The sequence below is a fragment of the Burkholderia sp. AU33803 genome (assembly GCF_002223095.1).
In the GTDB taxonomy this organism is placed as follows: Bacteria; Pseudomonadota; Gammaproteobacteria; order Burkholderiales; family Burkholderiaceae; genus Burkholderia.
Window position 1 is genome coordinate 112,756 of the sequence record NZ_NKFJ01000007.1, and the last position, 227,281, is coordinate 340,036.

Below are 227,281 nucleotides of genomic sequence, written 5' to 3' on the forward strand. Positions count from 1 at the left end.
TGCTCGCCGCGACGCCGGCCGCAACGGACGCGAAGGCCGCGGCCGGCACGCTCACCGGCGTGCGCTTCGTGCAGCGGCTCGATACCGCGGGCGGCATGCCGCCGGATGCAGCGTGTTCGACCGAGCATGCGGTCGGCCGCTTCCCGTATTTCGCGCGCTACGTGTTCCTGAAGTAACGCATGGCGGCGCCCGAAGCACCGGGTGCCGTCGCAGCGGCGGCATCCTCTCGTATCACATTGATCAGTTATCCTATTTTTGATGAAAGGATGCCTGCCGTCATCAGGTACTGCGAAGCTCAGCCGATCCGCATCGACAACTCGACATCGCCGCCGAACGGTACCGACAAATAACCGTTCTCCGGTACGCGCACGTAAGCGAGATAGTCGGGGCTGAAATCGGCATTGTCGGCAACGACGAACGCGCCGGGCCGCAACCGCTGTTCGACAAGAGCAAGCACCTCGGGATACAACGCCTTCGCACCGTCGAGCAACAGCAGGTCGACCGAATCCGGCAGATCGGCAGCCAGCGTGCGCAGCGCATCGCCCTCGCGAATCTCCACGAGATCGGCCAGCCCGGCCTCCGCCAGGTTCGCCCGCGCCCGCACGACCTTCGACGGCTCGAATTCGCTGGTGATCAGCCGCCCGCCGCCGTTGTCGCGCAGCGCGGCCGCGAGATGCAGCGTCGAAATGCCGAACGACGTCCCGAATTCGACGATCGACCGCGCGCCGCCGCTGCGCGCAAGCATGTACAGCAGCGTGCCGGTCTCGCGCGACACCGCGAGCGGATAGTCCTTCAGGCGCGCATACAAGTCGGTGTAGTCGGTCTTGCTGCGCATCAGCCGCGCTTGCTCGTCGCGCGACAGGCTGGCGAAGTCCGGGCTCGTCGCGGGCGACGACGCGTCGGCTTCGTCGAACAGGCGTGCCAGCAGCGAGGCCAGCGGGTCGAGCGTCAGGGTGGTCATGCGTATCTCCGGGTTCAGGTTGAGTGCGTCGGTGCACCTGGCTAGAATATGACGAACTATTCAGGTTTTACTATTCGCATTGGCCAGCCACGCATGACCGACCGCTCGAACGCCCGGATTGCCACGCGCAAGCAGCCTCGGCAGGCTCGCTCGACCCAGCTCGTCGAGGCCGTCCTGCAGGCCGCTGTTCAGGTTTTGGCGACCGAAGGCGCGCAGCGCTTCACGATGGCGCGCGTCGCCGAGCGCGCCGGCGTGAGCGTCGGCTCGCTGTATCAGTACTTCCCGAACAAGGCGGCCGTGCTGTTCCGGCTGCAGCATGACGAGTGGCGACAGACGGCCGAGATGCTGCGCGGGATGCTGGAGGACGTGAACCGCACGCCGCCCGAGCGGCTGCGCACGGCCGTTCACGCATTCATCCGTTCGGAATGCGACGAGGCGCGGATGCGCATCGCACTCGACGACGCCGCGCCGCTCTATCGCAACGCACCGGAGGCGCACGAAGCGAAGGCGGCCGGCAACCGCATCTTCCAGACGTTCATGCGCGAGGCGCTGCCCGATGCACCAGACGCCACGCGCGAACTGGCCTGCGACCTGATCGTCACCACGCTCACCGCGGCCGGCAAGGCGTTTTCGGAAAGCGAGCGCTCGCCCGATGAAATCGACGCGTATTCGAACGCGATGGCCGACATGTTCCGCGCCTATCTCGACCATCTCGCGCACAATTGAGGCCGGGGCGACGACGAAAATCGCCTCGGCGCGACAGTGCCATCGTCCGAATGCAGGTTGCGCGCGGCGGCGCGTCCCGTCACCGCCCCTGCTTCCACCGGCCTGCCCGGCCACCATGAAAGACATTTGTAATTTTCGATGCATCCCCCGCTTCCCCTTTGCCCGTCGACCCTGCATTCAAATAATCGCCTTAACGGATTCGAACTAGGCGTATACACGTGTGTCGACGCGACGGAGCCCCGTTGCACGCCGATATAAGCGCTGAGACATGCGCTGCATGCTCTTCCCCCAATGGGACGTGATGGGCGGTTCGCCTAACCTTCGCTACGGCAAAGCACACGTGACGGGGTCGAGCCCACAACGCGTCGCACGACGCGACACCCACGCGATCGTTTCGATTCGCACGTAATGACACGGATCACGCGTCATTCGTCCCCACGACGTTGCCGACAATCCCAACTAGATACGAGACACCCTGACGACGGTTCGCTACGGGCCGTTTCAGCATGCTGATAAAGGAGCAAGCTCATGAGTGATACCCCGGTGCAGCCGACGGTCGGCGTCGGCGCGGAAGAAACTGACTTTGGCACCAAGGGAGTCATCGACCGGTACTTCGACATTTCGTCGCGCGGCAGCACGCAGCGCCGCGAGATCATCGCCGGCGTCACGACCTTCCTCGCGATGGTCTATTCCGTGTTCGTCGTCCCCGGCATGTTCGGCAAGGCCGGCTTCGACACGAGCGCCGTGTTCGTCGCGGTGTGCCTCACGACCGCGTTCGGTTCGCTGCTGATGGGCCTGTGGGCGAAGCTGCCGATCGCGATCGGCTGCGCGATCTCGCTGACAGCGTTCACCGCGTTCGGCCTCGTGCTCGGCAAGGGGCTGTCGCCGACGGTCGCGCTCGGCGCCGTGTTCCTGATGGGCCTCGTGTTTACCGGCATCTCGGTCACCGGCGTGCGTTCGTGGATCCTGCGCAACCTGCCCGCGGGCGTCGCGCACGGCACCGGGATCGGCATCGGCCTGTTCCTGCTGCTGATCGCCTCGAACGACGTGGGCCTCGTGATCAAGAACCCGGGCGCCGGCCTGCCGGTCTCGCTCGGCCAGATCACCGCGTTCCCGGTCATCATGTCGATCATCGGCCTCGCCGCGATTTTCGGCCTCGAGAAGCGTCGCGTGCCGGGCGGCATCCTGCTCGTCGTGATCGCGATCTCGATCTTCGGCCTGATCTTCGATCCGAGCGTGAAATACCACGGCATCTTCGCACTGCCGTCGCTGAGCGCACCCGGCCATGCGTCGCTGATCGGCGCGATGGACATCAAGGGCGCGCTGTCGATGGCCGTGCTGCCGAGCGTGCTGGCGCTGGTGATGACCGCCGTGTTCGACGCGACCGGCACGATCCGCGCGGTCGCGGGCCAGGCCGGCCAGCTCGACGAGAACGGCCGCATCATCAACGGCGGCCGTGCGCTGACCGCCGATTCGCTCAGCTCGATCTTCTCCGGCTTCCTCGGCGGTGCGCCGGCGGCAGCCTACATCGAGTCGAGCGTCGGCGTGGCCGCCGGCGCGAAGACGGGCCTCGCGGCCGCCGTGGTCGGCCTGCTGTTCCTCGTCGTGATGTTCTTCTCGCCGCTCGCGGGCCTCGTGCCGTCGTACGCCACCGCACCGGCGCTGATGTACGTCGGCCTGCTGATGCTCGGCAGCGTGAGCAAGCTGCACATGGACGACATGGTCGACGCGATGTCGGGCCTCGTGTGCGCGGTGTTCATCGTGCTGACCGCGAACATCGTGACGGGCATCATGCTCGGCTTCTCGACGCTCGTGATCGGCCGCATCGCCAGCGGCGAATTCCGCAAGCTCAACGTCGGCACCGTGCTCATCGCGGCCGTGCTCGTCACGTTCTATCTCGGCGGCTGGGCGATCTGATCAGCGAATCGTGCGCGACGTCGCCGGCAGAAGGACGGCGCGCATCGGGACGACATCGTCTCCTCCACCATCATCGTTGATGGTCTCCGAGCCTGGGAACGCAAGTTTCCGGGCTTTTTTTGTTGATGGGGCGCAGTGCGGCGCGCATCGCGGAAACGGTGCGGCGTGAATCCGCCCCCGGTGCTACGATCGGGCTTTGCCTTCGGGAGCCCCCATGAACGCGCTCGGCATCGTCTCCGAATCGAGCACCCGGACGTCGGCGCGCAAGCCGCCGTTCATCCCGTCGTTCGGCTTCCACGAAGTGCACGAATCGAAGCCGATCGATGCCGCGCCGGCGCGCATCATCGACACGGTCGCCACGCTCGACATGCGCACGGATCCGATCGTCGACGCGCTGCTCAACGTCCGCGAATTCCCGGCAGCCGTTGCCGCATCGCTGCGCTCCGGCGCCACACGCGTCGAACGAGAACGCTTCGGCCTCCATGCGTTCACGCCGCTGCATCGCGACGAAACGTCGCTGTCGCTCGGCCTCGTCGGCCGCTTCTGGCGCCCGGACCTCGGCGTGCTGAAGATCGCCGACGCGGCGGCGTTCGTGCGGCACGGCGATCCGCGCGATGCGAAGCTGGTGCTCCGCTTCGAAGTCGTCGGGCTCGCGTCGGGTGCGCACCTGCTGCGCACCGAAACCTTCGTGCATTGCCCGACCGCCCGCACGCGGCTGCTGTTCATGCCGTACTGGCTCGCGATCCGGATGGCGAGCGGCTGGATTCGACGCCGGACGCTGACGGCTGTCGAAATGGCGCTGGCGTAGGGCGTCGCCGCACCTGCCATTGCGGCACGTGCAGGCTATCCGCATCAACACGGCTTGATCACGACCAACCCGGCGACGAGCGCCGTCGCGGCCTCGACCGCACCTGCCGCCTGCCCGAGCCACGGCGCCGTAAACCCATGCGCACGCAACCGTCAGGATTGCCATCAAATTCCGCTTCAACCCATCGCCCGCCACAGCATCGCGCCAACCGGACCCGATCGATGACCCGCATCCGCAACCCCCTGAACCTCGCGCAGCTCCAGGCGTTCGTCTCCGCCGCGCATCACAAGAGCCTGCGCGCCGCCGCGCGCGAACTCGGCGTCACGCAGCCCGCGGTCACGCACACGATCCGCGAACTCGAAACGGCGCTCAACGCGGAACTGCTCGCGCGCAGCGTGCGCGGCGTCGAGCTGACCGCGTGCGGCCATGCGCTGCTGCCGCGCGCCGAGCAACTGCTCGGCGATATCCGCCGCACGGTCGAGGCCGTCGAGCAGGTGAAAGGCGAGATGTCGGGGCGCGTGGCGGTCGGCACGATGCCGTCGATCGCGCTCACCGCGCTGCCGCACGCGGTGACGGCGTTCCGCCAGTCGATGCCGAACGTGAGCCTGCATCTCGAGGAAGTGACGGTGCCCGACGCGCTCGCGCAGTTGCGCAACGGCACGCTCGACATCGCTGCGATGCACCACGTGCCCGCGCTCGACCGCGATTTCACGCAATTGCCGCTGCTGTCGACCGAATTCACCGTCGTGATGCGCGAAGGCCACCCGCTTGCGCAGGCGCGCCGGTTAGAGGATTTGCTCGATGCCGAGTGGATCGTCACCGTCGGCGCCGAGCAGTTTCCGCACAGTGTGATGGTCGGGATGTTCGAGGCGCACGGGCTGCCGCTGCCCAAACGTTTGCTGCGCTCGCCGATGTCGTTCGCGGTGACGCTCGGGCTCGTCGCGCGCTCGGACGTGATCGGCTGCTTCACGCGCCCGCTCGCCGCGATGGTCGCGCCGCTGGGCATCCGCACGGCCGAACTCGACGAAACCATGCCGCGCTTCGACCTGTCGATCATCGCGCGGCGCGACCTGCTGCCCACGCCCGCCGTCACGCAATTCGTCACGTGCCTGCAGCGCGCGGTCAACGAAACGCTCGGCTGAATCGTTCCTGTGTCTGAAACGGCGTCGCCCCTCATGCGCCGCCGCCGGGCCCGGTATCGGGGCTTGTCCTAGGCGCCCCGCCGGTATTTTGTCTTGATAATCTTCCGCACGTCGCGCGCCCCCATCGGGCGGGCGAAACGGACTGTCCGACGCGAAGCCGCGCCGGGCCGAAGGCTTACGGCGCGGCACAACCGCGCACCCATCGAACAAAACGAGGAGTCACCGAGTGAAAAAGATTCTTGCGGCTGTGACCGTAGCCCTGCTCGCCGTATCGGCAGGCACCGCGTATGCGAAGGACTGGACGACCGTGCGGTTCGGCGTCGACGCAAGCTACCCGCCTTTCGAATCGAAAGGCGCCGACGGCAAGGTTGTGGGTTTCGACGTCGACCTCGGCAACGAAATCTGCCGCCGCATGAACGCGAAGTGCGTTTGGATCGAAAACGACTTCGACGGGATGATTCCCGCGCTGAAGGCCCGCAAGTTCGACGGCGTGCTGTCGTCGATGTCGATGACGCCGGCGCGTCAGGAACAGATCGCCTTCTCGGCGAAGCTGTTCAACACGCCGACGCGCCTCGTCACGAAGAAGGGCGCGAACCTGCAGCCGACGGCCGAATCGCTGAAGGGCAAGTCGGTCGGCGTCGAGCAGGGCACGATCCAGGAAACCTATGCGAAGACGTACTGGGCGTCGAAGGGCGTGAACGTCGTGCCTTACCAGAACCAGGACCAGGTCTACGCCGACCTGATCTCGGGCCGTCTGGACGGCGCGCTGCAGGACGCGGTGCAAGCTGAAATCGGCTTCCTGAAGACCCCGCGCGGCGCGAACTTCGATTTCGCCGGCAAGGACATCGACGATCCGAAGACGCTCGGCAACGGCGCCGGCATCGGCCTGCGCAAGGAAGACACCGACCTGAAGGCGAAGATCGACGGCGCAATCGCCGGCATGCGCAAGGACGGCACGTACGACAAGATCGCGAAGAAGTACTTCGATTTCGACGTCTACGGCAAGTAATCCGCCCGGCAAGCATACGCTTCGCCTCGGCACGAACGGGCTCCGCAAGGAGCCCGTTTTTTTGCGCGGGCCGTGCCGGCAGCGTTATTTTTTCCGCCCCAACCTGATGATTCTCAAAGGGAAACGGCGTGTTCTGGCGCCGGTTTGATGGCGGCGAGGAAGGCAACGTACAATCGATCTTCCACGCACACCGGATCATTCGCGGCTGCGCCGCACTCCCCCATCATGCAAACGCAGACCCATCCGCTGATTTCCCCCGCCGTCGGTACCGAACGCCAGATCACGAGCTTTCACTACGGCCCGCGCGGCGGCAAGAAGGTCTATATCCAGTCGTCGCTGCACGCGGACGAACTGCCCGGCATGCTGGTCGCCACGCTGCTGCGCCGCAAGATCGCCGCGCTCGAGACGGCCGGCAAGCTGCGCGGCGAAGTCGTCATCGTGCCGGTGCCGAACCCGATCGGCCTGTCGCAACACGTGTTCGGCGATCACCTCGGCCGCTTCGAGCTCGGCTCGATGCAGAACTTCAACCGCAATTTCTACGATCTCGCGGCGCTCGTGCTGCCGCGCGTCGAACACCGCCTCACGAACGACGCGCAGCACAACCTCGTCGCCGTGCGCGCCGCGATGCGCGAAGCGCTCGACGAGCAGAAGCCGCGCACCGAGCTCGACTCGCAGCGCCTCGCGCTGCAGAAGCTGTCGTTCGACGCCGACATCGTGCTCGACCTGCACTGCGACAGCGATGCGGTGATGCACCTCTACACGAATCCCGATCTGTGGCCGGACGTCGAGCCGCTGTCGCGCTACCTCGACGCGCAGGCGTCGCTGCTCGCGCTGAATTCGGTCGGCAACCCGTTCGACGAGATCCACAGCTTCTGCTGGTCGGATCTGCGCAGCCGCTTCGGCGACCGCTTCCCGATCCCGAACGGCGCGATTTCCGTCACGATCGAACTGCGCAGCGAGCGCGACGTGTCGTACGAGTTCGCCGAAAAGGACGCACAGGCGATCGTCGAATACCTGACCGAGCGCGGGATCGTCGACGGCACGCCGGCGCCGCTGCCGCCGCTCGCGCATCCGGCCACGCCGCTCGCGGGCACCGATCCGCTCGTCGCGCCGGTGTCGGGCGTGATCGTGTTCCGGACGCCGGTGGGCGTGATGATCGAGGCCGGCCAGGCCGTGGCCGACATCGTCGATCCGCTGACCGATCGCGTCGTCACGCTGAAGAGCAGCGTGTCGGGCGTGCTGTACGCGCGCCAGATCGTACGCTTCGCGACGGCCGGCATGGAAGTCGCGCGGATTGCCGGCGCGACCGCGATCCGCACGGGTTCGCTGCTGTCGGCCTGAGCGGCCGGTGTGCGCGCCGGAGCACGGCGCGCACGTATCGCGCATACCCGCCCGCACCAACGAAATCGCCCGCTTGCGCGGGCGATTGGCTTTCCGGATCGTCGATCTTCGGCCATCCGGTACGTGAAAACGTTCAGAACGCCGGGATGATCGCGCCGCCGAACTTCTGGTCGATGAACTTGCGCACGTCGTCCGATTCATAGGCCGCGACGAGCTTCTTCACCCACGGCTTGTCCTTGTCCTGTGCGCGCACCGCGATCAGGTTCGCGTACGGCCCGCGCAGATCCTCGATCGCGATCGCATCCTTCACCGGCGTAAGCCCGGCCTTCACCGCGTAGTCGGTGTTGATCGACGCGGCATCGACGTCGGGCAGCGCGCGCGGCAGCTGCGCGGAATCGAGCTCGACGATCTTGATCTTCTTCGGGTTCTCGGCGATGTCGAGCGGCGTCGCATTCACGCCGTTCGCGCCGACGCCCGGCTTCAGCTTGATCACCCCGTACTTCTGCAGCAGCAACAGCGCGCGGTTGCCGTTCGACGGATCGTTCTGGATCCCGACCTTCGCGCCCACCGGCAAGTCCTTCAGCGACTTGATCTTCTTCGAGTAGAAACCCATGGGCGCCGTGTACGTGAGCCCGACGTTGACGATCTTGTAGCCGCGCTGCTTGATCTGGCTGTCGAGGAACGGCTGGTGCTGGAAGCCGTTCGCGTCGAGATCGCCGGCATCGAGCGCCGCGTTCGGCTGCACGTAGTCGTTGAATTCGATGACCTTGATCGCGAGACCTTCGCGCGCGGCGACCTTCGTCACCTCGGTCCAGATCTGCGCGTCGGGGCCGCTCATCGTGCCGATTTTCAGCGTTTGGGAGTCGGCGTGGGCGCCGGGCGCCGCGAATGCCAGCGCGGCGGCAAGTGCGCCGAGGCCGGTCAGGAATGAACGTCGCATGGTGACCTCTTGTCCCGTGTCGTTTGTTGGAACACGGATCGTGGCATGGGGCCGGAACGCCGCCAACCAAGCTTATTTCATGTACATATTCCTGATTTCGGACGAATCTCAGTCTGAATCGGTATAACCACCGACTATACAACCGGGCAGAATTCGGTGTCGCATCGACGCCACAGATTCTTCATATGACAGTCGCTGTCATATTCATTACGTGGCCCCTCGATAAAGTTGCCGCCGGTCCGTGAAAGCGCCCATAGAGAGCGCCGGAACCGCAACTGGACACGCCATTTATTCGCTCGGAGAATCCTTTGAACAAGAAACTGTTGACCATCGCCGTTCTGGCAGCAACGGCCGGCACCGCACACGCACAAAGCAGCGTGACCCTGTACGGCGTCATCGATGCCGGTATCAGCTACGTGAACCACAGCAAGACCGCCAACGGCGGTACGGGCAAGCTGTTCAAGTACGACGACGGCGTTGCCCAGGGCAGCCGTTGGGGCCTGCGCGGCACCGAAGACCTCGGTGGCGGCCTGAAGGCGATCTTCGTGCTCGAAAACGGCTTCAACAGCGGTAACGGCACGCTCGGCCAGGGCGGCGCGATCTTCGGCCGCCAGGCTTACGTCGGCCTGAGCCAGTCGCAATACGGCACGGTCACGTTCGGCCGCCAGTACTCGTTCTCGACGGACATCCTCGGCTCGAACTACTCGACGGGCGGCAACACGGTCGCGGGTAACTACGCGTACCACGTGAACGACCTCGACCAGCTCACGTCGAGCCGCATCAACAACGCCGTGAAGTTCCAGAGCGCGAACTACTCGGGCTTCACGTTCGGCGCGTTGTACGGCTTCTCGAACTCGACGGACTTCGCAGGCGCACCGGCGACGACGACGGGCACGACGACGACGGCAGGCTCGTCGCGCGCATACAGCTTCGGCCTGAACTACGCGAACGGCCCGGTCTCGGTCGGCGCAGCGTACACGGACATCCGCTTCCCGAGCCAGTCGACGCCGGCTTTCTCGACGACGATCGCGAATATCGCAACGGGCAACGTCCGCGACCTGCGCACGTACGGCGTCGGTGGCCGTTACGTCTGGGGCCCGGCAACGGCATGGCTGCTGTGGACGCGTACGCAGTTCTCGACCGTGTCGGGCGCGGGCGGCACGTTCTACAACGCGTATGAAGCAGGCGCGAAGTACGCGTTCACGCCGGCGCTGTCGGGCGGCCTCGGCTACACGTACACGAACGCGACGCAGAGCGGCAACTCGTGGCACTGGAACCAGGTCAACGGTATCGCCGACTACGCACTCAGCAAGCGTACGGACGTGTACGGCCTGGTCGTGTACCAGCAAGCGTCGGGCAAGGGCGTGCAAGCGCAGATCGGCTCGAGCACGAGCTACTTCAATACGTCGGGCACGGGTTCGAAGAACCAGATCGCCGCACGTATCGGTATCCGTCACAAGTTCTAAAGCATCCGCTTAACTCGCGGATCACGACGGCAAGAAGCGCCCCGCTCCACGCGGGGCGCTTTTTTATGGGCTTTTAAGTTTCGCTTAATTCTGGGCTGAGAGGATGCTCTCACCCCCCCTGTTGGCCGCCTGAACATCGGCGGCTTTTTTTTTGAACCGCCGACGGCGCCGCCATCGATTGCCCACAAGACAAGACAGGATCGGAGGCCATGATGATCGAAGATACCGTTTTCAGCCATCTGCACGCGATTCTGACGTGCCAACACTCGATGCCGGTCCAGAGCTGCCGCGTATCGGTCGAAATGCAGCGCCCGTGGGGCCGGCCGTATCGCCTCGTCGAATGGACGATGCATCTCGACGCGCCCGCGCGGCGCCAGATCGTGCCGGCCGAATCGACCGACGAAGAGATCGCCGAGGTCGTCGCCTCGCACGTGCCGGGCAGGCTTTACGGCGACGGCCGCCTGCAGTTCTGAGCGCCTTCCTGCTTCATCCGCTTCCCTGGTGTCAGCCGCGCCGCACGCATCGTGCGGCAGTCGGTCTCGTTTGATGCCGCAACGAAACCTGCTACGCTGCGCGTTTTCGTCCACGCAACACACGATGGAAAACGCATTCAACGAACGCGGCGTGATGATCACGCGCAACGGCCTGTCGGCCGCCGGGCAGGTATTCGCACTCCGTGACATCCGCCAGGTCGACGTCGTCAAGATTCCGAAGAACCGCCTCGTGCCGTCGCTGATCTCGCTGATCGGCGCGGCCGTCGCCGTCGCAGGCGGCATCGCCGGATCGAGCGCCGCGCTCGTCGTCGGCGTGATGCTCGTCGTCGTCGGCTATCTCGCCTGGGCCACCCAGGACGTCACGTATCGCCTGATGGTCGAGATGCCCGACGGCAAGCGCGAAGCGCTGTCGAGCGTCGACGTCGAGTTCGTCGAACGCGTCGCGCAGGTCGTGCGCGATGCGCAGGCCGCGAAAGCCGCCGGCTGATTCCGTTCGCTTCCCTGCACGTTTCGATTCGCGGTGCGCCGGCCACGCGTGGCGCGTTTCGCGTCGCGCGACGGCAGCGTCGATTGCCCCGTCGAATCGCATTCCGCCTCCCCGTCGCCCACACCGCGCCTGCGCGGCGACCGCCGACCGCCTAGTATGGAAAGAGCGGCTCGCCGCCGCATTGTCCGATGGAGGCCAGCATGAACGTCCAGACGCTGTCCGGCACGCTTCGCGCGCAGGAACTGCTGATCGTGTCGATGATCCGCGCGCTTCCCCCTGACACACGCCGAGCGCTCGTCGACCTCTACACCGAACAGATCGCGTTCGCCGAGCAGGCCGGCCTCGAAGGCCACGGCGATCGCGCGACGCATGACGCGTTCATCACGCATGCGCGCAACCTGCTGATTCGCATCGAAGCGCTGGCCTAGGGCCTGCGTTTTTCCCGAATTTCCCGCCGTGGCTCGCCCGAGCCGCGCAGGTAAGCGCTCACCCACGCGAGCCGCTTTCCGTTCTTGTATTGATAATAATTCTCATTTACACTGGTAAAGTTATCAGTTGCCTTTCAATTCGCCGCTCGCCGCCTTCCGTGCGCGGGCGGGCCAGCCAGGTGAACGCGTCACCCAGCCAGCCTTCGGGCTTGTCATCATCAATGGGAGACCACCTGTGCATTGCTATACGCTGGCGCGGCGGCCGATCTGTGCCGCGCTGTTCGGCGCGTTCGGCCTGTCCGCCGCCACGGCTCACGCCGATTCGACGCCGCAAGGCGCCAACCCGCCTGCCACCCTCCTCGTCGCCGCGTCCACGCGCGGCGACGCGGCGCTGCTCGATCCCGTCACCGTCACGGCCAACCGCACCGCCACGGCCACGAGCCGCACGGCAGCGTCCGTGTCGGTGATCACCGACGAGGATCTGGAAGAACAGCAGGCCACCAACATCAAGGACGCGCTGCGCTACGAGCCGGGCGTCACCGTGCGCCGCACCGCGTACCGGCCCGGCAACGCCGCGCTCGGCGGCGGCCGCGACGGCGATTCGAGCATCAACATCCGCGGCCTCGAGGGCAATCGCGTGCTGCTGATGGAAGACGGCATCCGCCTGCCGAACGCGTTTTCGTTCGGGCCGCTCGAAGCGGGGCGCGGCGACTACGCCGATCTCGACACGCTCAAGCGCATCGAGATCCTGCGCGGGCCGGCGTCGGCGCTGTACGGCAGCGACGGCCTGACCGGCGCGGTGAACTTCATCACGAAGGACCCGCGCGACCTGCTGTCGATCTACAACAAGCCCTATTACTTCTCGTTCCGGCCGAGCTACGACTCGGCCGACCGCAGCGTCGGCGCGACCGTGTCGGCCGCGGGCGGCAACGATCGCGTGCAGGGGATGATCATCGCCGACGGCCGGCGTGGCCACGAGGTCGACACGCGCGGCAGCAACAACTCGGCGAGCACGCTGCGCACCACGTCGAACCCGCAGGACGTCTATTCGGAATCGCTGCTCGGCAAGCTCGTGCTGACACCGACCACGCGCGACACGATCAAGTTCGCCGCCGAAACGGTGCAGCGCCGCGTGAGCACCGACGTGCTGTCGGCGATCAGCCCGCCAACCACGCTCGGCCTCACGACCTACGACCGGCTCGAGCGCAACCGCTTCAGCGTCGACTACGATTTCCGCGACGATGCGTTCCGCTGGTTCCAGACCGCGCACGTGCAGTTCTACTACCAGGACGCGAAGCAGGACCAGTACGCGTTCGAGACGCGCGGCCGGGCGGCTTCGCGTTCGCGCGACAACCAGTACAAGGAACGCACGTTCGGCGGCTCCGCGTTCGCCGAAAGCGGCTTCGCGACCGGCCCGTTCGCGCACAAGCTGCTTTACGGCGTCGACGGCAGCGTGTCGCGCGTGACGAACCTGCGCGACGGCACGGTGCCGGGCGTCGGCGAGGCATTCCCGAACAAGGCGTTCCCCGACACCGACTACACGCTGTTCGGCGCGTTCGTGCAGGACCAGATCGGCTACGGCCGCCTGCTCGTCACGCCGGGCCTGCGCTTCGACACGTACCGGCTGAGCCCGACCGAGAACGATCCGTTGTTCACGGGCAAGGCCGTGTCGACGAGCGCGAACGAACTGTCGCCGCGCGTCGCCGTGCTCTACGAGATCACGCCCGCGGTCATCCCGTACGTGCAGTACGCGCACGGCTTCCGCGCGCCGACGCCCGACCAGGTGAACAGCAGCTTCTCGAACCCGGTGTACGGCTACACGTCGATCGGCAATCCGAACCTGAAGCCGGAGACGAGCGACACGTTCGAAGCGGGCTTGCGCGGCAAGGCCGGCACCGGCTACGGCGTCGTGCGCTACAGCGCCGCCGCCTTCACGGGCCGCTACCGCAACTTCATCTCGCGCACGACGATCGCCGGCAGCGGCCGGCCAACCGACCCGTTCGTGTTCCAGTACGTGAACTTCGCCGACGCGCGCATTCACGGCCTCGAAGGCCGCGCCGAGTGGGTGATGCCGAACGGCATCACGCTGAAGACGGCGATGGCGTTCACGAAGGGCTCGACGCAGAACGACGGCGCGGCCAGCCAGCCGCTGAACACCGTCAACCCGTTCTCGGCCGTGTTCGGCGTGCGCTACGAGCCGACCGAGCGCTGGTACGTGCAGACCGACCTGCTGTTCCAGGCCGCGAAACGCGACAAGGACATCGACAAGTCCGACTGCTCGAACAAGGCGTGCTTCTCGCCGCCGTCGTCGTTCGTCGTCGACCTGCGCGGCGGCTATCGCTTCAACAAGCACGTGAGCGCGACGATCGGCATCCGCAACCTGTTCGACCGCAAGTACTGGAACTGGTCGGACGTGCGCGGCATCGCCGCCGATTCGCAGGTGCTCGACGCGTATACGTCGTCCGGTCGCACGGTCGCCGTCAGCATGAAAGTGGATTTCTGATGCGCGCCGCCCGCGCTGCCACCCCAACCGTTACTTGAAGGAGTCCGACATGATGCAATCCGCCCTTCCCGGTCAACCGGCCACGCCGGCCCGCGCAGCCGCTGCACTGCGCGACGCGTTCATCAAGCTCAAGACCGAGCGCCAGTTGCGCAACCGCGACGTCGCGCAGGCGCTCGGCATCAGCGAAGGCGAGGCGCTCGCCGCGTTCGTCGGCGAGCACGTGGTGCGGCTCGACGCGCGCTTTCCGGCGATGTTCGAGGAAATGCCGCGCCTCGGCCGCGTGATGGCGCTCACGCGCAACGACACGGCCGTCCACGAAAAGGATGGCGAATACGCGCAGATGAGCCACGATGGCCCCGTCGGGCTCGCGCTCGGCGATATCGACCTGCGCATCTTCTATCGTCACTGGGTATCGGCGTTCGCGGTGCGCGACGAGACCGCGCACGGCCCGCTGAAGAGCCTGCAGTTCTTCGACGCGCAGGGTCATGCGATTCACAAGGTCTACCTGCGCGCGCACAGCGACCACGCCGCGTACGACGCGTTCGTCGAGCGCTGGCGTGCGCCGTCGCAGGAGCCGGGCCTCGAGGTCGCGCCCGCCGCGCCGAAAACGCCCGAGCGCGCCGACTCCGAGATCGACGTCGCGGGTTTCCGCGCCGCGTGGGACGCGATGACCGACACGCATCAGTTCTTCGGCATCACGCAACGCTTCGGCGTGAGCCGCATGCAGGCGCTGCGGCTCGCCGATCCGCAATACGCGTATCCGGTCGAAACCGCGCATGCGCTGCGTCACGTGCTTCAGCAGGCGGCGGAAAGCGGCCAGCCGATCATGGTGTTCGTCGGCAATGCCGGGATGATCCAGATCCATACGGGCCCCGTCGCGAACGTACGCGAGGTCGGCGCCTGGATCAACGTGCTCGATCCGGGCTTCAACCTGCATGTGCGCGAGGACCTGATCGCCGCCGCGTGGGTCGTGAAGAAGCCGACGAGCGACGGCATCGTCACGTCGCTCGAGCTGTTCGATCGGCAAGGCGACCACGTCGCGCTGCTGTTCGGCGAACGCAAGCCCGGCAAGGTGGAACGCGACGACTGGCGTGCGCTCGTCGCGACGCTGCCGGCCGCGGCACGCGGAGGCGCGCGGTGAGCGCGCGACCGTTCGATCCGCGCCGCCGCGCGGTGCTGGCGAGCGCGGCGGCCGGCGCGCTCGCGGGCGCGCTGCCCGGCAGCGTGCTCGCCCAGGGTGCGCAGGCCGCGCCGAAACGCGTGGTCGTGATCGGCGGTGCGCTCGCGGAAACCGCGTTCGCGCTCGGCGGCGCGGAAACGCCGCGCTACCGGCTCGTCGGCGCCGACACGACCTGCACGTACCCCGACGCCGCGAAGCGGCTGCCGAAGGTCGGCTACCAGCGCGCGCTGTCGGCCGAGGGGCTGCTGTCGCTGCGGCCCGATCTCGTGCTCGCGTCGGCGGAAGCCGGCCCGCCCACCGCGATCGCGCAAGTCAAGCACGCCGGCGTTGCCGTCACGACGTTCGATGAACGCCACGACGTCGAATCGGTGCGCGCGAAGATCACCGGCGGCGCGCAGGCGCTCGACGTGCGCGACGCGGGCACCGCGCTGCTGCAACGTTTCGACCGCGACTGGCAGGCCGCGCGCGAGGCGGTCGCCGTCCGTGCGCCCGGCGGCGCGCAGCCGCCGCGCGTGCTGTTCGTGCTGAACCATACCGGCAACCAGGCGCTCGTCGCCGGCCAGCGCACGGCCGCCGACGCGATGATCCGCTACGCGGGCGCGCGCAACGCGATGCAGGGCTTCGATCACTACAAGCCGCTGACGACCGAAGCGCTGGCCGCCGCTGCGCCCGACATCGTGCTGATCTCAGACGAAGGGCTCGCGGCCGTCGGCGGCCGCGCCGCGCTGCTCGCGACACCCGGCTTCGGCGCGACGCCGGCCGGCCGCGCGCAGCGTGTGGTGGCGCTCGACGCGCTGTTCCTGCTCGGCTTCGGCCCGCGCCTGCCGCTCGCCGTCACGACCCTGCACCGACGCCTGTCGGATGCGCTCGCCTGATTCCGGACTGCCCCGATGCCCGCTCACGCTTCGCCTTTCCCCGCATCGTCGCCAGCGTCAAGCGCCGGTGCCGCGCGCATCGGCACGTCACGCCGTTTCGCGCCGTTCGCGCTGGCCGCGCTCGCCTGCCTCGTGTGCGCGATGTCCGTCGTCGCGCTGTGCGTCGGTGCCTATCGCATTCCGCTCGCGGAAGCCTGGGCCGCGCTGACCGGCGATGCGGCCGCGCAGCAGGCGCGCGCGGTGCTGTTCGACATCCGCGCGCCACGCGTCGCGCTCGCATTGCTGGTCGGCGGCGGCTTCGGCGCAACCGGCGCCGCGATGCAGGCGCTGTTCCGCAACCCGCTCGCCGACCCGGGGCTCGTCGGCGTGTCGAGCGGCGCCGCGCTCGGCGCGACGACGATGATCGTGATCGGCCCCGCACTCTTTGCCGCGCACGTGAGCGCGGCCGCGCTGCCCATCGCCGCGTTTGCAGGCGCGCTCGCGGTCGCCGCGCTCGTCTACCGGCTTGCCGCGTCGCGCGGCCGGCTCGCGCTGCCGCTGCTGCTGCTCGCCGGCATCGCGATCAACGCGCTGGTCGGCGCGGCGATCGGGCTCCTCACGTTCGTCGCCGACGACGCGCAATTGCGCTCGCTGACCTTCTGGAGCCTCGGCAGCCTCGGCGGCGCGCAATGGTCGGCGCTGGCGGCCGTCGCGCCGTGCGTTGCGATCGGCGGTGTAATGCTCGCGCGTGAACGCGACGCGCTGAACGCGTTGCAGCTCGGCGAAACCGAGGCGCTGCACCTCGGCGTGCCCGTGCAGCGGCTGAAGCGGCGCGTGCTCGTCGCGGTCGCGCTCGCGGTCGGCGCGCTGGTATCGTGCGCGGGCATCATCGGCTTCATCGGGCTCGTCGCGCCGCATTGCGTGCGGCTCGCGTGCGGCCCCGACCAGCGCGTCGTGCTGCCGGGCGCCGCGCTGCTCGGCGCGCTGCTGACGCTCGCCGCCGATCTCGCCGCGCGCACCGTTGCCGCGCCCGCCGAAATTCCGCTCGGCGTGCTGACCGCGCTGCTCGGCGCACCGTTCTTTCTCGCGCTGCTGTGGAAGAGCCGCGGCGCGCTCGGCGGCTAACCCTTCTTTCACGACGATCATGCTGACCGCCCATCACCTCGACGTCGCCCGTCGACACAACGCGATCCTGCGCGACCTGTCGCTGTCGATCGAACCTGGCCGCGTGACCGCGCTGCTCGGCCGCAACGGCGCGGGCAAGAGCACGCTGCTGAAGACCTTCGCCGGCGAACTCACCGGCGGCGCCGCGCCGAACGGCGTGCGCGTGACCGGCGACATCACGCTGAACGGCGAACCGCTCGCACGCATCGACGCACCGCGGCTCGCGTGCCTGCGCGCGGTGCTGCCGCAGGCCGCGCAGCCGGCGTTCCCGTTCAGCGTCGACGAAATCGTGCTGCTCGGCCGCTATCCGCATGCGCGGCGCAGCGGCGCGACGTCGCATCGCGATCGCGACATCGCGTGGTGGGCGCTCGAACGCGCGGGCGCCGAGGCGCTCGTCGGCCGCGACGTCACGACGCTGTCGGGCGGCGAACTCGCGCGCGTGCAGTTCGCCCGCGTGCTCGCGCAGCTGTGGCCGGACGACGATGCGATGGAAAGCGGCCCGCGCTACCTGCTGCTCGACGAGCCGACCGCCGCACTCGATCTGTCGCATCAGCACCGCCTGCTCGAAACCGTACGCGCCGTGGCACGCGAATGGCAGCTAGGCGTGCTCGCGATCGTGCACGATCCGAACCTCGCCGCGCGGCATGCGGATACGATCGCGATGCTCGCCGACGGCACGATCGTCGCGCACGGCACGCCGCGCGACGTGATGACGCCGGCGCATATCGCGCGGTGCTACGGATTCGCGGTGAAGATGGTGGAAACCGGGGATGGTGCGCCGCCGGTGATGGTGCCGGCGTAGCGCGTGTGGCGTGCGCATTGCGCCGCGCGATGTCATCGCATGATCGATAGCAACGACTTTTACGACGCGTCATTCGCGCTTCGCGCATTCCCTTCAAGGAGACCCACGTGCCACTTCCGATGACCCGCATCATCCTGTATGTCCAGGACGTCGCAACACTGAAGACGTTCTACCAACGGTATTTCGATTTACCCGTCATCGAGGAAATCGAACACGAGTGGGTCGTGCTCGGCGCAGGCGCCATCGAGCTTGCGCTGCATCTCGCCGGCCCGGCGTTCCGCCACGCGGTGGCGGCTCACACGGAAGCGCGCGCGGAAACCAGCCACGTGAAGTTCGTGTTCTCGATCGGCCAGGACATCGCCGCACATCGCAATCGACTGGCCGGCAGCGGCGTGACGGTGCGCGATCTCAAGCGCTACGACGGGTTCGCGTACACGATGTACGACGGCATCGATCCGGAAGGCAATGTCTTCCAGGTGATGCAGGCCGACTGACGTTCCGTTCGGCCGAGGCGTTCACTCAAACGCCCCGGCCGGCATCGCCGTCGCCCAGCGCCGCGCGAACGGCGCGCCGCCCCGCTCAATGCTCGAGATCCGCCGCGCCGAACGTCCGCATCTTCCAGCCGAGCCGCACGGCGAGCATCCGCATCGAGAAGCCGGCCGCCAGCGCGACGACCGTCGCGAAGCCCGCATCGACGCCGAGATGCTGCATCCCGACATAGAGCCCGCCCGTGACGAATGCGACGCTCGCATACAGTTCCTCGCGCAGGATCAGCGGCATCTCGTTGCACAGCAGGTCGCGCAGCATCCCGCCGCAGACGCCCGTGATCGCGCCGGCCAGCACGACGATGATCGGCGCGGTGCCGGTCGACGCGCCGACGTCGCAGCCGATGATCGTGAACGCCGCGAGGCCGATCGCATCGACGGTGACGAACAGCGTCTTCATTCGCGTGACATGCCGTGCGGCCCATGACGCGACGGTTGCCGCGACCAGCGTGATCACCAGGTACTCGGGATGCGCGATCCAGCCGAGCGGATAGTGGCCGAGCAGCACGTCGCGCACGGTGCCGCCGCCGAGCGCCGTCACCGCGCCGACGAGTGCGAGCCCGAAGCGGTCCATCCCGCGGCGCATGCCCATCAGCGCCCCCGACATCGCTTCCGCGACGATTGCAATCAGATAAAGCGTATGCATGGTGCGCGTCAGTCATCCGTGCGGAACAGATCGAGCACGCGCTCGCGCTCGGCCGCATCGACCGCGGCAGGTGTCGATTCGATGGGCTTGCCGTTGTCGCCCCGCACGTCGGACGCACCAGCCACCGCCGCCGCTGCCGCCCCGCCGCATGCGAAGCGGCTGCGGATGTAGGACGGCACGTCGGCCGTGCACGTACCGCGCGTGTATTCGGCGTAGACGAAGTCGCCGTCGACGAGCGCGACGTCCTGCGGCGGCGTTGCCTCGACCGGCGTACGCCCGTCGACGGCCATCTTCATGTAGTCGAGCCAGACCGGCAGCGCGAGCGACGCGCCGGTCGCACGCCCCATCGGGCGCGGCGTGTCGTAGCCGAGCCATGCGACCGCGACGACCCCCGACGAATACCCGGCGAACCACACATCCTTCGACCCGTTCGACGTGCCCGTCTTGCCGGCCGCGTCGTCGCGGCGCAGCGCGAGCGCGCCGCGCGCGGTGCCGGACTTCACGACATCGCGCAGCATGCTGTCCATCACGAACGCATTGCGCGCCGATACCACGCGCTCACCCGACGGCGCCGTCGCCTCGTACATCGCACCGCCGTGACGCTGCTTCACCGACAGGATCAGGCGCGGCTCCATCCGCGTGCCGCCGTTCGCGAACACGCTGTACGCGCTCGCCAGTTCGAGCGGCGTCACGGCGCCCGCGCCGAGCGCGAGCGGCAGCGACGCCGGATTGCGCTGCGCGTCGAAGCCGAAGTGCACCGCGTGCTGCTGCACGTAGCGCGCGTCGGTGGCCTGCATCAGGCTGACCGCCACCAGGTTCTTCGAGCGCATGAGCCCGCGCCGCACCGGAATGAAGCCCTCGTAGTTGTTGGCGAAATTGCGCGGGCGCCATGGCCGTGCGCCGGTTTCCTCATGCGTGAGCGTGCGCTGCGTATCGTCGACGAGCACGCCCGGGAAGTAGCCCTTTTCCAGCGCCGCCGAATAGACGAACGGCTTGAAGCTCGACCCCGGCTGGCGATACGCCTGCAGCGCATGGTCGAACACGTTGCGGTTGAAGTCCGCGCCGCCGACGAGCGCGAGCATGTCGCCCGTTGCCGCGTCGAGCGACACCAGTGCGCCCTCGAGCCCGTTGCGCGCATCGCGTTTCGCGCGCGGCTGGCGGCTCAGCGTGCGTGCGAGCGACGATTCGGCCGCTCGCTGGTCACTCATCGAGATCGTCGTCGTCACGTCGAGGCCGAGCGTATAGGCATCGTCATGAAAGCGCTCGACCATCATCCGGCGCGCGCGCTCGGCGACGTACGGCGCCGCGATGATCCCCGGCGGCGGCGTGGTGGCCAGCGCGATCGGTGCGGCGACGGCCGCGTGATACGTCGCGTCGTCGAGCTGGCCGAGCGCATGCATGCGGCCGAGCACGTAGTTGCGGCGCGCGGTCGCACGTACCGGATTGACGACCGGGTTGAACGCGGACGGCGCCTTCGGCAGCCCCGCGAGCACGGCCGCCTCGCCCGCGCTCAGCGCGTCGAGCGGCTTGCCGAAATACACGTTCGCGGCCGCCGCGAAACCATAGGCCCGCTCGCCCAGGTAGATCTCGTTCATGTACAGCTCGAGCAGCTTGTCCTTGCTGTATTCGCGTTCGAGCTTGGTCGCCATCAGGATCTCGGCGAGCTTGCGGCTCAGCACCTTGTCGCGCGTCAGGTAGAAGTTGCGCGCGACCTGCATCGTGATCGTGCTGCCGCCCTGCCCCGGCTGCCCCGTCACGACGTTCGCGAACGTCGCGCGCGCGAGGCCGTTGAAATCGACCGCGCCGTGCTGGTAGAACTTCGCGTCCTCGGCCGCGAGCAGCGCCTGCCGCATCAGCGGCGGGATGCGTTCGAGCGGCACGAACTCGCGCCGCTCGACTCCGTATTCGGCCAGCAGGTCGCCGTCGCGCGAGAAGATCCGCAGCGGCAGCGCGGGACGATAGACGGCGAGGTGCTCGACGGACGGCAACTGCGTCCAGATGCGCTGGATCGTCCATGCGCCGATGCCCGCGCAGGCGACCGTCAGGCCGAGCAGGGCGCCCGCAAGCGTGCGCCACACGCGGCGGCGGCGTGGCGGTGGCGCCGATGGCGGCGGCGGGGATGCGGTGTGGTCGGTCATGTCGGGCTCCTTCTTCGATGCTGCGACGGGCTGCGTTCAAGAGACGCCGACCGTCACGAAAGGCGCGCATTGTCGAAGGGATGGCGCGAAACCGGAACATTCTTTAGCCAAAGTTTGGCTGGCTAAATTTTATTTAGGAAAGTGGGGCGGGGTCGTTCACGTCGTATCTGCGACCGCGTGACGCATCGTTGGATGAACCGTGCTGCGCGCGATCCGGTTCGGCGGTAGCATCGTGTGATGTTCGATCGATACCTTGGCCTGTGGGGCCTCGTTCCCGACGGCGGCCCGATCCTGACCGCAAGCGGCGGCCTGTTGCCGGTCGTCTGGCAATCGCGGCCGGCGATGTTGAAAGTCGCTACCTGCGACGAAGAGCGTCGCGGTAATGCGTTGATGACCTGGTGGAACGGGCAAGGCGCCGCACAGGTGTGGCTGCACGACGGCGATGCGGTCCTGCTCGAACGGGCGCAGCCGGAACCGACGCTGGCGGGTTTTTCGGCATCGGGGCATGACGACGATGCGATGCGCATCGCGTGCGATGTCGTCGCCAGGCTGCATGCGTATCGTGCTTCGGAGCCGCCTTCGGTCGTGGCGCTGCATGACTGGTTTCAGGCGCTGCTGTCTGACGCTTCAGCCAGTGTCGTGCTTCGTTGCTCGGGAACGGTCGCGCGCCAGCTGCTCGCCGGGCCGCCCGCCGATGACGTCGTCCTGCACGGCGACATCCATCACGGCAACATCCTCCATTTCGGCGATCGCGGCTGGCGCGCGATCGACCCGAAAGGGCTGCGCGGCGATCGCACGTTCGACTATGCGAACCTGTTCTGCAATCCGTCGCACGACGTTGCGGTCGATCCGGTGCGGTTCGAGCGGCGCGTTACGCTCGTGGCCGATGCGGCGAAGCTCGACAGGCGCCGGCTGCTGCAGTGGATTCTCGCGTGGTCGGGTTTGTCGGCGGTGTGGCAGATCGAGGACGGGCTGTCGCCCGATACACGGCTGCAGGTCGCGACGCTCGCGGCGGCTGCGCTCGGTCTATAGCAATACGCATCGCCCGTGAAAACAGGTTCGTCGCGAATTTCCGGGGAGCGTGGGAAAAACCGACGGCTCCGGGCCAAAAGGGGACGTTCGACAAGGGTGCGAGAATCGTCGACAATCAACCCCGCTTATATAACCATTCCAACAAAGGCAAAACAATGATGACTTCCAGCGACGGCCTGACCAGTCCGGCACGTCTCCTGCGGCTCGCGTCGTGGGTAATTGCGATCATCTTCGCTGTCTTTCTGAACATGCTCGGCAGTCTCGTGATTCGCGACATGGCCTTCGCTCCGAGTGGCGGGCCGCCCGTCGTCGAGCAATTCGCGGATGCGCCATTGAAGGCGCGGCTGGATGCAGCCCGGCGCGATCTGCAGGCACGGCACGACACGCTTGCCGAAAAGGCCGACGCAATGGAGGTGGCACGCGGACGTGCCGCGAAGGAGTACGCGGCCGAGAAGGAAAGTTTCCGCAACTGGCTGGCAACCCGCTCGGTGACGGGAGACGGCGCGAGGGATCCGGACATTCTGGCGAGAACTCGCAAGCTGGATTCGCTCCAGGCCGTGGTCGTCAACTGGCAGCATCAGATCGATGCGATCGGCGACCAGCAACGGACCCTGGCGTCGCAGCAGACTCAAGTCGACACGCAAATCGCCGACGCGGACGCGGCAGCCCAACAGCGCTTCGAAAAAGCGGACCGGCATTACGAGTTGCAGGTGTTCGGACTGCGGCTTGCGCTCACGCTGCCGATTCTGCTGATCGCGATCTGGTTGTTCGTGCGCTATCGCAAGATGCGCTACTGGCCTTTCGTGTATGGCTTCGGCCTGTTTTCACTGAGCGCGTTTTTCATCGAACTGGTTCCGTACTTGCCGAATTTCGGCGGCTATGTCCGGGTCCTGGTCGGCATTGCGCTCACGGTGTTCGCCGGCCTTTACATGATGAAGGCCTTTCAGCGCTATGCCGAACGTAAGCGGCTCGAATTGCAGCAGGATCAGGGAGAACGTGCGCGCACGATCGGATACGAAAAGGCCGTTCGCTCACTCGAAAAAAAGCGCTGCCCGTCATGCGACAAACAATGGAATCTCGGCGGCGACGACTCCACGTTCTGCGTGCATTGCGGATTGCGGCTCTTCAACGTATGCGGATGCGGTGGCCGGAATTTCTTCTTCTTTCCGCATTGCCATCAGTGTGGCACTACGCAGGGCAGTGAGTCGCCAGCGGCATCCGACTGACGGTCTGTGTTCGCAACACGCACTGGCTGGATTCCGTCGATGCCGGATTGAATCCGCAGGCGATACCTGCCGTTGGAACCGCGCCCACCCGACCGTCGGAAACGGGGCGTCAAACGGCCCCCTGGAAACCCACGAAGATCCCGAAAAAAAACCCGCCGGCATTCACCGGCGGGCTTTCACATCCAACTGCCTGAACGACGCTTACCGCGCCGGATTCAGCAACAGGTTCATGTGACGGTTCACATCCTTGTACAGCAGATAACGGAACCGCCCAGGCCCACCCGAATAGCACGCCTGCGGGCAGAAAGCACGCAACCACATGAAGTCACCGGCCTCGACCTCGACCCAATCCTGGTTCAGTCGATAAACAGCCTTCCCTTCGAGCACATACAACCCGTGCTCCATCACGTGCGTTTCAGCGAACGGAATCACGCCGCCCGGCTCGAACGTCACGATGTTCACGTGCATGTCGTGGCGCATGTCGCTCATGTCGACGAAGCGCGTCGTCACCCATGCACCGTTGGTGCCCGGCATCGGGATCGGCTCGACGTCCTGCTCGTTGGTCACGAAGGCTTCCGGCAGCGGAATGCCGTCGACGGCCTGATAGTGCTTGCGCACCCAGTGGAAACGCACCGCTGCATCGCTGACGTTGTGCAGCGTCCAGTCCGCGCCCGGCGGAATGAACGCATAGCCGCCCGGCTTCAGCACGTGCTTCGTGCCTTGCAGCGTCAGCTCGGCTTCGCCTTCGACGACGAACAGCACGGCTTCGGCGTTCTTGTCCTGCTCGGGCTTGTCGCTACCGCCGCCCGGGTTCACTTCGACGATGTACTGCGAGAAGGTTTCCGCGAAACCCGACAGCGGGCGGGCGATCACCCACAGGCGCGTGTTCGTCCAGAACGGCAGCCAGCTCGTGACGATGTCGCGCATCACACCCTTCGGGATCACCGCGTACGCCTCGGTGAACATCGCGCGATCGGTCAGCAGATCGGTCTGCGGCGGGTGGCCACCGTGCGGCGCGTAATACGTTGTCTTAGACATAGTGCATCCAGGCAATGGGTTGGTCCGGCCCCGGGTGCCAACGGCATCGGGCGGCACGTACGCGCGTGGGGCACGCATGCGGCGGCGGGACATCGTTGCCGGGGTGGCTTGAAGGCGCATGCGCCTTCGTTCGGTCGGCCAGGCTTCGCGACGGGTTCGTCCGGTTCTTCGGACGGCGTCGGCCCGTGCTTGTGGGGCCGGCGACCGGGCCGTGGCGCTCGCGATCATGCGGCGAGGCGCGGCCAGCGGCACGGTGCAATGCCGTACGCGAGCATCGCCGACGATAGCGAAGTCGTTCGCAATCGACCAATTAAATGTTGCGATGGATTGCATTCGATTTCCCACTACCAGCCGGCAGCCGTGATACGCGGTGAGGAAGTGCGAAGCGACGGTCTGGCTATCAGGGAAATCCTGACGGGCGGGGCAGCGCGCACGTTCGCCGGGACGCCGGAGGGGCAAGTGAAAAGCCGCTGCAGTTGCATACGCGGTTCGCGATACATCATCCGGTTACGCAGACTGGATCGCGCCAACGTGCGCACGGCAGCAAGTCGCACCGCGCCAGTGTTGAGCCGTCGTCACGCCGAAGAACGGGCCAACAGAAATCGAACGGAACGCGAACGATATCGGCACGCCCCGGACGCATTCAGTCAAGACAGGCGATGTAGTCGGAAAACGGGGAAATAGAACGAGGAGAGAAACTTGCCGGCCCGTCGATCGGGCATCGGGTCGCGGCTGACGAAGCCGGAAGGAATTCGCCGGTCTGGCCGGCGATGACGGCCCGGCAGGCCGCCGGGCCGAATCTCGCGTCGGGTGCCGACGCCGTCGGCGCGCCGGTGCGCGGTTCACGCACCGGGCTGCGCCAGCGACGATCAGTCCCAGTCGCGGTGATGGTGATGCTTGCGGTGACGGTAGCCGCGATCGCCGCGACCACCGTAATCGCGCTCGTACGAGCTGCGCGACATGTTGCCGCCGAGCGCCGCGCCGGCGCCGCCGCCGACCGCCGCACCCAGCAGGCCGCCCGTGCGGCCGCCCATCGCGTTGCCTGCCGCGGTACCTGCGCCGCCGCCGAGGGCGCCGCCGATGATCGCGCCGGTGCGCTCGTGACGGTTCGACGTCACCGCGCCACCCGCGCCGCCGCCGATGGCGCCGCCGATCACCGAGCCCGTGCTGCCACCGAGCGCACCGCCGACCGCTGCGCCGGCTACCCCGCCGAGCGCGCCGCCAAGCGCGTTGTTCATGTCACCTGCCATGGCCGGCAGTGCAGTCGCGCCGGTCAAAGCGGCGACGACGAGAGCGGGGGCGATTTTCTTCCACATTCCCGTATTCTTCCTTGTTCGCAATCTGGTTATTGAAGGTCCGCTCGGTACGACGATCTGAATCGATCGACGTCGTGTCAGGCATTGTGCCGAACCGCGGACCAATTCATTTCATTGAGCTTGCGGCGAAGAATAGCACCGGTCCCACATCCTTGCCGTGGACATTCTGGTAACAAGTTGTTTACGAATAAGCGCGTTCGAACGGCTGCACCCGAACGCCCGCAAACCCGCGCCAGCATTGGCTCCGCCGCCGGTCCGGCCCTGTGGAACGACAGGCCGCCGATGCACGGCGTCGCACGTTTGCGACACACGTGGCAACACATCGGGAACGAATCGTGGGCGGCGCCCGAAAACGGTGTGGGGAAGCAATGAAGAGGGTCAGTACACGCCCGGCAGCAGACGCCAGGTCCGCGCGCAATACGCGTCGTATTCGGCGCCGAACTGCGCACGCAGCAGCGCCTCTTCGGAGCGGATGCGCGCGACGAGCGGCACCATCGTCAGCACGACCAGCAGCAAGCCGACACCCGATCGGAATGCGAGCGCCCATCCGACCGAATTGACGACCAGGCCGAGATAGCTCGGGTTGCGGATGCGACGATAGATGCCATCGGTCACGAGCGTATGGCCCGGCTGGATCGCGACGAGCCCGCTGAAGCGCTTGCCGAGCACGAATACGGGCCAGATGCGCAGCGCACCGCCCACGATGTACAGCACGACGCCGATCCAGCGCACCGCGTCGCCGCCGAAAGTCCAGAAGTCGAGCCGGTCGGTGAGCGCAGGCAGGTATGCGAGCAGGAACCCGCTCACCCCGAACGCCGCGAGCACCCAGCGGTTGTCGCGATTCTCGCGCTCGCCGCTGCTCAGGTTGCCTTCGGTGAACAGCGCGGCGACGGCCATCGCGAGCGTCGCGACGACGATGACGGTCAGCTGTGGATGCGAGAAGAACGCCGCGAACCCGCCGCTGCCGAGCACCGCGAGCCCGAGGTAGACGAGCGTGGAGAGGGCCGACGCGACTGCGATCTTGCGGGTGACTGCCATGGCTGCCTCACCGGAACGCGGAATGCGCTTTCCTGTGAAGTATAGGAAGCGCGCGCACGCCGCGCTGCGCAGCGCAGCGCACCGCCGTCATGCGATACGCGACTCCGCGCGCGTCTCCGGCGCAACGCGTCGGCGCTGACCGACGCGGCCAGCACCTGCGCCCAATGCCCGATCAGCGGATGCGGAAGTTGCCGCCGATGCCGACGCTGACGGGCGGCGCGTAATACGCCGGCGCATAGCCGTAGTAGGCCGGCGCGGGTGCATAGCCGTACGGCGGCGCGACATAGCAGCCGGACAGGCCGCCGATCAGGGCAAGCGTGATGAGAAGTCTGGTCATGGCTCGATTCCCGGCGCGAAAGACGAATGGCACCTCGCGAAGAGCCTTGCCGCCGTGAAGGGCGGCGGCCGGCACGAAGAGGCGATCCGCCCTTCCTGTCGCTCGGTGAAGCAATGCGCGGAGTCTAGCGCCGGGTGGGCCGGGCCGAGTTTCGCCGGCGGTTACACGTGTTACCTCGCATGACCGCTGAAACAGGCGTTGGCACGACGGCTGGCCGGTGCGTCAAGCCGTGCCGTCGCCGCGTGCAATCGACGCGTTACACGAAACGCGCGCGAATGCGCTGCGCGAGCGCTTCGAGCGTCGCCGCGTCGGCGATCTCGCGTGCATGCATCCGCAGCTCGGCGCCTTCCCAGCGCGGGATCACGTGGAAGTGCACATGCGGCACCGTCTGGCCGGCGGCCGCGCCGTTGAACTGGCCGATGAACACGCCGTCCGGCTCGAGCGCCGCGCGCACCGCCGCCGCCACGCGCTGCGTCATGCGAATGCCGGCCGCGGCGGCATCGCCGGACAACTCGAAGATCTGCGCGGCCGGCTCCTTCGGGATCACGAGCACGTGGCCGTCGGCCTGCGGCATCAGATCCATGATCGCGAGGGTCGCGTCGTCTTCCGCGACTTTCACGCACGGCAGTTCGCCGCGCAGGATCTTGGCGAACGGGTTGTTGTTGTCGTAGGACATGGCGTTTTCCGATGACGGTTGGACTGGGAGAGTGGGAAAGAAAAGCGATGCCGGACGATTATCGGCCGACGGCGGGGCCGTTTTCAACTCGTTCACCATGCGGTGACGGCCGAATCGTCGAGCAGGGCACAGGACGCGTAACGCACGGGCCACCGCCCGGTCGCCATCGCGCGTCAGGCCACCGCGATTGCAACGCATCGCCCGAACCTGAGACACTGCCGCATCGCTGCCTGCCGGCACGCCACCGAGGACGCTCGCGCATGACGATCCCCTTCAAGAAGCTGATCCTGCGCGGCGTCGCGCTCGCCGTCGTCGCGGCGGTCGGCTACACGGGCTATATGTTGTCCCGGCTCGCGCCGATCGCGACCGGCTATGCGGCGAAGGCGCTGTGTTCCGGCGTGTACGTGTCGGGCCGCCCGGCCGCGTCCGTGATCGACGTCGACATCATGGCCGGCGTGCATCCACTGCTGAAACTGGTACACCCGTCGATCGATCCCGACCATCATCGCGCGACGGCGACCTTCGCCGGCTTCGCCGAACGCGAAGCCGACTTCCGGCCCGGGCTCGGCTGCACGCTCGCGCTCGGGCCGTCGCCCGGCGCGTTGCCGGCCGCGCTGCCGCCGCTCCCCGATCCGCCGTCCACCCGGCCGGCACCGGCCACGCTGCCGGCCGGCATCGACGCGCAGAAGCTGCAGACCGCGCTCGACCGCGCGTTCGACGAACCCGATCCGGCGCGGCCGCGGCGCACGCGCGCGGTCGTCGTGATGTGGCGCGGCCAGGTGATCGCCGAACGCTATGCGCCCGGCTTCACCGCCGACACACCGCTGCCCGGCTGGTCGATGACGAAGACCGTCACGGCCGCGCTGGTCGGCACGCTCGTCGCGCAGCACAAGCTGTCGCCCGATGCGTCGGCGCTGCTCCCCGAATGGCGCGGCAGCGGCGATCCGCGCGCGGCCATCACGCTCGACGCGCTGCTGCGCATGACGAGCGGCCTGCAATTCAACGAGGACTATGACGACCCGCTATCCGACGTCGCCTTGATGCTGTATGCGCAACCCGATACCGCGCGGTTCGCGTCGGCGAAGCCGCTCGCCGCGACACCCGGCACGCGGTGGTCCTACTCGAGCGGCACGAGCGCGATCCTCGCACGCGTGATGCGCGAGGCACTGGGCGGCAACGACGCCGACTACCTCGCGTTACCGCGCCGCGCGCTGTTCGCGCCGCTCGGGATGCGCAGCGCGGTGTTCGAACCCGATGCGTCCGGCACGCTCGTCAGCCCGTCGTACATGTATGCGAGCGCGCGCGACTGGGCGCGCTTCGGGCAGTTGCTGCTGCAGGACGGCGTGTGGGACGGGCAGCGGCTGCTGCCGGAAGGCTGGGTACGCTACCTGACGCGCACGACGCCGCAGTCGGAGCGACAGGAATATGGCGCGCAGCTGTGGGTCAAGGTGCCGGAGCCGTTCAACGATCGCGATCCGCATGCGGTCGCGATGCCGGCCGACGCGTTTCATGCGGTCGGCCATGAAGGCCAGTTCGTGAGCGTGGTGCCGAGCCGGCAACTGGTGGTCGTGCGGCTCGGGCTGTCGCGGCCGGAATCCGCGTGGAATCACGAGGCGTTTCTTGCGCGCGTGCTCGACGCCGTGCCGGCGCCCGGCGCATGAAAACGGGCCCGAGGGCCCGTGCATATCGGTCGTGACGCGAACGCGGTGGCGCTTGCCACGCCGCCACATCGCACACGACCTGCGACACATCAAGGGTTCGCGCTGCCCGCGTATTTCTGGAAGCCTTCGCGCGTCGCGAGACGTTCGATATAGCGCTTCACCGCCGGGAAATCCGGATGCTCGAACGGCGTGCCGAACCAGCGGTTCACCGACAGGCCGATCGGAATGTCCGCGAGCGTGAAACTGTTGCCGGCCACGTACGCACCGGTCGCTTCGAGCTGCGCGTTCAGCACCTGCATGTGCTTCGTCCAGCCTGCGATCGACTGCGCGATGCCGGCCGGGTCCTGGTGGTCGGGCGATTTCCGCACGAGGCCGAGGAACGCACCCACCCACGAACGGTTCAGGTCCGCACCCTGCCAGTCGATCCATTGATCGACCCGCGCGCGCGCCTGCGGCTCGGCCGGATACAGCGCGTCGCCGCCATAGCGGTTCGCGAGGTAGCGGATGATCGTGTTCGATTCCCAGAGCACGAAATCGTCGTCCTTGATGACGGGCACGAGACCGTTCGGATTCAGCGCGAGATAGGCCGGATCGTTGGTTGTGCGGAAGCCCGCGCCCCAGTCTTCCTGTTCGAACGGCAGGTTCAGCTCGGTGCACAGCCACAGCACCTTGCGGACGTTGATGGACGGGATCTTGCCGAGGATGTGCAGCATGCAGTCTCCTTGTGAGGTCGGATGCGGAGCATTCGGGACGCACGACACGCGCCGAACGCGTTCACGCCGAGTTTATACGCGACCTCGGGGCAAACGACAGGCCGCACGCGGAAAATCCGCATGCGGACGATTCGTCAGGTCACGCAGCGCATGCTCGGCCGTCGGGAACCGGAACATGAATCCGTCCTGATGCAGGCGTGCCGGCATCACGCGCTGGCCGTCCAGCAGCAGCTCGGCCATCTCGCCCATCGCGACGCGCAGCGGCGCGGCCGGCACGTGCAGCCAGGCCGGGCGATGCAGCACCTTCGACACGACCTGCACGAACTCGCGCTGGGTCAATGGCGCGGGTGCGACCGCGTTGTAGACGCCGTGCATGCTCGAATTCGCCATCGCACGCGCGATGATCCGCAGCACGTCGTCCCGGTGGATCCAGCTCATCACCTGCGCGCCGTCGCCGAAGCGCCCGCCCATCCCGAAGTAATGCGGGAGCAGCATCGGGCGCAGCGCACCGCCGGGGCCGAACACGACGCCCAGCCGCAGCACCACCGAACGAACGCCATGACGCTCGAGCGGTTGTGCCGACTGCTCCCACTGCCGGCACAGCGCCGACATGAAGCCGGTGCCGGCGCTGCTGCTTTCATCGAGCCGCTCGTCCGAAGGACGCACGCCGTAGTAACCGATCGCCGATGCCTGGATCCACGTGCGCGGCTTGACCTCGGCGGTCTCGACCCAGCGCATCAGCGATTCCGTCACGCCGACGCGGCTGGCGAGCAGCACCGCCTGCCGGCGCTTGCTCCAGCGTGCGCCGAGCACCGGCGCCCCCGCGAGATTGATGACCGTGTCGAAACGCTCGTGCGGCCGCAGCTGTTCGACGGACGTGACGCTGCGCACGCGGCCGTGAAACTGGTAGGCCGCGCGCAGCGGATCGCGTGCCAGCAACGTGACCGTATTCCCCGCATCGAGCAACTGGTTCACGAGGGTTTCGCCGATGAAGCCGGTCCCGCCGGTGACGAGCACGTTCCCCGGCAGTTGCCCCGCGAACGGATTGACGACCGGCTCGCGTCGCGCGATCCGGCAGGCCGCAATTCCGTCGCGGATCCCCGATACCGTTACACCGACGGCAAAGAGGCTCAGCAACCAGCCGCGCCAGCCGAGGTCGATCGCCTGCAGCGCGGTCGGCTCGTGCGCCCACGCGGCCAGCTGCATCGCGATCATCCCGAACAGCGCGCCGCCGTTGACGGCCAGCAGCGTGTGCAGCACGCGCTCGGTCGCGGGCAGCTTGCGGCTCTGGTCCTCGACGACGAAATCCCACAACGTCAGCACCACCTCGACCACCACCACCGCCGCAAGAGCCGCGACCCACGCGCCGTGAAAGGCGACGTTCGCGATCGATGCGAACACGAGACCGTAAAGCACGGAGCGCACTGCGTGAATTCCCAGCTCGAGCCGCGCGCGCGGGCTGTGCGGGAGATCCTGCGTGAGTTCATGGTGATAGAGCGTGTCGAATGCGCCCATCGCGCCCTGCACGATCAGCAGGTTGAGCGCCCAGTCGTAAGCAGCCAGGGTGTTCATACCGCGTCCCTCCTCCAAAGCCAGACAAGCGGCGGCACCATCGCGACGAGTGCCGCCGCGTCGATCGCCACGTGGCCCGATACCCGGGCCTGCAATGAAAACAGCATGTCCTGCGGCGCCCAGATCAGCAGGCCGGCCAGCAGCCATCCCCACACTTCCCGTTTCTGCAACCTGTTGCCGAGGTGCACGAGCGCCAGCATCCAGACCGACGCGCATTGCACCGTCGCGCCCATCAGCGACATCCACCAGATCTGCTGCGTACGCGCCGGGTCCGGCGCCCTTTCCGTCCAGAAATGCAGTTCGATGACGCGGTGATACGCGTCGAGCCACGGCGCGCTTGCAACCCAAGGAACGGCAATGCCGACGAGCAGGTGCGCAAGCGCCGCGCAGTACATCCAGGTCACCACGAGGCGGCGCGCCGCGCCGCCCGCCGGACGATCCGCCGTGGGTGCGGCAGTAAGGTCGCGACCGCTACCGCACGCCGCTCCGTCGCACGGCGCTTCGGCGCGATAGCCGAGCCAGCGCGATACCACATGCCGGTTGCGCGCAAAGCGGCGATATAGCAGCGCCAACGCACCGCGCACGGCCGGCACGCGCAGCAGCCGGACGACCCAGCGGCGGCCGGTCAGCGCCTGGGCGGCCAGGATGCTGTCCACGCCGGTCAGCATGCGTCCGTCGGGCAAACGCGCGTGCAATTCGCGGTTCAGCGCGGGCAGGTCGACGCCCAGCGGCGCGGGATCGAAACCCGGCTCGGCGATATCGACGAAGGCCAGCCGGCGTCGCGCGTCGCGGGCCTCGAGACGCTTGATCTCCGCCACGCATAACGGACATCGTCCGTCGAAGTACAGCACCAGTTCACTTGATTCCATGATTCGCATTCCTTCTTATTACCCGTCGCGTGCTTCACGAATCGATCGACGGCTCTCCGCTGTGCCACAACGCCGCTTCTGGGCAGCGGCGGCAACGCACTTACATCGGCTTGAGCACCATCAGGAAGTAGACGGTCAGCATCGCGAAGAACGCCGGATAGCCGAGCAGCTCCCAGCGCTTCGCGTAAAGCCAGTACCGATCCGGCAGCGCGGCATCGCCGTTCGCGTGCGCGAGCTTCGCCATCGCGGCCAGTTCGACCTGCAGCCACACGACCGGCAACCAGCACACGCCGGCGATCGCGTACAGCACGATCGACGCCATGAGCCACGGCGTATCCCACGGCCAGCCGGCCGTGTGCGCGAGCCACAGGCCCGATGCCGGCTGGAAGATCACGGCCGGTGTCGTGAACCACCAGTCCGCGCGCACCACGAGCCGCGACACGGCCGCGATCGCGGGCACCGAGCGCGTGCGGTTCGCGAAGAACAGGTAGAACGCGGTGCCGAACCCGGTGCCGACCAGCAACACCGAAGACAGGATGTGAAGCGCCTTGATGACGAGATAGGTATTCATGCGTGTTCTTCTTCTGAAAAAAGGATCAACAGGATCGCGAGAATCGGTACGTTCTTGAGCACGGGGCCGAACGGTTCGGCGAGCAGGGCCGGCATCGTGACCGCGATGACGGCCGAATACGCGACGATCAGCGCGGCTTGCGCGGCCCACAGGCGGCGCGACGGCGCGACGACGGTTGCGACGCCAAACGCGAAGTCCAGCGCACTGGCCGCATAGAGCGCGATCAGCGCAGGCAGCCCCGTCAGGTGCGCGGGTGCAAGCAGCGCGAGGCTCGCGTGCAGCGGATGGATGAAGGCGCTGGCGATGGCCGTCCAGATCCACACGATCGCCAGCGCGCCACGCAACAGCGGGCGACGCCACATCGCGAGCGCGTCGCGACGCAGCGCCGCGGCGTCCGCGCCGATGAAACCGTCGATCCCGCGCAGCGGCCGGCCGAGCATCGCCGTGGCGGCAGCCGGATCGCCGGTGTTCCCGCCACGCAGCATCGTCCACGTATCGCGCGTGAACATCGCGCCCGGCAGCGTGCCGAGGAGCACGGCCGCCACACCGGCCAGCGGGCCCGGCAATCCGATGCGAACGGCCGGCGCAAACCCCAGCGCGGCGCGGTAGCGGGCCAGCATCTCGCGGTATTCGACTTCGTCGGTGCCGACCACGTCGATCACCGGGTGGCCGGCCGCCGGCGCATCGACGCACCGCGCGACGACTTCGGCGAGATCGTCGACGTGCACGGGGCGCAGCCGCTGATGGCCGCCCGCCGGCAGCACCTGCACCGGCAGGCTCGCGAGCATCCGGAAAAACCGCGCCGACGCGCCGTCCGTGCCGTAGACGAGCGCGGGACGCACGATCCGGAAGTCGATCGGCAGCGTCTGCAGGAAGCGGTCGGCCGCGACCTTGCTGGCGAAGTAGCGCGTATCGCCACGCTCGACACCGAGCGCCGAGATCTGGATCACGCGCCGCACGCCGGCGCGGCAGCACGCGGTGAAGAGCGCGCACGGCGCGGCGCGATGCACGGCGTCGAGCGTCGCGCCGCGCTGATCGGCAAGGATGCCGACCGCATTGATCACCACGTCGACGCCTTCGAGCCGCGCGAGCCACGCGCCCGGATCGACGTCCTTCGCGAAGTCGATCGCAACGTCGGACGGGCCGGCCACCTGACGCACGCCGCGCAGCACGCGATGGCCGCCGGCTTCGAGCTGCGCGCACAGTGCCCGCCCGATGAAGCCGTTCGCCCCGCACACGAGCACGGTCATGCTGCGCGCCGCGGTGCGGCCAGGCGGGCGGGTCGACGGCAAGGCGGTGTTCATTTTCATCCTCTATTTACAGTTATTTCTGTAAAAACAGAAATAACAACCCCAAAAAAAGCGGGCTGGCTGCCCGCACCGCGTGTCCTGCTTACTTCGACGGCTTGCGCCTGACCGTCTGGCTGATCTTCGCGCCGATGCCGAGCGCCTTCATCAGCGTATCGGGCTTGAGCCGCAGCATCTCGTCCGACCAGGTCGTGAGCGTCTCGACGAACTGCAGCGTGTCGCGGATGCGTTGCTCGGTCTCGCGGCTCTCGTTCGCGATCTCGGGATTCGTCAGGCAGTCGCGCAGCACCGTGAGCGTCGGCTCGATCTCGCGCTGCCGCCGTCCTTCGACGATCAGCTTGAACAGCTCCCAGATGTCGGTCGACGTCTCGAAGTGGTCGCGGCGGTCGCCCAGCACGTGCACGACTTTCGCCAGCCGCCACGCCTGAAGCTCCTTCAGGCTCGTGCTGACGTTGGAGCGCGCCACGTTGAGCGTCTCGGCGATCTCGTCAGCCGCGATCGGTCGGCCGGCCAGATAGAGCAGCGCGTGGATCTGCGAGACGGTGCGGTTGACGCCCCACCGCGAGCCCATTTCGCCCCAGTGGAGAATGAATCGTTCGGCAATCGGTGTGAGTTCCATGACGTGAAATTTAGGCATTTCAGTTATTTCTGTCAAGAGAGAAATAACTGGACGACCCGACCGGTTCCGGCGGCGCCCGCCCGCGATCGGCGGCTTCCTTTACAATGCGCGGGATTTTCCCGAATTCAGGCCGTTTTCTGCCTTTCAGACAAGAGGTTTCCATGATCATCAAACCGCGCGTGCGTGGCTTCATCTGCGTGACGACTCATCCGGTCGGCTGCGAAGCCAACGTCAAGGAACAGATCGACTACGTGACTTCGCACGGCCCGATCGCCAACGGCCCGAAAAAGGTGCTCGTGATCGGCGCGTCGACCGGCTACGGCCTCGCCGCCCGGATCTCGGCCGCCTTCGGCTCGGACGCGGACACGCTCGGCGTGTTCTTCGAGCGTGCCGGCAGCGAGACGAAGCCCGGCACGGCAGGCTGGTACAACACCGCCGCGTTCGAGAAATTCGCCGCCGAAAAGGGGCGCTATGCGCGCAGCATCAACGGCGACGCATTCTCCGACAAGGTCAAGCAGGTCACGATCGACACCATCAAGCAGGATCTCGGCAAGGTCGATCTCGTCGTCTACAGCCTCGCGGCACCGCGCCGCACGCACCCGAAGACGGGCGAAACCATCAGCTCGACGCTCAAGCCGATCGGCAAGACGGTCACGTTCCGCGGCCTCGACACCGACAAGGAAGTGATCCGCGACGTCACGCTGGAACCGGCGACGCAGGAAGAGATCGACGGCACCGTCGCCGTGATGGGCGGCGAGGACTGGCAGATGTGGATCGACGCGCTCGATGAAGCCGGCGTGCTGGCCGACGGCGCGAAGACCACCGCGTTCACGTATCTCGGCGAGCAGATCACGCACGACATCTACTGGAACGGCTCGATCGGCGAAGCGAAGAAGGATCTCGACAAGAAGGTGCTGTCGATCCGCGACAAGCTGGCCGCGCACGGCGGCGACGCGCGCGTGTCGGTGCTGAAGGCGGTCGTCACGCAGGCCAGCTCGGCGATCCCGATGATGCCGCTGTACCTGTCGCTGCTGTTCAAGACGATGAAGGAAGCCGGCACGCACGAAGGCTGCATCGAGCAGGTGTACGGCCTGTTCAAGGACAGCCTGTACGGCGCGACGCCGCACGTCGACGAAGAAGGCCGCCTGCGCGCGGACTACAAGGAGCTCGATCCGCAGGTGCAGGCGAAGGTCGTCGCGCAGTGGAACCACGTGACGAACGAGAACCTGTACGAGCTGACCGACTTCACCGGCTACAAGACCGAGTTCCTGCGGTTGTTCGGCTTCGAGATCGCCGGCGTCGACTACGACGCGGACGTAAACCCGGACGTGAAGATCCCGGGCATCATCGACACCACCGTCTGATGGGTCGGCCCGCCGCCCCCGCTGCACGCGCAGCCAGGGCAGCGGGCTCGGGATACCGGCGGCTTCAACGCGGCGCCGGTTCTTCCAGATAAACGCCCGACGACAGCGTGGCCTTCACCTGCCGCGTGAACTCGTCGGTCGACACTTCCTCCTCTCCCGCTTCGATCGCTTCGTACGCCTGGCGCACGACGTCGGCCGGCGTGGCCTTCGGCACGTCGAGGCCGGCCGTCAGGTCGGTATCGATGAAACCCGCATGCAGCCCGACGACCTGCGTGTGCTGCTCGCGCAGCGAATGGCGCAGCCCGTTGGTCAGCGCCCACGCAGCCGATTTCGACACGCCGTAGCCCGCCAGGATCGGCCGGTTCACCCAGCTCGCGACGGACAGGATGTTCAGGATCGCGCCGCCGCCATTCCCGGCGAGGATGCCCGCGAACGCGCGCGACATCGCCAGCATCCCGAACACGTTGGTTTCGAAGTGATTGCGCAACGCGTCGGGCGCGCCGTCGTCGGTCAGGCTGCCGAGCCGCGCGATGCCGGCGTTGTTGATCAGCAGCGTGACGTCGCGTGCGGCATCGGCCGCCGCGGCGACGGCCGCCGGATCGGTCACGTCGAGCTTCACCGGCACGACGCCCGGCAGCGTCACGGTGGCCGGATCGCGCGCCGCCGCATAAACCTTGCGCGCCCCTCTCGCCAGAGCCTGCTTCGCGAACTCGAGCCCGAGCCCGCGGTTCGCGCCCGTGATGAACACCACTGCACCTTCGATCTTCATGTTCGTTCCTTTCGCATGATGAATCTCATGCGCGCCGGCTCGCCGCGCGCGTGAGATCCGGTGGAAAACCAGCCTGCCCTTTGCTTGCCGAACCGTGGCGCCGCCGCCGGCAGACGGCGAGCCGCCCGGTGCCCGTGACCCGGCGGCGCCCAAGACCCCGACTGCTTGCCATCCGGTGTTCCGGTCGCGGCTTTGCTCCCGCCGCCAAGTCGGCTACACTCGATGTCAATGTCGATCACCATTGTCTTTGCGGTGCATTGTGTTCTCGCCCCTCGGGCGTGTCAATGGTGATCGCCATTGTGTTTTCCAATCGAAGCGATCGACGAAATCAGGGAGGGATCGATGGGCGTGTCAAGACAGCAGGCTGCCGAGAACCGGAGTGCGATCGTCGCGGCCGCCGAGCGGCTGTTCCGCGCGCGCGGCGTCGACGCGGTCGGGCTCACCGAGCTGATGAAGGAAGCCGGCTTCACGCAGGGCGGCTTCTACAACCATTTCAAGTCGAAAGATGCGCTGGTCGCCGAGGTGATGGAAAAAGCGATGCAGGACCGTGCGGATTCGCCGAATGCCGGCAGTCTCGACGCGCAGGTGGCGTTGTATCTGTCGGCCGCGCATCGCGACAACGTCGAGGCCGGATGCCCGCTGTCCGGTTTCGCGGGCGATGCGCCGCGGCTGACCGATGCGGCGCGAGCGTGTTACGCGCGCGGCCTCGCCACGTACCTCGATCGGCTGGAACGGATGGTGGCCACGGAAGGCGCGACGCCAGCGCAGACGCGTCGCGATGCGGTCGCGGTCTTCAGCCAGATGGTCGGCGCGCTCGTACTGTCGCGCGCGATCGCCGGCACCGATCCGGCGCTGGCCGACGAGATCCTCGCCGCCGGGCGGGAGACGCTCACCGCCGGGCGCGACGATCCGGGCGCGCCGGCGTAGCCGCGCCATGACGTCGTGACGTGTCGGCTCACGCTGCGTGTGAGTGGGCTCACTAGTGCGGCGACGTTTCGGCGTCTTGCCGCGCTATTCGACCGCCCGTGCGGCATCCCACAGCGGCTGGGCACCGCGCGCCGCATTCCAGGCGGCAAAACGCGTGCGCCACGCTTCGAACGGCTCCGCGAGCGGGTGGCGCGGGTCGTCGCTGAGCGAATACGCCATCCCTTCGATCAACCAGCGCGGCCGGGTCGCGACGGCCAGGTTGCCGAGTACTTCGGCCTGCCGGTGATGGATCAGCTCGTGCGCGAGAAAGTAGGTCTGCCAGCCGCGCGGTGCGACCACCACGCCGAAATTCCCGAGCGTCAGCGCCGCGCGTTGGCCGAGGCCGAATGCATCGGCGCACGCCCGCGTCGAGCAGAACACGACGCGCGGCGCCGCCTGGAATGCACCGACGGCCGCCGCCGCGCGCGCATAGCCGTCGCGATAGAGCTGCTGCGCGTCGCCGAGCTTCGCGGCATCGTCCGTGCAGATATCGGCGCTCGGGCACGACACACCGGGAACCAGTGCGGGCGCGACGACGCGCAACGGCTTGACGAGCGCATACGCGGCAATCGGCAGCGCGACGAGCAGGCCCGTGAGGGCGAAAGCGACATGGGAGCGTTTCATCGGGGCGGTGGTTCCGGGGCGTTCTCGTTCTGCTGAGGTCTTCCTGCGTGACTATATCGGACCGGCGATGTCCGCGGCCCTGCTTGATTCCCGGACGAAGCCCTGCCAATCAGACAACATGCCCCGTGCTCGCCTCGCCGGCGCCCGTCATCCGGCGGCTCCAGCGCATCCCCAGCCACAGAAGCGCGACACTGCACACGAACAGGAGCACCTCGACCAGCACGGTATCGACATGCCAGTACCGCGTCAGCAGTACGGCGGCGAGGTCGAACAGGAAATGAAACGCGATCGCATACGCGAGCCAGCGCTTCGTGCCGCGGACGAATGCCTGCAGCACGATCAGCGACAACCCCACATGCGCGGCCATGGCACTCGCACGCTCGAACAGCGCGAGTAACGGCGACGCGAGTGTCATGCCGGAGAACTGCGACCCGATCAGTGACTGCGCACCTTCAGGCACCACGACGCCTGCTCGCGCGAGCAAGTAGGCGGTAGCGAGCGCGATGAATCCGACGCCGACCAGCAGCATCGCCTCCAGCCCGCCGTGCCCGAGCCCGAGCATCACGGCAGTTGGCGCGTCATGTCGCTTCGGCAGCAGATACCGGAAAGCGACCCAGCGCCCGCACTCCTCGAAGAGGCCAGCCGTCAGCGCCGCGAACACGAGCATCGGCAGGTGCCAGCGCGCATCGTTGCCGAGCCAGTGGAACAGCGGAATCTGCCACGACATGCGCAATACCGGCTGGAACACGAAAAAGGTCAGCATGCCGTAGAAAAACACCCGCCACGGCACCTGCATGCGGCGCCGCCATGCGGCCGCGAGCAACACCGGCGCAGTCAGCGCCACGACGCCCACCGCGAGCGTGAGGAACAGGAGCGACGGGGCGACGGGATGCATGACGAATGCTGTTACGCGAGCTGCTTGTGGAAATACGTCGTCGCGCAGAGCGTGCCGTCGGGCATCAGCGCGTAGTTCGGCACGACACCGACACGCTGCCAGCCGGCCCGCTCGTACAGCCGCTCGGCGTCGCCGCCCGTCACGGTATCGAGTACGAGCACGGTCTTGCCCGCGTCGCGCGCGGCCGCATCGGCCGCCGCCATCAGCCGCGCGGCGATGCCCTGCCGGCGCGCGTGCCGCGACACGAGCATCTTCGAAATATCGGCGCGATGCGGCTGGTTCTCGGGCTGCGCGGTCACGACCTGCACGGTGCCGACGATCCGGCCGGCCGCGTCCTCGGCAACGAGCAGGATGCGCTCGTCGTTCGCGACGCCGTCGGCGACGTTCGTCCAGAACGCGACGGCGGTCGCCCGCTCGATCGGCAACATGAAGCTGACGGACGCGCCGCCCTCGACGCAATCGATCAGCACGTCGGCCAGTGCTTCGACACAGCGCTTCGCTTCGCCCGCGCCGACGCGGCGGACGGTAACGGATTCGGTCATGCCAACTCCGGTAGTCAGTGGGGTCGCACACGCGGGTTCGGCGTGCGTCCGGATGGGAAGGAACGCCGGGCGGCCGTCGCGGCTCGCGCAACGTCGGCAGGCGCGCGGCAACGCCGCACCCGGGCGGCGCGTGTTACCGCCCCATCATCCTACGCGACGAAAAATTCCGTTGCATCGCCGTTCGCCTCTCCTATACTTAGCCGCATGGCTAACTTTCAACCCGGCATCAGCGACGTTTTCCACGCCCTCGCCGATCCGACGCGCTGCGCGATCGTCAGCATGCTCGGCCACGGCGAACGAACCGTCTCCGCGCTGGCCGAACCGTTCGACATGGCGCTGCCGTCGTTCATGAAGCACGTCGCCGTGCTCGAACGCAGCGGCTTGGTGCAGACCCGCAAAGCGGGCCGCTCGCGCACCTGCACGCTGGTCGGCAGCCGGCTGACCGAAGCCGAGGCATGGCTCGCCGAGCAGCGCGCGCTATGGGAAGCCCGATCCGATCGTCTCGTCGAATTCGTCGAACGCCGTCACCAGGAGGAGCACGATGTCAGCCAGCCCCGTCGACCCCGTTGAAGCCCACGATCTCGTCATCACGCGCACGCTGCGCGCGCCGCGCCACGCGCTGTGGCGTGCCTGGACCGACCCCGAACTGCTGAAGCAATGGTGGTGCCCGAAACCGTGGACCACCGAAGTGCGCGCGTTCGACCTGCGTCCGGGCGGCGCCTTCCACACGTACATGCGCGGCCCCGATGGCGGCACCAGCGACAATCCCGGCTGCTTCCTCGAGATCGTGCCGGAATCGCGCATCGCGTTCACGTCGATGCTCACGGGCGGCTGGCGGCCGCAGGCGCCGTGGATGGGCTTCACCGCGATCATCACGATGGCCGACGACGACGCGGGCAGCCGCTACGAAGCGCGCGTGATGCATCCGGACGCCGCCACGCGCGAACGCCACGAAGCGCTCGGCTTCTTCGAGGGCTGGAACACCTGCATCACGCAGCTCGACGAATTCGCGGCCGCATTGCGCTGAGCCGAGCGCGACCGCGTGTGCGGTCATTGCATGCCGCCGTTCGCGCGCCTAGGATTCCTGAAGGAAGCATGACGACACGCCGGCCGCCGGCGTGCACCATCGTGCGCACGCCGCGGGAGGCCACATGTTGCACACGCACACGCATTCGACCCGGGTCAGCCGGCACCTGAACGCCCCGCGCGGGCGCGTCTACCGCGCGTTGCTCGATCCGCACGCGGTCGAGCAATGGAAGGTGCCCGACGGCATGACGTGCCGCGTACATGCGTACGACGCACGCGAAGGCGGTGCGCTGCGGGTATCGCTGAGCTACGACGCGCCGTCGGCCGGCACCGGCAAGACCACCGCGCGCACCGATACCTATCACGGCCGCTTCGTCACGCTCGTGCCGGACGAGCAGATCGTCGAGATCGACGTGTTCGAGACCGACGATCCGATGCTGCGCGGCGCCATGACGATCACGATCACGCTGTCCGACGAAGCGGGCGGCACGCGTGTGGACGCCGTGCACGACGGGGTGCCGCCCGGCGTGCCGGCCGCCGACAACGAGACCGGCTGGCAGATGGCGCTGGCGCGGCTCGCGGCGCTGGTGGAAGCCGGATGAGCCAGCGCCGCGCCGGGGCCGACGGCGCGCGTCAGCCGAGCCGGTAAGCGCGCGTGACCGTGCCGCGGAACAGCGCGTCGCGCTCGTCCGGGCTCGCCTGCGCGGTCAGCCGCTTGAACGCATTCCAGCCGTTCACGAACGAATACGAGCCCTTGTCGACCGGGAAATTGCTCTCGAACATGCAGCGCCCGGGGCCGAACGCGTCGATGCAGGTCATCATCCACGGCTTCCACGTGTCGGCGAGCTGCGCGGAAGACGGCGGCCGTTCGCCCTTCTCGAAATCGAAACCGTTGATGCGCATCCCGAGCCCGCCGACCTTCACGTACACGTTCGGCAGTTGCGCGAGCGTGCGCATCGACGCCGACCAGCGCTCGAACACCTCCGGCCGCTTGTCCGCATAACTGGCGATCCGCACGACACCGCCGCAGTGATTGACGATGACGCGCGTATCGGGGTTCGCCTTCGCCAGCTCGAACAGTTCGGGCAGTTGCGGAAAGAACAGCCACGCGTCATACGACAGCCCGAGCGGCGCGAGCTGCGCGACGCCCGCGCGGTACGCGGGATCGAGCAGCAGCCCGCGCGGCACCGCCGACAGCGGATTGGCGAGCGTCGGATCGGCGTCCCAGGTCGTCAGGTGACGCACCCCGCGGAAGCGCCCGCGACCGGCTTCGAGATGCGCTTCGAGCACCTCGCGCACGCGTTCGCCGAGGCGCAGGTCCGCGTGGCCGACGATGCCTTTCGCGACCGCCACCGGGCCGTGCTGCAGCGGCTCGGTCACGCCGGCGACGTAGGCCGTCTCGCCCACCGGTTTCAGTTCGGCCGGGCCCGAGTCGCGATAGCGCGTCTGCGCCTGCATGTAGACGGACGCCTGGATGTTGTGGCCCGAGCGCGCATCCTGCAGATAGTCGTCGAGCATGTAGATCCAGCCCGGCCGCTCATAGAAATGATGATGCGCGTCGACGATCGGCAGGTCGGGCTCGAGCGCGGGTTCGAGCGCCGACGCGAGCCAGTCGGGGCGGACCGCGAGATAGTTGCTTTGCGTCGTCATGCGGGAGACTCCTTCCTGGGTGGCCGCGCGCGCCTTGGTGAACGCGGGCAGCGCGAGCGAGGCGGCGGCCGCGCCGAGCAGCCGGCGTCGCTTGATCGACATCGTCGTGTCCATGTCATTCGCTCCGGTCGAATGCAACCAGCGACAGCGTGAGCAGCGTCGTGATCGCGAGCACGATCGCGAGGCCGAGCATACCGGCGGTAAAGGTGCCGAAGCTGTCCTTCAGGTAGCCGACGAGATAAGGCCCCGCGAAGCCGCCGAGCGCGCCGATCGAGTTGATCAGTGCGAGCCCGCCGGCCGCGGCCTGGCCGGACAGGAAGCGCGACGGCAGCGTGTAGAAGATCGTGCGGCCGGCGATCGTGCCGATCAGCGCGAGCGTGATGCCGACGAGGGCCGGCCCGAGCGTCAGGAAGTGCGTCGACACGCCAAGCGCCACCGCGCCGATGAACAGCCCGATCGCCAGATTCGCAACCGGGCCGCCGCGCCGGTCCACGCGCTTCGCCCACCACAGCAGCGCGATGGTCGCGAAGAAGTACGGCACCGCGGACAGCCAGCCCGTCTGCATCGTCGACATGCCGTGCGCCTTCAGCATCTGCGGCAGCCAGATGCCGATCCCGTAGGACCCCATCGTGAAGCCGAACGAGATCAGCGCGAGCAGGTACACGCGCACGTCGCGCAGCGCGACGCCGAAGCGCTTCTTGCGGCCGGCGGCCGTGCCGTCGCGCTCGAACGCACGCTGCAGCGCCGCACGCTCGTCGTCGGACAGCCACGCGGCATGCGCCGGCGAATCGGACAGCAGCTTCAGCACGAGAAAACCGAGCGCGCACGCCGGCAGCCCTTCGACGATGAACATCCACTTCCAGCCGGCCAGCCCGAGCACGCCGTCGAGCTGCAGCAGCCACGTCGACAACGGACCGCCGATCAGCGACGACAGCGGCGTCGACACGGTGAACCACGCCAGCACGCGCGTGCGGTAGCTCGCCGGAAACCACACGGCAAGGAAGAAGATCACGCCCGGAAAGAATCCGGCTTCGCCGATGCCGAGCAGCAGCCGGATCGCGTAGAAACTCGTCGGCCCGGTCGCCAGCGCGGTCGCGGCCGCCATCAGCCCCCACGTGATCATGATGCGGGCGAGCCAGCGCCGCGCGCCGAAGCGGTACAGCGCGAGATTGCTCGGCACCTCGAACAAGCAGTAGCCGGCGAACATGATCCCCGCGCCCCAGCCGAACTGCGTCGCGGTCAGGCCGAGATCGCGGTTCATCGTGAGCGCCGCGAAGCCGACGCTCGTGCGGTCCAGGTAGTTGAAGAAGTACGCGAGCGCGAGCAGCGGAATGAAGCGCCACGCGGCCTTGCGCACGGCCCGTTGCTCGATCGACGCATCGGTCTCGCGATCGTCGGCCAGTGCCGGGGAAGCGGATGTCATGGTTGTCTCCGTGGAAGGGGCGGCCGCGCCCGTGCGTGGCACGGCCGGGACGCCTTTGTTCGTTCGATGAATCGCGGCCGCGCTACGCGCTCGCCAGTTCGTTCGGTGACGGCGCGCCGCCCGGCGCCGCATCGTCCGCGCCCTGCTGGCCCGCGACGACGCCGGCTTCGATCAGCGCACGCGCATCGTCCGGCGTATAGCCGAGCTCGCCGAGCAGCGCGCGCGTGTCCTGGCCGAGCGCCGGTGGTGCCGCGCGCAGCCGCAGGCGTTCGCCGGCAAGCGTCAGCGGCAGCAGCGCGGTGCGCGTGTCGACCGGCCGCCCGGCGCTGCTCGCGTCGGCCGGCAACGTCACGGCCTCGAGGCCGCCCGTGGCGAGCAGGTGCGGATCGTCGAACAGGTCCTGCGGTTTCGTGATCGGCGCGTACGGCAGGCCGTTCGATTCGAAGATCGCGCCGATCTCCGCGGCCGAATGCGGCGCGAGCCGCGCGCGCAATTCGGGCAGCAGCCACTCACGCGCCTGCACGCGCAGGTTGTTGGTCGCGAGGCGCGGATCGTCCTTCAGCGCGGCGAGGCCGAACGCATCGCAGAACAGCGCCCACTGCGTGTCCGATACGACCGCGAGAAAGATCTGTTCGTCATCCTTAACTGAAAACACGTCGTAGACGGCCCATGCGGAAATCCGGCTCGGCATCGGCGACGCGGCCTGCCCGGTCACCGCGAACTGCATCATGTGCTGCGCGACGAGGAACACGTTGTTCTCGAACAGCGAGCTCTGCACCTGCTGGCCGCGGCCGGTGCGTTCGCGCTGCGCGAGCGCGGCCATCGCGCCGATCGCGCCGAACATGCCGCCCATGATGTCGTTCACGCTCGCGCCCGCGCGCAGCGGCCGCCCTTCCGGGCCCGTCATGTATGCGAGGCCGCCCATCATCTGCACCACTTCGTCGAGCGCGGTGCGATGCTCGTACGGCCCCGGCAGGAAGCCCTTGTGCGACACGTACACGAGGCGCGGATTCAGCGAGAAGAGCGCCGGATAGCCGAGGCCGAGCCGGTCCATCGTGCCGCTCTTGAAGTTCTCGCTGAAGACGTCCGCGGTCGCGACGAGCCGCAGCACGATCTCCAGCCCGCGCGGATCCTTCACGTCGACCGCGAGGCTCTTCTTGTTGCGGTTGAACATCCCGAAGAAGCCCGCGCCGGAACCGCGCAGCGCGCGCGTGCTGTCCCCCGCGATCGGTTCGATCTTGATGACCTCCGCGCCGAGATCCGCGAGCAGCATTCCGCAGGTCGGGCCCATCACCATGTGCGTCATCTCGATCACGCGCGTGCCTGCGTACGGCAGCGTCGAAGCCGGTTGGTGGTCGTTCATTGCGCGACTCCCGTCAGGCATCCTTCCGGTTGCACCGCGCTCGGGGCGCGGCCGTCCGCGTAACGGAAGCCCTTCGGCAACCCGGCGTCCGGCACATGGCCGTACAACGCCTCGGCCGGCAGCGCCGCGTGCAGGATCGCGCGCGCGGCGAGCAGCGCGTCGACGTCGATACCCGTGTCGAATCCCATCGCCTCGAGCAGGAACACGAGATCCTCGGTGACGATGTTGCCGGTCGCACCCGGCGCATACGGGCAACCGCCGAGGCCGCCCTGGCTCGCGTCGATCGTCGTCACGCCCGCGTCGAGCGCCGCGACGACGTTCGCGAGCCCCTGCCCGCGCGTGTTGTGGAAATGCGCGCCGCCGGCCTTGTCGCCGACTTCGCGCTGCAGGCGCAGGAACAGCCGGCGCACCTGCGCCGGATTCGCATAGCCGCTCGTGTCGGACAGCCCGATCTCGTCGACGCCGCATTCGCCCATCGCCACCGCCATCGCGATCGTCTCGTCGTCGCTCACCGCGCCCGCGATCGTGCAGCCGAACGCGACCGACACGCCCGCCTCGATCTGCACCGACGGAAACCGCTCATTGCGCAGCGCGACGATCGCACGCACCTCGTCGATCATCTGCGCGGGCGTCTTGCGGATGTTCGCCAGCGAATGCGCTTCCGTGACCGAGACCGGCAGCGTCAGCTTGTGCACGCCGGCCTCGAATGCGCCCTCGGCGCCGCGCAGGTTCGGCGCGAGCGCGGCGACATGCAGCCCGGGAATCGCCAGCGCGTGCGCGACGACTTCGCGCACATCGGCCATCTGCGGCAACAGCTTCGCCGGCACGAACGAGCCGACCTCGATCTCGCGCAGGCCGGCCGCGGCCAGCGCCGTGATCCAGCGCAGCTTGCCGGCCGTCGGCATCACGGCCTGGATGCTCTGCAGGCCGTCGCGCGGCCCGACCTCGCTGACCAGCACCGTCGGATATTCGGAAACGCTCATTTGATACTCCATCGTTCTATCTGAAAGAACATTGTTCTGTTTGATAGAACTCTATGCGCGCATCGAATGGGCTGTAAGCGGGGTATACCCGTGAAATTGCGATTTTTTGGAACTTGAGTTCTGTCAGGCAGAACGATATAGTCGATCGATCATCCTCAGAAGGAAGCACGCAGTGCCCAAGACTCACACCGATCACGCCGGCAGCGAGCCCGATTCGCCGGCCGAAGAAGCGTCCAGCGGCGTCGCCGTGCTCGATCGCGCGTTCGCGATCCTCCGTGCGTTCGGGCCGACCGACGACCGGCTGTCGCTCGCGGAGCTGTCGCGCCGCACCGGGCTGTACAAGAGCACGATCCTGCGCCTGCTCACGGCGCTCGAACATGGCGGCTTCATGCGCAAGCTCGACGACGGCCAGTACGCGATCGGACACGAGCCGCTGCGGCTCGCCGCGCTGTATCAGCGTTCGTTCCGGGTCGGCCCGGTGGTCGAGCCGCTGCTCGAGACGCTGAGCCGCGAACTCGGCGAAACGGCGTCGTTCTACGTGCGCCAGGGCGACATGCGCTCGGTGCTGTACCGGGTCGAGCCCGCCCGTGCGGTGCGCGTGTCGATTCGGGTCGGCGAGGAGTTTCCGGTGCGCCAGGGCGCGTCCGGGAAGGTGCTGCTGGCGTTCACCGACATGCAGGATGCGCAATGGCACGACGTGCGCGAACAGCTGTGGGCCGCGTCGTACGGCGAGCGCGACCCGGAGACGGCGTCGGCATCCGTGCCCGTGTTCGGCGCCGCCGGCGAGTGCGTCGGTGCGCTGACCGTATCGGGCCCGAAATCGCGGCTCGCCGACGCACCGGCCATGGCGGCAGCGCTCGCGATGCTGTTGCCGCTCGCGCAGAAGGCGACCGTGGCGCTCGGCGGCTCGGGCGCACGCTACGACGCAGCAGCCGTGCGCGACAGCCTCGCGCGGCTCGCATCGCCAGCGGACCACGGCGACGCGGAGTCATAACCGGCAGCAGCGCGCGCCTGGCCACGCCACTGCGCGAAAGGCGGCCGCGTGCGACACTGGCCGCCGATGCATGCGTCGCGCGCCGCCTGCTGGCATGCCGCGCGAGCCACCGCCAACCAGCCACGCTTGAGGGCCGCCACCATGAACGCCGCGCGCACCGCTACCTGGTATTTCGATTTCGTTTCGCCGTTCGCCTATCTGCAGCAGGAACAATTCGACCGGTTGCCGGCCGCCGCCGCGTTCGAGCCGAAGCCCATCGTGCTCGGCGCACTGCTCGCCCACTGGGGCCAGAAAGCACCGGCCGAGATCGCGGCGAAACGCGTCTTCACCTATCGCCACGCGCAATACCGCGCGGACAAGCTCGGCATTGCGTTCCGGATGCCGCCCGCGCACCCGTTCAATCCGATCAAGCCGCTGCGCCTCGCGATCGCGATGGGCAATTCACTCGATGCGATTCAACGAATCTTTCGGCATATCTGGCGCGACGGCAACGACGTGTCGACGCCGGAAGGCTTCGCCGCGCTGTGCGAAGCGGTCGGCTTTCCGGAAGGCGTGACGGCCGTCGACGCCCAGCCGGTGAAGGACGCACTGCGTGCGAACACCGACGATGCGATCGCGCACGGCGTATTCGGCGTGCCGACCTTCGCACTCGACGGCGACCTGTTCTGGGGCGAGGATGCGACCGACATGTTCGCCGACTGCGCGACGTCGCGCGCGTGGCTCGATTCGCCCGAGGTGCGCCGCATCAGCGCGCTGCCCGAAGGGATCCGGCGCGGCTGAAGCCGCTGCGGCCGCCCGCCGCCCTCCGCTTGCGACACATCCCGCGTCAGAGGTCAGGTATCGCGCCCTTCGACGAGCCCCGGCACGGCCTCGCGCATCATCGCGACGAACCGCACGAGCCGCGACGGATAGAACTGCGCATGCGGGTAGGTCAGGTAGACGGGCAGCGGCGCGGCCTGCCACTCGGGCGCAAGATGAACGAGCTCGCCGCGCGCGAGGTGGTCGGCCAGCATCCATGACGAGCCGACGCACGCGCCCACCCCCAGCAGCGCCGCGCTGCGTAGCGCGTACAGGTTCGCGGTCGTGATACGCGGGCGAATCGCGATGCGGCGCGTCTCGCCCGTGACCGAATGCGTGAGCGCCAGCTCCGTGCGGTAGTAGGTGCGCAGCGCGAGCCACGGCAACCCGGCCAGCGCGTCGGGGTCGGCCGGTACGTCGGCGCCGTTCAGCACGGACGGCGCGGCGACCACGAAGCGCGGCACCTTCGAGAGCCGGATCGCGACCACGGCCGGATCGGTCGGCTCGCCCACCTGGATCGCGCAATCGATGCCGCTGCCGACGAAGTCCCGCACCTCGTCCTGCAGCAGCCACTCCACCGACACGCGCGGATAGTCGCGCAGAAACCGCGCGAGCGGCTCGACGAAACGCTCCTGACCGAACGCGTGCGGCACCGCGACCCGCAACAGCCCGTCGGGCTCCTCCTGCGCGCCGCGCAGATCGGCCTCGAACGCCGCCCAGTTCGCCAGCAGCTCCTTCGCGCGCTTGAAGCAGCGCTCGCCGTCGACGGTCAGCCGCATCGTGTGCGTGGTCCGCTGCAGCAGCCGCATGCCGAGCGAGCGTTCGAGCGCCTGCAGCCGCCGGCTGATCGTCGGCTGCGTCGTATGCAGTTGCGCGGCCGCGGCCGACAGGCTGCCGGCCTCGACTATGCGTACGAAGGTTTCCATCAGCTCGAAACGATAGCCGGCGCCGTCCACCGGCACCGCCTGAATGCGCGCAGACCCGCCAGCAGTGGGAGAGAAGGGAGATTTTTCGGTCATTCGTGGAGCGTATAACAAATCTGCGCAGGGCGGCACTACCGTGGCCGGCCGCATGCCGCCACACTCGCGTCCATTCCTTCATCGCAACCAGGATGCACGCCATGTCCACCCCGTCCCGTCTCGATGCCGCGCCCCGCGCCGCCCACGCCCCGGCCCACTCGGCGGCCACCCATTCGATGCCCGATCGCCGGCTCGTGCTGCTGCTCGCGGCCGCCGCCGGCCTCGGCGTCGCGCCGCTCTACTACGCGCAACCGATGCTCGGCGCGCTCGGGCCCGATCTCGGCGCATCGGCACGCGCGATCGGCTTCGTGCCGACGCTCACGCAGCTCGGCTATGCGCTCGGCATCCTGCTCCTCGCGCCGCTCGGCGACCGGTTCGACCGCCGCCGCGTGATCGTGACCAAGGCCGCGACGCTGGTCGTCGCGCTGCTGCTCGCCGCCATCGCGCCGTCGCTCGGGCTGCTGCTCGCGGCGAGCTTCGCGATCGGCCTCGCGGCGACGATGGCGCAGGACGTCGTACCGGCCGCCGCGACGCTCGCGCACGACGCGCATCGCGGCCGCATCGTCGGCACGGTGATGACGGGGCTGCTGCTCGGCATCCTGCTGTCGCGGGTCGTGGCCGGGTTCGTCGCGGAAACAGCCGGCTGGCGCGCGATGTTCGCGCTTGCGGCCGCCAGCGTCGCCGTGATCGGCGTCGTGGCCGCGCGCGGGCTGCCGCACTTCGAGCCGACCACGCGCCTGCCGTATCGCGCGCTGATCGGGTCGCTCGGCGCGTTGTGGCGCCAGCATCCGGCGCTGCGCCGCGCCGCACTCGCGCAGGGGCTGCTGGCCGTCGGGTTCAGCGCGTTCTGGTCGACGCTCGCGGTGATGCTGCACGGCGCGCCGTTCCACCTCGGCAGCGCAGCCGCGGGCGCGTTCGGCCTCGCAGGTGCGGCTGGTGCGCTGGCCGCGCCGATTGCCGGGCGCCTGGCCGACCATCACGGCCCCGAGCGCGTCACGCGCATCGGCATCGGCATCGCGACGGTGTCGTTCGCGTCAATGGCCGCCGCACCGTTGATGTCGGCGCATGCCCAGCTCGTGCTGCTCGCGGTCGCGACGATCGGCTTCGATCTCGGCGTGCAGGCCACGCTGATCGCGCACCAGGTGACCTGCCCCCCGCGTTTAGTACGGTGACGGTGTAGAGTCCGTTCCAGAGAGGAACGGCAATGAAAAAGCGATTCACTGAAGAACAAATCATCGGCATCTTGAAGGAAGCCGAAGCTGGCTTGAAGCCGGCGGAGTTGTGCCGCAAGTACGGCATCTCGGAAGCGACCTACTACAACTGGAAAGCGAAGTTCGGCGGGATGACGGTCTCCGATGCGCAGCGCCTGAAGGAACTGGAGCAGGAGAACAACAAGCTCAAGCGCCTGTTGGCCGAATCAATGCTCGACAACGCCGCGCTGAAGGACCTGCTGGCTCGAAAGTAGCAAGCCCGCAGGCCAAGCGCGAAGCGGTCCGGATATTGATGACCGAACGCGCCATGGGGGTTACCCGGGCCTGCGGGCTGGTAGGGATTTCGCGCTCGCTGTTCCACTACGAATCACGCCGCCGAGTTGACGACGAAGCGCTGACTGGCCGGATGATGGCCATCGCCGCGCAGAAGCGCCGCTACGGTTATCGCCGGATTCACGTGCTGTTGCAGCGGGATGGTTGCTTCGCCAACCACAAGCGCATCTGGCGCCTGTACAGCAAGGCGGGACTGAGCGTGCGCAAGCGGCGACGCAAGCGTATTGCGGCTGTCGAGCGCACGCCGCTGCCGTTACCAACAGGCCCGAATCAGAGCTGGTCGATGGACTTCGTTTCTGACGGGCTGGCCTATGGTCGGCGGTTTCGATGCCTGAACGTGGTCGACGACTACACGCGCGAGTGCTTGGCCATCGAGGTCGATACTTCGCTGCCGGGCTTACGAGTGCAGCAAGTGCTCGAGCGGCTCAAGGAGATGCGAGGCTTACCCGCATCCATCACGGTCGACAACGGGCCGGAGTTCGCTGGTAAGGTGCTGGATGCATGGGCCTACGAAGCCGGTGTCACGCTGTCGTTCATTCGGCCTGGCAAGCCGGTGGAAAATGCCTATATCGAGAGCTTCAACGGGCGGTTCCGAGATGAATGCCTGAACGAGCACTGGTTCGTGTCAATGCGCCACGCCAAGCGGCTGATTGAGGAATGGCGTATCGAGTACAACACCGAGCGGCCTCATAGTTCGCTCGGTTATCTGACACCCGTGCAGTTCGCCCGGGCGCACGATGCAAAGCAACAGTTTTTAACCTCGGACTCTAACTGCAGTCCGGACTAAAACCGGGGGCAGGTCACAGGCAATCGTCTACCGGATCGACCCCGCGTCGCGCAGCCGCCTCAACGCGGTGCTGTTCGTCGGCATGTTCATCGGGATGGCGGCCGGCGCCGCGATCGGCAGTTTGTTGCTTGCGCAACTAGGCTGGAATGCGGTGACCGGGCTGGCCGTCGTGACGTCGCTCGCCGCGCTCGCCGTGCGGATCTGGCGCCGCTGAAATTCCGCATCGCACGCACAAGGCGGGCAGGCCCACAGGGCTTGCCCGCCTTTTCTTTTATTTTCGATCGCCGCACGCATGACGCGGCGCAACCCGGCCGATTCGTGCGCATTCGGCACGAAAAGCTCCCATTCCGCGCACGGTCCGCACCCGCTCGAACGAATGTCCAGTTCAACCGATTATTTTTCCGGCGGCCGTGCGCATCGACGCGAAAACGTCGGACGATTCGACGCGCCCCGCCACATGGCGCTCGCCCATCCGGCCCCACCGCACAGCCCCGTTTTATCAGGGGATTCCCGGTATTTTTTCGCATTTTCTTCGAAATATCGGGTGACATACTTGCCCCCCGTTGCGCTCCGGTACGAGCGCGCCTTTCGATCCTGCCGGCCGCATGTCATGCGCTGAGCGTCCGCCCGGGTCGCACAGAACATGAACGATTTCGACACCCCGATCCAGACCTTCCTCACCCACATCACGTTCGGCCCGCTGATGAATCACGCGATCCGCGTGATCGCGGGCCTGTACACGTTCAAGGGCTTCGTGCTCATTCCCGTGCTGTGCTGGCTGTGGTTCCAGCCGGGCCCGAACCGCGAGCGGCAGCGCGAACTGGTCGTCGCGACGATCGCGAGCGGGCTCATCGCGCTCGCGATCGGCCGGCTGCTCGCGCAGGTGCTGCCGTTCCGCGTGCGGCCGATCTACAACCCCGACCTGCACCTGCACTTTCCGTCGGCAGGATTACGTGCAGCCACGCTGCAGGCATGGAGTTCGTTTCCGAGCGATCACGCGATGCTGTGGATGGCGATCGCCACCGGCATCTTCATCATCGCGCGCCGCGTCGGCGTGTTCGCGCTGCTGTACGCGGTCGTGTTCATCTGCGTGCCGCGTGCGTATCTCGGCTTTCACTACCCGACCGACCTGATCGCGGGCGCCGCGATCGGCATCGCGCTCGCGTGGCTGCTGACGCGCGATGCAATCCGCTCGCGCTTTGCGCCGCAGGTACTCGCGACGATCCAGCGCTTCCCCGCGCCCGCCTATACGCTCGCGTTCCTGCTGTGCTTCGAGCTGATCACGCAGTTCGACGAACTGCTGACGCTCGCGCAGTCGGCCACCCACACGATGTGACGAGGAGAGACCGCGATGCTGCCGCTGCTTACGTTCCGTCGCCCCGGCACGCGCTGCCGGCCCTGCGCGGCAACGTCGCGCCGCGCGACGGCCATGCCGATCAGTCGCGATCAGGCGCACCCAGCGGAAAGAACGGGCGAAACGGCCGCGCCTCGTCGACCGCGCGCGCGAACGACGGCCGCGCCAGCAGACGCCGGCGATACGCCAGCACGTTCGCGAACGACGGATCGATCCGGTGCGTCCAGTCCGCGTAGAACAGGAACGGCGCCGCGCCGCAGTCGGCGAGGCTGAAACGGTCGCCGGCCGCCCATTCGCGATCGGCCATCTTCTTGTCCAGCCACGCGTACGACGTCTCCAGCATCGCGCGCGCATCGGCCACCCCGCGCGCATCGCGCTCGGCCTCCGGCCGCAGCGCGTCGAACACGACCTTCTGCTGCGGCGTCGACACGTAGTTGTCGAAGAAACGATCCATCGTCCGCACCTCGAGCGCCGCGTGCGGATCGTCGGGCAGCAGGCGCACGGGGCCAGGATGGTTCAGGCCGAGATACTCGATGATGATCGACGCCTCGATCACCGTGCGGCCGGCATCGACGAGCACTGGAAAGCGCTTCAGCGGCCACAGCGCGGCCAGCTCCTGCATCGGCTTCGGATCGTCGTGCGCAAGCACGCGATACGCGAACGGCGTGCCGTTCTCGTACAGCGCGGTCAGCACCTTCTGGCAGTAGGACGAAAAGGGATGGGCGTAGAGCGTGGGCTTCATCGTGCGGTCTCTCTGGGTTTCGGCGCCGCGTGATGCGGCGCCACGTGATCGGATACCTTGACGACGAACGGCACGCGGCCGTTTCGACAGCGAGTCGGAATTTCTTTGTCGTGCGACTGGGGGCGTTACGACCGCCCGTCCATCACGACGCGCCCTTCGGCACGCCAGCGCAGCATTCCGCCGCCGAGATTCGCCACCGTGTCGAAACCGGCCTTCAGCAGAATGACGGTCGCCTGCGCGGATCGCCCGCCGGCCCGACACACGGTCACGACCGGCCGGTCGCGCGCGATCTCGCCGGCGCGCGCGGCCAGTTCGCCGAGCGGAATCGGCGTCGCGCCGGGCAGGTGGCCGAGCGGGCCGGTGAATTCGTCCGGCTCGCGCACGTCGACGACCTGCACCGCCGGCAGATGATCCTCGAGCCATTGCGGATCGATTTCCCAGAACCCGGCGAACGTATAGACGAGCGGCGCCCAGTCGGGCGCGGCCTGCTCATCGGGCGCGTTCGCGGCGACGCCGCATTGCAGGTTCGCCGGCACCGCGACGTCGATCTGGCGCGGATGCGCGAGCCCGAGGTTGCGCATGTAGCCCGCGAAATCGTCTTCGCTCAGGTCGCCGCCGAGACGCGGATTGAAGCGCCGTTCCTCGCCGACGCTCGTCACCGTGAGCCCGCGATAGTCGTGCGCCGGATACAGCAGGCACGCGGCCGGCAGCGTGAAGAGCCGGCCGTGCACCGCGCGATACAGCGCGCGCGGGTCGCCCTGCTGGAAGTCGGTACGGCCCGTGCCGCGGATCAGCAGGCAATCGCCGGTGAACGCCATCGATTCGTCGTCGAGCACGAGGCTGATGCAACCGCTCGTGTGGCCGGGCGTCGCGCGCACGGTCAGGTAGCGCGCGCCGAACGCGCAGCGGTCGCCGTCGTTCAGATAGCGGTCGGCACCCTGCGCGCCGCTCGCGGCCGAGATCGCGATCGTGCTGCCCGTGCGCTGCTTCAGCAGCCATGCGCCCGTCACGTGATCCGCATGCACGTGCGTGTCGACCGTCGCGACGAGCCGCAGCCCGAGCTCGTCGAGCAGCGCCGCGTCGCGGCGCACCTGCTCGAACACGGGGTCGATCAGCACCGCTTCGCGCGACGCGCTGTCGGCAAGCAGGTACGTGTACGTCGACGATTGCGGGTCGAAGAGTTGCCGGAAGATCATCGCGAAGTTGCTCCGTCGCTGGTTAAGGCTTGTTCGATGCGTACCTGATGCTGTGGTCCGGCCCGCGCCGCGACTGTCGCCGTCGCGCGGGCCGCCGCGTCGTGGTCGTGCATGGCCACCATCCGGCCGGCACGGTGCGGTCAACGCGGCTGCGCCACGTAGCGCAGGTACGGCTTCAACGTCCGGAAGCCGTCCGGGTACTTCTGCTTCGCCGCATCGTCCGACACCGACGTCGGAATGATGACATCGTCGCCGGGCTTCCAGTTCACCGGCGTCGCCACCGTATGCTTCGCGTTGAGCTGCAGCGCGTCGAGCAGGCGCAGCACCTCGTCGAAGTTGCGCCCCGCGCTCATCGGATAGACGAGCATCGCCTTGACCTTCTTGTCCGGCCCGATGATGAAGACCGAGCGAACCGTCGCGTTGTCGACCGCCGTGCGCGGGCCGCCGCTCGCATTCGGATGAATCATGTCGTACAGCTTCGCGACCTTCAGTTCGTCGTCGCCGATCAGCGGATAGTTGACAGCGTGCCCCTGCGTTTCGGCGATATCGGCCACCCACTTCCGGTGATCGCTGACCGGATCGATCGACAGCCCGATGATCTTCGTGTTGCGCTTGTCGAATTCCGGCTTGAGCCCGGCCATGTAGCCGAGTTCGGTCGTGCACACCGGCGTGAAATCCTTCGGATGGGAAAACAGGATCGCCCAGTGGTCGCCGATCCATTCATGAAAGCGGATCGTTCCCTCGGTGGTCTCCGCGGTGAAATCGGGCGCGTCCTCGCCTAGTCGAATCGACATGTTCGTCTCCGTGAAAGGGGAATCGTCACGACGCCCGCGCCGCGGCTTGCGCGACGCGCGATCGTCCGCGCGCGAAGGGCCGGCATGGCACATGCCGGGGTCCGCGCGTTCATACAGCGTAGGTCAAAATGCGCGCGCCACCGGTATCGAGCACACGGCGTGCTTGCGTAACGTGGCCCATTCCGACGATGAATGCGGCGCGGCAGAACCTTGCGCCGCTCCCGGCCGCCGGTACGTGCTGACTTACACTACCGGCTGTTCTCGTCTTACGTTCACAGGAATTCCACCGACATGTCGATGACGATCGACCACAGACAAAGACGTGTAAATCGTTGATCTTTAACCACTAGTCTCGCGCCGGTCAGAACGCAGCCTAAGTAGGCTTTGTTGATTTTATTGAGTTTCCGCACTATCGATCTTTGTTGCAGGCACAGCGTGGTCACAGTTTCCTCAATGGCTACTACGACCCGAATCGGACCGACAATTCTTGAGATAACGATCATTCGAACAGAGTCTGGATGACTCTCGCTTCGAGGTTCCCTCGATGTCGCGAGCGCAGATCGGAAGCTTGGCACTACCCGTTTGTGCTGAATCTTCCCTTCTCACTTGGAATCGCGCTTGGGTTCGGCTTCGGCTACACCATCATTTTGCGCCTTCACGTTTTCGTTGTGTTCCCTCTGCACCTCTTTGAGTGCGTCCAGTGTTTCTTCCACACTCGCGAGAGATTGTTTTAAGTCCGAGGCAGATTCGCTCACGTCTGCCGCAGCGAGGATAATAGAAGCAACAATCAAGGTCTGCATGAAAACGATCTCAAGCCCTGATACTTGATAATGCATAAGAACGTAATAGGCGCCTCGAAGCCAAGTCAGTATGCCGACGCCCGATAGCATGCCCCCAAAAAGTCTGCGCCATAGCGGCTTCGTGAGAACCGACAGTGAGCTTGTAACGCTCAAAATAAGGTAGGCGCCAAGCAGCACGGCGGCCCATACGAAAAAATGCACTGCACTTCTGAGCGCGGCATCGAGGTCGCCGATCTTCAACGTTGTGAGCGTAATCACAACGAGGACAGAGGTGCCAAATAATGCCGCAACAGCACGTTGAAGCGATTCACGGAGTTCGATGAAGTCACGGAGTGCCATCTTGGTCTCACTTGGATCTTATGTGTTGGCGATGGTACTACCCGGGCATCCTCGAGCGCATAGCGCGATAATTCGACTAGGAGCGGGCTCACGGCGTCTCGCCTCATCTGCAGCTTCCGACCCATCTCACACGCCCGTTTCGATCGGAAACAGCAATTCGCAACGGTCTATGGAGTTACGCGTGATCGCCCTGTCGCCGCGGTCACCAACCTCATATCAGTTCCCTTCAACCAAGGGAATCTTTCAGCGCCGCAGCAGTCCATTCTGCGAAATTCGCATAAGAGTACTTGCGCCCTGAATCATCCAGTACCAGCATCAATACGCGAGGGTCACCAGAGGCATCGTCCCCATCAAAGCATGCGATGTCGCCACGACCATCGTCGACCTTTGCAAATGGGATGAGGTTTCTACCGTCGTGTCTCCGAATTTGATAGGCGAGTCTACCCGCCTTGGAGTTCGCATCAACGAGCCACCACGGAGCAATTACGGGATACTTTCCTGTAGACGCGAATTCTCGAAATTTTGGAGGGTAGACGAAATCTCGTGGAAGTTCCTCGGCAGGATAAAGCTTGAATTTCGACATCAGGCTTCCCTCAAAATCCATAACAGTACCCGCCCCTATCTTCGCAAGATGCCACAGAATGTCACCAATCTGAAGGCGTGACTTCAAGGACCGGTTATGCCGAATGCGGTCGGCTGACGCCGCGCAACGTGTGACCGTCGCAGATCGCCCCGAAGCGGCCCCACGGCTACCGACCGCTTCTGGTCGACTGCAGACAGCGCGGTCAGGCACCGATTCTAGGGTCGGTTTGCTCTAAGGGCCGTTGTCTGCAAAGACAGCTTGCTATATCACGGCGTTCATATATGTGCACACAGCCAGCCCCCTTTTTGAGACTCGATGGCCTCATCTTACTCCTCGCAAAACAGTGTATTCATACAGTGCCTTGCTCGCATCATGATCTTGCCCCCATTCGACCCTCCTCAGTTTGACGCTATGTCGGAATGGTGGCGCACGTGCACGTACGCCGACGTCCATCGGCTGATTCTCGAAGTGCTACACCTGCGAATTACGCTGCGTGAAATGTGCACCCTGACCGGCAATGCCGCGAGAATGATCGCGTACCTCGATCGCGCCGACGAGCTGCAATACGCAGCCCCGCTGCGCCGCCTGTCAAACAAGATCGACAAGGAGATCACGCGAGCCGGACGTATGGGCAATCCGCGCGCATCCGTTGCCCCATTCTCCGACGAGTGGCGTGCACGCGAAGCCATGAAATGCAGGCTCCACGAGGTCCCCGGCGAACCTGAAGAACGGCTACCCCGGCTCGTTCGCGCTCGACCAGCTCCGCCGCATGATTGAGGGTGCTCGCTTCGATTGACAATAGTTGACCGACTGCGAGACCGCCAACAATCAGCCCTTCTCGCGGAAATGGTAAATTCATACAAAAACCACACCTACGAGAGAACATATGGCCCGAGCCATGATTTGCGTCGGCGACACGACGACGCATGGCGGCCGCGTGCTGGAGGGCAGCGCGACCGCGACCATTGATGGAAAACCCATTGCCGGCGTCGGACACAAGGTGCTTTGCCCGCAGTGCAAAGGCGTCTTTCCGATCCTGCCGACTGGGCGGCAATACTCGCACACGTTCGACGGGCGAGAAACCGCCATCGAGGGCATGAAAACCGCGTGCGGAGCGACGCTGATCGCATCGCAGTCGTCGGCAACGTTCGATGACGTCGGATCGGGCAAAGCGACGACTGGCGGCGCAAGTGCCGCCGTCGCAGCAACTGCTGCAGCGCTCGCTCCTTCTCCGACGCTCTGTCTCGAATGTCTGAAGGCTGCGGCCGAGAACGCCGCGACGATGATCGCGCGCGGGTAGCACATGACCGAAAACTCGATCGAAGCTTTCTTCTTCAAGCGGCAACAGCAGTTGACCATGCAGGTGCATCTCTATGCGCTTGTCGACGGCCTGCTTTATGCCAACGCGGCCAATGGGTCTGCTCCTCAACGATCGCAGTCGGCCATAGCAGTATTCGACGGTACGCAGGACGCGTCACTCGCCGACGCCGGACCATGGCTTTTTGCCTACGAGCGCGCGACCGGTGATATCCGACGAACGCTTTCCAAAATGGCCAGCAGCTCCACTGGCGTGTCCTGGCTGATCAGCGCTTATCCGATCGAATCACTCGCTGACGAGCTGCGCAGCCGCCTCGACGTTCGCTTGCCGGACGGAAGCACTGCACTCTTTCGCTTCTACGATGCCCGCATCATGGCCGACTTGGCGTCGCTGATGGAATTCACGCAGCGCATGCAGTTCTTCGTCCCAACATTCAACTGGCTCGTCGAAACAAACGGAAAACTGAAGGGAGTACACCCGCATGCTTGAGCTGACGAGCGAACAGGTTGCCGGACTTGCCGAGATCGATGCGCGCGGATATGTCGAATGCACCCGACAGGATCTCGTCAAAGCAGACCCAAAGTTGGCCGACGACGGCACCCTACCCACGCGCCTTTGGAGCGCATATATCGCTGCTCGACAGTTCGGCATTCAATCCGACGAGAACGTCGCGGCGTTTCTTCGAATCGAGGCATACGCTCCGAGGTTTTACGAGAGGCCGGCCACACGCGCGTGGCTGACTCGGCCCGGGCGCTCGCCCGACGAACGGTTTCACGATTACCTACGCGTCATGAAATGGCGCGTCGAACATCAAAACAACAAGGAAGGGGCTCAGCATGTCGGGATTCTTGGTACCGGCGATCGAAGCGGCGATAGTGGAACTTGGACCAGTCTTGGCTCGCGCTGGAACCGCCTTATTGGGCGGGGCCGCAGTGGCCGGGACGGCTAGTCTGCCTGGAGACACACCGAAAGACTCGAGTAAGGCGGAGCCTGCCGTCCGTGCTATCCCACGTACAGGAGAGAGCTGCAAGAAGTGCCCGCCTGAGGCAGGGGGAATGCAACGCCGCAACTGGAGCATGAGTCACAACTCCCGAGAGTATCAAGGGCGAATTACGGGGTTCCCCTATAGCCTTGAAGAAGCCTGGAGCATGGAGTGGGTCTGGCAGCGCGACTTCGACGGCTTTCGACCGGAAAGCTGTTTGCTGATCGAAGCGAAGGCAAAGTACGACCAGTTCTTGAACAGGGACGATGTACCGTACACCAAGACCTTTGATGAAATGGAGGAGCAGGCTGCTGGTCAGGCCGCGGTTGTGGATGATCATCCTCCTGCGAGGTTGAAATGGTATTTTCAGACGGAGCGGACTTGGAACTACATGAGATTGCCGCTTAAGCGTCTTAAAGTCGATTCAGAATGGGTGCCCTGACAAACATGGAAATAGTCACGCAATTTCGTAGCCCTGCCGATTTCGCCCCGCTTGGCGATTTTGCGGCTCATCTCGTCCGTCTATGGCCGGTGGTTGAAGCCATGTCACGCGAGGACGAACGTCTGGGGCAGTGGTGGTTGAAGGCAGATACCGAGGAAGAAGCCCGTCTGTATCCCATGTATGAAGCGCCTGGCATACCTTCGACAGCCGTTTTGGCAGTCTTGGCGCAACGGTACGAAAAAAAGATGGACCTTCCTAAAGTATTTGGCTTCTGGAATGGTCAGATGGACGCGGCCAACAGCGCGAGGCTGAAGTTAGCTATAGATGCGAAGAGGCGGCCCAGTGAGGTTGAAATTGGGCTACCGGCATTGAATGCAGTTTCGGCGGACGAGCATAGCTATGAGGGCGTGGCTAAGATCGTGTCCGCGATGGTCTCGGTTTATGACCCGATGTATGTCTCTGTTTCGCCACGAGAGTATTTTCCCCGGCAGGTGTTTGATGACAAGCCGGGCGTTGGCTGGATGCTGTATCTCCCGAAGGTTCTCACGACTCAGCAAGTCCCGGAAGCACGCGAATTGATTCCAGTTCCCGATGCCGGCCGTAAGCAGACTGGGACGATCATTGTGAGCGTCGCTGACGCCGTTTTTTCAGCGGACAACGCCGAACACGTCGAGGTTGCCAACCGTATTGAGATCCGGCTCGTCGATCAGGACCTTCTGCCCGCGTTCGCTGACCTGTAACCACGGTGCCGGCGCGAAAGGATGCTCGAATATGCCGCCGGCCACCCTGTTTTTTCGAGACCGCTCGGCCTCTGGTTGCCGCGCTACTTCGGCAAATTGGTTTGCGCGTCCCCGATCAACACGTCGTAACTGACCTCGCACTGCCTCCCGGCGATGCCGCACTGGTCAGCGATCCTCGCCAACTCTCCAACGTCGAGAATTTTCGATTCGACGATGTCCGGCACACCTGGGCTAGCTGGCACGTTCAGAATGGCACACCGCTTGAGCGACTAAAGGACCTGGGTGGATGGTGTAGTTACGAGATGGTTCTCCGGTATGCACATCTAGCGCCGGACCATCTGGCACAACGTACCGAATCGGTCACAGTTTGGTCCCAACGTGGGACCGATTTCCGTGTCACACTCGATCGCCACGCATCATGATCGGCCGCAACGCCATAACTAGAAAGGCTTCATCGTTTTGAGTATCGCAATCTGTCTTGGGCTATCTGACATATGTCGATGACGATCGATCCGAAGCAGGCTGCCGCGCTGCTGGCCGTCGCCGACACGGGCAGCTTCGAGCAGGCCGCCGTGCGCCTGCACGTGACCGCGTCCGCCGTCACGCAGCGGGTCCGCGCGCTGGAGGCGAGCCTCGGCACGCCGCTGGTGCTGCGCACGCGGCCGTGCCGCCCGACGGTGGCCGGGCAACGCGTGCTGCAGCACCTGCGCCGCGTCGCGCTGCTGCAGGCCGACCTGCAGAGCACGCTCGCGACCGAGCGCGAATCGCCGATCTCGGTGACGATCGCGCTCAATTCGGACAGCCTCGGCACGTGGTTTCTGCCGGCGCTGACGTCCGTGCTCGCTGGCGAGCGCATCCTGTTCGAGCTGATCGTCGAAGATCAGGACCACACGTTCGCGTTGCTCGAAAGCGGGATGGCGGTCGGCTGCGTGACGACCGAGCCGAAGCCGATGCGCGGCTGCCTCGCGACGCCGCTCGGCACGATGCGCTACCGGCTGCTCGCCGCCGCCGCGTTCGCGGTGCGCTGGTTTCCGCGCGGGCTGAACCGCACGAGCGCGCGCAAGGCGCCCGTCGTCGCGTATTCGCGGCGCGATACGCTGCAGTCGTCGTTCCTGAAGGAGAAGTTCGGGTTGCCCGAAGGCGCGTACCCGTGCCACTACGTGCCGGGCACCCATTCGCACTTCGCGGCGGTGCGGCACGGGCTCGGCTACGCGATGGTGCCGGAGCCGCTGATCGGCAGCGCACCGCTCGACACGCAGGGGCTCGTCGATCTCGCGCCCGCGCATCCGACCGACGTCACGCTGTACTGGCACGCGTGGACCGTGCAGTCGCCGACGATGGCGTCGTTGTCCGAGCGGGTCGTCGAAGCGGCGCGGCGGCTGCTCGCGCCGCTGCCGTAACGCGTGTTTGAGCGGCACGGCAGCTGCGGTATGCGGTATGCGGTGTGCGGTGTGCGGTATGCGGTGTGCGGTGTGCGGTGTGCGGTGTGCGGTGTGCGGTGTGCGGTGTGCGGTGTGCGGTGTGCGGTGTGCGGTGTGCGGTGTGCGGCAAGAGTAACGACGAGAATCCCCGCCGCGCCGCCTATACTTTTTCCATCGGCCTGGCGAACGCGCCGCGCGGCCGATCACGCCTATCCGGCCGCGCCCTTTCCCGCAAGGAGAACGTCATGTCTCGCCGCTACATCGATTGCCGCGAGTTTCCCAGCACGATGAATTGCTCGGTCGCGATTTCTGCCGACTCCGACAACGAACTGCTGGAGGCCGCCGTGCAACATGCGGTCCAGGTTCACCAGCACACCGACAGCGCCGAACTGCGCACGCAACTGCAAGCGCTGTTCCACGACGGCACACCGCCCGCCGATGCACCCCGGCAAGCATGATCCGCCGGCTCGCCCGATATCGACAGACGGGTTGCCCCATCGCCCCGTCGCCTCTCCGCCCCCTGCTTCGCGCCACATCGGCCGGCGTCCCCGCCGGCCGGCGTATTCCAGCTTATGCGCGGCGTTGCGCGAAATACGCACCGACCGCGTCGATGAACGTATCGATGTCCGCACGCGACACGTCGCAGTGCGTGACGAAGCGCGACGCGTACAGCATCTGCGTGAGGATCCCGCGTTCCTTGAGCCACGCCTCGAGCGGCGCGCAATCGGCTTCGGGGAATTGCGCGAACACCATGTTCGTCGCGTGCGACAGCACCTTCACGGTGTCGATGCGGGCGAGGCCTTCGGCGAGATGCGCGGCATTCGCGTGATCGTCCGCGAGCCGCTCGACATTGTGGTCGAGCGCATACAGGCAGGCCGCCGCGAGAATGCCCGACTGCCGCATCCCGCCGCCGAGCACCTTGCGCCAGCGCTGCGCGCGCTCGATCAGCGCACGGTTGCCGACCAGCACCGAGCCGACCGGCGCGCCGAGCCCTTTCGAAAAGCAGATCGACACGCTGTCGAACGGCGCGCCCAGCTCGGCGATCGAACGGCCCGACGCGACGGCCGCGTTGCATACGCGCGCGCCGTCGAGGTGCAGCGACAACCCGCGGCTGCGCGCGAACGTGGTGGCTTCCTGCACATAGCCTTCCGGCAAAACCTGGCCGCCGATCGTGTTTTCGAGCGCGAGCAGGCGCGTGCGGGCGAAGTGATTGTCGAGCGGCTTGATCGCCGCGGCGATCTTCGCGAGCGGCAGCGTGCCGTCCGGCGCGTTCTCGATCGGCTGCGGCTGGATGCTGCCCAGCACGGCCGCGCCGCCGCCTTCGTACTTGTAGGTGTGCGCGAGCTGGCCGACGATGTACTCGTCGCCGCGCTCGCAATGGGCCATCAGCGCGGCCAGGTTGCTCTGCGTGCCGCTCGGAAAGAACAGGCCGGCCTCCTTGCCGGCCCGCTCGGCCGTCACCGCCTGCAGGCGCAGCACGGTCGGGTCGTCACCCCATACGTCGTCGCCGGTTTCGGCGGCAGTCATCGCGGCCAGCATTGCCTGGCTCGGACGTGTCACGGTATCGCTGCGTAAATCGATCATCGCTGAGTCCTGGGTAAACGCGGACCGGAACCGATGCGTCCGGCCCTGCCGAAACGAGACTCAGAGTGTACGCAATTCATGCAGCGCGTGCGTATCGACGGTCGATGCGCGCAGGGCTCACCGGCGCACGTGCGCGCGATGCCGTACGACGCCGTCCGGGCCGCCGTCAGTAGCGCGGCGGCGGCGGTTGAACGCCCGCCGGCGGCATCGGCGGCGCCGCGCGCGGTGCGCCCCCATATCCGCCCCCGCCATACCCGCCACCGCCGCCGCCGCTCATCCCGCCCGGCACCGGCACGCGGTTGCCGGTCGCGTACATGCATTGCAGGTAGCCATAGTCGTAGCGGCGCTGGATATCGTAGGCCGAGCCTTGCGCCGCACCGGCGCCGACCACGCTGCCCGCGAGCAGCCCCGCGCCCGCGCCGACAGCCGCACCCGTGCCGCCGTTGAACGCCGCGCCGGCCGCCGCACCCAGTGCGGTGCCGACGGCCGCGCTGCCGACCGCGCTCGCGGTCGACGCCTGCCCGGCGCTCACGCCGCCCGCTTGCTCGAACGCGTATTGGCGGCAGTTCGCATCGTCGGCGCGGAACTGGTCGAACGACTTGCCGGTGCCCGGCAGCGCCATCAGGCTCGGCCCGGTCGGCATGTATGCGCACGCGCCGAGCAGGCCGGCCAGCGCCAGCGCGACCGGCACGCGCCGCGGTCGAAATACGGATTTCATCGTCGCGCCTCCGTCACTGCGGCCGCGCCGGCACCGATCGCCAGCCCGACTTGCAGGTCTTCACATACGGGTAGTAATGCTTCGACGCGTCGCAGTAGTACCAGAGGTTCGCGTCGCCTTCGTCCTGCGGTTGCCCCTTCTCGACGTACTCGGGCGGCGGCCCCGGATCGACGGGCACGGCGACGACGGGCGGCGGGTAGTAGTAAGGCGCGGGGACGACGGGGTAGTAATACGGGTAGCCGGGGCCGATATAGACCCCGACCCGGGCGGCATGCGCGACGCCGCCCGTCGCGATCGCCGCTGCGGCCACCGCGCCCAGTGCGAGCTTCAATCCATTCACGTCACGTTCTCCGGCTGGCGGTTCGTCGATGCGAACCCACATCCCGAACGCTACGCCGCGCGCGATCCGTCATCCATTACGGGCCGGCGCGCCAATGTTGCGCGGCGTTACCCATGTGACAGCCGCCATCGGCCGCGGCCCGCCGGCACGACCGCGTGCGTTACGCGATAACGCACTGAAACGGAACGGCTGCGCGCGGTCGCCGTGACGCGCGGTGTCACCCAACGTTGGCGCCCGCGCCCAACCGTTCCGATGACGCGACGCGCCATATTGCCGCACGTGCGTCAGACCGCCACGCCGCGGCCGCGCGCATCACAAGCAGCCTTCTTGATACGAATCAACGATTTACCCCGGAAATGCGCGCGACGGGCTGGACATCTGCGACGAGTTGGCGCATTTCGCGGTGCAACATCGCGGCCCATACTCCAGCCAACCCCGACGCCCGTCTGCCGGGGTCCGCCGGCACCCGCCGGCGGGTATCGTCAGCCTCGGTCAACTGGTATGGACACCGCTCTTTCGGCCCTCGATCTGGCCCGCCTGCAATTCGCGTTCACCGTCTCCTTTCACATCGTCTTTCCGGCGCTGAGCATTGGTCTCGCCAGCTTCATCGCCGTGCTCGAATATCGCTGGCTGAAAACCGGCAAGCAGTACTACAAAACCCTCTGCCTGTTCTGGTCGAAGATCTTCGCGGTCGCGTTCGGGATGGGCGTCGTCTCCGGCGTCGTGATGAGCTACCAGTTCGGCACGAACTGGTCGGGCTTCTCGAGCTTCGCGGGCGCCGTCACCGGGCCGCTGCTGATGTACGAGGTCATGACCGCGTTCTTCCTCGAGGCCGGCTTCCTCGGCATCATGCTGTTCGGCTGGAACCGCGTGAGCCCGCGCGCGCACTTCGGCGCGACGCTGATGGTCGCGATCGGCACGCTGATCTCGACGTTCTGGATCCTCGCGTCGAACAGCTGGATGCAGACGCCGCAGGGCTTCGAGATCGTCGACGGCCGCGTCGTGCCGACCGACTGGTTCGCGATCATCTTCAATCCGTCGTTCCCGTACCGCCTGTTCCACATGGCGATCGCCGCGTTCATCGTCGCCGCGCTGGTCGTGGCCGCGACCGGCGCGTGGCACCTGCTGAAGGGCCGCCGCGACAAGGGCGTTAAGAAGATGTTCTCGATGGCGCTGTGGCTGCTGCTGGTACTCGCGCCGCTGCAGGCCGTGATCGGCGACCAGCACGGCATCAACACGCTGAAGCACCAGCCGGCGAAGATCGCCGCGATCGAAGGGCTGTGGGAAACGGAAAAGGGCGGTACCGCGCTCAACCTGTTCGGCATCCCTGACATGCAGGCGGAAACGACCCGCTACGCGGTGAAGGTGCCGCACCTCGGCAGCCTGATCCTCACGCACAGCTGGGACGGCGAGATCCGCGGCCTGAAGGAATTCCCGCCGGAAGACCGCCCGAATTCGACGGTCGTGTTCTGGAGCTTCCGGATCATGGTCGGCCTCGGCTTCGCGATGATCGGCCTCGCCGCGCTCGCGTGGTTCCTGCGCCGCCGCGGCCGCCTGTATGAATCGAAGTGGTTCCAGCGCTTCGCGCTCGTGATGGGCCCGACCGGCTTCGTGTCGCTGCTCGCGGGCTGGGTGACGACCGAAGCGGGCCGCCAGCCGTGGGTCGTGTATGGCGTGATGCGTACCGCGCATGCGGTATCGCCGCTGTCGGTGCAGCAGGTCAGCCTGTCGATGATGACGTTCGTGATCGTGTACTTCCTCGTGTTCGGCACCGGCGTGTACTACATGCTGAAGCTGATGAAGGCGGGCCCAGCGCTGCCCGACGTGAAGCACGACGACACGCCCGACACGCGCCCCGACCACACCGCGCGCCGCCCGATGTCGGCCGTCGACGAGCCGCTCGAGACCGTCTGAGCCCACTCTTTTCGCATACGAGAAAACCTATGGACGTCACCGTAATCTGGGCCGCGATCATCGCATTGGGGCTCTTCATGTACGTCGTGCTCGACGGCTTCGACCTCGGCATCGGCATCGTCTTCCCGTTCTTCCCGGACGAGAAGGAACGCGACCTGATGATGAACACCGTCGCACCCGTGTGGGACGGCAACGAGACGTGGCTCGTGCTCGGCGGCGCCGGGCTGTTCGCGGTGTTTCCGGTCGTCTATTCGACCGTGCTGTCGGCGCTGTACCTGCCGCTGATCTTCATGCTGGTGTGCCTGATCTTCCGCGGCGTGTCGTTCGAGATCCGCGCGAAGGCGCGGCGCACGAAGCAGCTGTGGGATCTCGCGTTCATCGGCGGCTCGGCCGGCGCGACGTTCTTCCAGGGCATTGCGCTCGGCGCGTTCCTTCAAGGCATCAACGTGAAGGACGGCGTGTTCGCGGGCGATGCGTTCGACTGGCTCACGCCGTTCAGCCTGCTGACCGGCCTCGGCCTGATCGTGACCTATGCGCTGCTCGGCTGCTGCTGGCTCGTCGCGAAGACGGAAGGCGACCTGCAGCGGCGCCTGCATCGCGTCGTGTGGCCGCTGACGGTCGTGCTGCTCGGCTTCATCGCGGTCGTCAGCCTCTGGACGCCGCTGCAGGATCCGGCCATCGCGCAGCGCTGGTTCGACTCGGGGCTGTTCTGGCGCCTGCTGCCGGTGCCGTTCCTGGTCGCCGGCTGCGCGGTGTGGATGCGCCGCGCGGTGCGCGCCCGGCACGACATGACGCCGTTCGTGCTCGCGCTGGCGCTCGTGCTGCTCGGCTACGTCGGCCTGCTCGTCACGCTGTTCCCGTATGCGATTCCCCAGACGATGACGATCTGGGAAGCCGCGGCGCCGCGTTCCAGCCAGACCTTCACGCTGGTCGGCGCAGCGGTTATCCTCCCGATCATCATCGCCTACACGACGATGGGTTACTGGGTATTCCGAGGCAAGGTGCGCCATGAAGACCAGCATTACTACCACCACTGATTCCGCCGATGGCCAGCCCGCTGCGCCGAAGCCGCGCATGCGCGGCTGGATGTGGTTCGTCGTCCTGTGGGCGGGCGGCGTGCTCGGCGCCGTCACGCTCGGCTATGCGTTCAAGATCTTCATGAACCTGACGCTGTTTGCGGTGAAGTAGACGAAGCGGCTGCCGGGTCGGGCGACGATCCGGCAGCCGTTTTCTCGCCGACGGCTCGCGCTTCGGCTGGATGCACCGGGCGCCGCACCGACATCGGCACCCATTCTCCAAGCGGCGGCAGCGCGCCTTCCGTTCCCCGTTCCTCCTTCACGCCCCCGGCGCCGGCACGTGCGTGCCGCTCACCGCTCGCACTTCGTCGCGCACATCGCCTTGTCCACTTCCGTGAAGAACGCCTGGTAGTACTCGGGCTCCATTACGGTCTTGGTCCGCGAATCTCCGGCGCTGTCCCACACCGTGCGATCGAATCGTGCCCGCACGATCGCGACATGCGCGTTTGCGACGTGCGCGTTTGCGACATGCGCGTCACGCCCCTCCCGAACCGTCACGATCGCGGCCACGCGTTCATGATCGGGCTTCACCGGCAGCATCCCGATGCGGGCCTTCAGCGCACCGCGCAACAGCTGACGCCACTTCGGGATCAGCGTATCGCTGCGCCCCGCTTCCACCAGCCCCGAATCGCGATCGACCGTCACCGGCGCATAACCCTGCGCGCGCAGCACGCCGGCCACCGCGTCGAGTGCGCGCCCCTGCGTCGCACCGGCATAGCGGCGATCGGTCATCATGCGCAGCGTCTGCTGCTCGCTTTCGGACAGGTCGACTTCGGTCTGGCTCGAGCTGTAGCGCACCAGCGATCCCCCGCTGCCGATCTGGCGTTCGTTTTCCGGCTTCGACGCACATCCGGCCAGTAGCGCGAGCAGCCCGGCACAGGCGAGCGCCAGCGCGCCGCGGCCGCGCGCCGGCGGCACCGCTGCCTCGCGACGCATCGCGCGCCGGGCGCGAAGTCGGCGGCGAATTCCGGTTGATCGGCAATCGGGTGGCGCTATGATCGTCATCGCGGTGTTCTCCTGTCGGCGCCATCATAGGGACGCGCCCCGACCGCCACAAACGACATTTTTTGACCCACTGTGTAGCTTTTCTTCGCGATCTCACGATGCGCCGATTGCCGCCCCTGAACGCGCTGCGCAGCTTCGAAGCTGCCGGCCGCCTGCAGAGCCTGACCCTTGCCGCCGATGAGCTGAACGTGACCCAGAGCGCGGTCGCGCAGCAGATCCGCGTGCTCGAATCGTTCTTCGGGCAGAAGCTGTTCGAGCGCGACGGACGCTCGTTACGGCTCACGCCGCGCGCGCGGCATTACCTCGTCGACGTCGCGAGCTGCCTCGGCCGGCTCGCTCAGGCCACGGGGCAGATGTTCGAACCCGGCGGCGGCCATCCGGTGCGGATCAACACGTCCGTCTCGTTCGCGCACGGATGGTTGCTGACGCAACTGGCTGCGTTCCAGGCCGACCATCCGGACATCGACGTGCAACTCGTCACGACGCCCGACAACGAGCGCGACCAGTTCGACGAAACCTGCGACATCGTGGTGCGCCGCTATACGCCGGAGCTGCGCCGCAAGGGGTTCGTGTCGCGGCCGCTGCTCGCGACCGTCGCGGTGCCGGTGTGCGCGCCCGGCCACCCGGTGCTCGACCAGGCACGCACGCCGGCCGACCTGCGCAACGCGCCGCTGCTGCATTACGCGGGTTTGCCGCAGGCGTGGCAATACTGGTTCCATCAGGCGGGCTCGGTCGTCACCGAGACGCTGCGCGGGCCGTTCTATCGCGAGTTCTTCCTGATGATCAAGGCTGCGGCAAGCGGGCTCGGCGTGTGCCTCGCACCGCGCGCGGTGGTGCGCGACGACATCGAGCAAGGGCGGCTCGTCGCGCTGTTTCCGGAAGTCCACCTGGAAGCGCCGCCGTTTCATTGCCTGTATCGCGACGACGACGATCCGTCGCTGCGCACGTTCGTCGACTGGCTGTTTGCGCGGGCGGAGGCGCTGGAGGGGGCGCCGCCGGGATAGCCGGCGAGGGGTAGAAAGCAGGAACCGATGAAGCAGCCCAAGGCGGCTGCACCGTCACGTCCACCTAGGCGTTCTGTCGCACCACACCGAGCTTCAATCCCAGCATGCCGAAGATGCGGTTCATCGTCTGTACCGTCCCGTCGCTGCGGCCTTGCTCGATATCCTGAATCGTCTTCGTCGACACACCGGCGAGCTTGGCCATTTCCGCGCTGGTCAGCCGCATCGCTTTCTTCAGATGACGTACCGATTCGCGCAACGACCACTCGGGATGCGCGAGCACGTCTTCGATCGCTTGTCGTCGGAGCGAAAGCTGTTCGGGAAGCGGCAGCGCGTTATAGCGTTTGTCCATTGCGTCACCCGTGCCTAGCGCAACGCATCCCGCTCACGCGCCAGCCGCTCGAGCCCCGGCTTCAGAAAGGCATGGACATCGTGCTCCAGCTTGAAATCAGAAGTCGTCAATTATTGGAAATACCGTCATTTCGGTGGAAATCTATACAAATTGCAACGAATAGCACATACAACTTATGTAGATTTCTGCCGAAACATGAATCCTTGCCGTTACTTCAGGCAGTGCTGAAAGCGCTCGGATTCTCGTTCAACGACCTATCGCCGCTCGCGCAACGCCGCCTCGATCTTCCGATCGGTCTTGTACTGGCTCAGCGCATACACCGACCAGATCGCGGCCGGCAGCCAGCCGACGATCGTGAGTTGGAGGATCAGGCAGATGATCCCGGCGATCGGGCGGCCGATCGTGAAGAACTGGAACCACGGCAGCAGCAGGGCAAGCAAAAGGCGCATCTGGACTCCTTTCGAGGCGTCGTTGAAGGTTCGTGCACCGCCAATATGGCGAGTTGCCCGGGCCATTTCAAGTCCGCTGCCGACGATCCCCGGACGAGAAGCCTCAACCTCATCCCATCGGCCTACGCCGAATCGGCCAGCCACCGCGCGACCCGCGCCACGAGCGGATCCGCTTCGTCGAAGCATTCGGCGCCCGCCACGCGCGGCGCGTCGCAAATCGCGAACACCGGCTTGCCCCACTGCAACCCGAGCGCGATCTCGGACAGCGTGCCGAGCCCGCCGCCGACCGCGATCAGGCACAGCGATGCCCGCGCGACCAGTGCGTTGCGCGTGATGCCGAGCCCGGTCGGCAGCGCGACGCTCAGGTAGGGATTCGCGAGCGTCGCATCGTCCTCCGGCAGCAGCCCGATCGCGCACCCGCCGGCCGCATGCACGCCGCGCGCGGCCGCCTCCATCACGCCCTGCTTGCCGCCGCCGACGATGGCGACACCCGCCGCCGCGAGTGCATGCGCGATCCGCTGCGCGACCCGCATCTGTTCGTCGGTCGCCTCGCGCGGACCGATCACGCCGACCGGCATGCGGTGCCGCCGCGTGCCGCGCTGCCGTTGCGCGAGTTGCGCCAGCGCGTCGGACGCCGCTTCCGACCACTCATCCATGACGTCGTTGCCGTACAAGGCCTTCCCCTAATGCAAGAACGCAGGTGCAGATCGCCGTCAGCACGATCGACAGCACGGCCGCCTGCGAGAAATCGGTTTGCCCGTCCGACAGCTTCAGATACATCAGCAGCGGCAGGATGTTGATCTGCGTGCCGGCCAGCGCGAGCGCCGTGCCGTAGGTGCCGAGCGCGATCGCCGTGACGAGGCACCACGCGGACGCGACCGACGGCCACAGTTCGCGCCACGCGACGTCGAGCCACGCACGCCACGGGCGCGCGCCGAGCGTCAGTGCCGCCTCGAGCGGCCGCCGGTCGAGATTCGCGAGCGCCGGGTAGATCATCAGCGCGACCCGCGGGATCAGGTAGTACGCATACGCGACCGCCAGCCCCGGCATCGTGTAGATCGCGCCGCCGAGCACGGTCGGGTCAGCGCCCAGCGACGCCGCGAGCGTGGTGACGAAGCCGGCGCGGCCGAACGCGAGGATGAAGCCGTACGCGATCACCAGCCCGGAGAACGCGAGCGGCACGCCGAGCAGCGCGAGCGTCCAGTGGCGGCGGGCGGGCGACTGCCCCGCCAGCGCGAATGCGACCGGCACGCCGATGCCGACCGACAGCGTGCCGGCGCCCACCGCCAGCGCCAGCGAATGTGCGATCGCATCGGCGACGAGCGGATCGCGCAGCACCGCACCGAACGCACGGCCGCCATCCGTGAAGGCCGAGCCGACGAGCGCGGCGAGCGGCAGCGCGAAGCACACCGCCAGCAATACCGCCGCCGGCACCGCGCCGAAGCGGCGCAGCGCGCCGCGTTCCGCCAGGGAGGTCTGCATCGCGTGCCCCTTACTGGCCGAGCGTCGCCTGCGACCAGAGCTGGTCGACCTCGGCCTTGCGCGCGGCCGCCTTCGCCACGTCGAGCGGACGCACCTGCGGCGCCTTCGGCAGCTTCGCCGCGACATCCGGCGCGACCGGCGTGCCGGGCACGGCCGGCCGCACGAAGCCCTGCGCGAACAGCGCCTGCCCGACGTCGCTCATCACCAGGTTCAGCCACAGCTGCGCGGCGGACGGGTTCGGGCCGTTCTTCACGAGGCTCATCGCATACGGCGCCGATACGCTGCCGTCCTGCGGAATCACGACGTCGGCTGCGTCACCCATGCCGTCGACGTACTTCGCCTTCAGGCCGTCGTTCTCGTAGCCGATCAGGATCGGAATCTCGCCCTTCACGAACTTTGCGTAAGGCGTCGTGCCTTCGACGCGCAGCACGTTGCCCGCACGCTTCAGCTTGCCGAAGAATTCCGTGCCGGGTTTCGGGTTCTCGACGCTACCGCCGTTCGCATACGCGGCCGCGAACACGGCGACCTGCCCTTGCCCGGTCGAACGCGGGTCGAGATAGACGACCGCGTTGCGATACTCCGGCTTCAGCAGGTCGGACCAGCGCTGCGGCACGTTCTTCACGAGCTTGCGGTTGACGAGGAACGCGATGTTCAGCGAGTGCACCGCGAACCAGCGACCGTCCGCCGAGCGAAACACGTCCGGCAGCTTGTCGAAGTTGACCGGCCTGAACGGCGCGACGACATCCTTGCTTTCGGCGTCGAGCGCCGACGCGGCGAAGTAGTACGCGGTATCGGCCTGCGGACGGCGGCGCGACTTGTCGAGCGACACCACGGTCGCGGCCGAGCCGATGTCGTTGTAGGTGATCTCGACCTTCGGATAGCGCTTGCGGAACTCGGCGAACAGCGCCTTCCAGTTGGCCCATTCGGGGCCCGTGTCGAACGACACGACGAGCCCTTCGTCGGCGGCCTTCGCATACAGCGCGTCCTCGCCCGAATACAGCGGCGCGGCGTGCGCCGGCACGGCGGCCAGCGCCGCGAACGCGCAGAGCGCCAGCACGCCGGCGCGTAGGGTTTTCACAAGAGGGTGGCCTGCAGGCATCGGGGATCTCCGTTGAATGAAAGGGGTCATTGCGCGTCCGGCGCGGCCGGCAGCACGAGCAGATGGCGCGGGTCGATCGCGATCCGCCGGGTGGCCGGCACGCGGCCTTCGCACAGCAGCGGGTCGGCCGAGCCGGCGGGAATGAAGTCGTAGCGTTGCATCGCGCCGAAGTAGCGCACGTCGCCCGGCGCGCCGTCGATGCGGTTCACGCCGTGCGCCGGCGGATCGGCCTCCACGTGCTCGGGCCGCACCAGCACCTCGACCTCGGCGCCCGGCCGGTGCCCGCCGGTCTCGACGCGCAGCGTCGCGAACCGCACGTCGACCGTGTCGGGCGCGGTCACGCGGCCGCGCAGCAGCGTCGAATGCCCGACGAAGCGCGCGACCCGCGCGGACACAGGCCGCTCGTACAGGTCGCGCGGCGCGCCGACCTGCAGCACGCGCCCGCCGTCGACGATCGCGACGCGGTCGGCCATGCTCAGCGCCTCGTCCTGGTCGTGCGTGACGAGCAGCGTCGTCGCGCCGCACGCGCGCTGCAGCGCGCGAATCTCGTCGCGCAACTGATGGCGGATGCCGGCATCGAGCGCGGCCAGCGGCTCGTCGAGCAGCAGCAGCTTCGGCTCGATCACGAGCGCACGCGCGAGCGCGACACGCTGCTGCTGCCCGCCGGACAGCATCGCGATGCCGCGTTCCGCATGCGCCGCGAGGCCGACGCGCTCGAGCATGTCATGCGCGCGCTGCCGCCGCGCATCGGCCGTGACGCCGCGCATTTTCAGCCCGTACGCGACGTTGTCGGCCACCGACAGGTTCGGGAACAGCGCGTAGTGCTGGAACACCATGCCGACCTCGCGCCGCCACACCGGCACGCCGGCCATGTCGGCGCCGCCGATCGCGATGCGGCCGCTGCCGCCGTCGAGCAGGCCGGCCGCGAGCCGCAGCAGCGTGGACTTGCCGGAGCCGCTGCGCCCCATCACCGCGAGCAGCTCGCCTTGCGCGGCGGACAGCGTGACGTCGTCGACGCCATGCCGCGCGCCGGGATACTGGAAACTGACGTGTTCGAACTCGAGACTCATGACGGACTCACTTCATACGTTGCACGGTGCCGACCGATACGAGCGTCGCGAGCACGGCGAGGACGAGCAGCACGACGGTCGCCGCGCACGCCATCCCCGACGCGCCGTAGAACGCCTGCAGCAGCACGATCGGATAGTTGCGATAGCGAAAGCCCGCGATCAGGTTCGAGATCTGGAATTCGCCGATCGACAGCGCGGCCACCATCACGAGCCCCGAAAACAGGCTGTGCCGCAGGTTCGGCAGCACGATCGTGACGAACTGGCGCAGCGGCGTCGCACCGAGCGTCGCCGCACAGGCCTCGAGGCGCGCGAGCCCGAGGTGGCGCAGATCGCTGAGCAGCGTCTGCAGCAGGTACGGCAGCGTCAGCACCGCGTGGGCCGCGATCATCAGCGGCAGCGTGCCGAGCCACGGCAGCGTGTCGCCGCTGAAGATCGCGATATAGCCGAAGCCGAGCGTCAGCGCGGGCACGGCCACCGGCATCAGCATCACGACGCGGGTCGCCATGCCGCGCCCGGCCTGCGCACGGTGATGCAGCGCATATGCGAGCGGCAGGCCGACCGCGGCGTTCAGCGCACAGCACGCCAGCGCCACCGTCAGGCTCACGCCGAATGCGCGGGTGAAGCTGCGATTTCCGGCGAGATCGGCGAACCAGTGCCAGGTGAAGCCGGTCGGCAGCAGCGTGTTGGTCCACGACTGGCCTACCGAGCCGATCAGCAGCAGCACGATCGGCAGCAACAGGTAGAGCCCGAACACCGCGACGAGCGCGTGCAGCAAGAGACGTCCGACACGCGGACGCACCGGCCTGTTACGCGAAATCGGAACACCATCGGCCAGGGCCGGGGCGGTAGACGCAGGCATGAAAACACTCGCGGACAAGAGACGAAGACACCGCGCAACGCCCGCCGGGCGGGGCTGTCACGCGTTTTATGGATGGCCGCAGTGTGCAGAGTCGACATGGCATCGTCATGAAAAAAACGTACAAAGCCCGCATCGATCTGTGCGCCGAAGGAATAGTCGCGATGAAGCACCTGTATCCGAACGTCTCGGAACTGCACGCATTCACCTGTTCTGCGAAGTATCTGAATTTCTCGTACGCGGCCCGCGAACTGGGCCTGACGCCCAGCGCGGTCAGCCGGCAGATCGCGAATCTCGAGGCGCTGTTCGGCGTGAAGCTGTTCGTGCGCGAGGGGCGCAGCCTCGTGCTCACGCGTGCCGGACAGGTGTACCACGCGCGCGTCGCCGGCCCGCTGCGCGAGATCGGCAACGCGTCGATCGAACTGCTGAGCGCGCGCGAAAACGGCGACCTGCTGACGATCGCCAGCGTGCCGACGTTTACGACCAAGTGGTTCGTGCCGCGCCTCTCGCGCTTCCTGGCCGTCGCGCCGGGCGTCACGCTGAGCTTTCGCCGCCATCTCGCGCACGGCGACATCTTTCCGTTCGGGCTCGACGCGGCGATCCGCTACGGCGACGGGGCATGGGAAGGGGTGCGAAGCGATTACCTGGACGGACGAACCTTCGTGCCGGTCTGTACGCGCGAATTCGGCGAGCGGCACGCATTGCGCACGCCGGCCGACGCCGCGCCGGCGCCGCGCCTCGTGCACGAGCAGGCGGAAATCGCGTGGTCTGCGTGGGCGGAACGCCATCGCGCGACGCAGATGAACGCGCTCGCCGGGCCGCGCTTCGAACAGTATTCGGTGCTGATCCAGGCCGCGCAGGCGGGACTCGGGCTCGCGCTCGTGCCGCGTTTCCTGATCGCGGACAATCTCGCGGCCGGCACGCTCGTCGAACCGTTCGATGCGCCCGTCGAGGTCGACGCGCAGGGGCACTACCTGTGCTATGCGCCGGAACGCCTCGAGACGAGCGAAGCATTGCGGCACTTCAGGGAATGGATGCTGGACGAATGCGCGCCGGCGTAAGCCGGCCCGCATTCGTCAGACGACAGGACGCGCTTGGCCGCGCGCCCCGCCGCCGCACCGGACACCACAGGGCAGCGGCGTCCGGCTGTCGCCGTCAGCGGCGGATGCCGAGCCCCGGCAGCACCTCCGTGCCCTCGGCCACCACCGCGTGCAGCAGGCGCGGGTCGGCACCGAGCAGCCCGAGGATCGTCGGCGCGACCTGCTTCGTGCCGACCGTGTCGGTCACCGTGCGTGCGCGATGCAGGCCCGGATACGACACGAGCAGGCCGAGGTGGCTGTCGTCCGGCGCGTTGCCGCCGTGCTCCTCGTCCTTCTTCGTGCTGGACGTGTAGATCACGCCCGGATTCGGCTGGACGATGATGTCCGGCGTGCGGCCGTTGGCCGGATCGCCGAAGCGCTCGGCGAGCGCCGCGCCGTACAGCACGTACGCCTGCGGGCCGTCCGCGCAGATCCCCGGCGCGTTGCAGCCGAGGTTCGCCTTCAGCGTCTGCACCACGGCCGTGCGCTGGTTGCGGTCGCGCAGCCAGATCAGGCCGACGTCGTCGGTCTGCACGAAGCCGGTGTCGACCAGGCCGGAGCCGTCGTTCAGGTTGCCCGTCGTCGTGTTGTTCTGGCCGAAGTTGCCGTTCGGGTCGATGTAGTTGTTCGCTTCGAGCAGCTTCGTCAGCGTGTCGCCGTTCTTCACGAGCTTCGTGTGATCCGTCGGCGACTGGCCGTGCTTCGCCGTGACGATCACGGCCGTCGACGCATACAGGTTCGCCTGCTTCAGCGCCGCGACGATATGGCCGATCGAGTTGTCGACGTACGTGATCGCGTTCGCGACCTGGCCGTTCGGCGTGAAGTTCGCATCGAGATAGCCGCCGCCCTTCGCGACCGGCGCCTTCTGCGCGACGCTGAGCGTCTGGAAGTTGCCGCCGAACAGCGTCGGCACCGGCGCGCTCTTCGTGCCCGTCGAGTCACGGCCGTTGATCTGGTTGATCAGCGCCTGCACGTGCAGGTTGTCGAACTGCGCGGTATGCGAATAGACGTCCGTGTAGTTCGTCTTGGTCACCGGGTCGATCGAGTTGATCTCGGTGCGCATCAGGTCGTCGACGCCGGTGCCCGACGGCCCGTTCAGCCAGTCGTAGCCCCACGCGTGCTTGTCGGCCCATGCGGTGGTCGCGTTCGGGATGCCGGCCTTCACGGCCTCGAACACCGTGTTGGTCTTCACGTAGTTGTGCGGATAGACCGGCACGCACTTGCCGTTGACCTTCGCGTTCGGGATCGCCTGCGGGTTGAACGCGCCGCCGCCGTTCAGGTGGACGAGCGCGCCGCCGTTCTGGGCATCGATGCCGGTCGTCTCGTCGAACACGACGTTCCAGCCCTGCTTGCCCGAGCAGCTCGTATCGCCCGGCGCGTACAGGTTGCGGTCGTACGACACGTCGTAGAACAGGCCGGCCGTCTTCGGCGAGCCGCCCGTCACGAGCGCCGCGAGGCCCGGGAACGAATCCGACAGGCCCGGCGTATAGGCATTCGTGTACGTCACGCCGCTCTTCGCGAGCACCGCGATGTTCGGGCACGTGTTCGCGCCGATGCAGCGCGCGAGATCCTGCTCGTGCAGGCCGTCGACGCTGATCAGCAGCACGTGCTTCACGACGCGGCTCGCGTGGCCGCGGTCCTCGCCGTGACTGTCGTCGTCCTGCTGCGCGGCGTGCGCACCCGCACCGGCGAGCGCCAGCGCGCTCGCGACCATCGCCACCACCTTCCGCTGCTTACCAAGGAAAGACATGATCACCCCACCTCTTCGATTGACGTTGAACTGCGTGACTTGCCATCAGGCGCGCAAGAATATGGGCGCGTCGTGGGTCGCTCGCATGAAGCGGGGCTTTCTGTTTTCTATCAAACGTAACCAATCGCAAGTGACACGAATCGGTCGCAAAGCAAGGTGGCCTGGCGCACATTGCGAAAGGCGCGCTCGCCTGCCGGCACGCCGCCGGTGCATCGGTCGATCCGTCCGCGGCGTCATCGGTCGTACGATTTTTTTTCCGGCTTGGCGCGCGACTATTGGCGTGTGATAAAGGGTTTTCCCTGACCCGGAGCACGAGTATGTCGACCCTGGAAGCCCTCCGGTTCGTGCTGGACGATGCACGCACCCCCGAAATCATTCGCCACCACGTCGTCGACGCGTTGCAGTACGCGTTGCGCAACTACGGACAGGTGTTCACCGCGAAGGAAGTCGAATGGCTGGCGCAGTGGGACGACGCGCGTCTGCCGCTGGCTGCGAAGAAGGAACTGGGCAAGCGCGAGGAACCGGCGATCGCCGCGCGCTGAAGGAAACGCGCCGCCGCGCCCGAACGGATGAACGGGCGCGGCAGCGGATGGCCTGCTTACTGCAGGCCGAAGTCGACGCGGGTCGTCGCGCCCTTGTCCTCGATGCCCTTCGCATCGAGCTTCGGCGCGACGATGAACACACGGCTCGAATCGATCTTCCCGTCGAGGTACTGGCGCACGGCCTGCGCGCGCTGCTGCGCGAGCGCACGCAGCGCGTTGTCGTCGGCCGGCGCGTGCTCGGCGAGCGCCTTCTTCATGTCGGCGTCGGGCAGCGTCTTCTGCAGGCCGATCACGTTGCGCGGCTTCTTGAAGTCGGCGGCCTTGTACGCGCGCGTCAGGTACTTGCTGTACTCGGCCGGCTCGACCTTCACCGACATCGGGTCGATGCTCTCGCCCTGCCCGATCACATCCTTCAGCTTCTGCTGGCGCACGAGCCGCTCGACGTACGCGTCACCCAGCCCCGAGGTGTCCTTCGACGGATCGACGCGGCCGATCAGGTCGAGGCGGATCGACGGTTTCTCGGTCAGCATCTTCACGACGGTGTCGAGCTTCTTCTGCTGCGCGTCGTCGAGCTGGTACGAGCCCGGCGCGAATTCGACGTAGCCGAGATCCTCGCCGCCGCCGCCGAACGCATGCGCGAGCAGCGAGAACGGCGACGTGACGGCCTTCGCGATCAGGTTCAGCACCGCACGCCAGATCAGCCCGCCGACGCTGAACTCCGGATTCGACAGCGAGCCCGACACCGGCAGGTTCACGTCGATCTGGCCGCGCGTGTTCTTCAGAAGCGAGATCGCGAGCTTCACCGGCAGCCGGGTCGCCGTGTCGTTCTCCACGTGGTCGCCGAACGTGAGCTGGTCGATGAAGATGTGGTTGTTCGCCTTCAGCTGGTCGTTCGCCAGTTCGTAATGCAGGTCGACGTTGAGCTTGCCCTTCGTGATCGGGTAGCCCGCGTACTTCGCCGAGTACGGCGTCAGGTTGGTCAGCTCGATGTCGTGCGCGGTCGCGGTGAGGTCGAGCGCCGGCTTCTCGATCAGCGGGTTCACCGAACCCTTGATCGAAATCGGCCCGTTGCCCGCGAGGTTCGCGGCGACGTCGACCGGCGCGGACGTCGTCGAATCCGTGCCGAACGCGCCGACCGTGCCCTTGATCGCAATGAGGTTCGCCGTGTAGTTCGGCTTGATGAAGTTGTCGGTGTACGTCACGCGGCCGTTCTGCAGCAGCAGCTCGCCGAAATGCATGCGCACCGGGTTCTGCGGCGGCGGCGCGGCCTTCACGACCACCGTCGCCGAAGCGGCGGCCGGCGCGGATGCCTGCTGCGCGGCCGCGGCCGACGCGGCCTGGGCGGCGGCCGGCGGCGTCACGCCCGGCGACAGCGGCACCGGCTCGCCCTTGCTCGCGTCACGCGTGAGCGACTGCGCGGGGCCCGTTTCCTTCGCAACCACGTCCTTCAGGTTCAACCGCCCCTGCGCGTCGAGCAGCACGCGGCCGTAGAAGTTCGAGAACGTCACGCGCGCGGCATCGACGTCGGTGCCCTTCTCGTCGTAGTTCGCCTTCAGGTTCGTCAGCGCGAGCGAGCGCCAGCCCGCGAACGGGTCGGAGGTCGCCTTGTCGAGCATCCGCACGTCGACCAGCGCGACATCGCCGCGGTAGGTCGCGCGCGGCGCGCCCTTCACCTGCGCGAACGTCAGGTTGCCCTGCGCGTTGAGCAGCGCACTGGCGATCGTCGCGTTCAGCGCGCTGCCGAAATACGGCTCGAACGCGGCTGCGTCGAGGCGGTTGCCGTTGATCTTCAGGCCGAGCTTCAGCGGCTGCGCGGCCACGTCGCCCGTCACGTTCAGCGAACCCTTGCGGTTCAGCGTCGCCTTCAGCTGCACGGGCAGCGGCCGGGTCATGTCGTCGCTGATCTTCTGCACGGACAGGTCCAGCGGCTTGATCGCCAGCTTCACCGGGCGCGGCGTCGACAGGTCGGTGAAGTTCGCGGCGGAATCCTTCACGTTCAGCGCGTCGATCCGGTAATGCCACGACGGCGCGGCGGCCTCGGCCTTGCGCGCGACCGTGCGCTTGGGCACCGCGGCCTGCGCGGGTTCGGCCAGCGCCGCGAGGTCGATCTTGCCGTCCTTCAGGCGCTGCACGTCGAGCGCGAGCCCGCTGACGTCGACGCTGGCGATCTCCGCGATGCGCGTGGCCACGTCGACCTTCGCGATCTTCGCGTGCGCGTCGGGCAGCACGATCGCGGGCGCCTTCGCGTCGGGCGTCGCGATCTTCAGCGACTTCAGGCTGACCGTGCTGTCGGCAACCTGCGCGGCGAGCGGCGTCTTGCCCCAGTCGGCCTTCGCGTTGACGGTCGCGCCGAGCGTGCCGTCGAGCACACGCGCCCGCGTCGCCTCGCCGAGGTACGGCTGCAGCGCCGGCAGCGCGAGCGCGGCGACCGTCAGCTTGCTCTCGGCCTGCTTCTGCGCGAGATTGAACGCGCCTTCGGCCGTCACGTCGCCGCCGCGCGACAGCGACGTCGACAGCGTGTATTTCGCGGGCGTCTTGCCCTGCATCGTGAAGCCGTCTAGCGTCGCGGCGAGCTTCGTGAGCGACAGCGCGGTCGGCGTCGCCGGCACGCGGTCGTCGACGTTGACCGTGCCGCCGTCGATCGCGAAATGGCGGATCGTCAGGTCGAGCGGCGGCGCCTCCTTCGCGCCGGCGCCGGCTTCGGCCTTTGCCCCGCTGGCGGTGGCTTCGGCAGCGGCGGAAGCGGCGGCGCCCGACGCCGCCGGCTTGCCTTCGGCGGGCTTCGAGGCGGCTGCCGGCTGCCCGGCGAGCTTCTCGACGTTCAGCACGCCCTGCTTGTCGCGCGACAGGTCGACCACCGGCTGGTCGATCCGGATTTCGTCGAAATGCATCGCGTTGCGCAGCGGTTCGAGGCTGGCCGCCGCGACGTGCACGCCGCGCGCAGCGAACAACGGTGCGGACGCATGATCCGTCACCTTCGCGTCCTTCAGGTCGACGGTACCCGACACGCGCAGCGCGGGCGTCTCGCCGCTCATCACGAAATTGACCGCGAGGTCGCTGCTCAAGAGGCCGCTCGTCACGGCCACCGGCAGCTTCGCCGGCACGTACGAGATCAGCTTCGGCACGTCGAGGCCGTCGAATTTCAGCGCGATCTCCGATTCGCGCGACTGCGCGAACGGCTTGGTCTTGCCGTCGATCGCGATCGGGCTGCCGTCGAAGCGGGCGCGCAGCTTCGGCTCCACGAAGATGTCGGTCTTCGAGGCCAGCGTCGCGATGTACGGAATGCCGAGCGTCCAGTTGTCGACGACGTGCTGTTCGTTCAGCAGACGGTCGTCGAAATCGATCCGGCCGTTGTTGACCTGGATGTTCGACACCGAGAACTGCGTCGGCTTGCTTTCGGGTTTCGGCGACGGCGTCGAGAACTTCTCGATCAGGTCGGTGAAGTTGAAGCGTTGCGCGTCGTAGCGGACGATATGAAAGCGCGGCGAGTCGAGGCGCACTTCATTGACGATCGGCGCGCCGCGAAACAGCGACGACCACGACGGCCGCACGACGAGCTTCGCGATGTCGATGAAGTCGCCCTGCCCGCCTTTGTCGCCGAGATGGATGCCGTCGGCTTCGAGGTTCAGCGTGTACGGGTTCAGCGCGATGCGCTGGATCGTGGCGGGCCGGTCGAGCTGCTTGCTCAACTGCTGTTCGGCGATATGGCGGATCAGCGGCGGCGCCGCGAAGAACCCGAGCAGTCCGAATAAAACGATGAAGATCAGCAGGCCGATGCCAATGCGCCGGGCCCGGCGCGAGCGTGCAACGCCACCGAGGGCATGGAGGGTGGAGGGTACGGTTTCTTTGTCTGCGCTTGCCATGCTTGAATGCCTCGGGATGGAATGCCGGGCCGCGCCGGAGAACCGGGCGGCCGCGCACGCTATCCCGAAAGTATAGGCTCAGGAGGGGACGGGACGAGGTTCGGGCGCCGTCGCGCCCGCCGGTCGGACAACGCCGCCGGTCATCCGTTCATTTCCGGACGACGACGGGCGGCATCCACGACCCGTCGCTCGCCTGCGGCTTCGGCGCATAGAGGCGCAACGCGAGTGCAAAATCGGCGCGCGGCGCCGGCAGCCAGTTGGCCGCCTGCGTGCCGCCCGGCGACGCCGACACGACGATGTCGATCGAGCCGTCGTGGTTGCGGCGCAGGCGGTCGCGATCGCCGAGCGAACGGCGCGCCGACCCGACGTCGGGCAGCGCGCCGTTGGTCGCATAGGGCGTCAGCGTCCAGAATGCGCGCACCGGCGGCAGCGCGCCCGGCGCGAAATGCAGCACGTAGCGGTTCGCGCCGTTCAGCGGATGGCCGTCGCTGTCGACGCGGACGACCGCGAGCGTTTCATCGTCGCGCGTCGCGGTGCCGAACTGCGTGTAGGCCGCGTACGCGCGCAGCGTGTAGTCCTGGCCGTACTTGCCGGCCGTATCGCCGATCCAGCTCCAGCCGTTCGCGTTCAGCAGGTTCGACGGCGGGGTCGAGAGCCGCGCGCGTGCCTCGGCGACGCCGGCCGTCGCGGCCGCGAGGCGGTCGCCCGTCCACAGCACCGGGTAGCCGGCCGACACGCCGATGTCGCCGAGCAGTGCCTGTGCGTGCGCATCGTCGGCCGGCGCCGGGTTGTCCTGCAGCGCCTGCGCGAAGCGCGTGAAGAACGCCTTCGGATCGAGTGCGGCCACCTGCTCGGCCGGCGTGCCGCCGCCCACTGCTTCGGACGGCGCGCTGCCCGCATGCACCGCGACCGACGCGCCGCGCGCCGCGCCCGTGTAGACGGACAGCGGCACCACGCGGATCGCGCGCTGCAGTTTCTTCACGTTCGTGAGGTCGCGCCCGCCGCTCGTCTGCAGCCGGACTTCGAGCCACGCGTTGGCCGACGGGACGTCGATCCGGACCGCGCCCTTCGGCAGCGTGCCCTGCCAGTCCTTCGCGGCGAAGGCAATCGTTTGCGATCGCACGCCGCCGCGTGCCCCGCGTGCGGCCACGCTCGACGACGACCACAGCACGTTCGTCCACATGTCGAGGGCGCGCGCATCCCAGTAGCGGCCGCGCGTGTCGGGCAACGTGACGATCACGGGTTCGGTCGCGACGTCCAGCCAGCCGGTCGAGTCGAGCGTGTCGACGCCCGGCAGCGGCGGATTGACCGCGCCGACGGGCGGCAGCGCCTGCGCATGGCGCAGCGTGTTGAGCGGCGCCTGCCCCGGCTGCGCACCGTCGCCGCCCGTCGCCGCTTCCTTCGCGACGTCCATCAGCACGAGCGGATACGCGTAGACGTAGGAGTCGGCGACTTCCGCGCGCATCCAGCCGGTTTTCCGCTGGATGGCGTCCGGTTGCGACGCGCACCCCGCTAGCAACGCCATGATGGCGAGCGACGCGCACGCGCGCCGCAGAGAAACTGATTCCTGCTGGTTTTCAATCATCGATTACTGGCCGAATATCATTCTTTTCAGTCAACGCCTTGTTCGACTTGCGAATGGCGAAAGCAAGGCACCCCAGCCTGCCCGGACAACCGTCTCGCTACGGTTCATAACGGTGGGCGCTGATGTCAGGCCGGTATCATAGCGCCTCAGGGCATCCCCCAATATGCCGATTAGCGGGTGGCGCGTATTCGCGGGCTGACCGGTCCCAAATGTTTCGTCGGATCTCCAGGGAAATTGGGGCGACATCGAAGCGGTTTCGGCTGGCCTTGGATCTGTCTCAGCGGAGTTCGAGTTGCCATCTGGATGGACAAATGGTGTCATTATTGACACCGGCTCGACGCGACGCCGGAAGGCGCGCTCGCCGGCATCCGCCGGCTCGTCGCCGAGGTCGTGCGCGACATGACCGCGAACGGCGAAAAGGTGCCCGAACCGATCGCCGACCGAACCTATAGCGGTGAATTCAAGGTCCGCATCCCGCCGCAAGCTCACCGCGCGCTGGTGATCCAGGCCGCCGAACAGGGCGTCAGCCTGAACCGTCTCGCCAGCGCCAAGCTCCGCGCGTAGCCAGCCACGCGATCGCGTGCAAGCACGTGACGCCCGGCCTTCCTCGTGGAAGCCGGGCGTTCGCTTTTCCGGGCCGTGGCACCCTGTGAACAGGGATGGCCTTGAGCCGATCCGCCCGCCTTGCATCGCATGCATCATCCACCGCTTGACCTTACCATCGTGGGAATGTTGATACTGGGATCATTGGCGGCATGAGCCGCGCATTCAGGGAATCCGACATGACTGAACCACTTGCCTCCGCAGCGCTGCATACGATCGAGCTGAGCATCGACGGCATGCATTGCGGCGGCTGTACGGGCCGCGTGCAACGGGCGCTGGCCGCGGTGCCGGGGGTCGTCGAGGCGGCGGTTGACCTCGACACGCACACCGCGACGGTGACTGCGCAGGAAACGGTCGACGCCGCGCAACTCGTCGAGGCGGTCGGCGCAGCCGGCTACCGCGCCGCCGTGCGCGACCCGCTGCTCGGGGGCGCCGCGACGCCGCATGCCCATCCTGTCGAAGCCTCACCCGCGCCGCTGGCCGCAGCCGCTCCCACTGCCCGCCACCCGCTTCCGGCCGACAACACCACCATCGAACTCGATATCGACGGGATGACCTGCGCATCGTGCGTGTCGCGCGTCGAAAAGGCGCTGGCGAAGGTGCCGGGCGTCACGCGCGCGTCGGTCAACCTCGCGACCGAGCGCGCCACCGTCGATGCCGCGGCGAACGTTTCCGCCGCGCAACTGGTGGACACCGTGAAGCAGGCCGGCTACGGCGCGACGCCGACGGTAACGGATGCCGGCGTCGCCGCGTTCGCGCCTTCGCTGCCTGCCGCGCCCGCCAGCATCGAACTCGACATCGACGGGATGACGTGCGCGTCCTGCGTGTCGCGTGTCGAAAAGGCGCTGGCGAAGGTGCCGGGCGTCACGCGCGCGTCGGTCAACCTCGCGACCGAGCGGGCCACCGTCGACGCCGCGCCCGATGTAACCGCCGCCCGGCTCGCCGAAGCCGTGAAACAAGCCGGCTATGGCGCGACGCCGGTGGCCGGCGCCGCGATCCCGCCGGCAGCCGCCATCGCCCCCGCCGATCTCGAACTCGACATCGGCGGGATGACCTGCGCATCGTGCGCCGGCCGCGTCGAGAAGGCGCTGGCCGCCGTGCCGGGCGTCGCGCGCGCTTCCGTCAACCTCGCGACCGAGCGTGCGTCGGTGCACGGCGCGGGTGCCCTCGACGCCGCCACGCTGATCGCGGCCGTCACCACAGCCGGCTACCGCGCGTCGCTCTCCGCCGCATCATCAGCCGGCGCCCCCACCGGGGCTGACGCGCAACCGGGCAGCCCCGCGCAAGACCCCGACACCCGCAAGCACCTCGAAGCGATTCGCGAACGCGATCTCGTGATCTGGTCCGCCGTGCTGAGCGCGCCCCTCGTCGCACCGATGCTCGTCGCGCCGTTCGGCATCGACCTGATGCTGCCCGGCTGGCTCCAGCTCATGCTCGCATCGATCGTCCAGTTCGGCTACGGCGCGCGCTTCTATCGCGCGGCCTGGCATGCGGTGAAGGCGCGCACCGGCAACATGGACCTGCTCGTCGCGCTCGGCACGTCGGCCGCGTACGGGCTGAGCCTGTGGATGCTGCTGCGCGATCCTCTGCATCCCGGCCACCTGTATTTCGAGGCGTCGGCCGTCATCGTCACGCTGGTGCGCTTCGGCAAGTGGCTCGAGTCGCGCGCGAAGCGCCAGACCACCGACGCGATCCGCGCGCTGAACGCGCTGCGTCCCGACCGCGCACGCGTCGTCGAGCACGGCGTCGAGCGCGACGTGCCGCTGGCGCAGGTACGCGTCGGCACCCGCGTCAGCATCCGTCCCGGTGAGCGCGTGCCGGTCGACGGCCGGATCGTGTCGGGCCGCTCGCACATCGACGAATCGCTGATCACCGGCGAAAGCCTGCCCGTGCCGAAGGACGACGGCGACCCCGTCACGGCCGGCTCGATCAACGGCGAAGGCGCGCTCGTCGTCGAAACCACCGCGATCGGCGCGGAGACGACGCTCGCGCGCATCATCCGCCTCGTCGAATCCGCGCAGGCCGAGAAGGCGCCGATCCAGCGGCTCGTCGATCGCGTGAGCGAGGTGTTCGTGCCGGCGATCCTCGGCATCGCGTTGCTGACGCTGGTCGGCTGGCTGATCGCCGGCGCCGGCACGGAAACCGCGATCCTCAACGCGGTCGCGGTGCTGGTCATCGCGTGCCCGTGCGCGCTCGGCCTCGCGACGCCCGCCGCGATCATGGCCGGCACGGGCGTCGCGGCCCGGCACGGCGTGCTGATCAAGGATGCGCAGGCGCTCGAACTCGCGCAGCGCACGACCGTGATCGCGTTCGACAAGACCGGTACGCTGACCGAAGGCAAGCCGTCCGTGACCGCGTTCGAAGCGGTCGACGTACCGCATGACGAAGCGCTCGCGCTCGCGGCGGCGGTGCAACGCCAGAGCGACCATCCGCTCGCGCGCGCCGTGGTCGCCGCGCACGACGCCGACCTGGCCGCACGCGGCGGTGCGGTGTCGTCGCCTGTCGCCGCCGATGCGCGTGCGGTGGCCGGACGCGGCGTGGAAGCACGTGTCGGCGGGCAGTTGCTCGCGCTCGGCAGCACGCGCTGGCGCGACGAGCTCGGCATCGCGGCGCCGCCCGCGCTCGACGCACGCGCGGCGGAGCTCGAGCGCGCGGGCAATACGATCTCGTGGCTGATGCGCGCCGACGCGCCGCGCGCGTTGCTCGCGCTGATCGCTTTCGGCGACACCGTGAAGCCGGGCGCCCGCGACGCGATCGCGGCGCTGTCGGCGCGCGGCGTCGCGAGCGTGCTCGTGACGGGCGACAACCGCGGCAGCGCGGCCGCCGTCGCGGCGTCGCTCGGGATCGGCGAGGTGCATGCGCAGGTGCTGCCCGACGACAAGGCGCGCGTCGTCGCCGAGCTGAAGCGCACGCACGGCGGGATCGTCGCGATGGTCGGCGACGGGATCAACGATGCGCCCGCGCTCGCCGCGGCCGATGTCGGCATCGCGATGGCGACCGGGACGGACGTCGCGATGCACACGGCCGGCATCACGCTGATGCGCGGCGACCCGGCGCTCGTCGCGGACGCGATCGACATCTCCCGACGCACGTACCGGAAGATCCAGCAGAACCTGTTCTGGGCGTTCGTCTACAACCTGGTCGGCGTGCCGCTCGCGGCGCTCGGCTGGCTGAACCCGGTGATCGCGGGCGCGGCGATGGCGTTTTCCAGCGTCAGCGTCGTGACCAACGCGTTGCTGTTGCGGAGATGGAAGGGGCGCGCGCGGTGATGTGTGGCGAGGGCGTGGGCTGGTGACGTGTGCCGGTGACGTGTGCCGGTGACGTGTGCCGGTGACGTGTGCCGGTGACGTGTGCCGAACGGCCGTTCGGCGTTCGGCGCTTGGCGCTTGGCAAACAGGCAGGATCGTGAGGTCGGCCGGCATTGGCCGATGGCGAGTCAAATCGCAAGCGCACGACAACGCGGCGCCGGCCGGTGGCTTCAGTCCGAAATGACTGGCTTGATCAAGGTCGTCGTGATCGGCGCGAAGCCGCACGCACGATACAGCGCGCGGGCCGCCGCGTTGTGATTGAACACCGACAGCCCGATCTCGGTGACGCCGTACCGACGTGCCTCGGCATCGAGCGCCTCGAGCGTCCGCGTGGCCCAGCCCTGGCGGCGCCGGGACGGGGCGATGTCGAGGTCGTAGATGAACAGCGTGCGGTTCGGCCCTTCAGGCACGATCGCGTACCAGAGGTCGCCCACCGCGTCGCCGCTGGCGCCGTCGATGAGCACGACGAGGGTCTGGCCGGAGGTACGCAGGCCGTCCGGCAGCAGCGTGTCGAAACAGGCGCGCGCCCGGCTGGCCGCGTCTTCGACAGCATTTTGTCCGGATGAAACGAGATCGCTCGCGTAGCCGTCGATGGCTCGCGTGCGGTACGCGTGGAATTCGCTGGCCGTCATCGGCCGCATCTGCAGCATGGCGCGGTCACCGTGAACGGAATCGGACTTCCAGTGTAGCGGGACGGTCGCGCCGGCGCGCGATGCAGCGGCGGAAAGCGGACAGGCAGGTACGGCAGGCGCCGCGCTGGCAGCGAATCAGCGAATCAGCGAATCAGCGAATCAGCGACGGTACAGGACGATCGGCACGAGGTGCGCACGACGCACGCGCTCGGCTTCGGCACGACGCGCAGCGTACGAGTATTCGGCGTCGAGGGGCAGGTGCGGGGACACGAAAAGGTCGTCGATCTTTTGCAGCAGGGCGAGGATGAAGCTCATGTGAGACTCCTGACAGATGTGGCTAGGGTTTTCCCTTAGATGGACTCCATTCTAAGGGTTTTCCCTGAACTCTGCCAGCGCACCGCATCAGTTTGCCGCATGCGCGCGACGGCGGATCGCCGGTACATCACGGCGATCCTTGCTCCGTCTAGCTCTCAGGATAGGGTCGAAACGATTACCGCGTGCGGCGAGCGCGCTTCGCAACGGCGGCTTCGCGGTTCGCGTTGCGCTGAAGCCGGTCGACCTGCGACAGAAGCGCCTCGTGATGCTCCTCGAGCGTCATCAGCGTTGCCTGCTGCGTCGACAGATCGGCCGCGAGGCGATCGATCCGCTGCTGCTTCGTCGCGACGTCCTGCTTCAGGTGCGCGATCTGCCGCGTCTGCATCACCAGCGCGATGAGCCCGGCCAGCACGACGACGGCCAACGCCAGCAGCAGGCGGTTGACGCGGCGCATCTCGCGATCGGCCGTGCGCGTCAGGCCATCCACATCGGCCTGCAGGGCGGCCAGCCGGTCGGTCAGCGGGCGCAGGTGCGTATCCGGATCGAAGGCCGGCGCGGCCGGTTGCGTGCGCTCCGCCGACGGCTTCGTGACAAAGGAGGCAGCGGAAGCCTGCGGCTGGGTAACGGGGGATACGGTGACGTCGGCCCGCGGCGCGGCGTCACGGGCCTTCGCGGCGTCGGCCGTGTTGGCCGTGTTGGCGGCAATCACCGGCTTGGCCGGCTGCGCCGACGTTTGCGGCTCGACCGTCGTCACCGTGTCCGACACCGGGCTCGCACCGGCCGCCTCCGCCGCCGTGCCAACGCTCGTCACGATCGGCGCGGATTGCTCCGTTGTCGCGTCGCCCGCACCGGCAGCCGCCCGCCGTTTGCCGCCCGACGACGCACGGCGTTCCTTCACGGCATCACCGGAGGACCGCCCTTCGCGGGATTTAACGGCGGCAGCAGCAACAGCCTTCTCTACTTCGCCATCAGCCGCTTGAGATCCGGTCGCCTTCACCTCAGCACCCTCATCTGCTTGCAGCTTGGTCGCCGCCGTTGCGGCGCCATCGCCCGCAGGCCCGTCGGCGGCCTTCGTTGCGACGCCATCGCCCAGGGAAATATCGACCGCCTTCATCGCAGCCGCGCCAGAAGCCGGCGCGACGTCGACGTTTGCGTCACCACGACCTTCAGGCGACGAAACGCCATGCGCCACCGTCGCGTCTCCAGGCGTCACGGCACCTTCCGCTGCTTCAACATGCCCTGCCGCGGCGACTCCATCCGGCGCACTGAACCCGTCCAGCGCAGCCTGCCGCCCGGACGCCACATCGTCCGCGACATCGATAGCCGCCTCGGCTTGCGCGCCCGCTTCGTCACGCGCCGCGGCCGGCACACGCTCGCCCGGATCGAGCACCGGATCGCCGAACAGGTCGAGCGTCCGTTCGTCTCGCGACGCGTCGCCGGCCGGCGCACTGCCGGACCGCACCGTCGCCCTCGCGGACGTACTGCCCGCGGCAGCAGCCGAGCGCGGGCGCGAACGGGCCGACGAACGATTGGAACGGAAGCGAGGCGAGGAAACGGATTCGGTCATTTCTGCCAAATTACTGTCCAAGAACATCTATCGAATTCCAACTATCTCTAAACAAATCAATAATTTGCATCATCAACCTGTCCATTTTACGCTGACAGAATTCCACCCTATCCAGTGATTTCCGATGGGCGATGTGATGGGCCTGAAACCGATGCTAACCGACAAACAAGCCAAAACGCTCAAACCACCCGACAAACCCGGCTTCGCCGGAAAAGTGACCGGACTACTGAGCGGCGCAGACCGCATCGACCCGCGCAATCGGGATCGAGAGGCGCCAGTGTTGCGGCGGCCCTTGCGTTCGAGCAAGCCGCCCGCCAAGTCCAGGACGAACGTGAGCCCAGGTGAACGAGTAAAAAGCATGCAATCCGCTGGATCAGCAGCCTGGAAGGCGACGTCTTTCCCCGGCTCGGCAACCGGACGCTCGACGCGATTGACCGGGCTACTTGTGCAGACGCCCTACACCCGATCTGGCTGACGAAGACTGTTACGGCCAGCCGCACTCGTCAACGCATGCATGCCGTCATGCAGTGGACGCGGGCACACGGTCACATCGCCGCGAATCCTGTCATGGCAGTCGACTACACCCCTCCAAAACAGTCGACCCAAGCGACACACCAACCGGCAATGCCGTGGCCCCTGGTGCCGCAATTCGTCGCGACTCACCTTGCACAGCACACACCGGGTCGAACGAAAGGCCCGGATCCAGGTGCACTGTTTCACCCAACTGCGACATGCCATAGGACTCGACGTCCTGCCGCCTGCCGGCACCATCAAAAAGGAAATTGCTTCCGGCGTGAGGTCAATGCCGGAATGGGTGCGGCGCTCGATCGCAAGGTCGACGATGTCACCAACCCGATGTCGACCGAGGGCCTGGCTGATCCAGCCGGCGGGCGAACTGCGCGCACGCTAACGCCGGCGCAGCGCTCCGTCTATACCAAAGTGAGGCAATGCATCAGTCGAAAGCCTTGTCGCGAGCGCTCGCGGATGGGCGGCAGGGTATCCGGGACATCTGCACCCGCAAAGGCCGCCCCCCCTAAATGGCGAGCAGCACGATCACCGGAGGCTCATTTGACGAGTGAATACAGGAGGGTTCCGGAAAACAACACCAGCAGCATCGACGCAGAACGAAGCAGCGTCGTAATATGCCGCGGCCCGGATGCCAGGACGCTCGTCACGCGCCCCAGGCTGGCCCACCCCGTCCCAATAGGCACGAGCACCAGTAGAAACGCACCGAATGCCACGACCCCGTTGCCGGCATCATGGAACGCCTGCAATGGAAATGCCGTGCTGGCCAGCAGAAAGGCCTTCGGATTCAACAGCGTGGCGACGAACAGGTTCCGCCACGTTACGGCCTTCGCGCGCTTGTCCTCTTCCATCCGGCCCTGCGTCCACATGTTGATCGCCAGCAACAGCAGGTACGACGAACATGCGACCTTGATCACGGTCAGGACGTGAGGATGCGCCACCGCGAACGTCAGTAGCGAAAATCCCCACACGGAGATGGCGATGACATAGCCTGCCGCCTCGGCAAGCACAAGCGGCAGCGTTCGCGCCAAGCCGACACTGATGCCCGATGAAAACAGCAACGTGTTGGTCGGCCCCGGGACAACCAGCACCAGAGCCGCGTAAAAACACATCGTGATCAATTGGTGAGTATTCAACGTAGCCTCGAACGACGTGTTAGCCGCCTTTTATCAGTATTCCGGATGACGAAGCGATGCCAGATACGGTCGCGCATCGATCTGTTCGCTGAACTCGAAATTCGTCGCCTCCAGTGCGCGGGTCAGCCGGGACGAATCGGCGCGATCGCATCGAATCCCGATCAGCACCCGCCCGTAGTCGAACCCTTCGTTACGATAGTGGAACAGGCTGATATCCCACGCATCGTCGAGTGTCAGCAGGAACTCCAGCAACGCGCCGCGGCGCTCCGGAAACATCACCTGAAAGAGCCTTTCCTGCTCGAGATGCCATGCGTCCGCGCCGACGAGCTGATGCCCATACGTCTTCCACAACGTACTGCCGCCAAGATCCGTGGCCCGGTAGCCAGCCGTTTCCAGGTCGTGAATGATGCTTTGCGCGTTCTCGGCACACGGCGTCTGCACCCCCACAAAAACCTGCGCGTCGCGTCCGGTCGTGCGGCGGTAGTCGAATGCCGTCACGACACGCTCGCCGAGCTGCTCGATGAGTGCGCGAAAACTCCCGGGACGCTCGGCGATCGATACGGCAAGACGCACCTCCCGGTGTTCACCGATCGTCGAGCGCTCGGCGATATAGCGCAGCTGATCGAAATTCATGTTGGCCCCGGACGCAATCGCAACCAGCGTCGCCCCCTGCAGCTGTTCGCGCTGCTGCCAGGCCTTCAATCCGGCGAGCGCCAGTGCGCCCGACGGTTCGAGAATCGAGCGGGTATCGACGAAGACGTCCTTGATCGCCGCGCAGACTTCGTCGTTGTTCACCAGCACGATGCCGTCCAGATACTGCTTGCACAACGCGAAACTGTGCGCCCCGACCTGGCGTACCGCCACACCGTCGCAAAAGCGACCGACGTGCGCGAGCCGCACCGGCGCGCCGCCGGCGAGCGCCTGACTCATGCTGTCGGCATCGTTCGGCTCCACGCCGAAAATCCTGATCTGCGGCTTCACGCGCTTGACGTACGCGCAAATGCCGGCAGCCAGCCCTCCGCCGCCGATCGGCACGAAAATCGCATCGAGCTGGGTCGTCTGCTGCAGAATCTCCATCCCGACTGTGCCCTGCCCCGCAATCACATGAGGATGGTCGAACGGTGGGACGAAAGTACGCTTTCGATCGTTCGCGCAGGACAGCGCGGCATCGCACGCGTCGTCGAAATTGTCACCGCACAGCACCACCTCGGCACCGTAGCGCTTCACGGCTTGCACCTTGATCGCAGGCGTCGTGTGAGGCATGAACACGCTGGCCTTGCAGCCCAGCGTGTGCGCCGCGAGCGCCACGCCTTGCGCGTGATTGCCGGCCGAAGCGGTCACCACCCCGCGCGCGAGCGCGTCGCTCGACAGCCGTGCCATCAGCGTGTAGGCACCCCGCACCTTGAAGCTGAAACTCGGCTGCATGTCCTCGCGCTTGAGCAACACACGACTGCCGAAACGCTCGGAAAGCCGGGACAGGCATTCGAGCGGCGTCTTGACCGCGACGTCGTAGACGGGTGCGTTCAAAATACCGGTCAGATAGTTGAATTCTGCATGCATGGCGTGATCAATCATGAACTGGATCGTGGCGGTCCCGACATGTGTCGCGCTCCGCCGCTGCCGCCGACCATGGCGACGAGACGAACGCACCGCCCGTCAGCTGTCGGGTTTCCGCATGGCGCAGTACGACGTTAGGGCAACCGAACAGATTCGGCGCGATCAGGTTGGCCGCGCGCCGAACCTCGTGCGTCGCGCCGATCGCATTCACGACCGATGCTTCGATACGCTCGTCGGCCGTGACCCACGGGTCGCCGCTCACGTCCAGGCGCGGAAAGTGAATCGCGTCCTCGACCGACATGCCGCAATCGACCAGATACGTAATGAGCTGCATGACGGCCGGCATGATCCGTCGACCACCCGACGCGCCCAGCGCAAGCACGTCGCCACTCGCTCGCCGGATCACCGTCGGGCACATGTTCGACAGCGGCACCGCACCGGGCCTGATCGAATTGGCTGTCCCCGGCCGGGGATCGAACCACATGACGGCATTGTTCGTGACGATGCCGGTTTGCGGCAACGTCACTTTCGAGCCAAACATCGACAATAACGTCTGTGTCAACGCGACCGCGTTGCCATGTCGGTCGACGACACTGATATGCGTCGTGCACGTACCGCGTCGTGCGTCGTCCGTAGGTGCCCCGGCGCCGATACGCTCGGCATAGGTCTGCGCCAGCGCGTCGGCAATGCGCGAAAAGAATCGCGCGTCCGGAACCGCCATGCCGTCGCAGGCCGGTTGCCGTGCGAACAGCGATAGCGCGCAGGCCAGCGCGGGCCCCGCGGTCAGTTCCGATGAGGTCAGGATGGCCGCATCGCGGTAGCACAGTGCTTCGATCTGCTTGATCTCGGCGCCATAGGCGGCCAGATCGTCGATGCACAGGCGCGATCCCACCGCCGCGAAATCGGCAGCGATCCGGCGGGCAAGCGCGCCGCGGTAAAAATCCTCGCCGCCACGCTCGGCAAGCGCCTCCAGCGTGGCGGCCTGATGCTCGAGCATGATGGGCGGGGCGGCGCCGGACCAGTCCGACGCGGGCACGTGCCCACCGGGCAGATAGCATGCCGCGCTCGCCGGATAACGTGCGAGCCCCGGGGCAGCCGACGCCACCTTCAAGGTCAGATACCAATCGACTTCGAGCCCCTCGCGAGCACAGCGAACCGCCGGCTCCACGAGCCGCCGCCACGGGAGCGAACCGAACTCACGGTGGGCCAGCGTCATGCCGGCAACCTGCCCCGGCACGCCGATTGAAAACGGGCCTTCGAGATTTCGATCGTCGACGACCGCTGGCCACCCGAACATGCCCCGTGCGGATTCTCCGGTCAGGCGATAGTCGTCGGGCTCGAGCGCCAACGGGGCCCTCGCCGCGAAGTCGATGTTGAATGCGGTTCCGTCGGCCGGCGCGACGACCATATGCCCCACGCCGCCCAAGCCGCTTTGCCAGGGTTCAAGCACACCGATTGCAAAGCTCGCGGCGATCGCCGCGTCGATGGCGTTTCCGCCCTCCTCCAGCACCGCTGCCCCGATGCGTGATGCCTTGTAGTGCTGACTGACAACGATGCCGCCGGAAGCCGAAACCACGGGTTTCCTGATCTGCCAGTTTTCAAAGTGAGTCACTTCATGCCTCTGTCGTGATTGAGGGCGCACGTGACGCGTGCGGGCGAAGCCGGGCTGCCGTGACAAGGCTGCAGCGACCGCAGGACGATCGTGGCCAGGTGATCCAGTACGGCCTGCATTGCCGATTGAATGAAAAAATGCCCACCGTCGAAGCGCGTGATCGAAAATTGCGTCGACGTGAATACCTGCCACGCCAGCGCATCCGCTTCCGACACCAGTTCGTCGTCCTTCCCGGCGAGCACGTGGACCGGTATGCCCAGGTCGCGCGGCGTACTGCGCCATGTTTCCCGACACTGCAGATCGGCACGGATGGTCGGCATGAAGGTGTCGATGAAGTCCCTCCGCTCGAGCGCGACGGCCGGCAACCCGTTGAGACGTATCAACGCGTCGATCAACGCATCGCGCGGAAGGACGTGCAGCACGTGCTCGCGGCGCAGCGGCAGGTGCGGCGCGGCACATGCGGACGCGACGAGTGCAGTCGGACGACGTCCCAGGTCGACGAGCCGACGTGCCAGCTCGACCGCGATGACGGCCCCCATGCTGTGGCCGAACAGCGCGAAAGGAACGTCCGCGCGGTCGCCGACGACACGAACCAGTTCATCGACGACGGCATCCATGTGCGTCAGCGCGGGTTCGGAAAACCGGCCCCCCCGCCCGGGCAACTCGATCGCGCACACTTCGAGGTTCGCCGGCAGCGCCTGCCGCCAACCGGCAAAAATAGAGGCGCTGCCGCCCGCGTAGGGCAGGCAATAAATCCGCGCGTCAGGTTTCCCGTTCGCGGAAAAAGACACGAGACCGCGGCTCGACTTGACGATTTCCGGCATGGCGAATGCGCTCGATCGAGCTTATTTCCAGAACAGCAACGGCACGCACGCCAGCAGCAGCAGCGCCATCGTGCGGTTGTAGATCACGCGCGCGCGTTCGGTCTGCAACAGGGTCTGCATGCCGACGCCCAGCGCCGCCCACACCGACACCGCCGGGAAATTGATCACGATCATCAGGATGCAGATGCCGATCACTGATGAAACGAATCCCTGGCCATCGACCGAGAACAGAACGATCAGGTTCGCGGCCATGAGCCAGGTCTTGGGATTGACGAACTGGAACATGGCGGCCTGAACGAACGAAAACGGCTTCGTTTCCGCCTCTTTCGCGGCGGGACGCCCGGCGTTCGCAATCTTGTAGGCGAGGTACGCCAGGTAGAGCGCGCCAATCACGAACAACGCCAGCCTCGCCGCCGGATACTCGATGAAGACGACCCCGAGCCCCGTTGCGCTCAGCATCACCAGAACGGTCGCGCCCACCGTAATGCCCAGCAGATGGGGCAACGTGCGCACGAATCCGAAGTTCGCCCCCGACGCAGCAAGCATGACGTTGTTCGGGCCCGGCGTAATCGACAACGCGAGAATATACGCAGCGACCGCCAGTGGTTTGAATTGGTCGATCCCTGATGAAAGAGCAAACGACATGAAGTGCCTCGTGACGGATAGGATTGCAATGGCTGCCGGGAGGCAGCGGGCGTTGATCGTGAATCGCGGTCAACCTGCGATCGGGTTGACGAATTTCTCGATTTCTTCCAGCTCTTTCCGCAGCACGCGATAGCTGATCGTTTTTACCGGAGTCCGAAGCATTGGCATATCGATGGTGCCTTCACCCTGCGGCTCGATCCCGAGCTTGCGCTTGACGCTTTGCGCCGAGAGATTGTCGATCGGCGTTTCGAAGCGGATGCATTTCAGCGAGAATCTTTCGAAGAAAATGCGCATGGCCGCCGGATACGAAACCGACCCGATGCCGATGCCGCGATACCGGGCCTGCCAGATATGAGCATGCATGACGGCGCTGCATCCCGGGCTGAGATGCGTCAGTTCATGTACGCCGATTGCGCGGCCCATGTGCCGGATCGCCAGGATCGGCGCAGGTGCGGCACCGCTGCAGTTCCATCGCACCAGAATCGTCAGCAGCTCCCGCATCCGGCGCTCGCTCGGCAGCTTGTCGACATCGACATTCATCGACTCCATCAGGGCCGAAGGCGAGCGATACCAGTAGTCGAGACAGGGGGCGATGTCCTGCTCGATGAAGTCGTCCACGTGGATATCCGACAGATGAATCCGGTTCATGATTGCGCCAGAATGAAGTCGATGATCGAGCGATTCACCTCGGCTGCCTTTTCAAGGTGAAGGAAATGCCCTGCCCCCTCGACGACCTTGCGTGTCAGGGCCGCCGAGAAATACCCCGGCACGCCGTCGCCGACGAAGGCGTCGAGGCGCCCTTCCCGATCGTGCGTGCCATGCATCAGCAGCGTCGGCACCGGTACCGGCCCGGCGGCGATGCGTGCCTGCTCCGCATGACGCCGCGGATCACGCAACGGGACGTGGCGGCAACGATATTGCGCGAGCGCAGCCTCGAGCACGCCCGGCTGGCGAAACGTGCGCTTCACCGATTCGATCGTGTCTCGCGGCACGTCCCAGTTGCGGGAAGCATCACGCCACCACGCTTCGATGAAGGCGAAATCGTCATGGGCCAGTACCTGCTCGGCCGACGGCGACTGGAAGAAGAACGTATGCCAGATTCCCTTCAGGTATTCGTAGTGCAATCGCTGCGCGGCATCGGGACGACTCCAACCCAGCGCGACGAGCTTCGTCACGCGCCCCGGAAACAGGATCGAGGCCGCGATGGACGCCTGCGCGCCCCAGTCGTGTCCGACCAGAATCGCGTGCTCGAAGCCAAGCCCGTCGATCAGCGCGATCAGGTCGCCGGCCATATAGCAGGTGTGGTACTGATCCACCGGCGCTGCGCCCGACGGCGCATACCCGCGCAGGTACGGAGCGACCGCGGTAAAGCCGGCTTCCGCCAGTGCGTCGACCAGCGGCAGGAAAGTGAAGGCATTGTCGGGAAAGCCATGCGAGCATATGACCAACGGGCCGCTGCCTCGCTTCAGGTAATGTATCTCGACGTCGTCCGCATCGACCGCGCCGCGCATTCCGTCCGTGAGGGCCGGCGAGCAGGTAGCGTGGCTCATGCGACGCTGCTCAGGCGCTGTTCGACGATACCGGCGAAGCCATCGATCGTCGAATGGTTCATGAAGTCCAGCAGCGATACTTCGATGCCGCATGCCTGCTCGACCTTCGTCACCAGCACCGCCGCTGCCAGCGATCCGCCTCCCAGCACAAAGAAATCCGCATCGGAAGCGATGTGCTCGATACCGAGCGATTCGGAAAAAAGGCGCTTCACGAGTGCCCTGGTTGTCTGCATGTCCACTCCGTCGCATTGATCGGAACGCCGCCGTCCTTGCCATCCCGCAGGATGCGGCGCTCCGGATATTTCCCGTGCCGGGCCGTCAGCCGCGACCCTCGAAGGCGAACACCTGCCCTCTCGCATTGTTATGGACACGCTTGTTATGCCCGTAGTGGTCCTCCCCCGACACCAGGACCACGCCGTATTTGTCGAGCGAGATGGAACTGCCGTACTCCTCAACGACATCCGTATTCGGATACACCTTCACACCGGTCGGAACGTAACGGCTCGCGTATCCAAGTCGCGTCGTGTCGGTCGTCGAATTTGGAAACGACGAATGCATCAGCGTAGACCAGAAGATCACGCACTCGCCTGCCTGCATCTTGATCGACACCGCCTGCGATTCGTCCGGCTTCCACGACGGATCCTTCTGAAGGGTGCGGTAGTCGTAACCGAAAAAGCCGCGCTTGATCCCGTCCTTTTCCTGGTTATTGATCTTCGACGAGTCGTAGGCCATCTTCTTCGACTCGTCGTAGAACATCTCCTCGTGCGTGCCGGGGATGAAGCGAAGGCAACCGTTCTCCTCGGTCGCGTCGGTAAATGCCGTCCATGCGGTAATGGCACCGCCGAACCGGCTGTCCCCGGGCCAGACGATCTGCGGTTCGCCCGACGCATGCGCGAACGTGTCGGCCTGATGCCAGTCCGTACCCTCGTCGCCCGGATACTTCGGAAACATCTCCGATCGCCAGCACAGCAGGTCCGGGCCCAGCATGCCCGCCACGCGATCGACGATCTCATGCTTGCCGATATGCTCGCTGAGCAGGTTCACGTCCAGGTGACGATCGTAATTGGCGATGGGGCTGGTTGCCGGCAGGTCGTAAATCGCGTATTCCCTGTCGAACAGCTCGGCCCGGATTGCCCTGTAGCGTTTGCGCGCCTCCTCGGGCGAGTACACGCGAAACGGCCCGAAGAAGCCCTGTGCGCGGAATTGAGCGAGTTCGTCCGGAGTCAATGAAAACTGCGTCATGTCGGTCCTCTTGATTGAGTCACTTCGTGCTATTTCTCGACGGCCGTCGCAGCGACGGCCGCCGCGCGATAAAGCTCGGCCCAGCCGGCCAGCGTCGGCGTCAGCATCAGCTTGGCCGTGGGTACGGTCACCCCCAGATCCGCTTCGATCTTGACTTGCAGTTCGACGATCGACAGCGAACTTGCGCCGAGATCAAAAAAATCGTCGTCGTCGCCGACCTCACGATCCTTCAACAACCCCGCCAGCCGTTTCCGAATGGGCTCCTTGAACTGCAGCGATTCGCTCATGCTCCTCTCCAGTGTTGCGGGTCTCCCGCGAACTCATCAGACGCTTCCTGTTGACCTTGCCGTTGGCAGTCAACGGCAGCGCCGCTTGCACTTCAATCACGTCGGGGATCATGTAACCCGCCAGACGCTGCCGAAGGTACTGTCGGACCGCCGCCCGGACCTTGGCAGGATCCCCGGGCGACTGTACGAATGCGACGAGCCGCTTCTCCCCCAGCTCGTCCTGGCCGACCTCGACGATCGCGTCCTCGACACCGTCGGCCATCGCGAGCACCTGCTGCACCTGTTCCACCGAGACGCGATACCCGCGGATCTTCACCTGCCTGTCGAGACGACCGATGAATTCGTAGGTACCGTCGTCACGTTCGCGCACGAGATCACCCGTCCGATACAGTTTCCGATCCTGACCGTCGGGATCGTCGACGAAAGCGGCACGGGTCCGTTCCGGATCGTTCAGATAGCCGAGCGCGAGGCCGATCCCGCCCGCATACAGCACGCCCGCCTCGCCTCGGCGTACCGGCCGCCCGTTCTCGTCGAGTACGCGTACGGTGGTACCCGTGATCGGCTTGCCGATGGGTACCGTTGCGCCCGGTGGCGTAGCCGCCGTCATCGCATGACAGCAGGTAAAGGTCGTGTTTTCGGTCGGCCCGTACCCATTGATCACGGTGAGCGACGGGAACGCGGAAAGCACGGTTCTGACCGACTCCGGCTGAAGCACGTCGCCGCCCGCCAGCAGCACGCGAAGCCCCGCCATCAACGGGAGGCGGTTGCGAACCACGAGATGGAAAAGTGCAGCCGTCAACCACATGACCGTGACCTGTTCTTCGCGTACGAGACAGCCCATGGCATTCAGATCCAGCACCGGCGATTCCTCGACCACCAAGGTCGCACCGTTGAGCAACGCGCCCCATATTTCGAAAGTCGACGCATCGAACGTAATCGGCGCCATTTGCAGCACACGATCTTGCGCATTCAGCTCGATGTAGTTCGTCTCGACGACCAGCCGCCGGATCGCCTGATGCGGCACGAGCACGCCCTTCGGCCTGCCCGTGCTGCCGGAGGTAAACATTGCGTAGGCGGGCGAATCCGGCGCCACCGCCCGCGAACATGCACGCCTGTCGAGAACGTCATGCCGGGTCCACAACACCCCGTCCCGACCGACCTCGACGAGCACGATGCCTTCGAGATCCGGATCGAGCTGCAGATGCGCGGCGTATTCGGGCAAGGTCAGTACGACGCGCGCGCCGAGCTCCCGCAGATGCTCGTTCACTATCGCGGTCGGACCGGCCGGATCGACCGGAACGTAATAGGCGCCGATCTTCAACACCCCGATCATCGCGATCACCGCACCGGGCGAGCGCGGCAGAAGCAGCACGACCGGCGAACCGGCGGCCACGTCGAATCCGTCGAGACAGGCCGCCAACCGATCGGACAGCGCGTCAAGCTGATCGTAGGTGTAACGCGCGCTTCGCGCGGCAAGCGCCGTGTGCGTCGCATGAAGCCGGACCACCTGTCCGAATCGCTCGAGTATGCTCATCGCCGGCTCCAGGTCGACACAAGGCAGACGCTCGTCTCCGGGCGGCAAGACGGCCCGACGCGAACCACGGTGCATGCCGTCATACGGCCTCCCGGCGACCGAAGAACTCGATGATCGAATCGTTGACGGCGTTCTTTTCGCGCAGAATTTCGTAGTGGTCTCCCGGCACCACGACATGTCGCTCGGCATTGCGCAACAGCGCGGCAATGACCCGCGAGCTGGCAGGGCAGACCTGCTCGTCGCCATCGGTCGAAATCACGCGCGTGCGGTGCGGGACTTCGCCGGCGAGCGTCATGAAGTCGGTGCCGCGATACGACAGGTAGTTCAGCCCGTGGCGATGCAGGCGAGCGGCCGATGAAAACGGCACGAGAACTTCTTCATCGAACTCGGTCTTGGCGGGAACCCCTACCCGGCTCGCCGTGAGCTTCTCGCACAACGCGGCCGCATAGTTCAGGCTTTCCGCCGCCAACGGCAGCAGACTGTCCACTTCCCGCTGAAAATTCGATTGAGGGCAGACCGCGGGACTCAGCATGTACTCTCCGCAAACCAGCGCGAGACGATCGATTCGATGCCCTTCGATGCGCGCAGCGACGAGTGCGATGCCGGCACCCGAACAGAATCCGACCACATCCGTCTTGCGTACGCCCAACGCGTCCAGCACCGAGCACATGTCCTGAACATGGACTTCGGGTGTCATCCCGCTTTCGTGCGCGGAGGGCGGCTGGTCGCATAGCGAGCGACCTTGCCAGGTCACCACGTTGAATTCGCCCGACAGCATCGCGCACAGTGTTCCGGCCGCATCGAGGCGAAGCCCGAACGGTAGTATCAGCGTCAAGAACGGTTTCGCTTCACGCCAATCCCCGCGAAATACTCGCAGCCGCTTTCCGTCAGACGCCGTCACGAACGATTCGTACATATGCTGGGTTTGCGAATGAAATGGGATGCCTCGTACGACCATCGGCTGAACACGATGCGCGTCGGCCTGACTAGTGCAGCAATTTCCAGCCTGCCTCGTGATACACCAGGAACGTACCGATCGTGCGACGCAGCGACGAGCATCGCTCGACCGCATGCAGATTGCGGCTGTTGAAGACGCAGAGCTGGCCACTCTTCGGCCGCACGGTCAGCGCATCGACGCCCTCGAGCACGCCCAGCGTCTTGTGCTGCGCATACTCCTCGGCCCACTGGTCGAGCTGACGACGCGATTCCGGGCGGATGTTCCACAGAACGAAGCCCGCTTCGTTCTCGGCCTTCTGGATCGTGATGAATGCACCCAGCTGCTCGAGATTGAGTCGAAATGGCCAACGCTCCACCTCGCGCCCGAAGTCGATGCAATCGCAATGCGGCGCAAAGCTGAACGGATCCCCTTCGAAGGGAGGATATTCACGCTTCGTGGCCAGCATGAACTGACTCCAGTTGCCGAATCGCAGGGTTTCCGCACCCAACTCCTTGATGAACAGCTGAATGAAATGCGTCTCGCGCATGTGAAGATTCGCCACGCCGGCGTGCCCGAAATACTCGGCAATATTGCTGACCAGCGCTTCGGATCCTGAACGTTGCAACTGGCCGAGCGTGATGCCCGTCGCATTCAGGGCGCGATGGTACTGGTGGCCGCGCATATCGGGAAAGCCGCGATCGTTCCACCACGTATCGATGTCGGCGGGCGCAACCACGTCCAGCAGTGCCGCGGCGACTTCCCGATCGCGCACGCATTCGACGGCGTCGCGCAGCGTCATGTTCCTGCTCACGTCCCGCCCGTCGAACGTCATGAACCGGCCAGCGAACATCGTTTCCATTTCACGTTTCCCGGATAGTCTGATTGATTTTCAAACTTGATAAGGATGACAAATCAATGGAGCAGCTTTCGAACCGAGCGTTCGAATTCCATCGATTCCATTTAATTCGGAGAAGCCGCGATTGATTTTTCGGCGGCACGTGATGCCGTGTTCTGCGGAACAGGCTCCAGGAGGGAACGTCGGTTCCAATTCTGTTGGTCCGCGTTTCCCTGCCCGGCACATCCTCATCGTCGTGGAAATACTCTATCCCGGCCCCACCGCGCACGTAAAGTGCCGGGCCATCGCGCGATCGCGCGACTCGACACGCATCGCCACGCAATGGCACGCCGATCGGCGAGCCCGAATACCGCGCCGTTCACGCAGCCGAAAACCCTTTCGCGACAACAATCCGGCGGCCTTTTTCACCACGTTGCGAGCGGGGCCGGCCGATCGAATCCAGGCTACTTTCCAAGCCGTCGGCACCCTCCCCGCCCCCCTGTTCCGGAGCAATATTTCGATACTAGTGAGCAATTTTTGCAAAGAAGATGGGGAGCTGCCGTCGCTATGCTTCCAGCTCGACACTCAAAATTTTTTTCATTTCGAGGGGGAGAAATGGCCGTTCTCTCAGAGCAAGCTGACGCGCTACGAAACGACGGACACCTGTCACCGTTTCCCAAAGGCGAATGCCACGGGACCTTCGGCGAGCTGATGCAAGGCGTGCTGCCGGACGACCGGCACTTCCTGGTCACGTTGCCGGTCAACCTGAAGAGCATTGTCGAATTCGAGATCACGCATTCGGATCATGTCGCGGTCGATGTCGGGTTCAAGACCAAGGCGTGTCGCGCGGTTCAGGACTACCTGCGGCTTCACGACTTGCCGCCGGGCGGCATGCTGCATTTCAAGTCGATGTTCGCCGTCGGCAAGGGACTGGCAAGCTCGTCGGCGGATATGGTCGCGTCGATCCGTGCCGCTGCGTCGGCATATGGCCGGACGCCGACGCCCGAGACGATCGAATCGATCCTCCGTTTCATCGAACCGACGGACGGCGTGATGTATGACGGCATCGTCTCGTTTTACCACCGCGAGGTAAAACTCGACGAGCAGCTTGGCAAGACGCCTGCCCTCATGATCGTCAGCGCGGATCGCGGCGGAGAATGCGACACGATCGAATTCAACCGGAAGAAACGCGATCCGCCCGCGGAAGTGCGTGACGAATACCGCAGCATGCTGGCGCGCATGAAAACAGCGATCCGTACCTCGGATCTGCACGCGCTCGGCGAGATCGCGACGCGAAGCTGCGAGCTGTCACAGGCATTCAATCCTCACCCGCACATCCCTGTCCTGCGCAAGCTGCGCGCCGAGACCGGCGCGCTCGGCCTCGCCGCGACGCATTCGGGAACGTGTGTCGGCTTGCTCTACGACGCAAACGCAGCCGATACGGCCGACGCGGCCGCTTATGCACGGAAGCGACTGCACGCACTTCGAATCGAATCCACTCAATACACAACGGTATAGGAAACGTACATGCTTCAATACGAATCGTCGCTCGACGCGATGCAGGACGCAGTGCTGTTTCCAATCGAGCGTTCGCTGCACATGGTGTCGTTCAAGGCGATGAAAATCGTGCCTGCCAACTACATCATCAGCACGGCACGCGCCCGCGGCGAACTGCAGCCGGGCGGAACGGTCGTGGAAACATCGAGCGGCAACTTCGCGCTCGGGATGGCCATCGTGTGCAACCGCTTGAACCACCCCTTCGTGGCGATCGGCGATCCCGTGATCGATCCGACATTCAAGCGCCAGCTCGAAATGCTGGGCGGTCGGGTGGAAATCGTCACGGATAAAAAGGGTAGCCAGGGGTACCAGAAGGCGCGACTCGATCGACTGCACGAAATTCTCGATGCCGAGCAAGGGGCGTTCTGGTGCCGCCAGTACGACAACGAGAACAACGCGCTCGCTTACGCCAACATCGCCCACGAGCTGCTGGACCGGATCGGCCCCCGCCTGATTCTCGTCGCGCCGGTCGGCTCCGGCGGCTCGAGCTGCGGCATGGCGACATCGCTGCGCGCGGCAGGCGCCGACTGCACGCTCGTCGGCGTCGACACCTTCAACAGCGTCCTGTTCGGCCAGGTCGACGGCCCGCGCAAACTGCGTGGTCTCGGCAACACGATCATGCCCGGAAACCTGAAGCATGCGTTGTTCGACGAAGTACATTGGGTCAGCGCGGAGCTTGCCGATCATTTCACGCGCAAGCTCTATGCGTCCACCGGACATTTCCGCGGGCCGACCACCGGCGCCGCCTACGCGGTCGTCCGATCCGTGCGCGACAGATGTCCGGATACGCCGATCGTCTTCCTGAGCCCGGACGACGGTTCACGCTACGTCGGCTCGACCTTCACCGCGCATCCCGACAGTCCCGCATACGATCGACTTCGTCCGATCGAGATCGGGCACCCGACGGCTTACGATGCGGAGACGGAATGGGCGTGGATGAACTGGAATCGCTCGGACATCCACAGGTTTCAGTGAATCATGGCGATCATCTACATCGAATCGAACACCACGGGGTTCGGGCAGATGCTGCTCGACGCGTCGTTGCACTACGATGAAACCTGCTTCCTCGTGCGCGACCGTGCGCGCTACGCGTTTATCGATCGGTTGCCGCCCGGCGTTCGCGTGATCGATTGCGACACGCAATCGGTCGATGCACTCGAGCGTGTCGTCGGTGAAATCGACAACGTACGTTACGTCGTATCGACGAGCGATGCATTCATCGAGAACGCGGCACGATTGTCCGAGCGGCTCGGCTTGCCCGGCAATCCGGGCGCCACGGTCGCGCTGTGTCGAGACAAGCTGCGACTGCAGGACGTGTTGCGCGACCACGGCGTCCCGTACCCGTATACCGCTGCGATCGATTCCGCGGAGGCGGCGCACAATCTGACCTATCCGGTCATCGTGAAGCCGAGGCAAGGCACGGGCAGCATCGGCGTGCGCCTCGTCGAACACGCGCCGGATTTTCCGGATGCGTCCGATGGCGCGCTCATCTGCCAGCGCTTCATTCCGGGAACGGAGTTCTCGGTCGAATCGTTCAGCGATGCAGACGGCCATCATGTGCTTGCGGTCACGCGCAAGTTCGTGACCAAGCCGCCGCATTTTCTCGAACTCGCGCACGTCCTGCCGGCGGACCTCGATGCAGCCACCCATGCCCGCATCGTCGATACGGTACGTCGCGCACTCGATGCGGTCGGCTATGCATTCGGTCCCGCGCACACGGAACTGAAAGTTCACGACGGCACGATCACCGTCATCGAAATCAACGCGCGCCTTGCCGGCGGGATGATTCCCCGCTTGATGGAGCGTGCATACGGATGGTCGATCGCGGATCTGTACGTGCGCAGCCATCTTGCGCGCCGCAGCCAGTTCGTCGTGCCGACGCCCGCGTTGCATAGCGCGGTCGCGTTCGTCGTGCCGGAGGTCGGGCGCCGCTATGTCGGCATCGATTTTCCGGACGACTGCGCCGACGCCGGCCTGTTTCGCGAAGCAGGCGTCAACGCCGGCAAGTTCGACTTCTCCGATCGCGCCGGTTACGTCATTTCGTTCGGCCGAAGCGCTGCTTCGGTGCTCCGGCAGGCGCTGTCGCTCCGGAGGCGTTCACGCGTGCTTTACGACGAACCGGATCGGGCGGTGCCGAACCGCGACACGATTCACGACATCGTCTACGAACGTACGCCCGCGTGCTTCGGCAAGCTCAAGACCCATCTTCTCGCGATCGAAAAAGCCCATCTGATCATGTTGCGCGAACGATCGATCCTGAACGCCGAGCAGTTCGACTCGCTGCGCGATGCGGTCATGGCACTCGAAGCGAATCCGGCGCTGTTGCTCGAACACGTTTCCGGACGCGGCGACTACTTCGATTACGAACAGTATGTGATCAGCCGCTGCGGACGGGACACCGGCGGCATGATTCAGGCGGCGCGCTCACGCAACGACATCAACGGCACGCACCTTCTGCTGACCATTCGCCAGGCGCTATCGCACGTCACGGGCCAGGCCGTCGATCTCGGCACGGCGCTCATGCGACGCGCCGCCGATTCGGCCGACATCCTGCTGCCGATCTATAGCCAGTACCAGACCGCGATGCCCGGATCGGCAGGGCATTACCTCGTCGCGCAGTGCGAAATACTGCTCGGCACGCTTGACGCGCTCTCCTCGCTGCGCGACGGCCTCACAGTTTCCCCGCTCGGCGCATGCGCCGGCGCGGGCACGACGTTCGCCACCGACCCGCAATGCACGGCGACCCTGCTGGGTTTTTCGGCAGGCCCGCTCAATTCGCTGAGCGCGATCACCGACAAGAATCCGGCACTGCGCTGCGTGTGCCTGCTGGCGGAGCTGAGCGGCAATCTGAACCGTATCGCGACCGACCTGCAGCTCTGGTCGATGCGCGAAATCGGGCTCGTCACATTGCCGGACGGCATGTACGGCGGCTCGTCCAACATGCCGCAGAAACGCAACCCGTACTTGCTCGAATGGCTGCGTCTCGGTCACGACCGCATCGTCGGACATTGCGCCGCGGCACTGTCGTCGCTATCGCATCTGCCGACCGGCAACTCGTATCAGGCCAGCCGCACCGCGGTCGAAACGGTCGCCGAGATGAGCGGTCTCGTCATCGACATGCTGAAGGTGCTCGTCTATGCGATGAACGAGATCCGGTTCGACGCCGACGCCGCACGCCGCGCGATCGAAATCGGGAATGCAGGCGCGACGCTCGTCGCGGAATCGCTCGTGCAGCAACGCGCGGCATCATTCAGGGATGCCCATGCGGCGGTCGGACGCGCACTGTCCGGCGCGCCCGGCGCCACGTCGGATTCGCTCCACGCCACGGCGGCAGCGATGCTCGACCGCGTTCATGCCCGGCTGGAAAGTGCAAACGTGTTCGACGCGCTCGACGGCGGCGGTGGGCCATCGACGCGGAACACGCACACGGCGGTAGCAGTACTCGCCACGCGCCTGCTGGATCAGCGCCGGCGCCAGCGATCCTGCGAGTCCCGCACCGCTGCGACACAACAGGCGCTCGATCGCCGCTTCATGAGTATGCTCGCATGACCAACGTCACGTTGCTCTGTTCGGACGGTCCGCATCATCTCTATCTCGCCGCGGAGCTTGTTACCGCGTTCGGACGCGTTCGCGTCATCGTCGAACCCGGGCGCGAACAGGCATCTCGCCTGTTTCGCAACGGCAACTATCGTGCGTATCTGTGGACTCGCTATCACGAATGGCGACGCAGACTATCAGGATACGACGCGTACCGCCGCCGCTATTTTCTTCGCGACGACGAACTGCGGACCTGGGACGCACTTCGACGTCACGCCGGTGTTCAATATCTGGAAACGTCGTGGATCAACGACACGAGCGTGCTCGACGCACTGCGCGAGGACGTGTCCGACGTCTATATCGTGATGGGCACCAAGAAGATCGGCGAGGCGTTGCTGTCGCTCGTACCGCCCGGGCGCATCATCAACATCCACGGCGGTCACCTACCGTACTACCGGGGCAATCACTGCTTCTTCTTCGCACTGCATCACGGCGAATTCGACAAGCTGAGCACGACGATTCATCGCGTGTCCGCCGGCCTCGATACGGGCGCCATCATCAGCCGTCATCCAGTCCGGTTCTCCGACGGCGACAATTCGGAAACGCTCTATTCGCGCGCCGAACGAGCCGCAGTGGACAGTCTCGTTGCCCGCTTGAAGCAGAACGCCGATCTCGCGACGTGGCACAGCGAACCGCAACCGGACGTCGGCTCGACCTACCGCATGCGCGACCGCGGCCCGCTCGTCGAGCTTGCCCATCACCTCGGCGCAATTCGCCGACGGCGCACAGCGGCAGGCGCGAATCGCGACAAGGTGAGAGGCTAGATGAACGTCGACGCCGCGCTTGTCGCCAAGTTGCTCCAGATCGGACTGTTCTCGATCCCGCTGATCATCTCTCCGGGGCCGAACAACCTGATGACGACCGCCAACTGCGCGCAGTTCGGGTATCGACGCACGCTGCCGTCGCTAACCGGCATTTCGGTTGGCGTATTCGTCCTGTTCATGGTCATCGCGCTCGGGCTGTCCAGCGTGCTGAGCCGATACCCGTTGCTGCACCCGGCGCTGAAGGTGGTGGGCACCGCGTACATCCTGTACCTGGCCTACAAGCTGTACACGTCGCAGCCGACGCATGCCGGGAATCTCTCGATCGAGCATCCCATCACGTTCGGTGAGGCCGCGCTGCTCCAGATTCTGAATCCGAAAATCTGGCTGCTCGGCGCCAGCGCGACGTCAACGTTCCTGCCCTTGACCAGCAACCTGTACGTCGACGCAACGCTCCTGTCGCTCACGCTCGGGATCATTTTCTTCCCGTGCAACTCGATCTGGGCCGTATTCGGCCTCGTGATGTCGCAAGTCCTGCGCGGCAGGGCACTCCAACGAACACTGGCCCTGCTGTCCGCCTCTTCGATCGCGTTTCTGCTGTTCTGAACGTTCGCCATGATCCACTTCAGGAAAACTCACCCGTGAAGCACATCGTTCTGGCTTTCTGCACCGATCTCGACAAGGATCCGGTGTCGGCGCACGTGCTGGCCCGGCTCCTCGCCTCCGGCATCGACTGGCAAGCCGAAGGCACCCTGGACGGACATCCGGTACTGCGCGCGCAATCCGGCGGCGTGCGCTACGACCTGCTGCAGCTCGACCAGGTGCTCAGCCACGACTACCGACGCTACGCGCCACGGCTGAACGAGGCCTTCGGCGACGCCGACGCGATCGTTATCGTCAACTGGCATGAAGGGAAAAATGCGCCCGACCGCATTTTCACGATCCAGACGACCGGCGACATGGAAAGCGGCACGTTCAGTCCGGTCGATCCCGCCATCACGCGCAGCCTGTTTCTGGCGGTCGAACACGAGCGTCGGAAAGCGGGCCTGGATTCGTATTCGACATGGATGGAAGCCACGCACTGGTCCGGCCCGCTCTACGGCGCCCAGCCCGGCAGCCTCGTCTCCGCGGTGACGCCATCGGTCATCGACCTGGAAATCGGCAGCACGGCGGACGCGTGGACAAACCCGGATGCCGCTGACGTGCTTGTGCGTGCACTGCTGGCGGCGGGGGAACACGCGGCTCAACCGGCGATCTCGCTGCTCTGTATCGGCGGAACCCACTTCGAGCCCGGATTCACGCAGTTGCTGCGCGATTACGGCGACACGCAAGGACTCGCGCTGTCCCACGTGCTTCCCAATCACTGGCTGGTCGCGCACGACTACGACTCGCCGGAACGATTGAAGGACCTGATTGCGTGCGCCCGGTCGATCAAGGGCGGTGTCGATGCGATCGCGTTTCACGACAACCTCAAGGCGGCCCACAAGCAGCAGGTGCGCAATCTCGCACAGGAACTTCGCGTCCCCGCCCTCTCGCATCGCAAGCTGAGATCAGCCGACCTGGCCGGCTTGATCCGCGACGCGCAAAACGGCCCCTGACTTGAGCGAAATCACTTTCCGCGCACCGCGCCGGGAGAATAGCCGTAATGTCGCTTGAATGCGGTCGAGAACCGGCTGTGCTGCGCATAGCCGCACTCGAGTGCGATGCTCATGATCTTCTGGTCGGTGTGTCTCAGCAGGTCGTGTGCCCGGGCCATCCTCAATCCGGTCAAAAACGCGTGCGGAGACTGTTCGAACGTGTTCTTGAATTTACGCAGAAAGTGGTAGCGGCTGAGACTCACGAGATCCGCCAGATGTTCGAGCCGCACCATCTCGCCGAGATTGGCGTTGCAATACTCGCGGATCATGTCGGCCTGCTTCGTCGACAGGCACCCCCGCGTATCCACGGGCTCCAGATCGGCCTCGGCGTAACCGCGGATCGCATTGAGCAGAATCCAGCTCATCAGGCTATCGATACCGAGCGACAGCGTCTCGTCGTTCCAGTCGGACTGCGCAATGCTGTGCGCCGCCGCACTGATGACGGGGGAGGCTTCCTGGAAGACCTCGCGGAACCGGTAGGCCTCCGGTGGCTGGCGCAAGGCCCGAAGCAGGCTGGGCTCGAAGTTGCGCATGTCGAAGTAGATATGCAGAAAATTAAGGCGCTCGGTGATTTGCCACTGCGATTCGCCTTCACCAACCGGAAACAGACAGACTGCACTTTTGAATCCCCGGCGAACGACCTGCCTTCCGTCGACCTGTGCACAATTTTCGCCGCCCGACAAATAGATACTCAGCACGTTCTCCGCCGAGCTTTTATATTCGGTCAACGTATTGCGACCTGTCCATTCTGACAGGGTTATGCCCGACGGCAATTGCATGGATCGAACGACTTCGGCTCCTGCCGAATTCAACGCGCCGCGAACCGTAATCGAGTAAGGACAAGACATGTGTCGCAATAGTGGGTTGTGAATGTGGCGCGGAAGAACGGCTTTCCCTCTTAAAGGGGCATACCGCACACGCTGTTCGGAATAATCGCCCCACTTTGGGGCGGCGCCCGTCATCCAGCACATCGACAGTCATGCTGTGCCTTTCGGCAAGCGCGGTCATGCTCCGCCAGCTTACCTTAAGTTCGCCGCAAGCGGGCAGGCAACCCACTCACGTCGAAGTAAAGCGCTCTACTCGAAAATGACAGACGATGATTCCATTGAATGTCGCTCTTTTATGGTTGCGCCGTCGAAAATCACTCATTTCGGACGATCAAACATCGAGATGCCGAGGCAAGAATTAAGCATTTTCTTGCATCCAGGCATGGATATAAAGACGTCGCCGAATTCAGCAATAGATACGCATTACCAAAGAAAAAATGACCGCACAACTTCCCAAGTGCATGCTTGCGACGACAAAATGGGAAGTGGCACTCGATCGACATGAAACCCTCAAAGCGATTGAAGCAGCGGCCACGCCAGCCACGACAATCGCGCTGAGAATGAATGATCTTGTGAAAGGTGCCGACAAAGTGCCGGCGCCGCCCCATCTCCCGCGATTGCTTGCAACCTGGATGCGGACGAACCCCAGTCTTTGAAGTGGCGAGATGATAGCGCCCCACAAACAGCGCTCGACTGGCGCAAGGTCGCCCATGCCCGACGAATCGTATCGGTGCCCCACCCTCACCTCTTTCCGGCCATCCCCAGATGGATCGACTGATTTGAAGCAAAGCCTCTCGCGATTGAAGGGTCGAAAAGCAATTCTCCGCAAACCCTTGAAAATCACGACAATTTCGACTCGTATTTGGCGGAGATCAAGGAAAATCGGATGGCTAGGCCCACAAGCGCGGAACCGGATGTCGAACGGAATCGGTGGGCGGCCATTGTCGCACGCCCCGTCGCCGATTCCGCCTATTCGTCGCCCGACAACCCGCTCCCCTCTTCGAAACGCGTGACGCCCTTCAGCGCGCGCAGCTTGTCGCAAATCGCCTGGTATTCGAGTGCCGACACCCGCGCAAGCGCGATGCGCACCTCGTCGTGCTCGCCCGTATCGTCGGCGCGCTGCACGATGAACTGCTTCACGCGCGCACTGTCCGGGCCGAGCACCGCGTGCAGCGAATCGAAGTTCAGCGTGCCGCTCACGACCGTCAGCGCGAGCTGGCGCCGCTGGCGCACCGTGAAGTAGCGCCGCTCCAGTGGCTTGATGCCGGCCAGGATGATCAGGATGACGATCGTCGCCGAAATCGACGCGACGTAGAGCCCGCCGCCCACCGCGAGGCCGATCGCGGCGACCGACCACAGGCTCGCGGCGGTCGTCAGCCCGCGCACGATCTCGCCGCGCAGCAGGATCGAGCCCGCGCCGAGGAAACCGATGCCCGACACGACCTGCGCGGCGATCCGCGACGGGTCGAGCACGATGTGCTCGCTGCTGCCGAGTACGTCGGCGAACCCGAACGCCGACACGATCATGATCAGCGTCGAACCGACACAGACGAGCATATGCGTCCGCAGGCCGGCCGCCCACGACAGACGCTCGCGCTCGAAGCCGATGACACTACCCAGCGCCGCCGCGAGGACGAGCCGCATCACGAGTTCCAGGTTGCTCAGCATGCGATTTATCTCCTTTTTTGGTGCCGGCGGTGCGGAATGTTTTATCCTTGGCCCCGGCCGCGCCGATCCTCCGGGCCGCGCCGACACGTTTCGAACCCAGCGCTCAACCCCGTCATGTCCGTTTCCGACTCCGCTTCCGCCCAGGCCGCCCAGCTGCGCCACCATTTCGCGCACGTCGTCTTGCCGATCTGGCGGGGTTCAGGGTTCGACCAGACATTACAGTTGCCGTTCGAAGCCGTCGATCCGACCACCCACGCGCCGCTGCCCGTGACCCGCTATCGCGCGATGGCCTGCGCACGGCAACTGTTCGTGTTCGCGCAGGCCGGCGACACCGCGCACGCGGCCACGCTGTTCGACGCGCTCGGCCGCCACTTTCGCGACCCGCGCCACGGCGGCTGGCACTACAGCGTGGACGCGCAGGGTGCCCCGCTCGACACGACCAAGGATCTCTACACGCACGCTTTCATCGTGTTCGCGTGCGCCGCGTGGTATGCGGCGTCGGGCGACGCCGCCGCGCGCAAGACAGCCGAAGAGACCGCCGCGCTGATTCAGGACCGCTTCGCGCCGCACCGCGGCGACGCGCTGCTCGACGCGGCGCGCCACGCCGATTTCTCGTCATCCGGCAGCGGGGCGCTGCAGAATCCGCTGATGCACCTGACCGAAGCGTGGCTCGCGGCGGCGGCTGCGTTCGGCGACACGGCGTTCGACGACGCGCTCGCGCGCACCGCGCAAGCCGTCGAGCGCACGTTCGTCGATGCGGCGACCGGCTGCGTGGCCGAGCTGCCGCTCGGCGCAGCCGACAACCGGTTCGAGCCCGGCCATCAGTTCGAGTGGTTCTATCTGGTCGATGCGGCCGGCGCGCGGCTCGCGCAGACCGGGCTCCCCGGCGCGCTGGCGCGCGCATTCGTGTTCGCGGAGCAATACGGCGTCGATCCGCAAACGGGCGGCGTCTGCGCGGCGCTCGACGCGCAAGGCGCGTGCATCGACGGCACGCAGCGGATCTGGGCGCAGACCGAGTACCTGCGCGCGCTCGCGACGCACGGCGGTACGCCGGCCTCCGCGCCGCTCGCGCGGCAGATCGAACGCTTCGCCGCGCGCTTCCTGCATCCGCGCGGCTGGTTCGAGTGCAAGACGGCGGACGGGCAGGTGGCGCGCGCCGACATGCCGTCGACGACGCCCTACCACCTCGAGACCGCCTACGCGGCGCTGCCGGCCGGCGCGTAACCCGCGTCGTCGAACGACGGCGCCGCGCGCTCGCCGCGTACGGCGCGGCCGTCGCCCAGTTCGAACACCGACACCGCCTGCATCAGGTGCGCGGTCTGGTCGTTCAGCGACGCGGCCGCCGCCGCGACCTCCTCCACCAGCGCCGCGTTCTGCTGCGTGAGCTGATCCATCTGCGTGACGGCCTGGTTCACCTGCTCGATCCCGACGCTCTGCTCGACCGACGCCGCCGTGATCTCGGACATCGTCTGCACGACGCGCGTGATCGACGCCGACACCGTCCGCATCGCGTCGCCGGCGCGCTCGACGAGCTCCGCGCCGCCGTTGATCTGCGAAACCGAATCCTCGATCAGCGCCTTGATCTCCTTCGCCGATTGCGCGCTGCGCTGCGCGAGCGAGCGCACCTCACCCGCGACGACCGCGAAGCCGCGTCCCTGTTCGCCCGCGCGGGCGGCTTCCACGGCCGCGTTCAGCGCGAGGATGTTGGTCTGGAACGCGATGCCGTCGATCACCGAGATGATCTCCGCGATCCGCCCCGAGCTTTGCGCGATGCCGCGCATCCGGTCGATCACGCTGTCGACCACGCCGCCGCCGTGGCTCGTCGCCTCGAGCGCCGCGTCGGCCAGCGCGCTCGCCGCACGCGCGCTGTCGGTGTTCTGCCGGACGGTCGCCGTCAGTTCCTCCATGCTCGCGGCCGTTTCCTCGAGCGACGCGGCCTGCGTGCCGGTGCGCGCCGACAGGTCGGCATTGCCGCCCGCGATCTCTCCAGCGCCGAGGTGGATCGCATCCGACGCCTGGCGCACCGTACGCACGGTGCCCGCGATGCTCGTCTGCATCGTGGCGAGGCCGCGCAGCATCCGGTCGATCTCGAACACGCCGCCTGCCCGCACGACTTCATCGAGCCGGCCCTGCGCGATCCGCTCGAAATGTCGGCCGGCTTCTTCCAGCGGCGCGACGACCGCGCGCCGCGCGGCCGCGTAGATCGCCGCGCTCGCCACGAGCATCGCCACCAGCAGCACGATGCCGACCGACTTGAACCAGAGCATGCCGCCGTCGATCGTGTCGAGCGCCGTGCGGCTCGATGCGCCGCCGTAGTCGGTGAAGCGGCGCAACTCGGCGATATAGGCATCCTGGATGCTCTGCGTCGGCTGGTCGAGGAAAGCCTGGATGTTGTCGGCGTCGAGGAACTGCACGAGTTCGCCGAGCGCGCCGCGCAGCGCGCGATAGCGCTCGGTGAGCGCCGCGACGCGCGCGCGGTTGGCATCGTCGACCGGCTGCGCGGCCGTCAGCGCGGCAAACGCCTTGTCGGCTTCCGCGAGCGACGCGCCGGCATGGCGGATGATGTCGTCGGGTTTCGGGCCGCCGCGCACCATCCGCGTGCCGGCGCGTGACAGGTTGATGCGCGCGTCGAGCAGCTGCTGGGTCGCCTGGCTGGCCGCCTCGACCTGCGTGATCGCGACGTTCGACAGATCGTCGACGCCGCTGCGCGTCGACTTGAGCGCCCAGAAGCCGAGCGCCTCGATCGCAAACAGGAAGACGCAAAACACGGTCAACACGCCGAGCAGACCCGACGCGAGCTTGATTTTTCCGAACATGGAGGAGATTCCTGGAAAGCGGACGATGAGGCAATGCCCCGGCATTAGCGGCATTTCTTCGTCCGACTTTAGGTGCGGACGGCAACGAAATTCACGTTGGCCGCGCATTCCAGCGGAATCACCCGCAAACAGGGAAATCCACGACATTCGACGCAATAATCGCGTCGCATCACGCTGGAAATTGCACGAAACGCGGACGAATTTCCTTGCTTATCGGCATCCCCCTTCCTAGAGTTCAGCGCAAGCGGGCACTCATTTCGAGGAAAGTCGATGACCGACATCACGGATCACGCGCGCGGCGCATTGCGCGCGCAACCGTTCAGCATGCTGCTGGGCACGGAGCTGATGCATATCGGCGACAACGAAGTGTCGCTGTGCCTGCCCGTGCGCGAAGAACTGCGGCAGCAGCACGGTTTCGTGCACGGCGGCGTCATCAGCTACCTCGCGGACAACGCGCTGACGTTCGCCGGCGCGCTCGTGCTCGGCCCACGCGTGATCACCGCGGAATACAAGATCAACTACCTGCGGCCGGCCGTGAACGGCACGCTCGTCGCCCGCGCGAAGCTCGTCTACGCGGGGCGGCACCAGGCGACCTGCCAGTGTCATGTGTTCGTCATCGACGGCGACCACGAGCGGCTCGTCGCGATCGCGCAGGGCACGATCAACCGCGTCGGCGACGGCAAGATGCCGGATGCGCCGGAGGAAACGGCGTGAGCGGTTCTCCGCACTTGAAAGATCGCCCGTCCTTCCAGAAGACGATCACCGCGTAGTCGAGCCGAGCGGCCAGACGTGCGGAAAAGCTTGCCGCTTCCACATGCGGCGCATGGGGATCTAACGCTTCATCGCGGCAAGATAGACAGCATCGCGCTCGCGTCGACCGACCGCCACGACCAGTACGAGCACTTCCGAATCGCGCACTTCGTACACGAGCCGATAGCCGACGCTGCGCAGCTTGATCTTGTAGCGGTCCGGATGACCCTGCAGCTTCGCGGACGGTATTCGAGGATTCTCGAGCCGCTCTGCGAGCCGGGATTTGAACTGATCGCGAACGGTGCGATCGAGCTTCTTCCACTCTTTCAGAGCAGGTTCGAGAAAGGCAAGCTCAAAGGTCATTCAGCTTGACCTTGACGACCTTCTCCTTGGCGCGCTTGTCGGCCAACGCGTTGTCTTCGATATCTTCAAGGCGTTCGACGATCGCCTCCCAGGTCTTCGCCGGGATGCAATAGAACGCGGGTTCGTTGTGATTCAGGATCGCGACCGGGAAACCCTCTCCCGCCGCGACTGTGCCCATCGGATTCCGCTTCAGTTCCGAAACGCTCGCCGTAACATTGGCCAGAATGGTATGAGGCATGTCGACTCCTTTTTCAACAGGAGATCGATTGTACTCTTTTTAAGGCAAAATTTAGCACCATAATTGGCGCCCAAGATTTGCGAAGTCTTTCGACAATGTGCGTTTCGAGACTGGCTCAACGACCTCGACGTGTCAGTCCGTCTACTCCACGTCCCCCGCCAGCGGCAAAAACCGCGGCGCCACCCGCGCCCGCACGTTGCCGTTCTCATCCGTCCGATAGATCCCGCGCGCCGCGTTGTGCGGGTGCGCAGCCGCATCGGCCACATTCAGCACCGGCGCGAAACACGCGTCGGTGCCTTCGAGCAGCGCACACCAGTACGCGGACGGCTGCTGCGCAAATATCTCTGCGAAACGCGCCTTCAACGCGGGCCAGCGCGCGCGGTCGTACTGCGACGCCGGATCGACGTCGGTCAGCCCGAGCCGTTCGACCAGCAGCGCATAGAACGGCGGCTCGAGCGCGCCGATCGTCACGCATTCGCCATCCGCGCAGCGATACACGTCGTAGAACGGCGCATCGTGAAAGAGGCTCGGCTGCGCGCCGTCGAGCTGCCCGTTCGCGCGCGCCCACAGCGCCAGCGAACCGAGCATCGACACGATGTCGACGATCGCGCCGTCGACCACGCGCCCCGGCCCGCCACCGCGCACGTCGAACAGCGCGCAGACGATCCCGAACGCGAGCCCGAGCGCGCCGCCCGCATCGCCGACGACGGTCGGCGGCAACCCCGGCCGCCCGTCGCGCGGCGCGGACAGCGACAGCAGCCCCGTCAGTGCGACGTAGTTCAGGTCGTGTCCGGCCGCCGCCGCAAGCGGGCCGTGCTGGCCCCAGCCGGTCATCCGTCCATACACGAGCGTCGGATGACGGCGTGCGCAATCGTCGGGCCCGAGGCCGAGCCGTTCCATCACGCCGGGCCGCAGCCCCTCGATCAGCGCATCGGCCTGCGCGATCAGGTCGAGCGCGGCGGCGCGGCCGGCCGGCGACTTCAGGTCGAGTTCGACGATCGTCTTGCCTTCGCGCAGCAGGTCGCCATCGCGGGCCTGCAACGCATCCGGCGCGCTCGTGCGGCCGGACGGCCGGGCGATCAGCGTGATCCGCGCGCCCATCCCCGCGAGCATCCAGCCCGCGAGCGGGCCGGGGCCGAGACCTTCGAATTCGACGATGTGGAGGCCGGAAAGCGGTGCATCGAGCGGCATGCGATTCTCCTGTCCGTGTCGCGTATCGCGACGGTCTCCGATGCCATACGCCTCGCATCGGATCGCACCTGTCACGCGGGCGTCAACGCGTCAAATGAAAAAATCCCTGCGTCGCGGGGTCCGCTTCGCAGGGATCGGGGCAAGCCGCATTTCGGCTACGTTGCCGGAACCGGCCACGCTCAGAACGCGTCGCCCGGCACCCTCACCCAGCCTTCCATCAACACGCGCGCACTGCGGCTCATGATCGCCTTGGTGACGGTCCACTCGCCGTTCTCGAGCTGTGCTTCCGCGCCGACGCGCAGCGTGCCCGACGGATGCCCGAAACGCACCGCGTTGCGTTCGCCGCCGCCCGCCGCCAGGTTGACGAGCGTGCCGGGGATCGCCGCGGCCGTGCCGATCGCGACCGCCGCCGTGCCCATCATCGCGTGGTGCAGCTTGCCCATCGACATCGCGCGCACCAGCAGGTCGACGTCACCCGCGTTCACGCGCTTGCCGCTCGATGCGACGTAGTCGGCCGGCTTCGCGACGAACGCGATCTTCGGCGTGTGCTGCCGCGTCGCGATTTCATCGAGCGTGTCGATCAGGCCCATGCGCAGCGCGCCGTGCGCACGAATCGTCTCGAACTTCTCGAGCGCCTTCGCATCGCCGTTGATCGCGTCCTGCAGCTCGGTGCCCGTATAGCCGATCGCTTCCGCTTCGACGAAGATCGTCGGAATGCCCGCGTTGATCATCGTCGCCTTCAGCGTGCCGACACCCGGCACCGCGAGATCGTCGATCAGGTTGCCGGTCGGGAACATCGACCCGCCCGCGCCTTCTTCCTCGGCGGCCGGGTCCATGAACTCGAGCTGCACTTCGGCCGCCGGGAACGTGACGCCGTCCAGCTCGAAATCGCCCGTCTCCTGCACCGCACCGTTCGTCACCGGCACATGCGCGACGATCGTCTTGCCGATGTTCGCCTGCCAGATCCGTACGGTCGCGACGCCGTCGCGCGGCACACGCGCCGGATCGACCAGCCCGCCGCTGATCGCGAACGGGCCGACCGCCGCCGACAGGTTGCCGCAGTTGCCGGTCCAGTCGACGAACGCCTTGTCGATCGACACCTGGCCGAACAAGTAGTCGACGTCGTGGCCGGGCCGCGCGCTCTTCGACACGATCACCGTCTTGCTGGTGGACGACGTCGCGCCGCCCATCCCATCGATCTGCTTGCCGTACGGATCGGGGCTGCCGATCACGCGCAGCAGCAGCGCGTCGCGCGCGGCGCCCGGCGCCTGCGCGGCGTCCGGCAGGTCCTGCAGCCGGAAGAACACGCCCTTGCTGGTGCCGCCGCGAATGTAGGTCGCGGGAATCCTGATTTGAGGAGTGTGAGCCATGTGTGCGTTATCCCTGTGTGACCCGGTCAAGCCGCCTGCGACGATTCGAGGAAGTCCTGCGCGAAGCGCTGCAGCACGCCGCCCGCCTCGTAGATCGACACTTCCTCGGCCGTGTCGAGCCGGCACGTCATCGGCACCTCGACGCGCTCGCCGTTCTTGCGATGAATCACGAGCGTCAGGTCGGCGCGCGGCGTGCGCTCGCCGATCACGTCGAAGGTCTCGGTGCCGTCGATGCCGAGCGTCGTCCGGTTCGTGCCCGGCTTGAACTCGAGCGGCAGCACGCCCATGCCGATCAGGTTCGTGCGGTGGATCCGCTCGAAGCCTTCGGCGGCGATCGCCTCGACGCCCGCGAGCCGCACGCCCTTCGCGGCCCAGTCGCGCGACGAGCCCTGGCCGTAGTCGGCGCCGGCCACGATGATCAGCGGCTGCTTGCGATTCATGTAGGTCTCGATCGCTTCCCACATCCGCATGACCTTGCCTTCCGGCTCGACGCGCGCGAGCGAGCCCTTCTTCACCGCGCCGTCGACGATCGCCATCTCGTTGACCAGCGTCGGGTTCGCGAAGGTCGCACGCTGCGCGGTCAGGTGGTCGCCCCGGTGCGTCGCGTACGAGTTGAAGTCTTCTTCCGGCAGGCCCATCTTCGCGAGATATTCGCCGGCCGCGCTGTCCAGCAGGATCGCGTTCGACGGCGACAGGTGGTCGGTCGTGATGTTGTCGCCGAGCACCGCGAGCGGGCGCATCCCCTGTAGCGTGCGTTCGCCGGCCAGCGCCCCTTCCCAGTACGGCGGACGGCGGATGTACGTGCTCTGTGCGCGCCACTCGTACAGCGGCGCCGCGCGCTCGCCCGCATCCGCGCTACGCGCGAACATCGGTTCGTAGACCTTGCGGAACTGCTCGGGCTTCACGCTCGACGCGACGATCGCATCGATCTCCTCGTCGGTCGGCCAGATGTCCTTCAGCGTGACGGGCTGGCCGTCCTGGTCGTGGCCGAGCACGTCCTTCTCGATGTCGAAGCGGATGGTGCCGGCGATCGCATACGCGACCACCAGCGGCGGCGAGGCGAGGAACGCCTGCTTCGCATACGGGTGGATGCGGCCGTCGAAGTTGCGGTTGCCGGACAGCACGGCCGTCGCGTACAGGTCGCGATCGACGATCTCCTGCTGGATCTTCGGGTCGAGCGCGCCCGACATCCCGTTGCAGGTCGTGCACGCGAACGCGACGATGCCGAAGCCGAGCTTCTCGAGTTCGGGCAGCAGGTTCGCTTCCTCCAGGTACAGCTCGACCGCCTTCGAGCCGGGCGCAAGCGAGCTCTTCACCCACGGCTTGCGCGTGAGGCCGCGTGCATTCGCGTTGCGGGCGAGCAGGGCCGCCGCGATCACGTTGCGCGGGTTGCTGGTGTTCGTGCAGCTCGTGATCGCGGCGATGATCACGGCGCCGTCGGGCATCTCGCCCGCCTTCTCTTCCCACTGGCCGGCGATCCCGCGTGCGGCAAGATCGGACGTCGGCAGCCGCTTGTGCGGGTTCGACGGGCCGGCCATGTTGCGCACGACGCTCGACAGGTCGAACGTCAGCCTGCGCTCGTATTGCGCGTTGTTCAGCGTATCGGCCCACAGGCCGGCCGCCTTCGCGTAGGTCTCGACGAGCTTCACCTGCTCGTCGCTGCGGCCGGTGAGGCGCAGGTAGTCGGTCGTCTGGCCGTCGATGAAGAACATCGCGGCCGTCGCGCCGTATTCGGGCGCCATGTTCGAGATCGTCGCACGATCGCCGAGCGTGAGGCTCGCCGCGCCTTCACCGCGGAATTCCAGGTACGCGCCGACCACCTTTTCCTTGCGCAGGAATTCGGTCAGCGCGAGCACGACGTCGGTCGCGGTGATGCCGGGCTGGCGCTTGCCGGTCAGCTCGACGCCGACGATGTCGGGCAGGCGCATCCACGATGCGCGGCCGAGCATCACGTTCTCCGCTTCGAGGCCGCCGACGCCGATCGCGATCACGCCGAGCGCGTCGACGTGCGGCGTGTGGCTGTCGGTGCCGACGCAGGTGTCCGGGTACGCGACGCCGTCCTGCACCTGGATCACCGGCGACATCTTCTCGAGGTTGATCTGGTGCATGATGCCGTTGCCCGGCGGGATCACGTCGACGTTCTCGAACGCCTTCTTCGTCCACTCGATGAAGTGGAAGCGATCCTCGTTGCGGCGATCCTCGATCGCGCGGTTCTTCGCGAACGCGTCCGGATCGAAGCCGCCGCATTCGACCGCGAGCGAGTGGTCGACGATCAGCTGCACGGGCACGACCGGGTTCACCTTGGCCGGGTCGCCGCCGCCGTCGGCGATCGCGTCGCGCAGGCCGGCGAGATCGACGAGCGCCGTCTGCCCGAGGATGTCGTGGCACACGACGCGCGCCGGGAACCACGGGAAATCACGTTCGCGCTTGCGCTCGATGATCTGCTTCAGCGAATCGGCAAGGATCGCCGGATCGCAGCGGCGCACGAGGTTTTCGGCGAGCACGCGCGACGTGTACGGCAGCGTGTCATAGGCGCCGGGCGCGATCGCTTCGACCGCGGCACGCGCGTCGAAATAGTCCAGCGACGTGCCGGGCAGGGGTTTGCGGTTGGCGGTATTCATGGTGTGGGGAACTCGGGTATGGCGTCCGGCGCACGCCGGCCCCCGTCACGCGGGAGGCCGGTGTGCGCGGTGGGCATGTCAGCGCTTTTCGATCGGCACGAACTGCAGGTCTTCCGGACCGGTGTAGTTCGCGCTCGGGCGGATGATCTTGTTGTCGATGCGCTGCTCGATGATGTGCGCGCTCCAGCCGGACGTGCGCGAGATCACGAACAGCGGCGTGAACATCGCGGTCGGCACGCCCATCATGTGATACGACACAGCGCTGAACCAGTCGAGGTTCGGGAACATCTTCTTCGCTTCCCACATCACCGATTCGAGGCGCTCGGCGATGTTGTACAGCTTCAGGTCGCCCGCTTCCTTCGACAGCTTGTGCGCGACGCCCTTGATCACCTTGTTGCGCGGATCGGAGATCGTGTAGACCGGGTGGCCGAAGCCGATCACGACTTCCTTGTTCTCGACGCGGCGGCGGATGTCGGCTTCGGCATCGTCCGGCGAGCTGTAGCGGCTCTGGATCTCGTACGCGACTTCGTTCGCGCCGCCATGCTTCGGGCCGCGCAGCGCGCCGATCGCGCCGGTGATCGCCGAGTAGATGTCCGAGCCCGTGCCCGCGATCACGCGGCCGGTGAACGTCGACGCGTTGAATTCGTGCTCCGCGTACAGGATCAGCGACGTGTGCATCGCCTCGACCCACGACTTCGACGGCGTCTTGCCGTGCAGCAGGTGCAGGAAGTGGCCGCCGATCGAATCGTCGTCGGTTTCCGTCTCGATGCGCTTGCCGTTGTGCGAGAAGTGATACCAGTACAGCAGCATCGAGCCGAGCGATGCCATCAGGCGGTCGGCGATGTCGCGCGCGCCCGGCAGGTTGTGGTCGTCCTTCTCCGGCAGCACGGTGCCGAGCACCGACACGCCCGTGCGCATCACGTCCATCGGGTGCGCGGACGCCGGGATCTGCTCGAGCGCCGCCTTCAGCGCGTTCGGCAGGCCGCGCAGCGCGCGCAGCTTCGTCTTGTACGCGGCCAGTTCGGTCAGGTTCGGCAGCGTGCCGTGCACGAGCAGGTGGGCGATTTCCTCGAATTCGCACGATTCGGCGACGTCGAGAATGTCGTAGCCGCGATAGTGCAGGTCGTTGCCGGTCTTGCCGACCGTGCACAGCGCCGTGTTGCCGGCCGTCACGCCCGACAGCGCCACCGACTTCTTCGGCTTGAATGCGCCTGCGGCGGCCGGTGCTGCTGCGTCTTTCGTCTCGCTCATGTTTCTGCTCTCCAATGTGTATCGGGGGTATCAGAGGTCGGTTCAACCGGCGCCTCGGCGCCGGGCCCGACCGCTGCAAAGCCGTCGGCCGGACCTGGCGCTTCGGCGCCTGGTCCAGCCCCATGCAAAACGCTCCGGAATCGTGTCCCGGCGCGCAGGCGCTTACTTCTTGCCCTGCGCGAACAGCTCGTCGAGCTTGCGCTCGTATTCGTGATAACCGAGGAAGTCGTACAGCTCGGCACGCGTCTGCATCGTCTGCACGGCTTCCTTCTGCGTACCGTCGCGGCGCACCGTCTCGTAGAAGTTCAGCGCGGCCTTGTTCATCGCACGATACGCGCCGCAGCAGTACAGCGCGATATCGACGTTCGCCTCGCGCAGCTCGTCGACCGTGAACAGCGGCGTCGAGCCGAATTCGGTCAGGTTCGCGAGGATCGGCACCTTCACGGCGGCCTTGAAGCGGCGGTAGTCGTCGAGCGTCTTCATCGCTTCCGGGAAAATCATGTCCGCGCCGGCTTCGACGTAGGCCACCGCGCGCTCGATCGCCGAGTCGATCCCTTCGGCGGCGGCGGCGTCGGTGCGCGCCATGATCACGAACTGGTCGTCGGTACGCGCATCGACCGCTGCCTTGACGCGATCGACCATTTCCTCGATCGCCACGACTTCCTTGCCCGGACGGTGGCCGCAACGCTTCTGGCCGACCTGGTCTTCCAGGTGCACGGCCGCGACGCCGGCCTTGATGAACGAGCGCACGGTGCGCGCGATGTTGAACGCACCGCCCCAGCCGGTATCGATGTCGACCAGCAGCGGCAGGTCGGTCGCGTTGGTGATCCGGTTCGCGTCGATCAGCACGTCTTCCATCGTGCTGATGCCGAGGTCGGGGATGCCGAGCGAGTTCGCGGCGACGCCGCCACCCGACAGGTACACGGCCTTGAAGCCGACGGCCTGCGCCATCTTGGCTGCGTAGGCGGTGATCGCGCCGACCACCTGCAGCGGCTGCTCCGCCGCGACTGCCGCGCGGAATTTCGCGCCGGCGCTCTGAAGATGCGTATTGCTCATGAACGGCCTCCTGAAGGAACGACCATTAACAGCAAGGACCGGGCCAGCTCGCCCAACGTCGCTAACCCACTGATTCTTAAGCAACCGGCACGGGCGTCGACGTGCCCGGGGATTTCAATTCAGCAATTTCATGTTTCAAAAATGAAATCGCGCGCGCATAATCGATCGTCATGGACCTCTCCTCGACCAAGCCCGTCGGCCCGGCCGATCGCGCGGCGCGCCCGCGCATCTGGGCGATGGGCATCAGCCGCCTGCGCGACCTGTTTCGCGAGATCGCCGGCGAATTCGACGAACGCGCCGACGTGCGCATCGTGACGCGCGCCTATGAGGATGCGCTCAGCGCGATCGCCGAGGCCGGCACCGCGCGGCCCGACGTGATCGTCGCGGCCGGCTCGAACGGCGGCTTCCTGAAGACGCGTGCGCAGGTGCCGGTGGTGGTCGTGTCGCCGACCGGCTTCGACGTGATGCAGGCGCTCGCACGCGCCCGGCGCGACGCGTCGCGCATCGCGCTCGTCAGCGCCGGGGAAACGCCGCCCGAAGTGCGCCGCTTCGTCGCCGCGTATGGCCTCGACGTGCAGTTTGCGTCATATCAGTCCGCGCAGGAAGCGGAAGCCTGCGTGCACGACCTGCACGACCGCGGCATCGAGACGATCGTCGGCCCCGGCCTCGTCACCGACCTCGCGGCCAGCGCCGGCATGGGCGCGGTGTTCCTGTATTCGCACGCGTCCGTGCGCAAGGCCGTCGAGACCGCGCTCGAAGTCGCGTATGCGACGCATGCCGAGGCGTTCCGCCGCCAGCGGCTCGACAACCTGCTCCAGCACCTGCGCGACGGCGTGGTCGCGCTCGACGCACACGGCCGCGTGGAAGCGATCAACGAACGGCTTGCGTCGGCGCTCGGGGTCGAACCCGCGGCCGCTGTCGGCCGCGCGCTCGTCGACCTGCGGCCCGAGCTGCGCACGCTGCGCGGCGAGGACGGCGACGCGCTCGCGACCGTACGCGGCGTGCGCTACGTCGTGCATCGCGGGCCGCTCGTCGATCGCGGCGTCACGTCGGGCAGCGTGCTGACGTTCCAGGAATCGCGCGCGGTCGAACGGCTCGACCGCGCATTGCGTTCGCAGCCCACCACGCAGCAGTTCGCCGCGCGCTACGCGCTCGACGACGTGGTGGGCGCATCCGCACCGATGGCGCGTGTGCGCGAGCTCGTGCGCCGCTACGCGAAATCCGATGCGACCGTGCTCGTGCTCGGCGAAAGCGGCACCGGCAAGGAAATGATCGCGCAAAGCCTGCACGCGCTGTCCGCGCGGCGCAGCTACCCGTTCGTCGCGGTCAATTGCGGCGCGTTTCCGGAAGCGCTGCTCGAGAGCGAGCTGTTCGGCTATGAAGAAGGCGCGTTCACCGGTGCGCGGCGCGGCGGCAAGACCGGCCTGTTCGAAGCCGCCCACCGCGGCACGCTGTTTCTCGACGAGATCGGCGAGATGCCGCCGTCGCTGCAGAGCCGGCTCCTGCGCGTACTGCAGGAGCGCGAGGTGATCCGCCTCGGCTCGACCGAGCCGATCCGCATCGACGTGCGCGTGATCGCCGCGACGCACCGTCCGCTGCTCGTGGCCGTCGAGGCCGGCACGTTCCGCGCGGATCTCTATTACCGGCTCAACATCCTGAACGTCGGCCTGCCGCCGCTGCGCGAGCGCGCCGCCGACATCCCCGCACTCGCGGCCACGCTGCTCGTGCAGGCCGCACGACGCGAGCCGCGCCTCGCCGAGCGGCTGCGCGACGCCGCCGATGCCGCGCGCGTGCTCGGCGCGACGCAGGCCGCGCTTGCGCGCTACCGGTGGCCCGGCAACGTGCGCGAACTGCAGAACGTGATCGAGCGGATCGCGGTGGAACTCGCCGAGGAAGCCGATGAAAACGATCCGGCCGCCGCGTGCGGCGCGCTCGATCCCGACGCGCTGCAGGCGATCGCACCCGAGCTGTTCGCCGCACCACCCGACGCGGCCGACAGCGACGATGCGCAGACACTGCACGCGCGCCGCCGTCGCGCGGAAGCCGACGAGATCCGCGCGGTGCTCGACGCATGCGGCGGCGACCGCGACCGCGCGTGCGCGATGCTCGGCATCAGCAAGACGACGCTGTGGCGGAAGTTGTCGGTGAAATAACTCGGGCGGCTGCCGCGCGGTGAACGGGCCGACCGTCAGTCGGCCTTGTGATAGTGGCGGTATGCCTTCGCGCGATTGCCGCACGACGACATCGAACACCAGCGGCGGCTGCCGTTCTTGCTGTCGTCGATGAACAGCCACTGGCAGGCGTCGTTCGCGCAACGCTTGACCTTCGCGAGCCGCGCACCGCCGAGCAGGTCGATCGCCGACCACAATACCGGGCTCAGCAGCCCGGCCAGCGTCGCACGCCCCTCCCCGATCCGCCACGCATAACCGCCATCGACGCGTGCCAGCGCGACACGCGGCGCCGCTTCCGCCAGGAAGCCGCCGAGCAGCGCGAGATCGTCCGCCTGCGGCTCGCGCTGTTCGGCCTGCGCAAGAAAGAGCCGATACAGCGCCTCGCGCAACGCGAGCGCGTGCGCGAGCATCGCCGGCTCACCGGCCTCTTCGCCGTGCGCCTGACACGCTTGCGCCAGCCCGGCCGGCACGCCGGCGTGGTCGCGACACCACACCAGCAGGTCGTCCATCGTGCCGAAGGTTTCCGTCGGCGGATCGCTGCCGCGCCAGTACAGCGTGTTCGCGAAATCGATGCTCAGGGTTTCGGGCGGCGCCGGAATCAGGCAGTCCATCGTGACGGAAGGTTGCGTATCGCTCATGCCCGGATCGTATCTAACCACCATGCCGGTTGACAAGCCCGCGAGCGCTTCCTAACATAACCAGCATGGTGGTTATAAAAAGTTTGCTGCACTGACACCCGCCTCAGTTCAAGGAGCCACAGATGATCGATCGTCTTTTGTCCGGCGTTATCCACAACCGCCGCGGCCGCGCGTTCTACGACAGCACACTCGGCACACTCCGCTACAAGCGGCTGGCATGGTGGTTATGAGCAGGCTTGCCGCACTGACGTCCCTCTTCGGTCCAAGGAGCCACACATGATCGATCACCTTTCGTTCGGCGTTGCACACGTCGGCCGCAGCCGAGCCTTCTACGACAGCACGCTCGGCGCGCTCGGCTACAAACGGCTGCATACCGACGACGAATCCATCGGATACGGCGCAACCGAGCCGCAGCTGTGGCTGCAATATGCGCGTCGCCCTGTCGCCCCCGATCCCGACTCGGGGATGCACCTGTCGTTCAAGGCCGCTTCGCCCGTCGAAGTCGACGCGTTCTACCGTGCCGCACTCGAGCACGGCGGCCAGGACAACGGCGGGCCCGGCAAGCGCGACCACTACGGCCCCGGCTACTACGCGGCGTTCGTCGTCGATCCCGACGGATATCGGCTGGAAGCGCATTGCGAACTCGACAACGTCGTGTAATCGCGCTCGCCTGACCAAAGACAAGGGCCCGGTTCCGCGCCATGCGGAATCGGGCCCTTGCTATTGAACTGCTGGCGGCGGTCGCTCGACGGAATCGCCGGGTGCGTGGCTACCGCGCGTCGCGCGTGCGCTGCAGTTGCTCGCCGAGTCCTTCGACACCGAGGCGCACCGTCTGGCCGGCCTTCAGGAATACCGGCGACGGCTTGATGCCCATGCCGACGCCCGGCGGCGTGCCGGTCGTGATCACGTCGCCCGGCTGCAGCGTCATGCAGCGCGACAGATAGGCGATCAGCTGCGCAACGGTGAACACCATCGTGCGCGTGTTGCCGTTCTGATAGCGGTGGCCGTCGATTTCGAGCCACAGGTCGAGACGCTGCGGATCGGGCACCTCGTCGCGCGTGACGAGCCACGGACCGATCGGGCCGAACGTGTCGAAGCCCTTGCCCTTGTCCCACTGGCCGCCGCGTTCGATCTGCCATTCGCGCTCGGACACGTCGTTGACGACGCAGTAGCCCGCGACGTAATCGAGTGCGCGCGCTTCGTCGACGTCCTTGCAGGTCGCGCCGATCACGACACCCAGCTCGACTTCCCAGTCGGTCTTGACCGAGCCCTTCGGGATATCGATGCCGTCGTTCGGGCCGCAGATCGAGCTCGTCCACTTGCCGAACACGACCGGCTCCTTCGGCACCGGCATGCCGGCCTCGGCCGCGTGATCGGCGTAGTTCAGGCCGATGCCGATGAACTTGCCGACCTGCCCGACGCACGCGCCGATGCGCGGCTCGCCCGACACCAGTGGCAGCGTGGCCGGATCGATCGCGCGCAGCCGCGCGAGACCCGCGTCGGACAGCACATCGCCGGACAGGTCCGGCACCTGCGCGGACAGGTCGCGAATCCGGCCGTCCGCGTCGAGCATCCCGGGCTTTTCCTGGCCGGACGGGCCATAGCGAAGCAGTTTCATCGTGGTCAACCTCTGTTGTCGAATGGGACAGGATACCGGCCGACGCGGCCTTTCGCGGCCGCGCGCCGGACTGATTGTCGATCGTCGATTGCGCGCGTCGACGCCGCATCCGGCATGCCGTCGACGCGCGAGGGTCGCGCGGGCGCAGCGATCGTGGCGCCGCACGGAAGTATGGCGCGCATCGAACGGGCGGCCGCCGGTCTGCGCATCGGCGACGACGGCCCGGCACCCGCGACATGGTCCGGCCGATACCGGCCGGCTTCACGCGCGGCCGCACCGTCGCTGGCCCGCCAGCCTTTGTACCATCGGCCGCGCGCCGAGAAATGACGCGCGACGGATACCGACTATTGGTGCGCCCGCCGGCGCTGCGGCGCAGCATCGCGGGCAGCGCCACCGCCCGATTTCCTTTCGAATGCCTTGAACCGGTGCCACCTGTCATGAATACCGGGTATTCGGGGCTTCCCTGTCATCCCGAACGGGAATCGATCCGTTCTTATCCGGTAACGATCGGTAAAAAGACGCTGCATTGCACACTAAATGTTTGTTGTTAAGCTCAAACGGATGGCGTTCGTCGCCACACGCGGGCGCGACACAAGCGTGTTGCAGAATCGGTCAGCGTGCGTCGCCAATCGATCGAAAGTAATCCCCCAACTTCACACCGACAATGCAAACAACCAACGACCTGCTTCCCGGCTGCGACGCACGGGAATCGATGGGCGCAATCGACCGCTATCGCGCACCCGCGCTCGACAAGGGTCTCGACATTCTCGAACTCCTGTCGGAGCAGAAAGAAGGCCTCACCCGCACTGAAATCACGAAGGAACTCGGCCGCAACGCGAGCGAAATCTACCGGATGCTCGAACGCCTCGTCGCGCGCCGCTACGTGATGCGCTCGACCGGCGGCGACCGCTATACGCTCAGCCTCAAGCTGTTCTCGCTCGCGCACCGCCATCCGCCGATGAGCCGGCTGATCGCCGAGGCGTTGCCGCCGATGCAGCGTTTCGCCGATGCCTCCGAACAATCGTGCCACCTGTCCGTCTACGATCGCGGCAACCTGCTCGTGATCGCGCAGGTCGACGGGCCCGGCCCGTGGGGCGTGTCGGTCCGGCTCGGCTCGCGTGTCGGGCTCGCCGATACGGCATCGGGGCGCGTGATGCTGGCGTTCCAGGGCGCCGAGCAGCGCGCGCACATGCTCGCCGAGCACCGCAAGGTCAAGGGCGAAGCGCCACTGAACGAGCAGGAACTCGCGTATGCGTGCCAGTCCATCCGGCAGGACGGCTACCTGCGCGAGGACAGCCGCCAGGCGTACGGCGTGACCGACCTGAGCGCACCGATTCTCGGGCCGTCGGGCCATGCGATCGCGGTGCTGACCTGCCCGTACATGCGCCGGATCGATGCGCATATGGCGCCGTCCGTCGACACGGTCGTCGAAGGGGTGCGCGAGACGGCCGCCCATCTGTCGATGTGCCGCGACGAGACCTGCTGACGCGCAGGCTCGGCGGAGCGCACCGGGGGCGCTATCGCGTTGCCCCCGGTCGCGCGCAACCCTTCCGCCGAGCGCGATGCACGGTGCCATATCGTGCCCCCACGGCGCTACGCTAAAATAGCGGCCCTCTCAAAAACTACGGCGGCCGGTTGTCGCGGCCGTCGTGTCCGATGGATGTCATGGCCAAACTTCTGAACGATCAAGAATTCCAGCGTTTCTCCGAACTTCAGCAGAAGCAGGCAAGCTTCACGATCACGCCCGAAGAGGCGGACGAGCTGCGCGATATCGTCGCGCGCGCGCAGAAGAAGCGCGACGATCGTACCGCTGCAATGCAGGCGATCGAGAGCTACATCGAGCAGTTCGACATCACGCCCGACGAACTCTTCTCGCCCGAACAGATCGGCGAGGCGGCCCGCACCTACGGGCTCATCACGGCGACCAAGAAGGAACGCACGCTGCCGCCGTCGATCACGTTCAACGGCAAGCCGTACCAGTGGACCAAGACGCTTCCGGACGACGTGCGCGGCGCGCTGTTCGAAGCGTTCACGTCCGGCGAATCGGTCAAGCGCTTCATCGCGATGCCGAAGGACACTGCGCGCTGTGCGCTGACGATCGCCCGCCTCGAACGCGAAACCGGCGCCGTCTATGCCGATCCGCACCTCGAGGAACTCGCGATTTCGCGCGACCAGGTGAACGACGCAGCGTCGAAACTCGCTGCCTGAATGTCGCCACGGGCACGGTTCATGCGTGCCCGCACCCCGCATAACGCCGGCCCAGGCCGGCGTTGCGCTTGCGGGAGACGTGCATCCGGACGCTCCCGAAAAGCCTCACCTTTGCATCCCGCAAGCGCTCACCTGACCCTCCCGAATAAGCTCACCCAGGCTCCCGGAGACTCTCACCCAAGCGTCCCGGATGTCCTCACCGACACTTCCCGCAGAGCCTCACCCATGCGCCCCGGAAAGGCTCACCGGCGGCTCCCGAACGTGCTCACCGGCCGTTCCCGGGAAGGCTCACCGAGTGTTCCCGTATCGGCTCACCAAGCGCTCCCGTATCGACTCACCCCAACCTTCCCGAAGAAGCTCACCGACAGCTCCCGAAAAGTCTCACCTTTTGGGCAAGTTCGAATTTTCGAGGATGGAATGGGCGGTAAATGCGTGCGGACGCCTTGTCTGAAACAGCGCTGCGGGGCGGATATCGCGGCAAGCGGTACGCGTCTCGCGGTGCCGGATCGGTGCCGTTTGCGCGTCGATATTTCCGCTGCGAACCGGCGCCGACACGTTCTCGGTTGCTTCGCTCGCGACGCAGGTGTGAATGCTCTGCGTTCCTGACCGGCAACATGCCGAACGCGCCAGGAGGCCGGAGATTTCCACCGCACGCAGCGCCCCCGGGCGTCGGGCCGCCGACGGGCGCTACGGCTGCAACTTCATCCTGAACCCCACGACGCCTGGCTCCTCCGTCGTCGACACCGCAAACCCGCACGCCTTCGCCAGCGAGATCATCGCCGTGTTCTCGCGCAGCGCCTCGCCGATCATCCATGTGGTTCCGCGCGAGCGCGCGTAGTCGATGATGCGCGTCATCATCAGCCGGCCAAGCCCCTTGCCCTTCTGATCGGGTCGTACCGCGATCGCGAACTCCGCCGTCTCGTTGTCGGGATCGGCCACCGCGCGCGCCACCGCGAGCGTGTGGTCGCGCCCCGACACATCGGTGAACGACACGATGAAGGCCATCTCACGGTCGTAATCGATCTGCGTCATGCGCGCGACCTGCGAATGATCGAAGCTGCGCACCGCGCCGAAGAAACGCATCCGCAAATCCTCCGGCGTCATCGCGCCGAGCAGTTCGTTGTGCGCGGCCTCGTCTTCCGGACGAATCGGGCGGATCGTCACCGTCTCGCCGCGCCACTCGAGCGTCTGCTCGAGGTGGCGTGGATACGGCATGATCGCGAGCCGGCTGCGCCCCACTGCGAGCGTGATGCGCGGCGCGATCACGTACGTGCGGTCGGACAGCACGCGCAACGTGACCGACATCGCAACGACTTCACGCACGTCGCAGACGACCTGCGACAGCGCCGTCAACGCATCGAGCGTCGGCTCGATGGGTGTGCTGCGTGCATACGGCGAGCGCTCCATCACCGCGCGCGCAAGCACGGTGTTCAGCGGCGGCAAGCCATAGACGACGAACGGCGCCGATACGCCGTCCGCGGGCGGCACGGCATAGCGAAACACCGGGCCGAAGTTCGAATCGTCGTACATGTCGACGGTGACATCGACGACTTTCTTTCCGGCCGGCTCCACGGCAGGCTCGCCCTGCAGCCCGAAATGAGACAGCCAGTGCAGCGCGGCTTCGCCGGTCAGTTCATGCTGGCCGGCTTCGACCCTCCGGCGCGCGTCGGCCTGCGCGGATGCCACGCACTCGGCCGGCTGCGGCGGCGTGCCCTCGGGCGTTTGCATCAGCAGTTGCCGCCCGAGGTTGTAGTCGACGAGACGCGCATACGCGCGCGCGAGCCGTTGCGGCGTGGTGTGCACCGGAATGCCGTTCGCGTGCAGCGCATCGCGCGTCGCCGCGTCGACCGCGCCGAAGAAACACGCGAGGATGCCGCGATGCGCGTACTGCCGTGATTCGATCAGCGTATGCGCCACCGCCTCGGCCGGCGCGCTGTGGGAAGTCGAATGGACGACGAACAGCGTGCCCGTTTGCGGGAACGGCGCGAGCGCCTTGATCGCCGCGGCGAAATGCTCGGGGCGCGCATCGTCGCCCAGCGTCAGCGGATTGCCGGGCGATGCGAGATGCGGCAGCGCCGCCGACACCGCCGACGTGGCCGCGGGCGACCAGTCGGTCAGCACATCGCGCACCTCGGCCACCGCATCGACCGCGAGTTTCGCGACACCCGCATCGCTCGTCACGAGCGTGGCCGCGCCGCGCGCCGTGACGCGGCCGACGCCGAGCGTCTCGATCTCGTCGAGCAGATCGTCGAGCGCATCCACACGCACCATCCCCGCGCGCTGGAACGCCGCCGTATAGAGCGCGTCGCCGGGATCGGCGCGGCCGGTGCGCAATGCGAGCACCGGCTTGTTGCGTGCGGCCGCGCGCGCGGCCGACATGAACTTGCGCGCGGCGCGCACGGTATCGAGCTCGAGCAGGATCGCGCGCGTGCCGGGATCGCTCGCGAGATAGTCGAGCACGTCGCCCGCATCGACGTCGGACTCGCCGCCGAGCGCGACGACATGCGAAAAGCCGAGGCCCCGTGCGTCAGCCCAGCCGAGCACCGCGTTCGTCAGCGCATTCGATTGCGACACCCATGCGACGCCGCCCGATCGCGCCGTGTAGGCCGGCGCGCCGAAATGCGCATGCCGTGCAGGCGACAGCACGCCGAGGCTGCCCGGCCCGACGATACGGAGCACGAACGGCTTCGCCGCCTTCAGCGTGCGATCGAGCGCGGCGCGATCGGCATCGGTGCGCGCCTCGCCGACGATCACCGCAACGCGCGTGCCGAGCTCGCCGAGCTTGCGCACGATGCCGGCCCAGGTCGCGGGCGGCGTGCAGATCACGGCCACCGACGGCGGCGCGGGCAGCCGGCCGACATCGGCAACGACCGGATGCCCGTGCAGCTCACGATACTTCGGATTGACGGGCCACACGGCCCCCTCGAATGCACCGTCGAGCACGCGCGACCACACCATCGCGCCGATACTGCCCGCGCGCGACGACGCACCGACGACCGCAACGGACTTGGGCTGGAACAACGCATCGAGATGGCGAACGGTCACATCGGCTCCCTGCGGTAACGAAAGACGACCCGATCGGCATGCGGCACGGGCAGGCCGAACGCCGATCGACGCGAACCCCAAGCATAGGCGAAGCGCATGCGGCTGCCTATATGCCGAACGGCCGACTGTTCGACCCACGTCAACGCTCGCATCATGGGCCTGCAACACCAGTATGGAAGCCGTCGCCGCGCGCCGGCCGAGCACCTTCGCTCGGCGCACACGGTGCAGGCATGCAGCGCGACGCTGCGTGCGCTTCGTCAAAGGTGAGGATTTACAGGAGCCATGGTGAGACTCTTCGGGAATTGCACGGTGCCACGCGCCAACACACGAAAGGTGATCGGAATTCGCAACACGCGTGCACCACGGGAACGGCGCAGGCCAATGCGCATGTGCTGCGCAATTGCACGGCTGTTTACCGGAATTCGCCGCGATATCCCGTCGAATCGCAGCGAATTCACAAAACGGGATCCGTTCATTGCGCGGCGTCGCAGTTCAATCCGCCATCGGGAATCGCGCCGGACATGCACAAAAACAAAACGGTGCGACGGCCGCATGGCCGTTCGCACCGTCAGTCAGTACGCGAAAGGTGAGGCTTTTCGGGAGTCAGTCCTTGATCAGGAAACGCTCGCGATTCTTGCCGAGCCAGGTCGGCGAGCGCCCGCGGCCACTCCAGGTTTCACCCGTCTTCGGATTCAGATATTTCGGCGGCGACACACGCTTCGGCTTGGCTGCGCCAGCGGCCGCGCCCACCGGACGAAACCCGAGCTCTTCCGGCGTAATGTCGTATTCCTCGATTTTCGCGCGGATCTCGGCAATCGCATCGGCAATCGCCTTTTCACGTTCCTTGTCGATTTTTTGCTGAAGCCGTTCGAGCTGCGCGGTCAGTTGCCTGTAGGTCGCCATATGGATGGGACTCCGTGAGTGTTATTCGTGAAAAATAGATGACGCTCAGCCAACAGAAAAACACTTCGCCCGATCGTGACCGCCTCAGCCGGTTATCTCGGGATCAATAACCGCTCTTTTTCTTGCACGCGAAGAGAAGATTTCGCGTGGCGTCATCGCTCGATTGCTGAATCACTTCGAAATCGCCGTTGCAGATCGCCCGCGCGTTGTCCGTGCAATTGCTCCAGTCGCTACCGGTGCATTGCACCTGGGTAGTCGGACGCCCGTCCGAAGTGAACAGCGGCGCGCTGCCGCCACACCCGCCGAGCCCTGCAACCAGAGTCAAAACAACGGCCGCCCGAGGCCACCGACAGACCGACGCAAGCATGTGTTTCATTATGGTTCCCGTCAACCTTTTTTTGAATGTCGCGAGTATGCCATGCGCGGCCCGTCGGCCGTCAGTTCGGCGTACGGTCGGGTTGCCCGCGCGCCTTGTACGGCAAGCGCTTGCGTGGATCGTCGGTGATGCGAACGAACACCTGCTCGACGTCGGGAAGCGCCTCGAGTTCGCGCTGCAACGCCGGTTGATCGAACGCCGTATCCGCACATCCTTCGACGTAAATGAAACGTCGCTGCACGGTGATCCACAGGCTCGTGCCATGCAGCCGATCGGAGCCGGCGAAGTGCGCCTTCACGGCGTCGGCGATCGGTGCGTCATACATATAGGAATTCGGCTTCGTGCAGCGATGCGCGAGCCAGCAGGTGGTGCCGCGTTCGGCGCGGTAATGCGCGTCGTCCGTCATCTCGGCCCGGGTCATCCACGGGCCGAGCGGCAACGGGCATTCGGCCACGTCCCGCGACAGCGCGATGAAGGGATCGTTGTACCAGTTGCGCCGCGCCTCGGGTGCATCGGTGTCGCCCGACTGCGCGAACGCAGCGGTCGCCAGCAACATGGTCAGCCACCCTGCGATGCCGATCCGTTTCATCGTGATCTCCTGTTCGATGCTTCACGTCCGAGCGCGTCGGCCTGGCCGTCCGGCTTACCGGTCGATGCCCAGCGCCGCCAGTTTCTTGTACAGCGTCGCGCGACCGATCCCGATGCGCGCGGCCGCTTCCACCACCTTCCCGTCGCAGGCCGCCAGCGCATCGGTCAGGAACTGGCGCTCCCACGCCGCCAATGCATCGGCATACGAAGCGGCCGGCGCAGCAAGGCGCTCTCCCGCGCGCCGTTCGACCGGTGGCACGGCCGGCGGCTGCGCCGCTGCGGCCGCGTCCTGCGATACGCGCATCGGCCCAAGAAACGGCGCGAGCGCGCGCGCATCGATCACCGACCGGTCCGACAGCATCAGCGCACGTTCGAGCGTATTGCGCAACTCGCGCACGTTGCCCGGCCACGGATACGCACACAGCATCCGCAGCGCATCGTCGGTCAGCTCGCAATGGGCGGCACGCCCGTGCTGCGCGGCCAGCTCCTCGAGCGTCGCGTAGACGAGCGCCGCGATGTCGGACGCGCGCTCGCGCAGCGGCGGCGCGTGGATCGTCAGCACGTTCAGCCGGTAATAGAGATCCGCGCGAAAACGCCCGGCCGCGACCAGCGCCGGCAGGTCGGCGCTCGTGGCCGCGATGATCCGGACGTCGGCGCGCACGATCCGGTTCGAGCCGACCGGCTCGAATTCCTTGTCCTGCAGCACGCGCAGCAGCTTGCCCTGCAGCGGCAGCGGCATGTCGCCGATCTCGTCGAGAAACAGCGTGCCGCGATCGGCCAGCTCGAACTTGCCGATGCGCCCCTTGCGATCGGCGCCCGTGTACGCGCCAGGTGCGGCACCGAAGAATTCGGTTTCGAGCAGCGTGTCGGGAATCGCGGCGACGTTGACGGTCACGAGCGGCTGGAGCGCACGCGCCGACGCCGCGTGAATCGCATGCGCAAGCAGTTCCTTGCCGGTGCCCGTCTCGCCGAGCAGCAGCACCGGCGAATCGACCTGCGCGGCGCGGCGCGCCTGGCGCTTGGTTTCGAGGCTCGCGGCGCTCGTGCCGACGAAGCTCGCGAACGTGTATTTCGCGCGGCGCGCCTGCGCGAGCGAACGCTGCGTCGCGATCAGCTGCTGCTGAAGCTGGGCGTAGCGGGAAAAGATGGGCGTAAGCGTCTTCAACTGGTCGAACAGCGCAAAGCCGATCGCGCCAACCGTCTCGCCGGCCTCGTTCTTCAGCGGCAGGCGCGTGACGACGAGCGGCTCACGGCCCGTCTCCATGATGTCGAGCAGGATCGGCTGCCCGGTCGACACGACCTCGCGCATCAGGCTGTTCGGGATCACGGCCTCGCAGTCGAGGCCGACGGCCTGCTGCGGATCGGCGAAGCCGAAGCGCGCAGCGTACCGCTCGTTCATCCACACGACGCGCGCATCGCGATCGACGACCACCGTGCCCGCGCTCGAATCCTCGAAGGTCCGGAACAGCGACTCGGCGGCGCGCCGCAGCACGTCGCCGTAGTTGACGGGCAGGCGGGCCCAGTCGTTCATCATCGTGTCGTCGTCTCCGTGTATTTTGGGCGGGTTGTCTCCGAATCGAGACGGATTATCTCACTCTGGAGACACGCCGCAACGCGTTGTCCGGGAAAGCCCTGCCGGATTCCGCGGGCTGGCCGAACGGCCATTTCGTCTCCGGATGGAGACGTTTTATGTAGAATCCTCAGACAACGACCGGCGCGGGCCCGCCGGTCTCCGGCGGACCCATGTCCGGCGGCGCACTCCGGCCGATGGCACGAAACCTGCACGAACCTGAGCCGGTCCGCGGCGCGTCCCGCGATCGAACAACAACCAAAGCCATTAGGAGACTCCCTTGTCTTTCGTGATCGTCCTCGCCGCGCTGGCGTTCCTGATGTTTGCCGCGTATCGCGGCTACAGCGTGATCCTGTTCGCGCCGATCGCCGCGCTCGGCGCGGTGCTCCTGACCGAACCCGCCGCCGTCGCACCGGTCTTCTCCGGCATCTTCATGGAGAAGATGGTCGGCTTCGTCAAGCTGTACTTCCCGGTGTTCATGCTCGGCGCAGTGTTCGGCAAGGTGATCGAACTCTCCGGGTTCTCCGAGTCGATCGTCCATGCGGCGATCCGCTACATCGGCCGTTCACGCGCGAATGCGGTGATCGTCGCGGTGTGCGCGCTGCTCACCTATGGCGGCGTATCGCTGTTCGTCGTGGTGTTCGCGGTCTATCCGTTCGCGGCCGAACTCTATCGCCAGAGCAACATCCCGAAACGGCTGATGCCCGGCGCGATCGCGCTCGGCGCGTTCTCGTTCACGATGGATTCGCTGCCCGGCACGCCGCAGATCCAGAACATCATCCCGACCACGTTCTTCAAGACGACTGCCTGGGCCGCGCCGGTGCTCGGCACGATCGGCTCGCTGTTCATCATCGTCGTCGGCCTCACGTATCTCGAATGGCGCCGCCGTTCGGCGATGGCGAAGGGGGAAGGCTACGGCACGTCGCTCGTCAACGAGCCGGAACGCGTCGAGACCACGTCGCTGCCGCATCCCGCGCTCGCGATCCTGCCGCTGATCCTGGTCGGCGTGTCGAACTTCGCGTTCACGAAGCTGATTCCGCAGTGGTACGGCGCCGCGTCGTACACGGTCGCGCCGGACGTGCTGCCCGGCGTGCACGCGCCGGTCACGACGTCGATCAAGACGGTCGTCGCGATCTGGTCGGTCGAGGCTGCGCTGCTGCTCGGCATCGTGCTGGTCGTGCTGACCGCATTCAAGCGCGTGAGCGGGCGCTTTGCGGCGGGTTCGAAGGCTGCCGTCGCCGGTGCGCTGCTCGCCGCGATGAACACCGCGTCGGAATACGGCTTCGGCGGCGTGATCGCCGCGCTGCCGGGCTTCCTCGTCGTCAGCGATGCGCTGAAGAGCATCCCGAACCCGCTCGTCAACGCAGCCGTGTCGGTCAGCTCGCTCGCCGGCATCACGGGCTCGGCATCGGGCGGCATGAGCATCGCGCTCGCCGCGATGTCGGATCTGTTCATCAAGGGTGCGCAAGCCGCGAATATCCCGCTGGACGTGCTGCACCGGGTCGTCGCGATGGCCAGCGGCGGCATGGACACGCTGCCGCACAACGGCGCGGTGATCACGCTGCTCGCGGTCACGGGCCTCACGCACCGCGAGTCGTATCGCGACATCTTCGCGGTCACGATCATCAAGACACTCGCGGTGTTCTTCGTGATCGCCGTGTACTACGCGACGGGGCTCGTGTAACACCCCACGGCGGCCCGTCTCCGGGCCGCCGCCCGCCGGCCGCGTCGATGCGGCCGGCCGCTCCTCCACTCTCCACTCCGCCCCCCTTTCGCCGCACGCCGCCCACGCGCGCTCGCCGGCTCACGCATTGTTATCCGCAGCAGAACACTACGTTGGTCGCAGCGGCATTTTTCGCGCGACGGGCGAGGCCTACACTGCTTTCAACGGTGACCGCATGCGATCGGCACCGTCGAAAACCTGGAGGTATCCGCTCATGAACCCGCTCATCCGCACCATCGCCGTCGCTGCCGCCTTCGCCGCGCCGCTCGCCGCGCAAGCGCAAACCAGCCAGCCGCTCACGCGCGCCGAAGTTCATGCCGAAGTGGTTGCACTGAGAAAGGCCGGCTTCCAGCCGAGCGACTGGTTCTACCCGGCCAGCATTCAGGCCGCCGAAGCGAAGATCGCGCGGCAGCAGGGTGCGCCGCGGGCCGCGGGCGCCGGCGACGGCAATCGCGGCACGTACTCCACGGGTCAATAGTCCGATTTCGAATCCGCCGGCCGTGCGCGCATCAGCGCCTCGTTCGCGGCTCACGGAGCACGCACCGCACCGTCCGCTCAGCGCGGCTCGATGCTCGCTTTCGCGTAGGACTCGCGTTCCAGGTCGAGTATTTCCGCGCTCAGCTGCAGGTGCGTGCCGGGCGGCGCAACGACGTGCCGCTTCAGTTCCGCCAGCACCTGGTCCGACAATTCACGTTTGACGTCGGTCGTCCGGCCGCTCAGCACCGCAAGCTTCGCGTGGACGAACGCGCGCGGCGCCGGCGACGTGCCGACCGCGAAGGTATCGAACCGCAACGCGCGGCTCTTGATGTCGAGCTCGTTGAAATGACCGGACGCGGCAAGCGCGGCATTGAGCGCGCGCAAGGTCGCGCCGGCGTCGAACCCGTCGAGGTTCGCGGAATATTCGAGCGTCAGGTGGGGCATGGTGTCGGTGGCCTCGTGGGTATCGGGACAAGCGCCGGAAGGCATCCCGACAGCCCACGCAGTGCCACCGGATTTATGCCTTGACCGGCTGGATCAGGCGCGCGCAGGCGCTTGCCTGCGGATCGCCGGCGGGAAGTTTCCCACAGATGCCGTCGAACTGCTTCGCGATCGATTTGACCGATGCATCGTGCGCACCGCTGCTGCGCCACTGGTTCAACTGCGTGACGACCTTGGTCAGCGCGCGCAGGTTCGCGCCGTAGAACGCGTCGCGCGTCTTGTCGGCCTGCGCGAGCACGCTCGCGGCAATCCCTTCGATGCGCGCCGAATCGTCCGGCGCCAGTTGGACCGCATTCGCAAAGTAGGTCGCGCCCCAGCGCAGCTTCGTCGCCGGCCCGCTCGCCGCGTCATAGGCCTTGCGGTACCAGTCGAGCGCCGCGGCCTTGTCGCCGCGCGCCTTCGCATTCGCAGCCAGCCCGGACATGAAGTAGTACGGCGTGGACGAGCGCGTCAGCTCGGTCTTCAGCAATGCATCCGACTCGTCGTACAGCCCCGCGTCGGTCAGCGTGTCGGCCCCTTCGCTGACGAGCGCCTGCCGCTCGTAGGCATTCGCGGCGCCCTGCACCGACGCGGCGATCTGCTTGCGCGCCGCGTCGACCAGCGCCGGCGCGGCCAGCGGTGCCCCCTTGCGTGCTTCGCCGCGCGCGAGCAGCACGCGGCCGTGCAGCGCCATCAGCCGGTCGATCGACGACAGTGTGGTATCGGTCGACAGGCGCGCGAGGGCCGTGTCGTAGGCGCCGCGCAATTTCGCGCGCTGCGCGTCGTCGCCGCCGAGATACGCGACCACGCGCGCGGGCGCCGCAACCAGCACGTCCGAATCAGCGCGCGACAACACCGGATCCTGCAGCACCGTGCGCAACGAATCGGCAAGCGCCGCCTTGTCGAGCGCGCCGGCCTGCGCCGGATCGTCGGACGCGGCGACCACGGCCGACTTCAGCGCAAAACGCGCCGATTCGGCCTTCGCGCCGGCCGCGCGTGCGCGTTGCGCGAGCGACTGCAATGTCTCGGCGACGCGATCGGCCGCCACCGGCAGCGCGCCGTCGGTATCCCACGAATAGTCGGCCAGCAGGCGCCATTCGTCCGGCGTCAGCGACGCACCATTCTTCAAAGCGGTCGCGAGCGTCTGCCGCACCGGGTGCGCGGCCGTCATCCCGAGCGACAGCGCCTGCATGTAGCGATCGAGATCGGCTTCGCCCGGCAGCCGCGTCACTTCGGTGCCGTCGGGACGGAACAGGATCATCGTCGGGTAGCCGTGCACCTTGAAACGCTCGCCGAGCTTCTGCGCGCTTTCGGTATCGCCGTCGAGATACACGGGCACGAAGAACGACGAGCGGGTCTTGAATGCCTGCTGGCTGAAGATCGTCGACTTCACCTGGTTGCACGACGGGCACCACACCGCGCCCCAGTAGAGCAGCAGCGGCTTGCCGGTGCGCTTCGCCAGCGCGAAGGCGGCGTCGACGTCGCCGTGCTGCCACGCGATGCCGGGCGGCAGGTGCGCGCCATCAGGCGCGGCGCTCGCCGCCGGGGCGTTTGTGGGCGTGGCAGCGGCAAGCGCCGCACCCGCGGCGGCAAGCAGGCAGGCGGCAGTCAGATTCCGGAGAGCAGTTTTCATCGAAGCGGGTCCGTTGAAAGAGACGGTTGCGGGAAGGTGCGGCGCGCGAAGCGATGGTTGCGAAGTCACAACCATGAAGCGATGACGATGAAGCCTGCCGACGTGCAACGCCGCGCATGATCGTTTCGGAAAACGCACACCGGCCGAGGCTGCCGGCAAATCCTTCGACGATACGACGGGCACGGCCGGGAGAAAACGAACGAATTCTCAAATGAATATGACGCGCGGCATCGCAGCCGCGCGTGCTGTCAGATACGTGTCGGCCGGGCCTTCACTGCCGCGGCTTGATCCGCGCCATGTGATACACGGACGCATGCATGCCATCGCGCAATGCATAGCCCGGCGATTCACCCTCGACCCGGAAGCCATGCTTCTCGTAGAGCGCGACGGCCGCGCGGTTGTCGGTGAACACGGTCAGCTCGAGACGCGTGACGTTCAGCCAGTTTTCCGCGAGATCGATCGCGGCCCCGAGCAACCGGCTGCCGACGCCGCGCCCGTGGTGCGTCGCGTCGACCATCATGCCAAGACCCGCCGCGTGGCGACGGCGCGGATTCTGTTCGGGGTGCAGGCCGAGATGGCCGACCACCACGCCGTCGATTTCGGCGACGAGGCTCACGCCGTGCTCGCGCACGCCGTCGAGCCGCTTCTGCCATTTCTCGAGCGACGGAAACGGATGCTGCAACGTATTCGCGTACACCGCGGGATGCGCGGCGATTTGCCGGATCGCGTCGACGTCGTGCGTCTCGCTGTGCCGGATCGTGATGTCGGTCATGGGTGGGCCGGGTCCGAAAAGTCGCGCCAGTCGCGCGGGCTGCGCACCTGCGCAGCAACGTGTCGAGCTTATCCGATTTCACGCATTTGAAACATGGGCGTCATGCGGTGCCGTTGCACCCGCAACGATGCGCGATCACGCCACGCCACGTCATCGCGAACAGGAAAAAACTGACCGATTCCTCCTACCGCGATCGGTAATTCCTGACCCGTTCCGTCGCGCATCGCTTCCCCATTAATCGTTGCGCACACAACGTCATCCGCGCGACATGCGATGTCATGTCTTCATCACGTCGACGTCACGCCGCCTCCCTAGACTGGGCGCCGCCCAACCCGGCATGCGCCGGGCCGGCGTGTGCCGACGTCCTGGCCGCGCATCACGAGCGCGCGATGCACGGGATCGCGGCGACGGCCAAGGCATCCGCGCGCCACCACGCATCGCGCGCGATGCGCGCACCTCCGCCACGCGCGGCCGATGCACTCGAACGCACACGCCGCGCGAATCGTCCCAGGGGGGCGATGCACGGGCGCCACCAGACGAAGTCACGAACGCTCCCATCATCACAGGACCCGAACGCCATGACGTCACGCCGCAAATTCCTCCAGCAAACCGCCACTTCCGGCCTCGCCGCCGCCGCGCTGTCCGCGTTTCCGCCGAGCATCCGCCGCGCGCTCGCGATTCCCGCGTTTCACGAAACGGGCACCATCCAGGACGTGAAGCACGTCGTGCTGCTGATGATGGAGAACCGCGCATTCGACAGCTACTTCGGCACGTTCAAGGGCGTGCGCGGCTACGGCGACCGCTTCGCGGTGCCGTCGCCGAACGGCCGCGACGTGTTCTACCAGACGTACACGAAAGCGACGCCCGCCACCACCGTCACGCCGTATCACCTCGACGCAAACCAGGGCAACGCGCAGCGCGCGGGCGGCACGCCGCACACGTGGGCCGATGCGCAGGCCGCGTGGGACCACGGCCGGATGAACCGCTGGCCCGACGCAAAGACGCCGCTGTCGATGGGCTATTACGACGCGGCGGAAGTACCGTTCCAGCGCGCGCTCGCCGATGCGTTCACGCTGTGCGACCACTACCACTGCGGGATGCACACGGGCACGATCGCGAACCGCCTGTTCTACTGGAGCGGCACCAACGGCCCGAACGGCATCAGCCCGGCCGACGGAAGCCGCGTGAAGATCGCCGCGCTGAACAACCAGTTCAACGGCGGCAACGACATCGGCCCGTCGAGCCAAGGCTGGACCTGGACCACCTACGCCGACCGGCTGCAGCAGGCCGGCGTGAAGTGGAAGGTCTACCAGAGCCTGATCGACAACTTCGGCTGCAACGAGATGATGAGCTTCCGCCACTGGCGCGCGGCGATCGAGCAGATGCCGCCCGCGCGCCGGCCCGCGTACGTCGCGTCGACCGACATCACGCAGCCGGTGACGGCGGCCGGCGCGTTCTACGATCCGGCGATCGACGATGCGCTGAGCCCGCTCGCGAAGGGGTTCGGCAACACGATGCCGTACGGCTTCCTCGAATCGTTGCGCGACGACATCCGCAACGGCGCGCTGCCCGAGGTGTCGTGGATCATCCCGCCGTCCGTGTACAGCGAACATCCGGGGCCGTCGAGCCCCGCGCAGGGCGGCTGGTACGTGCAGGCCGTGCTCGATGCGCTGACGGCGAACCCCGAGGTGTGGAGCAAGACCGTGCTGCTGGTGAACTACGACGAAAACGACGGCTTCTTCGACCACATGCCGTCGCCGGCCGTGCCGTCGCGCAACGCCGACGGCACGCTCGCGGGCGGCCATACGCTGCGGGACGCCGACGTCGCCGCCGAGTACCACGACTTCACGCCGGCCACGTCGAGCCAGCCGGCGACCGACGGCCGCCCGTACGGCCCGGGCCCGCGCGTGCCGATGTGGGTCGTGTCGCCGTGGAGCCGCGGCGGCTGGGTCAACTCGCAGGTGTTCGACCATACGTCGACGCTGCGCTTCCTCGAACAGCGCTTCGGCGTCGCGGAGCCGCAGATCAGCGCGTATCGCCGCGCGGTGTGCGGCGACCTGACGAGCGCGTTCAACTTCCGCTCGCCGAACCACGAACCGCTGCCGACGCTCGCGGGCCATACGACGAAAAGCCAGGTCGACGCGCTGAGCGCCGCGCAACAGGCCGCGCCGAAGATCGTGCCGCCGGCCGCGCCGTCGCTGCCCGCCCAGGCGACCGGCGTGCGCCCGTCGCGCGCGCTGCCTTACGAACTGCATGCCAGCGCGCGTGCCGATGCCGGCACCGGCACGGTCACGCTGAAGTTCGCGAACACGGGCCGCGCCGCCGCCGTGTTTCACGTCTATGACAAGCTGCACCTCGACCGCCTGCCGCAGCGCTACGTCGTCGAACCGGGCAAGACGCTGCACGGCGACTGGGCCGCGCGCGCCGACAACGGCGGTAAATATGACCTGTGGGTGCTGGGCCCGAACGGCTATCACCGCCGCTTCACCGGCGACCTCAGCCACCTGGCCGGTGCACACGCGCCGCAGCCGGAAGTGCGCGTCGGCTATGCGGGCGCGAGCGGCAACCTCCACCTGAAGCTGCGCAACCACGGCGGCGGGACGGTGCGCTTCACCGTGAAGTCGAACCAGGTCTACGGGCCGCTGTCCGGCCATGGTGCGCACGACGATCGCGGTCGTGGCCACGGCAACGAGGACGGCAACAGCCAGGGTCATGGCCACCGTACCGGCACCACGTGGACGGTCACGGTGCGCGCCGGCGACCAGGCCGAGCTGCACTGGCAGCTCGACTCGACCGGCCACTGGTACGACTTCATCGTCACCGCGGACAGCGACGCGAGTTTCTCGCGCCGCGTCGCCGGCCGTGTCGAAACCGGCCGCCACTCGGTCAGCGACCCGGCGATGGGGCTCGCCGACCGCTTCTGATGCCGCCGCGGCGACCCGCGCTGCGCCGCGTGTCGCCGCCCGGGCCGGCCCGGCCGCGAACGGCGGTCAGGCGCCGGCCGCGGCTGTGCCCGATCCGGCGCAAACGCCCGCCCGGCGCGGCTCAAACATCAGATGGATCCCTGGTTCAGCCCTCAATTCCCCCCAACGAAATTGCTCCGAATTGCGGCCCGTTCGCGTTAAACTGCGCCAAGCTGCATTCAACAAAGACATCTTCGCCACTACGGCATCCACGATACGAGGATAGGTTCGATGCGCACTACCGGCTCATCCGGGGCAATGACCCTGCTCACCGAACACGACCCGACCGACGGTCGCGAACTGCGCTCGCTCCGGCTCGAAGCAACCGGCGACGGCAAGAGCGTGCTGCTGATCGAGATCGACGAACGCAAGCCGGGCATCCACCGCGAAGTCCGCTACGAGATCACGCCGGCCGAACTGATCGCGGCGATCCGCTCGCACGGCGCCGAGCTCCCCGGCGAAAACCACGGCGCCGCGTCGCTCGCCCGCACCTCCTCCTGATTTCGAACGGTGAGCCGCGCGCCACGCGCCGGCTCACCGCACCCGCCGCCGCCGTCAGGCACTTTGCGTTATTCCCGCCGCTGACTTGAAAAAGGCCGATAATCGGCCCATCTGCGTGCTTTCCGCGCGCGTTTCCTTTTCGGCCAGCCGTCATGCTCCTCCGCGACCTCGTCGCCCAATACGGGCCGCTTCTCGTCTTCGCCAACGTGCTCGCGGCGGCCATCGGGCTGCCGGTGCCCGCGATGCCGACGCTCGTGCTGTTCGGCGCGATGTCCGCGATGCATCCGGCGATGATCGGCTCGCAACTGGTCACGGTGGTCGTGCTGTCGGTGCTCGGCGCGCTGATCGGCGACACGGTGTGGTACCTCGCCGGCCGGCGCTTCGGCGGCACGACGCTGAAGACGATCTGCCGCCTGTCACTGTCGCGTGACAGCTGCGTGAAGAAAACCGAACGCTTCTTCGGCCGCTACGGCGTGCGCGTGCTCGCCGTCGCGCGCTTCATTCCGGGGCTGTCGCTCGTGTCGGTGCCGATGGCCGGCGCGTTCGGCACGCGCTATCGCACGTTCCTCGGCTACGACGCGCTCGGCGCCGCGCTGTGGACGATCGTCGGGCTGATGGTCGGGCTGATGTTCGCTCGCCAGATCGACTGGCTGTTCGCCGGTGCGGGCCAACTCGGCCGCGCGGCGCTGCTGGTGGCCGTCGCGGTGCTGGCCGTGTACGCGGCGATCCGCTGGATGCGCCGCCGCGCGCTGATCCGCCAGCTCGCGAGCGCGCGGGTCGGCGTCGACGAGCTCGACGCGATGCTGCGCGATACGGCCGCGCCGGTGATCCTCGACGTGCGCTCGCCCGAGCACCGCAAGCTCGACCCGTTCACGATTCCCGGCGCGCAGTTCGCCGACGAACGCCAGGTCGGCGACATCGTCGCGCGTTATCCGTTCTCGCAGAAGTTCGTCGTGTACTGCTCGTGCCCGAACGAGTTCACGGCCGCGCTGATGGCGAAGCGCCTGCTCGACGCCGGCTTCACCGATGCGCTCGCGCTGCGCGGCGGCCTCGATGCATGGCGCGATACCGGCCGCCAGCTCACGTCGCTCGTGGAAGAGATGCCCGCTGCGAACGATCCGGTCGCGGGGCTGCACAAGCCGGCCTGATCGCGTCGATCGAAGGCCGGCCGTGCGAGGCGGGGGCGCCTGCGCCCCCTTCGATCAGAACGCGTGCAGCGGCAGGTTCACGACCAGGCGGTACTCGGTGTTCGTCGCATCCGAGTAGTGTGCCGAGCCGGCGTGCCACATCGCGATGAACGTGACCTTCGTGTCCTTCAGCTTGCCGCTCTGGAACGTGTACGACGGGATGAAGCCGAACTCGTGGTGACGGCCCTGCACCGGCGCGCCGTTGCTCCAGTAGATGCTCGACTTGCTCGGGTCGTTCGCCGCACCCGCGCTGCCGTCCGCCCCCCAGCCCGTCACGCCCCAGACCATCGCCTTGAAGCCCGGCAGGCCCGCTTCCTTGCCGTAGAACGTGTAACGCAGCTGCAGCGACTTTTCGTGCGGCGCGTTGTAGTCGACGTCCATCGAGTTGGTCAGGAAGATGCCGTTCGTTTCGTTCAGGTAGTCGAAGAACTGGTCACCGAGCACCTGCTGGAAGCCGAGCAGCAGCTCGTGCGGGCCGTGCTGCGCAGCCAGCGACAGGCTGTAGGCGTTGTTGTTGATCTTGCCTTGCAGCGCATCGCCCGTATCGTGCGTCGAATAGACGTTGCCGAAGCCCGTCCACTTGATCGTCTGCGGGCTGCCGATGCTGTGCTTCACCGACGCGTAGTACTGGTGCCACACGTCGTCGGCCTGGTTCGCGTACAGCGCGACTTCGCCGTTCGGCGAGTAATCCCACGTGCCGCCGACGTACGACAGGCGGTTGATGCGCGTGCCGCCGTATTGCGTCGTCAGGTTGGTGAGCGTCGTGTGACCGCGCGCGTCGGTCTTCGTGAAGCTGCCGGCCTCGAGCATCACGTTCTTGAATTCATTGCTGACGAGCGTCGCACCGAGGAACGTCGGCGGCAGCGCGCGGTTGTCGTGCTGCTCCATGAACGGGTTGTCGACAGCCTGCAGACCGTACTTGACCACCGTGTTCGAGATGCGCGCCTTCACGTCGTAGATGCCGGGATAGGCCCACGCGAGCTGGTTGCCGCCACCGCCGCCCTTCGCGATGTGCACCATGCTGCCCGCGCCCTGGCCGCCGTCGAGCTTCAGCGCCGCATACAGCGACGCGTCGAAACCGATGCCGATCAGGCCCGTCGTGTAGCCCGACTCGAAGTTCGCCATCGCGCCCTGGACCCACGCGTGGCGATGCGGCCCGCCCTTGGCGTCGAGCACGTCCGCGTAGTTGCGGAACAGGAAGTTGAGATGGCTGTCGGCGATGAAGCCCTTCGACTGCGACTGCGCCGACGGCTCGTCGGGCGGCGTGACGGCCTGGTTCGCTTCGGCGTTGATGACGGCGTTCGGGGTCGTTGCCTGCGCAACGGTCGTGCCCGGTGCGGCCTGCGCGAGCGTCAGCGGTGCGGGGGCCGCGTCGTCGGCGTGCGCGACGCCCGTCAGCGAGACACCGGCGAGTGCCGGCAGCCCCCAGGCAAGCAGCATTTTCGATGCCGTCCCGATCGTCTTCTGTTTTTTCATCGTAATTCTCGTCTTGTGTTGATATCGTCCACGCCGGTTGCGATCAGCGCCCGGCCCCCCGGCGCGCCCGATCAAGGACGCGCCTGTACCCGCGGCGCGAAGATCGTTCGCGCCGCACCTACCCCTGTTGACCTGCCTTGGTTATGTTTGCTGCGTCACTTCAGCTCACGCCACACCCGCGCGGATGCACGCGACACGCGCGGCCGACCCCTGCCGGACTTCCGGCAGCGGCACGTCCTGCGCGCACGCGTCGATTGCGACCGGGCAACGCGTGCGGAACGCGCAGCCGGACGGCGGGTTGAGCGGCGAGGGCATCTCGCCCGCCAGCAGCATCGGACGGCGAGCACGCTCGCGCGCCGGCTCCGGCGTCGGCGCCGCGTCGAGCAGCGCCTTCGTGTACGGGTGCTGCGGCACGCCGTACACGTCATGCCGCGTGCCGAACTCCATCACGCGGCCGAGATACATCACGAGCACACGCTGGCTGATGGCCTTCACCACCGCCAGATCGTGCGCAACGAACAGATAGGACAACGACAGTTCGCGCTGAAGGTCGCGCAGCAGGTTCACGATCTGCGCCTGGATCGACACGTCGAGCGCCGAGACGGGTTCGTCGCAGATCACGAGCTTCGGCTCGCCGATCAGCGCGCGTGCGATGCCGACGCGCTGGCACTGCCCGCCGGAGAATTCGTGCGGATAGCGCAGCAGGTGATGCGCGTTCAGGCCGACGCGTTCGAGCATCGTGACCACGCGGCGGCGCACCTCGGTGCGGCCGAGGCCGGCCTGGTGCGTGACGAGCGGCTCCGCGACGACCTGTTCGATCGTCATGCGCGGATCGAGCGACGCGAGCGGATCCTGGAAGATCATCTGCACTTCGCGCCGCATCGCGGTGCCGCGCAGGTGGTCGGGCGCCACGGCTTCGCCGCGCCACTTCACCGTGCCGGCCGTCATCGGCACGAGGCCAATCAGCGCGCGAGCGAGCGTCGACTTCCCGCAACCCGATTCGCCGACGAGCCCGACCGTCTCGCCGCGCTTCACGTCGAACGACACGCCGTCGACGGCGCGCAGCGTCCCCTTTGGCGACCACGGATAGCCGCCGAGCGGCACGCGGAAATGCACTTTCAGACCTTCGACGGACAGCAGCGTGTCGTCCGTCGCGCCGGCTTGGCGGCGTTCATCGACGCTCATCGCAGACCTCCCGTCAGATCGGCCACCGGACGGTGGCACGCGCGCACCGCGCCTGTGGCGCCATAGGTTTCGAGCGCGGGGCGCGCCGCGCCGCAACGTTCTTCCGCATACGTGCAGCGCTTCGCGAACGCACAGCCGGCCGGCGCGGTGCCGGGCATCGGCGGATTGCCGGGAATCGCGACGAGCGGTGCATCGTCCGCGTCGGTCAGGCGCGGCAGCGCGTTGAGCAGGCCGATCGTGTACGGATGCGACGGCGCCGCGAAGATCGATTCGGCCGGCGCGTATTCGACGGTGCGGCCCGCATACATGACCATCACGTCGTCCGCGAGGCCGGCGACCACGCCCATGTCGTGCGTGATCAGCACGATCGCCGTGCCGCGCTCGCGGTTCAGCTCGCGCAGCAGGTCGATGATCTGCGCCTGCACGGTCACGTCGAGCGCGGTGGTCGGCTCGTCGGCGATCAGGATTTCCGGCTCGGACAGCAGCGCCATCGCGATCATCACGCGCTGGCGCATGCCGCCCGAGAACTCGTGCGGATACATGCGGATGCGGCGTGCCGCGTCCGGGATCCGCACCGATTCGAGCGCCTCGATCGCGCGCTTCGTGGCTTCCTTGCGCGACAGCTTGCGATGCAGCTGCAGCGTCTCGGTCATCTGGCGCTCGATCGTCAGGAACGGATTGAGCGACGTCATCGGATCCTGGAAGATCATCGCGATCCGGTCGCCGCGTATCTTGTTCAGCGCGCGTGAATCCATCTCGAGGAGGTTGTCGCCGCGATAGCGCGCGGCGCCGGTGGTCGCGCCGTTGCCGGCCAGCAGGCCGAGCATCGCCATCACGGTCTGGCTCTTGCCCGAGCCCGATTCGCCGACGATGCCGAGCGTCTTGCCGGCTTCGAGCGAGAACGACACGCCGCTCACGGCGTCCACCGGCGGCGCGTCCTTGCGCGTGAAGCGCACGCCGAGGTTGTCTACTTCAAGCAGTGCGACCATCTTTAGCGATCCTTCGGGTCGAGCGCGTCACGCAGGCCATCGCCGACGAAGTTCACGCAGTAAAGCGTCACGCACAGCATGACGGCCGGGGCCAGCAACAGCCACGGCGTCGATTCCAGTTTCTGCGCGCCGTCCTGGATCAGCACGCCCCAGCTCGTCATCGGTTCCTGCACGCCGAGGCCGAGGAACGACAGCACGGATTCGGTCAGCACGATGCCCGGCACCGAGACCGTCGCGTACACGACGACCACGCCGAGCAGGTTCGGCACGATGTGGCGCAGCACGATCGACGCGGGCGTCACGCCGATCGCCCGTGCCGCATCGACGAACTCGCGGCTGCGCAGCGACAGCGTCTGGCCGCGCACGACACGCGCCATGTCGATCCACGAGAACGCGCTGATGGTCAGCACGACCAGCATGAACGAGCGGCCGAACAGGGTCATCATCAGGATCGCGATCAGCAGGTACGGGATCGCGTACATCATGTCGACGATGCGCATCATCACGGAGTCGACGCGGCCGCCCGCGAAGCCCGCGGTCGCGCCCCATGCGACGCCGAACAGGCCCGACACGAGCGTGCCGAGCAGGCCGACCTCGATCGACACGCGCCCGCCGATCAGCGTGCGCACCAGCAGGTCGCGGCCGAGTTCGTCGGTGCCGAACCAGTGCTGGTTCGCCCAGGTCGGCGGCAGGCTGATCGAGCCCCAGTCGCTTGCCGAAGGATCGGCCGCGAGCAGCCACGGGCCGACGAAACAGGCGAGCGTGATGAGCGCGAGCAGCACGAGGCTGAACACGGCCGCACGGTTGTGAAGGAAGCGCGCCATCGCAAGCGCGAACGGCGAGCGCGAACGCGGCGGCGAGTCGGTCTGCACGGGCAGGCCGACGACAGGTGTAGTCGGAGTCATCGCTGTGCCTCGCTCAATAACGGATGCGCGGATCGAGCCACGCGTACGCGAGGTCGACCAGCAGGTTGAACAGCACCGCGCAGACGGTCGTCAGCACGACGAGGCCGAGCACCAGTGTGTAGTCGCGGTTGATGGCACCGTTCACGACGAGCTGTCCGAGCCCCGGCAGCGCGAACACCGATTCGGTGACGACGGCCGCCGTGATCGACGTGATGCAGACCGTGCCGAACAGCGACACGACCGGCATCAGCGCGGGCTTCAGCGCATGGCGCAGCACGATCGTCGAGCCCGGCAGGCCCTTCGCGCGCGCGGTGCGGATGTAGTTGCTCGACAGCGTCTCGATCATCGAGCCGCGCATCACGCGCGCGAGCAGCGACATGTTGATGAAGGTCAGCAGCACGATCGGCAGCAGCCGGTACTCCCAGCCGCCGTCACCCCAGCCGCCCGCGGGCAGCCAGCCGTTGCCGGACGACGTCTTCAGCAGGATCGCGAAGATCCACACGAGCACGGGGCCGAGCACGAACGGCGGGATGACGTTGCCGAAGTTGCCGATCAGCATCACGAAGCGGTCGATGAAGCTGTCGCGGCGCACGGCCGCGACGGTGCCGAGCAGCACGCCGCACACGATCGAGATCGGGATCGACACGCCGCCCACGCCGAGGCTCACAGGCAGCGCCTTCTTCACGAGATCGTTCACCGACCAGTCGACGTAACGGAACGACGGGCCGAGATCGCCGTGCAGCAGCGCGTTCAGGTACAGCAGATACTGCTTCCACAGCGGCTCGTCGAGGTGGTACTTCGCGTTCAGGTTCGCGAGCGTGGCCGCGGACAGCTGCTTTTCCGTATCGAACGGGCCGCCGGGCGTGAAATGCAGGAGCAGGTAGCAGACGGTGACGACCGCGAGGATCGTCGGCACCGCCCACAACGTGCGCCTCAGTGCGTAGGCCAGCATGATCGCTCCGCTCAGTGCTTGATCAGGTACATGTCCTGCGAAGCACGCATGTCGATCACGTTCTTCAGCGAGTAGCCGCCCACGTACGACTTCACGAGGCGGTCGGCCGAATACTGGAACAGCGGCAGCATCGGCGTATCGTTCAGCGCCGTGTCGTGCGCCTGCGTGAGCAGCGCGGCGCGCGCCTGGTCGTCGAGCTTCTGGTTGCCTTCGTCGACGAGCGTGTCGACCTGCTTGTTGCAGTAGCCGACGGTGTTCTGCGCGCTGCCGCAGCGGATCAGGTCGAAGAAGGTCATCGCGTCGTTGTAGTCGGCGAACCAGCCGTCGCGCGCGATCTGCACCTTGCCGTCATGCCGCTGCTTCATCAGCACCTTGAATTCGACGTTCTCGAGCTTCGTGTTGACGCCGAGCTTCGTGCGCCACTCCGATGCGGTGAACAGCGCGACCTTCTTGTGCAGGTCGTTGGTGTTGTACGTGAGCGTGAACGACAGCGGCTTCGCGTCCGAGTAACCGGCCTGCTTGAGCAGGTCTTTCGCGGCCGCGACGCGCTTGGCCATCGGCCACGACGCCCATTCCGGCGTGAACGGTTGCTGCACGCCCTTCGTGCCGTTCGGCATCAGGCCGTACATCGGCTTCTCGCCGGCCTGCGTGAGCTTCGACGTGAGCACGTCGCGATCGATCACCATCGACAACGCCTGGCGCACGCGCTTGTCCTTCAGCGCCGCGTCGCTGTTGTTCAGGTAGTAGTAGTACGTCGCGAGCTGCAGGCCCTGGCGAAGCTCGCCGCCGAACTGCTTGCTGACCTGCTGGAAGATGCCCGACGGGATCGAGTAGCTGTAGTCGATCTGGCCGGCCTGGTACATGCGCATCGCGGTTTCGTCGCTTTCGATCGGCAGGTACGTGACCTTGTTGATCACGACCTTCGGCGCGTTCCAGTACTTCGCGTCCTTCGTCACGACGATGCGGTTGTTCGGCTGCCAGTCGACGAGCTGGTAGGCGCCATTGCTGACGATATTGCCCGGGCGCGTCCATGCATCGCCGAACTTCGCGACCACGTCCTTGTTCACCGGCACGAGCGGCGCCATCGCGGTCAGCTCGGGGAAGAACGCGACGGGCACGTCGGTCGTCACTTCGAGCGTGTACGGATCGACCGCGCGCACGCCGAGCGTCGACGGCGCGGCCTTGCCCGCGATGATGTCCTTCGAATTCTTGATGAACTCGACGAGGATCGTGTATTTCGAGCCCGTCTTCGGATCGACGAGGCGCTGCCACGAATAGACGAAATCGGCGGCCGTCACCGGCTGGCCGTTGCTCCACTTCGCGTCACGGCGAAGCTTGAAGATCCACGTCGTCGGCGACTTGCGCTCCCACGACAGCGCGACGCCCGGCACGACCTGGCCGGCCGCATCGATGCGGGCCAGCCCTTCGAACAGGTCGAGGCCGATCGTGTTGCCGGTCCACGACTCGATGTGCGCGGGGTCGAGCGACTCGACTTCGGCGGGCACCTGTCGCGTCAGGTCCTGTTGAGGCGCGAGCGCGACGTTCGACGGAACGGTAACGGCGTGGGCGACAGGCGTCAGGGCGAGCGCGGCCAGCACGGCCGACATGGCATGCAAGGATTTCATCGTGGCAGTCTTGAGAAAGGTTGTTCGGTGAGCGTCGCGCGGCGGATGCCGCGGATTACGCTTGAGACGCTGACGGGCGCAGCGATTGAGGAGGCCCGTGATTCTCGTATTGCATTTTAGTATTCCTTACGTTTCTTTCGACAGGTATTCCGTCTTCGAAACGAAGGAATACCTGTGCGTTAGAACAGCCTCGGTGTACCGACCCAGACCACCACCGACTCGATCTTCGCGGTGTTGACCCAGCTGTGCGGGACCGTCGACTGATAGTGCGAGCTGTCGCCGGCCTGCAGGACGAACGTCTTGCCTTCCAGCGTCAGCGACACTTCCCCTTCAATCACATACAGGAACTCCTCTCCTGCATGTGTCGTCACCTCGGACCGCTTCTGCCCCGGCGGCATCCTCACCAGGATCGCCTCCAGCTGGCGCCCTTCGGACACGTTCGTCAGCCGCGCGAACAGGTTCGCCGAATCGGCAAACCCGAAGAAGCGCAGCTGCTCGCCTCGGCAAACCGAGCGTTCCTCGCTCGGCGTATCCACGAAGTACTGCACCGTCACACCGAGCGCGTGCGCGATACCGGCCAACGATGTCAGCGACGGCGACGCGAGCCCGCGTTCGACTTGAGACAGAAACGGCTTCGAAATCCCCGCGGCGGTAGCGGTGTCGTCGAGCGTGCGCTTGAGTCGTTGGCGCAACGCGCGAATCTTGCTGCCCAGCGCGGCAGCATCTGCAGCCCGCGAGTTTTCAGTGGGGGGAACCATAGCAGGCCGAAAAGTGATCGTCAAAAAATGTTTGATGGAAAATAACTAAGTTAGAACGATATAGCTTAGTCTTCGGGTTCGCCCACCTCTTCGGTGTCGAGCCCGGTGCACTAAACGGGACACGAAGCGAGCGAAACGACGCGCTATCTTGCCAGACTCGCCGGCTTCACAGGCAAGCTGCAAGCGGCTCTCCGGGAATCTTCGGAGGGCCTGCACGAAAGCTTACAAATAGATGATGAGACGAATGTTCCTGAAAGCTGCTGCCACATTGGGAGTTTCCCTAGGTGGCAGATACGTGACGCACCGGACCGGTAGCCGCTACCATGCGCGCGCCGGTCGGGGCCCGTCTCCGCCATTCCCGGCGGAGTCAGACCCCGGCCCGGGCTAACCGCCCGACTGTTCCACCGCCAGCACGAAGCCTACCCGGCCCCATTGTGCACCGGCGCCAGTTCGACCCCAAAAAGACGACGCGTGATCCGTGCCGTCCGTTTCAAACGAGATTGATGATGCAACCACCCGTTTCACAAACCCGATCGTTCACGACGGTCTTCCTCATCGAAATGTGGGAGCGCTTCGGCTACTACGGCATGGCCGCGCTCCTGGTCCTCTTCATGGTCGACCGGCTCGGTTTCACCGACAGCCATGCGAACCTGACCTGGGGTGCGTTCACCGCACTCGTCTATGCGGCGCCGTCGATCGGCGGCTGGATCGGCGACAAGGTGCTCGGCGCCCGTCGCACGATGATCATCGGCGCGGCCGTGCTGTGCGCCGGCTACCTGATGCTGTCGGTCCCGAACGATCAGCTGACGTACATGTACGCGTCGCTCGGCGTGATCGTCGTCGGCAACGGCCTGTTCAAGGCCAACGCGGCCAACCTCGTGCGCCGCATCTATGAAGGCGACGACGCGCGCATCGACAGCGCGTTCACGATCTACTACATGGCGGTCAACATCGGCTCGACGGTGTCGATGCTCGCGACGCCGTGGATCAAGGATCACTGGGGCTGGCACGCCGCGTTCGCGGTCTGCTGCGGCGGCATGCTGCTCGCGATCCTCAACTTCATGCTGATGCATCGCACGCTCGCGCACGTCGGCTCGCTGCCGGACGACCAGCCGATCCGCTGGAAGCGCCTCGGCGCGGTCGCGCTGGGCGGTGTCGGGCTCGCGCTGATCACGCTGTACGTGCTGCAGCACAAGCAGCTCGCCGTCGCCAGCGTGTGGACGGCCGCGTTCGCGATCCTCGCGATCTTCGCGTACATGATCGCGAAGTCGGAGCGCTCGGAGCGCGCGGGCCTGATCGCGGCGCTCGTGCTGATCGGCCAGGTGATCCTGTTCTTCATCTTCTACGTGCAGATGTCGACGTCGCTGACGCTGTTCGCGCTGCGCAACGTCGATCCGCGCTTCATGCTGTTCGACACGACGCTGTTCACGTGGAGCGCCGCGCAGTTCCAGGCGCTGAACCCGATCTGGATCATGCTGCTGAGCCCGGTGCTCGTGTGGGTGTACAACGCCGTCGCGAAGAGCGGCCGCGACCTGCCGGTCGCCGCGAAGTACGCGCTCGGCTTCGGCTCGGTGGCCGCCGGCTACCTGGTGTTCACGATCAGCGGCCGCTACGCGGTCGATGGCCGTGTGTCGTCGTGGTTCATGGTGTGGGGCTACGGCCTCTACTCGCTCGGCGAACTGCTGGTGAGCGGCCTCGGCCTCGCGATGATCGCCCGCTACGTGCCGGCGCGCATGAGCGGCTTCATGATGGGTGCGTACTTCGTCGCGACCGGCGTGTCTCAGTATCTGGGCAGCGTCGTCGCGAACTTCGCGCAGATGCCGTCGCATGAACTGCCGGCCACCGAATCGCTGCCGCTGTACCTGTCGCTGTTCGAGAAGCTCGGCTGGCTCGCCGCGATCGGCATGGTGCTCGCACTGCTGCTGCTGCCGCTGATGAACCGCCTGTCGCGCCAGCACCAGCGTTGTGCGGAAGAGCGCCGCGAAGAAGCGCCGCAGGCGCAGGGCGTCGCCACCGCGCAGTAAGTAATATCCCTCGGCGTGCGGCGTGCACGCCACATTCTCCCGCCAGGCACGCGAACGCGTCCTACACTGGTTGCAGGAAGCGCATCCGCATCGCGAGATGCGCACTGGCGGGAGAAGACGATGAAAAGCAAAGCAACGCGGCTCTTGAGGATACTGTCGGACATCCGGCACGCTCAGCGCTGCACCGCGATACGTGCCGCGCGCGCCGCGGCCGAAGCCGACGCGGTACTCGCGGAACGCGACGATCCGGCGCCCGACGAACGCGACGACGCCGAATCCGACGACGCCACCCCCGTTCCCCGCTCCCGTATCGACTCACCTCACTGACGTCGCGCGGCACATTCCGTGCCGCACGCGCCGCTCATGCGGCCGCGCCGCGCCACCGCGCGATCCACGTTCCCGAACCGGCCACGGCCATCATCAGCCCGAGCGCGCATGCGTCGGCCACGAGGCCTACGCCGACGTGCCGCAGATCCGCGCTGCGCACGACCGGATGCAGCAGCGAATCGATGACGAGCGAGATCGCCGCGCCCGCGACGAAGCAGATCAGCCCGCGCTGGCCCACGGCCACGACGGGCCGCACACCCTGCGCGATCCGCGCGATCCAGCCGAAGCGCACGCAATCGGCCATCAGCCACGCGATGGCCGCGAAGCTCACGACACGCGGCAGCGCGAGATCGCGCTTGAACACGCCTTCCGGCAGCGGCAGCCCCGAGAACAGCTTGTAGCTCGCGCAGCCGAGCACGACCGCGCATGCGAGCCCGGTCGCGGCGGCCCCCCAGCGCCCGAGCGCGATGCGCCGGTAGAACGGCTGGCAGCGTGCGAGCACGCCGGCGACGAACATCAGCTGCCACGCGAACGGATTGAAACTCCAGCGGAACCCGTCGGCATCCAGCAGCTCGGGGCCGAGCCAGCCCGCCGTCAGCCACGACGCGATACTGAGCGCGACCAGCAGCCACGGATGCCGGCGCGCGAACGGCACGAGCACCGGCGACGCGAGCGCGAACAGCACGTACATCGGCAGCACCGACGCGAGATAGGGCTGGCGCTGGAAGGTCAGCAGCTCGGCTGCGCCCGTCAGCGGCGACGCGAGCATCACGCTGACGTCGTCGAGCGCGAGGTTCGGCGCATCGATCCCGTAGTGGTCGAGCACGGCCGACACGACGAGCATCAGCGTCGAGGTCGCGAGAAATGCGCGGTAGATCTGCATCGCGCGGCGCACGAAGCGCTTTTGCGCGGCGCGCGCGCCGTGCCGTTCGGCGATCGCGCCATAGGCGCTCGCGGTCGCGAAGCCGCCGAGAAAGACGAAGACCTCGGCCGCATCGCACAGCGCGAATGCGTGCAGCGTGACGCGCGACAGCACGCTCGCGCCGATGTGATCGACGACGATCATCAACAGCACGATGCCGCGGAAGAAATCGACTTCGATCAGGCGGCCGCTGCGCGACGGCGCAAACGTGGCCGAAGGCGGCGGGCTCAACGACATGAGCCCCCCTGCACGACGGCGGTGCGGCACGCACCGGAGAATGGATCGGGGAGAAGCAGGCGAGCGCGATCGGCGGCGATACGCGTATGCCCGCATCGCGCCAACCCGGCCGGCCAGGCACGGAGATGACCGTTCATTGAAAGGCTGCATACGAAGGGAAGTCGGTAAGGCCAGTCTAATGGCCGATCCGGGGAGACCCTAAGTAACAAAGTGCAACCGAATCTTCTGTTCGATTACAGGTGCGAGCCTTGTCGCGCAAGGCAGGCAGCGTCGCCAGACTCGCGTCAGCGCGACGCCAGTTTGCGGTCAGCATCGATGGGTTCGACCGCTGCGGCGTGGGTGTTTTGCGATGCGCGACGCGGCACGCCGCATGCGCCGCCGCCTCGCGATCGACGTTTATCCGCGCGCGGGCAGGCGCCGCATCAGCATCGCGCTGTGCCACGCGGTGAGCGCGACGGCGACCCAGATCGGCCCGTACGTCGCGAGCTCCGCGATGCTCAGCGTCTCGCCGAGCAGCAGCAGCGACACCGCGACGAGCAGCACGGGTTCGACGTAGCCGAGAATCCCGAACAGCGCCATCGGCAGCATCCGGCTCGCCTTCAGGTAGCTCGCGAGCGCGAGCGTGCTGAGCACGCCGAGGCCCGGCAGCAGCGCGGCCCACAGCACCGGATGGGCGGCCACCTGCGTCGTGCTCGTCGCGACCATCGCGAACGCGACCGGGCACAGCAGCACGATCTCGACCGCGAACGCGGCGAGCGAATCGGCGTTGATCCGCCGGCGCAGCACGAAATACGGCGGATAGCCGAGCGCGACGACGAGCGTCGGCCACGCGAACGCGCGCGTCGCCCACACTTCATGCGCGACGCCGAGCGCGGCGCACACGACCGCCGCCCATTGCAGCGGATCGAGCCGTTCGTGATAGTAGAAGCGGCCGACGAGCACCATCGTCAGCGGCAGCAGGAAATAGCCGAGCGACACTTCGAGCATGCGGCCGTGCAGCGGCGCCCACAGGAACAGCCACAACTGCACGCCGAGCAGCGCGGCGCTCACGGGCAGCGCAATCAGCAGGCGCCAGTCGCGCACGCTGCGCCGCAGGAGGTCGACGAGCGCGGGCCAGCGGCCGCGCAACGCGATCAGCGCGAGCGCGCCCGGCGCGGTCCACAACACGCGCCACGCGAAGATGTCGAGCCCCGTGAGCGGCGCCAGCAGTTTCGCGTAGACGGACATCAGCGCGAACAGTGTCGACGCCATCACCGACAACATGAGGCCGCGCCCGGCCTCCGGATACCCCGTCATGATCGTTCCGCGCCTCTTCTTATTGCTGCTGGAAGCGCTCGAAGCGTTTCTCGGTCTTGCGTTCCTCGAACGTCACCTCGGTCACCCGCGCGGCCGGCGGCCCGTGGCGCAGCCACGCGAGCATCCGGTCGATCTGCGCGCCGGGGCCCTGGATCATCGCCTCGACGGTGCCGTCCTCGAGATTCGCGACCCAGCCGCGCAGCTTCAGCGCATGCGCCTCGCGCACCGTCGCATGACGGAAGCCGACGCCCTGCACGACGCCGCGCACCCGCACGTAGTAGGTCTCGATCCGTTCGTCCAGTTCATTGCGGCTCATCGCGTCGCCCTCCCGTTGCATTCAAGCCCGGCATTGTAGTCGCGTCGGCCGCTTCGCACACGGGCCGGAGCCGCTTCACGCCCGTCGCGGCCTGGCGTCGCCGCCCGCGCCGACCACGTACAATCTCGCCGATGCTCAACCGCCGCGCCGCCCGCGCGCGGCCCTGAAGGAAACGCATGACTGATACCTCCCGCGATCTCGTTCTCGTCACCGGCGCATCCGGCTTCGTCGGCTCGGCCGTCGCGCGCATCGCGCAGCAGAAGGGCTATGCGGTGCGCGTGCTCGTGCGCCCGACCAGCCCGCGCACGAACGTGGCGGATCTCGACGCCGAGATCGTCACCGGCGACATGCGCGACGAGGCGTCGATGCGCGCCGCGCTGCGCGGCGTGCGCTACCTGCTGCACGTCGCAGCCGACTACCGGCTGTGGGCGCCCGACCCCGACGAGATCGAGCGCGCGAACCTCGAGGGCGCGGTCGCGACGATGCGCGCCGCGCGCGCGGAAGGCGTCGAGCGGATCGTCTATACGAGCAGCGTCGCGACGCTGAAGGTGACGAGCGCCGGCGATCCGTCCGATGAAAACCGGCCGCTCACGGCCGAGCAGGCGATCGGCGTCTACAAGCGCAGCAAGGTGCTGGCGGAACGCGCGGTCGAGCGGATGATCGCCGACGAAGGGCTGCCGGCCGTGATCGTCAATCCGTCGACGCCGATCGGCCCGCGCGACGTGAAGCCGACGCCGACCGGCCGCATCATCGTCGAAGCCGCGCTCGGCAAGATTCCCGCGTTCGTCGACACGGGGCTGAACCTCGTGCATGTGGACGACGTCGCGCACGGCCACTTCCTCGCGCTCGAGCGCGGCCGGATCGGCGAGCGCTACATCCTCGGCGGCGAGAACCTGCCGCTGCAGCAGATGCTGGCCGACATCGCGCAGATGACGGGCCGCAAGGCGCCGACGATCGCGCTGCCGCGCTGGCCGCTCTACCCGCTCGCGGTCGGTGCGGAAGCGGTCGCGAAGTTCACGAAGAAGGAGCCGTTCGTCACCGTGGACGGGCTGCGGATGTCGAAGAACAAGATGTATTTCACGTCCGCGAAAGCCGAGCGCGAACTCGGCTACCGGGCGCGCCCGTACCGCGAAGGGCTGCGCGATGCGCTCGACTGGTTCGGCTCCGCGGGCTACCTGAAGTAACACAAAGCGGCGTGCTTCACGCCGCTTTGCGCACTTTGTTACACGTCGCAGGCGGCCCGCTACCGGCGCAGCGGTTAAAATCGCGGGTCTTACGCAGAGAAGACACGCATGAACCTGAACGATCAGATCGCTTCGCTCGCCACGGGCGTCGATCAGCTCCTCCACGATCACCACGCCGCGCAGCAGGCGGCCCGCAGCGCGGAAGCCTTCGCGCGCGCCGCGGCAGCGGAGGCCCGGGCCGCGGCCGAGCGTCACGCCGCCGCGGAAGCCGAAGCGCAGGCCGCCGCACAACGCCACACGGCAGCAGCAGCCGATGCCGAGGCAGCGCAGCAGCGCCACGCCAGCGCGACCGCCGCGGCCGAAGCCGCCGCCCAGCGTCATACCGATGCCACCGCGCAAGCCGAAGCCGCGTCGCAGCGCCATGCGGAAGCCACCGCGCTGACCGAAGCGCTCGCGCAGCGTCACGCGGATGCCGAAGCGGCGTCGCAACGCCACGCGGCAGCGATCGCCGAAGCCGAGGCCGCCGCGCAGCGCCATCACGCGGCAGCCACCGAAGCCGAAGCGGCCGCGCAGCGCCATGCAGCCGCGACCGTCGAAGCCGAGGCCGCCGCGAAGCGGCACGCGGAAGCCACTGCCGAAGCCGAAGCGGCCACGCAGCGTCTCGCGGCTGCCATCGCCGAAGCCGAAGCCGCCGCGCAGCGCCACACGGCTGCGATCAAGGAAGCCGAAGCGCTCTCGCAGCAGCACACGCAGGCGATCGCGGAAACGCAGGCCGCCGCGCAGCGTCATGCCGAGGCGACCGCCGAGGCCGAAGCCGTCACGCAACGCCATACCGAAGCGATCGCGCAGGCCGAGGCCGCCGCGCAGCGCCACGCCGATGCCACCGCGCAGGCGGAAGCGGTCACGCAGCGTCATGCCGAAGCGATCGCACAAGCCGAAGCGGCGGCGCAGCATCACGCGAAGGCCATCGCCGACGCCGAGGCGCTGGTCGAGGCCGTCGTCAAGGAAGCCGCGACGGGCGCAGTCCCCGCCACGGCAGTGGCAGCCGAAGTCGTCGAACCTGCACCGGCGGGTACGCCGGCGGCGGAACCGGCCGTGATCGCGCCCGCGCCTGCCGCGGCCGACACGGTGGATGCGACGGCCGACGCCGAAACGGCCATCGTCGCGACAGCGCAAGCCGAAACGCCGGTTGAAGCCGCAGCCGAAGCCGACGTCGACACCGCCCCGGCCCCGTCCGACAAAGCGACGCTGCACGTGTCGCGCCCGACGCAGAACGAACTCACGCTGACCATCAACGGCGAATCGATCACGCTGCACCCGGAACAACTGGGCCAGTTGATCGAGGAACTCGCGCATGCGCGTGCGTCGATGCAGCCGGAGCCGCCGCCCGGCATCCCGGCCGGCTGGCGCTTCGTGACGACGAAGAACCCGATGATGGCCGTGCAGAAACAGTCGAACGGCGACCGCCTGCTGGTGGCCCGCCACACGGGCTACGGCTGGGTGCCGTTCACGTTCTCGCCGGACGTCGTGGTCCAGATGTACATGATGCTGACGCAGCGCTGAAGGCCGGCAAGCCGCACTGGTGAAAACGAAACAGCCCGACCGGTTTCCACCGATGGCCTTGCACACCGAGGATTGGATTTTCCATCCGACCCTCGGTGTGTTTCTTTATGACTGAGACATGTCTGGGAATTGAAGTGTCGGGAGCACCCTTCGGATATGCAGAGCTCTACGCGGACAAATCACAATGCTCGATGATTGAGTCACTGCCAGTGGCGAGCTTTATGTCAGACGCCGTGACATCTTGACCGGCGCCCAATCAATCGACATCGCGCGGTGAGCAGGCACTTCATTTAACAATCTGGCTGCATCCACATTAATTAGATAATTTTGATTTTCGGATTCGGCACACCTGTCAAGGCCAACAGGTTTGTAAATAACTAGATTGACACTTACAAAAGTAGTTCGTATGGTCGAGCTTTTGTGGTGTGATGATCGACTTTTTGCAATCTTTCAGATACGTGCTGCACGTGACTGGAAGGTTGAAATGCCGGCCGACAAGCGCGGAAGCTGTATGACACGGGTAACCGTCGAGACCTGAGGGCACAAAACAACAATGAATCCAATAGAATTTGTTCGTGCCATATCGGCACAGTTTCTAAACTTTGAAAGGCTGCTGTCCGGCTTCACGCAATCTCGCCGGTTGCTACAAGTGCAGTTTGCGTCATCAATGAGCCTGCCGGGCGACGCCGTCCTGGCGCATCAACTCACCGCACGCGAAGGTGTTTGTGAGCCGATCAGGCTCACCCTGCAAGCGCTATCCAGCGATATCTCAATGCCGCTGAAGGCATTCATCGGTGCGCCCGTGGCGTTCCAGATTGGCGACATCGCGGGCATTGAACAAACCATTTGTGCAATCGTTTGCGAAGCACGTCAACTTGCCGCCGATGGTGGCTTTGTGCTTTACGAATTCGTCTGCACTGACGCGCTTTCATTGCTTGATCGACGCGTGACGTGGCGTGTATTCCGCGATGCATCCGTTGCAGACATTTCGCACACGATCATTCAAGAGCACACGACCGGCAATCAGGTCATCGGCGCAGCGTTTCGACTCGACACGAGCGCGCTCGGCACCTACCCAAGTCGGGGATTCACGATGCAGGCGAAGGAAAGCGACCTCGCATTTATGACTCGCTTGTGGCGCCGCGAAGGCATTAGTTGGTACTTCACGCATCAGATAGAGAACGGCGCACCTATTCACACATTGCACCTTGTCGATAAAGCCGACGCGTGGAAGGCAAACCGGGCCGGCCTTGTACGCTTCAATCGAGCGGATGCGACGGAGCCGAACGACACGATTTTCGCGTGGGAGGCATATAGAGAACTTGCGCCCGGTGCCGTGTACGCCGCATCACATGATTATCAAACCGCCGGTGTCAAACAACTCGACGCCACGACGTCACAGGACCAAGGCGAACACGGCAAAGCCCTGGCCGCGACTCTGACCCAATATTGGTACGACTCGCCGCACATCGCGGAGAATGCAGACCACTACGAACAGGTTATGCAGCGTCGCCAACTTGCGCTCTCGCAAGGTGCAAAGCACTTTGCAGGCCAAAGTGTCGTCCGTGCATTCGTGGGGGGCGCAGGCACGGTCTTTTCGATGGCCGGCCATCCGGAAATCGACAGGCATCCAGCCGAAGAGCGTCAATTCGTGTTGACACATGTGGAAACACGCGTGCGCAACAGTCTTCTTCCGAACTCACCGGGGAAAGGCAAGTTCGAAATCGAAGAAGATAGCCCGATCCTTAATCGCTTCGAGTGTGTTCGAGCATCAACACATATCGTCCCGATGTGGGACGCGTCCTGCGTGCCGGCTGTAGGCCCAATCAGTGCGCGCGTGGTCGGAAACGGCGAAGTCGATGTGGACGATCAAGGACGCATATGTGTTCAATTCCTGTTTGCTCGACGAGACGATCATTCCGATAGCGGCGCAAGCGGCACACCACGCGATTCCGCACGGGTGCGCGTCGCGCAACCGTGGGCGGATGCACAATCTGGAACAGCGTTCTGGCCGCGAGTCGGTTCCGAAGTTCTCGTTCTATTCATGCAGAACGATCCGGATAAACCGATCGTAGTCGCAAACATGTTCGACGCGCAACATGCACCCGTGCAGTTCGCCAGCGCAGGAAATCTGCCCGACAACGCGCCGCTATACGGCATCCGGTCGAAGGAAATCGGCGGCCTGGGCTATGGCGAGTTGCAATTCGATGATACGACTGCACAGACAAAGACCAAACTATCCTCCGAACACGGCAAAACTCAGCTCAATCAGGGCTGGATTGGCCATCCTCGCGACAAAGGTGCATCGGAAAAGCGGGGTGAAGGCTTCGAACTTCGCACCGATCTATCCGGCGCGATTCGAGCCGCACGAGGGATGCTGCTTTCGACAGACGCCCGCAACAATGCAAGCGGGCGCGTCCTAGATCGAGCGGAATTGACCGGTCAATTGGAACTGGCTCTGTCTATCGCAAAGAGGCTGAGTGAATTGTCATCAACGCATGATGCGTACGAGACTGATACCGGCCTGCAAGAAAAGTTGACGAAAGGCATTCGAGAGTGGGCAGACGACGGCGGAGCAGCGGCGATCGGTGTTACTGCGCCGGACGGTATCGCGATATCCAGTCCGGAAAACGTTCTTGCGGTCGCAGGCGGAAATGTTGAATCGGTAGCCGCTCAGGATGTCAATCTCAGCGCCGGCCGGCGCATCCTGATGCGTGCCGCGCAGGGACTATCGGCATTCGCCAAAGCCGGGATGAGGCTTATGGTGGGATCAGGCGACTTGACTATTCAGGCGCACCAAGGAAAGGGCGAAATCGGCACGTCTGAGCGCTTGCACCTTTACTCGCTCGAAAAGTTGATTTTGGAAGCCCCGGAGCTGGAACTGCGAACAAACGGCGCGGTGATAAAAATTGCGAATGGAAAAATCGTCCAGTCATCAACCGGTGAGCATCGAATTGAATCAAGCGGCTTTCAGGCGGTCACGGGCGGTGGAGGCACGGCGGACCTGCCGAGCATGCCGACTTCATCGATGAAGACGGATGAGCGGTTTAAGGTAGTCGGTCCAGACGGCAAGCCGCATGTCGGGCTTGCGCACAAGGTCATGGACGATGTCGGTGGCATACGCGATCAAGGAAAGCTGACAGCCGATGGTACGCACTCGCTGATTGCGAACGATAGCGAGATTCGTCCAGTTACATTCCTTCCGGTTGACTGAACATAAAAGAAGATTAATAGAAATGGCTACCGCTGAAACTGCAAACGGGAACTCGGAGTGCGGAGTGAAACAAGCGTATCGCCGCGTCCCACTTCGATTCGATGTGAACGGCAACCCGTACTTTGATAGCGTTATGAGTCCGGAATCGTTCAAAGTGTGTGCGCTTGGGAAACTGCCCCCGCGACACGTCATTCCGGTGATTTTTGTGCCTGGCATCATGGGAACAAATCTCTGCGGAAACAAGAACGCGACCAAGCCTGGCGCGCCCGCGTGGAGCCCGCCAAACGGCAAGATGGCGGGTCTCGGCGAATGGTTCCGCCGGTTGCATCAGAGCCCGGCGGCGAGACAAATGCAGATTGGCCCTGAGCGAGTCGAAGTGGACCGCAGCGGAAAGGTAAGCATTCCACGATATTTATTCTCGTTGACGAATGACGAAGCGAAACGACGTGGATGGGGCGAAATTCACTTTGATAGCTACGGCGGGATTCTTGCCGAACTCGAATTCGCACTGAACGAGCCTTTCGTTGAACCCGAACTACCTTCCGATGAGCCAAAGCCGAAAGACGTATGGCAAGTAGCGCAGACGTTAGAGCGGATTGTAAAGAATCAATCGATCGACGTTCGCAAAGAGTGGAACCCACAAGGCGTGACCATCGAACCGCTCGCACCTGATGAATTCTCGCGAGTGTCACAGTATTACTATCCGGTATGGGTGTGCGGATACAACTGGCTCGCATCGAATGACGCGTCGGCAGATCAGCTCATTGCGCGTATCAATGAAGCAATTGAATACTACAAGAAGGGTTCCTATTGGATCTCTACCGGAAAGGTCATCATCGTCACGCACTCAATGGGCGGACTTGTCGCGCGCCGCGCGGCACAGAAATTGAGCAGCGCCGCTAACTCGACTTCCGGTAGCGGAAGCGATGCCGACGGTAATTCCAGCGGCGGGCAAGCCGAGGGAGCAGAAACACCGGACGACACCGACGCAACTCAAATTAAACAGCAAGAACCGAGCACTGCCCCCGTCGCCGCAAGCCACGCCGGCCCCGACACGGTGCTAGGTATCGTTCATGGTGTGCAACCTGTCGGTGGCGCTCCGGTTGTATATCGTCGCTTCCGTGCCGGCACTGAAGTAAGCGGGTCATTCAACGTTGAAGGTGCGCTGGTGGCGGAAATCATGGGTTGGAGTGCAGCTGATATCGTATGCGTGATGGGGAACTCTCCCGGTCCGCTTGAACTTCTGCCAACAAAAAACTTTTCGCCGGGATGGCTTAAGTTCATTCGGCATTCAAATGGAAACAAAGTCGAAGCCATGCCACCGTTGCCGCTATCGAATCCCTATGACGAAATTTACTCAACCAGCGTAAACGACGTTTGGTGGGGAATGGTTAACGAGGATTTGATTAATCCTGCGAAAATAAAAAATGATGAAGGCAAGCGGGATATGAGTCGCTACAAAAAGGCAATTCAGGCAGCCGAGGACTTTCACGATGCGCTGAATTTATATTGCCACCCCGTTACTTACGCATACTACGGCGCAGATAAAAAGCAAGTATCCTTTGGAAATGTCAACTGGTCAACAAAGGATGAAGTTGGCGCCGAGTTTGAATGGAAATTGCCAACTCTAAAATCAAATGACTTTGATTTATTTGGAAAATCCGTTTTGAAATTTGGCACACAGAAGGCGACGTTTAAACTGGAGAATGCTCCCTCTCCGAAGGATGAGCAGGCGAACGATATCGTGTTTTCTGGTGACGGAACCGTACCGTTCGACTCAGGGAATTTGATCACTGAAGGTGGATCGAAACCGATTACTTTCCGCATGACCGGATTCGATCATCAAATGTCGTACAACAATGAGCCGGTGCGCGAATGTGTGTTATGGTCCATCGCAAAGATTGTTCAACTAGCGCCGCCGGTCCAGCAATCGAATGTATCTCCTCAGGGAAGCGCATGAAGATTCAGAGACTGATAACACTGATCCTCACATTTTTGTCCGTAACCTGTGTAGCTGGCGAGCCGAATATGAACGAATCAAAAACATACTGTGTTGGACGATATCTAGTTGATGTTCCAGCGAATATGGAACTATATGCACAGATGGGTGAATATATGTTCGGCCTCGTCCAAACCAATACAAAATATCCGAACATTTCAGCCTTCCAACAGAGAATGAAGGCAAGAGAGAATGGGCTAAAGAAACCACAGCACAAGAGTGACCTTGCTTTTGATCGAGTAATCGATTTGCACGACAACGGAATGATATTCCTCAAATCGGCGATCATGTACCGAGAAAAAATTCTCGGCTTTGAGGCATATAAATGGATTAATGGCAGAACGTTTTTCATCGACACCGATGGATTCGATCCCGACAAATACACCCAAATTACTGAGAATTTAAAAAATAGATTTTTACCGAGTCTCCGGGCGCGCACTCCAAATCAGATTCCTCAGGATGCGGGGTTTTGCTTAAAAGATGGTTACTTTGCCGATGACGGGAAGACGCCGCAGCACGAAATAGCATCGATCACGTTCGAACTGCCAAGTGCCCCGGGCCTACTCGTACACGTAACGACGATGACGGCCAAGCCAGATACGAAGTCGTTATTGCAGCGAGTCGATAGCGGCGTCATTCCGGGGGCGCTGCAATCACTCGTGTCGGGTATTCGCACCTTGCAACGTGGCGAACATGACGTGAACGGCCGAAAGGGTGAGGAAGGCTTGTGGTCGCTTCCGACCGACGGCGGCTTTCGCACCTACCAGTTTCATTGGGAAGCGCAAGGTGAACATTTGCAGCCACTGAAGCCCACGCTTTCGGTTGAATTGACGACCCGCACCGATCAACGGCCCGGCTTGACCGAAGAACAGGCAACCAAGCTATTCGAGTCGATTGTGAATTCAATACGGCTGCGCCCGGCCACCGGTGGGGATCAGGCGAGCGAAACAGGGGTACCGCCAGCGCCACTGAATACTATTGTGCAAACGGGAGGCGCTTGTCCGCGCAGCGGTTGGTGGACATGCCCAGAAGCTAACGGCCTTCCGGTCGCTGGTGGGAGCCGGCAGTACTTCGAACTCGGAACGGTCATGCCATCGATCGAAATATTGAATCAGCCGGGCATTCTGGACCGTGTAATGGGTCGGGAGTCTAGGCATAGCGTGCCGACTATATGGACCCTTGTTGCCGTTGACGACATTGCGCCGCCGGGTGCTGCGGACACTGGCAACGTGCCCCCGAAAGGGTGATGGAGAATGACGAACGATGCGTAACGCTATTCGAGTAGGAGACTCAACCGATCACGGAGGACAGGTCGTGGGTGGCGCGTCGAACTTTGATATCGACGGAAAGGCTGTCGCAAGGAAAGGCGATCCCTGTATCTGCCCGATTGAGGGGCATCAAGTCTGTGTAATCGCGGAGGGCGACCCGAATTTCGTGGTCGAAGGACGCCCGGTCGCCCTCGATGGACACAAGACGACATGCGGTGCAGTGCTGCGCTCGAGTATGTCGGGATTCGGAATCGCCTGATCTCTCTCCAGTATTCGACGTGGTGCAACAGAAACGCGACATCGCCGCCCTACTGTTCCATCTATTGCCGCATAGCGTGTGAGCTAATGGGCGCTATTTGAATCCTCGTTCAACGCGACAGCGAGACACGACTGACAACGGTCACCGCCACAATTCGTCCAAGGTACGAGACTGCGCTTCTGGCCACGTTACGCGACGCACACTGCCGGGCCGGGGTTCGTTCGACGGCTGATGCAGTCGCACCGCACCGCCGAAAACGAAACAGCCCGACCGGTTTCCACCGATCGGGCTGTGTGCTTTCCGGCTGCCGGGAGGCACGCCTCCCGGGCAAGACTCAGCGATCCACCGGCGCCTGCACGCGCGCCTTCCACTGGCCGCCCTTGCCGCGCCAGTAGCGCCACGCGGACGCGAACGTCGCGCCGACGTAGAACAGCGCGACGAGCGGCAGCGCCGGCGCCCACAGCGGCGAGCGCCGGTAGTAGCGCAGCATCGGCGCATACGCGGCGCACATCGACGCCCATGCGAGCCACGCCGGCCACGCGCGCGCGCCGTATGCGAGCGCCGCGGCGGGCGGCACGAGATATATGATCGTCATCCCGAGCAGCGTGCCGGCCAGCAGCAGCGGCGAGTAGTGCAGCTGCGTGAACGCGGTGCGCGCGATCATGTTCCAGATGTCGCGCCAACTGTCGTACGGGCGCAGCGACACGCTGCGGTCGGCCAGGTCGAGCCGGATCGGATGGCGGCCTTCGCCGCGATGCTTGATCTGCGCGGCGAGGCTGCAGTCGTCGATCAGCGCGCCGCGGATCGACTCGATGCCGCCCGCTTCCTCGAGCGCCGTGCGCTTGACGAGCATGCAGCCACCCGCGGCGCCGGCCGTCCGGTTGCGCGGGTTGTTGATCCACGAGAACGGGTAGAGCTTCGCGAAGAAGAACACGAATGCCGGGATCAGCGCCTTTTCCCAGAACGAATCGCAGCGCAGCCGCACCATCAGCGACACGAGATCGCGGTTCTCGGCCTGCGCGCGCGTGACGAGCTGCGCGACGGCGTCGGGCGGATGGCCGATGTCGGCATCCGTCAGCAGCAGGTAGTCGGCCGGCAGGCCGAGCGTCTGCACCGCGGCGATCCCCTGCGACTGCGCCCATACCTTGCCCGACCAGCCGGCCGGCAGCGGCTTCGCGGCCAGCACCGTCAGCCGGTCGGCGCGGTTGATCGCGAGCGCGGCCGCGCGGGCCGCGTCGGCGGTGCCGTCGTCGCTGTGGTCGTCGACAATGATCAGATGAAAGTCGCCCGGGTAATCCTGCTCGAGCAGCGAAGTCGCCGCCCGGGCGATCACGTCGGCCTCGTTGCGCGCCGGCACGACCGAGACGACGGCCGGCCAGCCGGCCTCGGCCGCCGCGCCGCGCGCCTCGGGCGGCAGCGGCCGCGCGGGCACCGCGCGCCAGAAGCCGCCGCGCGCGACGAGCAGCACGATCCAGATCATCAGCGACAGGCCGGACACCAGGAATGCAAGCACCAGCATCATCGGCGCGCCTCCTGTCGGGCGCCGGCATCGGCGAAATCAATAAGGGTCAGGAACACAACGCCCGAAACCGCATGGGCGGCCGGGCAATACGCGTAAGAATCGACGGTCATCGAATGGCCTTGAAATGAGCGCGACGCCGGGCAGCCGGAGCGGCTGCCCGCGAAACCGCGTAGTTTACTGGGTTCCGCGCGCGCCAGCGCCGACGCGGTTCTCCCGCAAATGCAACACGCCGGAAACAGCACCAGAGCAAGGACTTCCCGATAGAGTTAAAATGCGCGACTAATTCGGGGTTCCGGGGCCTGGCCGGCCGGTTCGTTCCTGCCTTCATAACATCAAGCCGGGGCGAGCGAGCGAGTGCCAGCTCCTCGAACCCCGGCGTCTGTCGTCGGAGTTCGCTCACTTATGCGAGTCATCCTTGCCCAGCCCCGCGGCTTTTGTGCGGGGGTTGTCCGGGCGATCGAGATCGTCGATCGCGCGCTGCAACAGCACGGTGCGCCGGTCTATGTGCGTCATGAGATCGTGCATAACCGGCATGTCGTCGAGAATCTGCGTAATAAAGGGGCCCGATTCGTTGAGGAACTCGACGAGGTGCCCCACGGCGCTGTCGCGATCTTCAGCGCGCACGGTGTCGCCCAGACGGTCGAGCGCGACGCGCAAACGCGCGGGCTCGACGTGCTCGACGCCACCTGCCCGCTCGTCACGAAAGTGCACGTGCAAGGCCGCCAGTATGTCGCGGCGGGCCGCCGGCTGATCCTGATCGGCCATGCGGGCCACCCGGAAGTCGAGGGGACGATCGGCCAGATTCCGGCCGAGGTGATCCTCGTGCAGAGCGAAGCCGAAGTCGATACGCTGACGCTGCCCGTCGACACGCCGGTCGCGTACATTACGCAGACCACGCTGTCGGTGGACGATACGCGCGGCATCATCGAAGCGTTGCAGCGCCGGTTCACCGACCTCGTCGGCCCGGACACGCGCGACATCTGCTACGCGACGCAAAATCGCCAGGCCGCCGTGCGCGAGCTGAGCGAACAGGTTGACGTGCTGCTGGTCGTCGGTGCGACGAACAGCTCGAACTCGAACCGCCTGCGCGAGATCGGCACCGAAAGCGGTGTGCCGAGCTACCTCGTCGCCGACGGTTCGGAAGTCAAGGCCGAATGGTTCGCGAATGCGAAAACCGTGGGCCTGACCGCCGGGGCGTCCGCGCCCGAGGAGATGGTCGAAGATGTCATCGGCGCGTTGCGCGCGCTGGGTCCCGTCGACGTCACGACGATGGCGGGCCGTGAGGAAAAAGTCGAATTCAAGCTGCCGGCGAAGCTCACGCAAGCTGTCGCCCGCGAAGTTTAAGGAGGACATCTCTTGTCTATTCCGCTGCTCCAGCAAGTCCGCGTCGGCGCGTACATCACGCGCCAACACCTGTCCGGCAACAAACGCTATCCGCTCGCGCTGATGCTCGAGCCGCTGTTCCGCTGCAACCTCGCGTGCAACGGCTGCGGCAAGATCGATTACCCGGACCCCATCCTGAACCAGCGTCTGTCCGTCCAGGAATGCCTGGAAGCGGTCGACGAGTGCGGCGCACCGATCGTGTCGATCGCGGGCGGCGAGCCGCTGCTGCACAAGGAAATGCCGGAAATCGTCCGCGGCATCATGAAGCGCAAGAAGTTCGTCTACCTCTGCACGAACGCGCTGCTGATGGAAAAGAAGATGGACGACTACCAGCCGAGCCCGTACTTCGTCTGGTCGGTCCACCTCGACGGTGACGCGCAGATGCACGACCACTCGGTGTCGCAGGAAGGCGTGTACGACAAGGCGGTCGCGGCCATCAAGGAAGCGAAGCGCCGCGGCTTCCGCGTGAACATCAACTGCACGCTGTTCAACGATGCGATCCCCGAGCGCGTCGCGAAGTTCTTCGATACGCTGAAGCCGATAGGCGTCGACGGCATCACCGTGTCGCCGGGCTATGCGTACGAGCGCGCGCCGGATCAGCAGCACTTCCTGAACCGCGACAAGACGAAGAACCTGTTCCGCGAAATCCTGAAGCGCGGTGAAGGCGGCAAGCGCTGGTCGTTCAGCCAGTCGTCGCTGTTCCTCGACTTCCTGGCCGGCAACCAGACGTACAAGTGCACGCCGTGGGGCAACCCGGCGCGTACGGTGTTCGGCTGGCAGAAGCCGTGCTACCTGGTCGGCGAAGGTTACGTGAAGACCTTCAAGGAACTGATGGAAGACACGAACTGGGACAACTACGGCGTCGGCAACTACGAGAAGTGCGCGGACTGCATGGTCCACTGCGGCTTCGAAGCGACCGCCGTGATGGACACGATGGCGCATCCGCTGAAGGCGTTCGCCGTGAGCCGCAAGGGCATCAAGACCGACGGCCCGTTCGCTCCGGACATTCCGATCGACAAGCAGCGCCCGGCCGAGTACGTGTTCTCGCGTCACGTCGAGATCAAGCTCGAGGAAATCCAGCGCGCCGGCAAGGGCAAGCTGCAAAAGGCGGCGAAGCCGGCAGCAGCCGCTTAAGCGCGTTTCGCCACGCGGAGGCCCCGCCTCCGCGCCGGCGGGAAAAAATGAAGCGCCACGGAGTCCGCTCCGTGGCGCTTTTGTTTTGGGCCGCGGTTTTGCATCGCGTTTCGCCGTCACCGTATCGATTGCCGCGACATCACGCATGCGCGGAATCAGCGCGACCGTGTCGGCTGCGCCGGTGCGGCCGGCCCTGTCTCCTCCATCCTCCCTGCGAAACCGGTGCGACGCTACGCGGCCAGCGATTCGGCCGCATGCACGCGCATCTTCTGCGCCGCGCCCGCGACGAGCGCCGGCTGGCCGCTCGATGCGAACGCGCAGACGTGCTCCCACAGCTCGGCCAGCCGATGCCGCGTGAGCGTCGTGACGCACGTGTCGTGCGCCGTGAGCACATGCTCGAGTACCGCGCATTCGTCGTCATGCAGCGCCCATGCGCCGCTTTGCACCGCGCGCGCCACACCCGCGTCGAGCGCACGTTCCGCATCGACGCACAGGTCGATGTCCGCGTCCGCGCATACCGCATCGTCGAGCGCCAGGAACACCAGGTAGACGCTCGTGCGCAAGCGCATCAGCAGCGCCTCGCTGCCATGCCCGCTACGCAGCGCGACGAGCGCCATGTGGCATTTCAGCGAAATGTCGCGCGCATGCACGGGCGGCAGCGGCAGCAGCCACTCGCGGGTCAGCGGCACGTGGCGACGGTGCTTCCGGGTGCCTTTCATGATGGGCTCCCGTCGGCGGGCGCATCGCTCGCGTCGAAGGCGGGCCATGCGAGGCGGCACGCAATGGCGTCGCGGTGTGCATCGCGCAGATGCTTCGCACGACGCCGCGCGCCGTGCCCATCGTCGCGCCGTGGCGTCGCTCGCTCGTCCAGCGGCCGGCGCGGCGCCGACGCGCGCACGCCGCCGGCAAATCGGATCGGGCAAGCCATGTTCGTCTCCTGCATCAGAACGTGTTCTCGCCCTTCAGGTAGTACGCGGTCTTCACGAAGAACGCCCTGACCGGATGGCCGCCCTGCACGTCGCGCGCGGCGCGCGCTTCCATCTCGGCACGCGCTTCGCGCGACCGGTCCGGCACCGCGTTGTGGATACGTTCGAGCGCGCGCTGCATCGCGAGCGGATAGTTCTGGTTGCCGGCCGACGTTGCGCGATAACCGGCGCGCGTCATCTGCAGCAGTTGCGCGTCGGTTTCGGCACGCGCCGCCGACCAGCTCGACAGCGACGCATTCGATGCGCCGTCGGTCACGGCAGACTGAGCGAAACTGACAGCGGGCAGCGCAACGAGTGCGCAGGAAAGTACCGCAACGGGAACGAGGGATCGCATAGTGGCCTCCAGATGGTTGTCCCCGCATCGATCATGATCGACGATGCGTTGAAACCATCGTATGACGCGCCGCATTCCGTATGAATAGCCGATTCCGCAATTGATATTTTCGGTGTCGACACCCGGTGCGCAAACCGCGTCATGCGCGAATCCCGCCAAACAGGCATTTCTTTATTTCATTCAACGCCCTGATCGCGTTTGTTCAGACGATCCGAAGCAGCGCACGCCGCGCTTTTTCAATTTCGGAAATGACATGTTGCCGATGCGATCACCACCGGCGCACCCGCCGACAAGGCTTCCGGCGTGATATCGCGCGTGCGGATACCGCAATCGCCGGCCCAATCGAAGCGAACGTTTTTCGTGATTCAGGACAAGTCATCGCGTCCGGATTGCCGGATCGCGACACGACGCGCACGGCAAGGACGCGCGATAATCACGCATCGGCCGTTTCGCACGGCACCTCATGCATTCCCCTTTTCATCGAGTCCTTCCATGGCTGCCCTCGACATCACCGCCATCCACAGTTGGCACGCCCACGTCTATTTCGATGCGGCCAGCCGCGACGCGGCCTGGGCGTTTCGCCAGGTCGTCGACGAACGGTTCGGCGCGGTCATCGAACTCGGCCGCTTTCACGAACGCCTCGTCGGCCCGCATCCGGCCTGGTCGTACCAGATCGCATTCGACGCCGCGCGCTTCGACGAGATCGTGCCGTGGCTCGTCCTGAACCACGGCGCGCTCGATATCTTCCTGCATCCGAATACGAACGACGAACTGCGCGACCATCGCGATTGCGCGGTGTGGATCGGGAAGTCGTATCAGCTGAATCTCGACGCGCTGGCCGGATAACGGCCGTCACGCGGCCGCCTGCGGCGCGGCGACATCCACGTTTCGGGTCGACGTGAAACGTCCCGCGGCGGCGCGGCCATACAGTGGGTTCCGTTACCGATGCTTCAGGGAACCCGCCATGTCACAGACCGACGCCGATGCCCGGCACATTTATGAAGGCTGGCACGCGGCCGTCGTCGCGCGCGACATCGATGCGCTGATGGCGCTGTATGCCGACGACGCGGTGCTCGAAACCCCGCTGATCGTCGTCACGCTGCCCGATCACGGCTCCGGCGTGCTGCACGGCAAGGCCGCGATCGGCGCATTCTTCGAAGCGGGCCTCCGCAACCCGGGCAACAAGCTCGGGCGCTGGTACCGTACCGGGCTGTTCTTCTCGAACGGCCGCCAGCTCACGTGGGAATATCCGCGCGCCACGCCGGACGGCGACCAGGTCGATCTCGTCGAGGTGATGGATCTGCGCGACGGGCTGATCGCGCATCATCGCGTGTACTGGGGATGGGTCGGGTTCAATGCGCTGCGGGCCGCCACACCGTCGCCCGAACGCGCATGACGGCCGCCGCACTGGATCGGGTCGTCGCGCGCCGCGTGCTCGCCGCGACCTGCGTGAGCTACACGCTCGTGCTGCTCGACGCGTCCATCGTCAACGTCGCGCTCACCGACATCGCCCAGACATTCGGCAGCCGCGTGGCCGGCCTGCAGTGGATCGTGAACGCGTATACGCTCGCGTTCGCGAGCCTGCTGATGACAGGCGGCACGCTCGGCGACCGGCTCGGCGATCGCGACGTCTATATCGCCGGACTCGCGGTCTTCGTCGCCGCGTCGGCACTGTGCGGCATCGCGCCGACGCTCCCGGCGCTCGCGATCGCCCGCGTGCTGCAAGGCGTCGGCAGCGCGATGCTAGTGCCCTGCTCGCTCGCGCTACTCAACCGCGCGTTCCCCGAACCGGCCGCGCGCGCGTCGGCGATCAGCCTGTGGATGGGCTGCGGCGGCATCGCGATGGCGTCGGGCCCGCTGATCGGCGGCCTGCTGATCCATCTGTTCGGGTGGCGCAGCCTCTTCTTCGTGAACCTGCCGCTCGGGCTGGCCGGCATCTGGCTCGGCCGCTCTGTCGTGCGCGCCGCCGTCGTCGACGCCTCGCGGCATTTCGACTGGGGCGGCCAGGCCGCGGCCATCGTTGCGATCGCGGCCCTGATCGGCACGTTGATCGAAGGCCCGTCGCTCGGCTGGCGCTCGGGCCCGATCATCGGCGGTGCGGTGACGAGCGTCGTCGCGTGGAGCGCGTTCATCGTGATCGAAGCGCAGCGCCGCGAACCGATGCTGCCGCTCGCGTTCTTCTGCGACCGGCTGTTCGCCGGCTCGACGTTCGTGTCGATGGCGTCGGCGTTCGTGTTCTACGGCCTGCTGTTCGTGTTCAGCCTGTTCTATCGGCAGGTCCGCGGCGCGAGCCCGCTCGATACGGGGCTCGCGTTCCTGCCGATGACCGCGATGGTCGCGCTCGGCGGGCTGGGTTCGGGCAAGCTGGTTGCACGCTTTGGCGCGCGCGGCACGATGTGCGCGGCGTTTGGGCTCTATGCGGCCGGCGCGCTCGGCATGACGGGCATCGGCGCGACGACACCCGCGTGGCTCGCCATCGCGCCGATGCTCGCGATCGGCTTCGCATCGGGATTCATCTCGCCGGCTGCGACGTCGCCGGCGCTCGGGACGGTCGACCGGCGCCGCGCCGGCGTGGCGGCGGCCGCGCTGAACGCGGCGCGGCAAAGTGGATCGGCGCTCGGGGTGGCGATTTTCGGTGCGTGCATCGCGACGTTGCAGCCGTTTCCGGCGGCGATGCGGGTGGCGCTCGGCATCGCGACCGGATTGTCGGCGCTCGCCGCCGCGACGTGGTGGATCACGGCGAGGCCGACACCGGCATCCGGCGAACCGGCCGCGCAGCTGCGGGCCGCCACGCGCCGGTAACGCATGCTCCGGCAGGTGCACGCGCGGCGGCGCTGCGCGCCGTCATTGTCTCAACGCCGCCTGCCGCTCACGCGACATACATCGCGACACTGACGAACTGGCACAGGCTCCCGGCCAGCACGAATAGATGCCAGATGCCGTGCCCGTGGCGAATGCGCTCGTCGTTGATGAAGAAGTAGATGCCCGCGCTGTAGATCAACCCACCGGCCACGAGCCACGCGGTACCGACCGGCGGCAGCGCGTGGATCAGCGGACGCACCGCGACGAGCGCGAGCCAGCCCATCGCCACGTACAGGATCATCGACAGCAGGCGCGTGCGCCGCCCGAGCGTCAGCTCCTGCACGATCCCGAACACGGCCAGCCCCCAGCTCACGCCGAACAGCGACCAGCCCCACGGGCCGCGCAGCGTGACCAGCGTGAACGGCGTATAGCTGCCGGCGATCAGCAGGTAGATCGCCGAGTGGTCGCACTTCTGCAGGATCGCTTTCAGGCGCGGATTGCGCACGCTGTGATACAGCGTCGAGATCGCATAGAGCAGGATCAGCATCGCGCCATACACGCTGAAGCTCACCACCTTGTATGGATCGCCTTCGAGCGCGCCCATCGTCACGAGCGCGACGAGGCCGACCACCGACAGCACCGCGCCGACGAGATGGGAAATGCTGTTGAAACGCTCACCGACATGCACGACGTGTTCTCCTGCGGGTCCATCGGGAAAAGAGGAAACCCTATGATACCGGCCGGCGGAATTTGCCGTGCTGCGTTCAGGCAAACGGCGAAGCACGCCGCCGGCCCGCCAAAGAAAAAAGCGCCGCGACATGCATCGCGGCGCTTCCCTTTCGATGACCGAACGGCCTGGGCAGCCCGGTTCAGCAGCACTTCCCCGCGCCTGACCCGTACCGCGCGTTCTGACGCTCGCGGAAGAATTCCTCATACGTCATCGGCTCGCGGTCCGGATGGGTCGCGCGCATGTGCGCGACGTAGGTGTCGTAGTCGGGCAGGCCGACCATCAGCCGCAACGCCTGCCCGAGGTAACGCCCCGCGCTGCGCAGGTCGCTGCCAAGATCGCTGAACATCGCGGCCTCCCCTTAACGTCCGCTGCCGAGCGCCTGCGCGGCCGGCATCGCTTCGTACGGCGTCTCGCGCACCGTCGGCTTCGACTCGCGGCGCGCGCGCAGCACGGCGATCACGCCGTACACCGCGATCGCCACGACGACGAAGATGAACAGCCCGGCCAGCGCTGCATCGATGTAGTCGTTGAAGATGATCCGCTTCATCTGCGCGATCGACTTCGCCGGCGCGAGCACCTTGCCTTCGTCCACCGCGGCCTGCAGCTTCGCGGCGTGCGCGAGGAAGCTGACCTTCGGGTTCGCGTCGAAAATCTTCTGCCAGCCGGCGGTCAGCGTGCAGATCAGCAGCCACACGGTCGGCACGATCGTCACCCACGCATAGCGCTCGCGCTTCATCTTGAACAGCACGACGGTGCCGAGCACCAGCGCGATCGCGGCGAGCATCTGGTTCGAGATGCCGAACAGCGGCCACAGCGTGTTGATGCCGCCGAGCGGATCCACCACGCCCTGGTACAGGAAGTAGCCCCACGCGGCCACGCACAGCGCGGTGGCGACCAGGTTCGCGGGCAGCGACTCGGTGCGCTTGAGCGCCGGGTGGAACGTGCCGAGCAGGTCCTGCAGCATGAAGCGGCCCGCGCGCGTGCCGGCGTCGACGGCCGTCAGGATGAACAGCGCCTCGAACAGGATCGCGAAGTGATACCAGAACGCCATCATCGCTTCGCCGCCGATCACCTGGTGCAGGATGTGCGCCATGCCGACGGCCAGCGTCGGCGCGCCGCCCGCCCGCGCGATGATCGTCGTTTCGCCGACGGCCTTCGCGGTCTGCGTCAGCATGTCGGGCGTCAGCACGAAGCCCCATTGCGTGACGGTGTTGGCCACCGCTTCCGGCGTCGAGCCGAGCACGGCGGCCGGCGCGTTCATCGCGAAGTAGATGCCCGGCTCGATCACGCAGGCGGCGACCAGCGCCATGATCGCGACGAACGATTCCATCAGCATCGCGCCGTAGCCGATGAAGCGCGCGTTGGTTTCGTTGTCGATCAGCTTCGGCGTCGTGCCCGACGAGATCAGCGCATGGAAGCCCGACACGGCACCGCACGCGATCGTGATGAACAGGAACGGGAACAGGTTGCCCGACCACACCGGGCCCGTGCCGTCGACGAACTTCGTCAGCGCGGGCATCTTCAGTTCCGGCGCGACGACCAGGATGCCGATCGCGAGGCCGAGGATCGTGCCGATCTTCAGGAAGGTGGACAGGTAGTCGCGCGGCGCGAGCAGCAGCCACACCGGCAGCACCGACGCGACGAAGCCGTAGCCGATCAGGATCCACGTGAGCTGCGTGCCCGTGAACGTGAACCATGCGGCGAGCGTCGGCGAATCGTGCACGTGCTGGCCGAACGCGATCGATGCCATCAGCAGCACGAAGCCGATGATCGACACTTCGCCGATGCGGCCCGGACGGATGTAGCGCGTGTAGACGCCCATGAACAGCGCGATCGGGATCGTCGCGGCGACGGTGAACGTGCCCCACGGCGAATTCGTCAGCGCCTTCACGACGATCAGCGCGAGCACCGCGAGGATGATCACCATGATCAGGAACGCGCCGAACAGCGCGATCACGCCGGGCACCGTGCCGAGCTCCATCTTGACGAGATCGCCGAGCGAGCGGCCGTCGCGGCGCGTCGAGATGAACAGCACGATGAAGTCCTGCACCGCGCCGGCGAACACGACGCCGGCCAGGATCCACAGCATGCCGGGCGTGTAGCCCATCTGCGCGGCGAGCACGGGCCCGACGAGCGGGCCGGCGCCGGCGATCGCGGCGAAGTGATGGCCGAACAGCACGTACTTGTTGGTCGGCACGTAGTCGAGGCCGTCGTTGTACTTGACGGCCGGCGTCATCCGCAGCCCGTCGAGCTGCATGACCTTGCTGGCGATGAAACGGCTGTAGAAGCGATACGCGATCAGATACACGCAGACTGCGGCGATCACGATCCAGAGGGCACTGACGCGCTCGCCGTGTGCGAGTGCGATCGTGCCGAACGCGAACGCGCCGAGCAGCGCGACCGCGATCCAGAGCAGGGTACTGGAAGCCCGATTCATGGCGTCTCCTGGTCTCCAATGTGTTTTTGAGTGGATGCGGCGAGGGGCCGAACCCGCGTGACGTCGATGCGTCGTGCCGCAGCCTCGCAGAGATCGCGGCGATGGGCCGTAGTATTCCGCGCGACCGGGGCGGCTTACAAGCGGATAACTACGTATGTGGGGCTACGTAGAATTACGTAGATGCGCGGCGCGAGCACGGCATCGTGCGGCGATTGATCGCGAACGGCGAGCCACGTACAGTGTTCGCCTGCCTCCCTTCCGGAACTGTCATGCCGATCGGATTTCAGAAGATGAACGCGAATGGCGACGACTTCGCCATCGTCGACCTGCGCGGCCAGGATCACGCATACGCGATCGATGGCAACCTCGCGCGGCGCATGGGCGATCGCAAGCGCGGCATCGGATTCAACCAGCTCGCGGTCGTGTCGGACTGCGACGACGCGGCGGCCCGCGTCGCGTTCTGGAACGCGGACGGCTCGCCGCTCGACACCTGCGGCAGCGCGACGCGCGGCGTCGCGTGGCAACTGATGCGGGAAACCGGCCTGTCGTCGCTCGTGCTGCGGACTCCCCGCGGGTATCTCGTGTGCTCGACGGAGGCGAACGGCCTGATCACCGTCGAGATGGGCAGGCCGCTCACCGGCTGGCGGGACGTGCCGCTCGCCGAGGCACTCGACACCCTCGCGCTGCCGCTGCCCGGCGCGCCGGCCGCGTGCAACATGGGCAATCCGCACTGCACCTTCTTCGTCGACGATCTCGGCACGATCGATGTCGCGGCGCTCGGCCCGGCCATCGAGACGCATCCGCTGTTTCCGCAGAAAACCAACGTGCATTTCGTTCAGGTCATCGATCGCACGCATATTCGCCTGCGCATCTGGGAGCGCGGCGGCGGCGTGCCGCTCGGTTCGGGATCGTGTTCGTGCGGGGCGGTCGTCAATGGCATCCGGCGCGGGCTGCTCGACGAGACCGTGCGGGTCGAATGCGACGGCGGCGACGTGACGGTGCGTTGGGATGGCGCCGGTAGCGTGCTGTTAAGCGGGCCGGTCGTGTTCGGGTTCAGCGGAAACTGGCTGGGCGAGCAAACGCCCGCGGCCTGAGTGTCCGGACCGACGCGCGAGCCTCTCGGGCGTGCGGCCGGTCGGGCCAGGCCCGGCGCGTTGCACGCAGGGCCGAGCAAATCAATGTTTGCTCAGTGCTTGTCGTCGAGCTTCTTCGGCTTCGGCGGCGACGGCACCTTCGCGTACTGGAACGCGGGCGTCGCCTTCAGCGCATCCTTCGTCGCGCCCGGCAGGTAGATGTTGCCGTTGCGCACGTCGAGCGACGCGATCGGCACCGCGACGTCGTGCGCGGCCACGCCGAGGAAGCCGCCGGCCGACACGATCGCCGCCGATACCGAGCCGTCCGGCGCGACGATCAGGTCGCGCACGGTGCCGACCTTCTGGTTCTCGTCGTTGTAGACGGCCTTGCCGAGCACGCTCTTCTTCACGCTCCAGCCTTCGAGCAGCGCCTGCGATTGCTCGACGGTCACGCTGATCGGCTGCGCACCCGCGATCTGCGCGTGCGCGCTGACGCTCGAGGCGAGGACGGTTGCTGCGATGAGGGTCTTGTAGAAAGCCATGCTGTTATGCACTCCGGTGAATTGTTGTCGGTGTCGGCGGCCGGCCAAGCCGCCTCCGTGCATGCGTCGCGTGAAACGGGAAGGCCTTTGTACGACGCATCACACCGGCCCATGTTAGCGCCACTCGCGAAACGCTGCATCGGACGTGATGACGCAGCCGCTGTCACGCGTCTCTTGCCATCGCGACATTACGGACACCGCAGCGAATCGCGTACATCGCCCTCGTCACGCGCTGCGCGACTGCGCGCGCCGTTGCCGCACCGCCTCCGCCAACACGTCGAGCACCGGCTCCGTCTGCGTCCAGCTCAGGCACGCATCCGTGATCGACACGCCGTACTTCAGCGGCACGCCCGGCTTCAGGTCCTGGCGCCCGGCCTCGAGATGGCTCTCGACCATCACGCCGACGATCCGCTGCTCGCCCTGCGACAACTGCCGCGCGAGATCCTGCGCGACCTCGATCTGCCGCTCGTGCGACTTGTTCGAGTTCGCGTGCGAGCAATCGACCATCACCTGCTCGCGCAACCCGGCCTTGCGCAGCACCGCGCAGCTCGCCTCGACATGCTCGGCGTCGTAGTTCGGGCCGTTCTTGCCGCCGCGCAGGATCACGTGCGCGTCATCGTTGCCGCGCGTCTCGAAGATCGCGGCCATCCCCATCTTCGTCATCCCCATGAACGCATGGCTCGCGGCCGCGGCGACGATCGCGTCGGACGCAACCTGCACGCCGCCGTCGGTGCCGTTCTTGAAGCCGATCGGGCAGCTCAGGCCCGACGCGAGCTGGCGATGGCTCTGGCTCTCGGTCGTGCGCGCGCCGATCGCGCCCCACGCGATCAGGTCGGCGATGTACTGCGGGCTCAGCAGGTCGAGGAATTCGGTCGACGCCGGCAGGCCCAGCGCGTTGATGTCGAGCAGCAGTTGCCGCGCGGCGCGCAGCCCTTCGTTGATGCGGAAGCTGCCGTCGAGGCGCGGATCGTTGATGTAGCCCTTCCAGCCGACCGTCGTGCGCGGCTTCTCGAAGTACACGCGCATCGTGATCAGCAGGTCGTCCTTCAGCGCATCGGCGGCGATCTTCAGGCGGCGCGCGTAATCGAGCGCCTGATCGTGATCGTGGATCGAGCACGGGCCGACGACGAGCAGCAGCCGGTCGTCGCGGCCGTGCAGGATGTCGCCGATCGCGCGGCGCGTATCCTCGACGAGCGTCTGCGTGGCGGCCGGCACCGGCAGTTCGTCCAGCAGCAGCGCCGGCGAAATCAGCGGGCGCACGGCGCCGATGCGGACGTCGTCGATGCGCGTGGTGTCCTGCGTCGCGTCGGCGCTGCCTACCTCGCGATCGTGGGAAGGATTGTCGAGGTTCTGCATGGTGATTCTCCGGGGGACGTCTGTAATGATGAGCAGGCTCGATTATGGCACCCGGACGGGACGGTGACGGGTCGCGGCGGGGGGACCGACGCGGCGGCCTTGCCGCAGCGCGACGCAGATCAAAAGCCAAAAAGAAAAAGGCGACCCGCGGAGGGTCGCCCGGCCATGTGCCGCATCACCCGCGGCGTGGCGGCTAGTGCAGCGTCTCGGGCGCCAGCGAATTGCTCGGCAGCAGCGACGTCAGCCAGCAGTTGCTCGGCGCGGCTTTCCCGTTGAAGCGGTCGTAGAGCCACGGCAGCATGCCGGCCACCCACGGCACGATCGCGCCCGCATGTTCGAGCGGATACTCGTTGTACGTGACCGGCGTGCCGTTGGCACAGAACTTCTGCGCCAGCGCGCGCACGTCGTACGCCATCATCACGCCATCGCCCACCTGGCTGCTGAACGTGCCGTCCAGCGCACCCGCCGTGCCCTGGCCGATGAACATCGGGATCGTCGGCGAGGCGGCCAGCCCCGCATTCACCTTGTTCGCATAGGTCACGTATACGGGAATGCTGTTGATGTCGTTCGCGTATTGCGGCTTGAACAGCGTGCCCCAGCGCAGCCCCGTGTACTTCGGCAGGATGTAGGCGAGCGACTGGCTCTGGATGTCCTTGAACACGGCGACGCCGGTATCGCTGAGATAGGGCGTCAGGTCGAAGCCGTAGCCGCGCGACAGCCCGGCCAGCGCGGCCGCGGCCACGCCGCCCCACACGATGCTGCCGTCGACGTAGCGCAGGTTGTGCGCGGGGTCGACCAGCACGCCGCCTTCCGCCGCGCCGACGAGCTGCTTGTTGATCTCGGGCGCATAGCTCGGCGCGAGCTGCGCGGCCCAGTTCGTCGCGATCGCGCCGCCGGAATAGCCGATCATCGCGACCTTGCTCGACGGGTTCAAGCCCGTGGACGGCGTATTGAGCGCCGCGCGGATCGAATCGAGCGTCGTCATCCCGTATTCGGGGCCGACGGCGAAGTCGGCCGTCTGGCCTTCCGTGTCGGGCACGATGACGTTGTAGCCGAGCAGCAGCAGCGTCGACAGCGGAATCGATTCCGCGCTGTAGAGCAGCGTGCCGATGTTGATGACCTTGGTCACGTCACGATCGCCGGCGATCACCTGCGACGGCTCGTCGTACGGATTCAGCGAATCGTAGGCCGACTGGTACGAGATGGCCTGGCCGTTGCTGACCGGGCTCCGGATCACGGACGTCACATTGACGACCGGCTGGTTCAGCGCGTTAAGGGTGCGATACAGCAACTGCTGCGCGGTCAGCGCGGTGGGGATGCCGGCCACGTGATAGGTCACGTTGCGCGTCTTGAGCACCGTGCCCGGTGGAATCGATGCCAACGGCGTGGTGCCGGTGTACGTGTAGAACGGGTCGGATAGGGTCGGCGCGGCGGCGCTGGCTGCCGGCGCGGTAATGGCCAACGTGGCGGACATCGCTGCCGCGGCCATCATGAAACGTCTCGAGGACATGGTGGGGGCCCCTGGGATAACCTGCTTTAATCGAAGGAAGTTCGGCGGTGTTGCAGACCATCGCGTGTGCCGCTTCAAAACGGTTTCCGAGCCATCGACTGTCTCCTGTGAATGAGTAATCCGGCCTGTTCTGAACCTTTAATTTTTAGTAGGACTACAAACCGGATGAATTGAAGCACAACGCGCGCGCGCTCGACGGGCGATTTCGATTGTTTGAAGGTAAACGTCTAAATCGGTTGCGCGCGATGCGGGTTGCGCAGGCCATTTGGCCGACTGTCCGCGTGTTGCCGAAGTGCCGTACGATCAAGTCTGTCCGGTACCGCAGGCCACGTCGTGCGATGCCGGCCGCGCCGCACACTGGCTGTCTGCAACGATCGCTCCCTGCCCAACCGCTACGCCACGATGACCGTCTCCGAACTGCTCCACGCCATCCGCCAACCGTATGCCGACCTGCTCGCGAAAGCGGCGGCGCAACCGGCCGTGATCGTCGAACCGGCCTACCGGCGGGCCGACGGCACGCTCGCCACCGAAGGGGCGCTCGCGTTGCCGTGCCGGGCCGACCTCATCGCGACCGAAGGCAAATCGGCGGGCCAGCCGGCGATGGTCGATTCCGCCACGCAGCTGGCGTTCGAGCCGTTGGAATTCGACCTCGAAACAGCGGCCGTGTCGATCCGCCCGTTCGTGTGGGACTGGGCCGCGATCGAGGCCGGCGGTCTCGACGAAAGCGCGGCCGTCGAGGCGTTCAAAGCGTGGTTCTTCGCGTGGTTCGATGTCGACGACGAGAACACGCCGGCCGAAGACGGCCTGCACGGCATCGCTCACTACCTGTCGGAACCGGTTCGCACGGAACAGGGGTGGCGCGTCAATGCGGATCTCGGCTCCGCGCCCGAGACGGCCGTCGAGGATCTGCTGTTCCGGCTCGTCGATGCAGGCGCGACGCGGATCGTGCTAGGTTGATGCCGCACTTCATTCTTCACCGGCTCATCATGAAAAAAATCCTTGCCGCCCTGCTGCTCTGCGCGTCGCTGCCCGCGTTCGCCAAGGTCTCCACCGAGGTGTACTGCTTCAAGTCGGACGGCGACAAACCCGTGCGCTTCGAGATGCGCACCTACTACGACGACGCCGTCGACTGGTCGGGCGGCATGGTCCGCTATGCGAAAGCGAAACCGGCGCTGCCGCTGGTGGTCGAGCACGTGGACGAGGAAGTGCTCGCCGAGGGGCGCCCGCACCAGTTCACGACGACCTGGGTCGAGATGGTCGACGGCAGGATCAACGGACGGTACGAGATGATGTCGCAGGGCGCAATGATCTATTCGATGACCTATACCAGCGCGCGCACCGGCAAGCAGACCGCGTTCGGCAGGGTACTGGACGTCGACGCGTCCGAACAAACCGGGTGCCGCTGGTGATGCGCCCGCTGATCCGGATCGTGCTGGTGATGATCGCGCTGCGCGCGGGCTGTGTCGATGCCGCGCCGCGCACGGTCTATGAAGGAACGCTGCAAGGCGCCGGCGCCATCGTGATGGAACTCGACGATCGCCCGGCTGCGGATGGTTCAATCTCGGGCCGCTACTTCTATGCGCAGCACGGCATCGACATTCCGTTGCACGGCACGCCCGCGGAATTGACCGAGCCGCTCGTGCGAACTCAGTTGCCGGACGACGCGCGCACGCCATTGGGATTCCGCGAGCAGGCCAATTTCGATCATGCCGCGGCCACCTGGCAGGGCACGCGGGACAAGGCCGGCTATCGCGGCCGCTGGATCGATGCGCGCTCCGGCAAGACGCGCAACTTCACGCTGCGGCGCGTTGCGGAATACGATCCCGACGCGGTTGCGCCCGGCCCCGTCGAAGCCGTCACCAACAGCATCGCCGGCGGCGTCGGCAGCGGTATCGCAAGCGGCGTGGTCATCGACATGCGGCAGGCGCCTTATGCCACGCTGAAGCTTGCCGGGCACGCGCAGCCGGCCGGCCCCGAGATCGGCGACGGCACCGTTGCGTACCGGATGTGGAGCGACCCGCGCACGAAGCTCATGTATCCGCGTCTGAGCCGTCATCCCGATCCGACGGTCATGGCACGGGTCAACCGCCTGCTCGAGCAACAGCACTGGCAGATGAATCTCGCCGCGCTCGAATGCGCGTCGACCCGCTATTCCGACGACGGGCCGGCCGCCGGTTCGCTCGGCGGCTTCGACGACGAACAGGTGAGGGTCACGTGGCTGTCACCTGCGGCACTCGGCATCGTGGAATCGGGTAGTACGTACTGCGGCGGCGCCCATCCGAACAATCACTACGATCCGGTCACGTTCGACCTGTTGCGCGGTACGTATCTCGACTGGAATCGCGTGATCGACGCAACGACGGTGAGCAAAGACGGCGACTCGGGTACGAGCCCCGCGCTGGTGAGTTTCATTACCCGGCTGCGTGACAAGGCCGAATCCAGCGCTCACCCGACGGACGGCGACGGCGATTCGATGGCGTGTGCTGATGTGTTCCCGCAGTATCTGGCGTTCGAATTCAATGCCCCCGGCAAGCTGTCATTCGTCGTATCCGGGATTGGCCACGCGGCAGGTGCCTGTCTCGGGCCGCAACTCGATACGCCATTTGCGGCGCTGGCACCGATCCTGAAACCGGGCGGTTCGCGTTATCTCGTGCCAGGCGTCAAGCTGAAGTAACGCGGCGGTGCGTGGCGGTGCCCGCATCGCGCACCGGCCCGGCCGTGTGGCGACGGGGCCGGGCGATGCATACGCACCGCAGCCGCTGATGTCAGGACGCGCCTTGCGCGTCGACGTCGATGCCCAGTTCGCCGGCCATCCGCAGAACCAGCGCATTCAGCCGCGCCACTTCATCCGCGAGGCGCTTCTGTTCCGCCTTCAGCGCTTCGAATTCGGAAGGCGGCACGGAATCCGCGCCGCCGGCCTCCGCGCTCGCGAAGTCGGCCAGGTTCACTTCGCCGCACATCAGGTGCATCCAGCGGTTCTCGCGCGCGCCCGGCGCACGCGGTAGCCGGACGACGAGCGGCTGCGCACGCGCCGCGAGTTCGTCGAGGAACGCCTCGACCGACGAGATGTCCGCGAAACCGTGCAGGCGCGCGCTGTTCAGGCGCAGTTCGGCGGCCGTCTGCGGGCCGCGCAGCAGCAGGATCGTCAGCAGCGCGATCGCCTGGCTCGGAATGCCGAGCACGCGGTTCATGTTGTGCTCGAAACGCGGCACGCGGCTACTGCTGCCTTCCATCACGATGCTCAGGTGCTTCAGTCCGTCGAGCGCGGTCGTGACCTCATCCTCGCTGACGTTCATCACCGGCGAGCGCGCGGTTTTCTGGTTGCAGCCCGCGGTCAGCGCGTTCAGCGACAGCGGATAGGTGTCCGGCACCGTGTGCTGTTTCTCGACGAGCACACCGAGAATGCGGGCCTCGAGGGGTGTGAGTTCGCGAAGGGCGCGTGGCGTGGGCGTATCCGGCGTGGTGTTCATGGTGGCGTCGCAGCGTGAAGCAGGTGAAGGGAAACGATCGCGGCCCGTCCGGCATCGCGCACGGGCGAGCCATATGATAGCTCGCGTCGCGTGGCCCGGCGCCGCGCGGCGTGCCGGCGCGCGCACTTGCCGCAGCAGGGTTTCGTCCAACGTATCGGCGAGCGGGTGCCGCGCGGCGAGGGATACGCATGGCACCGGGGATTCCGCGTTTGCACGCCGCGCAGGCGAGCGCTACGATATGCGTCACCCTGACGCCCGCGGCGCCGGGCGACCGCCTTCGCACGCAATACCACGCATCGCCCGTCACGCACGCCATGCCGCCACGCATGCGCACCGCTCGTCGACGCCACTCATCCGTTCACCCCTTCGCCCCGTTCATCGCCATGACCGCATCCTCCTCCGCACCTCACGTACGTGCCATCGTCACCGGACACACGCGCGGCCTCGGCGCGTCGCTCGCCGAACAACTGCTGCTGGAAGGCGTCGGCGTGCTCGGCGTGTCGCGCAGCCGCCATCCGTCGCTCGCGTCGCAAGCCGGCGACCGCTTCGCCGAAATCGAACTCGACCTGTCGGACCCGGCGGCCGTCGCCGCCTGGCTGGCCGGCGACACGCTGCGCCGCTTCGTCGACGGCGCGTCGATCGTGCTGCTGTTCAACAACGCGGGCATCGTCGACCCGATCGGCCCGCTCGCTGCACAAGATCCGGCGATCGTCGCACGCGCGGTTGGCGTGAACGTCGCGGCGCCGCTGATGCTGTCCGCCGCGCTCGCGCAAGCGGCATCGGCCACGACCGAATGCCGGATCCTGCACGTGTCGAGCGGCGCGGCGCGCAACGCATACGCGGGCTGGAGCGTCTATTGTGCGACCAAGGCCGCACTCGATCACCATGCGCGCGCAGTCGCGCTCGACGCGAACCGCGCGCTGCGGATCTGCAGCGTCGCGCCGGGCGTCGTCGATACGGGCATGCAGGCGACGATCCGCTCGACCAGCGAGGACAACTTCCCGATGCGCGAGAAATTCGACCAGCTGAAGTCGAGCGGTGCGCTCGCGACGCCCGAGGCGGCCGCGCGTCAGCTGATCGGCTATGCGCTGAGCGACGCGTTCGGCTCGGTGCCGACGGCCGACGTGCGGGAACTGCCGAGCCACTGAGGCACGCGGCACGCGGCACGCGGCACGCGGCACGCGGCACGCGGCACATCATCGCCCTTCTAGCCGCTTTGTCCAGTCTTCGACTTGCCGCTCCGTCCGGCGCCTTTCGAGCATCGTGCGCCAGGCAGGCGGCAGGTTCGGCACGTCACACAGCGCATCGAGCGCGGCCATGTCGAGCGTGCGCCGGTACAGCACGTCGAGCACCGTTGCCAGCGGCCATTGCGGGTAGCGGCGCTCATGCAGCGTCAGCACGTCGCCCGATTCCACCCAGCCTTCCTGCAGCACACGGTAGTACCAGCCGGTCCGGCCGCTTTGCTGCACGAGCGCGGCCATCCGCGGATGATCGAAGCGCGCGTTCAGCTTCCAGCACGGCTGCCGCGACTGCGACACCTGAAGCACGGCGCCGCCCAGCGTGAATACATCGCCGAGACACACGTCGCGCTCGGTCACGCCATGCGTCGACAGGTTCTCGCCGAATGCGCCCGGTTGCGCGAGCACGTCGCGCGCGCCGATCTGCGCCGACCACCACGCATAGTGATCGTGTGCATAGTGGTGCACCGCCTTGTCAGGGCCGCCGTGATGCCGTGCATCGGCCTGCTCGTCGCCGGCGAAGCCGAGCGTACCCAGCCACAGACGCGCGTCGACGGGCTGCTTGTCGATCGCGCTGGCGTGCGGCGTGCCGGCCAGCGGCCGGCGCTTGCCGACCCGCACCGCGCCGATGGCGGCCGAGATCCGCGGCCGTTCCGTATCGCTCATGTCGTCACACCGTCGGGCAGCGCCGCGAGCAGGCGTTCGAGTTCGCGCGTGCGCGCGTCGCCGAGCGGCATCAGCGGCTTTCTCGGTTCGCCGGCATCGAAGCCGCGCAGGCGCAACCCGGCCTTCACGGTCACCGGCAATCCGCCGTTGACGATGAACTGCAGCAGCGGCAGCTGCGCATGAAAGACCGTCCTCGCGCGCGCCAGGTCGCCCGCGTGCATCGCGTCGAACAGCGCCAGCGGCAACGCCGCATTCAGGTTCGGCGCGGCCGTGCACCATCCGGCCGCGCCCGCCGCAAGCGCGGCAAGCGCCATCGGATTGCTGCCGTTGTAGAACGGAATCGCGCCGTCGCTCAGCTGCGCGAGCCGGTGCATCCGTCCGATGTCGCCGGTGCTCTCCTTCACCATCGTCACGTTGTCGACGGTCCGGCAGATCGTCGCGATCAGGTCGGGCGACATGTCGACGCCGCTCGTCGCGGGGTTGTTGTACAGCATGATCGGAATGCCGATGGCAGCGCCGATCGCGCGATAGTGCGCGACGATCTCGTCGTTGGCGAGCTTCCAGTACGACACCGGCAGCACCATCACCGCATCGGCACCGGCCTGTTCCGCGAAGCGCGCGCGGCGCACTGCGCCCGCCGTGGTGAGATCGGAGATGCCGACGACGGTCGGCACGCGCCGGCGCACCGCGCGAATCGACGCGGTGGCGACCGCCTCCCATTCGGCGTCGGACAGGTACGCGCTTTCGCCGGTGCTGCCCAGCGGGGCGATCGCGTGGACGCCGTCGGCAATCAGCCGTTCAATCAGCGCTTCGAGTGTTTTCAGGTCGACGCCGCCGTCAGCGGAGAACGGCGTAACCGGATAGGCAATGATGCCTTTCAGCAAGATGGACACGATACGTATTCCTCAATGATGATCTGGGACAAGAACGACGAATCGCCCGCTCATGCGACACAGTCCTGATGCGTCCGCAATGCCCGGCGCGCGTAGTAGTCGAACGTCACCGCATCGCGCTTCGGCTTCGAGATCCAGTCGTGCGCTTCGCGCGCCAGCGCCGGCGGCACCGGCTTGATTTCACCGGCCGCCATCGCGAGCAGCTGCAGCTTCGCGGCCCGCTCGATCAGCAGCGCGAGGATGCACGCTTCCTCGATCGTCTTGCCGACCACGAGCTGGCCGTGATGCGACAGCAGGATCGCGCGCTTGCTGCCGAGCGCCTTCGAGATGATCTCGCCCTCCTCGTTGCCGACCGGCACGCCGGGCCAGTCCTTCAGGAACGCGCAATCGTCGTACAGCGGGCAAGTATCCATGTGCGACACGACGAGCGGCTGCTCGAGCATCGACAGCGCCGCGACGTGCGCCGGATGCGTATGGATGATGCAGTTCACGTCCGGGCGCTCGCGGTAGATCCACGTATGGAACCGGTTGGCCGGATTCGGAATGCCTTCGCCGTCGACGACGTCGAGATCCTCGTTGACCCGCAGCAGGTTCGCCGCCGAGATCTCGTCGAAACCGAGTCCGAGCCGCTGCGTGTAGTACGTGCCGGCCTCGCCCGCGCGGCAGGTGATCTGCCCGGCGAGGCCCGAGTCGTGACCGGCGTCGAACAAGATGCGGCAAGTGAGCGCGAGCTTCTGCCGCGCGGACCAGCCGCTGTCGCCCACCGCGTTGTCCAGACGCCGCTCCGCCAGCGCGACCAGCGCCTCCTTCGTCAGATTCAACGTTTCCGCCATGTTCACCTCCTGAATGGATCGGGTCGGTCGCGCCGTCCGCGGCCGCTTCCCCGGCAAAATATGACACACGATACACCATAGGACACGTTGTGTCATGCGCTACAATCGGTTTTTCGAAGGACACCTGGCGCCCCATGACGATTCGCCTGAAGCTGCTCAGAAAACAGAAGGGCTGGACGCTCGACGTGCTGGCCGACGAGACGGGCCTCACCAAGAGCTACCTGTCGAAAGTCGAGCGCGGCCTGAGCGTGCCGTCGATCGCGGTCGCGCTGAAGCTGTCGAAGGCACTGAATGTCGACGTCGAGCAATTGTTCTCGGAAAGCCACAACCGCGAGCTGATCACGGTCACGCGCGCCGGCGAGCGCACGGCGATGGGCGCGGCAGCCGACAGCCAGGCCCACCGCTTCGAAAGCATCGCGGCCGGCGTCGCGCCGAAGAAGATGCTGCCGTTCGTCGTGCATCCGCCGCATGAATTCGTCGCGTCGACGTTCCGCGAGCACGAAGGCGAGGAATTCCTGTTCGTGCACAAGGGTCGCGTCGAAATCGAATTTCCGAACGAGACGGTGCAACTCAAGACCGGCGATTCAGTCTATTTCAACGCACTCATCCCGCACCGCACGCGCAGCCTCGGCACCGCGCAGGCGGAGATCCTGGTCATCGTCAGTCACGACGACTAGCATCGTCACCTTTTCGCGCAAGGATCCCCGATGGTCACGAAGGCCACCGCACCGTTCCAGCAGATCAAGACGCTCGTTCGCCAGAACGTCGAAGCGGGCGACTGGCGCCCCGGGGATCGCATCCCGTCCGAGCTCGATCTCGCCGCCCGGTTCGGCGTCGCACGCATGACGGTCAACCGCGCGCTGCGCGAGCTGACCGAGGAAGGCGTGCTGAAGCGCATCGCGGGCGTCGGCACGTTCGTCGCCGAAATGAAGCCGCAGTCGAACCTGCTGATGATCGCGCACATCCGCGACGAAATCCGCGCGCGCGGGCACGAATATCGTTGCCGCGTGCTGAGCCAGTCGAGCGAGCCCGCGTCGTTCGACGTCGCGGCCGCGTTCGGCCTGCCGGTCAACACGCCGGTGTTTCATGTGGTGTGCGTGCACGAGGAAAACGGCCGCCCGATCCAGCTCGAGGATCGCTACGTGAACCCGGCCGCCGCGCCCGGGTTCATCGACCAGGATTTCCAGGTCGAGCCGCCGTCCGAGTACCTGTTCAACAACGTGTCGCACGACGAACTGGAGATCGAACACGTCGTCGATGCGTCGCTGCCGACCGGCGAACAGGCGCGGCTGCTCGACATGCGCGCCGACGAGCCGTGCCTCACGCTCACGCGCCGCACCTGGACGAACGGGCAGCCCGTCACGTTCGTGCACTTCCTGCATCCGGGCAACCGCTACCGGCTCGGCTCGCGTTTCAAGCCAGGCGCCGGACGCCACCCGACCTGATCCCTTTCCCCATGGACAAAAGCACGCGGCGGCCGTTTCGTCAGGAAACGGCCGCCGCGTTCGTCATGTACAGCGGCCCACGTCAGATCGCGCGGGCCTGCCCCGCGTCACGCGACCACACGACCGGAAACAGCGGGTGATCGAGCGGCGCGCCGTCGGGCAGCTGCTCGGCGAGCCCGGGGAAATCGGGCGACGTCTTCCAGCGGCGCGGCGCGTGGCGGATATCGTCGCCGACGAAGCGGATCGAGAACGCGCGCCGACGGTTCTGCGTACCACCCGACGCGTGCAGCGTGAGCATCCGGAAACACACCATGTCGCCGGGCTCGAGCGCCCAGCGGCGGATCGGAAACGCCGCGCGGTCGCCCTCGATGTCCGGCAGGTCAGCCAGGCTGCCTTCCGGGAACCACTTCGCTTCCTTGTCCATGAACGTGCGCGGCATCAGCCACGGCCCGAGATGCGAGCCCGCGACGAATTCCAGCGTCGATTCGAGCGGCACCGGATCGACCGGAATCCACATGCTGACGTTGTCGTCGCCTTCGATGTTGTAGTACGGCTGGTCCTGGTGCCATGGCGTGCGCTGCCGCGTGCCGGGCTCCTTCACGAGCAGGTGGTCGTGATGCAGCCGCACGTGCTCGGTGCCCATCAGCGCGGCGGCGACCGACGGCGCCGGCGAGCGCACGATGAAGTCGCGATACGCGTCGTTGTGCTGCCAGTTGCAGAAATCCTCGAAGAACCAGCCTGGATCGTCGGGCCGGCTCGCGACTTTTGCGCGCTCGCTCGGGTGCGCGAGATTCGCGTCGATGCCGGCGCGCAGCGCGGCGACTTCGTCGGGCGAGAAGATGCCCTTGATGCAGACCGCGCCTTCCTCGCGGAACGCGGCGATCAGTTCGGGTGTCACGGCTTGCGCGACGCGGTCCTGGATACTCGTCATGGTGTGCCTGTCGATGGAATGAATCACGGAATCACTGATTCACGGTGCGGAAGTCAGTTGCTGCTTCGCGCCGTAGATGTCGAAGTCGAAATATTTCGCGGCGATCTTCTGGTACGTGCCGTTCGCGCGGATCGCGACGATCGCGTCGTTCAGCCGCTTCTTCATCGCCTCATCGCCCTTGCGCACGCCCATCGCGACGCCGTAGCCGGTGATCCGCACGTCGGTCACGTCGGGGCCCGCGAACGCGTAGCCCTTGCCGCGCGGCGTTTTCAGGAACGAGTAGCCGGCCTGCGTCTTGTCCTGGAAGGTCGCGTCGAGGCGGCCGTTGACGAGATCCTGATACACCTGGTCCTGGTTCTGGTACGAGACGATCGTCACGCCCTTGGTCGCCCATTCGGCCTTCGCGTACGCCTCCTGCGTCGTGCCCTGGTCGATCCCGACGCGCTTGCCCGCGAGCGACGCGGCGGTCGGCAGCAGCGTCGAGCCGACCGGCGCGACGAGCGCACCCGGCGATGCATACAGCTTGTTCGAGAAGTCGATCTGCTTGAGCCGCTCGTCGGTAGCCGTCATCGCGGACATGATCACGTCGAACTTGCGCGCGCGCAGCGCCGGGATCATCCCGTCGAAGCCCTGCTCGACCCACACGCACTTCGCATGCAGTTGCTCGCAGATCGCATTGCGCAGGTCGATGTCGAAGCCGGCGAGCGAGCCGTCGGGCTGCTTCGCCTCGAACGGCGGATACGTGGGGTCGATGCCCCAGCGGATCGTCGACGTGTCCTGCGCGAACGACGCGAGCGGCGCGAACGCGAGCGCGGTAACGAGGAGCTTTGCAGAGCGGTTCATGGTGCGTCCTTGTAGGTCTCGACGCGGCGGGCGAACGCCGGCGTCCGGTGGGGAGCGGTGCGCCGGATCGCCCGGCGCGGTGCGCGAAAGACAGGGACTTCGATGAAACTGCGATGCAGTCTAGACCGCTCAATTTTTGAGCGCAAGCGGGGGAAACGGGGGAGGGGTGGATGAACGGCCGTCGCGTTCATGAATCGAGATGGAATGACGGGGTGGAGCCTGAAATGACACCATCTTGCGGAATTTATACGGGGTTCTGGTGTTTACCCTTTACGACGCCCACATCTGCCACAAAGCGCGCTTTTCCGGATATCAGCAGGATGGTGATGCCTCTACAGGGAATCAAGACGAAACCTCGCCCCGGGTCCTTCGTATGAAATCGGTGATGCACCCTATACCGCAAAATGGACTGCTCGAATGCGCAAGTACAGCCGGAGATGCAAGATATACCTTACATTCATGAGTCGTTGATCCGTGCAGGAACACTCGCATGCAACTTTACGAGATCGGTCAGGCCGTCGCGAAGCGGAGAACGGAACTCGACCTCACGCAGGCTCAACTGGCCAGGCTCGCCGGACTTTCTCGCGTCACCGTGAATCAGCTGGAAAACGGCAAACTCACGGATCTCGGCGTCAACAAGCTGATCCCGTTGCTAGGCTTGCTCGGCATCGAACTCATGACCCGGCCGCGGCCGGCTCAACGCGGTCTTTACAAGGCCGTCATTGGTGCGAACGTCAGCCACAAGAGCGAATTGACCGAACGATTGCTCGTCGACGCGTTAGCCTCCGGGCAAATTCCCGCCGGGTATGACGCGCCGTTCGCTGTCATCCTCGACGAGGTCCCGCTGCCGGTTGTAGTGAAGGCGGCCGAGGAAGCTGCCGACCGCTCGGGCACACCGCTTCGCTCCATCTGGAAAAACCTCGCCGCGTGGTCGAAGGCGCTTCATCTCTATCGGGACGTATGGGCCTGATCGCCGCACGCTTGCACCCGCTCCGCCCCCTACCGCGCCCCCGCCGCCACCAACACCCGCTCGATCGCCCCATATCCACGCTGCCGCGCATGCTGCAGCGGCGTCTCGCCGTTGGAATCGGCCAGATTGACGTTCGCGTGCCCCGCCACGAGCAACTGCACGATTCGCACGTACCGCTCGCTGCCGTCGCCGAGCATGATCGCCTCCAGCAGCGCGGTCCAGCCGAGCCGGTTCACGTGGTCGACGTTCACGCCCGCATCGATCAGCGTGCGCACCGTATCCACATGCCCGCGCTCCGCCGCCGGAATCAGCGCGGTGCCGCGATAGCGGTTCGTGCTGCGCAGGTCGGCGCCGTGCGCGAGCGTCATTCGCAGGATGTCGAGATGGCCGCGCGCACCGGCATACAGGTACGGGCTGTCCTGGATCGCATCCTTCGCGTTGACGTCCGCGCCCGCGTCGATCAGCACGCGCGCCGCATCGACATGATTGCCGTGCGTCGCGATCAGGAGCGCCGTGCGGCCCTGCCCGTCGCGTGAATCGATCTGCGCGCCGCGCTCGAGCAGCGTGCGCACTTCGCCCGCATCGCCGCGATCGGCCGCGCGGCGCAGCCGATCTTCGAGCGCGCCGCCGTCGGCGGCGGCCACCGCCGACGTAAGCGTGGTTAACGCAAACGAGGCGATGATCGCGATCCGTTTGAACAACATCCCGTTTCCTCCTTGCGTGCCGCGCACGCCGAACGCGGCCGCTGCAATACGTCAGGCGCCCCCGTGGCACCCCGCGACGCCACGCCGGGTCCGGCAAAACCGCGATTGCCCACTCCGTCCGGCCATGTTAAAAGTCGTCGCACGCATTTGGAAATGAAATGTTCGAATCCGCAGAAGTGCATAAATGAATAGACCCCTGTTCGACCTCGACCTGCTGCGCGCGCTCGTGATGGTCGCCGACTGCGGCAGCTTCACGACGGCGTCCGCGCGCCTGCATTCGACGCAGTCGACGGTCAGCCAGAAGGTGCGCCGGCTCGAGGAAATCGCCGGGCACCGCCTGCTCGACCGCGGCACGCGCGACGTGCGGCCGACCGACGCGGGCGTGACGGTGCTCAGCTATGCGCGGCGCATGATCGCGCTGAACGACGAGATGCTGGAAGCGCTGTCGGGCGCCACGGTCGCTCTGACGATCCGGCTCGGCGTGCCCGACGATTTCGCGGCGGGCCGCACGACGCATGCGCTCGCGGCATTCAAGCGCGCGCATCCGCAGGTGAAACTCGAAGTGACGTGCGGGCTGAGCCGGGACATCAGCGCGGCATACGACCGCGGCGAGCTCGATCTCGTGCTGATCAAGCAGCGACGCGACAGCCGCGAGGCCGTCGTGCGCTGGCCCGAGAAGCTGCGCTGGATCGACAGCGCGAAGCATCCGACGATCGATCTCGACCCGGTGCCGATCGTCGTCTTCCCGCCGCGCGGGCTCTATCGCGACGACATGATAAAGGCGATCGAGGAGCGCGGCCGCCGCTGGCGGATCAGCTTCACGACGTCGAGCCTGAGCGGCATCCAGGCCGCCGTCGCGGACGGGCTCGGCATCAGCGTGCTGCCCGCGCGCGTGGTGACGGACGAGCACGTCGTGCTGACCGCGAAGCAGGGCTTCGCGCCGATCGAGCACATGGACATCGCGATCCTGCATCGGCCTACGGCCGACCCGATGGTCAGCGAACTGACGAAGGCGCTGGCGACGATGCTGGAGTTGGAGGAGTAGCGAGCAGGCGGGATGCGGCGGCAATATGAAGGACGCCGCGGCACGGCCGATGCAACGAGACCGCGGGCACGTCGACACGCCCGCGCGCCCGCCCCCCGTCAGAACATCGTGTTCCCGTTCGCGGTCTGCTCGGGCACGGGTTGATTGACGTCCCAATGCTCGACGATCTTGCCGTTCTCGAGCTTGAAGATGTCCATGATCGCGCTGCCGCGCGTGCCCGGTTCGCGCACCGCATGCACGTGCAGGATCACGTAGTCGCCGTCGACGAACGAGCGCTTGATCTCGCTATGCGACTGCGGATACTTGTCGCGCAGGAACGCAACGAACTTGCGGAAGCCGTCGCGGCCGTCGGCCGCGTTCGGGTTGTGCTGCACGTAGCGATCGCCGACGTACGCGAGCGCGGCGTCGGCGTCCTTCTCGTTCAGGCCTTTTTCGTAGAACGCGAGCACCGTCCGCCGGTTGGCTTCCTGCTGCGCGTCCGTTGACCCGGCCGCCACCGCATGCGCGGTGGTCACGGCGAACAGGGCCGCCGCCATCCATCGTGCGGCCCGTGCCGCTGTCGTGCGTCGCATCGTCGTCTCCCGGGAAATCCCGCTGAAAACCCGATCATACCGGGGCGACGCTGCGCTCACGCTTCACTCAGACCAGCGCGCCGTTGCGCGCAACGATCTTCCCCGACGACACGACGAGCCGCCGCACCGGCCGCGCGACGACAGCCTCGGCGAACGTCAGCGCGTCGACCAGCACGACGTCCGCGCGACTGCCCGGCTGCAGCCCGTAACCGTCGAAACCGCAACCGCGCGCCGCGCCGTGCGTCACGCAGTCGAGCGCGACCTCGAGCGCATCGTCGCGGCGGAAATCGTTGCGCATGCCGATCAGCATCGCGCGTTCGAGCATGTCGGGCGACCCATACGGCGTCCACGTATCGCGCACGCCGTCGTTGCCGCCGATGACCGTCACGCCCGCCGCGCGGCACGCGGCCACCGGCGGCACGGGCACCGCCGCGGGCGCGGTCGTGACGAGCCCGACGCCGAGTTCGGCCATCCGCGCGAGCAGCGCATCGCGCTCGCGGTCGGCGATATCGCCGAGACAGAACCCGTGGCTGATCGTCACCTTGCCCTGCATGCCGTGCGTAGCCGTGCGCTGCAGGATCAGGTCGAGCGAGTACGCGCCCATCGATCCGCGTTCGTGCAGATGAAGGTCGAGCCCGCGGCCGTGGCGCTCGGCGATCGCGAACAGCACGTCCACCGCCTCGACCGGATCGCCTTCGATCGCGCACGGGTCGAGCCCGCCGAGCAGATCGGCCCCGGCGGCCAGCGCTTCGGACAGCAGCGCAGCGGTGCCCGGCCGCTTGAGCACGCCCGATTGCGGAAAAGCGACAATCTGGATCTCGACTTCCCCGCGCAGCGTCTCGCGCGTCGCGAGCACGCCGTGCAGATGCCGCAGCCCGGCTTCGGTATCGATGTCGACGTGCGTGCGGATGCGCGTCGTGCCGGCCGCGAGGAACGCGCGCGCCAGCGCGAGCGACGCGGCGCCGGCGTCATGGCCGCTCGTCGCGCGATAGTGGCGCTCGTTCTCGATGCGGTCGACGAGGCGCGGCCCGACCTGGTTGCGATACCACGGCATCCCCCAGTGCGTCTTGTCGAGGTGCGTGTGGCCTTCGACGAGGCCGGGCAGCGCGAGCGCGCCCGCACCGTCCTCGATCGCGCAGCCGGCGGGCGCGTCGAGCGACGGGCCGATGCGCACGATGCGATCGCCTTCGATCAGGATGTCGAGCGCGGCGTCGGCGTTCGGGCGGACGTTGCGGATCAGCAGGTTCGTCATGTCGGTTCCGGTGAGGTCGGTCAGTGCGGTCAGTGCGAAGGTGGCACGGCGCACGCCGTGCCGCCGGTCAGGTCGGTCAGCGCGTGAAGCGCAGCGCGGGAGCGAACGGTGCGCCGGTGTCGCTTTCGCCGCGACGGAACACCCAGCGCTCGGCCGGCACGCCCGCGACGGCCGCCGCCGCATTCGGCGCGCGCACCGCGACGAACGTCGCATCGCAGCCGACTGCAATTCCGTAGTTCTCCTTGCCGATCACGCGTGCGCCGGCGTGCGTCGCCATGTCGAGCGCGATGCCGAGCGCTTCGTCGGTGTAGAAGCCCGACCGATAGCCGACCATCATCGCGCGCTGCAGCATGTCGCCGTTACCGAACGGCCACCAGGCGTCACGGATGTTGTCGTTGCCCGCGAACACGTGCACGCCCGCATCGCGCAGCGCTTGCACCGGCGGAAACGCGCAGTCGCCCGGCGCATTCGTCAGGATCGACACGCCGGCGTCGGCCAGTGCCGCCGCGGTGCGCTGCACGTCGTCGTCGCTCACCTGGCCGAGCGCGTACGCATGGCTCACGTTCACGCGGCCACCGAGCCCCGCCGCGCGCGTGCGCGCCGCGATCCGCAGCAGCTGCGCGATGCCCGTTTCACCGGGCTCGTGCAGGTGGATGTCGATCTTCGCGCCGCGCTTCTCGGCGATGCCGAACACGATGTCGAGCTGGCCGTCCGCATCGCCGTCGAGCGTCGTCGGGTCGATCCCGCCGACCACGTCCGCGCCTTCGCGCACGGCTGCATCGAGAATCTCGGCGGTGCCGGGGCACGTGACGACGCCGGCCTGCGGGAACGCGACGAGTTCGATATCGACGATGCCGCGCCATTGCTCGCGCGCGGCCATCACGGCCTGCAGGTTCGACAGACCGGTGGTCGCATCGACGTCGACGTGGCTGCGCATCGCGACCGTGCCGAAGGCGGCGGCCTGCGCGATCAGCGCATTCGCACGCTCGACGATCGGCGGCGCGGCCGCGAGCTGGCGCTTTTCGACCGCGAGACGCTCGCGCAGCGTGCCGACCGGTTCGTGCGGCACCCAGCGATCGCCGACGAAGCTCTTGTCGAGGTGGATGTGGCCGTCGACGAAGCCGGGCAGCACGACGCGGCCGTCGAGGTCGATCGTTTTCGCGCCTGGCGCGGCGGCGCAAGCGGCGCCGATCGCGGCAAAGCGGCCGTCACGGACGACGAGTTGGATGGGCTGGCCGCCGGTGTCGACGGCGTTGATGAAGAGACGATCGGTCATGGCTCGGAATGTGGGGCGGTCGCGGCACGTCACCGGCGCGGACAGGGGAAGGCACCGCAGCCGGCACGGCGCGACCGTTGGCAGGGAATCCGGCCACGATATCGGACGCCGTCGCCCGAGGCCAATTAAATGTCGCGATGCCGCGCATTCGATTTCGCGATGCGCGGCGCGCGCGGCCGCCGGGCCCGGCACGGCGATGGGGCGGGATCGCGGGAAATGTGACGGAAAAACCGACGACCGCGCGGCAGCGGCATCGCCGGAAGGCGGGCGTCGGGAAGCCGCGTCGCGCCCTTGCCGGGCGTCGCTTTCGCGCGCCGCCCGCGCGGCGATTTACGCGGCAACAAACTTTACACGTTGTTACCCGGCCGCACCGGACGCGCCTCCGGCCATTCCTTATACTCACGCCGAGTTCGCCACCCGTTCCGGCATTCGTCGGCGAACCCGTTGCCGATGCAGGAATCATCATGATGCGCATGCCTTCCACGAAGACCGTTCTGTTCGCCTCGCTCGTCGCCGTCGCGGCGCTTCCGCTGACCGCCTGCGTCGCGCCGGGTTACTACGGCGCGCAGCCGGGGTATCCGCAACAGCAGCAATACGCGACGCCCGGCTACGCGCAGCCCGCGTATTCGCAACCGGGTTACGTCCAGCAGCAACAGCCGTATCCGAACCAGGCGCCGCAGCCGTACGATCAGTACGGCAACCCGCAGCAATACGGGTCGCAGCCGTATGACCAGTACGGCAATCAGCAGCAGTACGGCAACGGCTACGGCACGCAGTACGGCACGGTCTCGAACATCCAGCCGGTCAACGGCTCGGTCGGCCCGTCGGGCGTCGCCGGCACCGTCGTCGGTGCGCTGGTCGGCGGCCTGGTCGGCAACCAGTTCGGCCGCGGTCACGGCCGCGATGCGGCCACCGTGATCGGTGCGCTCGGCGGTGCGGTGGCCGGCAACCAGATCGGCCAGCAGATGGGCGCCGCGCAAGGCCCGAGCAGCTACCGGATCGACGTGCAGGTCAGCGACGGCACGATGCGCTCGTTCGACGTGCAGTCGCCGGGCAACCTGCGTCCGGGCGATCGCGTGCAGATCAACGGCAATCAATTGGCGCGTTACTGATTCGCTTGCGGTGCGCCTGAGCTGATCCGGCGCATCGTCGCGCGTTCGACGTCGGGCACCGGTTCGGCGCGACGGCGCGCCTGCTTCACGTCACCCTCATTCTTCGTGCCCGCGCGGCGCGCATGACGCGCCGCCGACACTGCCGCGGCGCCTTTGCACCCGTCTTCAACGCGCGCCATCGCACGGCCACTCCCCCGCACCAACAGCCGCGACTCAGCGCATCGCCATCAAACGCGCTCGACACCGAGCCCGACACGCGTCGACCGCGCAGCCGCCTGCAGGTGCCGCGAACGCCGGTAGATGATCGCCATCAGCGCCATCACCGCCGCGCCGGCGTACAGCGACCCGCGCGTCGTCGGGTCGACGCCGAGCATCACGAACACGAACGCGACGAACACGAGGCAGATCCACGACGTGACCGACGCGTACGGCATGCGGAACGCCACCGTCTCGCCGCGCGCGGCCAGCGCGCGCCGGAACCGCATGTGGGTCAGCACGATCATCGCCCAGATCACGGCCACGTCGAACGACAGGAACGACATCAGCCAGCCGAACACGCGCGCCGGAATCACAAAGTTCAGCACCACGCCGACCGACATGAACAGCACGGTCGCCCGCACCGCGCGCGACGGCGATCCGCTTGCGCTCAGCGCCGCGAACGACGCGGGCGCCAGGCCGTTGCCGGCCATGCTCGACAGCATGCGCGCGCCGCTGAACACGATGCAGTTGAAGCTCGACAACGCGGCCGTCACCACCACGAAGTTGACGATGCCGGCCGCCTGCCGCAGCCCGAGCGATTCGAACGTCGTCACGAACGGGCTGCCATGCTCGCCGAGTTCGTGCCACGGGTACAGCGCCATGATGATGAACAGCGCGCCGACGTAGAAGATCAGGATGCGCCACAGCACCGAGTTGATCGCGCGCGGGATCATCTTCTGCGGCTCGCGCGCCTCGCCGGCGGTAAGGCCGATCATCTCGACGCCCGCGAACGAATACGCGACGATCGGCAGCGCGCTCACGACCCCGAGCACGCCGTGCGGAAACACGCCGCCGTGGCGCCACAGGTTCGACAGGCCGACGGGCTCGCCGCCATGGCCGATCCCGGTGAACACGATCAGCGCGCCGCCCGCGATCATCAGCACGATCGTCACGACCTTCACGATCGCGAACCAGAACTCCAGTTCGCCGTACACCTTCACGTTGAGCAGGTTGAACGCCGAGATCGCGGCGATCGCCGCTACGACCCACAGCCACTGCGGCACATCCGGAAACCAGAAACCCATGTAGATGCCGATGGCGGTCGTCTCCGCGACGCCGACGCCGACCATTAGCAGCCAGTAGCTCCACCCGACCACGTAGCCGGCGAACGGCCCGACGTATTCGAACGCATACGCACCGAACGAGCCGGACACCGGCCGGTGCACGGCCATCTCGCCGAGCGCGCGCATGATCAGGAAAATCATCGCGCCGCCGATCAGGTAGGCGACGAGCGCGCCGGGCCCGGCCGCCTTGATCGCGGACGCCGAGCCGAGGAACAGGCCGACGCCGATGGCCATGCCAAGGGCCATGAACGAGATCTGGCGCGCGCCGAGTTCGCGCCGCATCGTGTGCTGTTGCATGTTGTCTCCAGTCGTTGATCGTCGCGGCGAGCCGGGTCGGCCTACCGCTGGATGGAGCGGCCGGCGTCGTGTGCCGGCCGCCCTGCTGCAGCGCACGGTCGCCGGTTCAGCGGCCGTGCAGAAAGCGTTCGACGCGAAACGGCGTCGGGTCGACGAACGGCTGCGTGCCGGTCATCAGGTCGGCGATCAGCCGGCCGGTCACGGGGCCGAGCGTGAAGCCGTGATGCGCATGCCCGAACGCGAACCACAGATCGCGGTGGCGCGGCGCCGCGCCAATGACGGGCAGCATGTCGGGCGTGCACGGCCGGCGGCCGAGCCACGGCGCGCCGTCGACGCGCGCGCCGAGCGGAAACAGCTCGCGCGCGACCGGTTCGACGGCGGCGAGCTGGGTGGGCGTCGGCGGCGTATCGCAAAGCCCGAGCTCGACGCCTGTCGTCAGGCGGATGCCGCGCGTCATCGGCGTGATCAGGAAGCCGCTGTCGGCATCGAGCACGGGCCCGTTCAGCCGCGCGCCCGGCTGCGCCGCGTAGTGCATGTGATAGCCGCGCTTGACCGCGAGCGGCAGCGTGTAGCCGAGCCGTTCGCACAGCAGGTCCGACCACGGCCCGAGCGCGACGACCGCCGCGCGCGCATCGACCGGGCCTTGCGCAGTGTCGACGCGCCAGCCGTTCGCGGCCGACAGCGTCAGCGCGTCGCCGGTCAGGATGCGGCCGCCGAGCTGCTCGAAGTGGCGCGCATACGCGGTCACGAGCGCATTCGGATCGCTGATCGAATCGGAGCCCGTGTAGCGCAGCGCGCCGACCAGCGCGCGGCTCAGGTTCGGCTCGGCGTCGCGCAGCGCGGCTGCATCGAGCGCGTCGAAGGTCACGCCGTATTCGGCGCGCCAGCGCTCGGCGGCGCGCGTTTCCGCATCGCGCGTCGCGGCCGTGCGGAACACCTTCAGCCACCCGCCTTCGCGCAGCAATGCGCCGGCGCCGGACGCTTCGATCAGCGCGCGATGCTCGGTCACGCAGTATTCGATCAGCGGCGCATACGCGCGCGCGATCTCCGCATGACGCGCCGGATGGGAATTGCGCCAGTAGCGGTACAGGAACGGAATCAGTTTCGGCAGCGCGCCGACGTGATAGCGGACGTCGGGCGAGCGGTTGCACGCGTATTTCAGCAGCGTGCCGAAGCCGCGCGGAAACGCATACGGATACACGCCCTCGCGCTGGATCAGCCCGGCGTTGCCGAGCGACGTCTCGTTGCCGGGCGCCTTGCGGTCGACGAGCGCGACCGACAGGCCGCGCTGTTGCAGGTGCACGGCAACGGACACGCCGATCATGCCGCCGCCCAGGACGAGCGTGTCGTATGTCATCGGGAATTCCTCGGGCGGGCGGTGCCGGCGTCAGGCGAGCGCGGTCACGGCGATCTCGACGTCAAGACCGGGTTTCATCAGCAACGCCTGCACACAGGCGCGGGTCGGCGCGTGGCCGGCCGGCACCCAGGCGTCCCACACCGCATTGAACGCGTCGAAGTGCGCGGTATCGCTGAGCCATATGTTGGCCGTCAGCACGCGGGTCTTGTCGATGCCGGCCGAGGCGAGCAGCGCGTCGATGCGCGTGAGGATTTCGGTCGCCTGCACGGCGATCGGCGCGCCGGCCGTATCGGGCACCTGGCCAGCCAGGTGGACGAAGCCGTTCGCGATCACGACCTGGCTCATGCGTGCGCCCGTCTGCAGACGTTGGATTTCACTGGACATGATGGTTTGCACCTTCGCAAGGCCGGCCGCGACCGGCCGGGTAAATAAATGGCTGGGAAAGCCGCTGCCGTGTGCGGAATCGTCGGGCAGCCGCCGCACGGGCGAGCTGTGCCGATACGCATACGCGTCGTTCACGCCGGCCGCACCGGCTCCGCGAGTTTCGCGCCGTCCGATGCTAGAGTGGCCGTCACGCCCACCGTCGGCGATTTCGACGAAAATTATCATATACGAGAAAATTTATTCTCGTATACGACAAAACCCGTATTCACGTCACGGACGCCGCGCCCCGTATCCGCATGCCCAAATCCACCGTCCCCGTTCCGCCGCCCACCGACGCCGCGCCGCAGCTCGACCACCAGACGGTCGGCGCGCGGCTGCGCGACGCGCGCAAGTCGCGCGGCCTGACGCTCGCGCAACTGTCCGAGCGCTCCGGTATCGCGGTGTCGACGATTTCGAAGGCCGAGCGCGGCGACATCGCGCTCACCTACGACAAGTTCGCCGCGCTCACGCATGCGCTCGCGCTCGACTTCGACACGATGTTCGGCCGCCCCGCGCCCGCCGGCGCGATGACCCCGTCGTTCACGCCGGCCGGCCAGCAGATGGTGTACGACACGCCGAACTACGCGTACGGGATGCTCGCGAACGACCTGACCGGCAAGCGAATGGTGCCCGTGCGCGGGCGCATTCATGCGCGCAAGCTGTCGGACTTCGCCGACTACATCCGGCACAGCGGCGAGGAGTTCGTGTTCGTGCTGAGCGGCGAGCTGGAGCTGCGCTTCGAGAACGGCCATGCGTACCGGCTTGGCGCCGGCGACAGCCTGTATTTCGACAGCGCGGTCGGGCACGTGTACCTGAGCCTCGGCGACACCGATGCCGAGGTGCTCGCGTGCTGCGTCGACGGCGATGCCAAGCGGCCGCGCGACGCGATCTGACGTCTGACGGTCTGAATGCGATCACGCGGCGGTGCCGAACGCCACCGCGCAACACCGGGATTCCTATTACGATAAGGACGATGCATCCTGCGACCCCAGCGGCTCGCGCCGGCATGCACGACCTTCAACCGGAACGCTCCCGATGACGATCACCACCCGCCTGCTCGATGCGGCCGACGCCGCCCGTTTCCAGACCGTTCGCCTGCGTGCGGTCGACACCGCCCCCACCTCCTTCCTGCCGACGCTCGACGAAGAATCGCAGGTGCCGGTCGACGAATTCGCGACGCGCATCACGCCGACCCGTGAACGTGCGGTGTACGGCGCGTTCGACGGCGATACGCTCGTCGGCATCACGGGCGTACGCCGCGATGCGCGCGTGAAAATCGCGCACAAGGCGACGATCTGGGGCGTGTTCGTCGATCCCGCGTATCGCGGGCGAGGCATCGCGCAAACGCTGCTCGAAAGCGCGACCGCGCACGCGGCGCGGGAATGGGACTGCAAGCAGCTGATGCTGTGCGTGAACGAGGTCAACGCCACCGCGGAACGGCTGTATGCGTCGCAGGGGTTCGTGCGGTTCGGGACGGAACCGCGCTCGATGTTCGTCGATGGGCGGTTCTATGACGAGCACCACATGGTCAAGACGCTCGGGTAATGCGCCGCGGCGGCGAGCGGGCATCGAGAGACGCAGCCCTTGTGCCCGCCTCGTCCGCCTCCGGCCGGACGTCAACGATGTAAGCGCTCGCCAACTTTCGATGCAATAAAGCCGGCCGGGCCGCTCCGCGCCGGTTTATGCGCAAAAACTTTTATAAAAAATATCCACCACTCGCCCGCGCCGCAGCCAACGCGCCTCCGTCATTTCCCCCCTGTTCATCCGCCCGCCGCCCGCGCTATCGTTTCCGCACCTTCACAGCCCAGGAGTTGCCTTTGCCTTCCCGTCACGGAGTCGACCTCATCCGCGCCCGCGCACTGTTCGATCGCGAGCGCCGTGCATTCACCGAAACCATGCCGGTTTCCCGCGCGCTGTCCGCGGAAGCGTCCGAGCACCTGCTGTTCGGCGTGCCGTTGCACTGGATGCAGGACTGGTCGACACCGTTCTCGCTATACGTGAAGGAAGCGCGCGGCGCGACGTTCACCGACGTCGATGGCCATCGCTACGTGGACTTCTGCCTCGGCGACACCGGCGCGATGTTCGGCCATGCGCCGGAACCCGTCGCACGCGCACTCGTCGAGCAGGCCACACGCGGCTATACGACGATGCTGCCGAGCGAGGACGCCGCGTGGGTGTCGCGCGAACTCGCGCGCCGCTTCAAGCTGCCGGTCTGGCAATTCGCATTGAGCGCGAGCGACGCGAACCGCTTCGTGCTGCGCTGGGCGCGCGCGGCCACCGGCCGCAACACGATCGTGGTGTTCAACGGCTGCTATCACGGCACGGTCGACGACGTGTTCGTCGATCTCGTCGATGGCCGCCCCGTGCAGCGCGACAGCCTGCTCGGGCAGTCGTACGACCTGCTCGCGAACACGCGCGTCGTCGAATTCAACGACCTGGCGGCGCTCGAAGCCGCGCTGAAAGGCGGCGATGTCGCCTGCGTGCTCGCCGAGCCCGCGATGACGAACATCGGGATGGTGCTGCCCGATCCGGGCTTCTGGGAGGCGGCCCGAGAACTGACGCGCCGCCATGGCACGCTGCTCGTGATCGACGAGACGCACACGATCAGCAGCGGCCCGGGCGGTTATGCGGTCGCACACGATCTGGAGCCGGACATGCTGGTGGTCGGCAAGCCGATCGCGGGCGGCGTGCCGTGCGCGGTGTACGGGTTCAGCGCCGAATTCGCGGAACGCGCGAAGCAGGCGAAGCTGAACGCGCCGCCCGGCCATTCGGGGATCGGTACGACACTCACCGCGAACATGCTCGCGATGCATGCGATGCGCGCGACGCTCGCCGAAGTCGCGACCGACGCGGCCTATGCGCATATGTTCGAACTCGCCGCGCGGCTGGCGACGGGGCTCGAGCAGGCGATCGCGAAACACGAACTGCCGTGGTGCGTGACGCGCATCGGCGCGCGCACCGAGTTCCAGTTCGCCCCCACGCCGCCGCGCAACGGCACGATCGCCGGTGCGCAGCTCGACAGCGAACTCGAGCACATCGTGCACCTGTACCTGCTGAATCGCGGCGTGCTGATCACGCCGTTCCACAACATGATGCTCGTGTGTCCGCAGACGACGGCCGATGATGTCGACCGGCTCGTCGCGCAGTTCGACGCGTGTCTGGGCGAACTGGTGTGATGCAGTGACATTCGCGGTAGGCAACACATCGCGCGAGCACGGCCACGATGTGTTGCCTGCGGCTGCGGCGTCGCTCGTGTCGCCTGACAGTGAAACGGACCGCCACACAGCGAGCCGTTTCCCGTCGCATCCGCATCATGCAGCGATGCGCTACGCCGCCGTCAACGCCCGCCGCGCCACTTCCGCGAAATACCGCGCGCCGATCGACAGGATCTCGTCGTTGAAGTCATAGCCCGCGTTATGCAGCGGCACGCCGCCGCGCCCTGCCGCCTCCCCGTTGCCGATGAAGACGAAGTTGCCGGGCACCGCCTGCAGGAACGCGCCGAAGTCTTCCGAGATCATCATCGGCTGGACGTTCGCATCCACGTTCTCCGCGCCCGCCACCTGTGCCGCGGCCCGCACGGCCGTGTCGACCCATTCCGGCGAATTCACCGTCGGCGCGAACTCGTGCGTGTACTCGAACGCGCAGGTCGCGCCGTGCGTGCGGCAGATCCCTTCGCTGATCTCGCGCATCCGCATGGCCAACAGCGCCTGCACGTCGCGCGAGTAGCTGCGCGTGTCGCCCTTGATCGTCACCGTCGACGGGAGCACGTTGCGCAGCCCGTCGGTGATGAACTCCGTGCACGAGATCACGGCCTGCTGGCCCGGATCGAGATTGCGCGACACGATCGTCTGCAGCGCGAGCACGACCTGCGCGCCGATCACGATCGGATCGATGCCCATGTGCGGGCGCGCCGCGTGCGTGCCGCGCCCGTCAATTCGGATCACGAAGTTGTCCTCGCTCGCCATGATGCCGCCCGCACGCGTCGAGAACGTGCCCGCGCGCATCCCCGGCATGTTGTGCGCGCCGAAGATCGCGTCGACCGGAAAGCGCTCGAACAGCCCGTCGGCCATCATCGCTTTCGCGCCGCGGCCGTGCTCCTCGGCCGGCTGGAAGATGAAACGCACGGTGCCGTCGAAATCCTTGCGCTCGGCCAGCAGCTGCGCAGCGCCGAGCACCATCGACATGTGGCCGTCGTGCCCGCACGCATGCATCTTGCCGGGCGTGCGCGACGCGTGTTCGCGGCCCGGCGCGTGCTCGGCGATGTTCAGCGCGTCCATGTCCGCGCGGATGCCGATCGCGCGCTTGCCGGTGCCGGCCGTCAGGTTCGCGACTAGCCCCGTGCCGCCGATCCCGCGATGCACGTCGAGCCCGAGCGTCGTCAGGATGCGCGCGACATAGTCCGACGTGTTCACCTCTTCGAAACCCGTCTCCGGATGCTGGTGCAAGTGGCGGCGCCAGGCCTTCAGTTGCCCCTGCAGCGTGCTTTCTTCGGTTGCGTCCATCGCGTTGGCCTCGTCAGTCGTAGTCGATCGGGATCGGTCGGGATGTCGTTCAGGCCGCCACTGCCGTGCGGTCCAGCCAGGCGCGCTGCCGCGCGAGCACGGCGTCGGCCGTTTCGCCGACGCAGTTCCGGTACACGGAGGGCGCCGTCGCGCCTTCCGTATTGATCGCCAGCACGCGCGAGTGCGCATCGAGCCCCACCTGCCGCGCGAGCGCCGGGTCGCGCATCAGCACCTCGAGCCCCGCGACGCCGGCCGCGCCCGATTCGCCGGCCACGAGCGGCACGTCGCGTTCACTGCCGGCCGCGAGGCCGCGCATCGTCTGCACCGCGTCTTCGTCGTCGATCAGCATGAAGTAGTCGATGCACATCTCGAGGAAGTCCCATGCCAGCGGCGACGCCTCGCCGCACGCGAGCCCGGCCATCACGGAATCGACGCTGCCGGTCGCCCTGGACGCGCGCCCCGCGAGCGCACTCTGGTACAGGCAGTCGGCCTGACGCGGCTCGACGACGATGAAACGCGGCCGCTGCACGCCGTCGCGCTCCCACAGGTAACTCGCGACGCCCGCGGCGAGGCCGCCCACGCCACCTTGCAGCAGCACGTGCGTGAACGGCCGCCCGTCGTCCTCAGCCGCCTGCGCGGCCGCCTCGGCGGCGATCACGCCATAGCCTTGCATCACGTCGCGCGGAATCGCTTCGTAGCCGTCGTACGACGTATCCGACACGACATACCAGCCGTTCGCCTGCGCGAGCTGCGCCGCGCAGACGACCGACTCGTCGTAGTTCCCCTCGATGCGCACGATCCGCGCGCCGTACGCGGAGATCGCGCGTTCGCGCTCCGCGTCGACGTGCGCGTGCAGCACGATCACGCATCCGCAGCCGATCGCCCGCGCGGCGGCGGCCAGCGCGCGGCCGTGATTGCCGTCGGTCGCGCTGATCACCGTCAGGTCAGCCAGTTCCGCCGCGTAGCGGCCGGTGACGAGCCGCTGCGGATCGAGATCCTGCGTGCGTCGCAGCCGCTTCACGAGCCGCACCAGCGCGATCGGCGCGCCAAGCGCCTTGAAACTGCCAAGCGGCGAGCGGCACGACTCGTCCTTCACGCTGACGCACGCGACACCCAGCCGTGCGGCGAGATCCGGCAGCGCGCGCAGCGGCGTGCGCAGGTTGCCGACGAGCGGCCAGTGCGACAACCACGCGCCGCTTTCGTCGGCCGATGCGATGTTCATCACGCGGCGCAGCGCGTGGGGATAGGCGGTGCGCGAGGCGCGGGGGTTGGCGATCAGCATGGGGGCAGCGCTCCGTGAGTCGGTTCGGGTCGGCGCGCACGGGTTGCACGCGCCGCCGGTTCGAAAAATAATATTGCGCATGCCGGTCAATAAAATCGCCAAATCGGCGGCCGTCACGCAAAAATTTCTCATTCTTCCGAGGCTTCACGCGCCATCATGACCACCCCACTCGATGCGTTCGATCGCAAGCTGCTGATGGAAATCCAGCGCGACGCGCAAACGCCGCAAAGCGAGCTCGGCGCGCGCGTCAACCTGTCGACCGCGGCCGTGAACCGGCGCCTGAAACGTCTCGCGGACGAAGGCGTGATCGAGCGCTATACCGCTGTCGTCGCGCCGGACAAGGTCGATCATCCGCTGACGATCGTCGTCAACGTCGAGGTCGAAAGCGAGCAGATCGACCAGCTCGACGCGATGAAGCGGAGCTTCGAGCGCTGCCCGCAGATCCAGCAGTGCTACTACGTGACGGGGGAATGGGATTTCGTGCTGATCCTGGCCGTGCGCAACATGGATCAGTACAACGCGCTCACGCGCGAGCTGTTCTTCGCGAACAACAACGTGAAGCGGTTCAAGACGCTGGTGAGCATGAGCCGCGTGAAGGTCGGGCTCGAGGTGCCGGTCGAACCGGGCGAGTAAGTGAGCGGTTGCACACATGAGGCGACCGGCGCACGAATGCATGCGCCGGCCGCCTCCCATCGACGGCTACGTCAGCGACAACTGAAGCTCGCCGCCGAATTCACGTCGCCCGATCCGTTGTAGCGCGCCACCTGCGGGTACGGGCACAACGGCCGCGTACGCCCCGCGCCCCATGACGCGGGCACGTCCGCATTCGGCACCGCGTTCGTCGCATCGCGCGCGGCGGCCACCACCGCACCCGGCGCCTGCCCCTGCTCGACCCACGCGACGAGCGGCGTCAGCAGGTCGAACTGGTCGGCCGCCGGCCCGCCCGAGCAATGGTTCATCCCCGGCACCGGATAGAAGCGCGCGAAATCCGACGCATCGCCGCCGTTCGTCTGCGCAACCCGTGCGTACCAGTCGCGCGTATCGTCGAACGAGAACACCGGGTCGCCGGTGCCGTGATAGACGAGCAACTTCGCCCCGTGCGTCTTCAGCGCGGACAGGTTGGTCTCGTCGGGCGGCGTCATGAACGTCCACGCGGATTGCGTATACACGCCGCTGGTCGCGAAGATCGCCGGCGCGTCGTTGTCCATGTCGAAGCCGAGCGCGAAACCGGGCAGGTTCGCGAGCGCCGCGGCGGTTTTCGGCGGCGACATGAACGTGAACGCCATCGCGGCCGGGTCGAGCGTGATCGAATTCGACTGCTTCCACGCGGCCCAGCCGCCGCCGGCGATGCCCGGATCGTACGGAAAGCCCGCGTAAAGCGCCGTGCCCGCGCTGTTGCGTGCGCCCGTGAACACGTTCTCGAGCGCGGTCTTCTGCGCGGTCGTCAGGCACGCGCCCGTGCGCGTGCCGTTCGCGCAGGTCGGAATGTCCGCATCGACGCTGAAGTGCCCCTGGCACGCGGCGACGTCCTGCACCATCCCGTCGGCCGCGCCGTCGAGCGCATCGCATTTCTCGAGGATCTTTGCGCCGACGAACTGCCGCTCCGCGTCGGTGAAGCCGCTGCGGATATCCGGCAGCCCGTTCGAGCCGGTCGCCGATGCGATCTTCGCGAACTGCTGCGCGCCGTACATCTCGCCGATGGCCGCCTTCGGCAGGTGAAAGCCCGGATCGCCCGCGATGATGCCGTCGTAGTCCGCCGGGTTGCGCACCGCCGTGACCATCGCGTGACGGCCACCGTTGGAGCAGCCACCGAAATAGCTGCGATCGGGCGCCTTGCCGTACGCGAGCCGGATCACCTGCTTGGCCATCGGCGTGAGCGCATCGACCGCGCCGTAGCCGTAGTCGATGCGCGCCTGCGGATCGAGGCCGAACAGCGGGTTCTGCGCGGCGCTGTGCCCGGAATCCGAGCTGATCACCGCGAAGCCCTGGTTCAGCGCATCGGTCAGCGGCCCGCCGCCGCCGATCTCGCCGGTCGCCGTCACGACGTTGCCGTCGAGGCCGCCGTTCGCCTGGTAGAAGAAGCGGCCGTTCCACGCCTTCGGCAAGCGCATTTCGAAGCCGATCGCATAGGTCTTGCCGTCGACCGGGCTCACGCGCTCGTTCATCTTCCCTTCGATCACGCAGTGCTCGGCGATCGGCTTGCCGGCCACCGTGAGCGCGCCGGCAGCCGCGGTCGTCACCGACGTGAACGACGTGTTCGCATACGCGAGCTTCGCGGCGAGCGCGTCGCAGGTCTGCGCCATCGCGGCCGGTGTCGCGGCGCTCAGGTGCGTCGGTGCGGAATTCACCGAATCGTCGCCACCGCAACCGGCGAGCATCGCGGCGGCGGACAGCGGCGCAATACAGAGGAATGCAGATTTCCTGTTCAAGATAACTCCCGTTCGGTTCGTCACGCCGGTGAATCAGAACATGTGCCGCACGCCGACCATCGCGCCGAGCTGCCCCATCCCTTCGCCGGGTGTCGTGCCGGGCCCGCCGCCGCTGACCGAGTAGCGCGCATGCGCGCTGTTCCACAGATACGACGATTGCGCGTAGACCGCCGTGCGCTTCGTCAGCAGATAGGTCGCGCGCAGCGTGGCCATCGTCGCGCGCGTGTCGTGCGCGCTGTTGACGATCCGGTAGCCTTCGCCGTCGATGACGAAATCGGGCTTCACCGCATACGACGCGCCGACGAAGAACAAATCCGAATGCGCGCCGGGCGCGGCCGGCGAACCGGTCGACACGCGCCGCCCGATCCAGCCCGCGCCGATCTTCGCGCCGGCGGCCTGCGCATACGCGCTCACGTGCGTGCGTGCGTCCTTGCCGCCGCTGCTGGTGAACGGAACGGGCGCCACGCCGTCGAAGAAGTTCGCGGCCGCGCCGGTGCCGCCGCGCTGTTCCTCGTACGACGCCGCCGCACCGAAATAAGCGCCGTCGTACTTGAGCATCACCGACCAGTTGCGGCACTGCACCGCGTCGCCCGGCACTTGCCCCGCGCACGTGCCCTGCCCGGGCGAGTTGCCGGTGCCCGCGCCGTCGCGGCCGAACGAATATGCGGCGCCGAACGTCACGCCGCGATACGCGCCGACGTAGGTCACCGCGTTGTCGGCGCGGCCGTTCGGCACGTACGCGTCGAACGAGCCGAGCCCGTAGATGTCGGGGCCGATGATGTCCGCGCCCTGCAGCGCGAGATAGGTCATCGTGTACTGGCGCCCGAACGCGAGCGTGCCGAAGCCGCTCTTCAGCCCGACGAACGCCTGGCGCCCGAACAGCCGACCGCCCTGGCCGAGATCGCCGCCGCGCACGTTGAAGCCGCTTTCGAGCGTGAACACCGCCTGGTAGCCGCCGCCGAGATCCTCGGTGCCGCGCAGCCCCCAGCGCGACGGCAACTCGCCCGTCACGCCCGGCATCCGCACGACGTGGTCGCCTGCCGCGTTCGCGTGCGACACGTATTCGACGCCCGTATCGATGATCCCGTATAGCGTCACGCTCGACTGCGCATGCGCACCGGGCGCGGCGAGCGCGCAGCACGCGCCGGCGGCCAGCAGGCCGTTCCTTGTCTTCGTCTTCATCGTTGCGTCTCCAGACCTTGAGTAAGCACGCTCTGACGGCGCGCATTGAAAAAATCGAACCATCAGTCGCCTGCCTGCGGGCGGCGAATCAGCACGAACGCAGCGAAGGCCGCGACGAGCGTGACGGGGATGCTCGCGCCGATCACGACCGGCGCGCTGCGGCCGGCGGCCAGCAGCGTCGCGGCCGCGAGCGGCCCGACGACGGAGCCGAGCCGGCCGACGGCCACCGCCGCGCCGACACCCGTGCCGCGCATCGCGGTCGGGTAGTAGATCGCCGCGAGCGCATACAGCACCGACTGGCCGCCGACCACGAACATCCCGGCCGCGAACGCGGCCGCCGCGAGCGACGCGAAGCCGGGCGCGGCCGCGAGCGCGGCGAGCGACAGCACGATTCCGACATACATGCCGCCGACCACGCGCGACGCACGCATCCGGTCGAGCGCCGCCCCGATGCCGAGCGCACCGAGCCCCGCGCCGACGTTGAACGCGATCTGCACGAGGCCGACGTGCGCGCGATCGAGCCCGCGCGAGGCCATCAGCGACGGCAGCCAGTTCAGCAGGAAGTAGAGGACGATCAGCGTGCAGAAGTAGCTGACCCACAGCGCGACCGTCGACGTCGTGCGGCCGTCGCCGAACAGCGTGCGTGCGACGCTGGTGCGCGCGGCCTGCGTGCCCGCTACGTCGAGATACGCACGCGATTCTGGCAGGAACCACACGAGCAGCGGCACGAGCAGCAACGGCCCCACGCCGCCGACGTAGAAGATGTGCCGCCATTCGGTGTCGCCGGCCAGCAGCACGCCGATCAGCGACGCGATCACGCCGCCGAACGGGATCCCGCAGTACATCGTCGCGACCGCACTGCTGCGCGAGCGCGGCTCGACCGCTTCGGACGACAGCGCGATCAGGTTCGGCATCGCGCCGCCGAGGCCGATGCCGGTCAGCACGCGCACGACGACGAGCATCGCGAACGTCGATACCTGCGCGGTGGCGATCGACAGCAGCCCGAACAGCACGACCGATGCGATCAGCACGCGCTTGCGGCCGATCCGGTCGGCGAGCCGGCCGCCGAGCATCGCGCCCGGCAGCAGCCCGAAGGTGCCCGCGCTGAATGCGATGCCCATCTGCGATACGGACAGCCCGAATTCGCGCGCCATGCGCGGCGCGGCGACGCCGACCGACTGCAGGTCGAGCCCCTCGAGGAGGGCGATCGCGAAACACAGCGCGAGCGTGGTCGCGACCGTGGGTTTTTCGGCAACGTAAGTGTTCATCCTGTCTCCAGTCCCATGTCTTGTAGTCGGTCGGCCCGCTGACGGCCGCCGCGCGCCGTCGCCGGCCAGTGGCGAAGCAGCGCGCAAGGTGTCGTCCGAACGGCCGTCTTTATCAGGCAGCCTGATTCACTGGCCGCAAGCATGCCTGCCGGTATCGTGGCCGGCAGGTCGTTGTGTCTGCGTGATGCGATGTACTTCCGGTTACGCGTAAATCACGTCGGGATCGCGCCGTGCCGGGTCATACAGCGCGTCGATCGTCGCCGCGCGATGCTGCTGCACGGCCGCCTGGTTCAACGAACCCTTGTCGGTCACTTCGCCGAGGTCGAGCGACGGCGGCGTGTCGATCAGCCGGATGCGCGCGACGAACGTCGACCCGCCGCTCGCCTGCCGGTTCAGCTCGATGAGCCATTGCTCGAACACCGCGCGCACGGCCGGCGCGCGCAGCACGTCGGTCACCGACGCATCGGCGGCGAGCCCCGCCAACGCACGGCATGCGTCGACGCGCGGAAACACCAGCAGCCCGATGTCGTCGCGATTGATCCCGGTGACGACCACGTCCTGCACGTACGGCGCGCCGCTCGACACCGCGTTCGCGCGCAACGGCCCGACGCTCACGAAGGTGCCGCTGCTCAGCTTGAAGTCCTCGGTCAGCCGCCCGTCGAACAGCAGCCCGAGCTCCGGCCGCGCCGGATCGGCGAACACGCCCGCGTCCCCGCTGCGGTAATAGCCCTCGTCGTCGAATACGTCGCGCGGATCGACGTCCGCGTGCCAGTAGCCGCGCATCACGTTCGGCCCCTTGAAGCGCAGTTCGAGCTTGCCGCCGCACGGCACGAGCTTCGCTTCGCAGCCGGGCGCGGGCAGCCCGATATAGCCGGCGCGCATCAGCGGCCCCGTCGTGAACAGGCACGACGGCGACGCCTCCGTCATCCCGAGGCCGGCCATGATCCGGATGCGCTCGCCGCAATGCGCTTCGGTCACGCGGTCGAGCCGATCCCACGCGGCCTGCGACAGCCCCGCGCCGCCGAAGAAATACAGCTTCACGCGCGAGAAGAACGTGTCGCGCAGCGCGGCATCGCGTTCGAGCGCGGCCGTCAGTTCTTCCCAGCCTTTCGGCACGTTGAAGTAGATCGTCGGCGCGATCTCGCGCAGGTTGCGCACGGTTTCGTCGAAGCGGCCCGGCATCGGACGGCCGTCGTCGATATACAGCGTGCCGCCGTTGTACAGCGCGATGCCGAGGTTGTGACTGCCGCCGAACGTGTGATTCCATGGCAGCCAGTCGACCAGCACCGGCGGTTCGCGCGTCAGTTCGGGCATCGTCTGGCGCAGCATCTGCTGGTTGCTGCACAGCATCCGGTGCGTGGTCGGCACGGCCTTCGGCTGCTTCGTCGAGCCGGACGTGAACAGGATCTTCGCGAGATGATCCGGGCCGACCTCCGCGTGGATCGCGTCGATCGTGCGCGGGGGCGTGGCGAGCAGGCGCGAGAGCGGCACCGCGCGGCCCTTTCCGTCGGCGTCGGCGTCGACATCGTCGTCGCGTGCGACGATCAGCGCCGCATCGGCCGGCAACACGGCGTCGAGCGCACGCGCGAACGGCGCGCGTTCGGCGACGAACACCGCACCCGGCTTCAGCACACCGAGCGTATGACGCAGCTTGCCGTAGTCGGTCGACACCAGCGAATACGCGGGCGAGATCGGCGAGTACGGCACGCCGGCCAGCATCGCCGCGAACATCAGCTGCAGATGCTCGAGATCGTTGCCGGACAGCACCGCGAGCGGTCGCTCGGCCGACAGCCCGAGATCGACGAGGCCCTGTCCGAGCGCGCGAGCGCGTTCGAGCATCTGCGCGTAGGTGATCTCGATCCAGCGGCCGTCGTCGCCGCGCTTCGCGGCCAGCACGCGATCGGGATGCGCTTGCGCGCCGTTCACGAGGCAGTCGGTCAGGCGCGTCGGGTAGTCGCCGAGCGGTTCGCGCGAACGCAGGTACCACGCGCCGTTTTCCGCGCGACGAATCTCGGCCGCGCCAACGGCGACCGCCGCGGCGCGATAGCGCACGCCGCCCGTGTCGTTCACCGGCCCGCTGGCGAGCGTCGCATCATTCATCGTCGCCTCGCTCATATGGGGTAGTGCCGCGGCGTGGTCTGCACGGTGATCCAGCGCAGCTCGGTGAATTCAGCGATCGACGCACGGCTGCCGAAGCGGCCGTAGCCGCTCGCCTTCGTGCCGCCGAACGGCATCTGCGCCTCGTCGTGAACGGTCGGCCCGTTGATGTGGCAGATCCCCGATTCGATCCGGCGTGCGACCGCCATCGCGCGCGCGACATCGCGGCTGAACACGCTCGCCGACAGCCCGAACTCGCTGTCGTTCGCGAGCGCGATCGCTTCGTCGTCACTGTCCGCGCGCAGGATCGCGACGACCGGCGCGAACGATTCCTCGCGATACAGGCGCATGTCGCGCGTCACGCCATCGACGATCGCCGGCTGCATCGTCGCGCCTTCGACGCGACAGCCGAGCGGCAGTTGCGCGCCATGCGCACGCGCATCCTCGACGAGCGACGCCGCACGCGCGGCGGCCGACGCGTCGACCATCGTGCCGAGCGGATGGCCGGCCAGCGGATCGCCCGCGACCAGCGTGCGCGCCTTCGCGGCGAGGCGTTCGACGAGTGCGTCGGCAATCGGCCGCGCCGCGATCACGCGCTCGGTCGACATGCAGATCTGCCCCTGGTTGAAGAACGCGCCAAACGCGATCGCATCGACGGCTGCATCGAGATCGGCATCGTCCAGCACGAGCACGGGCGCCTTGCCGCCGAGTTCGAGCAGCACCGGTTTCAGGTGGGCGGCCGCGTGACGCGCGATGATGCGCCCGACATGCGTCGACCCGGTGAAGTTGATGCGCTTCACGTGCGGATGCGCGATCAGCCGCTCGACGAGTTCGGGTGCGTCAGCCGCCGCGTGCGTGATCACGTTGACCACACCCGCGCCGAGCCCCGCTTCGTCCAGCACCGCGCCGATCAACGCATGCACGCCGGGGCACGCTTCGGATGCCTTCAGCACGACCGTGTTGCCGCACGCGAGCGGCATCGCCAGCGCGCGCGTGCCGAGGATCACCGGCGCGTTCCACGGCGCGATGCCGAGCACGACGCCGCACGGCACGCGCATCGCCAGCGCGAGATTGCCGGGCACGTCGGACGGGATTACGTCGCCGGCGATCTGCGTCGTCATCGACGCGGCCTCGCGCAGCATGTTCGCCGCGAGCGTCACGTTGAAGCCGATCCAGCCCGGCGTCGCGCCGGTTTCGGCCACGCCCGTCGCGATGAACGCGTCGATGCGCGCGTCCATCAGGTCGGCCGCCTTCAGCAGCAGCCGGCGGCGCTCGGTCGGCGCAAGCGCCGACCATGCCGGAAACGCGCGGTGCGCGGCGTCGATCGCCGCGTCGGCGTCGGCGAGGCCGGCCGCCGGCGCGCGTGACGCCAGCGCGCCCGTCGCGGGATTGAATCGGTCGAAGGTGCGCCCGTCGCGGGCCGCACACCACTCGCCCGCGATCAGCATCCGTCTGTCGGTCATGTTGTCTCCTGCCATGCCTGTCTCTTGCGAATACGCCGGCGGGGAAGCCGGCGGCTGCGTCCGCGCTTGTATCAGCGCTTGTAGGCCTGCAAGCCCGGCTTGATCGTCTTGTCGTCGAGGAACTGCTTCAACCCTTGCTCGCGGCCATGTTCCGGATCGCGCAGCTGGGCCTGGTCGAGCTTCGCGTACAGGTAATCCTCGCACTGTTCCCACGTGAGTTCGCGCGCGCGCTTGAAGCCGTGCTTCGCCGCGCGCAGCACGACCGGATTCTTGTCCATCAGGCGGGCCGCAAGCGCGATCGTCGCTTCACGCAGTTCGGCCAGCGGCACGCTGCTGTTCACGAGGCCCATGTCGGCCGCTTCCACGCCGGTGAACGTGTCGCCGGTCATGATGTAGTGCAGCGCGCGGCGGTGCCCGACCGTGTCGGCCATCGCCTTGCTGACGAGGTTGCCGGGCGGGATGCCCCAGTTGATCTCCGACAGCCCGAACACCGCTTCGTCGGCCGCGATCGCGAGGTCGCACGCGACGAGCGGCGAGAAACCGCCGCCGAAGCACCAGCCGTTCACCATCGCGATGGTCGGCTTGTTGTACATCCGCAGGCGGCGCCACTGCCATTCCGATGCGTCGCGGCGCACTTTTTCCTGCAGCGCGTCGGAGCCGCCGTCGATCTCCCGGAAGTACTCCTTCAGATCCATGCCGGCCGTCCATGCAGCGCCCGCGCCGGTGAGGACGAGCACCTTTGCTTCGTCGTCGAATTCGACCGCGTCGAGTACCTGCAGCATCTCCTGGTTGAGCGTCGGGCTCATCGCATTGCGCTTGTCCGGGCGGTTCAGCGTGACCCACGCGATGCCGGCCTCCACCTTCACTTCAACGGTTTGCCAGCGGTTGTCGTACTTGCTCATATCGGTTCCTGTCGTTCGTTCCTGTGCGATTCGGTGCGCAGCATTCCTGCTGCGGACGGCTTCATTTAATATCAGGCTACCTGATATTGCAAGCGGCGCGAGCGCCGGTGTAAACCCGGAGCGGAAAGCGGAGAAAGCGGCGGGGAAATCAGGGAGCGGTCGGGCGGCCGTCGATGGCGCGGACGAAGCGAGCGCGGGCCCGGCGACCCCGTGTCGTGAAATCGGGGAAGCGGTCAGCCGCGCAGGTTGCGCGAGAACAGTTCGAGCGCGCGCTGCACGTCCGCGGCCGTGTCGGCGGAGACGTCGCCGAGCATGCGCGTCTCGAGCGGGCGCAGGACGGCTTCGCATTCGCGCAGCATCGCCGCGCCCTCGTCGGTCAGCTTGAGCAGGATGATGCGGCCGTGCGACGGGTCGGCTTCACGCGTGACGAAGCCGCGGGCGGCCATCACGCTCATCACTTCGTTCGCCGATTGCGGCGTGATCCACGAGCGCTCGGCCAGTTGCGCGTTCGACGATGCGCCGCGCGCCTCGAGCACCGACAGCGCCGTGTATTGCGCGAGCGTGATGCCAAGCGGGGCGAGCGCGTCGGTCATGTGGCGACGCAGCAGCCGGTCGAGACCGCCGATCACGTAGGTCAGGCGCTGCTGCACGCGCGCCTTCGGCTTGTCGCCGGTCGCGCGGGCGGCGGGCTTCGTGGCGGGCTTCGGATTCGCGGGTTTGGTTGGTGCGGAACTCATGGTGCAGGCGGGATGGAATTGCGGGCCATCTTACCAGCAGGTCGGGAGGCGAACGGAGGGGGCCAGGCATGCCGGACAGCCGCTGCGCACTCACGCGCGCGTGGCGGACCGCCGGCCTGGCCGCGAAACCCGCTGCGTCAGCGGCATCCCATGAACGGCATCCCGTAAGCGATCAGCCGCGCGGTGTCCCTGCAAACCGCGCCGTCGGCAACCCCGCGTGCCGCGTCTGCGCAACGAACACGCCACCCGCATGCGGGTCGTCGGCCAACGCATCGTCGCTCAACCCGATGCGCGCGCTCGTCACGTACAGGCGGCCTTCGCCGTCTAGCGCCGTGCAACTCGGCTGCGCGGTCGGCACCGCGATGCGATCCGTCTCGACACCGTCCGGCCCGTAGCGCACCACCCGCCTGCCGCCCCACTGCGCATTCCACAGGCCGCCGTCGCGATCGACGATCGAGCCGTCCGGGTCGCCGTCGGCATCGGCGAGCCGCGCGAACGACCGCACGTTCGCGACATCGCCGCCCGCACGGTAATCGCACACGAAAATCTCGCGTACCAGCGAATCGCAGAAATACATCTTCGCGCCATCCGGCGAGAACCCGATGCTGTTCGCGATCGCGGCCGCGGGCAACGCCAGCCGTTCGAGCGTGAGATCGGCATTGAGCCGATAGAACCCGCCCACCGCGCGCGGCGGCTCGCTGCCCTCGTCCTTCATCCCGAACACGAACGCGCCGGAACCGTCGCAGCGCCCGTCGTTCAGCCGCGTCGGCAGCTCTGCCTCGACGTCGACGATCCGCGTGAACGCGCCGCTGCGCAGATTGAAGAACGCGAGATGCGTCGCGAGCCCGACGAGCAGCACATCCGGGTCGTCGGTCAGCGCAAAGCACGCGAGCCGCTCGGGCATCGCCCACGGCGTGAGGTCGGAGCCATCCGCACGGCAGCGCCACAGTTGCGCGCCTTCGATGTCCACCCAATACAGCGCGTGCGTCCTGTCGCACCACGTCGCGCCTTCGCCGAGCGTGTTGCGGGCGTCCGCCAGCAGCGTCGCCTGCGTGGCCGGATGAATCTGTTGCATGCCGTCTCCCGATATCTGTCGCTTATGCAGGCGGCCGCGCGTTCGCCAGGGTCAGATCTTCATCGCGCGCCGCTGGTTGCGACGATACTGGTCGAACAGCACCGCGAGCAACAGAATTCCGCCGCGTATCAGATATTGGTAAAACGTCGGCACGTTCAGCAGGCTCATCGCATCCTGCACGGAGCCCATGATCAGCACGCCGACCAGCACGCCGGAGATCGTCGCGACGCCGCCCGTCAGCGACACGCCGCCCAGCACGCACGCGGAAATCACACCGAGCTCGAGCCCGACCGACGTCTTCGGGTCGCCCAGGCTCATCCGCGACGCGAGCATCACGCCGGCAAAACCGGTCACGAGCCCCTGCAGCACGAACACGGTGATCTTGATGCGCATCACCGGCAGCCCCGCGAGCAGCGCGGCCTCGCCGTTGCCGCCCACCGCGAGCACGTTCTTGCCGAACACCGTCTTGCGCAGCAGGAAGCCGAACACGACGAAGCCGACGATGTTGCTCCAGATCGGATACGAGATGCCGAGGAACGAGCCGCCGCCGAGATCGAAGAAGCGTTCCTCGGAGATCATCACCGCGTCGCCGTTCGACGTGATGAACGCGAGCCCGCGCACGACTTCCATCATCGCGAGCGTGACGATCAGCGAGTTGATCCGCCAGCGCGCGATCAGCACGCCGTTGACGAGCCCGACCGCCCCGCCCGCGAGCACGCCGCCCGCGACGCCGAGCACGACGCTGTGCGTCGCGGTGATCAGCGTCGACGCGACGACGCCCGAGAACGCGACGATCGACGCGACCGACAGGTCGACCTCGCCGAGCGCGAGCACGAACATCATCGTCACCGCGATCGAGCCGATCAGCGTGACCGACAGCAGCAGGCCCTGGATGTTGCGCGGCGTGAGGAAGTCCGGCACGGTCAGCGACAGCGTCGCGAACAGCACGAGAAACACCATCACGATGCCGGAGCGGTTGATCAGCTGCCACACGCCGCCGCGCGCTCGCGCAGGTACGACGGCGGCATCGGGGGACGGGGAAGTGCGTTGGGGTTGCATTGCCTGGCTCATGTCGTTTGCATCCGGTTGATCGTTGCGGGGCGCTAGCGCGGCAGCGCGAGCTTGATCAGCGCGTCGGGCGTCGCCTGCGCCTTCGCGACCTCGCCCGCGATCCGCCCTTCCTTCATCACGATGATCCGGTCCGACACGCCGATCACCTCGGCCAGGTCGCTCGACACGAGGATCACCGTGCGGCCCGCTTCCGCGAGTTCGTAGAACAGGTTGTAGATTTCCGCGCGCGCACCGACGTCGATGCCGCGCGTCGGCTCGTCCATCAGGAACACGTCGATGCGCTCGGCCAGCCAGCGCGCGAGCACGACCTTCTGCTGGTTGCCGCCGGACAGCGCGCCGATCGGCGTGTCGCCGTCGCGGGTCTTGATCGCGAGCCGCTCGATGTAGCGTTGCGCGAGTTCGCGTTCGCGCCGCCCGTCGAGCAGCACCCGCGCCGGGCTGAAATGCCGGCGCGCGCTGATGTTCAGGTTGTCGGCCACCGACGCGATCGCGACGATGCCTTCCTGCTTGCGGTCTTCCGGGCACAGCGCGAGGCCGGCGCGCACCGCGTCGCGCGGGCTGCCGAATGCCACGCGCTTGCCGTTCAGCTCGACGTGCCCCGCGCTCGGGCGCGCGGCGCCGTACAGCAGCTTCATCAGCTCCGAGCGGCCTGCGCCCACGAGCCCGAAGAAGCCGACGATCTCGCCGCGCCGCGCGGTGAACGACACCGGCTCGGACAACCCGGGCCCCGCCAGCCCCTTCGCCTCGATCAGCACGTCGCCGGCCGGGCGCGGCCGGTAGCCGTACACGTCCTCGATCGAGCGGCCGACCATGCAGCCGATCAGCCGGTCGCGGTCGAGATCGGTGACGGCATCGAACGTGTCGATGCGGCGGCCGTCACGGAACACCGTCACGCGGTCGCACAGTTCGTACACTTCCTCCATCCGGTGCGTGACGTAGATGATCGCGCGCCCTTCCGCGCGCAGCGCGCGGATGATCCGGAACAGTTGCGTGGTTTCGCGCGCGGACAGCGAACTCGTCGGCTCGTCGAACGCGATCACGCGCGCGTCGCGCATCAACGCCTTGCCGATCTCGATCATCTGGCGCTGGCCGATCGACAGGTACTTCACCGGGATGCCCGGATCGATGTGCTCGCCGAGCCGCTCCAGCGCGTCGAGCGCGCGCGCGGCGAGCGTGCGTTCGTCGACCACGCCGAGCCGGCTCGGCAGTTGCCCGAGCATCAGGTTTTCGGCGACCGTCAGCTCGGGCACCAGATGCAGTTCCTGGTAGATGATCGCGATGCCGGCCTCGAGCGCCGCGCGCGTCGACGTGAAGCGCTGCTCGGTGCCGTTCAGCGTCAGCGTGCCGGCCTGCGGCTGGTTCACGCCGGAGAGCACCTTCAGCAGCGTCGACTTCCCCGCGCCGTTCTCGCCCATCAGCCCGTGCACCTCGCCCGCGCGCACCGACAGCGACACGGCGTCGAGCGCACGTACGCCCGGGAACGTCACCGTGATGCCGTCGAGCGCGAGCAGCGGGCCGCCCGGCGGCGTCTCGGCGACATCGTTGCCGGATACGGCCGTCATCGTCTGCGTCGTCATCGCGTTCTCGCCTCGTGCGCTCAGATGCCGAGCTCGGCGCGCACCGCCTGCCAGTTCGCGCGCGTCATCAGCTTGCCGCTCGTCTGCGTGTCGGCCGGCGGCGTCTTGCCGCCGCGAATCCAGTCGACGAGGTTCTGCGTGCTGTCCTTGCCGTGGTTCGTCGAGCTGACGGCGATCGTCCCGTAGAAGCCCGTCGGCTCCTTCTTCTGGAATTCGGCGAACGCCTCGCCCGCGCCGTTGATGCCCACGCCGATCACGTCGGCCGCCGGGATATGCAGCTGCTCGGTCGCACGCACCGCGCCGAGCACGGTTTCCTCGTTCAGCG

Annotated in this window: 214 protein-coding genes and 5 pseudogenes (2 of these 219 running past the window's edge); 94 read left to right on the forward strand and 125 right to left on the reverse strand. The window is 66.6% G+C overall.

Going from position 1 to position 227,281, the window contains the following annotated elements:
* Positions 1–176: the 3' end of a DUF3455 domain-containing protein gene (locus CFB41_RS30080; RefSeq protein ID WP_089459111.1), read on the forward strand. It extends 361 nt beyond the left edge of the window; 176 of the gene's 537 nt are visible here — the last part of the coding sequence; its start codon lies beyond the left edge, outside the window; it ends in the stop codon at positions 174–176.
* A gap of 119 nt (positions 177–295) precedes the next feature.
* On the opposite strand, the gene CFB41_RS30085 is transcribed toward CFB41_RS30080, so the two are convergent.
* Complete coding sequence (locus tag CFB41_RS30085; RefSeq protein WP_089459112.1) at positions 296–961, reverse strand: O-methyltransferase; 666 nt, start codon at positions 959–961, stop codon at positions 296–298.
* A 93-nt stretch (positions 962–1,054) separates the two neighbouring features.
* On the opposite strand from CFB41_RS30085, the gene CFB41_RS30090 reads away from it, so the two are divergent.
* From CFB41_RS30090 to CFB41_RS30115, 6 genes are all read left to right on the forward strand, one after another.
* Positions 1,055–1,687 (forward strand): TetR family transcriptional regulator, encoded by a 633-nt coding sequence (locus CFB41_RS30090; RefSeq protein ID WP_256941289.1) that lies wholly within the window; start codon positions 1,055–1,057, stop codon positions 1,685–1,687.
* A 528-nt stretch (positions 1,688–2,215) separates the two neighbouring features.
* Positions 2,216–3,604: an NCS2 family permease gene (locus CFB41_RS30095; protein WP_089459114.1), complete on the forward strand. Its 1,389-nt coding sequence runs from the start codon at positions 2,216–2,218 to the stop codon at positions 3,602–3,604.
* A gap of 214 nt (positions 3,605–3,818) precedes the next feature.
* Complete coding sequence (locus CFB41_RS30100) at positions 3,819–4,412, forward strand: hypothetical protein (RefSeq protein ID WP_089459115.1); 594 nt, start codon at positions 3,819–3,821, stop codon at positions 4,410–4,412.
* A gap of 221 nt (positions 4,413–4,633) precedes the next feature.
* Complete coding sequence (locus tag CFB41_RS30105; protein WP_179250246.1) at positions 4,634–5,554, forward strand: LysR family transcriptional regulator; 921 nt, start codon at positions 4,634–4,636, stop codon at positions 5,552–5,554.
* Between the two features lie 226 nt (positions 5,555–5,780).
* Positions 5,781–6,563, forward strand: a complete 783-nt coding sequence (locus tag CFB41_RS30110; RefSeq protein WP_089459116.1) for an ABC transporter substrate-binding protein — start codon at positions 5,781–5,783, stop codon at positions 6,561–6,563.
* Between the two features lie 225 nt (positions 6,564–6,788).
* Positions 6,789–7,904, forward strand: a complete 1,116-nt coding sequence (locus tag CFB41_RS30115; RefSeq protein WP_089459117.1) for a succinylglutamate desuccinylase/aspartoacylase family protein — start codon at positions 6,789–6,791, stop codon at positions 7,902–7,904.
* A 133-nt stretch (positions 7,905–8,037) separates the two neighbouring features.
* Here CFB41_RS30115 and CFB41_RS30120 read toward each other — a convergent pair whose 3' ends face one another.
* Complete coding sequence (locus CFB41_RS30120; RefSeq protein ID WP_089459118.1) at positions 8,038–8,844, reverse strand: MetQ/NlpA family ABC transporter substrate-binding protein; 807 nt, start codon at positions 8,842–8,844, stop codon at positions 8,038–8,040.
* Between the two features lie 308 nt (positions 8,845–9,152).
* Here CFB41_RS30120 and CFB41_RS30125 point away from each other — a divergent pair, with 308 nt between their 5' ends.
* The 10 genes from CFB41_RS30125 to CFB41_RS30170 all read left to right on the forward strand — a co-directional run bounded on the left by CFB41_RS30125 (position 9,153) and on the right by CFB41_RS30170 (position 18,716).
* A complete protein-coding gene (locus tag CFB41_RS30125; RefSeq protein ID WP_089441497.1) occupies positions 9,153–10,310 on the forward strand; it encodes a porin in 1,158 nt (385 codons plus the stop codon).
* A gap of 212 nt (positions 10,311–10,522) precedes the next feature.
* Positions 10,523–10,783, forward strand: coding sequence for a DUF2866 domain-containing protein (locus CFB41_RS30130; protein WP_011353838.1), 261 nt, complete (start codon positions 10,523–10,525; stop codon positions 10,781–10,783).
* A gap of 124 nt (positions 10,784–10,907) precedes the next feature.
* Positions 10,908–11,291: a DUF6232 family protein gene (locus tag CFB41_RS30135; RefSeq protein ID WP_089459119.1), complete on the forward strand. Its 384-nt coding sequence runs from the start codon at positions 10,908–10,910 to the stop codon at positions 11,289–11,291.
* 200 nt (positions 11,292–11,491) lie between these two features.
* A complete protein-coding gene (locus CFB41_RS30140; RefSeq protein ID WP_039350095.1) occupies positions 11,492–11,719 on the forward strand; it encodes a hypothetical protein in 228 nt (75 codons plus the stop codon).
* Positions 11,720–11,954: 235 nt separating this feature from the next.
* Positions 11,955–14,222: a TonB-dependent hemoglobin/transferrin/lactoferrin family receptor gene (locus tag CFB41_RS30145; RefSeq protein ID WP_089459120.1), complete on the forward strand. Its 2,268-nt coding sequence runs from the start codon at positions 11,955–11,957 to the stop codon at positions 14,220–14,222.
* A 49-nt stretch (positions 14,223–14,271) separates the two neighbouring features.
* Positions 14,272–15,363 (forward strand): hemin-degrading factor, encoded by a 1,092-nt coding sequence (locus tag CFB41_RS30150; RefSeq protein WP_089459121.1) that lies wholly within the window; start codon positions 14,272–14,274, stop codon positions 15,361–15,363.
* Complete coding sequence (locus CFB41_RS30155) at positions 15,360–16,277, forward strand: hemin ABC transporter substrate-binding protein (protein ID WP_089459122.1); 918 nt, start codon at positions 15,360–15,362, stop codon at positions 16,275–16,277. The genes CFB41_RS30150 and CFB41_RS30155 overlap by 4 nt, the downstream gene beginning before the upstream one ends.
* Before the next feature lie 15 nt (positions 16,278–16,292).
* A complete protein-coding gene (locus CFB41_RS30160) occupies positions 16,293–17,381 on the forward strand; it encodes an iron ABC transporter permease (protein ID WP_089459123.1) in 1,089 nt (362 codons plus the stop codon).
* Between the two features lie 19 nt (positions 17,382–17,400).
* Positions 17,401–18,222, forward strand: a complete 822-nt coding sequence (locus CFB41_RS30165; RefSeq protein ID WP_089459124.1) for a heme ABC transporter ATP-binding protein — start codon at positions 17,401–17,403, stop codon at positions 18,220–18,222.
* A gap of 107 nt (positions 18,223–18,329) precedes the next feature.
* Positions 18,330–18,716, forward strand: a complete 387-nt coding sequence (locus CFB41_RS30170) for a VOC family protein (protein WP_089459125.1) — start codon at positions 18,330–18,332, stop codon at positions 18,714–18,716.
* A gap of 85 nt (positions 18,717–18,801) precedes the next feature.
* Here the strand turns inward: CFB41_RS30170 and CFB41_RS30175 are convergent, their stop codons facing one another.
* Together CFB41_RS30175 and CFB41_RS30180 are read right to left on the reverse strand one after the other, a co-directional pair.
* A complete protein-coding gene (locus tag CFB41_RS30175) occupies positions 18,802–19,413 on the reverse strand; it encodes a trimeric intracellular cation channel family protein (protein WP_089441489.1) in 612 nt (203 codons plus the stop codon).
* A gap of 8 nt (positions 19,414–19,421) precedes the next feature.
* On the reverse strand, positions 19,422–21,551 hold the full coding sequence (locus tag CFB41_RS30180; RefSeq protein ID WP_089459126.1) for a penicillin-binding protein 1A: 2,130 nt from the start codon (positions 21,549–21,551) through the stop codon (positions 19,422–19,424).
* Between the two features lie 237 nt (positions 21,552–21,788).
* Here CFB41_RS30180 and CFB41_RS30185 point away from each other — a divergent pair, with 237 nt between their 5' ends.
* On the forward strand, positions 21,789–22,583 hold the full coding sequence (locus CFB41_RS30185) for an aminoglycoside phosphotransferase family protein (protein WP_089459127.1): 795 nt from the start codon (positions 21,789–21,791) through the stop codon (positions 22,581–22,583).
* A gap of 158 nt (positions 22,584–22,741) precedes the next feature.
* Positions 22,742–23,809 (forward strand): zinc ribbon domain-containing protein, encoded by a 1,068-nt coding sequence (locus CFB41_RS30190; RefSeq protein WP_179250249.1) that lies wholly within the window; start codon positions 22,742–22,744, stop codon positions 23,807–23,809.
* A gap of 201 nt (positions 23,810–24,010) precedes the next feature.
* On the opposite strand, the gene CFB41_RS30195 is transcribed toward CFB41_RS30190, so the two are convergent.
* The 5 genes from CFB41_RS30195 to CFB41_RS30210 form a co-directional block, all read right to left on the reverse strand.
* A complete protein-coding gene (locus CFB41_RS30195; RefSeq protein WP_039349877.1) occupies positions 24,011–24,847 on the reverse strand; it encodes a bifunctional allantoicase/(S)-ureidoglycine aminohydrolase in 837 nt (278 codons plus the stop codon).
* Between the two features lie 869 nt (positions 24,848–25,716).
* On the reverse strand, positions 25,717–26,163 hold the full coding sequence (locus CFB41_RS30200) for a hypothetical protein (protein ID WP_039349867.1): 447 nt from the start codon (positions 26,161–26,163) through the stop codon (positions 25,717–25,719).
* A gap of 378 nt (positions 26,164–26,541) precedes the next feature.
* Positions 26,542–27,201: an isoprenylcysteine carboxylmethyltransferase family protein gene (locus CFB41_RS30205; RefSeq protein ID WP_089459129.1), complete on the reverse strand. Its 660-nt coding sequence runs from the start codon at positions 27,199–27,201 to the stop codon at positions 26,542–26,544.
* Positions 27,202–27,373: 172 nt separating this feature from the next.
* Positions 27,374–27,538 carry a hypothetical protein gene (locus CFB41_RS38355; protein ID WP_011353821.1) on the reverse strand — a complete coding sequence of 55 codons (165 nt, stop codon included), beginning with the start codon at positions 27,536–27,538 and terminating at the stop codon, positions 27,374–27,376.
* 256 nt (positions 27,539–27,794) lie between these two features.
* Complete coding sequence (locus CFB41_RS30210; RefSeq protein ID WP_043181059.1) at positions 27,795–28,214, reverse strand: HIT family protein; 420 nt, start codon at positions 28,212–28,214, stop codon at positions 27,795–27,797.
* 260 nt (positions 28,215–28,474) lie between these two features.
* Between CFB41_RS30210 and CFB41_RS30215 the strand changes: the two genes are divergently transcribed.
* Entirely contained in the window at positions 28,475–29,875 is a 1,401-nt protein-coding gene (locus CFB41_RS30215) for a serine hydrolase (protein ID WP_089459130.1), read from the forward strand.
* A gap of 89 nt (positions 29,876–29,964) precedes the next feature.
* Here the strand turns inward: CFB41_RS30215 and CFB41_RS30220 are convergent, their stop codons facing one another.
* The 6 genes from CFB41_RS30220 to CFB41_RS30245 form a co-directional block, all read right to left on the reverse strand.
* Positions 29,965–30,588: a glutathione S-transferase family protein gene (locus CFB41_RS30220; RefSeq protein WP_089459131.1), complete on the reverse strand. Its 624-nt coding sequence runs from the start codon at positions 30,586–30,588 to the stop codon at positions 29,965–29,967.
* Between the two features lie 72 nt (positions 30,589–30,660).
* Positions 30,661–32,160: a TIGR01777 family oxidoreductase gene (locus CFB41_RS30225; RefSeq protein WP_089459132.1), complete on the reverse strand. Its 1,500-nt coding sequence runs from the start codon at positions 32,158–32,160 to the stop codon at positions 30,661–30,663.
* Complete coding sequence (locus CFB41_RS30230) at positions 32,157–33,029, reverse strand: thiol-disulfide oxidoreductase DCC family protein (RefSeq protein WP_089459286.1); 873 nt, start codon at positions 33,027–33,029, stop codon at positions 32,157–32,159. Before CFB41_RS30230 ends, CFB41_RS30225 begins: the two co-directional genes overlap by 4 nt.
* A 100-nt stretch (positions 33,030–33,129) precedes the next feature.
* Positions 33,130–33,600 (reverse strand): DUF2269 domain-containing protein, encoded by a 471-nt coding sequence (locus tag CFB41_RS30235; protein ID WP_089441480.1) that lies wholly within the window; start codon positions 33,598–33,600, stop codon positions 33,130–33,132.
* Positions 33,597–34,904 carry an SDR family oxidoreductase gene (locus CFB41_RS30240; protein WP_089459287.1) on the reverse strand — a complete coding sequence of 436 codons (1,308 nt, stop codon included), beginning with the start codon at positions 34,902–34,904 and terminating at the stop codon, positions 33,597–33,599. The genes CFB41_RS30235 and CFB41_RS30240 overlap by 4 nt, the downstream gene beginning before the upstream one ends.
* Positions 34,905–34,992: 88 nt before the next feature.
* On the reverse strand, positions 34,993–35,526 hold the full coding sequence (locus CFB41_RS30245; RefSeq protein WP_011353812.1) for a GbsR/MarR family transcriptional regulator: 534 nt from the start codon (positions 35,524–35,526) through the stop codon (positions 34,993–34,995).
* 161 nt (positions 35,527–35,687) lie between these two features.
* On the opposite strand from CFB41_RS30245, the gene fabV reads away from it, so the two are divergent.
* On the forward strand, positions 35,688–36,890 hold the full coding sequence (gene fabV, locus CFB41_RS30250; RefSeq protein ID WP_089459133.1) for an enoyl-ACP reductase FabV: 1,203 nt from the start codon (positions 35,688–35,690) through the stop codon (positions 36,888–36,890).
* A gap of 64 nt (positions 36,891–36,954) precedes the next feature.
* Here the strand turns inward: fabV and CFB41_RS30255 are convergent, their stop codons facing one another.
* Positions 36,955–37,659: an SDR family oxidoreductase gene (locus CFB41_RS30255; RefSeq protein ID WP_089459134.1), complete on the reverse strand. Its 705-nt coding sequence runs from the start codon at positions 37,657–37,659 to the stop codon at positions 36,955–36,957.
* 342 nt (positions 37,660–38,001) lie between these two features.
* On the opposite strand from CFB41_RS30255, the gene CFB41_RS30260 reads away from it, so the two are divergent.
* Positions 38,002–38,586: a TetR/AcrR family transcriptional regulator gene (locus CFB41_RS30260; RefSeq protein ID WP_089441476.1), complete on the forward strand. Its 585-nt coding sequence runs from the start codon at positions 38,002–38,004 to the stop codon at positions 38,584–38,586.
* Positions 38,587–38,670: 84 nt separating this feature from the next.
* Here CFB41_RS30260 and CFB41_RS30265 read toward each other — a convergent pair whose 3' ends face one another.
* The 3 genes from CFB41_RS30265 to CFB41_RS30275 form a co-directional block, all read right to left on the reverse strand.
* Positions 38,671–39,249 carry a hypothetical protein gene (locus CFB41_RS30265; RefSeq protein WP_069252651.1) on the reverse strand — a complete coding sequence of 193 codons (579 nt, stop codon included), beginning with the start codon at positions 39,247–39,249 and terminating at the stop codon, positions 38,671–38,673.
* A gap of 109 nt (positions 39,250–39,358) precedes the next feature.
* Complete coding sequence (locus tag CFB41_RS30270; protein ID WP_089459135.1) at positions 39,359–40,144, reverse strand: YhfC family intramembrane metalloprotease; 786 nt, start codon at positions 40,142–40,144, stop codon at positions 39,359–39,361.
* Positions 40,145–40,155: 11 nt separating this feature from the next.
* Positions 40,156–40,686, reverse strand: a complete 531-nt coding sequence (locus CFB41_RS30275; protein WP_089459136.1) for a GNAT family N-acetyltransferase — start codon at positions 40,684–40,686, stop codon at positions 40,156–40,158.
* Between the two features lie 204 nt (positions 40,687–40,890).
* Between CFB41_RS30275 and CFB41_RS30280 the strand changes: the two genes are divergently transcribed.
* The 3 genes from CFB41_RS30280 to CFB41_RS30290 all read left to right on the forward strand — a co-directional run bounded on the left by CFB41_RS30280 (position 40,891) and on the right by CFB41_RS30290 (position 42,314).
* The gene (locus tag CFB41_RS30280) at positions 40,891–41,256 is read left to right on the forward strand and encodes a helix-turn-helix transcriptional regulator (protein WP_089441473.1); all 366 of its coding nucleotides are present in this window, start codon (positions 40,891–40,893) and stop codon (positions 41,254–41,256) included.
* On the forward strand, positions 41,228–41,713 hold the full coding sequence (locus tag CFB41_RS30285) for an SRPBCC family protein (protein ID WP_089459137.1): 486 nt from the start codon (positions 41,228–41,230) through the stop codon (positions 41,711–41,713). The genes CFB41_RS30280 and CFB41_RS30285 overlap by 29 nt, the downstream gene beginning before the upstream one ends.
* A 124-nt stretch (positions 41,714–41,837) precedes the next feature.
* Positions 41,838–42,314, forward strand: a complete 477-nt coding sequence (locus CFB41_RS30290; protein ID WP_059487757.1) for an SRPBCC family protein — start codon at positions 41,838–41,840, stop codon at positions 42,312–42,314.
* A gap of 31 nt (positions 42,315–42,345) precedes the next feature.
* On the opposite strand, the gene CFB41_RS30295 is transcribed toward CFB41_RS30290, so the two are convergent.
* From CFB41_RS30295 to CFB41_RS30310, 4 genes are all read right to left on the reverse strand, one after another.
* Complete coding sequence (locus CFB41_RS30295) at positions 42,346–43,476, reverse strand: amidohydrolase (protein ID WP_089459138.1); 1,131 nt, start codon at positions 43,474–43,476, stop codon at positions 42,346–42,348.
* A gap of 1 nt (position 43,477) precedes the next feature.
* Positions 43,478–44,785, reverse strand: coding sequence for an MFS transporter (locus CFB41_RS30300; protein ID WP_089459139.1), 1,308 nt, complete (start codon positions 44,783–44,785; stop codon positions 43,478–43,480).
* An 82-nt stretch (positions 44,786–44,867) separates the two neighbouring features.
* Positions 44,868–46,148, reverse strand: coding sequence for a CaiB/BaiF CoA-transferase family protein (locus CFB41_RS30305; RefSeq protein ID WP_089459140.1), 1,281 nt, complete (start codon positions 46,146–46,148; stop codon positions 44,868–44,870).
* Positions 46,145–47,131: a hydroxymethylglutaryl-CoA lyase gene (locus CFB41_RS30310; protein ID WP_089459288.1), complete on the reverse strand. Its 987-nt coding sequence runs from the start codon at positions 47,129–47,131 to the stop codon at positions 46,145–46,147. The genes CFB41_RS30305 and CFB41_RS30310 overlap by 4 nt, the downstream gene beginning before the upstream one ends.
* Before the next feature lie 172 nt (positions 47,132–47,303).
* Between CFB41_RS30310 and CFB41_RS30315 the strand changes: the two genes are divergently transcribed.
* Together CFB41_RS30315 and CFB41_RS30320 are read left to right on the forward strand one after the other, a co-directional pair.
* The gene (locus tag CFB41_RS30315; RefSeq protein ID WP_089459141.1) at positions 47,304–48,125 is read left to right on the forward strand and encodes an IclR family transcriptional regulator; all 822 of its coding nucleotides are present in this window, start codon (positions 47,304–47,306) and stop codon (positions 48,123–48,125) included.
* A gap of 141 nt (positions 48,126–48,266) precedes the next feature.
* The gene (locus CFB41_RS30320; RefSeq protein WP_089441465.1) at positions 48,267–48,905 is read left to right on the forward strand and encodes a 2-hydroxychromene-2-carboxylate isomerase; all 639 of its coding nucleotides are present in this window, start codon (positions 48,267–48,269) and stop codon (positions 48,903–48,905) included.
* A 53-nt stretch (positions 48,906–48,958) separates the two neighbouring features.
* Here the strand turns inward: CFB41_RS30320 and CFB41_RS30325 are convergent, their stop codons facing one another.
* Complete coding sequence (locus tag CFB41_RS30325) at positions 48,959–49,942, reverse strand: LysR family transcriptional regulator (protein ID WP_089459142.1); 984 nt, start codon at positions 49,940–49,942, stop codon at positions 48,959–48,961.
* 101 nt (positions 49,943–50,043) lie between these two features.
* On the opposite strand from CFB41_RS30325, the pseudogene CFB41_RS30330 reads away from it, so the two are divergent.
* From CFB41_RS30330 to CFB41_RS30345, 4 genes and pseudogenes are all read left to right on the forward strand, one after another.
* Positions 50,044–51,087, forward strand: a pseudogene (locus CFB41_RS30330) (MFS transporter); the annotation flags it as partial.
* Positions 51,088–51,146: 59 nt separating this feature from the next.
* A protein-coding gene (locus CFB41_RS30335) for an IS3 family transposase (protein ID WP_089456894.1) occupies positions 51,147–52,273 on the forward strand; the annotation gives its coding sequence in 2 pieces (ribosomal slippage) (positions 51,147–51,387 and positions 51,387–52,273; 1,128 coding nt in all).
* Between the two features lie 16 nt (positions 52,274–52,289).
* Positions 52,290–52,487: pseudogene (locus CFB41_RS30340) on the forward strand (MFS transporter); the annotation flags it as partial.
* A gap of 429 nt (positions 52,488–52,916) precedes the next feature.
* Entirely contained in the window at positions 52,917–53,609 is a 693-nt protein-coding gene (locus tag CFB41_RS30345; protein WP_089459143.1) for a phosphatase PAP2 family protein, read from the forward strand.
* A 100-nt stretch (positions 53,610–53,709) separates the two neighbouring features.
* Here the strand turns inward: CFB41_RS30345 and CFB41_RS30350 are convergent, their stop codons facing one another.
* From CFB41_RS30350 to CFB41_RS39010, 5 genes are all read right to left on the reverse strand, one after another.
* Positions 53,710–54,369 (reverse strand): glutathione S-transferase family protein, encoded by a 660-nt coding sequence (locus tag CFB41_RS30350; RefSeq protein ID WP_089441461.1) that lies wholly within the window; start codon positions 54,367–54,369, stop codon positions 53,710–53,712.
* Between the two features lie 125 nt (positions 54,370–54,494).
* Positions 54,495–55,565 (reverse strand): MBL fold metallo-hydrolase, encoded by a 1,071-nt coding sequence (locus CFB41_RS30355; RefSeq protein ID WP_089459144.1) that lies wholly within the window; start codon positions 55,563–55,565, stop codon positions 54,495–54,497.
* A 140-nt stretch (positions 55,566–55,705) separates the two neighbouring features.
* Positions 55,706–56,359 carry a peroxiredoxin gene (locus tag CFB41_RS30360; RefSeq protein WP_089459289.1) on the reverse strand — a complete coding sequence of 218 codons (654 nt, stop codon included), beginning with the start codon at positions 56,357–56,359 and terminating at the stop codon, positions 55,706–55,708.
* Positions 56,360–56,961: 602 nt separating this feature from the next.
* Positions 56,962–57,498, reverse strand: a complete 537-nt coding sequence (locus CFB41_RS30365; protein ID WP_089459145.1) for a hypothetical protein — start codon at positions 57,496–57,498, stop codon at positions 56,962–56,964.
* 226 nt (positions 57,499–57,724) lie between these two features.
* Positions 57,725–58,291 (reverse strand): SMI1/KNR4 family protein, encoded by a 567-nt coding sequence (locus CFB41_RS39010; RefSeq protein ID WP_373558633.1) that lies wholly within the window; start codon positions 58,289–58,291, stop codon positions 57,725–57,727.
* A gap of 105 nt (positions 58,292–58,396) precedes the next feature.
* On the opposite strand from CFB41_RS39010, the gene CFB41_RS30370 reads away from it, so the two are divergent.
* The 9 genes and pseudogenes from CFB41_RS30370 to CFB41_RS30415 all read left to right on the forward strand — a co-directional run bounded on the left by CFB41_RS30370 (position 58,397) and on the right by CFB41_RS30415 (position 63,442).
* On the forward strand, positions 58,397–58,858 hold the full coding sequence (locus CFB41_RS30370) for a hypothetical protein (RefSeq protein WP_105771049.1): 462 nt from the start codon (positions 58,397–58,399) through the stop codon (positions 58,856–58,858).
* Between the two features lie 109 nt (positions 58,859–58,967).
* Complete coding sequence (locus tag CFB41_RS30375) at positions 58,968–59,381, forward strand: PAAR domain-containing protein (RefSeq protein WP_089459147.1); 414 nt, start codon at positions 58,968–58,970, stop codon at positions 59,379–59,381.
* A 3-nt stretch (positions 59,382–59,384) separates the two neighbouring features.
* Positions 59,385–59,888 (forward strand): DUF4123 domain-containing protein, encoded by a 504-nt coding sequence (locus tag CFB41_RS30380; protein WP_089459148.1) that lies wholly within the window; start codon positions 59,385–59,387, stop codon positions 59,886–59,888.
* Positions 59,881–60,348 (forward strand): hypothetical protein, encoded by a 468-nt coding sequence (locus tag CFB41_RS30385; protein ID WP_089459290.1) that lies wholly within the window; start codon positions 59,881–59,883, stop codon positions 60,346–60,348. The genes CFB41_RS30380 and CFB41_RS30385 overlap by 8 nt, the downstream gene beginning before the upstream one ends.
* Positions 60,349–60,454: 106 nt before the next feature.
* Entirely contained in the window at positions 60,455–60,823 is a 369-nt protein-coding gene (locus CFB41_RS38900) for a Tox-REase-5 domain-containing protein (protein ID WP_306427075.1), read from the forward strand.
* Entirely contained in the window at positions 60,811–61,563 is a 753-nt protein-coding gene (locus tag CFB41_RS30395) for an immunity 52 family protein (RefSeq protein WP_256941295.1), read from the forward strand. Before CFB41_RS38900 ends, CFB41_RS30395 begins: the two co-directional genes overlap by 13 nt.
* 200 nt (positions 61,564–61,763) lie before the next feature.
* A pseudogene (locus tag CFB41_RS30400) lies at positions 61,764–61,985 on the forward strand (tyrosine-type recombinase/integrase); the annotation flags it as partial.
* A gap of 72 nt (positions 61,986–62,057) precedes the next feature.
* Positions 62,058–62,963: an HTH-type transcriptional regulator ArgP gene (locus CFB41_RS30405; protein WP_046548680.1), complete on the forward strand. Its 906-nt coding sequence runs from the start codon at positions 62,058–62,060 to the stop codon at positions 62,961–62,963.
* A gap of 266 nt (positions 62,964–63,229) precedes the next feature.
* On the forward strand, positions 63,230–63,442 hold the full coding sequence (locus tag CFB41_RS30415) for a DUF1059 domain-containing protein (protein ID WP_089441457.1): 213 nt from the start codon (positions 63,230–63,232) through the stop codon (positions 63,440–63,442).
* A 112-nt stretch (positions 63,443–63,554) separates the two neighbouring features.
* Here CFB41_RS30415 and ltaE read toward each other — a convergent pair whose 3' ends face one another.
* The 3 genes from ltaE to CFB41_RS30430 form a co-directional block, all read right to left on the reverse strand.
* A complete protein-coding gene (ltaE, locus tag CFB41_RS30420; protein WP_089441456.1) occupies positions 63,555–64,568 on the reverse strand; it encodes a low-specificity L-threonine aldolase in 1,014 nt (337 codons plus the stop codon).
* Positions 64,569–64,734: 166 nt separating this feature from the next.
* Entirely contained in the window at positions 64,735–65,286 is a 552-nt protein-coding gene (locus CFB41_RS30425; RefSeq protein ID WP_089459151.1) for a YMGG-like glycine zipper-containing protein, read from the reverse strand.
* Positions 65,287–65,299: 13 nt separating this feature from the next.
* Positions 65,300–65,626, reverse strand: coding sequence for a hypothetical protein (locus CFB41_RS30430; protein WP_089459293.1), 327 nt, complete (start codon positions 65,624–65,626; stop codon positions 65,300–65,302).
* Positions 65,627–66,127: 501 nt separating this feature from the next.
* On the opposite strand from CFB41_RS30430, the gene CFB41_RS30435 reads away from it, so the two are divergent.
* From CFB41_RS30435 to CFB41_RS30445, 3 genes are read left to right on the forward strand one after another with little or no spacing between them, the layout of a single operon-like run.
* Complete coding sequence (locus CFB41_RS30435) at positions 66,128–67,540, forward strand: cytochrome ubiquinol oxidase subunit I (protein ID WP_089448586.1); 1,413 nt, start codon at positions 66,128–66,130, stop codon at positions 67,538–67,540.
* A gap of 29 nt (positions 67,541–67,569) precedes the next feature.
* Complete coding sequence (gene cydB, locus CFB41_RS30440) at positions 67,570–68,577, forward strand: cytochrome d ubiquinol oxidase subunit II (RefSeq protein WP_039364378.1); 1,008 nt, start codon at positions 67,570–67,572, stop codon at positions 68,575–68,577.
* Complete coding sequence (locus CFB41_RS30445; protein WP_089441452.1) at positions 68,549–68,728, forward strand: hypothetical protein; 180 nt, start codon at positions 68,549–68,551, stop codon at positions 68,726–68,728. Before cydB ends, CFB41_RS30445 begins: the two co-directional genes overlap by 29 nt.
* Positions 68,729–68,907: 179 nt before the next feature.
* On the opposite strand, the gene CFB41_RS30450 is transcribed toward CFB41_RS30445, so the two are convergent.
* Positions 68,908–69,552 (reverse strand): hypothetical protein, encoded by a 645-nt coding sequence (locus CFB41_RS30450; protein WP_256941296.1) that lies wholly within the window; start codon positions 69,550–69,552, stop codon positions 68,908–68,910.
* 167 nt (positions 69,553–69,719) lie between these two features.
* Between CFB41_RS30450 and CFB41_RS30455 the strand changes: the two genes are divergently transcribed.
* Entirely contained in the window at positions 69,720–70,625 is a 906-nt protein-coding gene (locus CFB41_RS30455) for a LysR substrate-binding domain-containing protein (protein ID WP_241026123.1), read from the forward strand.
* A 64-nt stretch (positions 70,626–70,689) separates the two neighbouring features.
* On the opposite strand, the gene CFB41_RS30460 is transcribed toward CFB41_RS30455, so the two are convergent.
* From CFB41_RS30460 to CFB41_RS30490, 7 genes are all read right to left on the reverse strand, one after another.
* On the reverse strand, positions 70,690–70,974 hold the full coding sequence (locus CFB41_RS30460) for a helix-turn-helix domain-containing protein (RefSeq protein WP_089459154.1): 285 nt from the start codon (positions 70,972–70,974) through the stop codon (positions 70,690–70,692).
* A 254-nt stretch (positions 70,975–71,228) separates the two neighbouring features.
* Positions 71,229–71,423 carry a YqaE/Pmp3 family membrane protein gene (locus tag CFB41_RS30465; protein WP_089459155.1) on the reverse strand — a complete coding sequence of 65 codons (195 nt, stop codon included), beginning with the start codon at positions 71,421–71,423 and terminating at the stop codon, positions 71,229–71,231.
* 122 nt (positions 71,424–71,545) lie between these two features.
* The gene (locus CFB41_RS30470; RefSeq protein ID WP_089459156.1) at positions 71,546–72,079 is read right to left on the reverse strand and encodes a TIGR00725 family protein; all 534 of its coding nucleotides are present in this window, start codon (positions 72,077–72,079) and stop codon (positions 71,546–71,548) included.
* A complete protein-coding gene (locus CFB41_RS30475; protein WP_089441446.1) occupies positions 72,072–72,905 on the reverse strand; it encodes an ABC transporter permease in 834 nt (277 codons plus the stop codon). Before CFB41_RS30475 ends, CFB41_RS30470 begins: the two co-directional genes overlap by 8 nt.
* 10 nt (positions 72,906–72,915) lie before the next feature.
* The gene (locus tag CFB41_RS30480; RefSeq protein ID WP_089459157.1) at positions 72,916–74,004 is read right to left on the reverse strand and encodes an extracellular solute-binding protein; all 1,089 of its coding nucleotides are present in this window, start codon (positions 74,002–74,004) and stop codon (positions 72,916–72,918) included.
* 26 nt (positions 74,005–74,030) lie between these two features.
* Positions 74,031–75,074 (reverse strand): ABC transporter ATP-binding protein, encoded by a 1,044-nt coding sequence (locus tag CFB41_RS30485; protein ID WP_089459158.1) that lies wholly within the window; start codon positions 75,072–75,074, stop codon positions 74,031–74,033.
* A 7-nt stretch (positions 75,075–75,081) separates the two neighbouring features.
* Complete coding sequence (locus CFB41_RS30490) at positions 75,082–75,933, reverse strand: ABC transporter permease (RefSeq protein ID WP_089459159.1); 852 nt, start codon at positions 75,931–75,933, stop codon at positions 75,082–75,084.
* Between the two features lie 161 nt (positions 75,934–76,094).
* Between CFB41_RS30490 and CFB41_RS30495 the strand changes: the two genes are divergently transcribed.
* Positions 76,095–76,991 carry a LysR substrate-binding domain-containing protein gene (locus tag CFB41_RS30495; RefSeq protein WP_089459294.1) on the forward strand — a complete coding sequence of 299 codons (897 nt, stop codon included), beginning with the start codon at positions 76,095–76,097 and terminating at the stop codon, positions 76,989–76,991.
* A gap of 94 nt (positions 76,992–77,085) precedes the next feature.
* Here CFB41_RS30495 and CFB41_RS30500 read toward each other — a convergent pair whose 3' ends face one another.
* Complete coding sequence (locus CFB41_RS30500) at positions 77,086–78,759, reverse strand: alkaline phosphatase family protein (protein WP_261316977.1); 1,674 nt, start codon at positions 78,757–78,759, stop codon at positions 77,086–77,088.
* A gap of 317 nt (positions 78,760–79,076) precedes the next feature.
* Here CFB41_RS30500 and CFB41_RS30505 point away from each other — a divergent pair, with 317 nt between their 5' ends.
* Positions 79,077–79,301: a hypothetical protein gene (locus CFB41_RS30505; RefSeq protein ID WP_027790361.1), complete on the forward strand. Its 225-nt coding sequence runs from the start codon at positions 79,077–79,079 to the stop codon at positions 79,299–79,301.
* Positions 79,302–79,357: 56 nt separating this feature from the next.
* Here CFB41_RS30505 and CFB41_RS30510 read toward each other — a convergent pair whose 3' ends face one another.
* Together CFB41_RS30510 and CFB41_RS30515 are read right to left on the reverse strand one after the other, a co-directional pair.
* A complete protein-coding gene (locus tag CFB41_RS30510) occupies positions 79,358–83,164 on the reverse strand; it encodes a DUF748 domain-containing protein (protein ID WP_089459160.1) in 3,807 nt (1,268 codons plus the stop codon).
* 148 nt (positions 83,165–83,312) lie between these two features.
* The gene (locus tag CFB41_RS30515; protein ID WP_089459161.1) at positions 83,313–84,749 is read right to left on the reverse strand and encodes a DUF1254 domain-containing protein; all 1,437 of its coding nucleotides are present in this window, start codon (positions 84,747–84,749) and stop codon (positions 83,313–83,315) included.
* Positions 84,750–85,082: 333 nt separating this feature from the next.
* On the opposite strand from CFB41_RS30515, the pseudogene CFB41_RS30520 reads away from it, so the two are divergent.
* Together CFB41_RS30520 and CFB41_RS30525 are read left to right on the forward strand one after the other, a co-directional pair.
* A pseudogene (locus CFB41_RS30520) lies at positions 85,083–85,313 on the forward strand (toxin-antitoxin system HicB family antitoxin); the annotation flags it as partial.
* A 218-nt stretch (positions 85,314–85,531) separates the two neighbouring features.
* Entirely contained in the window at positions 85,532–88,621 is a 3,090-nt protein-coding gene (locus CFB41_RS30525) for a heavy metal translocating P-type ATPase (protein ID WP_089459162.1), read from the forward strand.
* Between the two features lie 209 nt (positions 88,622–88,830).
* Here CFB41_RS30525 and CFB41_RS30530 read toward each other — a convergent pair whose 3' ends face one another.
* From CFB41_RS30530 to CFB41_RS30535, 3 genes are all read right to left on the reverse strand, one after another.
* Positions 88,831–89,310: a GNAT family N-acetyltransferase gene (locus CFB41_RS30530; RefSeq protein ID WP_071333859.1), complete on the reverse strand. Its 480-nt coding sequence runs from the start codon at positions 89,308–89,310 to the stop codon at positions 88,831–88,833.
* A 141-nt stretch (positions 89,311–89,451) separates the two neighbouring features.
* The gene (locus tag CFB41_RS38360) at positions 89,452–89,607 is read right to left on the reverse strand and encodes a hypothetical protein (protein ID WP_006481665.1); all 156 of its coding nucleotides are present in this window, start codon (positions 89,605–89,607) and stop codon (positions 89,452–89,454) included.
* Positions 89,608–89,782: 175 nt separating this feature from the next.
* Positions 89,783–91,174 carry a flagellar hook-length control protein FliK gene (locus CFB41_RS30535; protein WP_089459163.1) on the reverse strand — a complete coding sequence of 464 codons (1,392 nt, stop codon included), beginning with the start codon at positions 91,172–91,174 and terminating at the stop codon, positions 89,783–89,785.
* 360 nt (positions 91,175–91,534) lie between these two features.
* Between CFB41_RS30535 and CFB41_RS39015 the strand changes: the two are divergent.
* Positions 91,535–91,735: pseudogene (locus CFB41_RS39015) on the forward strand (integrase); the annotation flags it as partial.
* Between the two features lie 503 nt (positions 91,736–92,238).
* Here the strand turns inward: CFB41_RS39015 and CFB41_RS30540 are convergent.
* The 13 genes from CFB41_RS30540 to CFB41_RS30600 form a co-directional block, all read right to left on the reverse strand.
* On the reverse strand, positions 92,239–92,811 hold the full coding sequence (locus CFB41_RS30540) for a LysE family translocator (protein ID WP_179250251.1): 573 nt from the start codon (positions 92,809–92,811) through the stop codon (positions 92,239–92,241).
* A gap of 57 nt (positions 92,812–92,868) precedes the next feature.
* On the reverse strand, positions 92,869–94,395 hold the full coding sequence (gene ilvA, locus CFB41_RS30545) for a threonine ammonia-lyase, biosynthetic (RefSeq protein WP_089459164.1): 1,527 nt from the start codon (positions 94,393–94,395) through the stop codon (positions 92,869–92,871).
* Positions 94,396–94,402: 7 nt separating this feature from the next.
* Positions 94,403–96,004 (reverse strand): gamma-glutamyltransferase family protein, encoded by a 1,602-nt coding sequence (locus CFB41_RS30550; protein ID WP_089459165.1) that lies wholly within the window; start codon positions 96,002–96,004, stop codon positions 94,403–94,405.
* Positions 96,001–96,828, reverse strand: a complete 828-nt coding sequence (locus CFB41_RS30555) for a thioesterase II family protein (protein WP_089459166.1) — start codon at positions 96,826–96,828, stop codon at positions 96,001–96,003. Before CFB41_RS30555 ends, CFB41_RS30550 begins: the two co-directional genes overlap by 4 nt.
* Before the next feature lie 21 nt (positions 96,829–96,849).
* Entirely contained in the window at positions 96,850–97,473 is a 624-nt protein-coding gene (locus tag CFB41_RS30560) for a LysE family translocator (protein WP_089428868.1), read from the reverse strand.
* Between the two features lie 69 nt (positions 97,474–97,542).
* Positions 97,543–98,121, reverse strand: a complete 579-nt coding sequence (locus CFB41_RS30565; protein ID WP_089441432.1) for a GNAT family protein — start codon at positions 98,119–98,121, stop codon at positions 97,543–97,545.
* Positions 98,118–98,984: an alpha/beta fold hydrolase gene (locus CFB41_RS30570; protein ID WP_256941298.1), complete on the reverse strand. Its 867-nt coding sequence runs from the start codon at positions 98,982–98,984 to the stop codon at positions 98,118–98,120. The genes CFB41_RS30565 and CFB41_RS30570 overlap by 4 nt, the downstream gene beginning before the upstream one ends.
* Before the next feature lie 35 nt (positions 98,985–99,019).
* Positions 99,020–99,235, reverse strand: coding sequence for a phosphopantetheine-binding protein (locus CFB41_RS30575; RefSeq protein ID WP_242808564.1), 216 nt, complete (start codon positions 99,233–99,235; stop codon positions 99,020–99,022).
* A 106-nt stretch (positions 99,236–99,341) separates the two neighbouring features.
* Positions 99,342–100,265 carry a chlorinating enzyme gene (locus tag CFB41_RS30580; protein WP_089459168.1) on the reverse strand — a complete coding sequence of 308 codons (924 nt, stop codon included), beginning with the start codon at positions 100,263–100,265 and terminating at the stop codon, positions 99,342–99,344.
* 29 nt (positions 100,266–100,294) lie between these two features.
* Positions 100,295–100,552: an acyl carrier protein gene (locus CFB41_RS30585; protein ID WP_089428863.1), complete on the reverse strand. Its 258-nt coding sequence runs from the start codon at positions 100,550–100,552 to the stop codon at positions 100,295–100,297.
* The gene (locus tag CFB41_RS30590) at positions 100,485–102,086 is read right to left on the reverse strand and encodes an amino acid adenylation domain-containing protein (protein WP_089459169.1); all 1,602 of its coding nucleotides are present in this window, start codon (positions 102,084–102,086) and stop codon (positions 100,485–100,487) included. The genes CFB41_RS30585 and CFB41_RS30590 overlap by 68 nt, the downstream gene beginning before the upstream one ends.
* 79 nt (positions 102,087–102,165) lie before the next feature.
* Positions 102,166–103,002 (reverse strand): alpha/beta fold hydrolase, encoded by an 837-nt coding sequence (locus CFB41_RS30595; protein ID WP_089459170.1) that lies wholly within the window; start codon positions 103,000–103,002, stop codon positions 102,166–102,168.
* A gap of 70 nt (positions 103,003–103,072) precedes the next feature.
* Positions 103,073–103,882, reverse strand: a complete 810-nt coding sequence (locus tag CFB41_RS30600) for a hypothetical protein (RefSeq protein ID WP_089428860.1) — start codon at positions 103,880–103,882, stop codon at positions 103,073–103,075.
* 591 nt (positions 103,883–104,473) lie between these two features.
* Between CFB41_RS30600 and CFB41_RS30605 the strand changes: the two genes are divergently transcribed.
* The 6 genes from CFB41_RS30605 to CFB41_RS30630 all read left to right on the forward strand — a co-directional run bounded on the left by CFB41_RS30605 (position 104,474) and on the right by CFB41_RS30630 (position 111,371).
* On the forward strand, positions 104,474–105,376 hold the full coding sequence (locus tag CFB41_RS30605) for a GHMP kinase (RefSeq protein ID WP_089441428.1): 903 nt from the start codon (positions 104,474–104,476) through the stop codon (positions 105,374–105,376).
* Positions 105,377–105,457: 81 nt separating this feature from the next.
* The gene (locus CFB41_RS30610; protein ID WP_242808635.1) at positions 105,458–106,390 is read left to right on the forward strand and encodes a pyridoxal-phosphate dependent enzyme; all 933 of its coding nucleotides are present in this window, start codon (positions 105,458–105,460) and stop codon (positions 106,388–106,390) included.
* Positions 106,391–106,393: 3 nt separating this feature from the next.
* Positions 106,394–108,964, forward strand: a complete 2,571-nt coding sequence (locus tag CFB41_RS30615; RefSeq protein WP_089459171.1) for a lyase family protein — start codon at positions 106,394–106,396, stop codon at positions 108,962–108,964.
* Positions 108,961–109,776, forward strand: a complete 816-nt coding sequence (locus CFB41_RS30620; RefSeq protein WP_089459172.1) for a formyl transferase — start codon at positions 108,961–108,963, stop codon at positions 109,774–109,776. The genes CFB41_RS30615 and CFB41_RS30620 overlap by 4 nt, the downstream gene beginning before the upstream one ends.
* Positions 109,777–110,379: a LysE family translocator gene (locus tag CFB41_RS30625; protein ID WP_089428855.1), complete on the forward strand. Its 603-nt coding sequence runs from the start codon at positions 109,777–109,779 to the stop codon at positions 110,377–110,379. It begins immediately after the preceding gene.
* A 35-nt stretch (positions 110,380–110,414) separates the two neighbouring features.
* Positions 110,415–111,371, forward strand: coding sequence for a D-aminoacyl-tRNA deacylase (locus CFB41_RS30630; protein WP_089459173.1), 957 nt, complete (start codon positions 110,415–110,417; stop codon positions 111,369–111,371).
* A gap of 11 nt (positions 111,372–111,382) precedes the next feature.
* On the opposite strand, the gene CFB41_RS30635 is transcribed toward CFB41_RS30630, so the two are convergent.
* Positions 111,383–112,189 (reverse strand): helix-turn-helix transcriptional regulator, encoded by an 807-nt coding sequence (locus tag CFB41_RS30635; protein ID WP_242808562.1) that lies wholly within the window; start codon positions 112,187–112,189, stop codon positions 111,383–111,385.
* A 485-nt stretch (positions 112,190–112,674) separates the two neighbouring features.
* Here CFB41_RS30635 and CFB41_RS37845 point away from each other — a divergent pair, with 485 nt between their 5' ends.
* Positions 112,675–112,893, forward strand: coding sequence for a hypothetical protein (locus tag CFB41_RS37845; protein WP_144029974.1), 219 nt, complete (start codon positions 112,675–112,677; stop codon positions 112,891–112,893).
* A gap of 313 nt (positions 112,894–113,206) precedes the next feature.
* Here the strand turns inward: CFB41_RS37845 and CFB41_RS30640 are convergent, their stop codons facing one another.
* Complete coding sequence (locus CFB41_RS30640; protein WP_089459174.1) at positions 113,207–113,905, reverse strand: MgtC/SapB family protein; 699 nt, start codon at positions 113,903–113,905, stop codon at positions 113,207–113,209.
* Between the two features lie 114 nt (positions 113,906–114,019).
* On the opposite strand from CFB41_RS30640, the gene CFB41_RS30645 reads away from it, so the two are divergent.
* Positions 114,020–115,129, forward strand: a complete 1,110-nt coding sequence (locus CFB41_RS30645; RefSeq protein ID WP_089459175.1) for an AGE family epimerase/isomerase — start codon at positions 114,020–114,022, stop codon at positions 115,127–115,129.
* On the opposite strand, the gene CFB41_RS30650 is transcribed toward CFB41_RS30645, so the two are convergent.
* On the reverse strand, positions 115,102–116,721 hold the full coding sequence (locus CFB41_RS30650) for a methyl-accepting chemotaxis protein (RefSeq protein WP_089459176.1): 1,620 nt from the start codon (positions 116,719–116,721) through the stop codon (positions 115,102–115,104). The two genes, CFB41_RS30645 and CFB41_RS30650, sit on opposite strands and share 28 nt — an antisense overlap.
* Before the next feature lie 270 nt (positions 116,722–116,991).
* Here CFB41_RS30650 and CFB41_RS30655 point away from each other — a divergent pair, with 270 nt between their 5' ends.
* Positions 116,992–117,435, forward strand: a complete 444-nt coding sequence (locus CFB41_RS30655) for a PaaI family thioesterase (protein WP_011353771.1) — start codon at positions 116,992–116,994, stop codon at positions 117,433–117,435.
* A gap of 117 nt (positions 117,436–117,552) precedes the next feature.
* On the opposite strand, the gene CFB41_RS30660 is transcribed toward CFB41_RS30655, so the two are convergent.
* The 7 genes from CFB41_RS30660 to prpB all read right to left on the reverse strand — a co-directional run bounded on the left by CFB41_RS30660 (position 117,553) and on the right by prpB (position 125,561).
* A complete protein-coding gene (locus CFB41_RS30660) occupies positions 117,553–117,834 on the reverse strand; it encodes a type II toxin-antitoxin system RelE/ParE family toxin (protein ID WP_039349649.1) in 282 nt (93 codons plus the stop codon).
* Positions 117,824–118,072 carry a type II toxin-antitoxin system Phd/YefM family antitoxin gene (locus CFB41_RS30665; protein WP_089459177.1) on the reverse strand — a complete coding sequence of 83 codons (249 nt, stop codon included), beginning with the start codon at positions 118,070–118,072 and terminating at the stop codon, positions 117,824–117,826. Before CFB41_RS30665 ends, CFB41_RS30660 begins: the two co-directional genes overlap by 11 nt.
* Before the next feature lie 141 nt (positions 118,073–118,213).
* Complete coding sequence (locus tag CFB41_RS30670; protein WP_089459178.1) at positions 118,214–119,263, reverse strand: CaiB/BaiF CoA-transferase family protein; 1,050 nt, start codon at positions 119,261–119,263, stop codon at positions 118,214–118,216.
* A 179-nt stretch (positions 119,264–119,442) separates the two neighbouring features.
* Entirely contained in the window at positions 119,443–120,633 is a 1,191-nt protein-coding gene (gene prpF / locus CFB41_RS30675) for a 2-methylaconitate cis-trans isomerase PrpF (RefSeq protein WP_089441419.1), read from the reverse strand.
* 26 nt (positions 120,634–120,659) lie between these two features.
* Positions 120,660–123,254, reverse strand: a complete 2,595-nt coding sequence (acnD, locus tag CFB41_RS30680) for a Fe/S-dependent 2-methylisocitrate dehydratase AcnD (RefSeq protein ID WP_089459179.1) — start codon at positions 123,252–123,254, stop codon at positions 120,660–120,662.
* Positions 123,255–123,332: 78 nt separating this feature from the next.
* Entirely contained in the window at positions 123,333–124,505 is a 1,173-nt protein-coding gene (prpC, locus tag CFB41_RS30685) for a 2-methylcitrate synthase (RefSeq protein WP_031400290.1), read from the reverse strand.
* Between the two features lie 162 nt (positions 124,506–124,667).
* Positions 124,668–125,561 carry a methylisocitrate lyase gene (gene prpB / locus CFB41_RS30690; protein WP_089459180.1) on the reverse strand — a complete coding sequence of 298 codons (894 nt, stop codon included), beginning with the start codon at positions 125,559–125,561 and terminating at the stop codon, positions 124,668–124,670.
* Between the two features lie 170 nt (positions 125,562–125,731).
* Between prpB and prpR the strand changes: the two genes are divergently transcribed.
* The gene (prpR, locus tag CFB41_RS30695) at positions 125,732–127,714 is read left to right on the forward strand and encodes a propionate catabolism operon regulatory protein PrpR (protein ID WP_089459181.1); all 1,983 of its coding nucleotides are present in this window, start codon (positions 125,732–125,734) and stop codon (positions 127,712–127,714) included.
* A gap of 35 nt (positions 127,715–127,749) precedes the next feature.
* Here prpR and CFB41_RS30700 read toward each other — a convergent pair whose 3' ends face one another.
* Positions 127,750–128,394 carry an ABATE domain-containing protein gene (locus CFB41_RS30700; protein WP_089459182.1) on the reverse strand — a complete coding sequence of 215 codons (645 nt, stop codon included), beginning with the start codon at positions 128,392–128,394 and terminating at the stop codon, positions 127,750–127,752.
* Positions 128,395–128,646: 252 nt separating this feature from the next.
* Here CFB41_RS30700 and CFB41_RS30705 point away from each other — a divergent pair, with 252 nt between their 5' ends.
* Positions 128,647–129,030, forward strand: coding sequence for a VOC family protein (locus tag CFB41_RS30705; protein WP_089459183.1), 384 nt, complete (start codon positions 128,647–128,649; stop codon positions 129,028–129,030).
* A 109-nt stretch (positions 129,031–129,139) separates the two neighbouring features.
* Here CFB41_RS30705 and CFB41_RS30710 read toward each other — a convergent pair whose 3' ends face one another.
* On the reverse strand, positions 129,140–129,988 hold the full coding sequence (locus CFB41_RS30710; RefSeq protein ID WP_089459184.1) for an ureidoglycolate lyase: 849 nt from the start codon (positions 129,986–129,988) through the stop codon (positions 129,140–129,142).
* 664 nt (positions 129,989–130,652) lie between these two features.
* Here CFB41_RS30710 and CFB41_RS30720 point away from each other — a divergent pair.
* Positions 130,653–131,474, forward strand: coding sequence for an IclR family transcriptional regulator (locus CFB41_RS30720; RefSeq protein WP_089441414.1), 822 nt, complete (start codon positions 130,653–130,655; stop codon positions 131,472–131,474).
* A 170-nt stretch (positions 131,475–131,644) separates the two neighbouring features.
* Positions 131,645–132,196 (forward strand): hypothetical protein, encoded by a 552-nt coding sequence (locus CFB41_RS30725; RefSeq protein ID WP_089459185.1) that lies wholly within the window; start codon positions 131,645–131,647, stop codon positions 132,194–132,196.
* 687 nt (positions 132,197–132,883) lie between these two features.
* Here CFB41_RS30725 and CFB41_RS30730 read toward each other — a convergent pair.
* The 5 genes from CFB41_RS30730 to CFB41_RS30750 form a co-directional block, all read right to left on the reverse strand.
* Positions 132,884–135,241, reverse strand: a complete 2,358-nt coding sequence (locus CFB41_RS30730) for a GNAT family N-acetyltransferase (RefSeq protein WP_089459186.1) — start codon at positions 135,239–135,241, stop codon at positions 132,884–132,886.
* Between the two features lie 603 nt (positions 135,242–135,844).
* Positions 135,845–136,144 carry an H-NS family nucleoid-associated regulatory protein gene (locus CFB41_RS30735; RefSeq protein WP_089441412.1) on the reverse strand — a complete coding sequence of 100 codons (300 nt, stop codon included), beginning with the start codon at positions 136,142–136,144 and terminating at the stop codon, positions 135,845–135,847.
* A gap of 103 nt (positions 136,145–136,247) precedes the next feature.
* Positions 136,248–136,520, reverse strand: a complete 273-nt coding sequence (locus CFB41_RS30740; protein WP_089459187.1) for a hypothetical protein — start codon at positions 136,518–136,520, stop codon at positions 136,248–136,250.
* Between the two features lie 61 nt (positions 136,521–136,581).
* Complete coding sequence (locus tag CFB41_RS30745) at positions 136,582–137,109, reverse strand: BON domain-containing protein (RefSeq protein ID WP_089441411.1); 528 nt, start codon at positions 137,107–137,109, stop codon at positions 136,582–136,584.
* Between the two features lie 54 nt (positions 137,110–137,163).
* A complete protein-coding gene (locus CFB41_RS30750; protein WP_089459188.1) occupies positions 137,164–138,642 on the reverse strand; it encodes a sigma-54-dependent Fis family transcriptional regulator in 1,479 nt (492 codons plus the stop codon).
* A 316-nt stretch (positions 138,643–138,958) separates the two neighbouring features.
* Here CFB41_RS30750 and CFB41_RS30755 point away from each other — a divergent pair, with 316 nt between their 5' ends.
* The gene (locus tag CFB41_RS30755; protein WP_089459189.1) at positions 138,959–140,362 is read left to right on the forward strand and encodes a GntP family permease; all 1,404 of its coding nucleotides are present in this window, start codon (positions 138,959–138,961) and stop codon (positions 140,360–140,362) included.
* A gap of 253 nt (positions 140,363–140,615) precedes the next feature.
* Positions 140,616–140,879: a DUF4148 domain-containing protein gene (locus tag CFB41_RS30760; RefSeq protein WP_089459190.1), complete on the forward strand. Its 264-nt coding sequence runs from the start codon at positions 140,616–140,618 to the stop codon at positions 140,877–140,879.
* A 77-nt stretch (positions 140,880–140,956) separates the two neighbouring features.
* On the opposite strand, the gene CFB41_RS30765 is transcribed toward CFB41_RS30760, so the two are convergent.
* The 3 genes from CFB41_RS30765 to CFB41_RS30775 form a co-directional block, all read right to left on the reverse strand.
* Positions 140,957–141,322 carry a 5-carboxymethyl-2-hydroxymuconate Delta-isomerase gene (locus CFB41_RS30765; RefSeq protein WP_089459191.1) on the reverse strand — a complete coding sequence of 122 codons (366 nt, stop codon included), beginning with the start codon at positions 141,320–141,322 and terminating at the stop codon, positions 140,957–140,959.
* A 73-nt stretch (positions 141,323–141,395) separates the two neighbouring features.
* The gene (locus tag CFB41_RS30770; RefSeq protein WP_089459192.1) at positions 141,396–142,991 is read right to left on the reverse strand and encodes a thioredoxin family protein; all 1,596 of its coding nucleotides are present in this window, start codon (positions 142,989–142,991) and stop codon (positions 141,396–141,398) included.
* Between the two features lie 271 nt (positions 142,992–143,262).
* Positions 143,263–143,763, reverse strand: a complete 501-nt coding sequence (locus CFB41_RS30775; RefSeq protein ID WP_089459193.1) for a GNAT family N-acetyltransferase — start codon at positions 143,761–143,763, stop codon at positions 143,263–143,265.
* 578 nt (positions 143,764–144,341) lie between these two features.
* On the opposite strand from CFB41_RS30775, the gene CFB41_RS30780 reads away from it, so the two are divergent.
* The 3 genes from CFB41_RS30780 to CFB41_RS30795 all read left to right on the forward strand — a co-directional run bounded on the left by CFB41_RS30780 (position 144,342) and on the right by CFB41_RS30795 (position 148,375).
* Positions 144,342–146,687 (forward strand): phosphocholine-specific phospholipase C, encoded by a 2,346-nt coding sequence (locus CFB41_RS30780; RefSeq protein WP_089459194.1) that lies wholly within the window; start codon positions 144,342–144,344, stop codon positions 146,685–146,687.
* Between the two features lie 270 nt (positions 146,688–146,957).
* Complete coding sequence (locus CFB41_RS30785) at positions 146,958–147,227, forward strand: hypothetical protein (RefSeq protein WP_039349596.1); 270 nt, start codon at positions 146,958–146,960, stop codon at positions 147,225–147,227.
* 152 nt (positions 147,228–147,379) lie between these two features.
* Positions 147,380–148,375: a DedA family protein/thiosulfate sulfurtransferase GlpE gene (locus CFB41_RS30795; protein ID WP_089459195.1), complete on the forward strand. Its 996-nt coding sequence runs from the start codon at positions 147,380–147,382 to the stop codon at positions 148,373–148,375.
* A 54-nt stretch (positions 148,376–148,429) separates the two neighbouring features.
* Here CFB41_RS30795 and CFB41_RS30800 read toward each other — a convergent pair whose 3' ends face one another.
* The 7 genes from CFB41_RS30800 to CFB41_RS30830 all read right to left on the reverse strand — a co-directional run bounded on the left by CFB41_RS30800 (position 148,430) and on the right by CFB41_RS30830 (position 156,304).
* On the reverse strand, positions 148,430–149,890 hold the full coding sequence (locus CFB41_RS30800) for an OprD family porin (protein ID WP_089459196.1): 1,461 nt from the start codon (positions 149,888–149,890) through the stop codon (positions 148,430–148,432).
* 165 nt (positions 149,891–150,055) lie between these two features.
* Complete coding sequence (locus CFB41_RS30805; RefSeq protein ID WP_089459197.1) at positions 150,056–151,075, reverse strand: ABC transporter ATP-binding protein; 1,020 nt, start codon at positions 151,073–151,075, stop codon at positions 150,056–150,058.
* On the reverse strand, positions 151,072–152,064 hold the full coding sequence (locus CFB41_RS30810; RefSeq protein ID WP_089459198.1) for an ABC transporter ATP-binding protein: 993 nt from the start codon (positions 152,062–152,064) through the stop codon (positions 151,072–151,074). Before CFB41_RS30810 ends, CFB41_RS30805 begins: the two co-directional genes overlap by 4 nt.
* 2 nt (positions 152,065–152,066) lie before the next feature.
* Positions 152,067–152,969: an ABC transporter permease gene (locus CFB41_RS30815; RefSeq protein ID WP_089441401.1), complete on the reverse strand. Its 903-nt coding sequence runs from the start codon at positions 152,967–152,969 to the stop codon at positions 152,067–152,069.
* 13 nt (positions 152,970–152,982) lie between these two features.
* Positions 152,983–153,921 carry an ABC transporter permease subunit gene (locus CFB41_RS30820; protein WP_089441400.1) on the reverse strand — a complete coding sequence of 313 codons (939 nt, stop codon included), beginning with the start codon at positions 153,919–153,921 and terminating at the stop codon, positions 152,983–152,985.
* A gap of 11 nt (positions 153,922–153,932) precedes the next feature.
* Positions 153,933–155,546 (reverse strand): peptide ABC transporter substrate-binding protein, encoded by a 1,614-nt coding sequence (locus CFB41_RS30825; protein WP_089441399.1) that lies wholly within the window; start codon positions 155,544–155,546, stop codon positions 153,933–153,935.
* Between the two features lie 179 nt (positions 155,547–155,725).
* On the reverse strand, positions 155,726–156,304 hold the full coding sequence (locus CFB41_RS30830) for a cupin domain-containing protein (protein ID WP_069252724.1): 579 nt from the start codon (positions 156,302–156,304) through the stop codon (positions 155,726–155,728).
* A 503-nt stretch (positions 156,305–156,807) separates the two neighbouring features.
* On the opposite strand from CFB41_RS30830, the gene CFB41_RS30840 reads away from it, so the two are divergent.
* A complete protein-coding gene (locus CFB41_RS30840; RefSeq protein ID WP_089459199.1) occupies positions 156,808–158,328 on the forward strand; it encodes a peptide MFS transporter in 1,521 nt (506 codons plus the stop codon).
* 120 nt (positions 158,329–158,448) lie between these two features.
* Positions 158,449–158,655, forward strand: coding sequence for a hypothetical protein (locus tag CFB41_RS30845; protein WP_089441397.1), 207 nt, complete (start codon positions 158,449–158,451; stop codon positions 158,653–158,655).
* Between the two features lie 34 nt (positions 158,656–158,689).
* Here the strand turns inward: CFB41_RS30845 and CFB41_RS30850 are convergent, their stop codons facing one another.
* The 3 genes from CFB41_RS30850 to CFB41_RS30860 form a co-directional block, all read right to left on the reverse strand.
* On the reverse strand, positions 158,690–159,814 hold the full coding sequence (locus tag CFB41_RS30850; RefSeq protein WP_089459200.1) for an OpgC domain-containing protein: 1,125 nt from the start codon (positions 159,812–159,814) through the stop codon (positions 158,690–158,692).
* A gap of 396 nt (positions 159,815–160,210) precedes the next feature.
* A complete protein-coding gene (rarD, locus tag CFB41_RS30855; protein WP_089459201.1) occupies positions 160,211–161,110 on the reverse strand; it encodes an EamA family transporter RarD in 900 nt (299 codons plus the stop codon).
* Positions 161,111–161,129: 19 nt separating this feature from the next.
* Positions 161,130–161,426 carry an acylphosphatase gene (locus tag CFB41_RS30860; protein ID WP_069253069.1) on the reverse strand — a complete coding sequence of 99 codons (297 nt, stop codon included), beginning with the start codon at positions 161,424–161,426 and terminating at the stop codon, positions 161,130–161,132.
* Positions 161,427–161,602: 176 nt separating this feature from the next.
* Here CFB41_RS30860 and hpnA point away from each other — a divergent pair, with 176 nt between their 5' ends.
* The 6 genes from hpnA (at position 161,603) to CFB41_RS30885 (ending at position 170,913) form a co-directional block, all read left to right on the forward strand.
* Positions 161,603–162,610, forward strand: coding sequence for a hopanoid-associated sugar epimerase (gene hpnA / locus CFB41_RS30870; RefSeq protein WP_011353724.1), 1,008 nt, complete (start codon positions 161,603–161,605; stop codon positions 162,608–162,610).
* 108 nt (positions 162,611–162,718) lie between these two features.
* On the forward strand, positions 162,719–164,173 hold the full coding sequence (locus tag CFB41_RS30875; protein WP_089459202.1) for a phage tail protein: 1,455 nt from the start codon (positions 162,719–162,721) through the stop codon (positions 164,171–164,173).
* Between the two features lie 553 nt (positions 164,174–164,726).
* Positions 164,727–167,387: a type VI secretion system Vgr family protein gene (locus CFB41_RS30880; protein WP_089459203.1), complete on the forward strand. Its 2,661-nt coding sequence runs from the start codon at positions 164,727–164,729 to the stop codon at positions 167,385–167,387.
* Between the two features lie 64 nt (positions 167,388–167,451).
* Positions 167,452–169,347 carry a triacylglycerol lipase gene (locus tag CFB41_RS37850; protein ID WP_144029975.1) on the forward strand — a complete coding sequence of 632 codons (1,896 nt, stop codon included), beginning with the start codon at positions 167,452–167,454 and terminating at the stop codon, positions 169,345–169,347.
* Complete coding sequence (locus CFB41_RS37855) at positions 169,344–170,633, forward strand: T6SS immunity protein Tli4 family protein (RefSeq protein ID WP_144029976.1); 1,290 nt, start codon at positions 169,344–169,346, stop codon at positions 170,631–170,633. The genes CFB41_RS37850 and CFB41_RS37855 overlap by 4 nt, the downstream gene beginning before the upstream one ends.
* 16 nt (positions 170,634–170,649) lie before the next feature.
* Positions 170,650–170,913 carry a PAAR domain-containing protein gene (locus CFB41_RS30885; protein ID WP_089459204.1) on the forward strand — a complete coding sequence of 88 codons (264 nt, stop codon included), beginning with the start codon at positions 170,650–170,652 and terminating at the stop codon, positions 170,911–170,913.
* Positions 170,914–171,247: 334 nt separating this feature from the next.
* On the opposite strand, the gene CFB41_RS30890 is transcribed toward CFB41_RS30885, so the two are convergent.
* Entirely contained in the window at positions 171,248–172,435 is a 1,188-nt protein-coding gene (locus CFB41_RS30890) for a glycosyltransferase (RefSeq protein WP_089459205.1), read from the reverse strand.
* A gap of 402 nt (positions 172,436–172,837) precedes the next feature.
* Here CFB41_RS30890 and ispH point away from each other — a divergent pair, with 402 nt between their 5' ends.
* Complete coding sequence (ispH, locus tag CFB41_RS30900) at positions 172,838–173,779, forward strand: 4-hydroxy-3-methylbut-2-enyl diphosphate reductase (protein ID WP_089459207.1); 942 nt, start codon at positions 172,838–172,840, stop codon at positions 173,777–173,779.
* A 12-nt stretch (positions 173,780–173,791) separates the two neighbouring features.
* Positions 173,792–174,952, forward strand: a complete 1,161-nt coding sequence (gene hpnH, locus CFB41_RS30905) for an adenosyl-hopene transferase HpnH (RefSeq protein ID WP_039349540.1) — start codon at positions 173,792–173,794, stop codon at positions 174,950–174,952.
* A gap of 230 nt (positions 174,953–175,182) precedes the next feature.
* Here hpnH and CFB41_RS30910 read toward each other — a convergent pair whose 3' ends face one another.
* The 3 genes from CFB41_RS30910 to CFB41_RS30920 are packed head-to-tail and all read right to left on the reverse strand — an operon-like array spanning position 175,183 to position 176,272.
* Positions 175,183–175,671 carry a hypothetical protein gene (locus CFB41_RS30910; protein WP_089459208.1) on the reverse strand — a complete coding sequence of 163 codons (489 nt, stop codon included), beginning with the start codon at positions 175,669–175,671 and terminating at the stop codon, positions 175,183–175,185.
* Complete coding sequence (locus tag CFB41_RS30915; protein ID WP_144029977.1) at positions 175,668–175,895, reverse strand: hypothetical protein; 228 nt, start codon at positions 175,893–175,895, stop codon at positions 175,668–175,670. Before CFB41_RS30915 ends, CFB41_RS30910 begins: the two co-directional genes overlap by 4 nt.
* Positions 175,895–176,272 carry a hypothetical protein gene (locus CFB41_RS30920; RefSeq protein ID WP_089459209.1) on the reverse strand — a complete coding sequence of 126 codons (378 nt, stop codon included), beginning with the start codon at positions 176,270–176,272 and terminating at the stop codon, positions 175,895–175,897. The genes CFB41_RS30915 and CFB41_RS30920 overlap by 1 nt, the downstream gene beginning before the upstream one ends.
* 492 nt (positions 176,273–176,764) lie before the next feature.
* Between CFB41_RS30920 and CFB41_RS30925 the strand changes: the two genes are divergently transcribed.
* The 3 genes from CFB41_RS30925 (at position 176,765) to CFB41_RS30935 (ending at position 179,074) form a co-directional block, all read left to right on the forward strand.
* Positions 176,765–177,118, forward strand: a complete 354-nt coding sequence (locus CFB41_RS30925) for a DOPA 4,5-dioxygenase family protein (RefSeq protein WP_089459210.1) — start codon at positions 176,765–176,767, stop codon at positions 177,116–177,118.
* Between the two features lie 118 nt (positions 177,119–177,236).
* Positions 177,237–177,668, forward strand: a complete 432-nt coding sequence (locus CFB41_RS30930; RefSeq protein ID WP_089459211.1) for a nuclear transport factor 2 family protein — start codon at positions 177,237–177,239, stop codon at positions 177,666–177,668.
* Positions 177,665–179,074 carry an MFS transporter gene (locus CFB41_RS30935; protein ID WP_089459212.1) on the forward strand — a complete coding sequence of 470 codons (1,410 nt, stop codon included), beginning with the start codon at positions 177,665–177,667 and terminating at the stop codon, positions 179,072–179,074. The genes CFB41_RS30930 and CFB41_RS30935 overlap by 4 nt, the downstream gene beginning before the upstream one ends.
* 67 nt (positions 179,075–179,141) lie before the next feature.
* Here the strand turns inward: CFB41_RS30935 and CFB41_RS30940 are convergent, their stop codons facing one another.
* From CFB41_RS30940 to CFB41_RS30950, 3 genes are all read right to left on the reverse strand, one after another.
* On the reverse strand, positions 179,142–179,762 hold the full coding sequence (locus CFB41_RS30940; protein ID WP_039349524.1) for a hemolysin III family protein: 621 nt from the start codon (positions 179,760–179,762) through the stop codon (positions 179,142–179,144).
* 181 nt (positions 179,763–179,943) lie between these two features.
* Positions 179,944–180,150 (reverse strand): YbdD/YjiX family protein, encoded by a 207-nt coding sequence (locus CFB41_RS30945; RefSeq protein WP_011353713.1) that lies wholly within the window; start codon positions 180,148–180,150, stop codon positions 179,944–179,946.
* Positions 180,151–180,162: 12 nt separating this feature from the next.
* Positions 180,163–182,241 (reverse strand): carbon starvation CstA family protein, encoded by a 2,079-nt coding sequence (locus tag CFB41_RS30950; protein WP_089428804.1) that lies wholly within the window; start codon positions 182,239–182,241, stop codon positions 180,163–180,165.
* Between the two features lie 269 nt (positions 182,242–182,510).
* Between CFB41_RS30950 and dapF the strand changes: the two genes are divergently transcribed.
* Positions 182,511–183,335, forward strand: a complete 825-nt coding sequence (dapF, locus tag CFB41_RS30955) for a diaminopimelate epimerase (RefSeq protein ID WP_089459213.1) — start codon at positions 182,511–182,513, stop codon at positions 183,333–183,335.
* 92 nt (positions 183,336–183,427) lie between these two features.
* Here the strand turns inward: dapF and CFB41_RS30960 are convergent, their stop codons facing one another.
* The 3 genes from CFB41_RS30960 to CFB41_RS30970 form a co-directional block, all read right to left on the reverse strand.
* A complete protein-coding gene (locus CFB41_RS30960; protein ID WP_046548755.1) occupies positions 183,428–183,856 on the reverse strand; it encodes a PRC-barrel domain-containing protein in 429 nt (142 codons plus the stop codon).
* Between the two features lie 225 nt (positions 183,857–184,081).
* Positions 184,082–185,212: a 3-deoxy-7-phosphoheptulonate synthase gene (locus CFB41_RS30965; RefSeq protein ID WP_089441386.1), complete on the reverse strand. Its 1,131-nt coding sequence runs from the start codon at positions 185,210–185,212 to the stop codon at positions 184,082–184,084.
* A 193-nt stretch (positions 185,213–185,405) separates the two neighbouring features.
* Positions 185,406–186,722 carry a lipase family protein gene (locus CFB41_RS30970; protein ID WP_089459214.1) on the reverse strand — a complete coding sequence of 439 codons (1,317 nt, stop codon included), beginning with the start codon at positions 186,720–186,722 and terminating at the stop codon, positions 185,406–185,408.
* A 402-nt stretch (positions 186,723–187,124) separates the two neighbouring features.
* Between CFB41_RS30970 and CFB41_RS30975 the strand changes: the two genes are divergently transcribed.
* The 3 genes from CFB41_RS30975 to CFB41_RS30985 are packed head-to-tail and all read left to right on the forward strand — an operon-like array spanning position 187,125 to position 189,396.
* On the forward strand, positions 187,125–187,679 hold the full coding sequence (locus tag CFB41_RS30975; RefSeq protein ID WP_089459215.1) for a hypothetical protein: 555 nt from the start codon (positions 187,125–187,127) through the stop codon (positions 187,677–187,679).
* Between the two features lie 29 nt (positions 187,680–187,708).
* Positions 187,709–188,131 (forward strand): hypothetical protein, encoded by a 423-nt coding sequence (locus tag CFB41_RS30980; protein WP_089459298.1) that lies wholly within the window; start codon positions 187,709–187,711, stop codon positions 188,129–188,131.
* A complete protein-coding gene (locus CFB41_RS30985; RefSeq protein WP_089459297.1) occupies positions 188,131–189,396 on the forward strand; it encodes a hypothetical protein in 1,266 nt (421 codons plus the stop codon). Before CFB41_RS30980 ends, CFB41_RS30985 begins: the two co-directional genes overlap by 1 nt.
* A 91-nt stretch (positions 189,397–189,487) precedes the next feature.
* On the opposite strand, the gene CFB41_RS30990 is transcribed toward CFB41_RS30985, so the two are convergent.
* Complete coding sequence (locus CFB41_RS30990) at positions 189,488–190,192, reverse strand: YceH family protein (RefSeq protein WP_089459216.1); 705 nt, start codon at positions 190,190–190,192, stop codon at positions 189,488–189,490.
* A gap of 383 nt (positions 190,193–190,575) precedes the next feature.
* On the opposite strand from CFB41_RS30990, the gene CFB41_RS30995 reads away from it, so the two are divergent.
* Positions 190,576–191,340 (forward strand): SDR family oxidoreductase, encoded by a 765-nt coding sequence (locus CFB41_RS30995; RefSeq protein WP_089459217.1) that lies wholly within the window; start codon positions 190,576–190,578, stop codon positions 191,338–191,340.
* Between the two features lie 48 nt (positions 191,341–191,388).
* On the opposite strand, the gene CFB41_RS31000 is transcribed toward CFB41_RS30995, so the two are convergent.
* The 3 genes from CFB41_RS31000 to CFB41_RS31010 are packed head-to-tail and all read right to left on the reverse strand — an operon-like array spanning position 191,389 to position 193,822.
* A complete protein-coding gene (locus CFB41_RS31000; RefSeq protein ID WP_089459218.1) occupies positions 191,389–192,096 on the reverse strand; it encodes an MOSC domain-containing protein in 708 nt (235 codons plus the stop codon).
* Positions 192,093–192,989 (reverse strand): dihydrodipicolinate synthase family protein, encoded by an 897-nt coding sequence (locus CFB41_RS31005; protein ID WP_089459219.1) that lies wholly within the window; start codon positions 192,987–192,989, stop codon positions 192,093–192,095. Before CFB41_RS31005 ends, CFB41_RS31000 begins: the two co-directional genes overlap by 4 nt.
* 50 nt (positions 192,990–193,039) lie before the next feature.
* Complete coding sequence (locus tag CFB41_RS31010; RefSeq protein ID WP_046548761.1) at positions 193,040–193,822, reverse strand: aldolase; 783 nt, start codon at positions 193,820–193,822, stop codon at positions 193,040–193,042.
* A gap of 134 nt (positions 193,823–193,956) precedes the next feature.
* On the opposite strand from CFB41_RS31010, the gene CFB41_RS31015 reads away from it, so the two are divergent.
* Both CFB41_RS31015 and hutC read left to right on the forward strand, forming a co-directional pair.
* Positions 193,957–194,499, forward strand: a complete 543-nt coding sequence (locus CFB41_RS31015; protein WP_011353691.1) for a helix-turn-helix domain-containing protein — start codon at positions 193,957–193,959, stop codon at positions 194,497–194,499.
* Between the two features lie 30 nt (positions 194,500–194,529).
* The gene (gene hutC / locus CFB41_RS31020; RefSeq protein WP_089459220.1) at positions 194,530–195,267 is read left to right on the forward strand and encodes a histidine utilization repressor; all 738 of its coding nucleotides are present in this window, start codon (positions 194,530–194,532) and stop codon (positions 195,265–195,267) included.
* An 82-nt stretch (positions 195,268–195,349) separates the two neighbouring features.
* Here the strand turns inward: hutC and CFB41_RS31025 are convergent, their stop codons facing one another.
* Positions 195,350–196,198, reverse strand: coding sequence for a phytanoyl-CoA dioxygenase family protein (locus CFB41_RS31025; protein WP_089459221.1), 849 nt, complete (start codon positions 196,196–196,198; stop codon positions 195,350–195,352).
* A gap of 39 nt (positions 196,199–196,237) precedes the next feature.
* Positions 196,238–197,041 carry an ABC transporter substrate-binding protein gene (locus CFB41_RS31030; protein ID WP_089459222.1) on the reverse strand — a complete coding sequence of 268 codons (804 nt, stop codon included), beginning with the start codon at positions 197,039–197,041 and terminating at the stop codon, positions 196,238–196,240.
* A 490-nt stretch (positions 197,042–197,531) separates the two neighbouring features.
* Here CFB41_RS31030 and CFB41_RS31035 point away from each other — a divergent pair, with 490 nt between their 5' ends.
* The gene (locus CFB41_RS31035; RefSeq protein ID WP_089459223.1) at positions 197,532–198,011 is read left to right on the forward strand and encodes a helix-turn-helix transcriptional regulator; all 480 of its coding nucleotides are present in this window, start codon (positions 197,532–197,534) and stop codon (positions 198,009–198,011) included.
* Between the two features lie 29 nt (positions 198,012–198,040).
* Here the strand turns inward: CFB41_RS31035 and CFB41_RS31040 are convergent, their stop codons facing one another.
* Positions 198,041–198,715 carry an ankyrin repeat domain-containing protein gene (locus CFB41_RS31040; RefSeq protein WP_089459224.1) on the reverse strand — a complete coding sequence of 225 codons (675 nt, stop codon included), beginning with the start codon at positions 198,713–198,715 and terminating at the stop codon, positions 198,041–198,043.
* Positions 198,716–198,899: 184 nt separating this feature from the next.
* On the opposite strand from CFB41_RS31040, the gene CFB41_RS31045 reads away from it, so the two are divergent.
* Positions 198,900–199,760: a LysR family transcriptional regulator gene (locus CFB41_RS31045; RefSeq protein ID WP_069252751.1), complete on the forward strand. Its 861-nt coding sequence runs from the start codon at positions 198,900–198,902 to the stop codon at positions 199,758–199,760.
* A gap of 98 nt (positions 199,761–199,858) precedes the next feature.
* On the opposite strand, the gene CFB41_RS31050 is transcribed toward CFB41_RS31045, so the two are convergent.
* The 3 genes from CFB41_RS31050 to CFB41_RS31060 form a co-directional block, all read right to left on the reverse strand.
* On the reverse strand, positions 199,859–200,332 hold the full coding sequence (locus CFB41_RS31050; protein ID WP_089441368.1) for a nuclear transport factor 2 family protein: 474 nt from the start codon (positions 200,330–200,332) through the stop codon (positions 199,859–199,861).
* 67 nt (positions 200,333–200,399) lie between these two features.
* Entirely contained in the window at positions 200,400–201,584 is a 1,185-nt protein-coding gene (locus tag CFB41_RS31055) for an amidohydrolase family protein (protein ID WP_089459299.1), read from the reverse strand.
* Positions 201,585–201,660: 76 nt separating this feature from the next.
* Positions 201,661–202,860, reverse strand: a complete 1,200-nt coding sequence (locus CFB41_RS31060; protein ID WP_089459225.1) for an amidohydrolase family protein — start codon at positions 202,858–202,860, stop codon at positions 201,661–201,663.
* 464 nt (positions 202,861–203,324) lie between these two features.
* Between CFB41_RS31060 and CFB41_RS31065 the strand changes: the two genes are divergently transcribed.
* Positions 203,325–203,972 (forward strand): glycine zipper 2TM domain-containing protein, encoded by a 648-nt coding sequence (locus tag CFB41_RS31065; protein ID WP_021158654.1) that lies wholly within the window; start codon positions 203,325–203,327, stop codon positions 203,970–203,972.
* A 227-nt stretch (positions 203,973–204,199) separates the two neighbouring features.
* Here the strand turns inward: CFB41_RS31065 and CFB41_RS31075 are convergent, their stop codons facing one another.
* The 3 genes from CFB41_RS31075 to CFB41_RS31085 form a co-directional block, all read right to left on the reverse strand.
* Entirely contained in the window at positions 204,200–205,591 is a 1,392-nt protein-coding gene (locus CFB41_RS31075; protein ID WP_089459227.1) for an amino acid permease, read from the reverse strand.
* 106 nt (positions 205,592–205,697) lie between these two features.
* Complete coding sequence (locus tag CFB41_RS31080) at positions 205,698–206,948, reverse strand: FAD-binding oxidoreductase (protein WP_089459228.1); 1,251 nt, start codon at positions 206,946–206,948, stop codon at positions 205,698–205,700.
* A gap of 30 nt (positions 206,949–206,978) precedes the next feature.
* Positions 206,979–207,332, reverse strand: coding sequence for a RidA family protein (locus tag CFB41_RS31085; protein ID WP_089459300.1), 354 nt, complete (start codon positions 207,330–207,332; stop codon positions 206,979–206,981).
* A gap of 296 nt (positions 207,333–207,628) precedes the next feature.
* Here CFB41_RS31085 and CFB41_RS31090 point away from each other — a divergent pair, with 296 nt between their 5' ends.
* From CFB41_RS31090 to CFB41_RS31100, 3 genes are all read left to right on the forward strand, one after another.
* The gene (locus tag CFB41_RS31090) at positions 207,629–208,264 is read left to right on the forward strand and encodes a helix-turn-helix domain-containing protein (RefSeq protein WP_011353677.1); all 636 of its coding nucleotides are present in this window, start codon (positions 207,629–207,631) and stop codon (positions 208,262–208,264) included.
* 142 nt (positions 208,265–208,406) lie between these two features.
* Positions 208,407–208,916, forward strand: coding sequence for a GNAT family N-acetyltransferase (locus tag CFB41_RS31095; protein WP_089459229.1), 510 nt, complete (start codon positions 208,407–208,409; stop codon positions 208,914–208,916).
* Positions 208,917–209,188: 272 nt separating this feature from the next.
* Positions 209,189–210,547 (forward strand): aspartate aminotransferase family protein, encoded by a 1,359-nt coding sequence (locus CFB41_RS31100; protein ID WP_089459230.1) that lies wholly within the window; start codon positions 209,189–209,191, stop codon positions 210,545–210,547.
* Positions 210,548–210,697: 150 nt separating this feature from the next.
* Here CFB41_RS31100 and CFB41_RS31105 read toward each other — a convergent pair whose 3' ends face one another.
* A complete protein-coding gene (locus CFB41_RS31105) occupies positions 210,698–211,873 on the reverse strand; it encodes a M20 aminoacylase family protein (RefSeq protein WP_089459231.1) in 1,176 nt (391 codons plus the stop codon).
* Between the two features lie 49 nt (positions 211,874–211,922).
* Entirely contained in the window at positions 211,923–213,155 is a 1,233-nt protein-coding gene (locus CFB41_RS31110) for a diaminopropionate ammonia-lyase (RefSeq protein ID WP_089459232.1), read from the reverse strand.
* A gap of 156 nt (positions 213,156–213,311) precedes the next feature.
* Here CFB41_RS31110 and CFB41_RS31115 point away from each other — a divergent pair, with 156 nt between their 5' ends.
* Positions 213,312–213,788, forward strand: coding sequence for an Lrp/AsnC family transcriptional regulator (locus tag CFB41_RS31115; protein ID WP_089459233.1), 477 nt, complete (start codon positions 213,312–213,314; stop codon positions 213,786–213,788).
* A 71-nt stretch (positions 213,789–213,859) separates the two neighbouring features.
* Here CFB41_RS31115 and CFB41_RS31120 read toward each other — a convergent pair whose 3' ends face one another.
* The 11 genes from CFB41_RS31120 to CFB41_RS31170 all read right to left on the reverse strand — a co-directional run.
* Complete coding sequence (locus CFB41_RS31120; RefSeq protein ID WP_089459234.1) at positions 213,860–215,584, reverse strand: tannase/feruloyl esterase family alpha/beta hydrolase; 1,725 nt, start codon at positions 215,582–215,584, stop codon at positions 213,860–213,862.
* A gap of 33 nt (positions 215,585–215,617) precedes the next feature.
* Positions 215,618–216,766: a porin gene (locus CFB41_RS31125; RefSeq protein WP_089459235.1), complete on the reverse strand. Its 1,149-nt coding sequence runs from the start codon at positions 216,764–216,766 to the stop codon at positions 215,618–215,620.
* A gap of 62 nt (positions 216,767–216,828) precedes the next feature.
* Positions 216,829–218,034, reverse strand: coding sequence for a 3-(3-hydroxy-phenyl)propionate transporter MhpT (gene mhpT, locus CFB41_RS31130; protein ID WP_089459236.1), 1,206 nt, complete (start codon positions 218,032–218,034; stop codon positions 216,829–216,831).
* Between the two features lie 201 nt (positions 218,035–218,235).
* Positions 218,236–220,149 carry a feruloyl-CoA synthase gene (locus tag CFB41_RS31135; RefSeq protein ID WP_089459237.1) on the reverse strand — a complete coding sequence of 638 codons (1,914 nt, stop codon included), beginning with the start codon at positions 220,147–220,149 and terminating at the stop codon, positions 218,236–218,238.
* A complete protein-coding gene (locus CFB41_RS31140; protein ID WP_089459238.1) occupies positions 220,146–221,594 on the reverse strand; it encodes an aldehyde dehydrogenase in 1,449 nt (482 codons plus the stop codon). Before CFB41_RS31140 ends, CFB41_RS31135 begins: the two co-directional genes overlap by 4 nt.
* A gap of 71 nt (positions 221,595–221,665) precedes the next feature.
* The gene (locus CFB41_RS31145; protein WP_089459239.1) at positions 221,666–222,496 is read right to left on the reverse strand and encodes a p-hydroxycinnamoyl CoA hydratase/lyase; all 831 of its coding nucleotides are present in this window, start codon (positions 222,494–222,496) and stop codon (positions 221,666–221,668) included.
* Between the two features lie 233 nt (positions 222,497–222,729).
* On the reverse strand, positions 222,730–223,233 hold the full coding sequence (locus CFB41_RS31150) for a MarR family winged helix-turn-helix transcriptional regulator (RefSeq protein ID WP_089459240.1): 504 nt from the start codon (positions 223,231–223,233) through the stop codon (positions 222,730–222,732).
* 172 nt (positions 223,234–223,405) lie between these two features.
* A complete protein-coding gene (locus tag CFB41_RS31155) occupies positions 223,406–224,308 on the reverse strand; it encodes an SMP-30/gluconolactonase/LRE family protein (protein ID WP_089459241.1) in 903 nt (300 codons plus the stop codon).
* Between the two features lie 51 nt (positions 224,309–224,359).
* Positions 224,360–225,379: an L-arabinose ABC transporter permease AraH gene (araH, locus tag CFB41_RS31160; protein WP_089433524.1), complete on the reverse strand. Its 1,020-nt coding sequence runs from the start codon at positions 225,377–225,379 to the stop codon at positions 224,360–224,362.
* A 32-nt stretch (positions 225,380–225,411) separates the two neighbouring features.
* Positions 225,412–226,956 carry an L-arabinose ABC transporter ATP-binding protein AraG gene (gene araG / locus CFB41_RS31165; protein ID WP_089443759.1) on the reverse strand — a complete coding sequence of 515 codons (1,545 nt, stop codon included), beginning with the start codon at positions 226,954–226,956 and terminating at the stop codon, positions 225,412–225,414.
* A 20-nt stretch (positions 226,957–226,976) separates the two neighbouring features.
* Positions 226,977–227,281, reverse strand: partial view of an arabinose ABC transporter substrate-binding protein gene (locus CFB41_RS31170; protein ID WP_089459242.1) — the 3' portion only. 709 nt of this gene lie beyond the right edge of the window; the window shows 305 of its 1,014 coding nt (coding positions 710–1,014); the start codon falls outside the window, past its right edge; it ends in the stop codon at positions 226,977–226,979.

Coding starts and splice junctions, on each gene's coding strand:
- CFB41_RS30085 (WP_089459112.1), bottom strand. CDS start 961: ATGACCACCCTGACGCTCGACCCGCTGGCCTCGCTGCTGGCACGCCTG.
- CFB41_RS30090 (WP_256941289.1), top strand. CDS start 1,055: ATGACCGACCGCTCGAACGCCCGGATTGCCACGCGCAAGCAGCCTCGG.
- CFB41_RS30095 (WP_089459114.1), top strand. CDS start 2,216: ATGAGTGATACCCCGGTGCAGCCGACGGTCGGCGTCGGCGCGGAAGAA.
- CFB41_RS30100 (WP_089459115.1), top strand. CDS start 3,819: ATGAACGCGCTCGGCATCGTCTCCGAATCGAGCACCCGGACGTCGGCG.
- CFB41_RS30105 (WP_179250246.1), top strand. CDS start 4,634: ATGACCCGCATCCGCAACCCCCTGAACCTCGCGCAGCTCCAGGCGTTC.
- CFB41_RS30115 (WP_089459117.1), top strand. CDS start 6,789: ATGCAAACGCAGACCCATCCGCTGATTTCCCCCGCCGTCGGTACCGAA.
- CFB41_RS30120 (WP_089459118.1), bottom strand. CDS start 8,844: ATGCGACGTTCATTCCTGACCGGCCTCGGCGCACTTGCCGCCGCGCTG.
- CFB41_RS30130 (WP_011353838.1), top strand. CDS start 10,523: ATGATCGAAGATACCGTTTTCAGCCATCTGCACGCGATTCTGACGTGC.
- CFB41_RS30135 (WP_089459119.1), top strand. CDS start 10,908: ATGGAAAACGCATTCAACGAACGCGGCGTGATGATCACGCGCAACGGC.
- CFB41_RS30140 (WP_039350095.1), top strand. CDS start 11,492: ATGAACGTCCAGACGCTGTCCGGCACGCTTCGCGCGCAGGAACTGCTG.
- CFB41_RS30150 (WP_089459121.1), top strand. CDS start 14,272: ATGATGCAATCCGCCCTTCCCGGTCAACCGGCCACGCCGGCCCGCGCA.
- CFB41_RS30160 (WP_089459123.1), top strand. CDS start 16,293: ATGCCCGCTCACGCTTCGCCTTTCCCCGCATCGTCGCCAGCGTCAAGC.
- CFB41_RS30165 (WP_089459124.1), top strand. CDS start 17,401: ATGCTGACCGCCCATCACCTCGACGTCGCCCGTCGACACAACGCGATC.
- CFB41_RS30175 (WP_089441489.1), bottom strand. CDS start 19,413: ATGCATACGCTTTATCTGATTGCAATCGTCGCGGAAGCGATGTCGGGG.
- CFB41_RS30180 (WP_089459126.1), bottom strand. CDS start 21,551: ATGACCGACCACACCGCATCCCCGCCGCCGCCATCGGCGCCACCGCCA.
- CFB41_RS30185 (WP_089459127.1), top strand. CDS start 21,789: ATGTTCGATCGATACCTTGGCCTGTGGGGCCTCGTTCCCGACGGCGGC.
- CFB41_RS30190 (WP_179250249.1), top strand. CDS start 22,742: ATGACTTCCAGCGACGGCCTGACCAGTCCGGCACGTCTCCTGCGGCTC.
- CFB41_RS30195 (WP_039349877.1), bottom strand. CDS start 24,847: ATGTCTAAGACAACGTATTACGCGCCGCACGGTGGCCACCCGCCGCAG.
- CFB41_RS30200 (WP_039349867.1), bottom strand. CDS start 26,163: ATGTGGAAGAAAATCGCCCCCGCTCTCGTCGTCGCCGCTTTGACCGGC.
- CFB41_RS30205 (WP_089459129.1), bottom strand. CDS start 27,201: ATGGCAGTCACCCGCAAGATCGCAGTCGCGTCGGCCCTCTCCACGCTC.
- CFB41_RS38355 (WP_011353821.1), bottom strand. CDS start 27,538: ATGACCAGACTTCTCATCACGCTTGCCCTGATCGGCGGCCTGTCCGGC.
- CFB41_RS30210 (WP_043181059.1), bottom strand. CDS start 28,214: ATGTCCTACGACAACAACAACCCGTTCGCCAAGATCCTGCGCGGCGAA.
- CFB41_RS30215 (WP_089459130.1), top strand. CDS start 28,475: ATGACGATCCCCTTCAAGAAGCTGATCCTGCGCGGCGTCGCGCTCGCC.
- CFB41_RS30220 (WP_089459131.1), bottom strand. CDS start 30,588: ATGCTGCACATCCTCGGCAAGATCCCGTCCATCAACGTCCGCAAGGTG.
- CFB41_RS30225 (WP_089459132.1), bottom strand. CDS start 32,160: ATGAACACCCTGGCTGCTTACGACTGGGCGCTCAACCTGCTGATCGTG.
- CFB41_RS30230 (WP_089459286.1), bottom strand. CDS start 33,029: ATGGAATCAAGTGAACTGGTGCTGTACTTCGACGGACGATGTCCGTTA.
- CFB41_RS30235 (WP_089441480.1), bottom strand. CDS start 33,600: ATGAATACCTATCTCGTCATCAAGGCGCTTCACATCCTGTCTTCGGTG.
- CFB41_RS30240 (WP_089459287.1), bottom strand. CDS start 34,904: ATGAACACCGCCTTGCCGTCGACCCGCCCGCCTGGCCGCACCGCGGCG.
- CFB41_RS30245 (WP_011353812.1), bottom strand. CDS start 35,526: ATGGAACTCACACCGATTGCCGAACGATTCATTCTCCACTGGGGCGAA.
- fabV (WP_089459133.1), top strand. CDS start 35,688: ATGATCATCAAACCGCGCGTGCGTGGCTTCATCTGCGTGACGACTCAT.
- CFB41_RS30255 (WP_089459134.1), bottom strand. CDS start 37,659: ATGAAGATCGAAGGTGCAGTGGTGTTCATCACGGGCGCGAACCGCGGG.
- CFB41_RS30260 (WP_089441476.1), top strand. CDS start 38,002: ATGGGCGTGTCAAGACAGCAGGCTGCCGAGAACCGGAGTGCGATCGTC.
- CFB41_RS30265 (WP_069252651.1), bottom strand. CDS start 39,249: ATGAAACGCTCCCATGTCGCTTTCGCCCTCACGGGCCTGCTCGTCGCG.
- CFB41_RS30270 (WP_089459135.1), bottom strand. CDS start 40,144: ATGCATCCCGTCGCCCCGTCGCTCCTGTTCCTCACGCTCGCGGTGGGC.
- CFB41_RS30275 (WP_089459136.1), bottom strand. CDS start 40,686: ATGACCGAATCCGTTACCGTCCGCCGCGTCGGCGCGGGCGAAGCGAAG.
- CFB41_RS30280 (WP_089441473.1), top strand. CDS start 40,891: ATGGCTAACTTTCAACCCGGCATCAGCGACGTTTTCCACGCCCTCGCC.
- CFB41_RS30285 (WP_089459137.1), top strand. CDS start 41,228: ATGTCAGCCAGCCCCGTCGACCCCGTTGAAGCCCACGATCTCGTCATC.
- CFB41_RS30290 (WP_059487757.1), top strand. CDS start 41,838: ATGTTGCACACGCACACGCATTCGACCCGGGTCAGCCGGCACCTGAAC.
- CFB41_RS30295 (WP_089459138.1), bottom strand. CDS start 43,476: ATGGACACGACGATGTCGATCAAGCGACGCCGGCTGCTCGGCGCGGCC.
- CFB41_RS30300 (WP_089459139.1), bottom strand. CDS start 44,785: ATGACATCCGCTTCCCCGGCACTGGCCGACGATCGCGAGACCGATGCG.
- CFB41_RS30305 (WP_089459140.1), bottom strand. CDS start 46,148: ATGAACGACCACCAACCGGCTTCGACGCTGCCGTACGCAGGCACGCGC.
- CFB41_RS30310 (WP_089459288.1), bottom strand. CDS start 47,131: ATGAGCGTTTCCGAATATCCGACGGTGCTGGTCAGCGAGGTCGGGCCG.
- CFB41_RS30320 (WP_089441465.1), top strand. CDS start 48,267: ATGAACGCCGCGCGCACCGCTACCTGGTATTTCGATTTCGTTTCGCCG.
- CFB41_RS30325 (WP_089459142.1), bottom strand. CDS start 49,942: ATGACCGAAAAATCTCCCTTCTCTCCCACTGCTGGCGGGTCTGCGCGC.
- CFB41_RS30345 (WP_089459143.1), top strand. CDS start 52,917: ATGAACGATTTCGACACCCCGATCCAGACCTTCCTCACCCACATCACG.
- CFB41_RS30350 (WP_089441461.1), bottom strand. CDS start 54,369: ATGAAGCCCACGCTCTACGCCCATCCCTTTTCGTCCTACTGCCAGAAG.
- CFB41_RS30355 (WP_089459144.1), bottom strand. CDS start 55,565: ATGATCTTCCGGCAACTCTTCGACCCGCAATCGTCGACGTACACGTAC.
- CFB41_RS30360 (WP_089459289.1), bottom strand. CDS start 56,359: ATGTCGATTCGACTAGGCGAGGACGCGCCCGATTTCACCGCGGAGACC.
- CFB41_RS30365 (WP_089459145.1), bottom strand. CDS start 57,498: ATGGCACTCCGTGACTTCATCGAACTCCGTGAATCGCTTCAACGTGCT.
- CFB41_RS30370 (WP_105771049.1), top strand. CDS start 58,397: ATGGCCTCATCTTACTCCTCGCAAAACAGTGTATTCATACAGTGCCTT.
- CFB41_RS30375 (WP_089459147.1), top strand. CDS start 58,968: ATGGCCCGAGCCATGATTTGCGTCGGCGACACGACGACGCATGGCGGC.
- CFB41_RS30380 (WP_089459148.1), top strand. CDS start 59,385: ATGACCGAAAACTCGATCGAAGCTTTCTTCTTCAAGCGGCAACAGCAG.
- CFB41_RS30385 (WP_089459290.1), top strand. CDS start 59,881: ATGCTTGAGCTGACGAGCGAACAGGTTGCCGGACTTGCCGAGATCGAT.
- CFB41_RS38900 (WP_306427075.1), top strand. CDS start 60,455: ATGCAACGCCGCAACTGGAGCATGAGTCACAACTCCCGAGAGTATCAA.
- CFB41_RS30395 (WP_256941295.1), top strand. CDS start 60,811: ATGGGTGCCCTGACAAACATGGAAATAGTCACGCAATTTCGTAGCCCT.
- CFB41_RS30405 (WP_046548680.1), top strand. CDS start 62,058: ATGTCGATGACGATCGATCCGAAGCAGGCTGCCGCGCTGCTGGCCGTC.
- CFB41_RS30415 (WP_089441457.1), top strand. CDS start 63,230: ATGTCTCGCCGCTACATCGATTGCCGCGAGTTTCCCAGCACGATGAAT.
- ltaE (WP_089441456.1), bottom strand. CDS start 64,568: ATGATCGATTTACGCAGCGATACCGTGACACGTCCGAGCCAGGCAATG.
- CFB41_RS30425 (WP_089459151.1), bottom strand. CDS start 65,286: ATGAAATCCGTATTTCGACCGCGGCGCGTGCCGGTCGCGCTGGCGCTG.
- CFB41_RS30435 (WP_089448586.1), top strand. CDS start 66,128: ATGGACACCGCTCTTTCGGCCCTCGATCTGGCCCGCCTGCAATTCGCG.
- cydB (WP_039364378.1), top strand. CDS start 67,570: ATGGACGTCACCGTAATCTGGGCCGCGATCATCGCATTGGGGCTCTTC.
- CFB41_RS30445 (WP_089441452.1), top strand. CDS start 68,549: ATGAAGACCAGCATTACTACCACCACTGATTCCGCCGATGGCCAGCCC.
- CFB41_RS30450 (WP_256941296.1), bottom strand. CDS start 69,552: ATGCGTCGCGAGGCAGCGGTGCCGCCGGCGCGCGGCCGCGGCGCGCTG.
- CFB41_RS30455 (WP_241026123.1), top strand. CDS start 69,720: ATGCGCCGATTGCCGCCCCTGAACGCGCTGCGCAGCTTCGAAGCTGCC.
- CFB41_RS30460 (WP_089459154.1), bottom strand. CDS start 70,974: ATGGACAAACGCTATAACGCGCTGCCGCTTCCCGAACAGCTTTCGCTC.
- CFB41_RS30465 (WP_089459155.1), bottom strand. CDS start 71,423: ATGCGCCTTTTGCTTGCCCTGCTGCTGCCGTGGTTCCAGTTCTTCACG.
- CFB41_RS30470 (WP_089459156.1), bottom strand. CDS start 72,079: ATGGATGAGTGGTCGGAAGCGGCGTCCGACGCGCTGGCGCAACTCGCG.
- CFB41_RS30475 (WP_089441446.1), bottom strand. CDS start 72,905: ATGCAGACCTCCCTGGCGGAACGCGGCGCGCTGCGCCGCTTCGGCGCG.
- CFB41_RS30480 (WP_089459157.1), bottom strand. CDS start 74,004: ATGCCTGCAGGCCACCCTCTTGTGAAAACCCTACGCGCCGGCGTGCTG.
- CFB41_RS30485 (WP_089459158.1), bottom strand. CDS start 75,074: ATGAGTCTCGAGTTCGAACACGTCAGTTTCCAGTATCCCGGCGCGCGG.
- CFB41_RS30490 (WP_089459159.1), bottom strand. CDS start 75,933: ATGCCTGCGTCTACCGCCCCGGCCCTGGCCGATGGTGTTCCGATTTCG.
- CFB41_RS30495 (WP_089459294.1), top strand. CDS start 76,095: ATGAAGCACCTGTATCCGAACGTCTCGGAACTGCACGCATTCACCTGT.
- CFB41_RS30500 (WP_261316977.1), bottom strand. CDS start 78,759: ATGTCTTTCCTTGGTAAGCAGCGGAAGGTGGTGGCGATGGTCGCGAGC.
- CFB41_RS30505 (WP_027790361.1), top strand. CDS start 79,077: ATGTCGACCCTGGAAGCCCTCCGGTTCGTGCTGGACGATGCACGCACC.
- CFB41_RS30510 (WP_089459160.1), bottom strand. CDS start 83,164: ATGGCAAGCGCAGACAAAGAAACCGTACCCTCCACCCTCCATGCCCTC.
- CFB41_RS30515 (WP_089459161.1), bottom strand. CDS start 84,749: ATGATTGAAAACCAGCAGGAATCAGTTTCTCTGCGGCGCGCGTGCGCG.
- CFB41_RS30525 (WP_089459162.1), top strand. CDS start 85,532: ATGACTGAACCACTTGCCTCCGCAGCGCTGCATACGATCGAGCTGAGC.
- CFB41_RS30530 (WP_071333859.1), bottom strand. CDS start 89,310: ATGCTGCAGATGCGGCCGATGACGGCCAGCGAATTCCACGCGTACCGC.
- CFB41_RS38360 (WP_006481665.1), bottom strand. CDS start 89,607: ATGAGCTTCATCCTCGCCCTGCTGCAAAAGATCGACGACCTTTTCGTG.
- CFB41_RS30535 (WP_089459163.1), bottom strand. CDS start 91,174: ATGACCGAATCCGTTTCCTCGCCTCGCTTCCGTTCCAATCGTTCGTCG.
- CFB41_RS30540 (WP_179250251.1), bottom strand. CDS start 92,811: ATGTGTTTTTACGCGGCTCTGGTGCTGGTTGTCCCGGGGCCGACCAAC.
- ilvA (WP_089459164.1), bottom strand. CDS start 94,395: ATGCATGCAGAATTCAACTATCTGACCGGTATTTTGAACGCACCCGTC.
- CFB41_RS30555 (WP_089459166.1), bottom strand. CDS start 96,828: ATGCCGGAAATCGTCAAGTCGAGCCGCGGTCTCGTGTCTTTTTCCGCG.
- CFB41_RS30560 (WP_089428868.1), bottom strand. CDS start 97,473: ATGTCGTTTGCTCTTTCATCAGGGATCGACCAATTCAAACCACTGGCG.
- CFB41_RS30565 (WP_089441432.1), bottom strand. CDS start 98,121: ATGAACCGGATTCATCTGTCGGATATCCACGTGGACGACTTCATCGAG.
- CFB41_RS30570 (WP_256941298.1), bottom strand. CDS start 98,984: ATGCGCGGCGCGGTCGATGCGGACGACGTCGAGATACATTACCTGAAG.
- CFB41_RS30580 (WP_089459168.1), bottom strand. CDS start 100,265: ATGACGCAGTTTTCATTGACTCCGGACGAACTCGCTCAATTCCGCGCA.
- CFB41_RS30585 (WP_089428863.1), bottom strand. CDS start 100,552: ATGAGCGAATCGCTGCAGTTCAAGGAGCCCATTCGGAAACGGCTGGCG.
- CFB41_RS30590 (WP_089459169.1), bottom strand. CDS start 102,086: ATGAGCATACTCGAGCGATTCGGACAGGTGGTCCGGCTTCATGCGACG.
- CFB41_RS30595 (WP_089459170.1), bottom strand. CDS start 103,002: ATGTACGAATCGTTCGTGACGGCGTCTGACGGAAAGCGGCTGCGAGTA.
- CFB41_RS30600 (WP_089428860.1), bottom strand. CDS start 103,882: ATGGAAACGATGTTCGCTGGCCGGTTCATGACGTTCGACGGGCGGGAC.
- CFB41_RS30605 (WP_089441428.1), top strand. CDS start 104,474: ATGGCCGTTCTCTCAGAGCAAGCTGACGCGCTACGAAACGACGGACAC.
- CFB41_RS30610 (WP_242808635.1), top strand. CDS start 105,458: ATGGTGTCGTTCAAGGCGATGAAAATCGTGCCTGCCAACTACATCATC.
- CFB41_RS30615 (WP_089459171.1), top strand. CDS start 106,394: ATGGCGATCATCTACATCGAATCGAACACCACGGGGTTCGGGCAGATG.
- CFB41_RS30620 (WP_089459172.1), top strand. CDS start 108,961: ATGACCAACGTCACGTTGCTCTGTTCGGACGGTCCGCATCATCTCTAT.
- CFB41_RS30625 (WP_089428855.1), top strand. CDS start 109,777: ATGAACGTCGACGCCGCGCTTGTCGCCAAGTTGCTCCAGATCGGACTG.
- CFB41_RS30635 (WP_242808562.1), bottom strand. CDS start 112,189: ATGCAATTGCCGTCGGGCATAACCCTGTCAGAATGGACAGGTCGCAAT.
- CFB41_RS37845 (WP_144029974.1), top strand. CDS start 112,675: ATGACCGCACAACTTCCCAAGTGCATGCTTGCGACGACAAAATGGGAA.
- CFB41_RS30640 (WP_089459174.1), bottom strand. CDS start 113,905: ATGCTGAGCAACCTGGAACTCGTGATGCGGCTCGTCCTCGCGGCGGCG.
- CFB41_RS30645 (WP_089459175.1), top strand. CDS start 114,020: ATGTCCGTTTCCGACTCCGCTTCCGCCCAGGCCGCCCAGCTGCGCCAC.
- CFB41_RS30650 (WP_089459176.1), bottom strand. CDS start 116,721: ATGTTCGGAAAAATCAAGCTCGCGTCGGGTCTGCTCGGCGTGTTGACC.
- CFB41_RS30655 (WP_011353771.1), top strand. CDS start 116,992: ATGACCGACATCACGGATCACGCGCGCGGCGCATTGCGCGCGCAACCG.
- CFB41_RS30660 (WP_039349649.1), bottom strand. CDS start 117,834: ATGACCTTTGAGCTTGCCTTTCTCGAACCTGCTCTGAAAGAGTGGAAG.
- CFB41_RS30665 (WP_089459177.1), bottom strand. CDS start 118,072: ATGCCTCATACCATTCTGGCCAATGTTACGGCGAGCGTTTCGGAACTG.
- CFB41_RS30670 (WP_089459178.1), bottom strand. CDS start 119,263: ATGCCGCTCGATGCACCGCTTTCCGGCCTCCACATCGTCGAATTCGAA.
- prpF (WP_089441419.1), bottom strand. CDS start 120,633: ATGGCTCACACTCCTCAAATCAGGATTCCCGCGACCTACATTCGCGGC.
- acnD (WP_089459179.1), bottom strand. CDS start 123,254: ATGAATACCGCCAACCGCAAACCCCTGCCCGGCACGTCGCTGGACTAT.
- prpC (WP_031400290.1), bottom strand. CDS start 124,505: ATGAGCGAGACGAAAGACGCAGCAGCACCGGCCGCCGCAGGCGCATTC.
- prpB (WP_089459180.1), bottom strand. CDS start 125,561: ATGAGCAATACGCATCTTCAGAGCGCCGGCGCGAAATTCCGCGCGGCA.
- prpR (WP_089459181.1), top strand. CDS start 125,732: ATGGACCTCTCCTCGACCAAGCCCGTCGGCCCGGCCGATCGCGCGGCG.
- CFB41_RS30700 (WP_089459182.1), bottom strand. CDS start 128,394: ATGGTGGTTAGATACGATCCGGGCATGAGCGATACGCAACCTTCCGTC.
- CFB41_RS30705 (WP_089459183.1), top strand. CDS start 128,647: ATGATCGATCACCTTTCGTTCGGCGTTGCACACGTCGGCCGCAGCCGA.
- CFB41_RS30710 (WP_089459184.1), bottom strand. CDS start 129,988: ATGAAACTGCTTCGCTATGGCCCGTCCGGCCAGGAAAAGCCCGGGATG.
- CFB41_RS30720 (WP_089441414.1), top strand. CDS start 130,653: ATGCAAACAACCAACGACCTGCTTCCCGGCTGCGACGCACGGGAATCG.
- CFB41_RS30725 (WP_089459185.1), top strand. CDS start 131,645: ATGGATGTCATGGCCAAACTTCTGAACGATCAAGAATTCCAGCGTTTC.
- CFB41_RS30735 (WP_089441412.1), bottom strand. CDS start 136,144: ATGGCGACCTACAGGCAACTGACCGCGCAGCTCGAACGGCTTCAGCAA.
- CFB41_RS30740 (WP_089459187.1), bottom strand. CDS start 136,520: ATGAAACACATGCTTGCGTCGGTCTGTCGGTGGCCTCGGGCGGCCGTT.
- CFB41_RS30745 (WP_089441411.1), bottom strand. CDS start 137,109: ATGAAACGGATCGGCATCGCAGGGTGGCTGACCATGTTGCTGGCGACC.
- CFB41_RS30750 (WP_089459188.1), bottom strand. CDS start 138,642: ATGATGAACGACTGGGCCCGCCTGCCCGTCAACTACGGCGACGTGCTG.
- CFB41_RS30760 (WP_089459190.1), top strand. CDS start 140,616: ATGAACCCGCTCATCCGCACCATCGCCGTCGCTGCCGCCTTCGCCGCG.
- CFB41_RS30765 (WP_089459191.1), bottom strand. CDS start 141,322: ATGCCCCACCTGACGCTCGAATATTCCGCGAACCTCGACGGGTTCGAC.
- CFB41_RS30770 (WP_089459192.1), bottom strand. CDS start 142,991: ATGAAAACTGCTCTCCGGAATCTGACTGCCGCCTGCCTGCTTGCCGCC.
- CFB41_RS30775 (WP_089459193.1), bottom strand. CDS start 143,763: ATGACCGACATCACGATCCGGCACAGCGAGACGCACGACGTCGACGCG.
- CFB41_RS30780 (WP_089459194.1), top strand. CDS start 144,342: ATGACGTCACGCCGCAAATTCCTCCAGCAAACCGCCACTTCCGGCCTC.
- CFB41_RS30785 (WP_039349596.1), top strand. CDS start 146,958: ATGCGCACTACCGGCTCATCCGGGGCAATGACCCTGCTCACCGAACAC.
- CFB41_RS30795 (WP_089459195.1), top strand. CDS start 147,380: ATGCTCCTCCGCGACCTCGTCGCCCAATACGGGCCGCTTCTCGTCTTC.
- CFB41_RS30800 (WP_089459196.1), bottom strand. CDS start 149,890: ATGAAAAAACAGAAGACGATCGGGACGGCATCGAAAATGCTGCTTGCC.
- CFB41_RS30805 (WP_089459197.1), bottom strand. CDS start 151,075: ATGAGCGTCGATGAACGCCGCCAAGCCGGCGCGACGGACGACACGCTG.
- CFB41_RS30810 (WP_089459198.1), bottom strand. CDS start 152,064: ATGGTCGCACTGCTTGAAGTAGACAACCTCGGCGTGCGCTTCACGCGC.
- CFB41_RS30815 (WP_089441401.1), bottom strand. CDS start 152,969: ATGACTCCGACTACACCTGTCGTCGGCCTGCCCGTGCAGACCGACTCG.
- CFB41_RS30820 (WP_089441400.1), bottom strand. CDS start 153,921: ATGCTGGCCTACGCACTGAGGCGCACGTTGTGGGCGGTGCCGACGATC.
- CFB41_RS30825 (WP_089441399.1), bottom strand. CDS start 155,546: ATGAAATCCTTGCATGCCATGTCGGCCGTGCTGGCCGCGCTCGCCCTG.
- CFB41_RS30830 (WP_069252724.1), bottom strand. CDS start 156,304: ATGGTTCCCCCCACTGAAAACTCGCGGGCTGCAGATGCTGCCGCGCTG.
- CFB41_RS30840 (WP_089459199.1), top strand. CDS start 156,808: ATGATGCAACCACCCGTTTCACAAACCCGATCGTTCACGACGGTCTTC.
- CFB41_RS30845 (WP_089441397.1), top strand. CDS start 158,449: ATGAAAAGCAAAGCAACGCGGCTCTTGAGGATACTGTCGGACATCCGG.
- CFB41_RS30850 (WP_089459200.1), bottom strand. CDS start 159,814: ATGTCGTTGAGCCCGCCGCCTTCGGCCACGTTTGCGCCGTCGCGCAGC.
- rarD (WP_089459201.1), bottom strand. CDS start 161,110: ATGACGGGGTATCCGGAGGCCGGGCGCGGCCTCATGTTGTCGGTGATG.
- CFB41_RS30860 (WP_069253069.1), bottom strand. CDS start 161,426: ATGAGCCGCAATGAACTGGACGAACGGATCGAGACCTACTACGTGCGG.
- hpnA (WP_011353724.1), top strand. CDS start 161,603: ATGACTGATACCTCCCGCGATCTCGTTCTCGTCACCGGCGCATCCGGC.
- CFB41_RS30875 (WP_089459202.1), top strand. CDS start 162,719: ATGAACCTGAACGATCAGATCGCTTCGCTCGCCACGGGCGTCGATCAG.
- CFB41_RS30880 (WP_089459203.1), top strand. CDS start 164,727: ATGAATCCAATAGAATTTGTTCGTGCCATATCGGCACAGTTTCTAAAC.
- CFB41_RS37855 (WP_144029976.1), top strand. CDS start 169,344: ATGAAGATTCAGAGACTGATAACACTGATCCTCACATTTTTGTCCGTA.
- CFB41_RS30885 (WP_089459204.1), top strand. CDS start 170,650: ATGCGTAACGCTATTCGAGTAGGAGACTCAACCGATCACGGAGGACAG.
- CFB41_RS30890 (WP_089459205.1), bottom strand. CDS start 172,435: ATGATGCTGGTGCTTGCATTCCTGGTGTCCGGCCTGTCGCTGATGATC.
- ispH (WP_089459207.1), top strand. CDS start 172,838: ATGCGAGTCATCCTTGCCCAGCCCCGCGGCTTTTGTGCGGGGGTTGTC.
- CFB41_RS30910 (WP_089459208.1), bottom strand. CDS start 175,671: ATGAAAGGCACCCGGAAGCACCGTCGCCACGTGCCGCTGACCCGCGAG.
- CFB41_RS30915 (WP_144029977.1), bottom strand. CDS start 175,895: ATGCAGGAGACGAACATGGCTTGCCCGATCCGATTTGCCGGCGGCGTG.
- CFB41_RS30920 (WP_089459209.1), bottom strand. CDS start 176,272: ATGCGATCCCTCGTTCCCGTTGCGGTACTTTCCTGCGCACTCGTTGCG.
- CFB41_RS30925 (WP_089459210.1), top strand. CDS start 176,765: ATGGCTGCCCTCGACATCACCGCCATCCACAGTTGGCACGCCCACGTC.
- CFB41_RS30930 (WP_089459211.1), top strand. CDS start 177,237: ATGTCACAGACCGACGCCGATGCCCGGCACATTTATGAAGGCTGGCAC.
- CFB41_RS30935 (WP_089459212.1), top strand. CDS start 177,665: ATGACGGCCGCCGCACTGGATCGGGTCGTCGCGCGCCGCGTGCTCGCC.
- CFB41_RS30945 (WP_011353713.1), bottom strand. CDS start 180,150: ATGTTCAGCGATCTTGGCAGCGACCTGCGCAGCGCGGGGCGTTACCTC.
- CFB41_RS30950 (WP_089428804.1), bottom strand. CDS start 182,241: ATGAATCGGGCTTCCAGTACCCTGCTCTGGATCGCGGTCGCGCTGCTC.
- dapF (WP_089459213.1), top strand. CDS start 182,511: ATGCCGATCGGATTTCAGAAGATGAACGCGAATGGCGACGACTTCGCC.
- CFB41_RS30960 (WP_046548755.1), bottom strand. CDS start 183,856: ATGGCTTTCTACAAGACCCTCATCGCAGCAACCGTCCTCGCCTCGAGC.
- CFB41_RS30965 (WP_089441386.1), bottom strand. CDS start 185,212: ATGCAGAACCTCGACAATCCTTCCCACGATCGCGAGGTAGGCAGCGCC.
- CFB41_RS30970 (WP_089459214.1), bottom strand. CDS start 186,722: ATGTCCTCGAGACGTTTCATGATGGCCGCGGCAGCGATGTCCGCCACG.
- CFB41_RS30975 (WP_089459215.1), top strand. CDS start 187,125: ATGACCGTCTCCGAACTGCTCCACGCCATCCGCCAACCGTATGCCGAC.
- CFB41_RS30980 (WP_089459298.1), top strand. CDS start 187,709: ATGAAAAAAATCCTTGCCGCCCTGCTGCTCTGCGCGTCGCTGCCCGCG.
- CFB41_RS30985 (WP_089459297.1), top strand. CDS start 188,131: ATGCGCCCGCTGATCCGGATCGTGCTGGTGATGATCGCGCTGCGCGCG.
- CFB41_RS30990 (WP_089459216.1), bottom strand. CDS start 190,192: ATGAACACCACGCCGGATACGCCCACGCCACGCGCCCTTCGCGAACTC.
- CFB41_RS30995 (WP_089459217.1), top strand. CDS start 190,576: ATGACCGCATCCTCCTCCGCACCTCACGTACGTGCCATCGTCACCGGA.
- CFB41_RS31000 (WP_089459218.1), bottom strand. CDS start 192,096: ATGAGCGATACGGAACGGCCGCGGATCTCGGCCGCCATCGGCGCGGTG.
- CFB41_RS31010 (WP_046548761.1), bottom strand. CDS start 193,822: ATGGCGGAAACGTTGAATCTGACGAAGGAGGCGCTGGTCGCGCTGGCG.
- CFB41_RS31015 (WP_011353691.1), top strand. CDS start 193,957: ATGACGATTCGCCTGAAGCTGCTCAGAAAACAGAAGGGCTGGACGCTC.
- hutC (WP_089459220.1), top strand. CDS start 194,530: ATGGTCACGAAGGCCACCGCACCGTTCCAGCAGATCAAGACGCTCGTT.
- CFB41_RS31025 (WP_089459221.1), bottom strand. CDS start 196,198: ATGACGAGTATCCAGGACCGCGTCGCGCAAGCCGTGACACCCGAACTG.
- CFB41_RS31030 (WP_089459222.1), bottom strand. CDS start 197,041: ATGAACCGCTCTGCAAAGCTCCTCGTTACCGCGCTCGCGTTCGCGCCG.
- CFB41_RS31035 (WP_089459223.1), top strand. CDS start 197,532: ATGCAACTTTACGAGATCGGTCAGGCCGTCGCGAAGCGGAGAACGGAA.
- CFB41_RS31040 (WP_089459224.1), bottom strand. CDS start 198,715: ATGTTGTTCAAACGGATCGCGATCATCGCCTCGTTTGCGTTAACCACG.
- CFB41_RS31045 (WP_069252751.1), top strand. CDS start 198,900: ATGAATAGACCCCTGTTCGACCTCGACCTGCTGCGCGCGCTCGTGATG.
- CFB41_RS31050 (WP_089441368.1), bottom strand. CDS start 200,332: ATGCGACGCACGACAGCGGCACGGGCCGCACGATGGATGGCGGCGGCC.
- CFB41_RS31055 (WP_089459299.1), bottom strand. CDS start 201,584: ATGACGAACCTGCTGATCCGCAACGTCCGCCCGAACGCCGACGCCGCG.
- CFB41_RS31060 (WP_089459225.1), bottom strand. CDS start 202,860: ATGACCGATCGTCTCTTCATCAACGCCGTCGACACCGGCGGCCAGCCC.
- CFB41_RS31065 (WP_021158654.1), top strand. CDS start 203,325: ATGATGCGCATGCCTTCCACGAAGACCGTTCTGTTCGCCTCGCTCGTC.
- CFB41_RS31075 (WP_089459227.1), bottom strand. CDS start 205,591: ATGCAACAGCACACGATGCGGCGCGAACTCGGCGCGCGCCAGATCTCG.
- CFB41_RS31080 (WP_089459228.1), bottom strand. CDS start 206,948: ATGACATACGACACGCTCGTCCTGGGCGGCGGCATGATCGGCGTGTCC.
- CFB41_RS31085 (WP_089459300.1), bottom strand. CDS start 207,332: ATGTCCAGTGAAATCCAACGTCTGCAGACGGGCGCACGCATGAGCCAG.
- CFB41_RS31090 (WP_011353677.1), top strand. CDS start 207,629: ATGCCCAAATCCACCGTCCCCGTTCCGCCGCCCACCGACGCCGCGCCG.
- CFB41_RS31095 (WP_089459229.1), top strand. CDS start 208,407: ATGACGATCACCACCCGCCTGCTCGATGCGGCCGACGCCGCCCGTTTC.
- CFB41_RS31105 (WP_089459231.1), bottom strand. CDS start 211,873: ATGGACGCAACCGAAGAAAGCACGCTGCAGGGGCAACTGAAGGCCTGG.
- CFB41_RS31110 (WP_089459232.1), bottom strand. CDS start 213,155: ATGCTGATCGCCAACCCCCGCGCCTCGCGCACCGCCTATCCCCACGCG.
- CFB41_RS31115 (WP_089459233.1), top strand. CDS start 213,312: ATGACCACCCCACTCGATGCGTTCGATCGCAAGCTGCTGATGGAAATC.
- CFB41_RS31125 (WP_089459235.1), bottom strand. CDS start 216,766: ATGAAGACGAAGACAAGGAACGGCCTGCTGGCCGCCGGCGCGTGCTGC.
- mhpT (WP_089459236.1), bottom strand. CDS start 218,034: ATGAACACTTACGTTGCCGAAAAACCCACGGTCGCGACCACGCTCGCG.
- CFB41_RS31135 (WP_089459237.1), bottom strand. CDS start 220,149: ATGAGCGAGGCGACGATGAATGATGCGACGCTCGCCAGCGGGCCGGTG.
- CFB41_RS31140 (WP_089459238.1), bottom strand. CDS start 221,594: ATGACCGACAGACGGATGCTGATCGCGGGCGAGTGGTGTGCGGCCCGC.
- CFB41_RS31145 (WP_089459239.1), bottom strand. CDS start 222,496: ATGAGCAAGTACGACAACCGCTGGCAAACCGTTGAAGTGAAGGTGGAG.
- CFB41_RS31150 (WP_089459240.1), bottom strand. CDS start 223,233: ATGAGTTCCGCACCAACCAAACCCGCGAATCCGAAGCCCGCCACGAAG.
- CFB41_RS31155 (WP_089459241.1), bottom strand. CDS start 224,308: ATGCAACAGATTCATCCGGCCACGCAGGCGACGCTGCTGGCGGACGCC.
- araH (WP_089433524.1), bottom strand. CDS start 225,379: ATGAGCCAGGCAATGCAACCCCAACGCACTTCCCCGTCCCCCGATGCC.
- araG (WP_089443759.1), bottom strand. CDS start 226,956: ATGACGACGCAGACGATGACGGCCGTATCCGGCAACGATGTCGCCGAG.